The sequence below is a fragment of the Qipengyuania psychrotolerans genome (assembly GCF_019711355.1).
In the GTDB taxonomy this organism is placed as follows: domain Bacteria; phylum Pseudomonadota; class Alphaproteobacteria; order Sphingomonadales; family Sphingomonadaceae; genus Qipengyuania; species Qipengyuania psychrotolerans.
Genome location: NZ_CP081297.1, coordinates 457,722 through 683,381, shown reverse-complemented (window position 1 = coordinate 683,381; position 225,660 = coordinate 457,722). Strand labels below are relative to the sequence as shown.

General features: G+C 59.8%; 225 protein-coding genes and 5 tRNA genes (2 of these 230 running past the window's edge). 120 read left to right on the top strand and 110 right to left on the bottom strand.

The window, feature by feature from the left end:
- The 9 genes from K3166_RS03330 to K3166_RS03290 all read right to left on the bottom strand — a co-directional run.
- Positions 1-193 carry the 5' end (the start) of an alpha/beta fold hydrolase gene (locus K3166_RS03330; RefSeq protein ID WP_221423281.1) on the bottom strand. Its footprint begins 785 nt before the window's first position, so the window shows 193 of its 978 coding nt (coding positions 1-193); it begins with the start codon at positions 191-193; its stop codon lies beyond the left edge, outside the window.
- A complete protein-coding gene (locus K3166_RS03325) occupies positions 190-1,188 on the bottom strand; it encodes an SO2930 family diheme c-type cytochrome (protein WP_221423280.1) in 999 nt (332 codons plus the stop codon). Before K3166_RS03325 ends, K3166_RS03330 begins: the two co-directional genes overlap by 4 nt.
- Positions 1,185-2,375 (bottom strand): parallel beta-helix domain-containing protein, encoded by a 1,191-nt coding sequence (locus K3166_RS03320; RefSeq protein ID WP_221423279.1) that lies wholly within the window; start codon positions 2,373-2,375, stop codon positions 1,185-1,187. The genes K3166_RS03325 and K3166_RS03320 overlap by 4 nt, the downstream gene beginning before the upstream one ends.
- Before the next feature lie 83 nt (positions 2,376-2,458).
- Positions 2,459-2,800 (bottom strand): hypothetical protein, encoded by a 342-nt coding sequence (locus tag K3166_RS03315; RefSeq protein ID WP_221423278.1) that lies wholly within the window; start codon positions 2,798-2,800, stop codon positions 2,459-2,461.
- A gap of 4 nt (positions 2,801-2,804) precedes the next feature.
- A complete protein-coding gene (locus tag K3166_RS03310; RefSeq protein ID WP_247714710.1) occupies positions 2,805-4,367 on the bottom strand; it encodes an NAD(P)(+) transhydrogenase (Re/Si-specific) subunit beta in 1,563 nt (520 codons plus the stop codon).
- Complete coding sequence (locus tag K3166_RS03305) at positions 4,367-4,651, bottom strand: NAD(P) transhydrogenase subunit alpha part 2 (RefSeq protein WP_006833497.1); 285 nt, start codon at positions 4,649-4,651, stop codon at positions 4,367-4,369. Before K3166_RS03305 ends, K3166_RS03310 begins: the two co-directional genes overlap by 1 nt.
- A 7-nt stretch (positions 4,652-4,658) precedes the next feature.
- A complete protein-coding gene (locus tag K3166_RS03300; protein ID WP_221423277.1) occupies positions 4,659-5,447 on the bottom strand; it encodes a hypothetical protein in 789 nt (262 codons plus the stop codon).
- A complete protein-coding gene (locus tag K3166_RS03295) occupies positions 5,444-6,562 on the bottom strand; it encodes an NAD(P) transhydrogenase subunit alpha (protein WP_221423276.1) in 1,119 nt (372 codons plus the stop codon). Before K3166_RS03295 ends, K3166_RS03300 begins: the two co-directional genes overlap by 4 nt.
- Before the next feature lie 11 nt (positions 6,563-6,573).
- Positions 6,574-6,699, bottom strand: a complete 126-nt coding sequence (locus K3166_RS03290) for an aa3-type cytochrome c oxidase subunit IV (RefSeq protein WP_221423275.1) — start codon at positions 6,697-6,699, stop codon at positions 6,574-6,576.
- 185 nt (positions 6,700-6,884) lie between these two features.
- Here K3166_RS03290 and K3166_RS03285 point away from each other — a divergent pair, with 185 nt between their 5' ends.
- Together K3166_RS03285 and K3166_RS03280 are read left to right on the top strand one after the other, a co-directional pair.
- Positions 6,885-8,303 (top strand): sigma-54-dependent transcriptional regulator, encoded by a 1,419-nt coding sequence (locus K3166_RS03285; protein WP_221423274.1) that lies wholly within the window; start codon positions 6,885-6,887, stop codon positions 8,301-8,303.
- Between the two features lie 19 nt (positions 8,304-8,322).
- Positions 8,323-9,102 (top strand): SDR family oxidoreductase, encoded by a 780-nt coding sequence (locus tag K3166_RS03280; protein ID WP_221423273.1) that lies wholly within the window; start codon positions 8,323-8,325, stop codon positions 9,100-9,102.
- Here the strand turns inward: K3166_RS03280 and folP are convergent.
- From folP to K3166_RS03260, 4 genes are all read right to left on the bottom strand, one after another.
- Entirely contained in the window at positions 9,099-10,214 is a 1,116-nt protein-coding gene (folP, locus tag K3166_RS03275) for a dihydropteroate synthase (protein ID WP_221423272.1), read from the bottom strand. The two genes, K3166_RS03280 and folP, sit on opposite strands and share 4 nt — an antisense overlap.
- Positions 10,215-10,692: 478 nt before the next feature.
- Complete coding sequence (locus tag K3166_RS03270; RefSeq protein WP_221423271.1) at positions 10,693-11,541, bottom strand: sugar-transfer associated ATP-grasp domain-containing protein; 849 nt, start codon at positions 11,539-11,541, stop codon at positions 10,693-10,695.
- A complete protein-coding gene (locus tag K3166_RS03265; protein ID WP_221423270.1) occupies positions 11,513-12,307 on the bottom strand; it encodes a 7TM domain-containing protein in 795 nt (264 codons plus the stop codon). Before K3166_RS03265 ends, K3166_RS03270 begins: the two co-directional genes overlap by 29 nt.
- Positions 12,297-13,151 carry a hypothetical protein gene (locus K3166_RS03260; RefSeq protein WP_221423269.1) on the bottom strand — a complete coding sequence of 285 codons (855 nt, stop codon included), beginning with the start codon at positions 13,149-13,151 and terminating at the stop codon, positions 12,297-12,299. The genes K3166_RS03265 and K3166_RS03260 overlap by 11 nt, the downstream gene beginning before the upstream one ends.
- Positions 13,152-13,687: 536 nt before the next feature.
- Here K3166_RS03260 and K3166_RS03255 point away from each other — a divergent pair.
- The gene (locus tag K3166_RS03255) at positions 13,688-14,488 is read left to right on the top strand and encodes a helix-turn-helix domain-containing protein (protein ID WP_221423268.1); all 801 of its coding nucleotides are present in this window, start codon (positions 13,688-13,690) and stop codon (positions 14,486-14,488) included.
- Positions 14,489-14,756: 268 nt separating this feature from the next.
- Here K3166_RS03255 and K3166_RS03250 read toward each other — a convergent pair whose 3' ends face one another.
- From K3166_RS03250 to K3166_RS13425, 4 genes are all read right to left on the bottom strand, one after another.
- Positions 14,757-15,245 carry a VTT domain-containing protein gene (locus tag K3166_RS03250; RefSeq protein ID WP_221423267.1) on the bottom strand — a complete coding sequence of 163 codons (489 nt, stop codon included), beginning with the start codon at positions 15,243-15,245 and terminating at the stop codon, positions 14,757-14,759.
- Positions 15,246-15,461: 216 nt separating this feature from the next.
- Positions 15,462-16,598: a site-specific DNA-methyltransferase gene (locus K3166_RS03245; protein ID WP_221423266.1), complete on the bottom strand. Its 1,137-nt coding sequence runs from the start codon at positions 16,596-16,598 to the stop codon at positions 15,462-15,464.
- A 198-nt stretch (positions 16,599-16,796) separates the two neighbouring features.
- Positions 16,797-17,717, bottom strand: coding sequence for an oxidoreductase (locus K3166_RS03240; protein ID WP_247714709.1), 921 nt, complete (start codon positions 17,715-17,717; stop codon positions 16,797-16,799).
- Positions 17,714-18,340: a ribonuclease HII gene (locus K3166_RS13425; protein WP_247714708.1), complete on the bottom strand. Its 627-nt coding sequence runs from the start codon at positions 18,338-18,340 to the stop codon at positions 17,714-17,716. Before K3166_RS13425 ends, K3166_RS03240 begins: the two co-directional genes overlap by 4 nt.
- Between K3166_RS13425 and K3166_RS03235 the strand changes: the two genes are divergently transcribed.
- From K3166_RS03235 to K3166_RS03210, 6 genes are all read left to right on the top strand, one after another.
- The gene (locus tag K3166_RS03235; protein ID WP_221423264.1) at positions 18,339-19,511 is read left to right on the top strand and encodes a PQQ-dependent sugar dehydrogenase; all 1,173 of its coding nucleotides are present in this window, start codon (positions 18,339-18,341) and stop codon (positions 19,509-19,511) included. The two genes, K3166_RS13425 and K3166_RS03235, sit on opposite strands and share 2 nt — an antisense overlap.
- 65 nt (positions 19,512-19,576) lie before the next feature.
- Positions 19,577-20,098 (top strand): GNAT family N-acetyltransferase, encoded by a 522-nt coding sequence (locus tag K3166_RS03230; protein ID WP_221423263.1) that lies wholly within the window; start codon positions 19,577-19,579, stop codon positions 20,096-20,098.
- Positions 20,099-20,135: 37 nt separating this feature from the next.
- Positions 20,136-20,684: a DUF1285 domain-containing protein gene (locus tag K3166_RS03225; RefSeq protein ID WP_221423262.1), complete on the top strand. Its 549-nt coding sequence runs from the start codon at positions 20,136-20,138 to the stop codon at positions 20,682-20,684.
- Positions 20,681-21,274 carry a CoA pyrophosphatase gene (locus tag K3166_RS03220; RefSeq protein WP_221423261.1) on the top strand — a complete coding sequence of 198 codons (594 nt, stop codon included), beginning with the start codon at positions 20,681-20,683 and terminating at the stop codon, positions 21,272-21,274. Before K3166_RS03225 ends, K3166_RS03220 begins: the two co-directional genes overlap by 4 nt.
- A gap of 18 nt (positions 21,275-21,292) precedes the next feature.
- Positions 21,293-22,477 (top strand): CCA tRNA nucleotidyltransferase, encoded by a 1,185-nt coding sequence (locus K3166_RS03215; protein ID WP_221423260.1) that lies wholly within the window; start codon positions 21,293-21,295, stop codon positions 22,475-22,477.
- A gap of 274 nt (positions 22,478-22,751) precedes the next feature.
- Entirely contained in the window at positions 22,752-23,282 is a 531-nt protein-coding gene (locus tag K3166_RS03210) for a hypothetical protein (protein ID WP_221423259.1), read from the top strand.
- A 76-nt stretch (positions 23,283-23,358) separates the two neighbouring features.
- Here K3166_RS03210 and parC read toward each other — a convergent pair whose 3' ends face one another.
- A complete protein-coding gene (gene parC / locus K3166_RS03205; RefSeq protein WP_221423258.1) occupies positions 23,359-25,656 on the bottom strand; it encodes a DNA topoisomerase IV subunit A in 2,298 nt (765 codons plus the stop codon).
- 98 nt (positions 25,657-25,754) lie between these two features.
- Between parC and K3166_RS03200 the strand changes: the two genes are divergently transcribed.
- The gene (locus K3166_RS03200; RefSeq protein ID WP_221423257.1) at positions 25,755-26,312 is read left to right on the top strand and encodes a type 1 glutamine amidotransferase domain-containing protein; all 558 of its coding nucleotides are present in this window, start codon (positions 25,755-25,757) and stop codon (positions 26,310-26,312) included.
- Between the two features lie 205 nt (positions 26,313-26,517).
- A complete protein-coding gene (locus K3166_RS03195) occupies positions 26,518-27,870 on the top strand; it encodes a DUF418 domain-containing protein (RefSeq protein WP_221423256.1) in 1,353 nt (450 codons plus the stop codon).
- Between the two features lie 4 nt (positions 27,871-27,874).
- Here the strand turns inward: K3166_RS03195 and K3166_RS03190 are convergent, their stop codons facing one another.
- Genes K3166_RS03190 through K3166_RS03180 form a run of 3 tightly spaced genes read right to left on the bottom strand, consistent with a single transcriptional unit; the run spans position 27,875 to position 30,281 of the window.
- Complete coding sequence (locus K3166_RS03190; protein WP_221423255.1) at positions 27,875-28,204, bottom strand: 2Fe-2S iron-sulfur cluster-binding protein; 330 nt, start codon at positions 28,202-28,204, stop codon at positions 27,875-27,877.
- Positions 28,201-29,277 carry a cysteine desulfurase family protein gene (locus K3166_RS03185; RefSeq protein WP_221423254.1) on the bottom strand — a complete coding sequence of 359 codons (1,077 nt, stop codon included), beginning with the start codon at positions 29,275-29,277 and terminating at the stop codon, positions 28,201-28,203. Before K3166_RS03185 ends, K3166_RS03190 begins: the two co-directional genes overlap by 4 nt.
- Positions 29,274-30,281: a cysteine desulfurase family protein gene (locus tag K3166_RS03180; RefSeq protein WP_247714707.1), complete on the bottom strand. Its 1,008-nt coding sequence runs from the start codon at positions 30,279-30,281 to the stop codon at positions 29,274-29,276. The genes K3166_RS03185 and K3166_RS03180 overlap by 4 nt, the downstream gene beginning before the upstream one ends.
- A 181-nt stretch (positions 30,282-30,462) precedes the next feature.
- On the opposite strand from K3166_RS03180, the gene K3166_RS03175 reads away from it, so the two are divergent.
- Together K3166_RS03175 and K3166_RS03170 are read left to right on the top strand one after the other, a co-directional pair.
- Positions 30,463-31,119 (top strand): alpha/beta hydrolase, encoded by a 657-nt coding sequence (locus K3166_RS03175; RefSeq protein ID WP_221423253.1) that lies wholly within the window; start codon positions 30,463-30,465, stop codon positions 31,117-31,119.
- Positions 31,120-31,405: 286 nt separating this feature from the next.
- Entirely contained in the window at positions 31,406-32,077 is a 672-nt protein-coding gene (locus tag K3166_RS03170) for an energy transducer TonB (protein WP_221423252.1), read from the top strand.
- A 19-nt stretch (positions 32,078-32,096) separates the two neighbouring features.
- Here K3166_RS03170 and K3166_RS03165 read toward each other — a convergent pair whose 3' ends face one another.
- Positions 32,097-32,306: a hypothetical protein gene (locus K3166_RS03165; RefSeq protein WP_221423251.1), complete on the bottom strand. Its 210-nt coding sequence runs from the start codon at positions 32,304-32,306 to the stop codon at positions 32,097-32,099.
- Positions 32,307-32,424: 118 nt separating this feature from the next.
- On the opposite strand from K3166_RS03165, the gene K3166_RS03160 reads away from it, so the two are divergent.
- The gene (locus K3166_RS03160; protein ID WP_221423250.1) at positions 32,425-32,787 is read left to right on the top strand and encodes a DUF3597 domain-containing protein; all 363 of its coding nucleotides are present in this window, start codon (positions 32,425-32,427) and stop codon (positions 32,785-32,787) included.
- 37 nt (positions 32,788-32,824) lie between these two features.
- Positions 32,825-34,678 carry a DUF885 domain-containing protein gene (locus K3166_RS03155; protein ID WP_221423249.1) on the top strand — a complete coding sequence of 618 codons (1,854 nt, stop codon included), beginning with the start codon at positions 32,825-32,827 and terminating at the stop codon, positions 34,676-34,678.
- Here the strand turns inward: K3166_RS03155 and K3166_RS03150 are convergent.
- Together K3166_RS03150 and K3166_RS03145 are read right to left on the bottom strand one after the other, a co-directional pair.
- On the bottom strand, positions 34,675-35,205 hold the full coding sequence (locus K3166_RS03150) for a DUF937 domain-containing protein (RefSeq protein WP_221423248.1): 531 nt from the start codon (positions 35,203-35,205) through the stop codon (positions 34,675-34,677). The genes K3166_RS03155 and K3166_RS03150 overlap by 4 nt on opposite strands.
- Before the next feature lie 114 nt (positions 35,206-35,319).
- Positions 35,320-36,909, bottom strand: coding sequence for a phosphoenolpyruvate carboxykinase (locus K3166_RS03145; protein WP_247714706.1), 1,590 nt, complete (start codon positions 36,907-36,909; stop codon positions 35,320-35,322).
- A gap of 179 nt (positions 36,910-37,088) precedes the next feature.
- Between K3166_RS03145 and K3166_RS03140 the strand changes: the two genes are divergently transcribed.
- The 8 genes from K3166_RS03140 (at position 37,089) to K3166_RS03105 (ending at position 44,212) form a co-directional block, all read left to right on the top strand.
- Positions 37,089-37,844 (top strand): response regulator transcription factor, encoded by a 756-nt coding sequence (locus K3166_RS03140; RefSeq protein ID WP_425594570.1) that lies wholly within the window; start codon positions 37,089-37,091, stop codon positions 37,842-37,844.
- Positions 37,837-39,402: an ATP-binding protein gene (locus K3166_RS03135; protein WP_221423246.1), complete on the top strand. Its 1,566-nt coding sequence runs from the start codon at positions 37,837-37,839 to the stop codon at positions 39,400-39,402. The genes K3166_RS03140 and K3166_RS03135 overlap by 8 nt, the downstream gene beginning before the upstream one ends.
- Positions 39,399-39,857: an HPr kinase/phosphorylase gene (locus K3166_RS03130; protein ID WP_247714705.1), complete on the top strand. Its 459-nt coding sequence runs from the start codon at positions 39,399-39,401 to the stop codon at positions 39,855-39,857. Before K3166_RS03135 ends, K3166_RS03130 begins: the two co-directional genes overlap by 4 nt.
- Positions 39,854-40,750, top strand: coding sequence for an RNase adapter RapZ (gene rapZ / locus K3166_RS03125; protein ID WP_221423245.1), 897 nt, complete (start codon positions 39,854-39,856; stop codon positions 40,748-40,750). The genes K3166_RS03130 and rapZ overlap by 4 nt, the downstream gene beginning before the upstream one ends.
- A gap of 68 nt (positions 40,751-40,818) precedes the next feature.
- Entirely contained in the window at positions 40,819-41,244 is a 426-nt protein-coding gene (locus tag K3166_RS03120) for a PTS sugar transporter subunit IIA (RefSeq protein ID WP_221423244.1), read from the top strand.
- Entirely contained in the window at positions 41,241-41,519 is a 279-nt protein-coding gene (locus tag K3166_RS03115) for an HPr family phosphocarrier protein (RefSeq protein WP_221423243.1), read from the top strand. The genes K3166_RS03120 and K3166_RS03115 overlap by 4 nt, the downstream gene beginning before the upstream one ends.
- Before the next feature lies 1 nt (position 41,520).
- Positions 41,521-42,351: a TrmH family RNA methyltransferase gene (locus tag K3166_RS03110; protein ID WP_221423242.1), complete on the top strand. Its 831-nt coding sequence runs from the start codon at positions 41,521-41,523 to the stop codon at positions 42,349-42,351.
- Positions 42,352-42,442: 91 nt separating this feature from the next.
- The gene (locus K3166_RS03105) at positions 42,443-44,212 is read left to right on the top strand and encodes an amidohydrolase (protein WP_221423241.1); all 1,770 of its coding nucleotides are present in this window, start codon (positions 42,443-42,445) and stop codon (positions 44,210-44,212) included.
- A 3-nt stretch (positions 44,213-44,215) separates the two neighbouring features.
- Here the strand turns inward: K3166_RS03105 and K3166_RS03100 are convergent, their stop codons facing one another.
- From K3166_RS03100 to recR, 4 genes are all read right to left on the bottom strand, one after another.
- Positions 44,216-45,625 (bottom strand): DNA recombination protein RmuC, encoded by a 1,410-nt coding sequence (locus K3166_RS03100; RefSeq protein ID WP_221423240.1) that lies wholly within the window; start codon positions 45,623-45,625, stop codon positions 44,216-44,218.
- 53 nt (positions 45,626-45,678) lie between these two features.
- On the bottom strand, positions 45,679-45,858 hold the full coding sequence (locus K3166_RS03095; protein WP_221423239.1) for a hypothetical protein: 180 nt from the start codon (positions 45,856-45,858) through the stop codon (positions 45,679-45,681).
- A gap of 4 nt (positions 45,859-45,862) precedes the next feature.
- Complete coding sequence (locus K3166_RS03090; RefSeq protein WP_221423238.1) at positions 45,863-46,429, bottom strand: peptide deformylase; 567 nt, start codon at positions 46,427-46,429, stop codon at positions 45,863-45,865.
- A 63-nt stretch (positions 46,430-46,492) separates the two neighbouring features.
- On the bottom strand, positions 46,493-47,089 hold the full coding sequence (gene recR, locus K3166_RS03085; protein WP_221423237.1) for a recombination mediator RecR: 597 nt from the start codon (positions 47,087-47,089) through the stop codon (positions 46,493-46,495).
- Between the two features lie 52 nt (positions 47,090-47,141).
- On the opposite strand from recR, the gene fmt reads away from it, so the two are divergent.
- From fmt to K3166_RS03070, 3 genes are all read left to right on the top strand, one after another.
- Positions 47,142-48,050 (top strand): methionyl-tRNA formyltransferase, encoded by a 909-nt coding sequence (gene fmt, locus K3166_RS03080; protein WP_221423236.1) that lies wholly within the window; start codon positions 47,142-47,144, stop codon positions 48,048-48,050.
- Entirely contained in the window at positions 48,047-48,796 is a 750-nt protein-coding gene (gene truA, locus K3166_RS03075) for a tRNA pseudouridine(38-40) synthase TruA (protein ID WP_221423235.1), read from the top strand. The genes fmt and truA overlap by 4 nt, the downstream gene beginning before the upstream one ends.
- A 79-nt stretch (positions 48,797-48,875) precedes the next feature.
- Positions 48,876-49,988 (top strand): zinc-binding dehydrogenase, encoded by a 1,113-nt coding sequence (locus K3166_RS03070; protein ID WP_221423234.1) that lies wholly within the window; start codon positions 48,876-48,878, stop codon positions 49,986-49,988.
- 1 nt (position 49,989) lies between these two features.
- Here the strand turns inward: K3166_RS03070 and K3166_RS03065 are convergent, their stop codons facing one another.
- Complete coding sequence (locus K3166_RS03065) at positions 49,990-50,967, bottom strand: asparaginase (RefSeq protein ID WP_221423233.1); 978 nt, start codon at positions 50,965-50,967, stop codon at positions 49,990-49,992.
- Between the two features lie 109 nt (positions 50,968-51,076).
- On the opposite strand from K3166_RS03065, the gene K3166_RS03060 reads away from it, so the two are divergent.
- The 3 genes from K3166_RS03060 (at position 51,077) to K3166_RS03050 (ending at position 52,870) form a co-directional block, all read left to right on the top strand.
- Positions 51,077-51,841 carry a Crp/Fnr family transcriptional regulator gene (locus K3166_RS03060; protein ID WP_221423232.1) on the top strand — a complete coding sequence of 255 codons (765 nt, stop codon included), beginning with the start codon at positions 51,077-51,079 and terminating at the stop codon, positions 51,839-51,841.
- A 124-nt stretch (positions 51,842-51,965) separates the two neighbouring features.
- Positions 51,966-52,739, top strand: a complete 774-nt coding sequence (locus tag K3166_RS03055; RefSeq protein WP_221423231.1) for a Crp/Fnr family transcriptional regulator — start codon at positions 51,966-51,968, stop codon at positions 52,737-52,739.
- A 55-nt stretch (positions 52,740-52,794) separates the two neighbouring features.
- Positions 52,795-52,870 (top strand) — tRNA-Val (locus K3166_RS03050).
- Here the strand turns inward: K3166_RS03050 and K3166_RS03045 are convergent.
- A complete protein-coding gene (locus K3166_RS03045) occupies positions 52,871-53,428 on the bottom strand; it encodes a TlpA family protein disulfide reductase (RefSeq protein ID WP_221423230.1) in 558 nt (185 codons plus the stop codon).
- Positions 53,429-53,444: 16 nt separating this feature from the next.
- Here K3166_RS03045 and argH point away from each other — a divergent pair, with 16 nt between their 5' ends.
- The 4 genes from argH (at position 53,445) to K3166_RS03025 (ending at position 57,147) form a co-directional block, all read left to right on the top strand.
- Complete coding sequence (gene argH / locus K3166_RS03040) at positions 53,445-54,818, top strand: argininosuccinate lyase (RefSeq protein ID WP_221423934.1); 1,374 nt, start codon at positions 53,445-53,447, stop codon at positions 54,816-54,818.
- Positions 54,818-55,054: a hypothetical protein gene (locus K3166_RS03035; protein WP_221423229.1), complete on the top strand. Its 237-nt coding sequence runs from the start codon at positions 54,818-54,820 to the stop codon at positions 55,052-55,054. The genes argH and K3166_RS03035 overlap by 1 nt, the downstream gene beginning before the upstream one ends.
- 63 nt (positions 55,055-55,117) lie before the next feature.
- Positions 55,118-56,377 carry a diaminopimelate decarboxylase gene (lysA, locus tag K3166_RS03030; protein ID WP_221423228.1) on the top strand — a complete coding sequence of 420 codons (1,260 nt, stop codon included), beginning with the start codon at positions 55,118-55,120 and terminating at the stop codon, positions 56,375-56,377.
- Complete coding sequence (locus K3166_RS03025; protein WP_221423227.1) at positions 56,377-57,147, top strand: precorrin-2 dehydrogenase/sirohydrochlorin ferrochelatase family protein; 771 nt, start codon at positions 56,377-56,379, stop codon at positions 57,145-57,147. The genes lysA and K3166_RS03025 overlap by 1 nt, the downstream gene beginning before the upstream one ends.
- Here K3166_RS03025 and K3166_RS03020 read toward each other — a convergent pair.
- The 3 genes from K3166_RS03020 to K3166_RS03010 all read right to left on the bottom strand — a co-directional run bounded on the left by K3166_RS03020 (position 57,144) and on the right by K3166_RS03010 (position 60,151).
- Positions 57,144-58,022, bottom strand: a complete 879-nt coding sequence (locus tag K3166_RS03020; protein WP_247714704.1) for a helix-turn-helix domain-containing protein — start codon at positions 58,020-58,022, stop codon at positions 57,144-57,146. The two genes, K3166_RS03025 and K3166_RS03020, sit on opposite strands and share 4 nt — an antisense overlap.
- Positions 58,023-58,320: 298 nt before the next feature.
- Positions 58,321-58,833, bottom strand: coding sequence for a L,D-transpeptidase family protein (locus K3166_RS03015; RefSeq protein ID WP_345719138.1), 513 nt, complete (start codon positions 58,831-58,833; stop codon positions 58,321-58,323).
- A gap of 28 nt (positions 58,834-58,861) precedes the next feature.
- Positions 58,862-60,151: an adenylosuccinate synthase gene (locus tag K3166_RS03010; protein ID WP_221423224.1), complete on the bottom strand. Its 1,290-nt coding sequence runs from the start codon at positions 60,149-60,151 to the stop codon at positions 58,862-58,864.
- Positions 60,152-60,277: 126 nt separating this feature from the next.
- On the opposite strand from K3166_RS03010, the gene K3166_RS03005 reads away from it, so the two are divergent.
- Positions 60,278-61,093, top strand: coding sequence for an aldo/keto reductase (locus K3166_RS03005; RefSeq protein ID WP_221423223.1), 816 nt, complete (start codon positions 60,278-60,280; stop codon positions 61,091-61,093).
- A gap of 1 nt (position 61,094) precedes the next feature.
- Here the strand turns inward: K3166_RS03005 and K3166_RS03000 are convergent, their stop codons facing one another.
- The 3 genes from K3166_RS03000 to K3166_RS02990 form a co-directional block, all read right to left on the bottom strand.
- Positions 61,095-62,207, bottom strand: a complete 1,113-nt coding sequence (locus K3166_RS03000) for an ATP phosphoribosyltransferase regulatory subunit (RefSeq protein WP_221423222.1) — start codon at positions 62,205-62,207, stop codon at positions 61,095-61,097.
- A 26-nt stretch (positions 62,208-62,233) separates the two neighbouring features.
- Complete coding sequence (gene serA / locus K3166_RS02995) at positions 62,234-63,817, bottom strand: phosphoglycerate dehydrogenase (RefSeq protein WP_221423221.1); 1,584 nt, start codon at positions 63,815-63,817, stop codon at positions 62,234-62,236.
- A gap of 91 nt (positions 63,818-63,908) precedes the next feature.
- On the bottom strand, positions 63,909-65,063 hold the full coding sequence (locus K3166_RS02990; protein WP_221423220.1) for a phosphoserine transaminase: 1,155 nt from the start codon (positions 65,061-65,063) through the stop codon (positions 63,909-63,911).
- A gap of 173 nt (positions 65,064-65,236) precedes the next feature.
- Between K3166_RS02990 and K3166_RS02985 the strand changes: the two genes are divergently transcribed.
- A complete protein-coding gene (locus K3166_RS02985) occupies positions 65,237-66,409 on the top strand; it encodes a glycosyltransferase family 4 protein (RefSeq protein ID WP_221423219.1) in 1,173 nt (390 codons plus the stop codon).
- Positions 66,410-66,415: 6 nt separating this feature from the next.
- Here K3166_RS02985 and K3166_RS02980 read toward each other — a convergent pair whose 3' ends face one another.
- On the bottom strand, positions 66,416-66,868 hold the full coding sequence (locus tag K3166_RS02980) for a hypothetical protein (RefSeq protein WP_221423218.1): 453 nt from the start codon (positions 66,866-66,868) through the stop codon (positions 66,416-66,418).
- A gap of 75 nt (positions 66,869-66,943) precedes the next feature.
- Positions 66,944-67,591 carry a PadR family transcriptional regulator gene (locus K3166_RS02975; RefSeq protein ID WP_247714703.1) on the bottom strand — a complete coding sequence of 216 codons (648 nt, stop codon included), beginning with the start codon at positions 67,589-67,591 and terminating at the stop codon, positions 66,944-66,946.
- A 101-nt stretch (positions 67,592-67,692) separates the two neighbouring features.
- Here K3166_RS02975 and K3166_RS02970 point away from each other — a divergent pair, with 101 nt between their 5' ends.
- Positions 67,693-69,009 carry a replication-associated recombination protein A gene (locus K3166_RS02970; RefSeq protein WP_221423217.1) on the top strand — a complete coding sequence of 439 codons (1,317 nt, stop codon included), beginning with the start codon at positions 67,693-67,695 and terminating at the stop codon, positions 69,007-69,009.
- Positions 69,002-69,880, top strand: a complete 879-nt coding sequence (locus tag K3166_RS02965) for a hypothetical protein (RefSeq protein WP_221423216.1) — start codon at positions 69,002-69,004, stop codon at positions 69,878-69,880. Before K3166_RS02970 ends, K3166_RS02965 begins: the two co-directional genes overlap by 8 nt.
- On the opposite strand, the gene K3166_RS02960 is transcribed toward K3166_RS02965, so the two are convergent.
- Positions 69,877-70,818: a glutaminase gene (locus tag K3166_RS02960; RefSeq protein WP_221423215.1), complete on the bottom strand. Its 942-nt coding sequence runs from the start codon at positions 70,816-70,818 to the stop codon at positions 69,877-69,879. The genes K3166_RS02965 and K3166_RS02960 overlap by 4 nt on opposite strands.
- Positions 70,819-70,938: 120 nt before the next feature.
- Here K3166_RS02960 and K3166_RS02955 point away from each other — a divergent pair.
- Positions 70,939-71,014 (top strand) — tRNA-Thr (locus K3166_RS02955).
- A gap of 151 nt (positions 71,015-71,165) precedes the next feature.
- Here the strand turns inward: K3166_RS02955 and K3166_RS02950 are convergent.
- The gene (locus K3166_RS02950; protein WP_221423214.1) at positions 71,166-71,519 is read right to left on the bottom strand and encodes a hypothetical protein; all 354 of its coding nucleotides are present in this window, start codon (positions 71,517-71,519) and stop codon (positions 71,166-71,168) included.
- Positions 71,520-71,791: 272 nt separating this feature from the next.
- On the opposite strand from K3166_RS02950, the gene K3166_RS02945 reads away from it, so the two are divergent.
- Both K3166_RS02945 and K3166_RS02940 read left to right on the top strand, forming a co-directional pair.
- Positions 71,792-72,022: a hypothetical protein gene (locus K3166_RS02945; RefSeq protein WP_221423213.1), complete on the top strand. Its 231-nt coding sequence runs from the start codon at positions 71,792-71,794 to the stop codon at positions 72,020-72,022.
- A gap of 155 nt (positions 72,023-72,177) precedes the next feature.
- Complete coding sequence (locus tag K3166_RS02940) at positions 72,178-72,669, top strand: hypothetical protein (protein WP_221423212.1); 492 nt, start codon at positions 72,178-72,180, stop codon at positions 72,667-72,669.
- Positions 72,670-72,859: 190 nt separating this feature from the next.
- Here K3166_RS02940 and K3166_RS02935 read toward each other — a convergent pair whose 3' ends face one another.
- The 4 genes from K3166_RS02935 to K3166_RS02920 form a co-directional block, all read right to left on the bottom strand.
- Positions 72,860-74,446 carry a bifunctional AfsR/SARP family transcriptional regulator/alpha/beta hydrolase gene (locus K3166_RS02935; protein WP_221423211.1) on the bottom strand — a complete coding sequence of 529 codons (1,587 nt, stop codon included), beginning with the start codon at positions 74,444-74,446 and terminating at the stop codon, positions 72,860-72,862.
- 19 nt (positions 74,447-74,465) lie between these two features.
- Entirely contained in the window at positions 74,466-76,058 is a 1,593-nt protein-coding gene (glsA, locus tag K3166_RS02930) for a glutaminase A (RefSeq protein ID WP_221423210.1), read from the bottom strand.
- Between the two features lie 98 nt (positions 76,059-76,156).
- Positions 76,157-77,230 (bottom strand): glutamine synthetase beta-grasp domain-containing protein, encoded by a 1,074-nt coding sequence (locus K3166_RS02925; RefSeq protein WP_221423209.1) that lies wholly within the window; start codon positions 77,228-77,230, stop codon positions 76,157-76,159.
- Positions 77,227-77,517, bottom strand: coding sequence for a hypothetical protein (locus K3166_RS02920; protein ID WP_221423208.1), 291 nt, complete (start codon positions 77,515-77,517; stop codon positions 77,227-77,229). The genes K3166_RS02925 and K3166_RS02920 overlap by 4 nt, the downstream gene beginning before the upstream one ends.
- A gap of 522 nt (positions 77,518-78,039) precedes the next feature.
- Between K3166_RS02920 and K3166_RS02915 the strand changes: the two genes are divergently transcribed.
- The 3 genes from K3166_RS02915 to K3166_RS02905 all read left to right on the top strand — a co-directional run bounded on the left by K3166_RS02915 (position 78,040) and on the right by K3166_RS02905 (position 81,169).
- Entirely contained in the window at positions 78,040-79,764 is a 1,725-nt protein-coding gene (locus K3166_RS02915; protein ID WP_221423207.1) for a tetratricopeptide repeat protein, read from the top strand.
- Positions 79,765-79,960: 196 nt separating this feature from the next.
- Positions 79,961-80,230 carry a hypothetical protein gene (locus tag K3166_RS02910; protein WP_221423206.1) on the top strand — a complete coding sequence of 90 codons (270 nt, stop codon included), beginning with the start codon at positions 79,961-79,963 and terminating at the stop codon, positions 80,228-80,230.
- A gap of 198 nt (positions 80,231-80,428) precedes the next feature.
- Positions 80,429-81,169, top strand: coding sequence for a hypothetical protein (locus tag K3166_RS02905; protein WP_221423205.1), 741 nt, complete (start codon positions 80,429-80,431; stop codon positions 81,167-81,169).
- 155 nt (positions 81,170-81,324) lie between these two features.
- Here K3166_RS02905 and K3166_RS02900 read toward each other — a convergent pair whose 3' ends face one another.
- Complete coding sequence (locus tag K3166_RS02900; RefSeq protein WP_221423204.1) at positions 81,325-82,065, bottom strand: alpha/beta hydrolase; 741 nt, start codon at positions 82,063-82,065, stop codon at positions 81,325-81,327.
- A 773-nt stretch (positions 82,066-82,838) separates the two neighbouring features.
- On the opposite strand from K3166_RS02900, the gene K3166_RS02895 reads away from it, so the two are divergent.
- The 4 genes from K3166_RS02895 (at position 82,839) to K3166_RS02880 (ending at position 87,144) form a co-directional block, all read left to right on the top strand.
- Positions 82,839-83,390 carry a sigma-70 family RNA polymerase sigma factor gene (locus K3166_RS02895; RefSeq protein ID WP_221423203.1) on the top strand — a complete coding sequence of 184 codons (552 nt, stop codon included), beginning with the start codon at positions 82,839-82,841 and terminating at the stop codon, positions 83,388-83,390.
- Positions 83,383-84,132: an anti-sigma factor gene (locus tag K3166_RS02890; protein ID WP_221423202.1), complete on the top strand. Its 750-nt coding sequence runs from the start codon at positions 83,383-83,385 to the stop codon at positions 84,130-84,132. Before K3166_RS02895 ends, K3166_RS02890 begins: the two co-directional genes overlap by 8 nt.
- Before the next feature lie 217 nt (positions 84,133-84,349).
- Positions 84,350-84,784 (top strand): CHRD domain-containing protein, encoded by a 435-nt coding sequence (locus tag K3166_RS02885; RefSeq protein ID WP_221423201.1) that lies wholly within the window; start codon positions 84,350-84,352, stop codon positions 84,782-84,784.
- 143 nt (positions 84,785-84,927) lie between these two features.
- The gene (locus tag K3166_RS02880; RefSeq protein WP_221423200.1) at positions 84,928-87,144 is read left to right on the top strand and encodes a TonB-dependent receptor; all 2,217 of its coding nucleotides are present in this window, start codon (positions 84,928-84,930) and stop codon (positions 87,142-87,144) included.
- Positions 87,145-87,466: 322 nt separating this feature from the next.
- On the opposite strand, the gene K3166_RS02875 is transcribed toward K3166_RS02880, so the two are convergent.
- Entirely contained in the window at positions 87,467-87,922 is a 456-nt protein-coding gene (locus tag K3166_RS02875; RefSeq protein ID WP_221423199.1) for a response regulator, read from the bottom strand.
- Positions 87,923-88,161: 239 nt separating this feature from the next.
- Between K3166_RS02875 and K3166_RS02870 the strand changes: the two genes are divergently transcribed.
- From K3166_RS02870 to K3166_RS13550, 6 genes are all read left to right on the top strand, one after another.
- Positions 88,162-88,848, top strand: coding sequence for a hypothetical protein (locus tag K3166_RS02870; RefSeq protein WP_221423198.1), 687 nt, complete (start codon positions 88,162-88,164; stop codon positions 88,846-88,848).
- Between the two features lie 713 nt (positions 88,849-89,561).
- Positions 89,562-90,068 (top strand): helix-turn-helix domain-containing protein, encoded by a 507-nt coding sequence (locus K3166_RS02865; protein ID WP_221423197.1) that lies wholly within the window; start codon positions 89,562-89,564, stop codon positions 90,066-90,068.
- Positions 90,069-90,482: 414 nt separating this feature from the next.
- Entirely contained in the window at positions 90,483-90,917 is a 435-nt protein-coding gene (locus K3166_RS02860) for a hypothetical protein (protein WP_221423196.1), read from the top strand.
- Between the two features lie 50 nt (positions 90,918-90,967).
- Entirely contained in the window at positions 90,968-91,495 is a 528-nt protein-coding gene (locus tag K3166_RS02855) for a JAB domain-containing protein (protein WP_221423195.1), read from the top strand.
- A complete protein-coding gene (locus tag K3166_RS02850; protein ID WP_221423194.1) occupies positions 91,492-91,959 on the top strand; it encodes a hypothetical protein in 468 nt (155 codons plus the stop codon). The genes K3166_RS02855 and K3166_RS02850 overlap by 4 nt, the downstream gene beginning before the upstream one ends.
- Before the next feature lie 141 nt (positions 91,960-92,100).
- Complete coding sequence (locus tag K3166_RS13550; protein WP_425594578.1) at positions 92,101-92,898, top strand: trypsin-like serine peptidase; 798 nt, start codon at positions 92,101-92,103, stop codon at positions 92,896-92,898.
- On the opposite strand, the gene K3166_RS02840 is transcribed toward K3166_RS13550, so the two are convergent.
- Both K3166_RS02840 and K3166_RS02835 read right to left on the bottom strand, forming a co-directional pair.
- Positions 92,861-93,295, bottom strand: coding sequence for a hypothetical protein (locus K3166_RS02840; protein WP_221423192.1), 435 nt, complete (start codon positions 93,293-93,295; stop codon positions 92,861-92,863). The genes K3166_RS13550 and K3166_RS02840 overlap by 38 nt on opposite strands.
- A gap of 53 nt (positions 93,296-93,348) precedes the next feature.
- Entirely contained in the window at positions 93,349-93,942 is a 594-nt protein-coding gene (locus K3166_RS02835) for a hypothetical protein (protein WP_221423191.1), read from the bottom strand.
- 283 nt (positions 93,943-94,225) lie between these two features.
- Between K3166_RS02835 and K3166_RS02830 the strand changes: the two genes are divergently transcribed.
- Positions 94,226-94,570: a hypothetical protein gene (locus K3166_RS02830; RefSeq protein ID WP_221423190.1), complete on the top strand. Its 345-nt coding sequence runs from the start codon at positions 94,226-94,228 to the stop codon at positions 94,568-94,570.
- 171 nt (positions 94,571-94,741) lie between these two features.
- Positions 94,742-95,254, top strand: coding sequence for a hypothetical protein (locus tag K3166_RS02825; RefSeq protein WP_221423189.1), 513 nt, complete (start codon positions 94,742-94,744; stop codon positions 95,252-95,254).
- A 313-nt stretch (positions 95,255-95,567) separates the two neighbouring features.
- Here the strand turns inward: K3166_RS02825 and K3166_RS02820 are convergent, their stop codons facing one another.
- Positions 95,568-97,385 carry a PAS domain-containing hybrid sensor histidine kinase/response regulator gene (locus K3166_RS02820; protein ID WP_221423188.1) on the bottom strand — a complete coding sequence of 606 codons (1,818 nt, stop codon included), beginning with the start codon at positions 97,383-97,385 and terminating at the stop codon, positions 95,568-95,570.
- 850 nt (positions 97,386-98,235) lie between these two features.
- On the opposite strand from K3166_RS02820, the gene K3166_RS02815 reads away from it, so the two are divergent.
- On the top strand, positions 98,236-99,321 hold the full coding sequence (locus K3166_RS02815; RefSeq protein ID WP_221423187.1) for a sensor histidine kinase: 1,086 nt from the start codon (positions 98,236-98,238) through the stop codon (positions 99,319-99,321).
- 366 nt (positions 99,322-99,687) lie between these two features.
- On the opposite strand, the gene K3166_RS02810 is transcribed toward K3166_RS02815, so the two are convergent.
- Positions 99,688-99,957, bottom strand: coding sequence for a hypothetical protein (locus K3166_RS02810; protein ID WP_221423932.1), 270 nt, complete (start codon positions 99,955-99,957; stop codon positions 99,688-99,690).
- 100 nt (positions 99,958-100,057) lie between these two features.
- Between K3166_RS02810 and obgE the strand changes: the two genes are divergently transcribed.
- The 4 genes from obgE (at position 100,058) to K3166_RS02790 (ending at position 103,685) form a co-directional block, all read left to right on the top strand.
- Positions 100,058-101,119 (top strand): GTPase ObgE, encoded by a 1,062-nt coding sequence (obgE, locus tag K3166_RS02805; protein ID WP_221423186.1) that lies wholly within the window; start codon positions 100,058-100,060, stop codon positions 101,117-101,119.
- Positions 101,120-101,126: 7 nt separating this feature from the next.
- Positions 101,127-102,248 carry a glutamate 5-kinase gene (proB, locus tag K3166_RS02800; RefSeq protein ID WP_221423185.1) on the top strand — a complete coding sequence of 374 codons (1,122 nt, stop codon included), beginning with the start codon at positions 101,127-101,129 and terminating at the stop codon, positions 102,246-102,248.
- The gene (locus K3166_RS02795; RefSeq protein ID WP_221423184.1) at positions 102,245-103,156 is read left to right on the top strand and encodes an NAD-dependent epimerase/dehydratase family protein; all 912 of its coding nucleotides are present in this window, start codon (positions 102,245-102,247) and stop codon (positions 103,154-103,156) included. Before proB ends, K3166_RS02795 begins: the two co-directional genes overlap by 4 nt.
- A 106-nt stretch (positions 103,157-103,262) precedes the next feature.
- Positions 103,263-103,685, top strand: a complete 423-nt coding sequence (locus K3166_RS02790) for a hypothetical protein (protein WP_221423183.1) — start codon at positions 103,263-103,265, stop codon at positions 103,683-103,685.
- Positions 103,686-103,743: 58 nt separating this feature from the next.
- Here the strand turns inward: K3166_RS02790 and K3166_RS02785 are convergent, their stop codons facing one another.
- The 9 genes from K3166_RS02785 to K3166_RS02745 form a co-directional block, all read right to left on the bottom strand.
- Positions 103,744-104,499: a phosphoadenylyl-sulfate reductase gene (locus K3166_RS02785; RefSeq protein WP_221423182.1), complete on the bottom strand. Its 756-nt coding sequence runs from the start codon at positions 104,497-104,499 to the stop codon at positions 103,744-103,746.
- A complete protein-coding gene (locus K3166_RS02780) occupies positions 104,496-104,942 on the bottom strand; it encodes a DUF934 domain-containing protein (protein ID WP_221423181.1) in 447 nt (148 codons plus the stop codon). Before K3166_RS02780 ends, K3166_RS02785 begins: the two co-directional genes overlap by 4 nt.
- Positions 104,935-106,566: a nitrite/sulfite reductase gene (locus tag K3166_RS02775; protein WP_221423180.1), complete on the bottom strand. Its 1,632-nt coding sequence runs from the start codon at positions 106,564-106,566 to the stop codon at positions 104,935-104,937. The genes K3166_RS02780 and K3166_RS02775 overlap by 8 nt, the downstream gene beginning before the upstream one ends.
- Complete coding sequence (locus K3166_RS02770; RefSeq protein WP_221423179.1) at positions 106,566-106,862, bottom strand: DUF2849 domain-containing protein; 297 nt, start codon at positions 106,860-106,862, stop codon at positions 106,566-106,568. The genes K3166_RS02775 and K3166_RS02770 overlap by 1 nt, the downstream gene beginning before the upstream one ends.
- Positions 106,859-107,617: a uroporphyrinogen-III C-methyltransferase gene (gene cobA, locus K3166_RS02765; RefSeq protein WP_221423178.1), complete on the bottom strand. Its 759-nt coding sequence runs from the start codon at positions 107,615-107,617 to the stop codon at positions 106,859-106,861. Before cobA ends, K3166_RS02770 begins: the two co-directional genes overlap by 4 nt.
- A 97-nt stretch (positions 107,618-107,714) precedes the next feature.
- Entirely contained in the window at positions 107,715-108,782 is a 1,068-nt protein-coding gene (locus K3166_RS02760) for a mechanosensitive ion channel family protein (RefSeq protein ID WP_221423177.1), read from the bottom strand.
- A gap of 2 nt (positions 108,783-108,784) precedes the next feature.
- Positions 108,785-109,996 carry a cystathionine beta-lyase gene (gene metC / locus K3166_RS02755; RefSeq protein ID WP_221423176.1) on the bottom strand — a complete coding sequence of 404 codons (1,212 nt, stop codon included), beginning with the start codon at positions 109,994-109,996 and terminating at the stop codon, positions 108,785-108,787.
- A 2-nt stretch (positions 109,997-109,998) separates the two neighbouring features.
- Positions 109,999-110,832, bottom strand: a complete 834-nt coding sequence (locus K3166_RS02750) for a sulfurtransferase (RefSeq protein WP_221423175.1) — start codon at positions 110,830-110,832, stop codon at positions 109,999-110,001.
- 37 nt (positions 110,833-110,869) lie between these two features.
- Positions 110,870-111,997 carry a hypothetical protein gene (locus K3166_RS02745; RefSeq protein WP_221423174.1) on the bottom strand — a complete coding sequence of 376 codons (1,128 nt, stop codon included), beginning with the start codon at positions 111,995-111,997 and terminating at the stop codon, positions 110,870-110,872.
- 103 nt (positions 111,998-112,100) lie between these two features.
- Here K3166_RS02745 and queF point away from each other — a divergent pair, with 103 nt between their 5' ends.
- Together queF and K3166_RS02735 are read left to right on the top strand one after the other, a co-directional pair.
- Entirely contained in the window at positions 112,101-112,559 is a 459-nt protein-coding gene (gene queF, locus K3166_RS02740; protein ID WP_221423173.1) for a preQ(1) synthase, read from the top strand.
- A gap of 13 nt (positions 112,560-112,572) precedes the next feature.
- Positions 112,573-113,367: a DUF1499 domain-containing protein gene (locus tag K3166_RS02735; protein ID WP_221423172.1), complete on the top strand. Its 795-nt coding sequence runs from the start codon at positions 112,573-112,575 to the stop codon at positions 113,365-113,367.
- Here K3166_RS02735 and K3166_RS02730 read toward each other — a convergent pair.
- The gene (locus K3166_RS02730; RefSeq protein ID WP_221423171.1) at positions 113,357-114,454 is read right to left on the bottom strand and encodes an NAD(P)/FAD-dependent oxidoreductase; all 1,098 of its coding nucleotides are present in this window, start codon (positions 114,452-114,454) and stop codon (positions 113,357-113,359) included. The genes K3166_RS02735 and K3166_RS02730 overlap by 11 nt on opposite strands.
- An 81-nt stretch (positions 114,455-114,535) precedes the next feature.
- A complete protein-coding gene (locus K3166_RS02725) occupies positions 114,536-115,405 on the bottom strand; it encodes an ABC transporter permease (RefSeq protein WP_221423931.1) in 870 nt (289 codons plus the stop codon).
- Positions 115,406-115,509: 104 nt separating this feature from the next.
- Between K3166_RS02725 and K3166_RS02720 the strand changes: the two genes are divergently transcribed.
- Both K3166_RS02720 and K3166_RS02715 read left to right on the top strand, forming a co-directional pair.
- On the top strand, positions 115,510-116,199 hold the full coding sequence (locus tag K3166_RS02720) for a GcrA family cell cycle regulator (RefSeq protein ID WP_221423170.1): 690 nt from the start codon (positions 115,510-115,512) through the stop codon (positions 116,197-116,199).
- 180 nt (positions 116,200-116,379) lie between these two features.
- Positions 116,380-117,564, top strand: a complete 1,185-nt coding sequence (locus K3166_RS02715) for a GGDEF domain-containing protein (protein WP_221423169.1) — start codon at positions 116,380-116,382, stop codon at positions 117,562-117,564.
- A gap of 12 nt (positions 117,565-117,576) precedes the next feature.
- Here the strand turns inward: K3166_RS02715 and K3166_RS02710 are convergent, their stop codons facing one another.
- The 8 genes from K3166_RS02710 to K3166_RS02675 form a co-directional block, all read right to left on the bottom strand.
- Positions 117,577-118,257, bottom strand: a complete 681-nt coding sequence (locus K3166_RS02710; protein ID WP_221423168.1) for a spermidine synthase family protein — start codon at positions 118,255-118,257, stop codon at positions 117,577-117,579.
- Entirely contained in the window at positions 118,257-119,336 is a 1,080-nt protein-coding gene (locus K3166_RS02705) for a succinylglutamate desuccinylase/aspartoacylase family protein (RefSeq protein ID WP_221423167.1), read from the bottom strand. Before K3166_RS02705 ends, K3166_RS02710 begins: the two co-directional genes overlap by 1 nt.
- A 51-nt stretch (positions 119,337-119,387) precedes the next feature.
- Complete coding sequence (locus tag K3166_RS02700; RefSeq protein WP_221423166.1) at positions 119,388-120,449, bottom strand: class I SAM-dependent methyltransferase; 1,062 nt, start codon at positions 120,447-120,449, stop codon at positions 119,388-119,390.
- A gap of 183 nt (positions 120,450-120,632) precedes the next feature.
- Positions 120,633-122,936, bottom strand: coding sequence for a polyribonucleotide nucleotidyltransferase (gene pnp, locus K3166_RS02695; RefSeq protein ID WP_221423165.1), 2,304 nt, complete (start codon positions 122,934-122,936; stop codon positions 120,633-120,635).
- A 172-nt stretch (positions 122,937-123,108) separates the two neighbouring features.
- The gene (rpsO, locus tag K3166_RS02690; RefSeq protein ID WP_221423164.1) at positions 123,109-123,378 is read right to left on the bottom strand and encodes a 30S ribosomal protein S15; all 270 of its coding nucleotides are present in this window, start codon (positions 123,376-123,378) and stop codon (positions 123,109-123,111) included.
- Positions 123,379-123,384: 6 nt separating this feature from the next.
- The gene (gene truB / locus K3166_RS02685; RefSeq protein ID WP_221423163.1) at positions 123,385-124,383 is read right to left on the bottom strand and encodes a tRNA pseudouridine(55) synthase TruB; all 999 of its coding nucleotides are present in this window, start codon (positions 124,381-124,383) and stop codon (positions 123,385-123,387) included.
- Positions 124,383-125,072, bottom strand: coding sequence for a site-2 protease family protein (locus tag K3166_RS02680; RefSeq protein ID WP_221423162.1), 690 nt, complete (start codon positions 125,070-125,072; stop codon positions 124,383-124,385). The genes truB and K3166_RS02680 overlap by 1 nt, the downstream gene beginning before the upstream one ends.
- 37 nt (positions 125,073-125,109) lie before the next feature.
- On the bottom strand, positions 125,110-125,688 hold the full coding sequence (locus K3166_RS02675) for a thymidine kinase (protein ID WP_221423161.1): 579 nt from the start codon (positions 125,686-125,688) through the stop codon (positions 125,110-125,112).
- Positions 125,689-125,787: 99 nt separating this feature from the next.
- Here K3166_RS02675 and K3166_RS02670 point away from each other — a divergent pair, with 99 nt between their 5' ends.
- Positions 125,788-127,416, top strand: a complete 1,629-nt coding sequence (locus K3166_RS02670) for an AbgT family transporter (protein ID WP_221423160.1) — start codon at positions 125,788-125,790, stop codon at positions 127,414-127,416.
- A gap of 3 nt (positions 127,417-127,419) precedes the next feature.
- On the opposite strand, the gene rbfA is transcribed toward K3166_RS02670, so the two are convergent.
- The 10 genes from rbfA to pspF form a co-directional block, all read right to left on the bottom strand.
- A complete protein-coding gene (gene rbfA / locus K3166_RS02665; RefSeq protein WP_221423159.1) occupies positions 127,420-127,818 on the bottom strand; it encodes a 30S ribosome-binding factor RbfA in 399 nt (132 codons plus the stop codon).
- Positions 127,818-128,243: a PaaI family thioesterase gene (locus K3166_RS02660; protein WP_345719137.1), complete on the bottom strand. Its 426-nt coding sequence runs from the start codon at positions 128,241-128,243 to the stop codon at positions 127,818-127,820. Before K3166_RS02660 ends, rbfA begins: the two co-directional genes overlap by 1 nt.
- Complete coding sequence (locus K3166_RS02655; RefSeq protein ID WP_221423158.1) at positions 128,240-128,392, bottom strand: hypothetical protein; 153 nt, start codon at positions 128,390-128,392, stop codon at positions 128,240-128,242. The genes K3166_RS02660 and K3166_RS02655 overlap by 4 nt, the downstream gene beginning before the upstream one ends.
- Entirely contained in the window at positions 128,392-130,908 is a 2,517-nt protein-coding gene (gene infB / locus K3166_RS02650; protein ID WP_221423157.1) for a translation initiation factor IF-2, read from the bottom strand. Before infB ends, K3166_RS02655 begins: the two co-directional genes overlap by 1 nt.
- The gene (locus tag K3166_RS02645) at positions 130,905-131,654 is read right to left on the bottom strand and encodes a DUF448 domain-containing protein (protein WP_221423156.1); all 750 of its coding nucleotides are present in this window, start codon (positions 131,652-131,654) and stop codon (positions 130,905-130,907) included. Before K3166_RS02645 ends, infB begins: the two co-directional genes overlap by 4 nt.
- Entirely contained in the window at positions 131,635-133,302 is a 1,668-nt protein-coding gene (gene nusA, locus K3166_RS02640; protein ID WP_221423155.1) for a transcription termination factor NusA, read from the bottom strand. The genes K3166_RS02645 and nusA overlap by 20 nt, the downstream gene beginning before the upstream one ends.
- Positions 133,302-133,871 carry a ribosome maturation protein RimP gene (rimP, locus tag K3166_RS02635; protein ID WP_221423154.1) on the bottom strand — a complete coding sequence of 190 codons (570 nt, stop codon included), beginning with the start codon at positions 133,869-133,871 and terminating at the stop codon, positions 133,302-133,304. Before rimP ends, nusA begins: the two co-directional genes overlap by 1 nt.
- Before the next feature lie 200 nt (positions 133,872-134,071).
- Positions 134,072-135,187, bottom strand: a complete 1,116-nt coding sequence (locus tag K3166_RS02630; RefSeq protein WP_247714702.1) for a S8 family serine peptidase — start codon at positions 135,185-135,187, stop codon at positions 134,072-134,074.
- Positions 135,188-135,480: 293 nt separating this feature from the next.
- Positions 135,481-137,064, bottom strand: a complete 1,584-nt coding sequence (locus tag K3166_RS02625; RefSeq protein WP_221423153.1) for a type II secretion system protein GspD — start codon at positions 137,062-137,064, stop codon at positions 135,481-135,483.
- Positions 137,065-137,181: 117 nt separating this feature from the next.
- Complete coding sequence (gene pspF / locus K3166_RS02620; RefSeq protein WP_221423152.1) at positions 137,182-138,207, bottom strand: phage shock protein operon transcriptional activator; 1,026 nt, start codon at positions 138,205-138,207, stop codon at positions 137,182-137,184.
- Positions 138,208-138,367: 160 nt separating this feature from the next.
- Between pspF and K3166_RS02615 the strand changes: the two genes are divergently transcribed.
- From K3166_RS02615 to K3166_RS02555, 13 genes are all read left to right on the top strand, one after another.
- Positions 138,368-138,520, top strand: coding sequence for a hypothetical protein (locus tag K3166_RS02615; protein WP_221423151.1), 153 nt, complete (start codon positions 138,368-138,370; stop codon positions 138,518-138,520).
- Between the two features lie 86 nt (positions 138,521-138,606).
- On the top strand, positions 138,607-139,398 hold the full coding sequence (gene pspA / locus K3166_RS02610) for a phage shock protein PspA (RefSeq protein ID WP_247714769.1): 792 nt from the start codon (positions 138,607-138,609) through the stop codon (positions 139,396-139,398).
- A gap of 3 nt (positions 139,399-139,401) precedes the next feature.
- Positions 139,402-139,698, top strand: a complete 297-nt coding sequence (pspB, locus tag K3166_RS02605) for an envelope stress response membrane protein PspB (protein WP_221423150.1) — start codon at positions 139,402-139,404, stop codon at positions 139,696-139,698.
- On the top strand, positions 139,695-140,072 hold the full coding sequence (gene pspC, locus K3166_RS02600; protein ID WP_221423149.1) for an envelope stress response membrane protein PspC: 378 nt from the start codon (positions 139,695-139,697) through the stop codon (positions 140,070-140,072). The genes pspB and pspC overlap by 4 nt, the downstream gene beginning before the upstream one ends.
- Positions 140,073-140,096: 24 nt before the next feature.
- Complete coding sequence (locus tag K3166_RS02595; RefSeq protein ID WP_221423148.1) at positions 140,097-140,411, top strand: hypothetical protein; 315 nt, start codon at positions 140,097-140,099, stop codon at positions 140,409-140,411.
- The gene (locus K3166_RS02590) at positions 140,408-140,722 is read left to right on the top strand and encodes a hypothetical protein (protein ID WP_425594569.1); all 315 of its coding nucleotides are present in this window, start codon (positions 140,408-140,410) and stop codon (positions 140,720-140,722) included. Before K3166_RS02595 ends, K3166_RS02590 begins: the two co-directional genes overlap by 4 nt.
- Positions 140,722-141,036: a hypothetical protein gene (locus K3166_RS02585; RefSeq protein WP_221423147.1), complete on the top strand. Its 315-nt coding sequence runs from the start codon at positions 140,722-140,724 to the stop codon at positions 141,034-141,036. Before K3166_RS02590 ends, K3166_RS02585 begins: the two co-directional genes overlap by 1 nt.
- A complete protein-coding gene (locus tag K3166_RS02580) occupies positions 141,033-141,326 on the top strand; it encodes a hypothetical protein (protein ID WP_221423146.1) in 294 nt (97 codons plus the stop codon). The genes K3166_RS02585 and K3166_RS02580 overlap by 4 nt, the downstream gene beginning before the upstream one ends.
- A gap of 32 nt (positions 141,327-141,358) precedes the next feature.
- Positions 141,359-141,595: a hypothetical protein gene (locus tag K3166_RS02575; RefSeq protein WP_221423145.1), complete on the top strand. Its 237-nt coding sequence runs from the start codon at positions 141,359-141,361 to the stop codon at positions 141,593-141,595.
- The gene (locus tag K3166_RS02570) at positions 141,592-141,765 is read left to right on the top strand and encodes a hypothetical protein (RefSeq protein WP_221423144.1); all 174 of its coding nucleotides are present in this window, start codon (positions 141,592-141,594) and stop codon (positions 141,763-141,765) included. The genes K3166_RS02575 and K3166_RS02570 overlap by 4 nt, the downstream gene beginning before the upstream one ends.
- 43 nt (positions 141,766-141,808) lie before the next feature.
- Positions 141,809-142,216, top strand: coding sequence for a SufE family protein (locus K3166_RS02565; protein WP_221423143.1), 408 nt, complete (start codon positions 141,809-141,811; stop codon positions 142,214-142,216).
- Between the two features lies 1 nt (position 142,217).
- Positions 142,218-142,568, top strand: coding sequence for a YbaN family protein (locus K3166_RS02560; protein WP_221423142.1), 351 nt, complete (start codon positions 142,218-142,220; stop codon positions 142,566-142,568).
- 79 nt (positions 142,569-142,647) lie between these two features.
- Positions 142,648-142,806, top strand: a complete 159-nt coding sequence (locus K3166_RS02555; RefSeq protein WP_006833396.1) for a YqaE/Pmp3 family membrane protein — start codon at positions 142,648-142,650, stop codon at positions 142,804-142,806.
- A 37-nt stretch (positions 142,807-142,843) separates the two neighbouring features.
- On the opposite strand, the gene K3166_RS02550 is transcribed toward K3166_RS02555, so the two are convergent.
- From K3166_RS02550 to K3166_RS02540, 3 genes are read right to left on the bottom strand one after another with little or no spacing between them, the layout of a single operon-like run.
- A complete protein-coding gene (locus K3166_RS02550) occupies positions 142,844-143,344 on the bottom strand; it encodes a sterol desaturase family protein (RefSeq protein WP_221423141.1) in 501 nt (166 codons plus the stop codon).
- Positions 143,341-144,111 carry a fatty acid desaturase gene (locus K3166_RS02545; protein WP_221423140.1) on the bottom strand — a complete coding sequence of 257 codons (771 nt, stop codon included), beginning with the start codon at positions 144,109-144,111 and terminating at the stop codon, positions 143,341-143,343. The genes K3166_RS02550 and K3166_RS02545 overlap by 4 nt, the downstream gene beginning before the upstream one ends.
- Positions 144,112-144,164: 53 nt before the next feature.
- Positions 144,165-144,560: an acyl-CoA thioesterase gene (locus K3166_RS02540; protein ID WP_221423139.1), complete on the bottom strand. Its 396-nt coding sequence runs from the start codon at positions 144,558-144,560 to the stop codon at positions 144,165-144,167.
- Positions 144,561-144,653: 93 nt separating this feature from the next.
- Here K3166_RS02540 and leuC point away from each other — a divergent pair, with 93 nt between their 5' ends.
- From leuC to K3166_RS02500, 8 genes are all read left to right on the top strand, one after another.
- Positions 144,654-146,090 (top strand): 3-isopropylmalate dehydratase large subunit, encoded by a 1,437-nt coding sequence (gene leuC / locus K3166_RS02535; RefSeq protein WP_221423138.1) that lies wholly within the window; start codon positions 144,654-144,656, stop codon positions 146,088-146,090.
- Between the two features lie 39 nt (positions 146,091-146,129).
- Positions 146,130-146,288: an isopropylmalate isomerase gene (locus K3166_RS02530; protein WP_221423137.1), complete on the top strand. Its 159-nt coding sequence runs from the start codon at positions 146,130-146,132 to the stop codon at positions 146,286-146,288.
- Entirely contained in the window at positions 146,288-146,899 is a 612-nt protein-coding gene (gene leuD / locus K3166_RS02525) for a 3-isopropylmalate dehydratase small subunit (RefSeq protein WP_221423136.1), read from the top strand. The genes K3166_RS02530 and leuD overlap by 1 nt, the downstream gene beginning before the upstream one ends.
- Entirely contained in the window at positions 146,896-147,894 is a 999-nt protein-coding gene (locus K3166_RS02520; protein ID WP_221423135.1) for an NADPH:quinone oxidoreductase family protein, read from the top strand. Before leuD ends, K3166_RS02520 begins: the two co-directional genes overlap by 4 nt.
- Positions 147,895-147,968: 74 nt before the next feature.
- Positions 147,969-148,295 (top strand): DUF1476 domain-containing protein, encoded by a 327-nt coding sequence (locus K3166_RS02515; RefSeq protein WP_221423134.1) that lies wholly within the window; start codon positions 147,969-147,971, stop codon positions 148,293-148,295.
- Between the two features lie 4 nt (positions 148,296-148,299).
- On the top strand, positions 148,300-148,533 hold the full coding sequence (locus tag K3166_RS02510) for a BolA/IbaG family iron-sulfur metabolism protein (protein ID WP_221423133.1): 234 nt from the start codon (positions 148,300-148,302) through the stop codon (positions 148,531-148,533).
- Positions 148,534-148,573: 40 nt separating this feature from the next.
- Complete coding sequence (gene grxD, locus K3166_RS02505; RefSeq protein ID WP_221423132.1) at positions 148,574-148,906, top strand: Grx4 family monothiol glutaredoxin; 333 nt, start codon at positions 148,574-148,576, stop codon at positions 148,904-148,906.
- A 283-nt stretch (positions 148,907-149,189) separates the two neighbouring features.
- A complete protein-coding gene (locus tag K3166_RS02500) occupies positions 149,190-149,969 on the top strand; it encodes an NUDIX hydrolase (RefSeq protein ID WP_221423131.1) in 780 nt (259 codons plus the stop codon).
- Positions 149,970-149,976: 7 nt separating this feature from the next.
- Here the strand turns inward: K3166_RS02500 and K3166_RS02495 are convergent.
- A tRNA-Arg gene (locus tag K3166_RS02495) sits at positions 149,977-150,053 on the bottom strand.
- 60 nt (positions 150,054-150,113) lie between these two features.
- Here K3166_RS02495 and K3166_RS02490 point away from each other — a divergent pair.
- Positions 150,114-150,824: a queuosine precursor transporter gene (locus tag K3166_RS02490; protein ID WP_221423130.1), complete on the top strand. Its 711-nt coding sequence runs from the start codon at positions 150,114-150,116 to the stop codon at positions 150,822-150,824.
- 53 nt (positions 150,825-150,877) lie between these two features.
- Here K3166_RS02490 and K3166_RS02485 read toward each other — a convergent pair whose 3' ends face one another.
- From K3166_RS02485 to K3166_RS02440, 10 genes are all read right to left on the bottom strand, one after another.
- Positions 150,878-153,883 carry a TonB-dependent receptor gene (locus K3166_RS02485; protein ID WP_221423129.1) on the bottom strand — a complete coding sequence of 1,002 codons (3,006 nt, stop codon included), beginning with the start codon at positions 153,881-153,883 and terminating at the stop codon, positions 150,878-150,880.
- 197 nt (positions 153,884-154,080) lie between these two features.
- Complete coding sequence (virB11, locus tag K3166_RS02480) at positions 154,081-155,100, bottom strand: P-type DNA transfer ATPase VirB11 (protein ID WP_221423128.1); 1,020 nt, start codon at positions 155,098-155,100, stop codon at positions 154,081-154,083.
- Positions 155,101-155,119: 19 nt separating this feature from the next.
- Entirely contained in the window at positions 155,120-156,244 is a 1,125-nt protein-coding gene (locus tag K3166_RS02475) for a TrbI/VirB10 family protein (RefSeq protein ID WP_221423127.1), read from the bottom strand.
- An 11-nt stretch (positions 156,245-156,255) separates the two neighbouring features.
- The gene (locus K3166_RS02470) at positions 156,256-157,029 is read right to left on the bottom strand and encodes a TrbG/VirB9 family P-type conjugative transfer protein (protein ID WP_221423126.1); all 774 of its coding nucleotides are present in this window, start codon (positions 157,027-157,029) and stop codon (positions 156,256-156,258) included.
- Positions 157,026-158,207 carry a TrbL/VirB6 family protein gene (locus tag K3166_RS02465; RefSeq protein ID WP_221423125.1) on the bottom strand — a complete coding sequence of 394 codons (1,182 nt, stop codon included), beginning with the start codon at positions 158,205-158,207 and terminating at the stop codon, positions 157,026-157,028. The genes K3166_RS02470 and K3166_RS02465 overlap by 4 nt, the downstream gene beginning before the upstream one ends.
- Positions 158,204-160,639: a VirB4 family type IV secretion/conjugal transfer ATPase gene (locus tag K3166_RS02460; RefSeq protein WP_221423124.1), complete on the bottom strand. Its 2,436-nt coding sequence runs from the start codon at positions 160,637-160,639 to the stop codon at positions 158,204-158,206. Before K3166_RS02460 ends, K3166_RS02465 begins: the two co-directional genes overlap by 4 nt.
- A complete protein-coding gene (locus tag K3166_RS02455) occupies positions 160,629-160,913 on the bottom strand; it encodes a VirB3 family type IV secretion system protein (RefSeq protein ID WP_221423123.1) in 285 nt (94 codons plus the stop codon). The genes K3166_RS02460 and K3166_RS02455 overlap by 11 nt, the downstream gene beginning before the upstream one ends.
- Position 160,914: 1 nt before the next feature.
- On the bottom strand, positions 160,915-161,214 hold the full coding sequence (locus K3166_RS02450) for a TrbC/VirB2 family protein (RefSeq protein ID WP_221423122.1): 300 nt from the start codon (positions 161,212-161,214) through the stop codon (positions 160,915-160,917).
- A 6-nt stretch (positions 161,215-161,220) separates the two neighbouring features.
- Positions 161,221-161,775 (bottom strand): lytic transglycosylase domain-containing protein, encoded by a 555-nt coding sequence (locus K3166_RS02445; RefSeq protein WP_221423121.1) that lies wholly within the window; start codon positions 161,773-161,775, stop codon positions 161,221-161,223.
- 228 nt (positions 161,776-162,003) lie between these two features.
- Positions 162,004-162,384 (bottom strand): hypothetical protein, encoded by a 381-nt coding sequence (locus K3166_RS02440; protein ID WP_221423120.1) that lies wholly within the window; start codon positions 162,382-162,384, stop codon positions 162,004-162,006.
- A 265-nt stretch (positions 162,385-162,649) separates the two neighbouring features.
- Between K3166_RS02440 and K3166_RS02435 the strand changes: the two genes are divergently transcribed.
- Positions 162,650-164,212: a hypothetical protein gene (locus tag K3166_RS02435; RefSeq protein WP_221423119.1), complete on the top strand. Its 1,563-nt coding sequence runs from the start codon at positions 162,650-162,652 to the stop codon at positions 164,210-164,212.
- A 110-nt stretch (positions 164,213-164,322) separates the two neighbouring features.
- A complete protein-coding gene (locus tag K3166_RS02430; protein WP_221423118.1) occupies positions 164,323-167,055 on the top strand; it encodes a TonB-dependent receptor domain-containing protein in 2,733 nt (910 codons plus the stop codon).
- Positions 167,056-167,127: 72 nt separating this feature from the next.
- On the opposite strand, the gene K3166_RS02425 is transcribed toward K3166_RS02430, so the two are convergent.
- From K3166_RS02425 to K3166_RS02415, 3 genes are all read right to left on the bottom strand, one after another.
- Positions 167,128-167,802, bottom strand: coding sequence for a response regulator transcription factor (locus tag K3166_RS02425; protein WP_247714701.1), 675 nt, complete (start codon positions 167,800-167,802; stop codon positions 167,128-167,130).
- 146 nt (positions 167,803-167,948) lie between these two features.
- Positions 167,949-169,214, bottom strand: coding sequence for an ATP-dependent Clp protease ATP-binding subunit ClpX (clpX, locus tag K3166_RS02420; protein WP_221423117.1), 1,266 nt, complete (start codon positions 169,212-169,214; stop codon positions 167,949-167,951).
- 193 nt (positions 169,215-169,407) lie between these two features.
- Positions 169,408-170,121, bottom strand: a complete 714-nt coding sequence (locus K3166_RS02415; protein ID WP_221423116.1) for an ATP-dependent Clp protease proteolytic subunit — start codon at positions 170,119-170,121, stop codon at positions 169,408-169,410.
- A 193-nt stretch (positions 170,122-170,314) separates the two neighbouring features.
- Between K3166_RS02415 and K3166_RS02410 the strand changes: the two genes are divergently transcribed.
- Genes K3166_RS02410 through K3166_RS02400 form a run of 3 tightly spaced genes read left to right on the top strand, consistent with a single transcriptional unit; the run spans position 170,315 to position 175,376 of the window.
- The gene (locus tag K3166_RS02410) at positions 170,315-172,429 is read left to right on the top strand and encodes a TonB-dependent receptor plug domain-containing protein (protein WP_247714700.1); all 2,115 of its coding nucleotides are present in this window, start codon (positions 170,315-170,317) and stop codon (positions 172,427-172,429) included.
- A gap of 40 nt (positions 172,430-172,469) precedes the next feature.
- Entirely contained in the window at positions 172,470-174,002 is a 1,533-nt protein-coding gene (locus K3166_RS02405; protein WP_247714699.1) for an amidase, read from the top strand.
- Positions 174,003-174,008: 6 nt separating this feature from the next.
- Positions 174,009-175,376: a cation:proton antiporter gene (locus K3166_RS02400; RefSeq protein ID WP_221423115.1), complete on the top strand. Its 1,368-nt coding sequence runs from the start codon at positions 174,009-174,011 to the stop codon at positions 175,374-175,376.
- 64 nt (positions 175,377-175,440) lie between these two features.
- On the opposite strand, the gene tig is transcribed toward K3166_RS02400, so the two are convergent.
- Together tig and K3166_RS02390 are read right to left on the bottom strand one after the other, a co-directional pair.
- Entirely contained in the window at positions 175,441-177,009 is a 1,569-nt protein-coding gene (tig, locus tag K3166_RS02395) for a trigger factor (RefSeq protein ID WP_221423114.1), read from the bottom strand.
- Positions 177,010-177,078: 69 nt separating this feature from the next.
- A tRNA-Leu gene (locus tag K3166_RS02390) sits at positions 177,079-177,163 on the bottom strand.
- A 161-nt stretch (positions 177,164-177,324) separates the two neighbouring features.
- On the opposite strand from K3166_RS02390, the gene K3166_RS02385 reads away from it, so the two are divergent.
- From K3166_RS02385 to K3166_RS02375, 3 genes are all read left to right on the top strand, one after another.
- Positions 177,325-177,609 carry a DUF3297 family protein gene (locus tag K3166_RS02385; RefSeq protein ID WP_221423113.1) on the top strand — a complete coding sequence of 95 codons (285 nt, stop codon included), beginning with the start codon at positions 177,325-177,327 and terminating at the stop codon, positions 177,607-177,609.
- A 153-nt stretch (positions 177,610-177,762) separates the two neighbouring features.
- On the top strand, positions 177,763-179,193 hold the full coding sequence (der, locus tag K3166_RS02380) for a ribosome biogenesis GTPase Der (RefSeq protein WP_221423112.1): 1,431 nt from the start codon (positions 177,763-177,765) through the stop codon (positions 179,191-179,193).
- Positions 179,194-179,204: 11 nt separating this feature from the next.
- Positions 179,205-179,702 (top strand): DUF2721 domain-containing protein, encoded by a 498-nt coding sequence (locus tag K3166_RS02375; protein WP_221423923.1) that lies wholly within the window; start codon positions 179,205-179,207, stop codon positions 179,700-179,702.
- On the opposite strand, the gene bfr is transcribed toward K3166_RS02375, so the two are convergent.
- The 4 genes from bfr to K3166_RS02355 all read right to left on the bottom strand — a co-directional run bounded on the left by bfr (position 179,703) and on the right by K3166_RS02355 (position 182,955).
- Positions 179,703-180,200, bottom strand: a complete 498-nt coding sequence (gene bfr / locus K3166_RS02370) for a bacterioferritin (protein WP_221423111.1) — start codon at positions 180,198-180,200, stop codon at positions 179,703-179,705.
- Between the two features lie 123 nt (positions 180,201-180,323).
- Positions 180,324-180,515 carry a (2Fe-2S)-binding protein gene (locus tag K3166_RS02365; protein ID WP_221423110.1) on the bottom strand — a complete coding sequence of 64 codons (192 nt, stop codon included), beginning with the start codon at positions 180,513-180,515 and terminating at the stop codon, positions 180,324-180,326.
- Positions 180,516-180,583: 68 nt separating this feature from the next.
- Entirely contained in the window at positions 180,584-181,855 is a 1,272-nt protein-coding gene (locus tag K3166_RS02360) for a DUF418 domain-containing protein (protein ID WP_247714698.1), read from the bottom strand.
- Between the two features lie 95 nt (positions 181,856-181,950).
- Positions 181,951-182,955: an SPOR domain-containing protein gene (locus K3166_RS02355; protein WP_221423109.1), complete on the bottom strand. Its 1,005-nt coding sequence runs from the start codon at positions 182,953-182,955 to the stop codon at positions 181,951-181,953.
- Between the two features lie 220 nt (positions 182,956-183,175).
- On the opposite strand from K3166_RS02355, the gene K3166_RS02350 reads away from it, so the two are divergent.
- From K3166_RS02350 to K3166_RS02340, 3 genes are read left to right on the top strand one after another with little or no spacing between them, the layout of a single operon-like run.
- Positions 183,176-183,892 (top strand): ParA family protein, encoded by a 717-nt coding sequence (locus K3166_RS02350; protein WP_221423108.1) that lies wholly within the window; start codon positions 183,176-183,178, stop codon positions 183,890-183,892.
- Between the two features lie 29 nt (positions 183,893-183,921).
- Positions 183,922-184,452 (top strand): hypothetical protein, encoded by a 531-nt coding sequence (locus K3166_RS02345; RefSeq protein WP_221423107.1) that lies wholly within the window; start codon positions 183,922-183,924, stop codon positions 184,450-184,452.
- Positions 184,453-184,491: 39 nt separating this feature from the next.
- The gene (locus K3166_RS02340; protein WP_221423106.1) at positions 184,492-185,814 is read left to right on the top strand and encodes an SPOR domain-containing protein; all 1,323 of its coding nucleotides are present in this window, start codon (positions 184,492-184,494) and stop codon (positions 185,812-185,814) included.
- A gap of 66 nt (positions 185,815-185,880) precedes the next feature.
- Here the strand turns inward: K3166_RS02340 and K3166_RS02335 are convergent, their stop codons facing one another.
- Both K3166_RS02335 and K3166_RS02330 read right to left on the bottom strand, forming a co-directional pair.
- The gene (locus tag K3166_RS02335) at positions 185,881-187,113 is read right to left on the bottom strand and encodes a dihydroorotase (protein WP_221423105.1); all 1,233 of its coding nucleotides are present in this window, start codon (positions 187,111-187,113) and stop codon (positions 185,881-185,883) included.
- Positions 187,110-188,135: an aspartate carbamoyltransferase catalytic subunit gene (locus tag K3166_RS02330; RefSeq protein ID WP_221423104.1), complete on the bottom strand. Its 1,026-nt coding sequence runs from the start codon at positions 188,133-188,135 to the stop codon at positions 187,110-187,112. The genes K3166_RS02335 and K3166_RS02330 overlap by 4 nt, the downstream gene beginning before the upstream one ends.
- Before the next feature lie 114 nt (positions 188,136-188,249).
- On the opposite strand from K3166_RS02330, the gene sppA reads away from it, so the two are divergent.
- From sppA to K3166_RS02305, 5 genes are all read left to right on the top strand, one after another.
- On the top strand, positions 188,250-190,127 hold the full coding sequence (gene sppA / locus K3166_RS02325) for a signal peptide peptidase SppA (RefSeq protein WP_221423103.1): 1,878 nt from the start codon (positions 188,250-188,252) through the stop codon (positions 190,125-190,127).
- Between the two features lie 87 nt (positions 190,128-190,214).
- Positions 190,215-190,289 (top strand) — tRNA-Val (locus tag K3166_RS02320).
- 109 nt (positions 190,290-190,398) lie between these two features.
- Positions 190,399-191,478 (top strand): Gfo/Idh/MocA family protein, encoded by a 1,080-nt coding sequence (locus K3166_RS02315; RefSeq protein WP_221423102.1) that lies wholly within the window; start codon positions 190,399-190,401, stop codon positions 191,476-191,478.
- Complete coding sequence (locus K3166_RS02310; protein WP_221423101.1) at positions 191,475-192,434, top strand: aldo/keto reductase; 960 nt, start codon at positions 191,475-191,477, stop codon at positions 192,432-192,434. The genes K3166_RS02315 and K3166_RS02310 overlap by 4 nt, the downstream gene beginning before the upstream one ends.
- A 10-nt stretch (positions 192,435-192,444) precedes the next feature.
- On the top strand, positions 192,445-193,353 hold the full coding sequence (locus K3166_RS02305; protein WP_247714697.1) for a TauD/TfdA family dioxygenase: 909 nt from the start codon (positions 192,445-192,447) through the stop codon (positions 193,351-193,353).
- Here the strand turns inward: K3166_RS02305 and K3166_RS02300 are convergent.
- Positions 193,346-195,049 (bottom strand): solute:sodium symporter family transporter, encoded by a 1,704-nt coding sequence (locus K3166_RS02300; RefSeq protein WP_221423100.1) that lies wholly within the window; start codon positions 195,047-195,049, stop codon positions 193,346-193,348. The two genes, K3166_RS02305 and K3166_RS02300, sit on opposite strands and share 8 nt — an antisense overlap.
- 223 nt (positions 195,050-195,272) lie before the next feature.
- Here K3166_RS02300 and K3166_RS02295 point away from each other — a divergent pair, with 223 nt between their 5' ends.
- From K3166_RS02295 to K3166_RS02270, 6 genes are all read left to right on the top strand, one after another.
- Entirely contained in the window at positions 195,273-196,703 is a 1,431-nt protein-coding gene (locus K3166_RS02295) for an efflux transporter outer membrane subunit (RefSeq protein ID WP_221423099.1), read from the top strand.
- Entirely contained in the window at positions 196,700-197,995 is a 1,296-nt protein-coding gene (locus tag K3166_RS02290; protein WP_221423098.1) for an efflux RND transporter periplasmic adaptor subunit, read from the top strand. Before K3166_RS02295 ends, K3166_RS02290 begins: the two co-directional genes overlap by 4 nt.
- Before the next feature lie 7 nt (positions 197,996-198,002).
- A complete protein-coding gene (locus tag K3166_RS02285) occupies positions 198,003-198,713 on the top strand; it encodes an ABC transporter ATP-binding protein (protein ID WP_221423097.1) in 711 nt (236 codons plus the stop codon).
- A gap of 8 nt (positions 198,714-198,721) precedes the next feature.
- On the top strand, positions 198,722-199,918 hold the full coding sequence (locus K3166_RS02280) for an ABC transporter permease (protein ID WP_221423920.1): 1,197 nt from the start codon (positions 198,722-198,724) through the stop codon (positions 199,916-199,918).
- 81 nt (positions 199,919-199,999) lie between these two features.
- Positions 200,000-200,206, top strand: coding sequence for a hypothetical protein (locus K3166_RS02275; RefSeq protein ID WP_221423096.1), 207 nt, complete (start codon positions 200,000-200,002; stop codon positions 200,204-200,206).
- 48 nt (positions 200,207-200,254) lie between these two features.
- Positions 200,255-202,894 (top strand): CHAT domain-containing protein, encoded by a 2,640-nt coding sequence (locus K3166_RS02270; RefSeq protein ID WP_221423095.1) that lies wholly within the window; start codon positions 200,255-200,257, stop codon positions 202,892-202,894.
- Here K3166_RS02270 and K3166_RS02265 read toward each other — a convergent pair.
- Positions 202,872-204,833 (bottom strand): TIR domain-containing protein, encoded by a 1,962-nt coding sequence (locus K3166_RS02265; protein ID WP_221423094.1) that lies wholly within the window; start codon positions 204,831-204,833, stop codon positions 202,872-202,874. The two genes, K3166_RS02270 and K3166_RS02265, sit on opposite strands and share 23 nt — an antisense overlap.
- Positions 204,834-204,996: 163 nt before the next feature.
- Here K3166_RS02265 and K3166_RS02260 point away from each other — a divergent pair, with 163 nt between their 5' ends.
- From K3166_RS02260 to K3166_RS02245, 4 genes are all read left to right on the top strand, one after another.
- Positions 204,997-205,962, top strand: a complete 966-nt coding sequence (locus K3166_RS02260; RefSeq protein ID WP_221423093.1) for a carotenoid biosynthesis protein — start codon at positions 204,997-204,999, stop codon at positions 205,960-205,962.
- Positions 205,959-209,012, top strand: a complete 3,054-nt coding sequence (locus tag K3166_RS02255) for an NAD(P)-binding protein (protein WP_221423092.1) — start codon at positions 205,959-205,961, stop codon at positions 209,010-209,012. Before K3166_RS02260 ends, K3166_RS02255 begins: the two co-directional genes overlap by 4 nt.
- Positions 209,013-209,100: 88 nt before the next feature.
- Complete coding sequence (locus K3166_RS02250; protein ID WP_221423091.1) at positions 209,101-210,792, top strand: TIR domain-containing protein; 1,692 nt, start codon at positions 209,101-209,103, stop codon at positions 210,790-210,792.
- Positions 210,793-210,933: 141 nt separating this feature from the next.
- The gene (locus K3166_RS02245) at positions 210,934-212,595 is read left to right on the top strand and encodes a hypothetical protein (protein ID WP_221423090.1); all 1,662 of its coding nucleotides are present in this window, start codon (positions 210,934-210,936) and stop codon (positions 212,593-212,595) included.
- Positions 212,596-212,660: 65 nt separating this feature from the next.
- Here K3166_RS02245 and K3166_RS02240 read toward each other — a convergent pair whose 3' ends face one another.
- Positions 212,661-212,918: a hypothetical protein gene (locus tag K3166_RS02240; protein ID WP_221423089.1), complete on the bottom strand. Its 258-nt coding sequence runs from the start codon at positions 212,916-212,918 to the stop codon at positions 212,661-212,663.
- 53 nt (positions 212,919-212,971) lie between these two features.
- Positions 212,972-213,583: a TetR/AcrR family transcriptional regulator gene (locus K3166_RS02235; RefSeq protein WP_221423088.1), complete on the bottom strand. Its 612-nt coding sequence runs from the start codon at positions 213,581-213,583 to the stop codon at positions 212,972-212,974.
- Positions 213,584-213,703: 120 nt separating this feature from the next.
- Between K3166_RS02235 and K3166_RS02230 the strand changes: the two genes are divergently transcribed.
- A complete protein-coding gene (locus tag K3166_RS02230; RefSeq protein WP_221423087.1) occupies positions 213,704-216,040 on the top strand; it encodes a TonB-dependent receptor in 2,337 nt (778 codons plus the stop codon).
- A 63-nt stretch (positions 216,041-216,103) separates the two neighbouring features.
- Here the strand turns inward: K3166_RS02230 and K3166_RS02225 are convergent, their stop codons facing one another.
- Positions 216,104-217,408, bottom strand: coding sequence for a sulfotransferase family protein (locus K3166_RS02225; RefSeq protein ID WP_247714696.1), 1,305 nt, complete (start codon positions 217,406-217,408; stop codon positions 216,104-216,106).
- Positions 217,409-217,527: 119 nt separating this feature from the next.
- Between K3166_RS02225 and serS the strand changes: the two genes are divergently transcribed.
- The 3 genes from serS to K3166_RS02210 are packed head-to-tail and all read left to right on the top strand — an operon-like array spanning position 217,528 to position 220,738.
- Positions 217,528-218,808, top strand: a complete 1,281-nt coding sequence (serS, locus tag K3166_RS02220; RefSeq protein ID WP_221423086.1) for a serine--tRNA ligase — start codon at positions 217,528-217,530, stop codon at positions 218,806-218,808.
- The gene (surE, locus tag K3166_RS02215; RefSeq protein ID WP_221423085.1) at positions 218,805-219,569 is read left to right on the top strand and encodes a 5'/3'-nucleotidase SurE; all 765 of its coding nucleotides are present in this window, start codon (positions 218,805-218,807) and stop codon (positions 219,567-219,569) included. Before serS ends, surE begins: the two co-directional genes overlap by 4 nt.
- A gap of 44 nt (positions 219,570-219,613) precedes the next feature.
- A complete protein-coding gene (locus K3166_RS02210; RefSeq protein WP_221423084.1) occupies positions 219,614-220,738 on the top strand; it encodes a potassium channel family protein in 1,125 nt (374 codons plus the stop codon).
- Here K3166_RS02210 and K3166_RS02205 read toward each other — a convergent pair whose 3' ends face one another.
- Complete coding sequence (locus K3166_RS02205; RefSeq protein WP_221423083.1) at positions 220,739-221,149, bottom strand: DUF1761 domain-containing protein; 411 nt, start codon at positions 221,147-221,149, stop codon at positions 220,739-220,741.
- Between the two features lie 91 nt (positions 221,150-221,240).
- Here K3166_RS02205 and rimO point away from each other — a divergent pair, with 91 nt between their 5' ends.
- The 3 genes from rimO to K3166_RS02190 all read left to right on the top strand — a co-directional run.
- Complete coding sequence (gene rimO, locus K3166_RS02200) at positions 221,241-222,614, top strand: 30S ribosomal protein S12 methylthiotransferase RimO (RefSeq protein ID WP_221423082.1); 1,374 nt, start codon at positions 221,241-221,243, stop codon at positions 222,612-222,614.
- Positions 222,615-222,863: 249 nt separating this feature from the next.
- Positions 222,864-225,209, top strand: a complete 2,346-nt coding sequence (locus tag K3166_RS02195) for a GGDEF domain-containing phosphodiesterase (RefSeq protein WP_221423081.1) — start codon at positions 222,864-222,866, stop codon at positions 225,207-225,209.
- A 235-nt stretch (positions 225,210-225,444) separates the two neighbouring features.
- Positions 225,445-225,660, top strand: the 5' end (the start) of a protein-coding gene (locus tag K3166_RS02190) for a transglutaminase-like domain-containing protein (protein WP_221423080.1). Its footprint extends 582 nt past the window's final position; the window shows 216 of its 798 coding nt (coding positions 1-216); its start codon is at positions 225,445-225,447; its stop codon lies off the right edge, out of view.

Genomic DNA, 225,660 nt, shown 5'->3' with positions numbered 1-225,660 from the left:
TAACGGGCGCATCACGCGGCCCTTCGTCGCGTAAATGGACGGTTCTACCATCGGCTAGCTGCACCAACTGCGAGGGCGCGGTGCCATATTTGGCCCACATCTCATCTCTGTCGGTGTCGGGCACGCGAAGGAACAGGAATGCGACCACCCCGATGACAAGCAGGGCGGCCAAGCCGCGGACAATCCATTTCATTCAGGCATCTCCTGGATCCAGCGGCGTACGACCTCCGCACCTTCGCGGTCTATCGTGGCTTTGCCCAATTCGGGCATGGCCACGCCGGGTTCATTGCTCATCATACGGTGCAGCAGAATGGATTGGCCCGGCTGTCCGGGGACCACATCAAACAGCAAGCCGCCCGCACCGCGTCCAGCGGCCACCGGCCGTTTCATCACACCGAGCGCGTGGGGATCATCCTGTTCCCACCGCAAATCCAACCCGCTGTTCGAAGCGGTCGCGCCGGGACGGTGGCAGTGAGCGCAGTTTACATCGAGGAATGCGCGGGCAGTTGCTTCGGTGCTTGCTTCCGAGCGGTCTTCCCAAACTGGCAAGGCATCCGCGCCTTGTGGCACTTGGTCCAGATTGGCCGAAAGCCAGCTTCGCGACATGTTGCGGGCCTTGGGTCCGATGGGCACAACGGCGCCATCCACCCCGTGACATTCCTTGCACTGGTTCTTGTTCGGCACACGGTAGCTGATCTCCTCGCCGCCGGGCGCCTTCACCGGGATGCGGGCTCCGGCAATCGCAAGGCGGGCCTGCGTTTGCTCCTCGTTCCACACGTAGGGAAGCGCAAGCCAGCCGCTCTCGCGGTGAAGCAGCACGCGGGTTTCGATCAGGCGGCGCTCCTCACCATCTCCAAAGGCGAAAGTCTTGATCAGCGCGCTACCAACCGGGAAGCTGAGCAGGCCCTCTCCACCTGCCTCCATCTTGGTGCCGGGTGGCAAATAGACGAACCGCAGCTTTTCCGCCCCATCGGAATAGAGCGGCGTATTCAGGCGGTACGGCGTCACGCCGATCGTTGGAATTTGCGCGTCCGCATGGATGAAGAAGCCAAACTCGTCGAGGGTCCGCGGGAGGCCCTCGCCCTGGATGACCGCGTCTGCAACGACCGGCGCTGCGCGGCGAGCCTCGACAGCCACTGCCGAAGCAAAAGTCAGCGCCGCACAGGCAAGCCAGCCCGCCCCTTTCATCCACCGAGCCTTGCATCAAGTTCTGCAGGCGCTCCGATACCTTCGCGATTGAAGCCTGCTTGCGGCGCGCCGACCGACATCGGTCCGGGCTGCGCCCCGCCGAGACCCTTGCCCGCTTCTGGCAGATTGAGCGTCCAACCGGCCGTGCCTTCCACTGCGGACAGCGAACCCAGCCCGTCCCACAGGACTGGCGGCAATTCGCCGCCAAATGCTGCGAGCAGCATTTCAGCGCCGTCAAGCTGCGGATCGTAGCCGCCACCGTCATACGTATTGGGGCCAACCACAACCTCGCGCGGAAGCGGGTTGTACCGCTCGTCATCATAGGGCTGGGTATAGGCAATCACCATCACCGGAGCGGTCGGGTTCCTGGACAGGATGTTGTTTTCGATCAGCACATTGTCATTGGCCATCACCATGATGCCTGTCCCGCGCCGCACACCGGCCACGATATTCCCGGGAGGCGCGAAATTCGGCGTATCGTTTGCCACCACGAGGTTGTTGGCCACCACGACATTGCCGCCCCCCATTACCGGCAGGTTGGGCAGGTCGAAGACGAGTATTCCGCCCGTATTGCGCGTAGCGATATTGTGTTCGACGAGTGCATTGCGGCTATTCTCGATTTCGATGCCTGCGACATTTGCCTCCGCGATGGAATTGCGCACGGTAATCCGGTTCGACTGCCCGACATAGATGCCCGCATCGCTCGCACCAGTGACCTTTGCACCGTCGATCAGGACGCCGGTGCTTTCGACCGGATAGATGCCGTAGGCCCCGTTTTCCGGATGCGGGCCGCGAGTCCACGTAACGCGGATGCGGTAATAGACGATGTTATCCGCGCCCTTGGACTTTATCCCGTCACCTTTGGGATTCTCCAGCGCGAAATCTCGCAGGATCACATCGTCGGACGTAACGAAGAGCCCCTCGCCCGCGCCTTGCTGTTCCGTGAAATCAAGGACCGTGCCGTCCATTCCCGCGCCGCGCACGGTCACGCCGTCCACATCGAGGCTGAGACCGTCGCTCAGGAGGTAGCGCCCTGCTTCGAGAACGATCTCGTCACCCGGTTCGGCCATGATCAGCGCTTCTTGCAGGCGCTCCTGCGCACCGTCACCCGGTGAGATCTTGTATGTTTCGGCGAAGGCTGGCGCAGCACTAGCCAGAAGCGCGGCGGCAATGGTCAATCTGAACATGAGTCTCTCCCTTGCAACCTATTGTGCCGCAAGGAGATACGATTGCAAGCTGTGCCGAACCCCAAGAATTCAGCAGGTACTGTCTAACGTGCGGTGAATGAGCAGATTGCGGCCGATGAACCGACCACTTCGATGGCTTCGCGGTCATCAACGCGGCGAAGCCGTTCCAGGAATTCGGACATCGAAAGAGGCACGGCATCCTCGCCCTCCCTCGCCTGCAGGTTTTCTAGCTTGCGCAGCTGGTTGAGGGATAGTCTTTCGGACATTCGGGTGCCCATGCACGCGGCAACCGGCTGAGGTATGCCCTTGTCGACCAGCACGGCCTCGATCCTGCCAGCAGTGACCCGCTCGACACCGCCGAACCAGCCCCACAGCCCAATCCCCACCACGGCGAGGAGGGCAAGAACGATCAGCATTTTGCGCATTGTTTCAGTCCATCGCCTTCACGATTTCCTCGACCATCTTCTTAGCATCGGACAGCAGCATCATGGTCTGGTCCATGTAGAAGACATCGTTGTCGACGCCCGCATAGCCTACACCGCCCATGGAGCGCTTGATGAAGAAGACCTGCTTGGCCTTGTCCACATCGAACACGGGCATGCCGTAGATGGGCGATGACTTGTCGGTCTTGGCGGCCGGGTTCACCACGTCGTTCGCGCCGATGATGAAGGCGACATCGGCCTGCGCGAACTCGGAGTTGATGTCTTCGAGCTCGAACACCTTGTCATAGTCGACGCTGGCTTCGGCTAGCAGCACGTTCATGTGCCCCGGCATGCGCCCCGCGACGGGGTGGATGGCGAATTTAACGTCGACGCCCTTTTCCTCGAGGATGTCGGCCATCTCGCGCAGCGCGTGTTGCGCCTGCGCTACTGCCATGCCGTAACCCGGGATGATGATGACCTTTTCCGCCTGTTCGAGCATGAAAGCCGCATCGGCAGCGCTGCCCTGTTTGTATGGGCGCTGCTCCTTCGCCTCTCCGCCGCCTGCGCCGCCGCTGTCGGCTCCGAACCCGCCCGCGATAACGCTGATGAAACTGCGGTTCATCGCGCGGCACATGATGTAGCTGAGGATCGCGCCCGAGGAGCCGACCAGCGCGCCGGTGATGATCATGGCTGTATTGCCGAGCGTGAAGCCCATCGCCGCCGCTGCCCAGCCCGAATAGCTGTTCAGCATCGAGACCACGACCGGCATGTCCGCCCCGCCGATGGGGATGATGAGCAGGAAGCCGATGAGGAAGGCGAGCACGGTTAGCGCGATGATGAGCGGCATAGTTTCGGTGGGACTAGCCATTGCGAAGAGTGCGGTCAGCACGATGATAGCTGCCAGCGTGCCCAGGTTGATAACATGGCGCGCAGGCAGCAGGATCGGCGAACCGCTCATCCGGCCCGACAGCTTGGCAAAGGCGATGACCGAGCCGGAGAAGGTAATTGCACCGATAGCGATGCCGAGGCCCATCTCGACCTTGGAAACCGCGCCGATACCGGTGTCGGTGAGCAGGCCGAAAGCGCCCGGATTGAGATAGGCCGCCCAGCCCACCAGCACTGCGGCGAGGCCGACGAGGCTATGGAAGGCCGCGACCAGCTCGGGCATCGCGGTCATGGCGATGCGGCGGGCTATGGTGACGCCGATGATTGCACCGATGGCAATAGCAGCGAGAATTTCGCCGATAGACGCCCAATCGGGAGTGATCACACCTCCACAAGGTCCTGGCCCGTCAAAGCCAAAGGACCCCGAACAATCTATCGTGCTGGGGTCAATATAGGGCCAATGAGTAAGCAACGTCGTCACCACCGCGATAAGCATGCCGATCATGCCGAAGCGGTTGCCCGTCCGGCTCGTCGCAGGCGAGGACAGGCCGCGCAGCGCGAGGATGAAGAACACGCCCGACACGAGATAGGCGAGCGCGACCCACGGGTTCACCGCCTCGCCTGTTGAGGCGGCAGCAGGGGTGGCAAGCGCCAGAAAGGGCGCAGCAAGGAGAAGGCGACGCATCACTTCTTCTCCTTCTTCTTGTACATGGCGAGCATTCTCGCCGTCACCGCGAACCCGCCGAAGATGTTCACACTGGCGAGCACGATGCCGAGCAGCCCCAACCACTTCGCCCCCGGGACATCCGCCGCCGCCGCCGCAATCAACGCGCCGACGATGATGACCGAGGAAATGGCATTGGTCACCGCCATCAGCGGCGTGTGCAGCGCGGGCGTTACAGACCAGACAACATAATAGCCGACGAAACACGCCAGCACGAAAATCGACAGGATGCTGATGAAGTCCATAGTGTGCCTATCCCGGAACGTAGAATGCTCTCGTCGATGTCTTGCCAAGGATCACCGGACGTATCGGTAGGGGTCGAACAACTTCGAACTGCGCACCATCTTTGGTCATGGAAGTCACCCTGAACCGGCCTCCGAATAGCTCCAGTTCGCCATCAGGCCCCAGCTCGTAGCGGTCGTAGGAAATCGTCTCGGCCTCGCTGCCCTGACCGATCCTCAGCGCGACGAATACGACGTCCTTTTTCGGGAGCGCGCGGCGCAGAACAAACCGCATCGTGTAGTCCACCGGATAGGGCCGCTTAGTCGAGAGGTTGTAAGGAACGGGTTCGTCCAGCGCGCGCCAATCAATGCCCCGCTCTTGCATGACCGGAAATACCGAGGCCTCGCCACCGGTGGTCATAGCGCGGTCGAAAACGCCGTCACGATCATCGTCTCGCAGACATACGAAGACGCGCACCATCCTGTCATATTGGGGTGGGGCATCAGGATCCTTGTTGGACGACGCACAATAGGCAATTCCATCGCTGCTGGCTGCCTGAAACAACACAGTATCGGCAGCCAGGTAGCGCGTCATGACGCTTCCGGGCACAGCGATCTTCCGTGGCAGCGTGACAGTGACACCTGAAACGACCGGCACGGTGTAGAAGGCATCGTTCTCGTCTACGAAGCCCTCGGCTGCTTCGCCGCCATCGGGTGCGGTAACGAACAGTGGCACGATAGACGATCGCGCACTGACGGGGACCGTAGAAGCGCAGAAGACCGCAACAACAGCAGTCGAGAGGATAGAGAGACGCTTCATGTGAGCCTCTCGTTCACGACCTTGCCACCCTGCGTCAGCCGCACGGCATTGCCGATTTCATCGTCGAGGATGGGCTTGCCCGACTCACTATCCCAGAAAGCGGAAAGGAAGTTGAACAAATTGCGCGCGAACAGCGCCGAGGCGTCGGCTGCCAGATGCGTTGCGGTGTTGGAGAAACCGATGATCTTGACGCCGTGCTTAACCACGGTCTCGTCGGGAGAGGATCCCTCGACATTGCCGCCTTGCGCCACGGCAAGGTCGAAGATCACGCTGCCCGGCTTCATCGAAGCAATCTGAGCATCCGAAATTAGGCGCGGCGCTGGACGCCCAGGGATCAACGCGGTGGTGATCACGATGTCCTGCTTGGCGATGTGGCTGGACACCAGTTCGGCCTGCGCCTTCTGGTATTCCTCGCTCATCTCGGTGGCGTAGCCGCCCGAGCCTTCGCCCTCGATGCCTGCGACTTCCTCGACGAATACCGGCTTGGCACCGAGCGACTGGATCTGCTCCTTGGTCGCGCTGCGTACATCGGTTGCGCTCACCTGCGCGCCCAACCGCTTGGCGGTCGCAATTGCCTGCAAGCCCGCCACGCCCACGCCCATCACGAAGACCTTCGCCGCCTGCACCGTGCCAGCAGCGGTCATCATCATGGGGAAAGCGCGGCCATATTCGTTGGCCGCAGTGAGAACCGCCTTGTAGCCGGCAAGGTTCGATTGGCTGGAAAGTACGTCCATGCTCTGCGCACGCGTTATGCGCGGCATGAATTCCATGCTCAGCGCTTCGAGACCGGCCTTGGCATAATCGTCGACGCGAGCCTTTTCACGGAACGGGTCGAACGTCGCGGCCACCCATGCCCCCGGCTTCGCGCCCGACAGCATGGCGACGTCAGGGGCCTGGACGCCCAGCACGATATCCGCACCGGCCACGACAGATGCTGCCGGAGCGATTTCGGCTCCTGCATCTCGGTACGCTTCGTCGCTGATCGAAGCGCCTGCCCCGGCACCTTGTTCGACCGCGACTTCCGCGCCCAGTGCGATGAATTTCTTTGCCGTTTCCGGCGTGATGGCGACGCGGCTTTCGCCCGCCGCACGTTCAGCCAGAACAGCGATCCGCATCTAAAGCGCGCTCAACCTGAAATCAGGATGACGACGACCGCTGCAATGATGGCAATCACTGGAATTGCCCATTTAAGCATTCCAATGAAGGAGCCATAGGTCTTGCTATGCGCCTTCATGTCATTGCCGGATTTCATATTCAGTCCCTCAAAAATAAAACGATTCAATCAATCCTCTAGAACGCACTCTCGACAACGACAAGGGGATGAGTTCGCGGAAGTACGCCGAATCCCACGCTTAATCGCCCATTTACCCCTTTGCCGTAAACCATCGCCGGACAGTGTCGCGTGGTGCGACATGGTGATGGGAGCGCGAAGCAGTTATGGCGACACAGGACGACCGCCTGTTGATGCTGATCGACGATGAACCGGCCCAAAGCCGGCTCGTCACCGCGCTTGCCGCACGTGAAGGATGGCGCACAGTCGTGGTGGAAAGCTGCGAAGAAGCGCAGGAAACCCTGTCGTCCAAGGAAGGCGCACAGGTCGCTGCCGTATTGCTCGACCAATGGGTGCCAGGCGATGATGCATGTATTTTCATCCGCAGCCTCAAGGATGCACGCCCCACCCTCCCGATCATGATGCTAACCGCCAGCACCTCGCCGGTGCTTGCTGTCGAGGCGATGCGCGCGGGCGCAACGGATTATCTTATCAAGCCTATCGCACCGGAACGCCTGCTGTCCGCATTGCGAAGTGCAACGCACCGCGAAGCTCCCAAAGACGAATTGCAGCCGATGACGGAGAAGCTTTCCGAAGAGCTCGATTTCGATGCGATGGTTGGCACAGCCGCTCCGTTCCGCACAGCGATTGCGAAAGCGGCGACCGCAGCGCGCGGCCACGGACCTGTCCTCGTCGAAGGCGAGACGGGTACCGGCAAGGAGATGTTGCTGCGAGCGATGCACCAGGCATCGACCCGCGCCAAAGCGCAGGTCCGGCTCGTCAATTGTGCAGGCCTGCCTGGCAATTCGCTCGAGTCCCTGCTGTTCGGCCACGAGAAGGGAGCATTCCCCGGCGCGTTCGACCGGCAGGTCGGACTGCTCCAGACCTGCGATGGCGGAACCTTGATGTTGGACGACATCGACCGGATCGATCTGCCCCTTCAGGAACGGCTCGCCGAAACTCTCAAGACCGGGATTGTGCGCCCAACCGGCGCATCCCACGGCTTCAAAGTTGATGTAAGAGTTTTCGGAGCTTGCGACACGGCTCTCGATCAGCTTGTCGAGGACGGACAATTCTCTGCGGCTCTGCGCGACATCCTGTCTGCCACGCATATCGTGCTTCCGCCCCTGCGTGAGCGGCTTGGCGACATTCCGGCCCTGACACGGTATTTCCTTTCGAGGATTGCCGAGCAACCGGGCCTTAAACACCATTCGATCGCGGACAGCGGTCTCACACTGCTTGAAGCCTACGATTGGCCCGGCAATGTCCGGCAGCTTCAGGCCGTTCTTTTCCGCGCCTGTGTATTCGAGAACCGCGAAGCGCTAACGGCACACAGCTTCCCGCAACTTGCGCAATTGCTGGGCGACAGCCCGGACCGCGGCGAAAGCCGTGCACGCGGGCTCGGCGTCCTGCTTTATGAGGACGACGGAAACCTGCGTCCGCTCGAAGATATCGAGGCCGACATCATCCGCCTCGCCATCGGCCATTATCGCGGCCGGATGACTGAAGTCGCACGCCGGCTCGGCATTGGCCGCTCAACCCTATACCGCAAGCTCAGCGAACTCGGGATCGACAACGCAGCCTGAGCGGCTAAACTCCGCGACCATGCAAAAACTTGACGACAAACTGTGCATGGTAACGGGCGGTGCGCGCGGTATCGGCAAGGCAGTTTGCGCTGCTTTCCTGTCCGAAGGCGCACGCGTTATCCTTACCGATATCGACGAGGACGAAGGCAGGAAAGCTGCTGGCGAACTGGGCTGCGAGTTTGCCAGGCTTGATGTCAGCGACGAAGCCGATTGGAACACGTTCGAACTGGCTTTTCCGGCCATCGATGTGCTGGTCAACAACGCTGGGATCACCGGTTTCGAGGGAGGCCCCGCCGCCCACGATCCCGAAAACGCAAGCCTTGAGGAATGGCGCCGCGTTCACGCCGTCAACACCGACGGTACGTTCATGGGATGCCGCTATGCCCTCAGGGCGATGAAGGCGAAGGGCAGCGGGTCCATCATCAACATGTCTTCGCGTTCAGGCCTAGTCGGCATTCCCGGCGCAGCAGCTTACGCAGCGAGCAAGGCGGCCATTCGCAATCACTCCAAGTCGGTCGCGCTCTACGCGGCGCAGAATGGCTGGGCGATCCGCTGCAATTCGGTCCACCCTGCCGCGATTCTCACACCGATCTGGGAGCCGATGCTGGGCGATGGCCCCGACCGGGACGAGAAGATGGCAGCGCTGGTCGCCGACACACCGCTCAAGCGTTTCGGCACTGTAGAGGAAGTCGCGGCCCTGTGCGTCTACCTCGCGTCGGATGACAGTGGCTACATGACCGGTTCCGAACTCACGCTCGATGGCGGCTTGCTGGCTGGCAGCGCTGCCTCGCCAGGTTAGCCCGGCAGGTCAGAAAAATCCGTAAGCGCCGCATCGCGAAGGCCGCGCCAAACGTTGCGCGCCTGCACGGTCTCGGCAACATCATGGACCCGTACAACCTGAGCCCCGCCCCGCATCGCTTCCAGTGCCAGCGCGATGCTGCCGCCCAGTCGGTCTTCCACGGGCGCCTCCTTGCTGAGTGCGCCGATCATGCGCTTGCGGCTGGCCCCGAAGAGCAGCGGGTGGCCCAGCGCATGGAACAGCGGCAGCGCGTTGATCAGCGCCAGGTTCTCGCCCAGCGACTTGCCAAAGCCGATGCCCACGTCGAGCAGGATGTTGCCTTTGTCGATCCCCGCCGCCAGCGCCGCATCGCGGCGGGCGCGCAGGGCGTCGAACACATCGAACACCACATTGTCATAGTCTGCGCCGGAGTGAAGGTCCTCCCCCGCCCCTCCGGGCGCATGCATCAGCACGACCGGGCAACCGGCTTCCGCAACCACTTCGGCGCTGCGCGGATCATGCGCGAGGCCCGAGACGTCGTTTACCAGATGCGCACCGGCTTCCAGCGCGGCCTGCATGACAGCGGCCTTGCGGGTATCGATGCTGATCGCAGCGCCCATGGCCGAGCACGCTTCGATCGCCGGCACGACCCGCTCGATCTCGTCGCCTTCCCAAAGCGGCTTGGCGCCCGGCCGGGTGCTTTCGCCGCCGATGTCGAGGATTGCAGCACCCGCCTCCACCATCGCGGCGGCATGGTCGCGGCCGGCCTCGCGGTCATCGAGGAAGCGCCCGCCATCGCTGAAGCTGTCGGGCGTGACGTTGAGGATGCCCATCACCTGCGGCTGGTCCAGCGCGATGGAACGCTCCCCCAGTTGCATGGGCGGATGGGCCAAGGTGAGGTTCGCCCACTGCTCTTCCGCATCCGCGCCGATCTCGTCGGGCAGCTGCCCCATCACCTCGTCGATAGTGTCCGGCGAAGCCAGCCATCGCTCCACCACATCCCCGCCCCGCCGAAGGATCACGGCAAAGCGGCTGGCATAGACCATGGTACCGGCCAGCCGGATGGCGTTGCCGTGTTCGGATTGGGGACCTGGCGCGAAGCCCGTGGGGCGGATGTAGACGTGTTGGATCATGTTAGGACTTCCCTAGCAGGGACCCTGCCGGATGGAACACATGGAACACGGTCCTGAGGAAGAAAAGTGGGGGAAGGACGCCAAGAGAAAGGCGCAATCGGTGGCGGAGTGATTTTTGGAAGACCATGGCCCGAGGCATACAGGCACGTCAGAACTGTAGGACAGTCGATATTTCTCAGACAATCGGCAGAAAGCGTGAATTTTTGCCCAAAAGCTGACCGACCGCTAACGACCCGATTGCGGACGTTATTGCGATGATGCGCTGTTCCGTAAGCAGACACTCCCGACAAACCGGGTGTTTCAGCTTAGCGCCCTCATTTCGGACGAAGGGCTGCATCTGGACTACCTCCGGAAGCGGCCGTCAGAACAGCGCAGGGGAGCTCGCCGATTATGATAGCCGCAATCCGAGTGTGTTTTTAGCGATCATACAGCCCCAATCATGGGTGTTGGCCCGACCCTCGCACAGTCGCTTCCATGATCATCCTGATTTACGCGCCGTTTCGATGAGGTCGCGTAAGCCAGAATTGTGCACGTTCTGGATTTCGATGCCCGGGAAGGCATTCACCTCCAGCACCAAAACCTCGCCTGCGTTATCCAACACCAGGTCCGCACCTGAATAGCCCAATCCGCTCGCCTTGGCGGATGCGGAGGCAACCCCAACCACTTGCTCCCAGTTCGGCATTTCGAAGCCAATCAGGCGTTCGCCGGTTTCGGGATTATGTTGCAGGACTTCACCCCCGCGATAAGCGCGAAAACAGCATCCGTCTTCCAGCGACAAGGCCATGCCGACGGCACCGCGGTGAAGGTTTGCCTTGCCGCCAGATCCTTCGATGGGAAGCCGAAGCATCGCCTGGATCGGCTGATCGTCAAGGCAGATTATCCGTATGTCTGCCAAGCCGCGGCTACCAAGCGCTGAGAAAACATCGTGGGGTTCGATCATCGCCTCGATGAATGCAGTGTCGCGGTGTGCGCCGGAGGACGTGAACTCGCCTGTCAAAATATTGCGCAGATGACTGCGGATATTGTCGGCGGTCCAGCTGTCGCCAGAGACCTCGCAAGTAGAGCCATCCCAGTTCGTGGCGATCGCAATGCCAAGGCCCTTGCGACCGTTGGTCGGCTTCATGACGAAATCGCGTGGCAGAGCTGCCAAATCCTCAACCACGATATCGGAAAGGCCGCGAAACACTGCTAGCGTCTTGGGGACCGCAATGCCTGCCTCCGACAGCACCTTTTTCAAGGCCATCTTGTCGTCGGCAAGGGCAATGGCCTTGCGCGAGTTCACCTGCGCGATGATGCTGTTACGCCGATTGATGCCCAGCAGGTCCATCGTTTTTTTCCAAGACTGCAGTGAAGCGGCGGAGTTCTGTGAGACGTAACCCACGGTAACGGGAGATCAGCAAAGCAGCCAGGATCGAGAAGATCGGCAGCATCACCGGTGTTTCCCTAGTGATCGCCGCGATGATCGGCGCGGCGAGTGAGAATTGGATAATGGCGGCAAGGGCGATGGTCGCTAGCGCGAGCCACGCGGCCTCCAGGCCTCCATCGGTCTGCCGCGTGATCCACCAGCGCTCAACTACGAGAGCGGAGACCACGACCGGAAAGGCCGTGTCCAGAAGCGCTCCGCCCAGTGCTTGCTGCAACAGGAATTGAACAAGCGCGACTACACCGATGAGCACAGCCATCATTCCCATCCGTGTGATGTCGAACTTTTCGAGCAGCGGCACGATTGCCATGCCGATCAGGATTGCTCCACCCATGGCGACCGGTCCAAGCACAGGTCCAAGCTGAAGAAAGGCAAGGGCGATGAGCATCGGCGTGAAGATGCCGAACGTATCGATGCCGACCACCAGCCGGCTGAAGAGCACCAGCACCGCTCCCAATGGCATGGCAAGGAGCAAGTGATCGGCGCCGAGACCCCACCTCTTCAGCGCCGTCGGCATGCTGTCGCTAGGCACAGACAGCATGGTTTCCGGCATATGCAAGACCGCGCTCACCACCAGTGCGGCCACGATCGCCAGGCCGAACAGGCTAAAGGCTATCGCACGGATCACTGCCAGGCGGTTTTTCGGACGTTCGGGAAAGCTAAAAGACATGGGCGACCGTAACCTGCACCCTTGGGCCGGATTGTGTTCGGTCCGGTTCGGTCGACTGGCGCGCCTGATACTGGAACTCGGCCGACATGCGCCAATCGCCAGGCCACCATAGGAATTCGACCTCGGGCACCCAGCGGCGGTCTTGACGATAAACCGTCCCTTCAACGATACGTCTGGGATAGTCGGTTTCGCGATAGGCAAGCTTTGGACGCACGCGCAGATCGTCGGTCAACGGCCGAGTATAGCTTACTGCCGCAGCCTGCCGGGAGTAGTTACGTCTAGGGTCATCCGAGTAGATCGTCTCGTAGCGCGCTTCGAGCTCGAAATAGTGATATCGTCCGAAGCGATAGCGATATTCGCCTTCAATGCGCGGACCGTCCCCGGTCGCATTGGTGCCGTCGTTATACTCCCGCTCGCGCCAACGGATGGCAGCACCTAACCGATGGTCAAGCACCGGTTCGAAGCGGACGCGCGCGCGCAGCTCGGTTTCGTCGATGTCGAAATATTCAGCCGAGGGGAAACGCAGGCTGCGATCGGCACGCAACCGTATCTCCCAGTTCTCATTGACGTCATGCAAAAGCTCGATGCGCCCTCGATGCCGGAACCTGTCCGTAAAATCCGGGTCGGCGAACTCGACGTACTCAGTGAGCGCAGAGACGGTGATTTCCGTATTCTCGAACTCGGCAGTCGCGCCAACCGTTACTTCGCCGATGATTGCGCTTGCATCGACGTCCTCGTCGCCATCCGGCACCTCGGCCTCGGCATAGACGGCATCGGCTTCAAGACGGAGCCACGGATCGACCGATATCGGTCCGGCTGAAAGCAAAGCAGTCGTCAAAAACATGATGGGTAATTACGTGCCGGTGGTTAACGCGCCGTTACCCTTGTGCGGAGGTCTCTCCTTACTCCGCTGACCGAGATTGTTACCCGATAGGCTCGTGCACATCTTCTGATGGACCGCCAAACGGTGGGCTAGAAAATAAGCCCGTTTTTTGGACATGCCGGTTCCGAAATCAGTGCGGGTGCTGCATGGCAGCTTCCCATCTTACCGCACTAGGAGCGGACTGTCCGCTTACCACCCAAATTCGGACGGTGCCATGGCGCTAGCGATATGCCGGGAGCAGACGGTCCGCTAACAACCCTGCGGTTGATACCCGGTCCGGCGGTTGGGGTTCAATTGACGATCGCTTGTCTGGCACACGGTTTGTCGTGCAATCATCTGCTGGAGTTACGCCCACCTGTCCTGTAGGTGCGACTAATAAGTGGGTCGCCAATGGAGATTCCCCAGTTTTCGATCAAGCCGCCAACCTGAACCGGGGGGTCACCGTAAGCTATGCGTTGCCTGCTGCTCCGTTGCGGCCTTACGTCTCCACCTACTCGATGACGCTCGTAGACCCGGGAACGCCTACGGTGTTCGATCAGGTTTATCCCGAATGGCCCAACGTTCGCATGACGGTCGATGGCGATATGGCTGCCTGCACCGGTCCCGGCCCATTGGAGGGCTGCAATCCAATTTGCGCGATAGGTCCGACCAGTCAGGCGACACATTTCTCGCTCGGTCCGGGCCGCTATTGGACGATTAGCTTGCTGCCGCTTGGCTGGGCGCGGTTCGTCGGCATTCGCGCGTGCGAGTATGCCGATCGGTGGGAGGTGATTGGCCAGGATAGCCCTTTTGCCGATCTCGCCCCATTGCTCGCTTGCGACCAGCCCGGGAAGAATTTTTCCGAGGTAACTGCGGGTATCGACGCGCATTTGGCGGCAATGCTGGAAAATCCGGGGCGCCGGGAAGATACCATATTTGATGCTCATTGCGCATTGCTCGATCCCGAGGTGACTTCGGTCACTGCGCTCGCCGAGCGGACGGGCATAGGGGTGCGTGCACTCGAGCGGCTGTCACTCTCGGCTTTCGGGTTCACTCCCCGGCTGCTGCTGCGCCGCCAGCGTTTTCTGCGGAGCCTGGCCCAGTACATGCTGGACCCGTCGCTGTCGTGGATCAACACGCTCGACCACCAATATGTCGACCAGGCGCACTTCATTCGCGATTTCCGCCGGTTCATGAATACGACCCCAGGTGCATTCGCGGCCGAACCTCACCCCGTGCTGTGGGCCGCAGTCCAGGCCCGGACAACGATTGCCGGCAAACCGATGCAGGTCCTCCAGCGGCCGAGCGAGGTCGGCTGAGGTAATAGCGGCTGCCGCAATGCCTCCGCAGAGAATACTCCGAAATTTTGATCTGCGATCTTGCGTGCGGCCGGTTGATCACCTGCCTTCGAGCGGGCTGGCAAAATACACCGCGTTCTACGAGGGCCGCCGTTGTCTGCTGGGTTCGATCACCCGCCCTTCATGGCTCCTTTGACACGATAGCGTTTTTCAGAAGCAGACGAAAACCCACCTGCGACGGATGGGGATTGCCCCAGACCTGCCCCGGTGGCGGGCATTGCAATTTGGATTAAAGGCTCGCTCCGGCGGTCGCAGACAATGCGATGGCGGGGAGGAGGCCGACGATTGTTGCCAATGCGTAGCGGCGCCCTCCAACGGACCCGAACGCACAGATCGCGGTCACGGCGACATGCGGGACGCCCACGAGACGCATCCCGATAATTGACAGGATCCCTCCGCGAGAAGCCAGGTCATCCAGACGCTGCATCTGGCCACCATATTTGAGGCGCAGAGCAGCTTCTGAACTCCGCTTGAGCAGCACATAGAGTAGCACGGAACCCGCTGTGGCCCCTGCGGCGACCGCTCCAACCCCGAGAACTCCGCCAAGCATTGCCCCGGACGAGAACGAGATCGGTAGCAGCGCGCCCGGAATGCCGGTCGCGTAGATGGAAGCCGTCAGCCCCAGAAAGCCCATCGTCAGCCACACTTCCGCGAATGGCAACGCCAGCAAAAGGTCGATGCTATCGGTGGGAAGAAATGAGGCGAACGAAGATTCCATACCCTCTTAGCGCGTGAGGGGCGGCCCGCGTTCCCATGAAAGCTGTCATATTTCGTGCCAGGTTTCGGCACCAACTGAGACTGGCGTTGATGAGCTGGGTTACCGGGCGACGAGACCGAGGTCTTCCGGCATTTCAAAACCGGCACCGGCCATCAGCTGATAACCGAAGCCGCACTCGGTGATCACATGGCCGCCGAGCGCGTTTGCGGCAGCCCCCTAGTCCTCGACCGCCAGCAGATATAGCTTCCGCGCAGCGTCGACGGGCTTTACCTCGCCTTCGCTTTCATAGTGCCAGAAAGTCCAGCCATTGCAGCTTGGTGCGCCCTGCAATTCCTTGCCGAGGCCGTGGATGCTGCCGGTCTGTTTCTCATAAGCCAGCGATCCGTCGGCGCGTACCGTGGCGACCCACCGGCGTTTCTTGTCGAACACCTGCGTGCCGGGCTTGATGTAGCCGTTCTCGACCAGCGCACCAAAAGCCACCTTGGGGGCGCTGCGGCCCGCCTGCATGGTGGTAAGCGCGCTTTCGTCGAGCGGGAGTTCCTTCTCGATCCGCTTCAGCGCGGCATCGCGGTAAACGCCTTCGCGCTCGCAGCCGATCCATTGGCGGCCCAGACGCTTGGCCACCGCGCCGGTCGTCCCGGTCCCGAAGAATGGGTCGAGCACCACATCGCCGCGCTCGGTCGTGGCCAGCAATACGCGATAGAGCAGGCTCTCCGGCTTCTGCGTCGGGTGAACCTTGGTGCCGCCCTCTTTCAGCCGCTCCGCCCCGTTGCAGATTGGCAGGACCCAGTCGCTGCGCATCTGCAATTCGTCATTGAGCGTCTTCATCGCGCGGTAGTTGAACTGGTATTTCGCCTTCTCGCCCTGCGAACACCACAGCAGCGTCTCGTGCGCGTTGGTAAAGCGCGTACCGCGGAAGTTCGGCATCGGGTTCGACTTGCGCCAGACAATGTCGTTGAGAATCCAGAAGCCCAGATCCTGAAGGATCGCGCCGACACGGTAGATGTTGTGATAGCTGCCGATTACCCACAGCGCGCCGTCCGGCTTGAGGATGCGTTTTGCCTCCGTGAGCCAGTCACGGGTGAAATCATCATAGACCTTGAAGCTGTCGAACTGGTCCCAGTGATCGGTCACGGCATCGACATGGCTGCCATCGGGACGGTTGAGATCGCCGCCGAGCTGAAGGTTATAGGGCGGGTCCGCGAATACGAGGTCCACACTGCCGGTCGGGATCGAACGCATGGCGTCGACGCAGTCCCCATCGAGGATGCGGCCGACCGGCAATTCCAGTGGCAGTTCGATAGCTTTCTCGACGCGTTTGGCACGCGATTTCGTGGTCTCGATGACCCCCATGCGGGTTCCCCTGTCTGTAGTTATCCACAGGGTGAGTCAAACCGGGAACCACGTCAAGCAGCTTCTGGGTTGCATGTCGCGTGCGGCCGCAATGGCTAAGGGAGAACGAAAGGAGTCCCCCACAACATGTTGAGTCCGCGCAGATTCTGCGGACTCAAGATGATGCGGTGTTGCCGGGAAGACTCGGTTCTGAGGCGATCAGCCCTCTGCGGGGGCGAGCCCGGGATCGATGCCGGTCATCTCGATCGACTTGTCCCACAGCCTTGCGGCAAGCAGCGGATCGCGGGCGGTTCGCGTGGCATAGGCCTTGCCGGAAACCTTGCCGCTCATTTCGCGGAAACCCCATGATCCGTAATAGTCCCCGCCCTCGGCTTGGGGATCGGTCGCCGCCTGCAATGCGGGAAGCGCGCCGTCTGCTGCCGAATTGAGGGCAAGGCCAATCAGCGGTCCAAAGACGCTGCCCATGATGCCAAGGTGGCGGGTCAATTCCGTCTGCGCGACGCCCGGGTGGCAGGCGATGGAAACCACGGGCGAATTCGCCGCCCTGAGCCGGCGGTCCAATTCCAGCGCGAACAGCAGGTTTGCCAGCTTGCTCTGCCCGTAGAACTTCGTTCGCGAATAGCCGCGGCGCGCGTCGAGATTGTCGAAGTCGATCTTTGCGCCCTTGTGAGCGATGGATGACTGGGTGACGATACGGGCACCGCCGTCCCGCGCCAGCTTGTCCAGCAGGAGTCCGACGAGTGCGAAATGTCCGAGATGATTGACCGCAAACTGCGATTCAGCGCCGCCGATGGCATGGCTGAGCGGTGGGATCATGATACCGGCATTGTCGATCAGGATATCGATCTTCTTCTCGTTCTTCGCGTGCTCTGCCGCATCGCGGATCGATGCGAGATCGGCGAGATCGAGTTGGAGGAAATCGAGATCGGACTGTTCCGGGCCACTGGCGATATCGTCGATCGCGGCCTTGGCCTTGTCACCATCGCGGCACGCCAGGATTACACGTGCACCCTTGCGCGAGAGGCCGCGAGCGATCTCCAGTCCGATGCCGGTATTGGCACCGGTAACGATTGCGGTCTTGCCGCTCTGGTCGGGAATATCGGAAAAAGCGAAAGTCACGCGAACATCTCCATCTGGGACACCGGCGCAAAGCTGCGGCGGTGCAGCGGCGTCGGTCCATATGTTCGCAATGCTTCGATGTGCTCGCGCGTTCCGTAACCCATGTTGCGCTCCCACCCGTAGTGGGGATGTGCCGCCGCGGCTTCGCGCATGACGCGGTCGCGGTATTCCTTGGCTAGAATGGACGCGGCGCCGATCGATTTTTCCTTTCCGTCGCCGCCAACAATGGAGCGGGCCGGCCAGCGCCAATCGTCGCAGCGGCCCTTCGGTGTCTGATTTCCGTCTATCAGTATGGCCTCCGGTTCGGCTGCGAGCACATCGACTACGCGAGACACGGCGATCGTCATCGCCAGCATGGTCGCCTGGAAAATGTTGATCCGGTCGATCTCCTCCACATCCACCACGCCGAGCCCCCAGGCACATGTTTCGAGGATTTGCGGCTCCAAATTGGAACGCCGCGCCGCGCTAAGCTTTTTGGAGTCATCAAGGCCGTCGGGATATGCTGAGCACAGCACCACTGCGGCCGCGACGACCGGACCGGCAAGCGGTCCGCGACCTGCCTCGTCTACGCCGATTATCAGCGGTGCCTGGCCGAGGCCCGATTTGGGAGTTGAAGAAAACATGAAGCGCCTATCGAAACTTGCCGCCACCCTATCGCCAGTGGCGCTGCTCGCAAGCTGCGGCAGCGGGTACTCCACCGAAGGCGGCAGTGAAGCCGTATCAACACCTGCGCCAACGGAACTCGATTTCGCGATCACCGAACACGGCAGCTTCAACGAACCATGGGCCTCGGCATTCCTGCCAGGAACCAGAATGCTCTTCATCACCGAGAAAAGCGGTTCGATCAAATTCAAGGATCTTGCAAGCGGCAGGCTGGGTACCGTCAGCGGCGTTCCCGCAGTCGACTACGGCGGTCAGGGCGGCCTTGGCGATATCGCATTCCTGCCCAGTGAGGCCGGGCGGGACAGCTCTGACCGCACGATCTATCTCAGCTGGGTCGAGGCCGGCGAAGACGATACGCGCGGCGCAGTCGTTGGACGCGGTCAGCTCCTTTGCCTGCAAGCCGACGAATGCAGCATCGAAGGGCTGAAAGTCATCTGGCGTCAGGCCCCCAAGGTCACCGGCCGAGGTCACTACTCGCACCGCATCATTTTCAGCCCGGACCAACAGTATATGTACGTCACCAGCGGCGACCGGCAGAAGATGCAGCCAGCCCAAGACGCCTCAAACACGCTCGGCACGATCGTTCGCCTCAATCTCGACGGTACTCCGTCCGCCGGCAATCCGCTTGCGGCACAGGGCAGCCCAAGCGACCAGATCTGGTCATGGGGCCACCGCAACCTCCTCGGCATCGACTTCGATGCCAGCGGGCAGCTGTGGGAAATCGAGCATGGTCCCGCCGGCGGAGACGAGCTTAACCTCGTGAAGAAAGGTGCCAATTATGGTTGGCCAGTGCGTTCGGATGGTGACCACTATGATGGCGCGAACATTCCCGACCACACCGCAGACGACGGGTTCGAGAAGTTTGCGATCAACTGGACCCCGGTGATCGCGCCCGGAAACATGGTTTTCTATCGCGGCGATCTGTTCGACGGCATGAAAGGCGACCTGCTGATTTCGGGCCTCAAGACCAAGGCGCTGATCCGCGTCGAGGTGGACGGCGAGGATGCCCGCGAAGTGGCCCGCTATGACATGGATAACCGGATCCGTTCGGTCATCGAAGGTCCGGACGGCGCGCTTTGGGTGCTGGAAGATGGCGAAGGCGGACGCCTGCTGGAACTGCGCCCCGAATAACTTCTGCAGGGCTAAGTCAGAATTGATCGACATTGGGGGCGCGTGCGCTTAATCGCCGCGCCCCTATGGCGACCATTGTCCCCCTTTCAGCGATTGATCCCGCGCTGATCGAGCAATTGCTCGACGTGACGTTCGGGGAGCAGCGTCATGCCCGGACCGCCTACCGTATCCGCGAAGAGATGCAGCCGCTCGAGGCCCTGAGCTTCGCGGCACTGGACGACGATGAATATCTCGCGGGGAGCATCCAGCTATGGCCGGTTGCGCTGGTCGATCCCGATGGCCGCCCTCACCCGATGATCATGGTCGGCCCCGTGGCTGTCATGCCGGGACGCCAGGGCGAAGGGTTCGGCAAGGCCTTGATGGCCGCCAGCCTCGGGGCGATCGATAGCGGGTTCGAAACAGGCGCGATGCCTTTGCCGCAGGTGATGATTGGCGATCCCGATTATTACGGCCGCTGGGATTTTACCGCACAGCATACTGCGGGCTGGCATTGCCCCGGCCCTTTTGAAAAGCATCGCCTTCTGGTCCGCACGAATAATCCCGCCGTCCTGCCGCAGACCGGAATGCTCGGCCCCTGGGGCGCTTAGAGTTGCACCTCGGGCCCCGCGGCCCCAGATAGCGGGCATGGTCTATACCCCTCCCCCCGAACTCGCCGGATTGTCGCTCGCGCAGATTGCCGAACAGGTCGAGGCACGAAAGTTGCCTCCGGTCGAGCAATGGTCGCCCGAAGAGACTGGCGACAGCCATATGCGCATCGTGGCCGACGGGACGTGGCTGCATGAAGGAAGCCCGATCTCGCGCCCCGCGATGGTGCGTGCATTCGCCGGCCTTTTGCGGCGTGAGGATGATGGCCAATACTGGCTGGTGACCCCGTTCCAGAAGCTGACAATCGAGGTGGAGGACGCCTGTTTCATCGCGACGGATGTGCAGCAGGCCGAGGGCAATCTGGCATTCCGGATCAACACGGACGAATTGGTGGTCGCCGGACCGGACAACGGAATTCGCGCGGCTGGCGATAGGGATGCCCCGTCTATCTACCTCCACGTTCGGCGCGGATGCGAAGCCCGCCTCAATCGCTCTACCTACGAACAGCTGGCAAAAATCTCCCTCGACGAGGGTGACGACTGGTCGGTTGAAAGCGGCGCGGAGAGCTTTTCGCTGCTGCCTGCATGAGTGCGCTGTTCGACCGCCTTACGCATTTGTTCGAGCAGGGTCATTCTGCACCCTCTCCCGAGCTGCTGAGCGATCACCGGTTCGCCGATCTTGAACGGACGGCGGATGCCGCGGTGCTGATCGCAGTGACAGACCGCGAAAATCCAACCGTCCTGCTCACGCAGCGCCCGCGCACCATGCGCGATCATCCCGGCCAGGTGGCCTTCCCCGGCGGCAAGCTGGATGACGGCGAAAACCCGGTCGATGCCGCACTGCGCGAAGCGTGGGAAGAATTGGGTATCGCCCGGGACCATGTGCGCGTGATCGGTACGACCGATCGCTACCAGACCGGAACCGGCTTCGACATTACGCCCGTGCTGGCCACTGTGCCGCATGATCTGCCCATTCGCCCCGACGCGCGCGAAGTCGAAAGCTGGTTCGAGGCGCCGCTGTCGCTGCTTATGCAGCCGGACAACTGGCGCGAGAACGAAGTGTTCTGGAAAGGCGCGATGCGGCGGTATTACGAGATGGATCACGCTGGCTACCGGATCTGGGGCGTGACCGCTGCAATCTGCATCAACCTGTCGCGGCGGCTGGCATGGACCGATTGACCTGCTAAAGGCCGCTGCATGACCCGCCTGCCGCCAGCCGATTGGACCACCCGCGCAGACCTGGCGAGCCTGGTGGCTGCGCTGGGCGCTCATAATGCGCGCTATGTCGGCGGAGCGGTGCGCGATACCTTGCTCGGCAAGGACATTCACGACATTGATCTGGCCACCACGCTGGTGCCCCATGCAGTGATCGACCAATGCAAGGCTGCGGGTATTCGCACCGTGCCGACGGGAATCGACCACGGCACTGTCACCGCGATCCTCTCAGGCGGGCCGATCGAGATCACGACCCTGCGCCGCGATGTATCGACCGACGGCCGCCGGGCCACCGTCGCCTTTGCCGAGGAATGGCGCGAAGATGCGGCGCGGCGTGATTTCACGATCAACGCGCTCTACGCCGACCCGGATACGCTGGAGATCAGCGATTACTTTGGCGGTCTGGACGATCTGAAAGCACGCAAGGTCCGGTTTATCGGCGATGCGCATGACCGCATTCGCGAAGATCACCTTCGCATCCTGCGATATTTCCGGTTCCAGGCACGCTTCGGAGACAAACCTGACGAAGAAGCTATCGCCGCATGCGAGGAACTTGCCCACACGCTCAAGGGCCTCAGCCGCGAGCGGGTGGCGATGGAATTGCTGGGCATCCTTGCCCTGCCCGACCCCACAGGCGCGGTGGCGCTGATGGCTGATCGCGGTGTGCTTGGGGTTATCCTGCCCGAAGCAAAAGGGCGCGAGCAGGACGTTTTCAAAGCGCTTGTGGCGCACGAAGCTGCCCTGGGCCTGGGCGCAGATCCGGTCAGGCGCCTCGCATCGCTGCTACCCCCGATTGCGACCGTCACCGAAGCTGTTGCCGCTCGCCTCAGACTTTCGCGCGCGCAGCGAGCCAGGCTGATCTGCGCAGCCGAGCGCAAGGACAGCGATGCGAATGCCCCACGCGCCCTGGCATATGAAGAAGGAATAGAGTGCGCCCGTGACCGCCTGCTGATCGCCGGCGCGAGTATCGATGCTCTTGGTGATTGGGATGTCCCACGCCTGCCGCTCAAGGGCGGCGAAATTGTTGCACGCGGCATCGATGCGGGCCCCGAAGTGGCGCGAATCCTGCGTGCCGTTGAAGCCCGTTGGGTGGCCGAAGAATTCCCGGATCAACAGCGCGTGGCCGCATTGCTCGACCAGGAATTGGCGGCTCGCAAGGGCGAATAATTGTCGCATCGCAGCATGTTCTAGTCGGCTCACCTTACGCAGGCCTCGGGCTGACGAAGCCTTCAGCTAAGCTTAAGCTGCATTGCAGCATAAACACCCCCAGACGGTTGCTTCGAAACAGCCGTTTTGCCATAGAGCGCCCGCTTCCCGGAGGGGGCACGCGGCATCATTGCGAGACTTCAGGTCTGCAGCCGCTCACATCTTTCGCCGGATCACCAGCGTGCGGAAACGCGCGCAAGGGTCGCAAAAATCAAAGAAGACTAGGAGTTCTTACATGAAGTTCGCAAAGCTGGCTGTCGCTGCAATTGCCTTGGCCGCCACCCCCGCTCTCGCCAACGATCAGGTCGCCGCTGGCGCCACTGTAACAGGACCCGAAGGCAACGCCGTTGGCACGATCGTTTCGGTCGAAAACGGCCAGGCTGTTCTCGACACCGGCAAGCACAAGGTTCCGCTGGGCGTCGACATGTACGGCCAGGGTGAAGCCGGTCCAACCATCACGGTGACTAAGGCACAACTCGACGGCATGATCGACGGCCAGCTCGCTGAAGCTGCTGCAAAGCGCGACGCGGCTCTCGTTGTCGGCGCCGAAGCAATGGCTGCAGACCACGCAGCGCTCGGCACCATTCTCGAAATCAACGGCGACAACATCATTCTCGCCCGCGGCGGCGACGAAATGAACAAGGTCACCCTGTTGCGCGATCACTTCGACGCGACCGACCACGGCCTGATGGCCCGACTGACCAATGCGCAGATTGATGCTGCCATGGCGCAGGCTGCTCCGGCTTCGAGCGACGCGGCCGAATAAACCGAATTACCAGTTCCCTGAAGTCTCTTCAGGGTCGCAAGGGGCCGGGGGTGCGAAAGCGCCTTCGGCCTTTTGCTTATCCGAAGGTGTTGTCCCGCGGGAAGCCCTGCGGCGGCAGGCGCCCTGCGCCGCCGCGCGCGACCTTCCATTGCCACATATCGCCTTCGGTACGGGTTCGGTCGCCCTTGCCGCCCATCGTCCAGCTGAGGCCTTCTTCAAGCGTAAAGGTTGTCGCGTCCGATAGTCCGCCATCGCGGTAGCTTTGCAGCTTCACACCCTGCCCCTTGGCGAGGCGCGGCATTTCTTCCAGGTTGAAAACCACCAGCTTGCGGTTGTCGCCGACCACGGCAACATGATCGTGCCCGCTGGCAATCGGACGTGCGACCACCAGCTTGGCGCCGTCCTTCAGATTGACGACCTGCCGGCCCTTGCGCGTTTCGGCGAGCATGCTTTCGGTCGATGCGGCGAAACCCTTGCCCGTACTTGCTGCCAGCAGGACTTCCTGCCCTTCGCGGTGCACGATGACGGACACGATCTGCGTGCTGGCATCGATGTCGAGCGTGTTGCGTACCGGTTCGCCAAAGCCGCGCGCGCCCGGCAGTTTGTCCGCACCCAAGGTGAAGACGCGGCCATCGGCCCCTACCAGCAGCAGCTTGTCGGTCGTCTGGGCGTGGAGGACGAAAGCCTCAGCATCGCCTTCCTTGTATTTGAATTCCTGATCCAGCGGAAGGTGGCCCTTGGCCCCGCGGACCCAGCCTTTCTGCGACAGGATTACCGTCACCGGTTCCTTCTCGATCATGGCGTCCATGCTGAACTCGACAGCAGGGGCGGCCTCTTCGATGGTCGTCCGGCGCGCACCCAACGCGGTGTCCTCGGCGTATTCCTTGCGCAGCTGGTTAAGGTCGCGCTTGAGCCGCGTGCGTTGGCGCGCGGGCGAGCCGAGCAGCTTGTCCAGCTCGTCCTTTTCCTTGAGCAAATCGTCCTTTTCGCCGCGAAGCTGCATTTCTTCCAGCTTGCGCAAGGACCGCAGGCGCATGTTGAGGATGGCTTCGACTTGCCGGTCGTTGAGCCCGAATTCCTTCATCATCACCGGCTTGGGCTCATCCTCGGTACGGATGATCTCGATCACGCGGTCAAGGTTGAGGAAGGCAATGATGTAGCCTTCAACAAGCTCCAGCCGCCGGGCGATCTGGTCCAGCCGGTGCTGGCTGCGCCGCTGGAGGATGTCGATCTGGCTGACGATCCAGTTATCCAGCAGTTCCTTGAGCCCCATGACCATCGGCGTGCGCGTATGATCGAGGACATTCAGGTTGAGCCCGAAGCGGGTCTCCATGTCGGTCAGTTTGTAGATGCTTTCCTTGAGGAGTTCCGGATCGACATTACGACTGCGCGGAACCAGCACAATGCGCACGGCCGTATCGCTTTCGTCGCGCACATCTTCGAGAATGGGCAGCTTCTTGTCGGCAATCGCTTGCGCAATCTGCTCGATCAGCTTGCCCTTGGCGACCTGATAGGGGATTTCGCTGATGACCAATTGCCACTGACCGCCGCCCAGCCGTTCGATTCCGGCAGCGACGTCTTCGGGCTTTTCGGCTTCTGCAGCATGGAAACGTCCGCGAACACGGAAGGACCCGCGTCCGGTTTCATAAGCCGCAGAGATCGTCTCCGCGCTTTCCGGCACGACGCCGCCAGTCGCGAAGTCCGGTCCTTTAAACAGCTGCATCAATCGCGCATGTTCGACATGGGGATTGTCGATAATCTCCAGCGTGGCATCGACCACTTCCGCCACGTTATGCGACGGAATATTGGTCGCCATGCCCACGGCGATGCCGCTGGAACCATTGGCGAGAAGGTTGGGGAAGAGACCCGGAAAAATTTCCGGCTCCTGCTCTTCCCCGTTGTAGGTCGGGATAAAATCGACGGTACCTTCGTCGAGGCCTTCCATCAGGCGCAGCGCCGTCTTCGTCAAGCGCGCTTCTGTATAACGATAGGCTGCGGCGTTATCGCCGTCGATATTGCCGAAGTTCCCCTGCCCGTCGACAAGCGGATAACGCAGCGAGAAATCCTGCGCCAGGCGCACCATGGCATCATAAACAGACTGGTCGCCATGCGGATGGTACTTACCGATAACGTCGCCGACCACGCGGGCCGATTTCTTGTACGCATCGGTCGGGTTCAGCTTGAGCTGGCGCATCGCCCACAGCAGGCGGCGATGGACCGGCTTAAGCCCGTCCCGAAGATCAGGCAGCGAGCGCGCGGTAATCGTGCTCAGCGCATAGACGAGATACCGTTCCGAAAGCGCGGAATCGAACGGGGCATCAACGATGGCGTCGAACGGATCGGCGCCGGAATCATCGAGATCGGTAGTAGCCATGTCGTTCGCCCTACCACTGCCACGGCTCGGCTGTCAGCACGGAACGGAGCACTGTCCCCACACGTAGTATGGATAACAGCAAATCAAGGAGTTACACTATGACAAAGCGGATCATGATCCTCGCCACCAACGGTTTTGAACAGTCGGAACTGATGAAACCGAAGGCCAATCTGGAAGACGCCGGTTTCGAGACCACTGTCGTGAGTCTCGAAAAGGGCGAAATCAAGGGTTGGGATGAAAAGAACTGGGGCGACAGCGTCGCGGTCGACAAGACGGTCGACGAGATTTCCAGTTGCGAAGGCTATGACGCCCTGCTGTTGCCAGGCGGTCAGATGAACCCCGATATCCTGCGCATGAACAACAAGGCGATCGATATCGTCAAGATGTTCGCCTCGACCAATAAGCCCATCGCCGCGATCTGCCATGCACCGTGGCTGCTCGTGGAAGCAGACCTCATCAAGGACAAGACCGTGACCGCATGGCCGTCGGTCCGCACCGATCTCAAGAATGCCGGCGCCAATGTCATCGACCAGGAAGTGGCCGTGGATGGCAATCTGATCACCAGCCGCAATCCGGACGATATTCCCGCATTCAGCAAAGCATTGATCGAAATGCTTGGAGAGAACGTCAAGAAGCGCGAGCTTGAAAGCGCGTAAACTAGCCTAGTGATCAAATTGAAAGCCCCGCTGCTGCGATGTGGCGGGGTTTTTTGCGTCACTACGTAAGAGATGGATGTTGCAACTTGTTCAGGGCCGCCATCTGGGTTACCTAGGCCTTGTTGTTCGGGAAGGACCGAGGGGCCCGGAACAGCGCACATGGGTCGCGGCGAATTCAGCCGCCTCGGGGACAGGGGAGTCCCTAATGACCAATATTGACCGCGCCGTAACAACAGCACCCGTCAGCAAACAGGACCGGATCGGCTCGCTCGATGTGCTCCGCGGCGTGGCCGTTTTCGGCATCCTGTTGATGAACATTTCTGCATTCGGTCTCGTGTGGCAGGCCTATGGAAATCCCAATGCCGCAGGGGGATCGGTCGGGCTCAACCTGCTCCTGTTCAAGATAATGAATGTCGGGTTCGAAGGCACTATGCGCGGAACCTTCTCCATTCTTTTTGGCGCCGGCATCTACCTGATGACCGAGCGCATGGAAAACGCCGGGGCGGGCCTGACCACCGCAGAAATCCATTTCCGGCGAATGACATGGCTGATGATTTTCGGCTTTATTCACTGGTCGCTGCTCTTGTGGACGGGCGAGATACTGTTCGCCTACTCGCTTTGCGGCTTCGTGCTTTTTGCTTTCCGCAAGATCGTCCCGATCAAGCAATTCGCACTGGGCATCGCGGCCCTGCTGATCGCAGCGTTCTGGCTCAATCAGGATTACCACGAGATGGTTGGCCTGGCCGAACAGGCCCAGGTTGCCGAAACGCAGGTCGCGGCCGGGCAAAGCCTGAGTCCAGAACAGCAGATGGCGCTAGACAAGTGGAACGAGGAGGTTTCCCATGTCATTCCGACCGAGGAATCCAACGCCATGTTCGAAGGATGGCACGAGGGATCCTACCTGGATGCGGTGACCGGAATGTGGGATTTCAACGTCGAATTCCAATGGAAAGGCGCACCATTCTGGCTGTTGTTCGACATGATGCCCTTCATGTTGATCGGCATGGCCCTGTTGAAATGGGATGTACTCTCTGCTGCGCGGAGTGTCGGGTTCTACGCAGGCGCGGCAATCCTGGGCTATGGCATCGGAATCACGCTGGGCCTTTATGAGTACAGCCTTCTTGAAGCGGGAGACTTTGGCCCGGTTGCAGGCGCAGAAGCTGGCCGGACTTACCAGTTCAGCCGACTAGCAATGGTCGCTGGACACATCGGGCTGATCCTGCTGATCGTGAAACTGGGCCTCCTGCGGTGGCTTCAGAAAGGCCTTGCGGCCGCGGGGCAGATGGCGCTCACCAACTACATTGGCCAAACACTCATCTGTACGCTCCTGTTCTATGATTTCGGATTCGGCCTCTACGGCGCATTCGAACGTTACCAGCTTTACCTGCTGGTCCTGACGATCGCCGCTGTCGAAATGGTATTCAGCGTTATCTGGCTGCGCACCTACCGTTTCGGACCGCTCGAATGGGTGTGGCGTTCGCTGACCTACTGGAAACCGCAGCCGATGCGGAAAGGCGGCGATGGACCGGTGCCCGGACAGATGCTCGGCGCGACCTGACCGATTATCGGCTCATATCCTGGCTCTCGGGCGGGATCGCGACGGTCAGCCCGTCCAGGCTCTCGTCGAGGGTGATCTGGCAAGACAGGCGGCTGGTCCGCCTGACGCCTGCTGCGAGGTCGAGCATATCCTCCTCCTCTTCGGTGGCTTCAGGCAAGCGGCCAAACCATTCCGCGTCCACGATAACATGACACGTTGAACAAGCCATCTGGCCTTCGCACGTCCCCTCGAGAGGCATACCGGCGGCCTGCGCAACACGCAGGAGATTGTCGCCTGCTGCGGCTTCGACGACCTGCGCCGACTTGCCTTCGCCTCGGGTGAAATGGACCTTCACAGCCCCTGCACCTCTGCCGCTGCGTTAATCTGGTCGGCGGCTTCCTCGATCTCTTCTACCGTGGTGTAGCGCCCGAACCCGAGCCTGATGGAGCTTTTCGCCTGCGCTTTTGACAGCCCGATGGCTTCGAGCACGTGGCTGGTCCGGCCTGACCCGCTGGCGCAGGCCGATCCCGCGGAAAACATGATATCGCGGCAATCGCTCATAAGCCGGTTCACATCGAGGCCCTTGCGCCGGATGTTGAGATTCCCGTGGTAGCGGGCCTCGGCGCTGCCGTTGATCTCCCACTTGCCGAACAGTTCAGTCGCGCGCCGCCACAGCTTTTCAACATGGTCGCGGTCCTGCTCCATCCGTTCCTTGGCCTCCTTGGCCGCCGCGCCCATGCCCGCAATCAAGGCGGGGCTGAGCGTGCCCGAACGGATGCCGAATTCCTGTCCCCCGCCTGTCTGCACCTCTTTGATGTCGAGCCCTTCACGCAGCCACAATGCACCTACGCCCTTGGGGCCGTGGAACTTGTGCGCGCTGATGGCGATCATGTCGGCGGAAGTGACCTCGATCTTGCCGTAAGCCTGCACCGCGTCGCACATATAAAGCGCGTTTGCGGCCTTGGCTTTGCGGTGCCATTCGAGGGTCGGCTGGATGGTCCCGATTTCGTTATTTACCTGCATCACGCAGACAAGCCGCGTGTCTGCGGGCAGGTCCTGCTTCGTATTGCACTGCCCGTCCTTGGCGACGTTGAGAATGTGGCATTTGCCGGCGTCTTGCGCCGTGTCGAGCACTGCGGAATGTTCGATGGCAGACACCGATACCGTCCCGCCTTCACCGCTTCCGCGGATGGCGAGGTTAAGCGCCTCGGTCGCGCCGGAGGTAAAGATCACCCGGCCACCTGCGGGAAACAGCGCGGCAACCTGTTCGCGCGCCATTTCGATGGCTGCCTTGGCCTGCCTACCCATGCGGTGCGGTGAGTGAGGATTGCCAAAGCCGGTGCCGCCCGGCCCATCGAGCCAGCGCATCATGGCATCGCGCGCATCCGGGGCAAGCGGCGTGGTGGCCTGATAGTCGAGGTAGATCATAATGCTCCGGATTTTCCTTGAGCCAAATCAAGCCATACCTCGCAGAAGCGTTCCACCTCTTCGCGGGTGGTGTTCCAGCCGAAGCTCGCGCGAATGGTCCGGTCGGCCACCTCGGGTTCGACCTGCATGGCCTGCAGCACATGGCTGGTTTTCATCGTGCCCGATGAGCAGGCACTGCCTTGCGATACGGATATTCCGGCCATGTCGAACCGCATGACCTGCGCGCTGCCGCTCATATTGGGCATGGCGATGGCGCGGATATAGGGCGTCCGATCGGAGAGGCGGTCGGAAAGCCATGTGCCGCCAAGGTCGCGGCACTTCTGCGCCAGTTGGTCGAGAGGCTCGAGGATTGCGGGATCGAGATACGGATCGCTGCACGCCTCCAACGCAGCCGCCATGCCGAGGACGCCGGGCAGGTTTTCGGTCCCGCGCCGGTATCCACGCTCCTGCCCGCCAGATGGCGCGAGCATGGCGTAGTCCTTCACCAGCAGAGCGCCCACGCCAATCGGGCCACCGAATTTATGCGCCGAGATGATGGCAATGTCGCAGGGAGGAAGTGCGAACTTGCCCGCACTTTGCGCGCAGTCGGCGAGCAGGTAGCCGCCAGTCTCCTGCACAATCGCCGATATTTCGGCGAGCGGCTGGGCGTTCCCCGTTTCCGAGTTGATCTGCTGCACAGCCACCAGCGGCTTTTCCCGCCGCACGGCCTCGGACAAATTCTTCAGATCCAGCGCTCCGTCAGGGCGAACCGGCAGCCGCTCCGCATCAGGTGCCGCCTTGAGGATCGCGTCATGCTCGACAGCAGATGCCAGCCGCGCCCCTGCATTCGCGTGGGAAAGCGCCAGCGCCGCCGCCTCGCTCGCACCGGAGGTAAAGATAACCTCTCCCTCCCAGCCAAGCGCGCGCTTTATCCGTTCGCGCGCATCCTCAAGCGAGGCGCGCGCCTTGCGCCCTTCGGCATGCGGGCTGCTTGGATTGGCCCACAGGGCAAAGCCTTCATCCATCGCAGCCTTAGCTTCGGAGCGCAGCGGCGTAGTGGCGGCATGATCGAGATAGATTCGTGTCGGGACGGGACTTACTCAATATAATTGCGATTTCGCGAAGAAACCCTATATAGCGGGCAACCTTGCGCAAGTCCCTATGGGGCCACGCGCCCCGATAATTTCCGACTAGGGTAACTCTCCCATGCCGACCGTGATTTTTCCCGGCCCCGAAGGCCGCCTTGAAGGCCGTTTCTCTCCCGCACCGCGCCCCCGCGCACCCGTGGCGATGATCTTGCACCCGCACCCGCAGGGCGGCGGCACCATGAACGAGCAGATCACGCAGCGGCTCTACAAGACCTTCGTCAATCGCGGGTTTGCGACCTTGCGGTTCAACTTCCGCGGCGTGGGCCGTAGCCAGGGCAGCTTCGATAACGGCGTCGGTGAACTTTCCGATGCAGCTGCCGCGCTCGACTGGGTTCAGGAAATCCACCCCGAAGCGCAGGTAACCTGGGTTGCCGGTGTCAGCTTCGGTTCGCTCATCGGTATGCAATTGCTCATGCGCCGTCCGGAAATTCGCGGTTGGCTGAGCATTGGCGCCCCGGCGAGCATGTATGATTTCTCGTTCCTGGCACCTTGCCCCGCCAGCGGTATCTTCATCCACGGCGCGCAGGACACCGTTGTCCAGCCCGGTGCCGTGACCAAGCTCGTCGAGAAGCTGCGCACGCAGAAGCATATCACCGTGCACCACGAAGAAATCCCGCGCGCCAATCACTTCTTCGAAAACGAGCAGGAAGACCTGATGAAGTCGGTCGACAATTACCTCGATTTTCGTCTCGATCCGGCCTGCCCGATCAAGTAATCTCCAAGCGCTCGGCCCAATGCGGTCGGAGCGCTTGATCTGCCCTATCGCTACCGCTCCCGGACAAGGGGCGCTCGCAGTCGGCTGGCCGCTTGGAGCACTGCCCATCAGTTCGCTTGCGCCGGGATAGCCCCGCGAGCGGATGCGCGCGTTAATGCCTGACGCCAAATAGAAGCTCCAACTCAAAGACCACGACCAGCCCTCCCAGCCGCAAATCACTCCCTCTTGCAATTTGTATGTTATGTTGTAACATTGCTATTCCGAGTCGCAAAGGAGAGGAAAGACGATGGCTTATGCAGACAACCGAAGGGCTTCACCCGCCGGAATGGCCGCCGCCATCGGAGTGCAGGCAGCAATCGGCTTCGCCGTGATCACCGGTTTGAGCGTGACGCAGATGCTGGTTCAGAAAGATGAACCGTTCGCGGGGGTCGAATTTCCACTTGATCCGCCTCCGCCGCCAGAAACACCGCCGCCGGAAACACCGCCCTCTGCGGCGCAGGAGGCCGTAACCACTCCGCCGATCACGGTTCCAAAGCCCGATTTCAGCCTGATCGACACTACGCCGGTCATCCCGACCACGGACCTGATCCTGCCGCCGCAGCCGCGCACCAAGCCCGGCCCGACCGAACTGGCTCCGCCTGCGCCCACTCCGACCGGCTTCGATCCGGTCGGCGCCAGGCCGCGCAACGATCCGGGAGCCTGGCTCAGCGATCGCGATTACAAGTCCAGCTGGGCGCGGCGCGATCTGACCGGCACAGCAACTTTCACGCTCGACATCGCTGCCTCGGGCAAGGTTACCGGATGCCGTGTCACCCGCTCAACCGGACATTCGGTACTGGATGATGCGACATGCGTGCTGGTCCAAAAGCGCGCGAAGTTCGAGCCCGCCCGCGGTCGCTCGGGCGAGCCGGTGGCGGGAAGCTATACCGGCTCGGTGCTCTGGCAGCTGCCCAACTAAGCCTCCTTCAACGGCAGCGTCAGCGCGAGCCTCGTTCGACCTTGTCGAGCGGGGCTTCACCGTCGGCGGCTGGCACGGTCCAGATCATGACATTGATGACCGCGATCACCGCCAGCAGGACCATCAGCAACGGATGCTTCGCATTTCCCGTGCGCCGCCACAGCATATAGGCGCCAAACAGCAGCAGTGCGGCGGCCAGCACGGTGATTGAAAGAATAGTGTCGAGCATCACTTCCCCGCAAAGTCAGATTGTAAACCCGCGTATAGTCGCGGAACGAGTGCAAGTCGCCACCGTTAAGCTGATGTGAGGCCGCAAGGGCCGCAAATCAGATAGATGGGAGACGACAATGGGCATTTTCAGCTCAATCAAAGAAGCGATTTTCGGCAAGAAAGCCAAGGCTCAGGATGCTCCGCTTCCCAAGACCACTGGCATCCCTTCCAAGCAGGACCAGACCGTCCCGATCATCAATGTCGAGAACAGCCTCGATTCCATGCCCGGTGCCGATCGTCTCAACTGGCGCACCAGCATCGTTGACCTGATGAAGCTGATCAATGTCGATTCCAGCTACGACAACCGCAAGGCGCTGGCGCAGGAACTGGGCCGTGACGATTACAGCGGTAGCGCGGAAGACAACATCTGGCTGCATCGCCGCACGATGCAGGAATTGTCGGCCAATGGCGGCCGTGTCCCGGCTGAATTCCTCGATTGATTTGACAGTCTAGCGCGCGGGTTACACACCCGCGCGCATGACAACACACAGCATCGAAGCAACCCGCCGCCAAGTTCTCGCCGGGCTTGGCGCAACCACGGCTCTTACCCTTGGCGGATGCGCTGCACTGCCGCGCGCCGAGGGTATCGCCGCTGCACAGAAAATCGGCGCAGAGCGGCTGCTTGAAGTCGCAGCGTACAATCTGCTGGAACACGAGCCTGAGCGGGCGACGAGCCTTGGCGTCGATACCGGCCAATACGCTTATCTGCGCGGAAAGCTGGAAGACCAGTCACCTGAAGGCCAGGATGCCTATGCTGCGACGCTGCGGCAGGATCTTGCGCGCGTCCGGGCGTTTCCCCGCGATGGGCTGGACAGCACCACGATCACCAACCTCGATGTGGTCGAAAGCGCCTACGACCTAGCCCTCGATGGCTTCGCCCTGCCCTACGGCGATACGCCCGTCGGTAATTGGCGTACCGCACCCTATGTCGTGATCCAGAACGTGGGCGAATACCTCGCCATGCCGCGCTTCATGCAATCGAACCAGAAGGTCGAGAACGGCGATGATGCCGATGCCTATATCGAACGGCTGGAGGCGTTTCCCGCTTCGCTCGACGGGGAATTGGCCCGCATCCAAAGCGCGCGCGGCATGGGCGTTGTCCCTCCCGGCTTCCTTCTCGACAAGGCAATGCGCCAGATGGAGCAGACCATCGCGAGCGCCGGGAAAGGGGAGCTATTCGCCGCTGACCTGCGCGCCAAGCTGACTGCCAAAGGCATGCCGGAAAGCCATGCCAATCGCGCCATGACACTTGAGAGCGGCCCGATTGCCGAGGCCCTGACGAGGCAGCTCGAAGAACTGAAGGCCGAGCGCCGCGTGGCTACTGACGACCCGGGCATTTCAGCACGCCCGCGCGGCGACGAGTTCTACTCATGGGCGCTTCGTTCTAGCACCACGACCACGCTCACCGCTGACGAGGTGCATCAACAGGGCCTCGAAGAACTGGAATCGCTGCATTCCCGCATGGACCCGATCTTGCGCGAAATTGGCTACACCAGCGGTTCTGTTGGCGAGCGGATGCAGGAGCTGGGCGCCGACCCGCGTTATATGTTCGCGGAGGGCGATCCGGGCCGCGAAGAGATCATGGAGTTCATCTGGGACCGGGTGAACTGGATCAAGGCGCAGATGCCCCGTGCGTTCAACACGCTGGTCGATCCCAATATGGAAGTCGTGCGTATCCCCGTGGCCGAAGAAGTCGGCGCTCCAGGCGCATATGGCGGCGCAGGCAGCAAGGACGGGACCATTCCGGGCCGCTTCTGGATCAACCTGCGGACCACCGATCTGCACCGTAAATACGATCTGGCCGACCTGACCTATCACGAGACCATTCCCGGCCATGTCTGGGAAGGCGAATATTCGAACCGCCTGCCGCTGATCCGATCAATCCTGGCCTTCAATCCCTTCAGCGAAGGCTGGGCGCTTTACGGCGAACAACTGGCTGACGAGCTGGGCGCATATGACGACTATACCGTCGGCAAGCTGGGGTACCTGCAAAGCCTCGCATTCCGCGCCTGCCGCATGGTGGTCGACACCGGCCTGCATTCAAAGGGCTGGAGCCGCGAGCGGGCCGTCAATTTCTTTGTCGAGCGCAATGGCAGCAAGCGCAACGAAGTCGAAGGCGAAGTCGACCGCTATTGCAGCTGGCCCGGACAGGCGACCGGTTACAAGCTGGGCCACAGCCGCATCGTCGACCAGCGCGAGCGGGCTCGCCGGGTGCTTGGCCCGGCCTACGACTTCAAGGCCTTCAACGACGCGGTCATCCTTGGCGGCAATGTCCCGATGGACGTGCTGGAGAAGAACGTAGGCCGGTATATCGCGGGGGTCGGCGCTTAGCGGCGTCCCATTCCTGCAACCACCTGAGTGAGCAGACCGCCCAAAGCGCCGCCCAGTGCGCCGCCGCCCGCTCCGCCAGCGCTGGTGCCGCCCTTGTTCTGGTTCATCATGTATCCGACCACGGCGGTGACCAGGATTGGCAGCATCTTCTTGAGCAGTTCGGGTGGCAACCCGGTGCTGCCTGCCACTTCCTCGGCGACACCGCGGCTGACATCCTTGCCGCCGAAGATTTCACCGAGAATGTCGTTGCCCGGCGCGGTCGGGGTCGGGTTCTTGTTAAGGACGGAATCGAGCAGGATACTGCCCAGTCCGCCGCCAGCGCTTCCGCCGGCCAATCCGCCGAGGATGCTTCCAAGACCGCCAAGTCCGCTGGCAGGCGAAGCAGCCGTCGACTGACGGCCCATGCCCGCCACGATTGCCGGCAACAGCGCGCTGGCAGCTTTCTGGGCCGTCGCCTGGTCTACGCCAAGCTCTCCCGCCATCGAGTCAATTGCGCCGTTTTGCATCAGGGCTTGTGAAAGATTCATCGTCATTTCCTTGCGTTGCGCCGCGCAGATTGAACGACGTTATACCGCTACAACGAAAACCCCCGGCCCGCGTTTCCGCGAACCGGGGACTCTCCTCTCCAGCTCTGTAACTTTTTAGGCTGCGGCAGGCGCAGCGTCGCGCACGCCCTGATCCACATGGGCAGCAAAAGGTTCGAAATTGTCGACGAACAATTGCACCAGCTTGTGGGCGGTGCGGTCGTATTCTTCGCCATCGGCCCATGTCGAACGCGGGTCGAGGATTTGGCTATCGACGCCGGGGACCGCAATCGGCACTTCGAAACCGAAATTGGGATCCTTGCGGAACTGCGCATCGCCCAGCGATCCGTCGAGCGCCGCGTTGAGCAGCGCGCGGGTGGCCTTGATTGGCATCCGCCTGCCGACGCCGTATTTGCCGCCGGTCCAGCCGGTATTGACCAGCCAGCACTGTGCACCGCCTTCGGCAATGCGCTTTTTCAGCAGATTGCCATAGACGCTCGGGTGGCGCGGCATGAACGGTGCACCGAAACAGGTGCTGAAAGTCGCCTCTGGCTCGGTGACGCCGATTTCGGTTCCGGCAACCTTTGCCGTGTAACCGGACAGGAAGTGATACATCGCCTGATCGGGCGTTAGCCGCGCAATCGGAGGCAAAACGCCGAACGCATCGGCGGTCAGCATGATCACATTGCTGGGCGGCGGGCCCATGTTATCTTCCGAGGTATTCGGGATCGAGGATAGCGGATAAGCACCGCGGGTGTTCTCGGCGAGGCTGTTGTCCTCGAGGTCGATTTCTCCGTCTTCGTCCATCACGACGTTTTCGAGGACCGTGCCTTCCATGCGGGTCGTCGCGAAGATTTCCGGTTCCGCTTCGGGATCAAGCCGGATCATCTTGGCATAACAGCCGCCTTCGAAATTGAAGACTGCCGTGTCCGACCAGCCATGCTCGTCATCACCGATCAGCGTGCGGCTGGCATCGGCAGACAATGTCGTCTTGCCGGTGCCGGAAAGGCCAAAGAACACTGCGCTCTTGCCGTCGGGACCGATGTTGGCCGAGCAATGCATCGGCATCACGCCCTTGGGCGGCAGCAGGTAGTTGAGAATGCCGAAGACGCTCTTCTTCATTTCGCCGGCATATTTGGTGCCGCCGATGAGGATCAGCTTTTCTTCGAGGTTTACCGCGATAACCGTTTCGCCGCGCGTTCCGTGACGATCGGGATCGGCATGGAAAGCCGGCAGGTCGATGATCGTGTATTCCGGCACGAACCCTTCGAGTTCAGCCTCGGTCGGGCGCACCAGCAGGGTGCGGATGAACTGGTTGTGCCACGCGAGTTCGTTGATGACGCGAACCTTGACCCGGTACTCAGGCTGCGAACCGCCAAACAGGTCGGCTACGAACAGTTCGCTTCTATCGCCCAGGGCCTTCAGGAAATCTTTCTTCAGCGCGGCGAAGTGTTCCGGCTTCATCGAGGCATTGTTGTCCCACCAGACAGTGTCTTCTGTCTCGGCGTTGCGAACGATGAACTTGTCCTTCGCGCTGCGGCCGGTGTGCTTGCCGGTTTCGACAACCAGCGGGCCATGCTTGGCTCGGCGGCCTTCACCGCGCTCGAGAGCAGCAGCCGTCAGTTCTTCCGAATTGAGGTTGGGATGGATCGTCGCAGTAGTCTCGATGCCCTGCGCGGCAAGCGAGGTAGAAAGCGGAAAGGTCACTGAAATCTCCAGCGCTGGTGAGCGAAATGTGTTCGGGAATCGCTGGCGCATACGAATGCGCCGCCCTTCGCCCTGCACTTAGTCCGGCCAAACCGCGACGTCAAACATGCGGGATGGCTATTCGGCCTTAACCCGTGCGGAGCGTGCGTTGTATTGGGCTGCGAAAGGGGTTAGTCCGCATGGCGATGGAAAACCAAGCTGCAGACGGTACCGCACAGCAGGCAGACGACCGCACGGTCATCGCGCTTGTCGATGATGATCGCAATATCCTGACGACCGTTTCGATCGCGTTGCAGGCAGAAGGTTTCGCGACCCGGGTCTATTCGGACGGCGAAGCTGCCCTGGATGCATTGCTCCAGAACCCGCCCGATCTTGCCATTTTCGACATCAAGATGCCCAAGATGGACGGGATGGAATTGCTGCGCCGTCTGCGCGCAAACTCTGCGCTCCCGGTGATTTTCCTGACCAGCAAGGACGATGAGCAGGACGAAGAAGCCGGGCTGCAGATGGGTGCGGACGATTACATCTCCAAACCGTTCTCACTGCGCCTTTTGCTGGCCCGCATCCGCGCCATCCTGCGCCGTTCCGATGCGCGCCGCCCACTGGCTGCGGAAGTGGGCGAGAAGCCTGCGGAAATCATCGAGCGTGGCCGCTTGCGGATGGACCCTGCCCGGCATCACGTCACCTGGGACGGGCAACACGTGTCGCTCACCGTGACCGAATTCCTGCTGCTGGAAGCGCTGGCGCTGCACCCCGGCGTCATCAAAAGCCGCAACCAGTTGATGGATGCAGCCTATCCCGACGATATCTTCGTCGACGACCGGACGGTAGACAGTCACATCAAACGTATGCGCCGCAAGTTCCGCAGCGTGGACGGCACCTTCGATTCCATCGAAACGCTATACGGTGCTGGCTACAGCTTCAGCGATGGCTGACAGAGAAAGCGTCCTGAGAGGCGATCCGCGGCTGGAGAAGCTGCGCTGGTCTCGCCGCCTCTCGCTGACCAGCCGTATCCTGTTCGTGAACGTCCTGCCGCTGGTGCTGCTGGGCGGCGGGGTCCTTTATCTCGACAGTTACCGCAAGCAATTGCTGGATGAACGCTTCAAGCTCGCGCTAGTCGAAGCACAGATCACCGCCGAAGCCCTCGCCGGGGCGACGGTGCAACGCCAGGAAGCCTTGCTGATCCAGATCGGCAAGGAACAGCGTCTGCGCCTCAGGGTCTACGGCCCTGATGGCAAGCTGGAATCTGACAGTTTCAAGCTCGCCCCGCCCAGCTTCGATTTGCCAGAGCCATCCGAAGTCGACCAAGGCGATTTCGCCTTGCGCATGGATCGCTGGTTCGACCGTGTTGTCGGCGCCCCCGCATTGCCAGACTATGTCGATCCGGAGACCGACGACGCATCGGCCTGGCCGGAACTGGTTCGGGCACGTGAAGAAAGCCTCACCCAGATCGTGCTGCGCGATGCACCCGATGGAACTCACGTCATCAACGCGGCTGCGCCAGTGGGGCTTGATGGGGACACGCTGCTTCTGACCCGTAATCCGGTCGATATCACCGAAAGCGTGCGCGCTGCGCGCAGCAGCGTTGCAGTGATCGTGTTGATGTTCCTGCTCGTCTCGACACTGCTGTCCTTCTTCCTGGCGCAGACCATCGTTCGGCCTTTGCGCGAACTGGTGCAGGCTGCCGTGCGCGTAAGGCAGGGCCGCGACCGTGCGGTCGAAGTGCCCCGCTTGCCCGACAGGCGCGATGAGATCGGCATGCTGGCGCGGGCGACATCCGACATGACCGCCGCGCTGCGCCACCGGATCGACGCGGTGGAAAGTTTCGCCGCCGATGTCGCACATGAAATCAAGAACCCGCTGGCGAGCCTGCGCAGCGCCACGGAATCACTCGGCAAGGTCGACGACCCCGATCTGCGCAAGCAATTGCTCGACATCGTGATCCATGATGTGCGCCGGATCGACCGGCTGGTGACCGAAATCAGCGATGCGAGCCGCATCGATGCGGAACTCTCGCGCGCCGAATTTGAACGGATCGAACTTGACGCGCTGGTGCACAATATCGTCGCGAGCCGAGAAGAGCGCGGCGAGAATAATGGAAGGAAGGTCGAAATTCACGCTTACGGGGGGCCGTTTTACGTTATGGGCGTTGCGATCCGGCTTGAGCGGGTCATCGAGAACCTGCTCGACAATGCGGTTTCATTCTCGCCGCAGGGCGGGACAATCACGCTGTCGCTCAGCCAGAGTGACGGCATGATCGATATCGCGGTCCAGGATGCCGGACCCGGCATCCCGGAAGAAAAGCGCGAAAAGGTCTTCCACCGGTTCCATTCCGACCGTCCCGCAGAAGAGGATTTCGGCAATCATTCTGGCCTCGGCCTCGCAATTGGACGCACGATTGCGGAGGCGCATGACGGAACCCTGCACGCAGAGAGCAGGCCCGACGGCGAAAGCGGCGCCTGTCTCGTGCTGAGCATTCCCCCTGCCCGATGACAATGCAGGTCGCCAATGTGAGCTGCGTCGCAATCGGCGGGCGAGCGATCATGATCGAAGGTCCGCCGGGAAGCGGAAAAACCTCGCTTGCCCTGTCGTTGATTGACCGGGGTGCACAGCTGGTCGGCGATGACGGGATCGAGCTGACTGGCAGCGATGGCCCACCCTTCGCCGGTCCTGCCCCTCAGATTTCAGGCAAGATCGAAGTGAGAAACGTGGGCATCGTGGAGCTTCCCACTACACGCGCCCCTCTCGCATTGATCCTCTCGCTTGAGGATGATGCCGAACGATATCCACTCGCCATAGCAGAACGCACGGTCATGGGCGCTGCCATTCCAATCCTCAAATTCCGCCCCGGCGACGCAATCCAGGCCCTGCGCGCGGAATATGCGCTGGAGAAACATGGACTGCCGCTTCGACCTTCCCCGTCCAGCGGTGCTAAGGACAAGTCATGAGCGACGAATCGCAAAAGCAGCGTATCCTTCTGGTGACCGGCCTTTCCGGGGCGGGAAAGACGACTGCGCTACAGGTCCTCGAGGATCTGGGCTGGGAGGCGATCGACAATTTCCCGATCCGCCTGCTCGCGGGTCTTGTGGCAAACGAGACGGGACAGCCAGCACCGCTCGCGATCGGGTTTGATTCCCGCACCCGCGGCTTCGTGCCGAGCGAAATAACCGAGCAGTGCAAGGCATTGTCGCAGCGCGATGACATCGAACTGGTCACGCTCTTTATCGACTGCTCAACCACCGAACTGGAACGCCGTTACAACGAGACCCGTCGCCCGCACCCGATGGCGCGCGGCCGTCCCGTGGCCGGCGGCATCGTGGCCGAACGCGAATTGCTCGAACCGCTGCGGCGATGGGCCGATATCGTGATCGATACGACCGGGTTTTCGGTCAACCAGCTGCAACAGCTGGTCCGTGAACGCTTTGCCGACAGCGAGACCAGGGACATGACGATAACCGTCTCCAGCTTCGGTTTCGCGCGCGGGATGCCCCCGCTTGCGGACCTGGTTTTCGACATGCGTTTCCTCGATAATCCGCACTGGATCGAAGGGCTGCGCGAACAGACCGGACTCGATGAAGCAGTGGCCGAGCATATTGCAAATGACCCGGCATTTTCGCCGTCTTTCAACCGCATAGCCGACACATTGCGCGAACTTCTGCCGCGATACGCCGAGCAGGGGCGCAGCTATCTGAACATCGCCTTTGGATGTACCGGGGGGAGGCACCGGTCTGTCTACAGTGCGGAACGCGCGGCAGAGGTCTTGCGCGAGGCAGGATTTTCGCCCACGGTCATTCATAGAAATTTGGGAAGCCGCCCCGCCGATCCGCTCGAGCGCCGCTGATTCCCTCGCCGCAAATGGTCGAAAGACAAGACTAAATCCTTCGGAAAGCAACGTACGGCTCGCATCGCATGATCGGTATGATTCTCGTCACACACGGCAGTTTGGCCGAACACTTCATCGAGGCGATGGAGCACGTAGTGGGTCGTCAGGAAAACGTTGCAACTATCTGCATCGGTCCGAACGACGATATGGAGCAGCGGCGCAAGGATATCGCCGACGCTATCGCCAAGGTGGACGACGGTGACGGCGCGATTATCCTGACCGACCTGTTCGGCGGGACACCGTCCAATCTCGCGATCTCGTTGCTCGACGCTGGTCGGATCGAAGTTATCGCCGGGATCAACCTGCCGATGCTGATCCGCCTCGCCGGTGCGCGCAAGTCGATGAATGTCGTCGATGCGGTCCATGCAGCGCAAACCGCCGGACGCAGTTACATTACCGTGGCCAGCGAATTCCTCGGCCAGGATATCGACAGCGCGCGGAAGGCAAGTTGAGCGAGCTTCGCAAACAGCTCACCGTGGTCAACCAGCGCGGTCTGCACGCCCGGGCCAGTGCGAAGTTCGTCGGCGCAGTTGCGGAAATTCCCGACGGATGCACCGTGCGCGTTGCCAAGGGCAGCAACGAGGCTGAGGGTGGCTCGATCCTGGGGCTGATGATGCTCGGCGCGGCCAAGGGCGATATGATTGAATTGATCGTGAGCGGTGACAATGCCGCTGCTGTCATGGCCGACCTCTGCGCCATGATCGAGGATGGTTTCGGGGAACCCTGACATGACGAGCCCCGAAAGGTTCGAACGCCGGGTCATTACCGGATTTTCCAATCCCACGGTAAAGGCGCTCCGGGCGCTGCGCGAGAAGAAGCACCGCAAGGCGGCGGGCAAATTCCTCGCCGAGGGCCTGCGCCTGCTCACCGATGCGCGCGAATGCGGTCATGTGCCGGAAGTTCTGGTCCTGTCGAGCAAGCGCGATCCCCACCCCCTCTTGACCGCGCTGGAAACCGCGGTCGAAGCAGCGGGCGGTGAAGTCATCGAAACGTCGCCCGACATCCTCAGCAAGATCACCGGCAAGGACAATCCCCAAGCCGTTGCCGGCGTGTTCGCGGAATTCGACACTTCGCTCGGCACGCTGGACCGGTCGAGCGCGGACATATGGCTTGTCGCACAGGCGCTGCGCGATCCCGGCAATCTTGGCACCATGCTGCGCACCGGTGATGCGATCGGTGCTGGCGGCGTTATCCTGATCGATGATTGCGCTGACCCCTTCAGCGTCGAGGCGGTGCGCGCCAGTATGGGGGCCGTATTCACGCAAAAGATCGCGCGCGCGACCTGGAACGAGTTCGAGCCCTGGCTGCGCAGCGCAAAGGGGCAGCTTGTGGCGGCCTCGCTTCGTGACGCGCAGCCCTATCGCGGCGCGCCCTATGCTGCGCCGTGCTTCGTCATGGTCGGGAATGAAAGCCGCGGCCTGCCCGAGGAATACGAGACGGCCTGCGACCTGCGCGTGCAGATGCCGATGAAAGGCCGTGCCGACAGCCTCAATGCTGCGGTCGCAGCCGCAGTGCTGGGTTATGAAGTGCTGGCGGGGCTCGGCAACGGCCAAGCTTGATCTGCGCGCCGAAACTTGCTGCGGTGTGCACAGGGAAATCGTGATGGGGAGAGGGCTTCGGGCGATTGCGCCGGACGCCTCACGGAGGTCTATGGGATATTCTGCATACGCCAAGGCCGCAAAACAGGTGGCGCTGGCATCCGGATTGCTCGTCCTGGCGGCTTGCGCGCCCAAGACTCTGGGGCAAGCGCAGGTTGACCCTGCAGACCTTATTTTGGTGAATGCCCGGGTCTATTCGCTCGATTGGAGCGAGCCGGACGGCGAAGGCAATCCTGCTTCCGATGCACCATGGAGCGAGGCGGGTTGGCGGCCCGATGCCCAGGCCGTGGCAATCGATGATGGCGTGATCGTTTTCGCAGGCACGTCAACGGGCGCCATGGCCTATGAAGGCGCCAATACGCGCCTCGTTGATCTGGAGGGCGCGACATTGGTCCCCGGCCTCGTCGATTCCCACACGCACGTGGTCGAATTCGGCGCCAAGCTCGACGCGGTCGACCTGACGGATGTCGCCACACAGGAAGAGGCTGTCGCGCTGGTCGCAGCACGGGCGAAATCGGTGCCAGCTGGCGAATGGATTTTCGGAGCAGGCTGGGACGAAGGTGCCTGGGCCAACCGGTATCCGGACAAAGCCCTGCTGAGCGCAGCCGTACCCGATCATCCGGTAGTGCTGCGAAGCCTTCACGGGTTTGCCCTATGGGCCAATCAGGCGGCCTTGGACGCTGGCGGATTGACCGGCGAAACCCCGGTGCCTGAGGGCGGCGAGATGCGCACAGGAACGGACGGCCAGCCAAGCGGCCTGTTCCTCAACCGCGCGACCACGATGCTGGATGACGCGATACCGCCCACTCCGCTTGAAACCATGAAGCGGCAGACCCGCAAGGGTTTGCAGCAAATGGCACGGGACGGTTTTGTGACGGTCCATGAAGCCGGGGCCGATACGCGTTCGATGGAGGTTTTCGAAGCGCTCGAAACAGACGGTACTTTGCCGATCCGGGTCTATGCCATGCTCTCTCTTCGCGACGAGCCGCTCATGCGGCGCTGGATCGCCAAGGGACCCGACAGCGATGCGGATTCCATGCTGGTGACCCGTGCGGTCAAGGCATATTACGACGGCGCTCTGGGTTCACGCGGAGCGCGCCTGCTGAAAGATTATGCCGACCGGCCCGGGCATCGCGGGGTCAGCGGCAGCGGATACGGTTTCGACCGCGGTCTCAACGCCGCAGCCATGGAGGCCGGTTTCCAGGTCGGGATCCATGCCATCGGCGATGCTGGGAACCGCGAAGCGCTTGGCATCATCGAAGCCGCATTTTCGCAATTCCCGGACGCACGGCAGGGGCGTCACCGGATCGAACATGCGCAGGTCATCGCTCCGGAAGACATGGACCGCTTCGCCGAACTGGGCGTCATCGCCTCGATGGAGCCGCCTCATGCGGTCGAAGACAAGACCTGGGCCGAGGACCGGCTCGGCGCAGAGAGGATAAGGGGTGCCTATGCCTGGCGCACCCTTCGCCGCAACGGTGCGCGCCTGACATTCAATGCCGACAATCCCGGGTCCGATCACAGCATCTTCTACGGCCTGCACGCCGCAGTAACGCGCCGCGACAAGCAATTGCAGCCCGCAGGCGGCTGGTATCCGGACGAGGCAGTGACGATCGAAGAGGCACTGCGGGCCTACACCTCATGGTCAGCCTACGCAGGCTTCCGCGAAGCCGAGACAGGGATTATCAAGCCGGGCCGCTGGGCCGATCTGACGGTCATGGATATCGATCCGTTCGCGCTGGCCCAGCAAGACCCGGCAGCCATCCTCAGGGGCCAGATCGTGATGACCGTGGTGAACGGGAAGATCGTCTACGAGCGCTGACGCCTATTCGGCAGCTTCGCGGCCATCTTTGTCAGCGTTTTCGATCAGAGCGGCATCTTCGGCGTTATAGCGAGGGGTTGCCTCGACCTTTGGTACTTCCTCGATCTCGCGCTTGCCGATTTCGATGCCCTTTTCCGACAACCGGCGGCCGGCCGACAGGACATTGCGTTCGAAGCTACCGACGAACTTATTGTAATTATTGACCGCCGTTTCCAGCCCGCCGCCGACACGTTTCATATGTTCTGCGGCAACTGCGAGACGATCGTAAAGCTCGGCACCGGCCTTGCCGATCTCCACCGCTTCTTGCGCAATCGTGTCCTGCCGCCAGACCTGCGCGACCGTGCGCGCGATGGCGACCAGATTGGTCGGCGTGGCCAGCAAAACCTTGTTACGGAAAGCAAAGTCCCACAGCTCCGGATCATGTTCCAGTGCGGCAGCGACGAAATGTTCGCCCGGCACGAACATCACGACATAGTCGGGCGCGTCGTCGAACTGGCTCTGGTAGCTTTTCGAGCCGAGCGTCTGCACGTGGCCCCGCATCGACTTGGCGTGAAGATCGAGGTGGCGCTTGCGCTCATCATCGTCATCCGCCTCGAATGCGGCCTGATAGGCATTCAGCGAGACCTTGGAGTCAATCACGAGCTGCTTCTGGCCCGGCACATTGACGATCGCATCAGGGCGCAGACGCCCGCTTTCGGTGTCGACCGAATGTTCGAGGATGAAATCGGTGTGTTCGGAGAGCCCGCATTGTTCGAGCACATTCTGGAGCGCCCGTTCCCCCCAGCGTCCGCGGGCCTTGGGAGCATTCGTCAGCGAATTGCCAAGCCGCTGCGCCTCACGCCTGACCTCTTCCTGGCCCAGCCGCATCTGTTCGATCTGGGTGGCCAGCGAGGAAAAGGCGTTGGTGCGCTTTTCCTCCAGCGCAGCCACCTGATCTTCGTATTTCTTCAGGCGATCGCCGACAGGTTGCAGCAATTCCCTGATCTTGGCTTCCGAGGTCTTTTCCGAGTGCCCCAGCCGCTCGTTCGCACGCTCGAGGAATTTTTCCTGCGCCGCACCCAGCACCTTGGCACCGGTGTTTTCGAATTCCTTGAGCAGGTTCGCGCGGCTTTCTTCCAGGAGGCGCTTTTGTTCTTCAAACCCTGCCCGCTCGGCTTTCAACGCGGTATTTTCATCACGCGCGGCGTCGAGTTTGGCAGCCAATTCATCCGATCGTGCGGCGCGGTCCGACATTGTCGCCAATTCAGGCGCCATGCGCGACAGTTTTTCCGAAAGGTCCTTGGCTTCGGCATCGCGCTGTTCATGGCGTGCCCGCCAGTCAGCCGCCGGGGCCGAACCAAATCGGTTACCCAGGAAAATTCCCAGCCCGAGGCCGAGGACGAGTGCGACGATGGCGATAATTGTGGGGTCCATTGCCCCCTTCTAGGCAGAACGGAGGGTGAACGCCAGAGGCACTTATCGGCAGTTCACGCTTTTCGGCCGGTCGCCATATTATACAGGAAGCGAAAGCCTACAGTGAATGCCAAAAAGTAGACCGAGAACCGGATTGCAAGCTCGTCAAATCCAGGATTGCGGTCGAACCAGGCCCAGCCGCACATGAGGAATGCAAAAAGCAATCCGGCGATGGCGGCGCGGGTCCAGCTCAATTGATCACGCGTATTCGCGCATCTTTTTCAGCTTCTTCAGCGCCATGTTGCGCTTCAGGCGCGAGAGATGGTCGATGAACAGGATTCCTTCGAGGTGGTCCATCTCGTGCTGGATACAGGTGGCCATCAAGCCTTCCAGCCCTTCTTCGTGCACCTTGCCGTCGAGGTCCTGATACCGCACCCGGCAGGTAGCGGGGCGGTCGACATCGGCGAAGATTTCGGGGACCGACAGGCAGCCTTCCTGATAGGTTGCCAAGTCTTCTGCCGGATCGAGAATTTCCGGGTTCACGAAAACGCGCGGCTCCAGCTTGGTGGCGGGATGCGTGTGCTTGTGCCCATCATGACTGCATTCGACCGGTTCACCGTCGGGATCTTCCGGCTGGAGATCGATCACGAGCAAGCGTTTCGGCACGCCGACCTGGATTGCGGCGAGGCCGATACCGGGCGCAGCATACATCGTTTCGAACATGTCATCGACGAGCGTTTTCAGCTCGTCATCGAATTCGGTGACGGGTTCGGACACGGTTTTGAGCCGGGGATCCGGCACTTCAAGAATTTCACGGATAGCCATAAGCGGTCAGATAGGCGTGCAATGCGCGCTTTTCAATCGAATTGGAGCGGTCAGACCGATCGGTCAGCCAAGCGGCCTGCGAGCCCTTAGCGCCTGCGCCAAAGTGCCTTCGTCGAGGTAGTCGAGTTCGCCCCCGACCGGCAGGCCGTGGGCTAGCTGGGTGATGCGGATGGGGAAGCCTTCCAGCCGCTCGGCAATGTAATGCGCGGTGGTCTGCCCTTCGAGCGTTGCGTTCATCGCGAGGACGACTTCGTCCACCCCGCCCTGCTCCACGCGCGACAGGAGGTTGGCGATGTTCAAATCTTCCGGGCGAATTCCATCGAGCGCCGACAGTTTCCCGCCCAGCACGTGATACTTGCCGGTAAACAGCTTGGCCCGGTCCAGCGCCCACAGATCGGCCACGTCCTCCACCACGCACAATCCCTTACCGTCGCGGCGCGAGTCGGCGCAGATACCGCAAGGGTTGGTGGTGTCCACATTGCCGCAGGTGTCGCATTCAACCAGCGCCTCGCCCACTGTCGCCAGTGCTTCGAGCAGCGCGGGAAGTGCACTTTCGCGGCGTTTGACCAGCCACAAAACAGCGCGGCGCGCGCTGCGCGGGCCAAGGCCGGGAAGGCGCGCCAGCGCGGATGCCAGTGTCTCGATCTCTTGCGATGCCATGGTGGCACAGATAGGGGCGCAAGCGCGAGCAAGAAAGGCCACACGAGACGTCATGCGCATAATCTTCATGGGAACTCCGGAATTTGCCGTGCCGACGCTGCAAGCGCTGGTCGATGCAGCGCATGAAGTGGTGTGCGTCTATACCCAGCCGCCGCGCCCCGGCGGGCGGCGCGGGCGAGAACTGACGCCGACTCCGGTGCACCAGCTAGCCGAGCGCCTGGGGATTGAAGTGCGGCACCCCAAATCGCTCAAGTCAGCGGAAGAGCAGGAAAAATTCGCTGCCCTCAAAGCCGATATCGCAGTGGTTGCCGCGTATGGCCTGATCCTGCCGCAGGCGATCCTCGATGCTCCTGTCCACGGCTGCCTCAATGTCCATGCCTCGCTACTGCCGCACTGGCGCGGTGCAGCACCGATCCACCGTTCGATCATGGCGGGCGATCCGGTGACGGGCGTCACAATCATGCAGATGGAAGCGGGCCTCGATACTGGGCCGATGCTGGCCACAGTGCGCACTCCGATCGAGGACAAGACGACCGGCGAACTGACCGAGGAGCTTGCCGAATTGGGTGCCCAGCTGATGGTGGGGACGCTGATCGACCTGGATGCGCTGCATGCGATCGAGCAGGACGATGCCGAGGCCACTTACGCCGCGAAGATCGACAAGGCAGAAGCGCGCATTGACTGGGCGCGGCCTGCGCAGGACGTGGTGCGCCATATCCACGCCCTCTCGCCCTTCCCCGGAGCATGGTTCGAAATAGACGGGCAGCGCGTCAAACTGCTACGCGCCGAGCTTGCCGAAGAGTCGGGCGAGCCGGGCGAAGTGCTGGATGACAAGCTGGCCATTGGCTGCGCGGACGGAAGCATCCGGCCGGTGGAACTCCAGCGTGCAGGCAAACCGAAAATGGATCTCGAGACATTCCTGCGCGGCAATGCGGTGGCAAAAGGCACCATGCTTTCGTGACCCGTTTGGCCTTGACCATCGAATTTGACGGCACGCCTTTCTTCGGCCTTCAGCGCCAGCCCCACGGGCCCAGCGTGCAGCAAACGGTCGAGGATGCTGCCTTCAAGGTGACGGGTGAAGAGGTCAGGCTGGCCAGTGCAGGCCGCACCGACACCGGGGTTCATGCGCTCGCCATGCGCAGCCATCTCGACATCGAGAAAGACATCGAGCCGTTTCGCCTGATGCAGGCACTCAATGCCCAGATGCGTCCCGATCCGGTGGCCGTGACCCACTGCGCAATCGTAGCCGATGACTGGCACGCGCGCTTTTCCTGCACGGCCCGCAGCTATGTGTACCGTATCGCCAATCGCCGCGCTCCCCTGACGCTGGAGAAGAACCGCGCCTGGCAAGTGCCCCAGCCGCTGGATGCGGATGCCATGCACGAGGCCGCACAGGCGCTGGTCGGGTTCCACGACTTCACCACCTTCCGTTCGGTCCAGTGCCAGTCTGCAAGCCCGGAAAAGACGCTCGACCGATTGGACGTGGTGCGTGAGGGCGATCACGTCCTGATCCATGCTGCCGCGCGCAGTTTCCTGCACCACCAGGTACGCTCGATGGTCGGCTGCCTGGCACTAGTGGGCATGGGCCGGTGGGAAATCGAGCGAGTCGCCCGGGCACTCGAAGCGAAGGACCGGCAGGAACTTGGCCTGAACGCCCCTCCCCATGGCCTGTACTTCGTGGAAGCCACCTATCCTGACGAAGCCTGACGTAACGTCACCCTAGCCAATCGGACACAGGGGGCCTAGCGATGGCCCCATAAGGACGGGACAGTTAGGGAGATAAAGAATGACCACCACCGGCAAACAGCTTTTCACTACGCTTGAGGCAGATGGCACATTGACCGTCGAGATCGCCGAAAGCACCTTCCCCGATCCGACCGGCAACCAGGTCCTGGTCAAGATGGAAGCCGCTCCGATCAATCCGTCGGACCTTGCAATCCTGACCGGCGCCGCCGATTTCGAAAACGCCGAATATTCGCCCGGCAAGGTCGTCGCGAAGATGCCCGAGCCGTTCAACACCGGCTCCAAGGCGCGCCACGGCCAGCGCTTGCCTGCAGGCAACGAAGGCGCCGGCACGGTCATCGCCACCGGTGACAGCGACATGGCCAAGGCACTGATGGGCCAGCGGGTCGCGTGTGTCCCGGGCAATGCATTCAGCCAGTATGCAATTGCCGATGCCGCCATGTGCCTGCCGCTGGGCGACCACAGCTCGGAAGCGGGTGCATCGAGCTTCGTGAACCCGATGACGGCCCTTGGCTTCGTCGAGAACGCCAGGATGGACAGTCAGAAATCGATCCTGCACACCGTGGGCGCTTCGAACCTGGGCCAGATGCTCAACCGCATCTGCCTCGAAGACGGAATGGGTCTCGTCAATATCGTGCGCAAGGACGAGCAGGCGGAATTGCTCAAGTCGCAGGGCGCGACGCACGTGGTGAACTCGTCCGACAGCGATTTCATGAACCAGCTCAAGAACGCGATTGACGAAACCGACGCATTCTACGGCTTCGATCCTATCGGCGGCGGGCAGATGGTCGATACTTGCTTCAAGGCGATGGAGCAGGTCGCAGTGTCGAAGATGACCGAATATTCGCGCTATGGTTCCAACCAGCAGAAGCGCATGTTCATTTATGGCCGCCTCGATTTCGGCCCGACAACCCTGACCCCGTCCTATGGATTCGGCTGGACTCTTTCAGGCTGGCTGCTGACGCCGTTCTTGCAGAATGCGGGCATGGAAACCGTGATGCGGATGCGGACACGGGTGCTCGACAATCTGACGACCACTTTTGCCAGCCACTACAAGACCAAGGTCGATCTGGAAGGCATGCTGACCAAGGACGCCATTCTGGACTACCGCCAGATGAAGACCGGCGAAAAATACCTGGTCACACCGAACGGCTGATTCATCGGCCGTCGAAAGCGCTCTGGATGGCGGCGGGGTCGGTGATCCCGTTCGCCACCAGCAGTTGCAACAAGATGCGCGCTTTTTGCGGGTTCAGCGCCCGCCCTGCGACGAAGCGGTTCTCGGCATCCTCCGTCTCGCGGTCGACGAGACCCTCGTCCGCGCGGCTTGCCCTGACCACCGGAATGCCGCGCCGGGCAATCCGGACAAGCTCCTGACGCACCGGTTCGGGCATATTGCCTTCCCCCACGCCTGCGATGACGACGCCGCGCGTGTCATCTCCGATATGCCTTAGCAGCTCGCCTGCGCTAAATGCTGCGTGCATGTAGACGATGACGACCTCCGGCAAATCTTTGCACCAGCCGAATGCTGCAGCAGAGCCTTCACACCAAGGCGCGCCGAACCATTCGAGCGAGGACGGGGTCACAAGTCCAATGGATTCCCTCGGAAAGCCGCGAAAGGCGTCGGACCCGCGCGTCCTTACCTTACGCACATCGCGCGCCGAGAAAATGCGGTCGCCCATCACCACCAACACGCCCCGTCCGGCAGCCTGCGCATCGCTGGCGACGCGCACCGCATTGGCGAAATTTCTCAAACCGTCATAGCCAACTGCATCAGCCGGACGCATCGCACCCACGACGACCACCGGCTTGTCTGCGGGCACTGTCAGATCGAGCAGGAAAGCCGTCTCTTCGAGCGTATCGGTACCATGTGTGACGATGATGCCGCTGCAGGCGTCATCCGCAACGGCTTTCATAATTGCCGCATAAAGCTGGTTCCATTCGGCAGGCCCGATATCGGCGGAATCGATGTTGGCAATCTGCTGCCCTGAAAGTTCGGCCTCCAGCCCCAGGCCGCCGACCTTTTCCAGATATTCGTCGATGCCGATCTCGCCCGATCGATAATCCGGAGCGATCGCAGAGCCTGCAATCCCCGCGATCGTGCCGCCTGTGGCCAGTACAGTAAGGTTTTTACGCATGGGAAAGTCGATAGCGGCTGTAAAAGCGCGGGTCACGTCATGCTTTTTGCGATCGCCACTTGCGAAAGCATCACTCGCAGCTACGGTTTTTATGAGGGGGAGCGACTGCATGACGAAATCTACGGAAATGGAGCGCTATCCCAAGACCGGACTATTCCTGGAAGGCAGGCTGAGGCACGATCTTTCCGAAGCCGAGAAGGAAGAGCTGGAATCGCTCGTCTCCAAGGTGGAAACACACCCTGACGGCTACCGGCTGATCTCACGCGGCGATGTCTGTGACCATTCCACGATGCTGATCGAAGGTTTTATGCTGCGCACGCTGGATGCGGGCGACAAGCGTTATGGTGTGAGCTTCCATGTGCCCGGCGACTTTGTCGACCTGCACTGTTTCGCGCTCAAGCGCCTCGATCACAATATCGAATGTATCGGACCTGCAAAGGTCGGGTTGGTCCCGCATGAACGCATTGTCGACGTGATGAAGGACAGGCCGCATCTGGCGCGCTTGTTCTGGTTTTCCACCCTGCTGGATGCCGCCATGCACCGCGAATGGATCATGAAGCTGGAACAGCTCAAGGTGCCGCAGCGGATCGCGCATATCTTTGCCGAGGTCTGGTACCGTCTCGATATGGTTGGCATGGCGTTCCCGGATGGCTTCAAGACGCCGCTGACACAGTCCGACCTGGCAGACATGTGCGGCGCCACGCCCGTCCACGTGAACCGCGCCATTGGCGAGCTGCGCAAAAGCGGTATCGCCGAATTTCGCCGGGGTGAAGTGCGCGTGATCGACCGGCAGAAACTGGAATCCTTCGCCTGTTTCGAGAAGGATTATCTGTACAGCGAAGGGGCTCTTTCGCTGAGGCAGGATGGCCTTTAAGACATCAAATTATAACATATGACAAAGCACAGGGCCCTAAAAATGCGCCAACACCATCGAAAAGAACCTAAAGCTAACAAAGGTCAATAGACCCCGGTCCTGAGGCTTGCTTTACATTCGGGCAATGGACGCAATTCGTGGTGATATCAGGACAGCCGAGTTTCCCCTCACCGGTGCGTTCCTTGCTGGTCGATTGCGGGAACATCTCGGCGCCGATGACCTCCGCTACATCGAAAATCTCGTGGATACCGTGGAAGACCACCGCGATGGCACGCGCCTGCTTAAACGTGGCGTCGTTACCGACCACAGCACGATCCTGATCGAAGGGTATGTATTCCGCACCATGGAAGCTGGCGGCAAGCGCTACATCCTGGGTGTGAACGTACCCGGCGATTTCGTCGACCTGCACGGATTTGCACTGAAGCGCCTCGATCACAATGTCGATGCAGCAGGCGCCATAAAGGTTGGGCGGGTTAGCCATGCCAGCCTCCAGAAAGTCATGCAGGACCGCCCCAGGATCGCGCGCGCCATGTGGTTCGCGACGCTGCTGGACGCCTCGATCGATCGCAAGTGGATCCAGATCCTCGAGCAGCTCGATGCTCCCAAGCGGATCGCCCACCTTTTTGCCGAAGTGCAAACGCGGCTGAAATTGATAGGGCGCGACGCGCCGCGCGCATTGCGCACACCTTTCACCCAGATCGATCTTGCGGACATGTGCGGGGTCAGTGCGATCCATGCCAACCGCGCCGTAGGCAAGATGCGCGAACTCGGAATTGCGGAAATCCGCCGCGGCGACCTGTTTACAGACGATTGGGACCGCCTGAAACGCTATGCCCGGTTCGAGCCGGATTACCTCTATGGCGACGGCGCGCTCAAGTTTGATGAGGTGTGGGATTGATACTCGCGCTTGACGCTGCGCGAATCCACGCTAAATGCGCGCTTCTCCTTATCGGGGGCGCTTAGCTCAGTTGGTAGAGCATCTCGTTTACACCGAGAGGGTCGGCGGTTCGAGCCCGTCAGCGCCCACCACTATTCCCCGACAGCTTCACCGATTGCTTCGCGCGCTTCCGCGCTCGACCAGTCGTAATCGCCGCGGACCCGCCAGACTTCCTGCCCCATCGAATCGTACAGTATGGTCGTGGGCAGCGGCGTGTTGTCATAGAATGACCCGAGCTCGGCCTGCGGATCGATCCACGGCTCCAGATATTCGAAGTTGTTCTCGGCAAAATACGCCGCGACTTTTTCGGCCCCGCCCATATCCTGGCTCACCGTGATGACCTGCAACCGGTCACCATAGCCGGCCGCAAGATCATCCAGCAGCGGCATCTCTTTTTTGCACGGGGCGCACCATGTGGCCCACAGGTTGAGCAACACCGGCGTGCCCTGTTTCGCACCGAGATTAAGCTCACGCCCTGCAGGATCGCTCACATTGAGCAAGGGCATCAACTCGCCGGCATAGGTCCGGTCGATTTCGCTGGTTGCCATTGCCGAAGCACCGCTTTCTTGCACCTCGACCGGTGCGCTCCTATCGCATCCGGCGACGGCAACACCCAAGGTGACGACAAGCGTGAGCGATAAACGGGACAATCAAGGCTCCAATTCGATGTGGGGCGGCAGGTTCGCCGAAGGGCCTAGCGCGATCATGCGCGAAATCAACGCCTCGATCCCTTTCGACAAGGCGCTGTGGCGCGAAGATATCGCGGGCAGCCGCGCCCATGTCGCGATGCTCGCCAAACAAGGCATCGTCAGCGAAGCCGATGCCAGGGCCATCGATGACGGCCTGCAGCAAGTCGCCGCGGAATACGAACGTGACGGCGTTCCCGAAGACTGGGACCTCGAAGACATCCACATGACCGTGGAAGCGCGGCTAACCGAGATTGTCGGACCGGCCGCCGGACGCCTTCACACCGCACGAAGCCGCAATGACCAGGTCGCCACGGATTTCCGCATGTGGGTGCGCGCGGCCAATACTCGTGCAATCGCAGGCATCGATGCCGTGCTCCGCGCCTTGGTCAACCGCGCCGAGGAACACGCAGATACCATCATGCCGGGTTTCACCCATTTGCAGACGGCACAGCCGGTAACCCTTGGCCACCACCTGCTGGCCTATTTCGAGATGCTTAAGCGCGACCGTTCACGCTTTGCCGATGCCCTTGCGCGGATGGACGAATGCCCGCTGGGTTCGGCGGCACTGGCGGGGACCGGTTTCGATCTCGACCGCGATATGACGGCGCAGGCACTCGGTTTTGCGCGCCCGACACGCAACAGCCTGGATGCGGTATCGGACCGCGATTTCGCGATCGATTACCTGGTGTCGGCAAGCCAGTGTTCGCTTCACCTGTCGCGCCTCGCGGAAGAGTTCATTATCTGGGCCAGCCAGCCGTTCGGCTTCGTCAAGCTGCCCGATACGCTTTCGACCGGCAGTTCGATCATGCCCCAGAAACGCAATCCGGATGCAGCGGAACTGGTGCGTGGTCATGCCGGACGGATCATCGGCTGCACCACCAGCCTGATGATTACGATGAAGGGCCTCCCCCTCGCCTATTCAAAGGACATGCAGGACGACAAGCCGCCCGTGTTCGAAGCCGCTGGCCTGATCGACCTGTCGCTGGCCGCAATGGCCGGAATGGTCGCAGACAGCACTTTTCAGACCGCCCGTATGCGCAAGGCAGCAGAGGCCGGTCATGCCACGGCCACGGACCTTGCCGACTGGCTGGTACGTCAGGCTGACATTCCATTTCGCGAGGCCCATCATATTACCGGCTCCGCGGTCAAACTGGCCGATAGCAAGGGGGTCGCGCTGGATGGGCTGTCCCTCGATGACCTCAAGCCAATCGATGACCGGATCGACGAGCGGGTGTTCGAAGCGCTGTCGGTCGATGCGTCTGTTGCCGCCCGTGCTTCCTATGGCGGGACGGCGCCGATACAGGTAAGGCAGCAGGTGAAAGACGCCCGTAGCTGGCTGGAGAAGAATTGATGCGCATTGGCGCGGCCCTGATCGCTCTCACCTTGCTGGCTGGCTGCGGCCAGAAGGCGCAGCTCAAACCGCTGGACGGCAGCGCGCTGCCGCCGGCACCATTCGGCGCGGAAGTCCAGCCTGATGCCGACGATCTGCTCGAGCTAGACCCGCGAGCAGCACCAGATCGCAGCACCGAATTGCGCACCCGCTCTGAAGAGCGTGAGGATGACCCCTTCGACCTGCCTCCCGAATAGGTTGCAGGCCTTCAAGCAAGGCTTGCTCGACACGGCGGGGCCAATTGGGCAGAGCCGCTCGCCATGGACCATTTCCAGATCCGCGGCGGCGTGTTGCACGCCGAGAACGTAGCCCTCCCCGCCATCGCCGAGGCGGTTGGCACTCCTGTATATATCTATTCGCGCGCCACGCTTGAACGGCACGCGCGCGTTTTCAGGGATGCCCTGTCGGCTACTGGAAAACCGCACATCGCCTTTGCAGTCAAAGCCAACCCCAACCTTGCCGTACTGCGCGTTCTGGCAAACATGGGTTACGGGGCAGATGTCGTTTCCGGCGGCGAACTTACCCGCGCCTTGAAGGCGGGGATGAAGCCAGAAGACATCGTGTTTTCCGGCGTTGGCAAGACCCATGCCGAACTGCAACAGGGCCTTGAAGCGGGTATCGGCCAGTTTAACATCGAGAGCGAAGAAGAAGGCTACGAGTTGGCGGCCATCGCCCGCCGCTTCGGCTTGACGGCAGCCTGCGCCCTTCGCGTGAACCCTGATGTCGATGCGGGCACACACGAAAAAATCTCCACCGGCAAACGCGAAAACAAGTTCGGTGTGCCGATCGACCGCGCACCCGCCATCTACGCCGCCTTATCGCAGGAAGACGGCCTCGATATGCGCGGGATCGCCGTGCACATTGGCAGTCAGTTGGGCGATCTTGAACCTTTGGAAACAGCATTCGGCAAAGTCGGCACCCTGATTGGCGACCTGCGCGAAATGGGGTGCAAGGTGACTCACGCCGATCTGGGCGGCGGCCTCGGGGTTCCGTACAAGTCGGGCGAAGTCTTGCCGGCACCTGCTGAATACGGCGCGATGGTAGCGCGCATTACCAAGGACTGGAACGTCCAGTTGATGTTCGAACCTGGCCGCGTGATCGCTGGCAATGCCGGGGTCCTGCTGACGCGCGTCATCCGCGTAAAACGCGGCATCGAGCGGCCCTTCGTTGTCGTCGATGCGGCGATGAACGACCTCGCCCGCCCGGCAATGTACGGTGCGTGGCACGATTTCGAGGCGGTCGAGCCTGATGGAGAGCGCATGACCGCCCATATCGTCGGCCCGATCTGCGAAACCGGAGATACCTTTGCGATGGACCGCGAATGTGATGCGCTGGTTGCAGGCGAACTCGCTGTTTTTCGCACGGCCGGTGCCTACGGCGCAACCATGGCGTCGAGCTACAATTCGCGCGGTTTCGTCGCAGAGGTCCTCGTCGACGACGACAAGTTTGCCGTCGTGGCAGACCGGATCGCTGCGGGCGCAATCATGGACGCCGAGCGCGTTCCCGACTGGCTGACCTGATGCTGCATTCACTGCCGCTCTTTCACCGAATCAAGGGTAACCGCGTTGTTGTCGTTGGCCAAGGCGACATGGCAGCGGCCAAAGCGCGCCTCGTGGAACGTTCAGGCGGCATCCCGTGCGGCGAAACCGAGGCGCACCATGCGCGCCTGGCATTTGTCGCCCTAGAAAACGAGCGCGCTGCCGAAGCCGCAGCGCTGCGGCTCAAGCGGCTCGGATTGCTGGTGAACGTGGCAGACCAACCGGACCTGTGCGATTTCACATTGCCGAGCGTCCTGGAACGCGGGCCTGTACTGGTGGCAGTCAGCACAGGCGGCGCTTCTGCCGGGCTGGCGAAGCATCTCAGGCTAAGGCTTGAAGCTCTTCTTCCCGACAATCTCGGTGCGCTGGCGGAGGCGCTGTCTGCGGCCCGCGATGCCATGCGATCGCGCTTTCCCGGCAGCGATGACCGGCGCCGCGCACTCGATGCCGCGCTTGCCGAAGGCGGACCGCTTGATCCCTTCGTGCCGGGGAACGAAAGCCGGGTGGACGCCTGGCTTTCCCAAGGCGGGATACCAGCTTCGGATCAGACACTCGAGATCGTCCTCAGCAGCGACGAGCCGGAAGACCTGACAATTCGCCAGGCACGCGCGCTGGGCGAAGCGGATCATGTCCTCCACGACCCCGGCGTTTCCGAGGCTATCCTTATCCGAGCCCGTGCAGATGCCGCCCGGTACGAGCTGCCTTGCAGCGATCCGCCAGAAACCGGACGTATAGTAATCCTGCGGCGCTAGGCTGCTACTGCAACCCGCCGATTGGTGGTCACCCCGATCTCTGCGAAATAGCGCGACATCGCGACAGCAGTGCTGTCTGCCAGCGCGATATGCGCGCGGCGGCGATCGGCGGGATCTGGAATGCGCAGCAACAGGCCGCTGTCGACCATCTGCGCAACCCAGCGGAGCGCTGTCGTTGCCGGCACTCCCGCTGCAATGCACAGCGAAGTCACCGATACCATCTGGCACTCTGCGCGCGCGGCAGTGAGGTCGAGCAATATGTCCCATGCAGGATCCGCGAACAGGTCAGCGTCGAAAAACCGTGCGCGGGCTTGGCGCTGACGAATGAAACCGCGGATGGTCGCAGCGTCGGGCAAGCTTGGGCCGGCGCTTTCACTGGCGCTGGTGGTTGCCTGACCCTTCCATTCTTGCGTGGCCGCCTCGAGCCGGAACGCGCCTCCGCCTTCCCTCTGACCGGGCGAAAGGCTTTCCAGCCGCTGAGCCATCTGCCCGACCTGTTCTGTCAGGCGCAGCAGCAGCAGCCGGTCATCTTCGGCCAGTTCGCGCAGGCGCAGGTTCGGTACGTGGGCAAGAACACGGCCGATTGCCATGATCCTTTCAGCCCTGCCCGGATCGACTAGAATCTGCGCACCTGACAGGGCGAAACATCCGAACACGATATCGAGCGATTCCATGACCGTTGATACCACCAGATGCGCCCCGGATTTCCCGCATCTCACATCAAGCCGCGAAAGTAGCGCGGTCGTTGCTGCGTCCGCCTGGGCGCAATCGACAAGCACCAAGTCACCGAGCGCGCCGATCGACCCGCTACCAAATTCGTCCAATCCGCAGCATTCCAGAATGCGGAAACCGGCAGCCTCCGCATCGTCGCGCATTTGGGATCGTATACGCTCCCGGTCCGCAAGGATCGTGACACCAAGCTGACATCCGGCTCCGTCACACGCGGCTTCATAGGAAAAATCGGCTTGCACAGAATCGTCTCCAACACGTTCGATTAAGGGAACATGGTGAGAACAAATGAAGATCGTGTCAAGATTTTCGCTGGATTTTCAGGATTGATCGATCCTTCGGCGCCGGATCTGCAGCGGTGTCCTTAGTCAGAGCGCGGCCTGCATTGCCCTGCTTATCGACGCGGTCGCAAATGCCCCCCTACGGTGCTGAGCCCAATGCAGCCTACGGCCTGATATCGATCGGGGTGCCATTGGGGATCAGGGTCCACAATTCGGCGATCTCGCGGTTTGACAGTGCGATACAGCCATCGGTCCAATCCCCGGGCACCCGCGCATCGAACGGCAAGGCGTTGGGCTGCCCGTGCAGGAATATCAGCCCTCCGGGCGAGCGGCCCTGCGCCGCGGCATAGGCACGATCATCGGCATTGGGGTAATCGATGTAGAGGCTGAGATAATAGCTCGACTGCTCGTTGCCGTAGGTAATCGTGTAGCGCCCCTCAGGCGTTCGTTCGTCGCCTTCGAAACGTTTGTGGCCCACCGGTTCGTCGCCATATTGCAGCCCGCGATAGGTCCGGATTACCTCGCCCTTCTGGTAAACCCACAATGTCCGGTCGGACTTGTCGATCAGGACGAAATCGGCAAGCTCACCGTCCTGCGCCTGCTGTGCGCGAGCTTCCGGGACCGCCGGAGAACATGCACCGAGCCATAGCGCAGCGAGGAGGGGCAGAAAACGCATTATCCGCATTCTGCCATCGCCCGTCTAATCAGTCCATGAACGGATCGCGCATGAGAATCGTATCGTCGCGCTCGGGGCTGGTCGACACCAACGAAACCGGGGTTTCAATGAGTTCCTGAACGCGCTGGATGTATTTCACGGCATTGGCCGGCAAATCGGCAAAAGAGCGCGCTCCGGCGGTGGAACCCTTCCAGCCTTCCATCGATTCGTAAATCGGCTCGACTTCGGCCTGGTCGGCAGCATGGCTGGGCAGGTAATCGTAGACCTTGCCGCGCAGGCGGTAACCGGTGCAGATCTTCACCTCGTCCAGCCCGTCGAGAACGTCGATCTTGGTCAGGGCGATACCGGTGACGCCGCTGATCGAACAGCTTTGGCGCACGATGACTGCATCGAACCAGCCAACGCGGCGCTGGCGGCCGGTCACTGTGCCGAATTCATGGCCCCGTTCGCCAATTCCCTTGCCGATGTCGTCATCAAGTTCGGTCGGGAACGGACCGCTGCCAACGCGGGTGGTGTAGGCTTTGACGATGCCCAAAACATAACCGGTGGCATTCGGGCCGAGCCCGCTGCCCGCGGCCGCAGTGCCGCTGACAGTGTTGGAGCTCGTGACGAAGGGATAGGTGCCGTGATCGATATCGAGCAGCACGCCTTGCGCGCCTTCGAAGAGGATTTTCGCGCCCGCCTTGCGGACTTTCTTGAGGCGCTTCCACACCGGCTGCGCGAATTGCAGCACGAACGGCGCAATCTCGCGCAAATCGGCGAGCAGGCGCTCCCGGTCTACTGGCGGTTCGTTGAAACCGGCACGCAGCGCATCATGGTGCGCGCAGAGGCGGTCCAACTGCGGCTCGAGGCTGTCCAGATGGGCCAAGTCGCACACGCGGATTGCACGGCGGCCGACCTTGTCTTCATACGCGGGGCCGATGCCCCGGCCGGTTGTACCAATCTTGCCAGCCCCGGCCGCTGTCTCGCGCAATCCGTCGAGATCGCGGTGGATGGGCAGGATCAGCGGGCAATTGTCCGCCACGGCCAGATTTTCGGCATTGATGCTCACGCCCTGACCTTCGAGCTTTTCGACTTCGGCCTTCAGCGCCCAAGGGTCCAGCACCACGCCATTGCCGATGATCGACAACGTGCCCGAAACGATACCCGAAGGCAGCAGGGACAGCTTGAAGACGTTTCCGTCGATGACCAGCGTATGGCCGGCATTGTGGCCGCCCTGGAAACGAACGACAGCGTCGGCACGGCTCGCAAGCCAGTCGACGATCTTGCCCTTGCCTTCATCGCCCCACTGGGCGCCAATTACGGTTACATTGGCCATTGAAAAGCTACTCGCGATTTACGGATGCACAAACGCGCGTCGCACTAGGCGCTTGTGCAGCACGGGGCAAGGCAGATCGGGGAAACTTCGGGGCCACTTCTCCATTGGTATCGCAAAGGAGACCTTATGACCGACTACCCCACCCTCAATATGAATGATGGCCGCCAAATTCCCCAGCTTGGTTTTGGTACATGGCAAATCGAAGACAGCAAAGTCGCCGAGCCTGTCTCTACAGCAATCGACGTCGGCTACTGGCTGATCGATACTGCCGCAATCTACGAAAACGAGCGCGGCGTGGGCGAAGGTGTGGGCGAATGGTCCGACATTTTCCTCCAGACCAAGATCTGGAACGAGAGCCAGGGTTACGACCGCTCGCGCAGGGCGGCCGAAAAATGCCTCGAGCGCCTTGGCCGCGATCATGTCGACATGTTGTTGATCCATTGGCCGTGCCCCGATCGGGGCGAATATCTGAACACGTGGAAGGCCTTCATCCAACTGCGCGAAGACGGCCTTGCCAAATCCATCGGCGTGTCGAATTTCCGCGAGAATGAACTGCGCCGGCTGATCGAGGAAACGGGCGTGACGCCTGCGATCAACCAGATCGAGCTGCATCCCAGCTTCCAGCAGCGCGAACTGCGCAAGGTTCACGAGGAACTCGGCATTGTGACGCAGTGCTGGTCGCCGCTCGGCCAGGGCGAGGATATGTCAGACGACACCATCCAAGCTATCGCCGAGGAAACGGACCAGCCTGCCAGCGCTGTCGTCATCCGCTGGCATATCCAGCATGGCCTGTCGGCTATTCCGAAGGCCAGCAGCCGCAATCATATCGAGGCCAATTTCAAGGCGCTGTCGTTCGAATTGTCCGCAGACCAGATGTCGCGCATCGACGCACTCGACAGCAAAGATGGCCGGAAAGGCCCCGATCCGAGCGATATTTCCTGACTTAGAGGGGTTTGGGCGTGCCGTCTTCAAGGCGGTGCGTGCATCCCAAAGAAACAGGGTCATCGCTGTCCGAGAGCGCAGCCACTGTTCGCCAGCCTTCACCGCGAAGGCTGGCAGCAGCCGCGCGGTCATGGTCCAGCGGGAGGAACACGGTGTCGCGCGTCGGTATCTCGGCAGAACCAAGCGCTTCGAGCATCGGATCCATGTAGAGCGAGAACCCGGTGGCCGCTTCGTCGCTTCCCTTGATCGAATAGGTTCCGCCCCGGCCAAGCGCGCTGCGCGAAGCGTCGCTTAGGAGCGTGAAACCAAACCAGCTTTGATAGCCGAAACCGTGGCGTTCGGACGGGTCGAGCGTAAGGCGCACCCGGTCACCCAATATTGCGGCGACCTCTCGAAGCGCATCGATCCGGCTTGCAAGCACGCCGCCTGCATCCAGCGCAGACAGCCGCTCCAGCGATTCTTCGAAAGGTCCTGCCGCATAAAGCAGTGGCAGGTAGGCTTCCCCGCCGACCGCCTTCAGCCCGCCGGCATCCTTCATATCCAGTTCGCGGCGAACTGCTTCGCGCTGCTCATGATCCAGCGGAAGCGCATCTTCGGCGAGCGTGTCGACGAGATCGGGCATGGTGAAATCAACTGAAAGCCCGGTCGCCCCGGCAGATTCCAGCGCATCAAGAGCGACGGAGACCGCCTCTGCCGCCGCGGCAACGCTGTCACTTCCAACAAGCTCGGCACCCAGTTGCAGCCGCTGGCGTGCGGGATCGAGCTGGTCGGCCTTGATCGTCGCGACTTCGCCCGCATAGCAGAGCCGCAGAGGACGTGGCGCCTCGCGCAGGCTGGTCGCAGCGATGCGGCCAACTTGCACGGTCATGTCGCTGCGCAAAGCCAGCGTCCGCAGGCTTTCAGGATCGGTGAAGCGCACCATGCGGCGCGTCGCCACCCCTTCCATCCGCCCAGCGAGCGAATGTTCGAACTCGACAAGCGGCGGACGAACACGGTCATAACCATGAGCGTCCATCGCGCCGAGGACCTGGCGCATAGCGCGGGTGATTGCGGCCGCGCGCGCGGGCAGCGCATCTTCGAGGCCGATGGGCAGGAGATCGTCAAGTTGGGTCATCGCGGCGCCCCCTGCCCTATCACGGCTCAGAATTCCAGCGGGATAACGGTCTTCACGCCTTGCAGCGCGCAGGCCTTGCTGACGACATCCTGCGGGATCTTCTGGTCGACGCTGAGCAATAGTGTCGCCTCGCCGCCTGCCTCGCGGCGGCCAAGGTGGAAGGTGCCGATATTGATACCGTTTTCGCCCAGCAGCGAACCGATCCGGCCAATGAAGCCGGGTGCGTCTTCGTTGACGATGTAGAGCATATGGCCTTCAAGCTCGGCCTCGATGCGCACGCCGAAGATTTCGACCAGGCGCGGTGCATCGCTGCCGAAGAGCGTACCGGCCACCGAACGGTCGCCGGCGTCGGTGCCCACGGTTACCCGCAGCAGTGTGTTGTAGACTCCTTCCTTTTCGTGGCGGATCGAGCGGATATCGAGCCCGCGTTCCTTGGCGAGATAGGGCGCGTTGACCATGTTCACCGTGTCCGAATACTGACGCATCAGACCGGCCAGGACAGCGCCCTCGATCGGCTTGCCCGAAAGCTGCGCAGCGGCGCCTTCCCGCTCGATGCTGATTTTAGTCAGATTGCCGTGCGCAAGCTGGCCCACCAGGCTGCCGAGATTTTCGGCAAGGCCCATGTAGGGGCGCAATTTCGGTGCTTCTTCTGCCGATAGGCTCGGCATGTTCAGCGCATTGCTGACGCCGCCATTGACGAGATAATCCGCCATCTGCTCGGCCACTTGGAGCGCGACATTGACCTGCGCCTCGGTCGTGCTGGCGCCCAGGTGCGGGGTGCAGATGAAATTGGGCTTGCCAAACAGCGGACTTTCGGTGGCCGGTTCAGTCTGGAAAACATCCAGCGCAGCGCCTGCGACCTGCCCGCTGTCGAGCGCCTCTGCGAGGGCATTTTCGTCAATCAGGCCGCCTCGCGCGCAATTGACGATTCGCACGCCCTTCTTGGTCTTGGCGAGGTTTTCAGCCGAGAGGATGTTGCGCGTCTCGTCGGTGAGCGGAGTGTGCAGCGTGATGAAGTCAGCGCGCGCAAGCAGCGTATCGAGATCGACCTTTTCCACGCCGATTTCGACAGCGCGCTCTTCGGTCAGGAACGGATCGAAGGCGATGACCTTCATCCGCAAACCTTGCGCGCGGGCAGCTACGATCGAACCGATGTTGCCGGCACCAATCAGGCCCAGCGTCTTGCCGGTTACCTCTACACCCATGAAATCGCTCTTGGGCCATTCGCCAGCCTGGGTGCGGCGGTCGGCTTGAGGAATCTGGCGTGCAAGAGCCATGATCATTGCGATGGCGTGTTCGGCGGTCGTGATCGAGTTGCCGAACGGCGTGTTCATCACCACCACGCCCTTGCCGCTGGCATAGGGGATATCGACATTATCGACGCCAATACCGGCACGGCCGATAACCTTGAGATTGGTCGCGGCATCGAGGATGGCCGGAGTGACCTTGGTCGACGAGCGGATGGCAAGGCCGTCATAGTCGCCAATTCGGGCGATCAGTTCGTCGGGAGTTTCGCCGGTGATGACGTCGACATCGCAGCCGCGCTCTTCGAAAATCTTGGCGGCATTCGGGTCCATCTTGTCGGAGATGAGGACTTTGGGTTTGCTCATGACGGAATTTTCCTGTCGTTTCCCCGGCTGATGGCCGAGGCAATAGTAAGGGGGGAAGAAGGCGGCGGCCCGAAGCGGGCCGCCAGCCGGATCAGCCGTTCTTGACGGTTTCGTAAGCCCATTCGATCCACGGCAGGAGGCGTTTCAGGTCCTCCTGCTCGACCGTACCGCCGCACCAGATGCGAAGCGACGGCGGGGCATCGCGGTAGCCATTGAAGTCATAGCCGACGTCGCGCTCTTCCAGCAGCTTGACGATTTTCTTGGGAACACCGGCCTTGTCCTCGTCGGACAGGCCATCGTACCAATCGCCCTGGAAGACCATGCACACGCCGGTGTTGGTGCGCTTGGCAGGGTCGGAGACCATGTTTCGCATCCACGGCGTGGCCTCGATCCAGTCGGTGACGATCTTGGCGTTGGCATCGGCGCGTTCGAACATCGCCTTTCGACCGCCCATCGCCTGCGCCCATTCGAGCGCATCGATATAATCTTCGGTCGCCAGCATGGACGGCGTGTTGATCGTGGCGCCTTCGAAGATGCCGCGATTGATCTTGTCGCCTTTCTTCAGGCGGAACAGCTTGGGGAGCGGCCATTCGGGATCGTATTCCTCGATCCGGTTCACCGCCTTGGGGCTGAGCACCAGCATTCCGTGCTGGGCTTCGCTGCCCATCACCTTCTGCCAGCTGTATGTCGTCGCATCGAGCTTGGCCCAGTCCATCTCCATGGCGAAAATGGCGCTGGTGGCATCGTTGATGGTCACACCTTCGCGGCTTTCGGCCAGCCAATCGGTGTTCGGGATCTTCGCACCGGAAGTCGTGCCGTTCCAGGTAAAGACGACATCATTATCCTGCGGGATCGACGCCAGATCGGGAATTTCGCCGTAATCGGCATCCATCGTGGTCAGCTTGGGCAGCTTGAGCTGCTTTACAGCATCCTGGATCCAGACGTTACCGAAGCTTTCCCAAGCCGCGACGGTCGCGGGGCGATCGGGGCGCAGCATCGTCCACATCGCGCATTCCAGCGCGCCGGTGTCCGAGGCAGGCATGATGCCAACAAGGTAATCCTCGGGCACGCCGAGCATTTCCTTCGACAGGTCGATGGCATATTTCAGCCGCGACTTGCCGAGGGCGCTGCGATGCGAGCGTCCGAGCGATTCGGTTTTCAGATTGGCGGCAGACCAGCCATTGTGCTTGGCGGTCGGTCCGGACGAAAAAAACGGGCGCTCAGGTTTGAGCGTAGGTTCAGTCATGTATTCTCTCCTTGCAGAGAGCTCGCGCGGCGTTGGGACCGCGTGGCCCATCGGCGGCAATAATGTTGCGGTGCAGCGAGTCAATGCGAAATAGGTATGCGTCAACAAATCGCGGGTTCGTAAGAGAAGCGCCCTCTCGCCAAATTCGTTCCGGTTGCCTAAAGCCCCGGACGATGAACGTGACCGACCTTCGCATCGCGCTGCTGAGCGGGAATTACAATTATACCCGTGATGGGGCGAACCAGGCGCTCAACCGGCTGGCCGAATACCTCTTGCGGCAAGGGGCCAAGCTTCGCGTCTATTCGCCGAAGGTGGAAGACCCCGATTTCGAGGCGACCGGCGATCTGGTCAATGTGCCAAATGTCCGGATGCCTATCAAAGGCCGCGGCGAGTACCGCCTCCCGCTCGGCCTTGGCAGCAAGGTCAGGGAAGACCTCGCCCGTTTTGCGCCCAACACGATGCATCTTTCTTCGCCCGATCCCTCGGCGCACAAGGCGCTCAAATGGGCGCGGTCCAACGACATCCCGGTTCTCGCCAGCGTGCATACGCGGTTCGAAACCTATCCGCGCTATTACGGACTCGGATTCCTGGAGCCGGTGATCGAGTCTGGCCTGCGCCGGTTCTATAATCGCTGCGATGCATTGGTGGCCCCGTCTGAAAGCCAGATCACCGAGCTCAAGGCGCAAGGGATGCATGACGATATCAGCATCTGGTCGCGCGGCGTGGACCGGGATGTGTTCGATCCATCCAAGCGCGATATGGAATGGCGGCGCGCCAACGGCCTGGCGGATGACGATGTGGCGATCGTATTCCTGGGACGCCTGGTCATGGAAAAGGGCCTCGATGTCTTCGCCGACACCATCGTCGAGCTTCGCCGCCGACAAGTTCCGCACAAGGTGCTGGTTATCGGCGACGGTCCGGCACGCGGCTGGTTCGAGAAAGCGCTGCCGGGGGGCACATTCGTCGGCTTCCAGACGGGCAAGGATCTGGGGCGCGCGCTTGCAAGCGGCGATATTTTCTTCAACCCGTCCATCACCGAAACCTTCGGCAATGTGACCCTGGAAGCGATGGCCTGCGGTTTGCCGGTCGTTGCGGCAGGTGCGACGGGGGCCGCAAGCCTCGTCAAGGACGGCGCAACCGGCCAGCTGGTGACGCCGAGCAAGACGGATGCCTTCGCAAAAGGCTGCGCAGAGGCGCTCGCCCCCTATTGCACCGACGATGCGCTAAGGCTGGCGCACGGGGCTGCCGGCGAACAGGCGGCGCGCGCGTACAGCTGGGATGCGATCAATCAGGCAGTCGTCGAAACATATTTGCGGCTGCACGAAAACCGCGCAGCCGCGGGCTAAAAGCGCCTACCGCAACACCGACGCGCCGATCATCCTGCGCGTGTACAGCAGCAGGAAGACGGTGATTACGGTGATCACGAAACTGAAAATAATCGGCGTCGTGGGATCCGTCATCTCGGGCATCGGATTGGTCCACTGATGGATCATGCCGAAGATCAGTCCCAGCAATGAAGCAGCGAAGGCGGTGAGCGCATGACGGCTTCTCAGCAATAGCAGGATCGATCCGGCCACCGCGCCCCATACTCCCAGCCCCCAGGCGATGTTCGCCCAAAGGGGCATCGCGTCCATGTACGCGATGGCGGCATCGACCGAGACCCCGGTGGGCTCCATCATGCCGGCGAGGTACTCGCGATTGCCCGTCTTCGACATCAAGTAGTCGTAAGCACCAAAGCCGTTCCATAGCAGCGATACCAGCCCCACCACCCAAAGGTGCCACGGCGTTTTGCTTGCTGTATCCATGAAGTCCTCCCCTTTTGCAGACCCTCCGCCAGCGAGATTAGCGCGCCCGGCGGAGTTTCTGCAAGCCGGGGCCGCTCAAAGCCGTTCGATCTTCTTTGCCAGATCGTCCACAAGGTCCACGATCTCGCGGATCGTATCCTCTTCCAGCTTGCCCGAGCGCGCACGGTTCTTCAGCACGTTGGCCAGATTCCCGACGGCGCGAAACATTTCGGGCGTGGCATAGGCGCGGCGGCGTTCGCCGTAGCCCGCAAGCCGGTCGAACAAGGCCTCGACCTCGTCATGGCGCTCTTCCAGTTCGGCCCGCCCGGCGTCCGTGGCCTCGAACGCCTTGCGCGTTTCATCACCTTTGGCCTGCGCGATGGCGCCCTCGTCCTCGAGCAGAGAGAGGGTTGGATAGACCGTGCCTGGGCTCGGCGCATAGCTGCCGCCGGTCAGGTCTTCGACGGCCTTGATCAACTCGTAACCGTGGCGCGGTTCATCGGCGAGCAGCTTGAGCATCACCAGCCTGAGCTCGCCCGAGCCGAACATCCGGCGACGACGGCGCCCCCCGCCGTCTTTGCCGAACGGTCCGCCGGGTCCGAAAGGACCGCCCCGGCCGAAAGGTCCGTCCGGGCCGAACGCATCTTCCCAGCCGCGGCCGCTCGCGCCCATCGCAGCTGCGTAGGGCCATGCGCCCAGCTTGCTCATTTTGCGCATCTTGCGCCATTTGTCTGCTCTGTGCATTGCGCACTCCTATATCTTCGATAGCTCTAAGATATATCTTAACTGTGATTCCGCAAGTGGCCCCTGCAATTTGTCGGCGAACGTCCTATGTCAGCCGACCAATGGCTGACCTGTTTCCAGACGACCTTCCCCAGCGATCCGCAAACGATAGCGTGCGCGACGATGCGCCGCTCGCCGATCGGCTGCGCCCGGTTTCACTCGACGAGGTTATCGGGCAGGACCACCTGACCGGGTCCGAAGGTGCCATTGGCCGCATGGTGGCAGCGGGCCGCCTTTCCAGCATGATCCTGTGGGGACCGCCCGGCACAGGCAAGACGACTATCGCGCGGCTGCTGGCCGACAGCGTGGGAATGCGTTTCGAAAGCGTCAGCGCGGTGTTTTCCGGGGTGGCCGACCTCAAGAAGGCGTTCGCCGCTGCCGATACCGCTGCCAAGGCGGGACAGCGCACGCTGCTGTTCGTGGACGAAATTCACCGTTTTAACCGCGCCCAGCAGGACGGTTTCCTGCCCTTTGTCGAACGCGGCACGGTCACGCTGGTCGGCGCGACTACGGAAAACCCCAGCTTTGCGCTGAACGCAGCTTTGCTCAGCCGGGCGCAAGTGCTGATCCTGCAGCGGCTCGGCCGCGACGCACTCTCCCTGCTGATCGAACGGGCAGAGGAGCTGGAAGGCGCCCTTCCATTGACGCCTGCAGCCCGCGACGCGCTGGTCGCATCGGCCGACGGGGATGGCCGCTTCCTGCTCAATCAGGCCGAAACGCTCTACAATGCAAAGATCGAGAAACCTCTCGATCCTGCGGCACTGGGCCAGTTCCTTCAGCGGCGCGTGGCGGTTTATGACAAGGACCGCGAAGGCCATTACAATCTAATCTCCGCGCTTCACAAGGCGGTGCGCGGCAGCGATGTTCAGGCTTCGCTCTATTACCTTGCGCGGATGCTGACAGCCGGTGAAGAACCGCGCTTCCTTGCCCGCCGGCTCGTGCGCATGGCGGTCGAAGACATCGGCATGGCCGACCCGCAGGCGCTGGTACAATGCATGGCCGCCAAGGACGCTTACGAATTTCTCGGCAGTCCCGAAGGCGAGCTGGCGCTCGTGCAGGCCTGCACCTACCTCGCCACCGCACCCAAATCGAATGCAGTCTATAAAGCGCAGAAATCCTCGTTCAAAAGCGCGAAGGAAACCGGCAGCCTGATGCCCCCGCAGAACATCCTCAACGCACCTACCAAGCTGATGAAGGATATCGGTTATGGCGCAGGCTACACTTACGACCATGACGCGGGCGAAGGCTTTTCCGGTGACAATTACTGGCCCGACGAAATGGAGCCGCAGACCTATTACGAACCAGTCGAGCGCGGGTTCGAGCGAGATGTGAAGAAGCGCCTTGATTATTGGGACAAGCTGCGGCGCGAGCGTGAGTAGGTTCCGCCAATTCCTGGCGGTCGACTGGTCGGGCGCGAAAGGTGCGCGCCAGAAAGGTATCGCGCTGGCGTTTGCTGATGGTGCCGGCGGACCGCCGGTGCTGGTTGAACGGGGCGCTGGCTGGGGCCGCGAGGATGTGCTGGAGGTTCTGCGCACCGACCTGCCGCAGGACACGCTGGTCGGCGTCGACTTGGGCATCGCCCTGCCCCATGCCGATTGCGGGGCGTTCTTTCCCGAAAACACGGTCCTGTTGCCCGATGCCCCTGCGCTGTGGGCACTGATTGACGATCTTTGCGCAGATGAGCCGAACCTTGGCGCGCAGCCCTTTGTCGACCATCCCGACTACTGTCCCTACTTCCGCGATGGCACTTTGACGGGTGCGCATTTCCGGTGCGACCGGGCCGATCATGGCCGCGGCCGCTTCCGCGTCACCGAACACGCCCAAGCGGACATGGGCTGCAAGCCTTACTCGAACTTCAACCTGGTGGGCGCGGCGCAGGTCGGCAAATCCAGCCTGACCGGAATGCGGATGCTCCATCGGCTGCGCGGCCAGCTGCCCGTGTGGCCAGTTGATCCCAAACCGGCAAAAGGCTCCCTCCTCGTCGAAATCTACACCAGCCTCGCCGCCAAAGAGGCGGGCCGAAGCGCTTCCAGGGCAAAGATGCGCAGTTTTGAAGATTTGAACGCAGCATTGGCGGCGCTCGGCTCGCCCACAGTCTCCGGTGAAGGACCCATCGACGATCATGCCTCCGACGCCCTGCTGACAGCAGCTTGGCTGCGCAAGGTCGCCGACGAGCCGCAGCGCTGGGCTCCGCAGGCGCTCACGCCCCAGATCGCCCGCACCGAAGGCTGGACCTTCGGCGCGCTCTAGATTTGCGGCGGCCGTCCGCTGAACACAGACCAACCCGTTTTCAGGGCAATGGACGACAGGGCCTTTGCACCGAGCATACTAGTGCCTGCGCGGTTCAATCCCGGTGACCATACAGCGATGGAAGCCCTGCCCGGAACGCTGGCAAGAATGCCCCCGCCCACGCCAGACTTGCCCGGAACGCCGACCTCGAAAGCAAACTGGCCCGAATTGTCATAGTGGCCGCACAGCAGCATCAGCGCGTTGATCCGGCGCGACCGGCTGGGCGAACACATTTCCTGGCCCGTCACCGGATCGGTCCCGTCGAACGGCAGGAAGAGGGACGATTCGGCCAGTTGCCGGCAGCTCATCGCCAGCGCGCACTGCCGGAAATAGACCGACAGGACATCCTCGACCGGGTTCATGAGTCGCCCAAAGTCGGCCAGGAAATACGCAAGCGAGCGGTTGCGTGAACCCGTCTCGCTCTCAGACCGCGCGACGTCCTCATCGAAATTGATCGATTCGTCTCTCCCCATCCGGCGAAGGCGGCTCATTAGGTCGCCGACCGCTTGTTCCGGTGTGCGGTCATCGACAAATCTGTCCGTGGTCACGATCGCGCCAGAATTGATGAACGGATTGCGGGGAATACCTTTTTCCCGCTCGAGCTGGACGATCGAGTTGAAGGGATCGCCCGACGGTTCCCTGCCCACTGCTTCCCACAGGCCGGGACCGTGTCGCTCCAAAGCCAGCGCAAGGGCAAACACCTTGGAAATCGACTGGATCGAAAACTGCTCGTCAGCGTCTCCGGCGCAAAAAACCTCGCCTTCACGCGTTGCCAGGGCGATGCCGAACTTCCTGGGATCCACCAAGGCCAGCGCCGGTATATAGCGGGCCGGATTGCCGCTTCCGCGCTCGTCCGCCAGTTCATTCCAGGTCTCTTCGACGATGCGCTGCAAATCCATGATCGGGGCGATAGGCGCGCCTTTCCTCACCCGCAAACCGGAAGTGGGTTTACGTAGGCACGAAATTATCGCAAAGGCGCGCTCGCAACATGCCGCAGCGCATCGTTGCATGAGATGTGGGCCGGCTTAGCTCAGTTGGTAGAGCAGTTGATTTGTAATCATCAGGCCGCGGGTTCGACTCCTGCAGCCGGCACCACTCCTGTGGGACGTCACTGAAGCTTGGACAGTTTCCAAGTTCTTTGGACACTCCGACTTCTAAAGGGCAGCACAGATCCAGAGAGCTGTGACCGCTTTGCGCCCTCATCCTTGCCGTTCAGCGTTTGAATGGCCGGTCCTAAAAGCAGCCATCAAGCGGTCTTGACCAACCCGGCGCGCTCGCCGACCTCCCGCGCATCCAGCGCTGTGCGCGGCCTGCGGCTCTCGATCTTGCGTACCAGCAACTCCTTGCCCGCATCGGTGGTGATCAGCGTCTCGGAGAAATCGCCCTTGATGTCGCCCACCTCGCCCTGCGCCAGGTGCCACGGCCCGTCGCCCGCAAACGGCCAGCGCGCCTCACCGGGACTGCGCCGCCACAGCTCGTGCACCCCGATCAGCCTCTCTTCCAAGTCCTCAAGCGTGGAAGGAACGCTGGAAGGCCCCTTGGAAGTAAATGCCAAGCCGCCCGATTTGCCGGTTTCTCCAATATTATCAGTATATTCCATTCCATTCTTCCCTTCGACAAGAGAGAGGTTGGAAGTAATGGAGGTAAATTTCAGGGTAATGGCGCTGCAAACCATACTATGGTTTCTTGTGCGGAGTTGCCCGAATTTTGCTTCCACGACTTCCAAACGAAGACAAGCGCCTGAAAAGACGCGCTTTATTTACTTCCATTCCTGTTTCCGCTTCGCCTCCGCCACGCGGGCGGTGGAAGCGAGCGGGGATAGCTTCGCCAGCCTGATTGACTGCGGCGCACACCTCGAAGCAACCATAGGAAATGGCAAAGACCGACAATCCCGCCGACAAGCCGATCGATTACAGCACGGCCTTTGCTACGGCCCGCAGAAACGCGCTTTTCTGGGGTGCTGCCACGCTGCTGATCGCGTGCGGCACTGCCGGTACACAAGATGACGTAGCCTTGTCGGCGATCATGGCAGGGCTGGCATTTGATCCGAATTTCCTGACGCTCGCCAGCATGGCGACACTTGTATTCATGCTCGCCGGCTAAGCGTGCGCCTGTTGCGCACTAAAGTCGGCAAGCACGGGCGGACCGCAATTTGCGAGGCATCCCTCCGAAACTTTGAACGTCGGTTTGTCAAAGCTTCGGCGTACGCGCCGCAGCTGCAGTGCCACCCAACCTCTGCCCTCAAGCAGCTTCGAAAGATGGGTGTTACGCCAATCAACGACTTTGGTAGCGAAAACGTCAAATTCGTCTCGCGGGAAGCGGTCGAACGTTCTGTCGGGTTGGAATTGGAAACCCTTTCCATTCTGGAGGAGCTCCGCGCCATCCAGCATGAACTCAGAAGTTCATTGGCCGCGAATTCAATCCCCGCGACCGCTAGCATTGTAGCGGATCCTGCGATCACGGTCCGGGCAACCACTGGTCGTTGGTCATTTCATGTCGAGATTGAGGAATTGTGTGCAACGCTCAGGGCACACTTTCGGGCGGGCAAAGAGTACGGGCGGCTGAAGAAGATCGCTTCCATTGGCTGTAAGCCCGAGAAAATTTGGCCAGGCGCCTCTGTTCTACAAATACCGAGCGGTGGCTTCGAAATCGTTGACCGGCATCGAATGTCGAAACGTGAGAGTGAGGAAGCCCAATCGTTGGCTGACCTTTGTGTGCGCCGCAGCCTAGAGCTGCATCGATTGCTTTGAAATCCGACCGTTCGACAGCTTTGGGGCCGTTAGCTGACCGTCCGCTATTGGCCCCTTTTGTCGAGAAGCTGCCTGTCAGCTAACGACCCGGTTTGCGACATTTCCTCGCCTAGGTTCGTCTCCCGAAACCGGCCATTCGATAGGACAGAACCTAAGGGCCCGGCATGGGGAGAAGGCACTTGGCGGATATCTAATCCAGCAGGAAATCCGCGACCTCCCGAACGAATTGCGTCGAGGCAAGTTCTCTACCCAAGAGCAGGTGGTTATTGCTGTTGACGCTCAAGAAGCGAGCATGGGGTATCTGCGAAGCCATATTTACACCGACAGCAAGAGGGATACGTTGATCCCGTTGAGAATGAACGACCAGTGTCGGACACTTAACCTTCGCTAGGCTATGTCTAACGTCGAGTGTGGAAAAGGCTTCTAGAAACCTCACCGCATTCTCTGGTGAAGTCGTCAAGCGTTGAAATTCGTCGAACCACGCCAATTCATCGACTGTCGCATCCGGCATGAAAGTTTGCGAGAACATGTGACGATAGACGGGATTGTCGCGTCCCCAACCCGTTTCAGTGAGCACCATCACGGCTTCGCGTTCGCGCACTTCCTCTTCTTTCGCGGTGTGCCGCCAACCGCACGGATAGCCACCGAAGAGGATCAGCTTGCTAACCCGCTCAGGATAGCGCGCTGCGAATTCAATGGACACCGCAGCGCCCTGACTGATGCCGAGCAGAGGAAATGTTTCCAAGCCTGAAGCATCGGCAACCAGCTTTAGGTCATCGACGAAGCTCTCGAAATCGATTTCGGGGACTTCCCAATCGGATAGACCACAACCACGCTCGTCATAACGAACGAGATGAAAGGATTTCGCCAGCTCCCGAAAAAGTGGACTCCAGATCGGTGCCTCCCAGTCCAATTCCAGATGATTTAGCCAGTTCGCGGCCTTGATAAGCGGAGGATTATCCCTTCCGCCTACACTTGCCCATGCAATGGAGGTTCTATCCTTTGCCTGCACAAAGCGAATAGATTGCCGCGGCGCTGCAGCCTTCATTGCCAGCCCGACGGTCGGTGCGGGTCCCGGCGCGGACAGGCTCTCTCTGGAAAAACCCGGTGTAGGCAACCCTGCTTCGCGGAAACTTCGCTGGAGGTCTGCAGTGAGTTGTACAGCTTGGGCTTCCATCCCGATTGCACGTTTGGAAGCAACTGCATTTTCAGCCGCCTCGTAATCAAACGGGGCCTCGTTCAGCCAGCGTTCGGCCCACCTGTCCCGATCTGTAGTCGAAAGCTGGTCTGCCAATGCCACACGCTTGGCAATTTCAAATCGCATTCTCGAGAGCTCGTTGCGCTGCTGACCAAGCCAGATCATGAAATCCGCTTGGTTCGAGAGTTCGCAGTCTTCCAGCAATTCGCTGCCGGACATGTCCCATGCCTTTATCAGATCATCGATACCTCCAGCGGGATTTCGAATGGCCTCTCGAACTGACAAATAGTCAACCGCGGCATCTTTCAGTTCGAGATGCACACTTTGTCGATCAGCCAAGAGCCTCTCGTGACCATCCGAATTTAGGACGGTGCGCAGCTTGCTGAGCGACCAGCGGAGAGATGCTCGCGGATCATCAGGTATTTCCCAGAACATATCGCATAGCGCCGAGCGGGTATGTGGACCTGTCTCGATAGCCAGAAATGCGATGAGCGCCCTCGTCTTGCGTGATGCAGGAAGCGCAATGCTCTTTTCATATTCGCTCACGGAAACTGAGCCAAGGAGATCAATCTGAAGCATTTCGCTACCCCTTCAACCTTCAAGCGGCTCTTTGGCGCAGCTTGGGTTTGATAGGTTCGGCTGCCTCTATGGCGGAGAGTATCTCCACCACATCTGCCTTACCCTCACGCTTTGCATCGGCGAGGGCTGTATTGCCCCAGCGGTCTTTCTGCTTTGCATTAGCCCCAATCGACAGGAGAAAATGCACAACACCAATACGACCTTCGGATGCAGCGAGGTGAAGGGCCGTTCTTCCGTCGTAGTCCGCTTGCAGGATGTCCGCCCCGCTGGCAACCAATCGTCTCAATTCGCTCAGATCGCCGACCGAAGCAGCCGAACAAAGCGAGCTTGCCACTTCCGCTGCGCGCTCGACCTGTGACTTGGTCGGGTCGATGAGTCCCTGCCCTTGGACCATGGTTGCATAACTATGGAATGAGTATTTCTTAGAAAGTTCTTGGGCGAACCGTACACCACGCACGCTGTTTCCGCATCGATCCAGTCGCGGACTCCAGATTGCAAAGCCGCAGACGCCGGGAACAACCAACATGAGGGCTCCCGAAACGCCCGACTTCGCGGGAATACCGACTGTGAATGCGAATTCACCGGAATAATCGTACATCCCGCAGGAATACATCAGAGAGAGGCAGTTCCGAACTGACTCGGCATCGAGCACACGCTGGCTCGTTGTTGGACATACACCGCCATTTGCCAGCGTGGCAGCAATGATCGCCATATGCCTAACGTCGATCCGTATCGAGCAGCACTGGAAATAGAAATCGAGTGTTTCCATCAAGTTCGTATTGGGAGGGAATGCGCCGTTCTCTCGCATAAAATAGGCCAATGCGAAATTCCGGTCAGCTGTCGCTTTTTCCGAGAGGAAAACCGTATTGTCGAAACCCGGTTCTGCACCACCGCCTAGCTCGCGCCATTTCGACATCACGAAGTCGAACCGATCGGCCAAGCTTTCCTCCGGCTTGATCAGCGAACTGGCCATGATGGCGCCGGCATTGATCATCGGATTGTGGGGCAAGCCGGCAGGGTTTAAGGTAAGTTCGTTGAACGAACGTCCGGATGGTTCGCGACCGACATGGCTATGGATCGAGTCCGCGCTGGAGAGACCATGTGCGATCGCATAGTTCACAGGCTTGCAGGTCGATTGCACGCAGAAACTATCATGATCGTCCCCCACCGAATGGCGTTGGCCATCGATAGTGCATACGGCCATTGCAAACTTCTCGGGGTCTACCCTCGCTAGCTGCGGGATGTAGCTTGCCACGGATCCGCTGGCTTCGTCGCGGCAGGCATCAAATATTGTGTCGAGTTGGTCCCTGAACTCATCGAATGCAGGAATGACGAGCGAGCCCGACAGTGCACGACCTACTAGGGAAGCCTCAACTTCACCCAGCAAGTAGCGCAGCCCGTCTTCGTCGAGCGTCCCGCTTTCTGGCATGTCGTCGAGTTTTGCGAAAAGCGAGGAAAGGCGCGGATCGGCCCGCTGGAGCCCCATTTCCTCAAGTGCGCGGATCAACATGGCATTGGATACCGCTTGTGTGTGTTCACTCTTCAACGATTTGATAAGGTGTTCAGCTGCAAATGCCTTTGAATCCGCAGGAATGCTCTTGAGCGTAACCATGTATTTTCTCCCTGGGGGGTGCGACCGGATGTGCGGGACGCTGCACACCCGGTCGCGACCTCGACGTGTCTGGGGTGTCTAGAGGACTGGTGTCGAGGTCAGGCGACTAGCGCCATCTTTGAATGGTCTTCGATTTCAATGCCGAACACCGTAGAAGCGATGCGGGCTGCCACCCGGTAAGGACAGGCATTTGCGCCAGGACGGCGGTCTTCGAAATAGCCGAACCCCGCCCGCTCCACACCCAGTGGAATGCGGATGGAAGCCCCGCGATCTGCCCCGCCTGCCTTGAACTCACTTATCGAACAGGTTTCATGCGCACCCGTGAGCCGTTCCTCAAGTCGGTCGCCATAGACTGCGATGTGCTGGTCGTGCTTGTGGGCGAGCCGGCGGACAGCCTCGTAGATCGCATCCAGACCGCCAACAGCTCGAGTTCTCGAACATGAGAAGTTGGTGTGCATTCCGGCGCCGTTCCAGTCACCCTTCATGGGCTTGTTATCGTAAGAAACGAGAACGCCATGTTTTTCGGCAACGCGATCGAGAAGGTAGCGGGCGATCCACATGTGATCAGCTGCATTCAGCAGGCCTGGGTCGTCACCTTCAAACCCACGATAGCCGATCTGGAATTCCCATTGACCCGGCATCACTTCGGCATTGAGGCCATAGTATAGAAGACCAGCATCAAGGCAGAGCTGCGCATGTTCATCAGCGATCATCCGACCGAATGCGCGGTCAGCACCGATGCTGCAATAATAGGGGCCCTGCGGTTCGGGATAGCCGGTCGCCGGGAAGCCCAGCGGGCGTCCACCTTGATAGAGGGTGTATTCCTGTTCGAATCCGATCCACGCATTCCGCTCTTCGCCGCCTGCGGCTAGGACTGCTCGCAGGCTTGCCCGAGAGTTGCTAGCATGATTGCTTCCGTCGGCATTTTGCACTTCGCACAGCACGAGAAAATTGTCGGCGCCGCGGATGGGGTCGGCAACCACACATACCGGCTTCAGTCCGCAGTCTGAATCGGAACCTTCGGCTTGCAGGGTTGACGAGCCATCGAAGCTCCATTCCGGAAAGTTTTCAGGACACGCATCTTGGTTCTTGATGTTCACAAAGCGCGTCTTGGCACGGAGTCCTTGGGTGGGGCGATTGCCGTCCAGCCAGATATATTCTGCTAGACTCATAGTCTTAATCCTTTTGGGTTTTTCTGTGTCGGGACGAAGTCGGCACAGGGAGGGCTTACCGTCTTTGTGCCTTCCTCGAGGATTTCATCACCACTGCATTCAATGCTGCGCCGTTTGCGCAGCGGATGGTGCGACGGACCGTAAGTACGGGCCATGCACCGAGCCTTATCGCTTAGGTCATAATCTTCACGCTCTCTCGCCTGCGCGTCAGTGACCACCACAAGTGAGGCGGTGCTGATCATCAGCGCGGCAAGGGCGGACACAACCTTGTCCAGTTTGATAGTCATTGTTCAATTCCCGTGTTTCCAATAGGAATTGTCTAGGATGCTATCGTTGAAACCGCAGTGGCATGGAGCGTTGTATTTGACGCCAAATCGGCGGCCTCCCGTTTAATTCTCGATATTGAACATCAAGAACCGGTCGGTCACGTGCGATTGCCTTAACTTCTCGCAGAATAGGAACGCTACACCAAACCATCAGCATCCGCGAAAATCTTGCGTTCCAATTCAAATGACCGGCATTAGAGCGCTAAGCTCCCGCGCTAATCCGACCCAATAGATGTCCGCTTCTTTCGCCTGACTGCCCAACAGCAGACGAACCGGATTCCACCCAATTCGTGCCTGATTTGCCGAACTAGCGGTGCGCTAAGAGCGGACCGGCAGCTAACGACCCGATTGCAGACATTCCTCATGGTCTTCGGTGAGCAGATCATCTGACCGTGGCGCGACCCAAATTTGCGAACGCGGTATTTTCGATGCTAATGTTCCGTCCTCGGAGTCGTTCAACCCTGTCCGTATTCTTTGGAGAATATGATGCTCGACGCCCGGTTTACTCTAACCTTTACAACAGGCCTTGTTGCGATCGCGCTCTCAGGCTGCGCCTCATCAGGCGTTCCAGACGAAGATTTGATCTCTACATCGATTGATGCAGTCGACACCGCAAATCGGATCAAGGTCGCTCAAGATAGCGGAGCGCCCCTCTTCGATGGGATGGGAGAGTATCATCGTCCGATAACGACGACGGAAACGTTGGCTCAACGCTATTTCAACCAAGGCATGGTTCTCACTTTCGGCTTCAATCATGCCGAGGCAATCCGCTCGTTCCGCGCTGCGCAACGTCTGGATCCATCCTGTGCAATGTGTTTCTGGGGTGAAGCATTAGCAACCGGGCCCAACATTAACGTTACTTCCAAAGGCCGAGCCGTGATGAGCGATGAGCAACGCTTGGCCGCGCATGCTGCCATCAGCAAGGCGATGGATTTGCGTATGGGGGCTAGCGCTGGAGAGGCGAGACTGATCGAAGCCCAAGCCGCACGTTACAACGGCGACCCGAGCACTGAACGCTACCCGCTCGACCAAGCCTATGCGGATGCGATGGGACGCTATGTTGCGCTGTTTCCCGAAGACGATGATGCCGCTGCGATCTACGCAGAATCACTAATGAACCTGATGCCGTGGGACTACTGGTCCGATCAAGGAGCGCCGAAGGACGATACGCGCAAAATCATCGCATCTCTTGAGCGGATTCTCGAGCGCAGCCCCAACCACCCCCTAGCTTTGCACCTCTACATTCACGCAGTTGAGGCATCAGCTGCACCCGGAGTGGCCGAAGACGAAGCAGACCGCTTGCTGACGCTGGTTCCGGGATCGGGTCATCTCGTTCATATGCCCTCGCACATTTATTGGCGGATCGGACGTTACGATGACGCCGCGAAAGCGAATATCAAAGCGGCTGCTGTGGATGAGGATTACATTGCGGCCTGCAATGCGCAGGGGTTCTACCCGGCGGCATACTATCCCCACAACATCCATTTCTTATGGGCCGCCAGCAGTATGTCTGGCCAAAGCACCATGGCACTCGATGCGGCACGGAAGCTGGCTACAAACGTGCATATGGAGCAGATTGAGCAGTTCGCGACTGTCGAGTTTTTCAAGACCATCCCCTTGCTAACCTTGGTGCAGTTCGGGAAATGGGACGATATTCTCTCGTTATCCGAACCGCCGACGCCGCGTGATTACTCGACCGCCATATTGAGCTACGCCCGCGGCATAGCCATGGTTCACAAGGGGAACCTTTCGGGAGCAGAGGCTGAGCTTTCGAGGCTCACTAAATTGAAGGACACCGTCCAAATACGGTTCCTCGACGGTGCGGACTATCCCGCGTCGACATTGCTAAACATCGCAAATAACCTTCTAGAAGGTGAAATAGCCCTAGCCAGTGGCAGCCAAGATAAGGCGATATCCGCTTTTGAACATGCGGTATCGCTGCAGGACGAGCTTCCATACATGGAGCCGCCTTTCTGGTATTATCCAACTCGGCAGTCACTCGGCCAAGCGCTTCTAGAAATTGACAGGCCGGAGGACGCTGAAAAGGTTTATCGCGAAGACTTAGAAGACTACCCACGCAACGGATGGTCAATGGCGGGCCTTATCGCTTCACTCGAAGCGCAAAATAAACCGACGGACGAAATTACGAAGAACTTCCGTATCGTCTGGTCCAAGGCAGATATCGAACTTACGCGCTCGCGCTTTTAGTCGTTGGTAATATCTGCTTACTCTGCTCTTCTGTGCGGCTTCACCTTGCTCATGAAGAGGCTTTCCAGGGGCGCAATCGAACGTCCGCTTTCCACCCATCTGGCGCCAGTTTCACCGCTCTAGCGATGTGCCAGGAGCGGACGGGCGGCTGACGACCCGATTGTGGCAATCGCAATCCGAAGGCAAAGGCTCCCACATGACCCGCATCGATGCTGACGTTCTCGCTCAAATTCCGCTTATGGAGGTCGACAAAGTCACATTCTACAAGCGCGATGAAGTGACGACCGATCTTATTTGCTGTGATGTGGTGATTGCTAACGAGGTGTGGAGTTTCCATGAGGAGCTTATCGGCTGGGACTTACTGCTCGCCCATTTGGAGAACCTGCCGGACTTTCGAGAAGACTGGTTTGCGGCGGTCTCGCAGCCACCTTTCGCTACCAGTGAAACTGTAGCCTTCAGTCGTTAGCAGGAGCGTCTCCTAACCACCCATCTGACGACGCTTTCACCGCGCTAGGCATGTGCCAGAAGCGGACCAGCCGCTAACGACCCAAGGGCAGACCACCCATTAAAATGAGATGGGGGCGCTATTAGGCCATGGACGAACGCTCTGATTTGCCAAGCCAAAAGCTTTACTGCATGACTTGCGCAAGGGGAGGTCATCCAAATGAGTATGCGCTTGCGTCGTGTTACAGAACACATAAAGCAGCAGAACTGGTTCGCCATCGGCGTAGACTTCATAATCGTGGTTGTAGGCGTGCTATTGGCATTCCAGATAACTGCGTGGAATGAAAGGCGGTTGGAATTCGACAGGCTCGACAGCAAACTGGCGGCGACCCAATTAGAGATGCGGGAGAACCTGGATCGATTGGCGACTGTAGACGCCACCCTCAATACCCAAGGCGAACAATTGGCGGCGTTACGAGCAATGCTGGCTGAAGACAGCGCCCGGATATCGGAAAGCGAGCTCAATCCGCTGATCTGGAACGCTGTCCCTGTTTACTCACTAAATCTTAGACGAGGCGCACTTGAGATGCTCCAGTCATCAGCAATTTTCACACGGACAGCGACACCTGCGCTGATTGATCAAATAGAAAGGTGGGAAGAGGTCTTTTCCGATGCCAACCGTGCTCAAAGTGATTGCCTGAATTCCAGAGATAATTTGCTCAACCCCTATATTATCGAAAATTTCCCAGTCGGCTCGATTTCGCGAAGTGCACCTGGAGGGGCGAACTATATCGCCCCGAGCGGTTTTCCGATCGACCGTAGTGCATTAGGCAGGGAATTTGACGGACTACTTGTAGCGAGACAAATTTGCTTTCTTCAGGACAAAGCGAGCATCGAAACTCTTTCGAATATCACCCGTCGCATAATCGAATTGATTTCGGAGGAGAGGATGCAGCACTGACCGCAATTCTCGCGACTGTGCATGTCCGTTTTCCACCCATCTGACGACAATTTCACCGAGATAGCGAAGTGCCAGGAGCGGACTGTCCGCTAACGACCCGATAGCCGACGATAGAAAAAGCTTCGATCATCACTGAAGCGGGCCCTTTCAATCTTCTATGGCTGAGTCTCCGTAACTTTCGCTGGGCGGTCCGAAAACATGATTCGCCAAGCTGACCTATAAGCATCCCCAAGATTGGCAGCGTGCGTCCCGCCTTCGATGTCGATAAATCTCGTATCCCACGGCAGGTCATCTCGGGAAGCGATGGTATCTCTCCATTCAAGAGCGGTACCGCGAAGATAATCTCGATCATCGGAGCCGGAGGCAACGATCAGATATCCATCCTTGTCCTTCGCATCGACCTCGCGATCCATGCCGAACAGGAGCCGGGTGTCCGGCTCGCGTCCAGGATTGCTCGCGACATGCCCCCAGAACAGGCCGGGCTTGAGATAGGCGGCCTGCAAAACGGCACTGCCACCCCGGCTTTGCCCGAAGAGAATCCGTCGCGTCGGTTCGGTTCGGTAACGCGCGTCGATCTGCGGGATCAGTTCATTTTCGAGCATCGCAAGGAATGGTAGGGCTCCGCCTGCGCTTCCGTCATCCATGATCACGCGAAAGTCCACGTGGCGCTTGTTCACGCCGGGATCGAAGCCCCCATATGCGATGCCGACAATGATCGCTTCCGGGATTTGGTCGTCATAATTCATGAACAGATGAAGCGGTGCGAGCATCGGAAAGGTGGAATCTCCATCGAGGAGGAAGACGACCGGAAACTTGGTTTCTTCCAATTCGTCGTAGTTTTCTGGGAGACGGATGTAGATATGGTAATCCCTTCCGACTTCTTGCGAACCAAGCAAGAAATAGTCGCCGCGCAATGAAGGCAGATGAGAGAGCGATCCGTCGATTCTGGCGCTTTCTTGCGCTGCGATAGGACATGAAACTGTTAGGCACACGGCTGCAATTAAACGCACGATGGACTGCGAAAAGCGTGTAACCATATATCCGGTATATACGGTTCTTTGGTCGAAACCAGACCTTCTGCTATCCACCCATCTTGTGACGCTTTCAACAAGCTACCGATCTGCCAGAAGCGGACGCGCGGCTAACGACCCGATTGCGGTCGCAACCGAGCAAATGCATACCCGAGAGCGCCTCGTTGCCGATGGAAGGGCTAAGACCTCGAAATGTATGCTCAAGCTTGGAAGTTTTCTCTCAAGATGCTTGCCGCCGTCTTGTTAGTCTTTGCCTTGACGGTAGCAAGTCCACCAACGTTCGTAGGGCGCGATGTCAGCTACGCGATTTTCGTTGGATTAACTCTTGTGATTGCAATTTACATGCGCGTTCAAGCCAGGCGCTTTCCGTGCCCTACTTGCGGAACGACAATTTTTTCAAAATGGGGAATTCCGAATTTCTTCCCGACTTCGAAGTGTAGCAAGTGCGGCGATCGCTTCACCAGCTAAGGAAGAGCGTCCGGGATCCACCCACTTCGCGCCTGTTTCACCGAGCTAGTGAGATGCCATAAGCGGACCGTCAGCTAACGACCCGAATGCGGACATCAAGAAGGTGGCGTTTGACCAACAGCCAATTGACAATAGGCCAAAATAGGGCAGTCTCCTCCCTAGGGGGTTAATTGACTGATCGTCGTACAGAACTGAAGGAGGCACTGGCGGCGACCGGGAGGGGCGACCGTCAATCTCTTGAACGCGTCTATGAAATGACGTCGAGCAAGGTGTTCTCGACCATCGTGCGTATCGTGCGGCAAAGAGAACGTGCAGAAGATATTCTCCAAGAAGTATATGTGAAGGTCTGGCGGCGCGCCGCTCGCTTCGATCCGGCCAAGGGCAGTCCGATCACCTGGCTCTGCGCCATCGCGCGCAATTCGGCGCTGAATGACTTGCGCCGCAGTGGTCGCAAACAAGAAATTCCGGACGACGAGTTCCCCGAGGTGGCCGACACGAACCTCGTAGCGGCAGATGACTGGCTCTGTGCTGCAGAGGACAGCGCCGCGCTTGAAAAATGCCTTGAGGAGCTGCGCGGCGATCATCGTCGATCGATCAAGATGGCGTTTTTCGAAGGGTTTTCGCATTCCGAATTGGCCGAGAAGGTCAATGTGCCACTTGGCACGATGAAGAGCTGGATCAAACGCGGGCTGGCCGGGCTTAGGGGATGTCTCGGTGGCTGACGCGGAAGAAATCCTTCCTCTCGATCCCTTTATTCTCGCCGGGGAATATGTGCTTGGCGTGCTCGAGGGAGAGGAGCTGGCGGATGCCCAACGGGCGATCCTCGCCGATAGCGACTTCTTGGAAGCTGTCGAATGGTGGGAGTTGAGGCTCGGAGCCATGGGCGAAGCAGCTGGCAACTTCGTACCGTCCTCTAGCGTGTGGCGTGGGATCGAAGCGCGGATCCAGGCAGAAGAAGCAGCGAATGACGACGCTCCGACGCCCATGGTCCCAAAGCGGCTCTCGCAGTCGAGCCTGGCCGCGCTCTTCGGCGGTGTCGCATTGGCTATTGCCGGTCTCGTATTCTTCGTCGCGACCCCTCGCACCACAGTGGTTCCGGACCAACCACCTCTGGTTGCTACACCGGGCGACCAGCTGATCGCGCAGCTTCAAGATGAGGAAAGCGGACGGAAGCTAGCCGGCAGGATCGATGTCGATAACAATCGTCTCGCCTTGAATATTTCAGGCCTCGAGGCTGAAGCAGGACAGACGCCCGAACTGTGGGTTATTCCCGCGGGCGGGGCTCCGGTATCGTTGGGCGCGATTCCCGAGACTGGGACATTCGATCGTGAGATCGACCCCGCCGAGGCGCGGTTGCTAGTGGCCGGCTCCACACTGGCCGTGACTTTCGAAGAAGATACCGGCGTGCGGCACGAAACGCCGACTATGCCGATCTTGCTTGCAGGCACGCTTGATCAGGTCTGACAGAAGAATTTTTCTTCACTAGTTCAGCACCTTAAGCCCACTACCCGCCTAATCTCAAAAAACTTTAACCATACTGCATCCGATCCATTGGTTGCGGGGTAGCTGCGTTCGTCATCCGAGTTGAGTGGCAGGCCGACACACGTGGGCTCTTGGTGCTTCAGTTGTCCCCAGCACCCATGCCATGACGGACTTTCGGGGACGAAGAGGAGAAAATGCCATGAAGATTATCCATGCCCTTTCCGCCGCCGCACTTGCATTTGCACCTGCGGTCGGAGCGAGCGCGGCTCACACGGGCGGCGCGACCTTTACCGCAACGCTCGACGGCCAAAGCGAAGTTCCCGGTCCGGGTGACCCGGATGGTTTCGGAAGCGCAACGATGAGCGTCAATCCGGGCCAGGAGCGTGTTTGCTATTCGCTCCGTGTAAGCGATATCGACCCTGCAGCGGCAGCCCATATCCACCTCGGTGAGGCGGGGACGAGCGGCCCAGTTGTGGTTACCCTTTCGGCACCTTCCGGCGGAACCAGTCAGGGTTGTGCTTCGGTTAGCCGCGACGTTGCAAAGAACATCATCAAGAATCCGGAAAGCTATTACGTTAATGTACACAATGCCGAATATCCGGGCGGCGCTGTTCGCGGTCAGCTTGGGCGCTAATCTCACCTGAAATGCGATAATTCGAGGGCAAGGGCGGTCGCCAGGCTGTCTTTGCCCTCGCATTCTATCTCTATCGGTCGCGCGAGCTTCGCCGACCTCAGCGAAGCGGGATTCCTTCAGTCCTCGGGAAGAAGCCAATCATCATGCGTAAGCTCGCCCCCGTCGTTGCGTTAGTCTGCAGCAGTACCATTCATGCGCAGACTGGAACCGAGCCGAGCGGAGATAGTCCCGCCCCCTTCGGGACCATCATCGTGCGCGGCGAAAGAGCAACGCTCGACATCCGTCCCGACGAGGTTTTTAGCGAAGAAGACATCGCCTTTTACGGGTTCGACAGCATTGGCGAAGTGGTGGACGAGATCAGTTCCCGGAACGGGGGATCCGATGACGACATCGTGTTTCTGGTCGACGGCAAACGGGTCGGCGGTCTTGAAGACATATCGGAATTCCCGGCCGAAGCGATCGACCAGCTTGAACTGTTTCCACCGGGATCGGCACCAGAAGTGGGGGGCACTGCCAGCCAAAGGGTGGTGAACATCAGGCTCAAGCCGTCCACAAGCATCTATTTGGCGAACGCCACGCTGACATCCGCGACCGACGGAGGTTTCGAGCAATACGATGGCGAATTCAACTTCACGCATATCGAAGCGCCACGACGCATCAATCTGGGCATCCAAGTGCGTGGCAACGGGGCACTACTGGAGAGCGAACGTGACATCGTTCAAGCAGACACCTCGTCACCGAACCTTGGTGACTTTCGCACGCTTTTACCGGAAAACCGGGAATTGCGACTTCGGGGTACGATTTCCGACGCTCTCTCGCCGAGCCTGACGGCTGTGGTGAGCACCCGGTTCCTTCGACGTAGTACGGTTTCGAAACTGGGCATCGGCGCGAATGGCGGAGCGCTAACGCAAGATGCTCTGCTGGAAAGATTTCGCACCAACGCCGTGCTGACCGGGCAATTCGACGAATGGCTTGTCACAGCAAACGCATCTTATGGTATCACGCGACGACGTACGCTGACCGACAATGTCCTGGCCGGTCCCAAATCGCCACAGCCCAAGATTGACACCCTACTACGGCGGTTCGAGGCTGACTTGGGCATCACACGGCCGGTGGTACAGCTGCCTGCCGGCCCTTTGACCTTGACGGCTCGCGGTCGATTTTCAAGCGAGTCCATCCAAACGGGAGGGGATGAGTTCACCCAGTCAATGCGTCAGCTCAGTGGCGGTATCTCCATTCCCTTGACGCACGATGATCTCGGCCCTGTGAGAGGTATCGGCACGATCGATCTTGGTGTCGATGCATCGTTTACCGACTATAGCGGCATAGAGAGCTTCTCGAACTCAATTATCTCGTTGAATTGGCGTCCGGCAACTTGGTTGCGACTCTCAGGATCGCTTTCGACAGGCAAAGCCCCGCCTAGCACGGAGCTCCTTTCGGCACCGGTCATCTCAACACCCGGCACGCGCTACTTCGATCCCTTGTCGAACCAAACAGTCGATGTTGTCGCGATCACAGGTGGATCCCCGAACCTTCTGACACAGGACGATCATGATTGGCGCCTCGGATTGGAAATCAGACCTCAAAGCTCCCGCCTAAAGGCCCTTACTGCGGACTTCTCTTCGACCCGAAACCGCAACATAATTACCGCGCTGCCACCAGCTAATCCACTCATTCTAGATGCCTTTCCCGAACGCTTCGAACGTGACGACTCGGGGCGTCTTCTCGCTGTCGATACACGCCCGCTCAATTTTGCGCAGAAGAGCGAGAAACGGTTGCGCTATGCGTTTGAACTATCCTTCCCGCTTGGTGGCGCGGTCTATTCGGAGAACTCGGCAAGCGCCGGTTCCGGCATCGAACCGCCAAGAAGGATCGGTATCCCTCAGCGACTGCAAATCCTGTTCTCGCATGCGATATTACTGGATAGCGAGATACTGGTTGCACAAGGGTTTGCCCCGATTGATCTACTGTCTCCAAGCGCTCTGGGCCTTGGTGGAAGTGGGCGATCGCGTCATGAGGCCGATCTGACGGTGCGCTACGGAGCCAGCGGTATTGGAGCCGAGGCGAGCGCAAGACACTCAAGTGCGGGTTTCATAAGCGCGGCAGATGATGGCGACATGGAAACCTTCCGATTCTCGGCACTATCAACCGCAGATCTGCGATTTTTCATCGAAGGTCGGCGGATTGCTCAGAACTCAAAATTTCTGAGCGGCACCCGCTTCACCTTCGCAATCAGGAACATCACGAATAGTCGACAGGATGTTCAGGATTCCAGCGGAACCACACCGCTGCTTTACCAGCAGGCCTATCGCGATCCGACAGGTCGATGGATCGAGCTCGCATTGCGCAAGAAGTTCTGATTTTTGCATGTTTGCTTCTATTCTTGTGGGAAGTTTCCCGTAACGCGAGAGCGCTTCTGAAAATTCGTTGGGATCTCAGCAACGTCAAATTCGAACCGTCCGCAAACGGCCGCTGCTTCGCCTTCCGTCCAATGACCGTTTTTCGCACTCGCGCCCGCAAAGCTGCCTGTCGCGTAACAACCCAAGTTTGTGACTGAATTGTGGAGCTGGCGATGTGCCGGGAGGGGACCAGCCGCTAACGACCCGATTGCGGCAGTCGCTGGCGCGTCAGTGTACGATCGCGATACGCTACTTCCTGATGCGTATCGGTCAAATTGGACCCTCAATTGTTTTGAAATCGGAACGGTTTCTCGACAGCTCGAGACACGGCACTCTTAAGTCGCCGAAAGTTGAACGGCTTGTCGACAACGTATGCCTCTGGCAAATGTTGGCGTACCTTGGTTCGGCTACCGGTAACGAACACTACGGGTATCGATTTGTCTGCGCAGATCGCTTTTACAGCGCCTACTCCTGTTCCATCGATAAGCTGATGGTCAGCTATAATAAGGTCGGGGCATTTCTGTTCAGCCGCTTCTATGGCTTCAGGGGCACTTTTGACGATATCGAAAGTTGAATACCCGAGGTTGCGAAGCGCTTCCTCGACCGAAAATGCGAGCAGAACTTCGTCTTCGATGATGAGAACATGCGACAAATGCCATCTCCACTTTGGGCGAAAGCACTCTTGTCTCACAGCCGCCAGGGCCCGAATGATCGATCCAGCGATATGGTCGCCTTTCATATCGAGCTATTGAACACCAAGGCGGGAATTGCCAGACTGCGCTACTGCGAGCGGAACGGCAGCTTCCCACCCAATTCGTGACCGATTTTCCGAGCTTGCGCTGTGCCAGAAGCGGACCAGCCGCTAACGACCCGATTACGGACATTCTTGTCTAAGCGAACCGGCAGCAATGGTTCAAGAATTGCGCCATCGCCAACATCGTGCGAACACCATCATCGAACCCCGTTCGAGGCAACAAAATGCGCTTTGCTCGTTTACTCCGGCGTTACAATCAAGCCGCGCTAGCGATTGTCTTGACTTGGGCGGTCGTGGCAGCAGCGGTAATTTCCTTTTATACGTGGAGGGAAGTTCAAGAATTCGATGACTACAGAGAATGGGAAACCCCAACGGAAGAGTCTCTCGTAACGGGCGAGGAGATTGAAACACCGGAAGGGACCATAACCTTTTACAAATCCGAGGTTCCTGACGACCGAGATGCCGTTCGTAATGTGCGCTACGTGTCAATGGGCACAGGCAAGGTAACTCGCGTTGCCGACGATCCAAGTGCTTTGATCTACCAAGAAAAAGCCGTCGGCGACATTGGTCGCATCGCGCTGATTAAGACCGCAGTGCGTGACGAACGACCAGTCTTCGATTTGGTGTTTGTGAGTTTTCCCGAACTTGATCGGTTCACGATTGCGCGTGCGATCGATGCACTCGACACAACACAACAGATAGATGACAATACCTTTAGTGCGATTGTCTGGGACGAACCTGAACTGGCGCGCTTCATCATCGTGGACGCCCGGACGGGAGCGATTGAGTTGGCCCGCTCATTGGACTTTCGGATCTCGCGCAGAGCGGTGACAGATGCTCAAGACGCTGCAGAAGCGGGGGCCATTGAAGCGGTTGCGGAGATCAACGATGCAGCTCAATTCACACGCTAAAGTTCGTTCTAATCCTGACGAGTGCTGATGTCCGCTTTCCACCCATCTGGCGACACTATCACCGAGCTAGCGATGTGCCAGGAGCGGACGGGCGGCTAAAGACCCGATTGTGGACATTGGCATCTCGAGCGATCCTTCTAGAAAAATGAATGATTGCTAGGGCCTAATCGCACAACCTCTCCGATGGGCGCAGCTTTCGCTCTGGGTTGATCAGAGAAAGTCATGCGATTTTACCAATCGTTCAGCTCGGTCGGACGCTTGCTTTTGGGTCTTGGCTTAGCCTCTGTCGTATTCGACTACCCGCACAGGGTTCGTCTGTGCATTTCCTCTAGAAGTGCCGGCTCAATTGCACTTATTAGGCCCCCCTCGCGGGTTCACACGCTCGGTCCTACCACTTAACATAGTCAAAAATTCTGAAATCCTTTGACGCTATCCATGCCCGCTCTGGAATTAAAGTGCGGCTGCGCTATATGCGCTCCGTGCCGCTGCTGTACCTAAGGATCCAGAATTTTGACGAATTTGACCTCCGATAAGGAGTTATTTGAATTGATCCAACTAATCGAACAAGCATTGGCTAGTTGCGATCGCTTGGGCCTCGCAGCCGCTGGCATTGATCTTGACTCGGCTCGGCAGAAAGTCTTGCAGCTCGGCAATGCCGCAGATCAATCGCGTTAACGTTTGCAAAGTTGCGCCGCCAAATGTAAACTAATTGTATGCCAAATCAAACCTCCGCGTACACATTCGAGAGGCTGACGACGAAGCAAAATGAGGCGCTGAGCCTTGCTTCTGAGGGATTTACCTCGAAAGAGATCGCCCGAAAACTCGATATTTCTCATCATTCGGTTGACAAGCGGATCGACAATGTTCGCTTTGCCTTCAATGGTGCGTCGCGCGTGCAGATCATTCGCGAGTATCGCGATTGGGTAAGGTGTCAATCAACCACCGGTGGTGCGTCCCCACTAGCGCCGTTGCCTACAATTCAGTCAAAGCCTGAAGCGCAGCCAGAGGGGCAGACGTTGGTTTTCCGAGATTCGTTGGCTTTCGACGAATATGTGAAGCCTAACCTCGGCGCCGAATGGCTGCGGCCGGGAATAAAGCCGATTGATCTAGGCCCGGGAAAGAAATTGCTGCTGGTTATTGGTGGGGCATTCATCCTCGCAGCCGCATTCCTTCTCGTGGTCGCTGCCGCTGAAGCTCTAATTGGCTTGTTAGCGAGCTGAGATACGCGGTTCCCGGCGGGTCCAACCTAGCCGGAGTAAAACCTAATGCTGAATCGCCATGCCGCTACTGCTCGTCTCGCTCGCCAAATTAGGTCAACCGAGAGCGCTGTAACTCAAGCCTTCGTCGAGACGACAGGACTTTTGCATACAGCCGCACTTGCGCAACAGGAAGTTGGGGGCGCTCCACATAGTGAAGCTCACGCATTCTTTCTGCGGCTTAACAAGATGGTGGGCGAACTTGTTGGGGTGCAAGCCGACGCTCGTCGATCACACGGTCAATTAATCGACATTTCCCGTGTTGTGAACGGGCCTGAGACGCCGGAGGAATGCCCTGACGATCTGTTCACAGGCGCCGAGCTTGTTTCCGACGCGGCTTAATTGCTTTTGCAAGCGCAATGCGCGAGCAGCATCAGGATGGACCGATATTTCCTACAGGTTACCCTGCTGTTGCTCGTCGCTGCGCTTGCGTATTTCAAGGGTGGGAGCTCCGAAAAACGTGTCGCTGTGGTCCTCGTCTCCATGCACGTCGTTAGTGCAATCCAATATTTTTTGTTCAGCGACTGGGAAGGATTGGTCACCTGGCCAATTTTCAGAATGTCGCTCGATCTCGTTGGATTCCTGGCAATTCTTTATATCGCGCTCCGTGCGAACCGATGGTGGCCTCTATGGGTAGGATCGGCACAACTACTCGCAATTATGGCGCACGTTTTCAGAGCGATAGACGCCAATCTGCCAATGACCGTCTATTTGATCATGGAGCGCTGGCCATTCTGGGCAGCAATAACAATTACCGGAATAGGTACAGTGTTGCACGCGAGAAGGGAGCGCGACGCACGCATCGCCTCCTGAGCACGCTTTTGGCACCGCTTCATAGCGATCCTGAAGAACTTGCCCATCGGATGCTGCGCCGCTTTGGTAGTATCGCTGAAATCGGGAACGCTAGTCCCGATGAACTCCGTGGATGCAGTTTGTATGGTGAGACGTGGTCGGAAAGCTTTATCGCTGTTCGCGACCTGCTTTCTGAGGGGCATCGAGAGGCTTTCACCCGGGTGCCTTTAGATTCCGCAGACGCCGCCCTCCATCGATACCTTCGCGCCTCAATTGGTAGTTCAAAACACGAAATTATGGTTGCAATCTTTGCGGATGAGGCTGGCTATGTGATTAGCGAAGAGATCGTAGGTGAGGGAGATCAAGGCTCGCTGCAACTTTCGTTACGCCGGATATTTGGCAAAGCCCTGAAAGTTGAAGCTCGCCGTATTCTTCTTGCTCACAATCACCCTTCTGGAAACTCCGAGCCAAGCCAAGCAGACGTTGAACAGACTAAGGCTCTCATCGACCAATCTCATCGGCTGGGCATCAATTTTGAAGACCATCTGATTGTTGGCCGGGCGCATGTCACAAGCATGAGGGCGAGGGGGCTACTATGACTTCACGCGAAAATGCTGAACTTCATCAGATCGCCAGAAAAATTTTCGATATAGTCGGCGACATTCCACGACAAACGGAGGAAGCACGTGAGCATCCAAGTGAAGGTCAACCCTATAAAGAACAGGAGGTTCTCTTAAGGCGCGCCCGCTCGGAGCTTGCGCGTCGAAAGGTACGCTCAAAATACTTGCCTGAGGACATGTTTGCCGAAGGGGGTTACAATATTTTGCTCGATCTTTTTATCGCAGATGCAGTTGGGGGCAAAGTTTCTGTGAGTGATGCCTGCATTGCATCTCTAGTCCCGACCACGACAGCGTTGAGACAACTTTCACTTCTTGGTCAGCGAGGATTGCTGACCCGGTTACCTGATGCAACTGATGGCAGAAGGGACTTCGTTCTCCTGACTACGCAGGGCTATAAGGCCATTGCTTCAACCCTCCGCGACTTCGAGCAGACTGAAGATTAAGGGTATGGTCTAGACTGAAAGTCATTACCTGTCTGATAAAGTGATTCCAGGGCAGCCCAACTTTTGCAACGTTGTGCGCGCCAGTTTAGAGCACTAGGTGGTTTCCCCGAGGCAGTAGGGAGCTGCACCTGAACGATATTGATGCATCTGGTTCCTATGCCAGATGTTCAAAAAAGTACGCGCGCCCGCCGTCGATTTTTCCATGGGGTCCTTGGTTCGGCTGCATTCATTTTGCTGTCTGGAGCGTCGCCGCCAACCCCGACCGTGGGCGATTCTTTCCGCCTAAGTGACGCGATCGGAACGATTATATGCAGGGGCCGCGGAGGACCATTCTTAACCAATGCGAGCCTGGTAGAGCGAAGGGATCTCGTCCTCGCGGTATCTCATTTCAATTTCAATCGTAAGAGCGGGCGTGAATTGCCTGCTGATGGCTGCACATTCACCATGCGCGATGACGAGGGAGCGATTATTTTCCGAAGTAAGTTTTCCGTCATCGATCGCGGTGGTCGCGGGCCCGAACTAAGCGACAGCATGGCATTGGACTGGGCTCTATTGCGGCTTGAGCGTCCCGCGACTGGAACTCCGCTTCAACTTGGGACAATGGCGAGCCTGCATGAAGAGAAAGTTGATCTGGTTTCCTATCGTCCAGCCATGCGTGGCAATCGAATTCTGCGGACAAGTCACGACTGCGGGCCAAGACGTCAACGCGCCGGCTCCATAATTCTACTGCACTCATGTCCGACTAGGCCAGGTCTCAGCGGTGCTCCACTGCTAACACAATGGCCGGGAGGATATAGGATAGTTGGAATTCATGCCAAACGTTCGAAAGGCTTCGGGATCGCTGTTGGCCTTGAAGGTTCAGTCAGGAAGGCGATCAGTATGAACGCGTTGCAGGCCAAAGTCAGCCTGGGCTTACCGCCCCGATTTGGCTCGCAATAATCGGCGTTGCGACGGCCGTAGCCCCAAAAATCAGCTGCTGAATTACCGGTACCGCTAGCTCATCGTTTGCAAAGGCAATCCCGGGACAATCTGCTTCTTGCAACCAAAGCCGCCACTGAGCCGCGGTGTACCGTTCGCCGCTCCCTGCGTCGCGGTAAGCTTTGCCAGCGAACCGCCAATCACCGAAGCGGTTACCTTGATCGAGCCAGTCCCGATATTCTTGTACATAGAGATCGCAATTCCACTCGCTCGGTGGGGCCATTGCACCCTCCTCAGTGGACAGAATCGGTTTTGGGGGCTTAACCCCACGGTCCGAGTCTTCGCGCGCCATAACGACACCGCCAGAGATAGCGATTGCGAGGACGACAAAAAACGGAAGATTTTGAAATTTAGTCATATCTTCAGCGCAGATTACACTCTCAAATAAAGCAAGTAAAGCACGGTATCCTTTTAATCGCGAAGCCTCTCATTCACAGCTCGCAGACTACTTGCTGTGCTATCGCAAGTCCGTGTCTGGGTGGTGATATCGTAAACGATACGATGCATGCGCGTCTCAAACTTCTCCAGTGAGAGAGTGCCGGTCAATCCAGATTTGACGGTCTTTGCGGCTTCGCGCCGGAGGAAAATAGCAAGCTTGCAATCGCGAAACGCGCGATCAATGTGGCTTTGAAAGATGGTGTCAGTAGATACCACTTGCCTCTTTTGCGGGAATTGTTGCCACTCTTGATCGCAGACTTGCCATGCCTCGGAGGCACTTTCCAACAAACCATCGCGTGTTATACTTCCCTTGTCGTACGCGCTCATCTTCGTGGCCATCATCGTGGTCGAGTCGTCACACCGATCAATTGCAGCCTCGACTTCCTCCTGCCACGTATCCAATCGCTGTGACCAAAGGCCAGGCTGCCTCGTTGATTGGCTCCCCGCGCTTGGCGATGGTGACGCGAAAGTCTTGTTGATCAAGGCTAGTGCCAGCAAGAACGCCGCGGAGACCAATACAATATTGCCAATCTTGGTAAGGGCTGCCCGGAAATTTTCGGACTTCATCGGTTGATCACCTTAAATACGTCGTTCGCTCAAAATGGCCCTTGCCAATGTCGAGAGCATTACCATTGTCGAGAGAATGTCACGTCTAGCCCCCCTTGCTTTTCCGCATACGAATTTTGGCCAGCGTATGGCTTCTTTGGAGTTCGATGCAAGCTTTGATCCCTGTCGAGACAGAACCGGTTTCGGTTTCGGATATAGTCCCGTTTCCTGCGCCGCACAGAAGCCAGGGCCAAGAAGTGAGATGTGATCAAATAGGTTGATTTTGGCGTCGCGGCCGGGATCATTGACTAAATTAAGTTTTCCGGAAAACATGTGGTCAAACAAATATTACGGAAAGCAGGGCAAAGTGGACGATGAGCTCTTAAATCTTGCGAAGGCTGCAAAGTTGGTAGCGGACCTATCCCAAGCTGCTGGAGAGCGTCGGCTTCGTGATCCTGTCCGCCTCCAGCAAGCGATGAAAGATTATGATCGCCGTGCAGCGGGTTATCAAAGGGAAATTTCCCCGGGCGATTTTGTCCGACAGGACGCCGAACGATTTGAGGGCGGAGAAATGCGGGTCGCCATGGAACGTGTAGCGCAACTTCTTGATCGCGAGTTCGGAACAGATTTACGATCAAAAAAGGAATAGCCTTTCCGCTAGGCATTGTGTCTCCATTTATCGCACATAGCGTAAGCGCAGCAGGGGCGGCCACCAATCATTCAGCGTGGCCGGGCCATCAGCTTGGTCAACCCACTATTTTTTCGCTACGCATTCGCCCTGATTGCCAGAATCGTCCGTATGTAGTGTTGAGCGCGCGGTATGAATGTATCGCTCTCCCTCAACGACAATTCACCGTTACTGACGATCTCTGAGCTGCCTCGAATGCTCAACTTCGTGGCACATGGAAGTGACTTGGGCATGATCATAAGTGCCTGCGCTCAATATTTCGCTGATTGTACAGATACGATGCTGTGTCGGCACCTTTCTCCAGACCTTGCCCACGCTAGGATGATGGCTGCTAATGTGGTTACTCGCAATTCAGGGCGCCGGTACCGGCTTGGCCGTAAGATGGGTCTGCTTGGACAAGCCACCGCTAGCGACTTCGGCAACATCTCTTTGCTGGCAGAGTCCGCGCAAATTTCTGAAGAGCAACTCAACATCGAAGATCTGGCAATATCTACCCGAGTTGCGCGACTGCGGGGCTGGCTTCCTCACCGCTTTGATCAATATCAAATCCGTTCTGTGCCGTCCTGCCCTGAACGGCTACTTCGTGACACCTTAAGTGCTCACATCATGAGATTGAACTACGGCGCACCCTTCTTGCACGATTGATGCATATTTGCTCTTCTACCACTGAAGCTTATCCAATAATTGAGTGCTGTGAGTCTTAACTCAACTTATCAATGATGGGCCCAGCTATGACTTTCCCAAATTGAACTCAGGTCCTGTGGTTTTGCCACTTGGCCAGCAGGTCTTGGATTGTTGAAGCTCAGCGGCAAGCTGACCCCCCAAGATAACTCCTAGGCAGAAGACCGTGGGCGATGGGTTAAACTACCGAAACGGACCTGCTGGCATCATTTTAGCGGGATCTAACTTTCAAGGGGTAGCAGCACTGAGTTACCGACATTGTAGGCCATCACTTCTCTCAAGCGGCGTGGCGGTGGTCGGAGGGTAGCCATTTTTCAAGCATGGTCTGGAATTGGTCGAAATTCACAGGCTTGGCTAAATGATCCTGCATGCCGATCTTTTTGCACTCCGAAATATCGTCAGCAAAGGCATTAGCTGTCATCGCGATTATCGGCAGTTCTGCCGCATCATATCCCTTGCTGCGCAATCGTATGGTCGCATCGTGTCCATCCATCACGGGCATCTGCAAGTCCATGAGGATTAATGCGAACGGCCGCCCCTCCGCCTCTGCTTGCTGAACCTTGGCCAGCGCAACTTGCCCATTTTCCGCGACAACCAAATCGATGCCGGCCTGTTCTGCCATGGCTTGGACCAGCATTTGGTTGACGTCGAAATCCTCCGCCAGAAGAACGCGGCGATTGAGGGATCTATCGGGTGAGGAAATATCTTCATCCTGAGGCATTCCTAGGGCCTTCGGGAGTTGGCCTTCGACTTGTATCGCTCTCAATTGCAGTTTGAATACGCTCCCTTCACTCAATTGACTTTCGACAGTCAAAGATCCGCCGAGCGCGGTTGCCAGTTGTCGCGAAATGGCAAGACCGAGACCGGTGCCTCCCTGGGCATTGTAAGTATGGTTGCCGCCCTGTCCGAAAGAATCGAATATCTTGTCGATGTCCTGTTGCGAAATGCCGATGCCCGAATCCCGGATGGAGATGCTCAGGACTTCGTCCCGCCAGTGTGCATGAATGGCCACGAACCCTGCATCGGTGAATTTGATGGCATTTCCGAGAAGGTTCGATAGCACTTGGCGCAGGCGAAGCGGATCAGTCAGGCAGTGGTCGGGGAGGCCTTCGGCAATGTCCAGCGTGAGCTCGAGGCCCTTCTCCTGCGCCTCGTTGCGCACCAGACGAGCGACATGGTGAAGGAGTTGGCCAATATCGGTCGGCTGTTCGCGCATCTCCAGTTGGCCGGCTTCGATTTTGGACAAGTCGAGGATGTCGTTGAGCAGCAAGGTCATCGAGCGAGCCGAGTCCGAGATTATTTCGGCAAACTGACGTTCGCGCGGCGGCAGGTCGCTTCGGCACAGAAGGTCCGAGAAACCGACGACACCATTCATGGGCGTGCGGATCTCGTGGCTCATGTTGGCCAGGAAAGTCGACTTGGCGTTTGCAGCAGCAAAAGCGCTATCACTCGCCTTAACCAAGGCGCGGCGCATCTTCTCCTCCTCGGTGCGGTCAGCGAACACGCCAAACATCGCGAGCGGCATTCCGTCGGCGTTATTCTCGATCTGCGCGACCGCTTCGACATGGCGGACATCCCCATCCGGGCGGATCAGGCGGGCGCGGAAACGGTAAGGCTCACCAGTTCGTCGCGCCGTTTCCACGGCATCCACAACGGCTTGGCGATCATCGGGATGATATACCGAAGTTGCGTCAGCCAGAGTCGGCGTGCGGTCCTGGGGCCAGCCATGGATACGATAGGTTTCTTCGCTCCAGAAAAGTTCGTTATCAGCGAAGGTCATCCGCCAGTGGCCGACATGGGCTAGTGCCTCGGTCATTTCCAGCCACTCAACCTGTTTCTCCAAATGACCCGCGTTCTGCTCGGCCTGAATCGCCAACTCCTTAAGATGCTGGCGCGATAGCAAGGCGCTTTTTGGAAGAATTCGCTCTTTCGCAATGAGAACGAGGAGGGCTGCACCGAGCAAAGCGATGAGCACACTCCCATGGTTACTGAGCCCGAAGGGATCGAATGTGAAATGTGTACCAAGAAAAATAAGACATCCGATCATGTAAAGTGCGGCTACGGCTGCAAATTTTGGTTCGAGCCGCTGCTTCACGGTTTTTCCTCCACAAAAAGTGCGATCCTTTTTTCAGAGAGGATCGTGATTTTGAGGTGAAGGGATGACTGCGAGACAATACGTAAGAAGAGTGCTGCGCTAGCGAAGCGAGAGCCGATGATTATCATGCTGCGGTCTCAATTTTTTTTTGAGATGCAGTCCTGATGTACTGTCAGTCTGGGCCCAACTTCGTTTAGACGGGCGCAGCAAGGCCCGCCCCCTTCGTCGGAACAGTAGTTGGTTTTTTCCGCCCAGCTTGAGACTTAGCTACCGAGCGCGGAATTTCCTGGAAGCGAACCGACTGCTTCCCACCCCATCTGGCGACGCTTTCCAAGAACTAGCGCTGTGCCAGGAGCCGACAGGCAGTTAACGACCCGATTGCGGACAATGGACGAAAGTGTATTTCCAGCTGATGAGAGCTGCAAACCTCTTCTCAGCGCTTGTGATCTTGATTTGATTAGGGTTGGCATTCACAGGCCGCGCGGATTTGAAGCCGTTTCTCACCGATGCTGTTCCAGACTGGCCGAGAATGAGGAGCATCGATTTCGCCATCACACTGCCAATATTAATGGCAACGGCGCTCTCGATATTCGCGTGGGTTTGCAACGCAAGCGGGACGCGGCCGTCTGTACTGGCGCTTGGCTCATTAGGCGCCCTTGCTTCGCTAGCGCCCTATCTCGTCATTTTTGGCGGTGGCATTTGATGTCCTCATCCCACCCAAAATGTGACTGATCTGCCGCGTTAACGATGTGCCGAGAGCTGACTGGCAGCTAACTACCCGATTCCGGACAGATATCTTGTAAGGCATTGGGAATCCACTTAGTGTCATCTCCGGAGAGAGGGTCGCGCAATGCCATTTTCACATTTATTGGGTGTTGATGCGCCCACGTTCGCCGACAATGACGATCTCTTGGCGTTCGTCCTAGATAACGGCCCCAACCTCATCTTTATAAAGGATGAGGAGAGTAGGCTGATCTACGCCAATGCTGCATTTCTCGGCCTGTATGCTCCCGATATGCGTTCGGAGGTTATCGGCACCACCACGGTGGAAAGCTTCGAACCCGAAGAAGCGGAACTGTTCCTCAGCGAAGACCGGCGGGCACTGCGCGAGGGCTTTTCAGAAATTGTCGAGGAAATCACCGACTGGAAAGCAGAGCGTCGCACTTTCCTGACGCGAAAGATGGTCTTCCATACCGCCGACGGGGACAAACGGCTTGTTTGTATCGCCACAGATATTACTGACCTGGCAGCCCGCGAGCGGCGGGTTGTCAGGCTTAATGCGCAGCTAAAATTGTATTCTCATTCGATTGCTCACGATCTTAAAAATCCGGTCGGCAGCTTTATCAGTGGGCTAAACCTTCTGCAGCGCGATAGGACCTCGAAATTGAGTGAGCGGAGCGAGATGGTCGTCTCGGCTCTTAAAGACAGCGCGAGCGGAATGGCTGGCATGATCAGCTCGACCCTCAAAGCTGCAATCAGCGAACGCGAAGACCTGCAGTTCCAGAAATACGATTTAAACCTTCTCTTGGAAGAAGTGCGCTTCAATCTTTCGGCCGCGATGCAGGATGCTAATATGAGTCTGCATGTTACGCGACTTCCTGATGCGACAGTCGAACCAAACCTCTTTCGGCAGCTGTTCCAGAACCTGATCGAAAATTCGATACGCCATGCGGGCGACAAACGACCTGTGGTGACAATCCATCATCGCGAAGAAGAAGGAGAGCATCTGTTTTTCGTTGGGGATAATGGTCCTGGAATCCCACTGGAACAGCGCGAGCAGATATTCAACCAGTTCTTCAAGGGGGGCAGTGGAGGGAAGCTCGGTCTTGGGCTTACAATCAGTCAACGCATCGCAAACCTTCACGACGGCTACATCGAAGTGCACGACAAGGAAGAGGAAGGTTGCTGCATGTTGGTTCGCATTCCGGCAAGATAGATTTCGTTGAACGGCGGCTTCCCACCCAATTCCGGACATTGGCTGATGACACCCGGCAGGAAAAGCGGACGGTCTCCTTACAGGAAAATAGCAAGCCGCCTCGAATGTCCGGAATGAGGGCGTAAAGCGGACGGCCTAGAATCGATAAGATCAACCCGCACGCCAAAGGTCCAATCGGCGCAAACGAAAGCGCTGAAATGACTTGTGGGATCACCAAGGGATCCAACCACTCGTGGCTGTCTGTAGGATTATCCAGGCTACGTTGACAGCTTGTCCAAGCTAGTTGGAAAAGTGCAGCTTCAAAGCGCCCGAACTCTCGTACGCGCTATCCAAGGTTTAGTGGCGCCCCACAACTCCTCCCCGAGATCAAGTATTATCCGGGTTCTCGCTGGCCGCCATCAGGTCCATGAAATTCCGCGCAGCCTCGCGCTCGTCTTCATGCTTGAAGGCTACATCGAGGTCGGGCGACGAACCCAGCATGTACAGGAGCGACCAGAGGGCAAAGCGCTTGCCACGATCGGTTTCCAGCCCCAAATCGACCTTGCAGCGTTCAATCCCGGCTTCCAATCCGGATGCACTGACCCCAGATAGGTCATCAGTTGCGAAATAGCGGCGAAGCAGGTCATCGAATTGCATGACCACCGGCCTAGTGGCCATGTCGGCAGCGGGAAAGCAAAAACCCTGCCAAACGCCGCTTACGCTCGCCTTCACGAACAAAAAGGATTAGAGGCGCGCCATGCATTTCCTCGACCAAGCCAAGATCTATCTACAAAGCGGTTCCGGCGGCCCCGGAGCCGTCAGCTTTCGACGCGAAAAATATATCCAGTACGGCGGCCCCGACGGCGGCAACGGCGGTAAAGGCGGAGACATCGTTTTCGAAGCGGTCGAAGGGCTTAATACCCTGATCGACTTCCGCTATTCGCAGCATTTCAAAGCCAAGCGCGGTGGGCATGGCATGGGCCGTGACCGGACCGGTGCGGGCGCCAAGGACCTTGTCATCAAAGTGCCGGTGGGAACTCAGATCCTTTCCGAAGACAAGGAAGAGGTGCTGGCCGACTTCACCGAAGCGGGCAAACAGGTGGTCTTCATCGAAGGTGGCATGGGCGGGCGCGGAAACGCCAGTTACAAAAGCTCCACCAACCGCGCACCGCGCCAGCACCAGCCGGGCGAAGCGGGCGGTGAAATGTGGGTCTGGCTGCGGCTGAAACTGCTGGCAGACGTGGGCCTTCTGGGCCTGCCCAATGCAGGAAAATCGACCTTCATCAACCAGGTCACGAATACCAAGGCCAAGGTCGGTGCCTATGCCTTCACAACGCTCGTGCCCAAGCTGGGCGTGGTTCGTCACAAGGCGCGAGAATTTGTGCTAGCGGACATTCCCGGCCTCATCGAAGGTGCTGCCGAGGGCGCAGGGATCGGCGACCGTTTCCTTGGTCATATCGAGCGTTGCCGCGTGCTCATCCACCTGATCGATATCGCTGGCGATGATCCCGCCGATGCCTTCCGCACCGTAAACGGGGAGTTGGAGGCTTACGGCGAAGGCTTGTTGGACAAGCCCCAGCTGGTCGTCCTCAACAAGCTGGACCTGGCGGACAGGGAACTGGGCGAGGCGTTCTCCGAAGAACTGCTGGCAGCCGGCGCTGAAAAGGTCTTCTCGATCTCCGGCGCGACCGGACAGGGCATCGAAGAATTGCTCGATGCAGTACTGAGCTATCTGCCTGACCAGACATCGACCGAAACCAAGGCAGCCGAAGTGGAAGACAACACTTCCGAGGAAGCCGACAACTGGTCGCCGATCTGATAGACCGATGGCCGTCACGACCCTCGCTGAAATCCGCAACTCCAAACGCCTGATTGTAAAAGTCGGGTCAGCATTGCTGGTGGAACAGGGCGCGGCCCGGCGCGAATGGCTGGCGAGCCTGGTTGGCGAATTGGCGAACTTGCGCGCTGCGGGGACACAAATCCTGATCGTCTCGTCCGGTGCGATTGCACTAGGCGCGGCGAAGCTTGGCCTGGCCAAGGGCGGCAGGGCAAGCCTTGCCGATGCGCAGGCGGCGGCATCGGTCGGCCAGGTCGCACTGGCCCGGCTGTGGGCAGAAGCGCTTGGCACGCACGATCTTCTGGCAGCGCAAATGCTCGTCACGCTGGGCGATCTAGAAGACCGGCGGCGCTATCTCAACGCGGCAGCCACTCTGGAGCGTCTTGTTGAAGCCGGCGCGGTTCCTGTCATCAACGAAAACGACAGCGTGGCCACCGAAGAAATCCGGTTCGGAGATAACGACCGATTGGCAGCCCGCGTCGCGCAGGCAGCGGGTGCAGATACAGTGCTGCTGCTATCTGACGTTGATGGCCTGTATGACCGCGATCCTGCTGAAGCGGGCGCGAAAATGCTCGCCAAGGTCGAAGGCGTGACCCCCGAAATCATCGCCATGGCAACCAGCACATCTTCATCCGGCATGGGTTCGGGCGGAATGCTGTCCAAGCTGCAGGCGGCGCGAATTGCAGAGCGTGCGGGCATAACGCTCGCAATCATCAATGGCACGTATGACGCGCCGATTACGCGCGCGCTGGATAGCGGTACCGGCACGATATTCCTGCCTCAGGGCGACGAAAGCGCCCGCAAGGCATGGCTATCCGGTAGGCTTGCCCCTGCAGGCGTGCTCACCGTCGATGCGGGCTGCACGAAAGCACTTGCGGACGGGGCCAGCCTGCTTGCCGCGGGCCTGACCGAGGTCGAAGGTAATTTTCACCGCGGCGACCTGGTGGCGATCCATGGAGCAAAGGGTGAGCGATTGGGTCAGGGACTTGTCGAATATGACGCGGCTGAATGCCGCGCTATTTTGGGCCTGCGCGAGGACGAACAGGCGGCCAAGCTGGATTATGCTCCGCGTGCAGCAGTGGTCCACCGCGATCACATGGTGCGCGCATGACGATTGCATTGACCGGGGCGACCGGGTTCGTCGGACAAGCGGTGCTCGACGTTGCCGCTCAGAGAGACCTGGCTGTTCGCGCGCTCACCCGGCGCGAGCAGGAAATTCGCGTGAATGTTGCCTGGGTGCCGGGCACCTTGTCCGATCCGGCGACACTCGGCGCGCTTTGCGAGGGTGCAGATACTGTCGTCCATGTGGCGGGCCTGACCAATGCGACCGATCCCGCAGACTTCGATGAAGCCAATGTCGAAGGGACGCAGCGGATGATCGAGGCTGCCAAGGCGGCCCGCATCAAGCGGTTCGTCTTCGTGTCATCGCTAGCAGCACGCCAGCCCGACCTGTCGCAGTACGGCGCATCGAAGGCCAAGGCCGAAACCCTGGTCGAGAAGAGCGGCCTGGACTGGACCATAGTGCGACCGCCCGGCGTCTACGGCCCGCGCGACATCGATTACTTCGAGATGTTCCGCAGCGCGAAGTGGGGTTTTATTCCCTTGCCGCCAAGCGGGGCGAGCTCGATCATTCACGTGCATGACCTTGCGCGGTTGCTCCTAGACCTGATCGACGCGCCCCCCGCTCTGGTGCGGCGCCGTATGTTCGAGCCCGATGACGGGCGCGAAGGCGGCTGGGGGCATGATGAACTTGCCCGCGCCATCGGATCAGCCGTCGGCCGCCGTGTATTCGCCCCGCACCTGCCCAAGGCGCTGCTCGAACTGGGCGCGAAAGCCGATGGCATGCTGCGCGGCAAGAACGCCCGTCTGACGCAGGACCGGGTCGGCTACATGACCCATCCGAACTGGGTCTCCCGCTCGGCCAAGCGTGTGCCTGAGGCCGTCTGGAGCCCGGCCATAGATGCTGGGGAAGGTCTGGCCCGCACTGCTGAATGGTATCGCGCCGAGGGCTGGCTCTAAGCCTGATTTGCGCTGTCACCTCCGGCAGCCTAACGTCCCCGCGGGGCGCGAGTCGTGAGCGGAAAAATCCGCCTATTTCTATCACGGGTCGTTTTGGAGGATTTTAATGAAGAAACTGATTTTCGTCGCAAGCGCGGCGATTCTCGCCAGCTGTTCACCAGCTGCCGAGGAAGAAGTAGACGTAGTCGCTGATGACGCGGTGGCCGAAGCACCCGCGCCTTCAATGGCAGCTGACGGCCAACCGCCAGCCGGCAAGTACCGCGTCACCTCGTCAGAAGGCGAGGTCTTCGAGGAAGAACTCCGGCCAGATGGCACCTACGTCTCGACCCAGAACGGCGAAGTTGTCGAAACGGGCACGTGGGATCAGAAAACACCGAACGAGTACTGTTACACGGTTGATGCCGAATATGTCGAAGAAGGGGAAACCGGCGGGGAGCGGTGCAATACCGAACAGGTCGGCGACGACGGCGTCTGGACCTCGACCAATCCCGATGGCGAAACCGCTGTCGTAGAACGCGCGGACGGCTAAGCGGCCCGAAGCCAGAGAAAGCGGCGCAGCGGCCTGGGCGGCCCTGCGCCGTTTCTATTTAGAGGAACGGCTCCTCGCCCGGCTTGTGAATGCCGCATTCGACCTTGTCCCAGCCCGCCCAGCGCCCCGAGCGCGGGTCTTCGCCCGGTTTGATCGCCCGGGTACATGGCGAGCAGCCGATCGAGGCAAAGCCGCGTTCGATCAGTGGGTGGCGCGGCAGATCGTGTTCCTCGAAATAGGCCGCGATGCGCTGCGCATCCCAATCGATCAGCGGATTGATCTTCAAGCGCCCCTGCGCATCAGCCGTATCGACTTCGAACCTCGGGAGGTTCGCGCGGGTAGAAGACTGGAATGCCTTGCGCCCGGTCAGGCTGGCATCAAAGCGAGCCAGCGCGATTTCCAGCGGTTTGACCTTGCGCAATTCGCAGCAGCCGTCGGGGTCATAGGACCAGCGCAGCCCGGTATTATCGCGGGCCTCCAGGTCTGCGAGGTCCGGGTAGAGGTCCACACGATTGAGGCCGAACCGGTCCGTCAGCTCATCACGGTACGCCAGCGTTTCGGGAAAATGTTTGCCCGTATCGAGAAACAGCACCGGAATTGACGCATCGATGCGCGAAACAAGGTGCAGCAGTGCCGCACTCTCCGCGCCGAAACTGGATACCAGCGCGATATCGCCAACCAGGTCGCCTTCGAATACCGCGCGCAGCCATTCCTCGGTCTCTGCACCGCGGAACATTCGGTTCAGCCGGATCGCTTCCTGATCCGTGAACCTTGGCTGCGTGTCGAGCCGGTCGATGGCGCGAGTTTCGTTCATGCGTGACGTTTGGCCCAGATCGGCTTCCGGCTGTCGGCGGCGGGTTGATAGACTTCGGGCCACCGCGCCAAGGCTGCTGCCAGATCATCCTTATCCAGCGCCGCATCAGGCTCGAAGGCATCGAAACCGCACCGCCGCATATAGGCAATTTGGTCGACCAGCACATCGCCCACAGCGCGCAGTTCGCCTTCGTATCCAGCTTCGCGGAGCATACGTGCGGAGGAATACCCTCGCCCGTCGCCGAATGCCGGGAAGTTCACCTCGACAAGCGAGAGGCGCGACAAGTGCGGGATCAACTCGCGCGCATCATCGCCCGGCTCCACGCGCACTGCATTCGCGTTGGATTGATCCAGAAAGGAATCAACGGTCACGGCCCCGTGATCGACCGTTTCGTCATCGCGGTAGCGGATCAGCGTGTCTGTGGCGGAAACGAAGTCACCCATAGAGGGCCTCCTTGAAGGGGGTCATGCCGATACGGCGGTAGGTGTCGAGGAAGCGTTCGCCGTCCTGGCGTTCGCGTAGATAGACATCGGCGGCGGTTTCGACGGCGTCGACGATGCCTGCCTCGTCGAAGCCGGGGCCGGTGATCTTGGCGAGACTGACGTCCTCCGCCTCGCTCCCGCCGAGGAGCAGCTGATAATTTTCAACGCCCTTCTTGTCGACGCCGAGGATACCGATGTGGCCCGCGTGGTGGTGTCCGCAGGCATTGATGCAACCTGAAATTTTCAGCTTGAGCTGGCCCAGCGCTTCGGTCTTGCCATTGGCGGCAAACCGCTGCGAAATCTGCTGCGCAACCGGGATTGAGCGCGCATTGGCAAGACTGCAATAATCGAGGCCGGGACACGCGATGATATCTTCGACCGTGTCGAGGTTCGGACTGCCCAGACCGGCGCTGTCCAATGCCGTCCACAGCGCATGAAGATCAGCCTTGCGGACATGCGGCAGGACGATGTTCTGCGTATGCATGACGCGCAGTTCATCAAAGCTGTAGTCCCTGGCGAGGTCGGCCATGATGCGCATCTGTTCAGCCGTCGCATCGCCCGGAATTCCGCCGACCGGCTTCAGGCTGACAACCGCCGATACATAGCCCGGCGCCTTGTGCGCCACGGTGTTGCGGTCGGCCCACAGTGCGAAATCCGGGTCGGAGCGATCAATATCTTCGGCAAGACCGTCTTCGAAAAGGGGGTCTTCGAAAAACGTCTTGATGCGTTCGAGTTCGGCAAATGGCGGTTCGACGCCCTGTTCCAGCAGGTGGGCAAACTCGGCATCGACCTGGCGCGTATATTCCTCCGCGCCCATTTCGTGGACGAGGATCTTGATGCGCGCCTTGTACTTGTTGTCGCGGCGCCCGTGGCGGTTGTAAACCCGCAGGCAGGCCTCGGCATAGGTGACCAACTGGTCGAGCGGCACGAACGGGTTGATGCACGGCGCAATCATCGGCGTTCGGCCCATGCCCCCGCCAACATAGAAGGCAGCGCCCAATTCGCCGTCCTGCTCGACGATCTGGATACCGATATCGTGCAACCGCATGGCTGCACGATCAGTATCGCTGGCGATCACGGCGATCTTGAACTTGCGCGGCAGATAGCTGAACTCGGGATGGAAGCTCGACCACTGGCGCAGCAGCTCTGCATAGGGGCGCGGGTCGACGATCTCGTCGGCCGCAGCGCCGGCAAAGTGATCCGAACTGATGTTGCGAATACAGTTTCCGCTCGTCTGGATGGCATGCATTTCGACCTTGGCGAGATCGGCGAGGATATCGGCTGCGTCTTCCAGCTTGATCCAGTTGTACTGGATGTTCTGGCGCGTGGTGAAGTGCCCATATCCGCGGTCATACTTGTCCGCGATGTCCGCAAGAGCATGCATCTGGCGGCTGTCGAGCGTGCCATAGGGAATGGCCACGCGAAGCATGTAGGCATGCAGCTGCAGGTAAAGTCCGTTCATCAGCCGCAGCGGCTTGAACTGGTCTTCGGTCATCTTGCCGTCGAGACGGCGCCTGGCCTGGTCGCGGAATTCCTCGACGCGGGCATCGACCATTGCCTGGTCATACGTGTCATACTTGTACATCAGATCACCCAGTTGCCGATATCGGGATCGGCGGGTTTGAGGGTCAGGTCCGGGCGCACCGTGGGGCCCAGTGCGCGAACGCGGTCCTTGATATGCGAGGGGCGCGGTGTGCCATCTTCCAGTGAGGCATCGATAGCGTAGGGTGCGTTGACACGGCGGGCCGATTCCTCGCGGCGAGCTATCTCTTCTTCGCTACCCGAAACATCGGCGGCGTCTTCGACATGGAGCGACCAGTCGTTGCCGGTCCACCAGGTGACAGCACCGGTCTTAAGGTCATTTCCGGTGAGAAGCCTCATCGTGCGGCCTCCTGTGCCAGTGCGCCAAGCGTCGCATCTGTGCGCGCCGTAACTTCGCCAATCACGATCAGTGCCGGGCTGACGACGTTCTCGCGTTCGACCAAGTCGGGCAATGCTGCGAGCGGGCCGCGCAACACGCGCATTTCGGGGCGCGCACCGTTCTCGATAATGGCGACGGGCATTTCCGGAGCAAGCCCGTCTTCCATGAGCTTTTCCGCGATCTGCGGCGCGGTTTTCACGCCCATGTAGATCACCAGCGTCCGGCCCTTGCCGGCGAGCCCCGCCCAATCCTGATCCTTCAGGCCCTTGCACTGGCCAGCAACGAAACTGACGATCGATGAGGCGTCACGGTGGGTGAGCGCGATCTGCGACGCTGCGGCAGCGCCATTCGCGGCGCTGATGCCGGGGACGATCTGGACCGGTACACCAGCCGCGCGGGCGAGTTCGGCTTCTTCTCCGCCGCGACCGAAGATCAGGGGATCGCCGCCCTTGAGCCGCACCACGTCTTTGCCGGATCGGGCGATACGGACCAGCAGGGCGGAGATTTCTTCTTGGGGCATGGTGTGCTGCGAACGCTTCTTCGCGACAGAGATCAGCTCTGCATGGGGATGGGCAAGAGCGAGCACTGCCGGATCGACGAGACCGTCGTGCACAATGATGCGCGCGGTTTCGATCAGGCGGGCAGCGCGCAGTGTCAGGAGATCGGGATCGCCCGGTCCTGCGCCGACGAGATGGATGGTTCCGGTAATAGCCATGACGCCAAGATGCGCCGCATTGCTTGCGGGGACCAATCAGAATGAATGCGCGGGCAGGTAGCGTAGATTTTGAAATCCACGCTGTCCCGGTGGCAATCTATTCTTTTGTAACCTGCGCGCGGTCGCCGCCTTTGGCCATCATGGAGAGCAGTTTGTCGAGCTGGTCGCTCGACCGGATATGGAGATCGCGCTGCGGGAACGGGATCTCGATGCCATTGTCCTTGAACAGCCACCACAGCTTTTTCAGGACCATGCTGCGGATATTGCCGACGCCGTCTTCGGGGTCCTTGATCCAGCAGTGGATCACGAAGTTGACGGAATTATCGCCATATTCGCTCATCCAGACAGTCGGAGGCGGTGCCTTCAGGATGCGATCGCAGGCGCGCGCAGCTTCGAGCATCAGCTCTTCGGCCAGCTTCATGTCGGAATCGTAGCTTACGCCAACCGGCACCTGCACACGGACGTTTTTCGATGAATACGACCAGTTTTCGACCTGGTTGATCATCAGGTTTTCGTTCGGGATCAGGTATTCGCGCTGGTCACGGGTGGTCACGGACACTGCGCGCACGCCGATCTTGCGGATTTGGCCGAAGCTTTCGTTACCCGCCATGTCGGTCACAGCAATGACGTCGCCCGGCTTGATCGATTTGTCCATCAACAGGATGATCCCGGCAATCAGGTTACCGAACGTCTTTTGCAGACCGAAACCGATGGCAAGACCGAAGGCGCCGGAGAATACTGCCAATGCCGTCAGGTCGATCCCCAGCAAATCAATGCCGAGAAAGAATGCCGCTGCCCAGATCGCGATCGTGATGATCTTCTCGACCAGCAATTGCTGCGTATCGTCGAGGCGATGAACGCGCCGAACCATGCGGCGCGACAGTTTGCTGGAGAACCACGCAAAGGCGATTACGCCGAACAGAATCACGATGACAATCAGCACATCGAACACGGACACCCGCATGTCGCCGAAACTCAGCGCGAGGGAATCGAGCGTGTCGACGATCGACCCCACGGTCTCGCTTTTTTCGCTCACGGCCTCCCTGATGCCCTCGGACGCTGCAACCGCAGCCTCTTCTGGAGCAGGCTCGGCCAGCGACCATGCCTGTTCGACCGGTTCAACCTGTGCGGCATCGCCGCTTGCGGGTGGAGTTTCGCCCTGCACGTTTATCCTTCATCCATGACGGCAAATGCGGATTCGAGGTCCGCGATCAGGTCATCTGCGTCTTCCAGACCAATCGATAGGCGAATTCCGCAGTCATCGCCAAGCCCCCAGCCCTTTTTGGGCCAATCCATCTTCTGGCGCACTCCGGGAACATCGAATGGCAGCGCCAGGCTTTCAAACCCGCCCCAGCTGTATCCGATGCCGAACAGGTCGAGCGCATCGATCAATCGGCAGCGCGCCGCGTCATCGCGGTTTCTGAGCACGAAGCTGAACAGGCCGCACCCTCCGGTGAAGTCTCGCTGCCACAGGGTATGCCCAGGCGAGCCCGGCAGAACGGGGTAAAGGACGTGTGCAACATCGTCCCGTGCATCCAGCCACCGGGCAGTGGCAAGCGCGCTCGCCGTTTCGCGCTGCAGGCGTACCCCCATCGTCCTGAGGCCGCGCAGGGCGAGAGCGGCATCGTCCGGTGAAACCACGTGGCCGAGCTGCTGGGCGGTGAGGCGCAGTCGGCGATACCACCGCTCGCCAGCGCTGGCCGCGCCCATCATCAGGTCTGAATGCCCGCCGATATGCTTGGTCAGCGCGGTAATCGTGATGTCGCACCCATGCTCAAGCGCATGAAAACCGAGCGAAGTCGCCCAGGTATTGTCCACAAGGCTCACCGCGCCGTGATCTCTGGCAATCTTCGCCAGCGCGGGAATATCGCACATTTCCATGGTCAGGCTGCCGGGGTTTTCCAGCATCACTGCCTTGGTCTTCTCGCAAAACACGTCGGCAAAGCTACCGAGATCGAGCGGATCGAAAAACCGGTGCTCGACGCCGTAGCGTTTCAGCAGACCCATGGCCGTGTTGCGGGTCGGGTCATAGGCGTTGTCGGCAACAAGCAGCACATCCCCTGCCTTCAACACTGCCATGAGGGCGCCAACGATTGCCGCCAGTCCGCTGGGATACAGGACAGTGCCTGCAGCTCCCGGCTCCAGTTCCGTCAGGGCATCGCAAAGCGCCCACTGCGTCGGCGCACCGCGGCGGCCATAGAAGAATGCACCGTCTTCGTTGGCCTTGGTGCCTGCCCGCAATGTGGCGCAATCAGGGTAAAGATGCGTGCTCGCTCGCCAGACGGGCGGATTGACCACCGTATCAGCGAAGTCACCCCTGCGGCCTGTGGTGACCAGCCGCGTACCATCGCCGACCTGCTTGTCCTTGCCCCCCGCCATGATCAGCGCGCCCCTCCGCTTTCCTTCGGCGTCGCAGGATCAGCACCCCAATCCAGCCAGCTGCCATCATAGAGCGCTACGTTTTGTGCACCTGCCAATTCCAGCCCGAACAACAGGACGCATGCGGTCATGCCGCTATTGCAGCTGGTGACGATTGGCCGATCCAGATCGACGCCCGCAGCCTCGAACGTAGCGCGGATTTCTTCTGCCGGACGGTATGTGCCATCTTCCTTGAGCAGCATCCCGAACGGGACATTTGCTGCACCAGGAATGTGCCCTTCGGAGCCGCTACCCTCCTCACCCGCGAACCGCGCTGCGTCGCGGGCGTCGATGACCTGCATGTCCGCTGCATCGATGTTGGCGAGCATGGCCTGCTTGTCCCGCACTTCGCGGCGCATATGCGGTTCCGGGTAGCCGCGCGGCGAGACGCCAGCGTTGCCAGTATCCAGCGCGCGCCCTTCCGACTGCCATTTCGCAAGGCCGCCATCCATGATGGCCACATTCGGCTCGCCCGCATGATCGAACAAGAACCATGCGCGGGCGGCGCTTCTGATCTGGCTGTCATCGTAGAGGACAATCCTGCTGCCTCGCGCAATACCAAGCGCAGCCATGCGTTCGGCAAATTGTTCAGGCGTCGGTATCGCCTTGGGAACCTTGGATCCGGCGTCCACAAAGCTTGCCAGGTCCAGGAAGCGGGCACCGGGCAGGTGTCGTTCTTCATACTCTGCGGCTGCATCGCGCCCGCTCTCGGGCAAATGCATGGTTGCATCGAGAATGACGAGATCGTCTGCGCCGATGCGGGCGGCAACCCATTCGGTCGAAACCAGTTTGTCCATCCCCGTGTGCTAGCGCGGAGGTTCGCCGGTGTCGATGTCAGTCGAGCGCGCGGGCAGCAATGGGCGACCAGGTACGCGGACCCTCGTCGAGCCGGAACGGTGCGACGCGGCCGCCGTCGCCAGTGCCCTGACCCACCACGAAGGTGCGGATGATTGCCTCGTCACCGGCTCCTTCGAGCTTCAGGCGGAGCAGCGGCACCAGCAAGGCCAGTTGACCCTGCCGGATGACACGCGCCTGCCCGAGCGGAAGGATAATCTTGCCCTCGTACCTTACGCTTTGTCCCGGTGCGATGCGGTCGAACATGTGGCGCTGCTCGAGCGCCTGGTCCGCTGTTGCAACCTGTTGCTCCATGGGCAGATCGCCGTGCGCTGAAACCATGTCCGCCGCCAGGGAAACACCGCTTAACGCGGCGGTCGTCCGGTTGATCAGCGTCACACGGTAATCGAGGGTCGCGTTCGCAAACGAGCGTGTCAGCTTGATGGCGTCCGCACTGATCCGAACCCCGCGATCCGCGCCGGCTGCGACGGGCGTTGCGGGAGCTTCCTCGCGGCGCGCAACTGTCGGTCGTTCGATTTTCGGCGGCTCGGCATTCGTCCGGCTTCGGCGCCAAAAGAAGAACAGCGCGCCAAGAGCGGCAAGCAAGCCAAGAGCGCCGGCAATCCAAAGGGAGAAGTCATTAGCCGGAGCCGGTGCTTCGCCTGCAACCTCGGGATCGCCGGGAGCAATTGGTTCAATCGGCGGCACTGTCGCAGTAGGTTGAACGCCATCTTCGGCCGGCAGTGATGCTGGTGCGCCCTGCTCAGGCGATGGGGCCGGTCCCGAATCGCGGATCGGAGCGGTTGCCGCTGCCGATCCCCGCGCGGGGGCAGGCGCGGTGCGGGCAGCCGGATTCGGCGACGGCTCCGCCTCGAAAATTGGGGACGGTGTGATTGTAGGCACCGGAGTCGGCGCAACCGTTGCGGTCGGGGTCGGCGTTTCGGTCGGTATTGCGCGCGGCCGTACAGGGACAGCTCCGCCCTCTACATCGGTGGGACCCTGAACATTCGCGCTCGGCGTCGGAGTGGGTGCAGGCGGAAGCTGGAAATCCTGCGCGCTCTGCGCCGCAAGGGTTGCGGGCGCAGACAGGACGAGTGCAACGAGGGGAAGAGAAATACGCGGAATCATGGGGCAGGTCGATCTGGTCGGGGAGGCGCGCTGAATAGGCGGTGAAGACGCCGCTTCCAAGCCCTGCCTTGCGCCGAAGTGCCATTCACGGCAGATGCGCGGCATGAGCGACACACCGACACCCAAATTCCTCGGCGAGAACAGCCGCCTCCCATCCTCTCCGGAAGAGGCCGAACTCGACTACGTGCCCAATCCGCGCGCGGGCGCTTTATACCTCGTGCGGTTTGCCGCGCCCGAGTTCACGTCTCTATGCCCGGTAACCGGTCAGCCGGACTTTGCGCATCTCGTGATCGACTATGCTCCAGGCGAGACAATAGTCGAATCGAAGAGCCTGAAGCTTTTCCTCGGCTCGTTCCGCAATCACGACGGCTTCCACGAAGATGTTACGGTCGGCATCGGTCAGCGCCTGTTCGATGAAATGAAGCCCAAATGGCTGCGAATTGGCGGATACTGGTATCCGCGCGGCGGCATCCCGATTGACGTATTCTGGCAGAGCGGTGCCCCGCCCGAAGCCTTGTGGCTTCCCGATCAGGGCGTCTCGTCCTATCGTGGCCGCGGATAAGGGAGAATTTCCGATGATTGCGAAGCTACCTAGGATCGCGCTGTGGTTGGCGCTGGCACTTGTTTTATGGTTTGTCGCAGCAGTCTTCGGACCCAAATTCGGAATGATCGACTGGCGTTTCGCACTCGGCATGATGGTGACGGCCTGGGGGCCGATCCTGATCGGGATTGTCGCACTCGTCGCCGTGATCGCGCTTGTCGTGGTCCTCTGGAAGGGACCACGCGGCGAGTGGTGGAAACCGGTTATCGCACTGGCAATTCCGGCAGCCCTGATGGCTGGCCTTGCAAACGTCCGCTCGACGGCCGAAAGCGTGCCGCCCATTCATGATGTGGCGACCGACGTACTTGATCCGCCAGAGTTTACCTCGTGGACGATGGAAAAACGGGCGCAGCTCCAGGCGAATGCGCTCAATGATTACGGGACACCTCTTGGCGAGCTTGAGCCCTGGAAGGAATCATTGGCAGGCGAAGATCTGGCCACGCAGTCCCATGCCGATGTGATCGCCGCCAGCTATCCAGACCTCGCCTCGATCCCCTATTCCGGCGAGCAGAGCGACGCGATGGTTGCCGTTGCGCTGGCGATGGAAGACATCGGCCTCAAAGACGTGACCAGCGATGTCGAGGGCGGCCGCGTCGAAGGCGTCGCAGAGACATTCCTGTTCGGGTTCAAAGACGACGTGGTGGCGCGCGTGGGAGATGGCGAGATCGATCTGCGTTCGGTCAGCCGGGTTGGTCTGTCGGACCTTGGCTATAACGCTGCGCGTCTAAGGAAGCTGTCCGAGGCTATCGAACTGCGCCTCAACGACTAAACCGGTCGATCCACCGCCGGTCGAGCCAGTCCTTGAGCCTGCGAAGCCAGCGCCCCTTGAGGGCGAATGGTCCATAGCTGAGGATCGCCTCGCCGCGGCATGTATTCAGCAGGTAGAAGTTCATGCCGCGCCCCAAATAGGTGCCTCGTACCGGCTTTCCGGCCAGCGCCGCTCTCAAGTTCCGGGCGAGCACCGGTCCGGCGTAAACGGCATGAACACCGGAATGCGGCAGGTCCCGGTCCATCCTACTGGCCGTATCACCCGCGGCGAATACGTGGGGGAGGCCTAGCACGCGCTGGTGTTCGTCGACCTCGATGAAACCCTGCTGGTCGACTGGCAGTCCGCTCGCTTTTGGCCACTCGGCGGCGGCGCTGCCGATTGCTGCTACAATCAGATCGAGCGGTTCCAGCGATCTTTCAGCGGCTCTTAACTCTCCAGCCTCGATCCGGGCATCTTCCTCGAGGATAGTGACGCCCTGCGCTTTTAATTCGCGCCTCGTTTTGCGGCGCACTGCTGGTTCGTGGTCAGGCAACAAGCCGCCCTTCCCCGTGACGATGAGGACCTTTGACGGCCGGTCAAGCGGCGCATTGGCGAAACCGAAAGCAAGTTCGACGCCGCCGGCACCTCCGCCAACAACCACAATCCTGCGCGGCGGTGCGTCGCCGTCACGCAAGTCCCGCCATTTGTCGACGAAGCGGTCGATGGGCCTGATGTCGAGCAGGCGGTCATCCCTGCCCAAAATTCGGGCCGCTCGGCCAGAGCCGCCGATGGCGATGGAACAGATGTCGAAGTTCAGTTCTTCGCCGGTATCGAGGTGAATGACGCGGTTTGCTGCGTCGATCCCGGTCGCTGCGGCCTTGTGCCATTCGAGGCCGCATTGCTCAACCAACGGCTGCAGCGGGATCATCGCCTCGCTGGCGCGGTACTCCCCCGCCAGCCATCCGGGGACCATGCCGGAATAGTGCATGGCCTCGCGCGGTTCGATCAGGACAATTCGGCTACATGGCGCACCATTTTGCCGGACGTCGTCGATGGCACCGAGATGTGCGTGGCCCGCGCCCACGAGAAGGAGCGTCTGCTCACTCATGCAATCGGCCTAGCCGCGTATTCCGAGTTGGCAAAGCTCAAGCAGCGCTCGGCAGGCCACAGTTCGCCAAAAGCCCGCAGGCTAGCTGCGGATTTTCCATCCTGACTTCAGCACCCGGTAAACGATGAATGCCAGGACCAGATTGAATACGCCAAGTCCGATCGCGCTGTTTACGAGAGCCGCGTTGGTATCACCGATATCGCTTTGTCCGAGGAACCCGAATCGGAAGCCGCTGATCACATAGAAAAACGGATTTACCCGGCTGATTGCCTGGAATGCCGGAGCCAGGTTGTCGATCAGGTAGAAAGTACCCGACAGCAGGCTGAGCGGTGCAATCACGAAATTGCTGACAGCAGCATTGTGGTCGAATTTTTCCGACCAGATCGATGCAAGAAGGCCGAGCAATGCCAGCATCGTCGCGCCCATCAGGCCGAACCATATTACCGCCCACCAATGCGCAATGCCCAACTCGACGCCCGGATACAGGGCCATTGCAAGTGCGACGGCGCCGCCCACGAAAATCGCCCGCGTCACGGCAGCGGCCACGATACCGCCCATCAACTCGCCTTCGGAAAGCGGCGGCATGAGCAAGTCGATGATCGTGCCCTGGATCTTGCCCGACAGCAGAGAGAAGCTGGAATTGGCAAACGCATTTTGCATCATGCCCATCACGATCAGGCCCGGTGCAACGAAGGTGGCGAAATTTACGCCCAGCACTTCTCGGCCCTCGCGGCCCAATGCGACGGTGAAAATCACCAGAAAGAGAAAGGTTGAGACGCCTGGAGCCCAAATCGTCTGCGTCTGGACCTTGAGAAACCGGCGAACCTCCTTAATATAGAGACTCCACAGACCCACGCGGTTGATCCCGGTGATGACCGGCTGACCGCGTTCGGGGAAACGACCTTTTTTTCCGGCACTCTCTTCAGTGAAGGAGGCATCGCCATTCGGCATGTCGGAAGAAGCGGGTTGGACTTGATCGGCCATAGGCGTGCGCCTAGGGCCAAGCATCCCGGCTGGCAAGCCGCGCCGGGCCATGTAAGGAATACGGAATAGGTATGAGCTGGACCGACGAACGGATCGCGACGCTGAAGAAAATGTGGGAAGGCGGCTCGACCGCCAGCCAGATCGCCGAAGAACTCGGCGGGGTCAGCCGCAACGCAGTTATCGGCAAGGCGCACCGTCTTGGCCTGAAATCGCGCCCCTCGCCCGTTAAGGCTGGCGAGAAGAAAAAGACTGTCAAACCTGCTGCGCCCGCTCCGAAGCCCGCGCCCAAGAAGGCGGCACCGCGCGTAGTGGCGGCAAGGCCCGCGCCGGCACCAGCCCCTGCACCTGTGGCAAAACCGGCCGCACCTGCTGCCCGGTCAGACAATTCGCCGTCGCAGCCGATGCCAAACAAGAACGCCGACCTGCCGAAGATTGTATCGGTCGGTCCGGGCGGCTTCCTGCGGCAGGGACCCGGCGACCAGCAGCCGCCCATTCCGCCGGCGCCGCCGCGCCGCCTTGTCCCGGCCAAGCCCGATCCGTCGATTGCGGACAAGACCAGCCTGCTCGACCTGTCGGACAAGGTCTGCCGCTGGCCGATGGGTCACCCGGGCGAACCGGATTTCCATTTCTGCGGCACCGCCGTGAACCCCGGCTTCCCCTATTGCGTCGAACATTGCGGCCGGGCTTATCAGGCACAGCTACCCCGCGGTGCGCGCCGTCCCCCTCCGCCCCTTCCATTTGGCGGCCCTCGCGTCCGCTAAGACGATTTGGCACCGGTCGGGAGCGAACTTCTAAACGCTCCCGACTTGTCAAAAACGGTAAATTTCCGCCATTCCTGGCGATATCTTTCCTCCGTAGTTACCATATCGGTTGACCAACCTGTCATTTGTCCATGCGATTACAACATTTGTTGAAATCAAGAGGCAGAGACCGGAAAAATCATGGATTGGGCGAGCGTCTTTCTGGGCGCATTTATCGGGATAGCAGGCGTTTTCGGCATCGCGGCCGTCGCGCTTTACCCGCGTGTCCGCAGCAAGTACCTGCTGTGGACCGCGGCGCGCGTACTGTGCTTCGCGGTCATGGCGGTGATGGTCCTGCCCATGGGCTTGCCGGACACAGTCCTGCCGCTGGAAACCCGCCTTATCATCGGTGAAGTCGCACTCGCCCTGGGGGCGGCGTGTACCGGGCCATTCCTGGCAACCTATATCGAACCACGCATCAGGCTGGGGCGTTTTCGCAGGCACCTGGGCTGGATTTTCATACTTGGCGTACTGGCTGCTGCGGCAACCTGGATTGGCAGCTATTTCCCGGCCGCTCACCAGATGCATGACCTCCTGCTCCTTGTAGTCACGTACCTGCTGGCCGTCGGACTATACGTCGCGCTTCGCGCAGGCAGCCGCGTTGCCCGGTATCAGGCCGTGGCCTGGATGCCCTTGATCGCGATCGGCTTCGTAGCGTTCAGCTATGAGTTCCTGACGCGCGACAGCCTCCCATATTGGCCGTACATCGTGATAGTCGGCCTGGTGCTCGACTTCATCGTTACAGCGACCGGCTTCGCGGACGGTTTTCTGCAGATCAAGCAGGAACGCGACCGCGCGGTGGCCAGCGTGATGGCCGCTGAACAGATGACGCAGACCGATCCGTTGACCAACATCGCAAACCGCCGCGGTCTCGAGCAGCATTTCGAACGCAATGGACGTGACCGTCCGGCCGGCATTGCCCTCATCGATTGCGATCACTTCAAGCGGATCAACGACAGTTTCGGCCATGACATGGGCGACCGCGTGCTTGTCGCACTGGCGCAGTCACTCAAGGGCGACGACCTGTTTGTCGCACGGCTTGGCGGGGAGGAGTTCATCCTGCTCATCTATAGCGATGATTGGCAGAGCAAGGCCGAGGCAGCGCGGCGGCGGATGACGCAGGCCGTGCGCGTAGAGGTCCCGGAACTGCAACATACTGTTACCGCCAGTGCCGGACTTACCGCGATTGCGCCGACCGACACTCTTTCGTGTGCCATGAAGCGTGCCGACCAAGCGCTTTACGCGGCAAAGGAAGCGGGCCGCAATCGCAGCCTTGCGCTCACGGAATTCCGTTCGGACAACACGCCGCTCACTGCGGTTGCCTGAGGCCCCGGCCAGTCAGCGTTTGCGGGCGAACCAGATACTATGACGCGGACCCTTGTTGTTGGGCCGAGCGCGAACGATCCGCTCGTCCACGACATAGCCGGCCTCTTTCAAACGTTTCGAAAAACGGTGGTCGGGTGCCGCCGACCATACAGCCAGCACCCCGCCCGGTTTCAGCGCGTCACGCGCCTTGCCTAGGCCGGTGGTGGAATAGAGCCGTTGATTGCCGTCGCGCACGATGCCGTCCGGACCATTGTCCACGTCGAGCAGGATCGCGTCCCACTTGGCACAGGTGCCGTCATTGGCATCATCGATCAGCGCCGCAACGTCGCAGATAACGATCTCGCCGCGTGGATCTTTGAGGGTGTCTCCGGTCAGTTCGGCAAGAGGACCTTCAGCCCACTCGAGGATTTCCGGCACGACCTCCGCTACCACGACGCGCCCATTTTCAGGCAGGTGCCGAAGGGCTGACCGATAAGTGAAGCCCATGCCGTAGCCACCGATGAGGATGTTTGGCGCAGGCTCTTCCAGTTCCGCAATCGTCAATTCCGCGAGCTGTTCCTCGCTGAACTGCATTCGTGTTCCCATCAGCTCGTCGCGGCCGAGCATGATGATGAAATCGCGACCGTGGCTGATGAGGGTTAATTCCTCGCCGTTCGGTATTTGTGCGGTGTCTATGGTTTCGCGGGGCAGCATTACATTATCTCGTCTTCGTCAAACAGCGGGTCGTCATAGGCGGCTTCTTCAATGGCCGAAAGGCGTGCGTCAGCGGTACCGGGCACCCTGACGCGCGCGATGTGCATCAGGGCATCGCCCTGGTTCACGACCGGCATCACGCTGCGTCCGATGATCACACCCGTCAGCGAGGCCAGCACCGCGGTATCGTAATCGCCGAACGGATCACTGATATAGCCGATCTGTTCCCCTTCCAGAACCATCGTGCCCGTATTGCGAATTGAGCGGAAAATACCGCCTTGTTCTGCCCGTACCCACCTGCTGCTGTCACACCGCAGGCCCGACGCGACCGGTGGCGGCTGCTTGCGCACGCCCATGCCGAGATGCGCCATCACCCGCAATATACCCCTCACGCCAACCCGGATGGCATATTCGTCAAATCGCAGCGCTTCGCCCGATTCCATGAGCAGCATCGTGCAATTGTTCTCGTCCGCCGTTTGCCGGAGGGACCCGGGCCTGAGAGGGGAAGTAATGATCGCCGGCGCACCGAAAATATCTGCCAATTCGGACGCTTGCTCGTTACCCGGGCTATAGCGAATCTGGGGCAGGTTTTCGCGGTTCATACCTGCCGAATGTAGGTCGATCCCGTAATCGCTTCGCTTGATGATCTCCTCGGTGAAAACCTGCGCGAGCTGCGATGCCAGCGAACCTTTCGGAGTGCCGGGGAATACGCGGTTGAGATCGCGCCCGTCCGGCAGGTAACGGCTATGCGATGTGAAGCCATAGGCATTGACCACCGGGATACACAGCAACGTGCCCGCCAGCCGCTTGATCGAGATGACTTTCAGCAATCGGCGTATCATCTCCACGCCAACGATTTCGTTGCCGTGGACAGCCGCGCTTACGAACAGGGTAGGTCCGGGCTTTGCACCATGCAGAACGCGCACGGGCATGGTGATTTCGGTACGCGTGGAGAGGCGGCTGATCGGCAGGTCGATCGTCTTGCTTGTACCTGCCGGCACTTCTTCACCGCCCAGAGAAAAGGGCGCGCGGCTCTTGCTGCGCTTGCGCGGCACATCGCCAGCCTGATTGTCCACCATCAAAATTCCTTTTCAGGCCGTTCGATAGCCGCAATCAGCGCGCCGGGATAGTTAAGCCGTCACCTCCAGCACCATATTCGTGGGTGTCTCCGAAGCGCGGCGCACATTGCCGAAGCCGGCCTCGTTCAGAACCTCGGTCAGGCGTTTCTGGCCCGCTTGTGCGCCCAGCCCCAGACCAACGTCCTGCGCCAGAGATGCAGGTGTGCACACGGTGGTCGAGAATGCGTAGAAGATCTGGCCCAGCGGATGCATGTTTTCCACCATGCTATCTCCGGCCATGGGTTCGACCAGCATGAAGGTGCCATCATCCTTCAAGGTCTCGCAGATATGTCCCGCAGCACCGACCGGATCGCCCATATCGTGCAGCGCATCGAAAATGCAGGCGAAATCATAGTCGTCACCCGGATAATTCTGCGCGCTGGCAACTTGAAACTGGACGTTTTCTACCCCGGCGGCCTTTGCCTTGCGCCGCGCTTCCTCGATGGAGGGCTCGTGGAAATCGAAGCCGTAAACCGTCGAATTGGGATAGGCTTCCGCCATCAGGATCGCCGAGGAACCGTGGCCGCAGCCGATATCTGCAATCTTGGCGCCTGACCTCAGCTTGTCTTCCACGCCATCAAGGGCGGGAATCCATTCACTGGTCAGGCTTGCCGCGTAGCCGGGACGGAAGAACCTGTCAGTGCCGCAGAAACAGCATTCGCTCTGGTCGCTCCAGGGGCGTCCTTCGCCGCTCTTGAAGGTTTTGACTGCCTTTTCGTGGCTTTCGTATTGCGAAACGACGGCTTGGATGAACCCCTGCATGCAGGCTGGTTGGCCCTCGCGTGTGAAGATCAGTGCCTGTTCCGGACTGATCGAAAAGGTTTCGTCTTCCGCGTGGAAATTGACGTATCCGGCCGCGCTGACCGAACCAAGCCATTGGTGCAGGTATTTTTCATTCATGCCCGTGTGCTCGGCAAGCTGGGCCACAGATACGCGCCCCATTTCGTCCAGCGCTTCGAACACGCCGGTCTGATCGCCCAAGTAGGCCATGTAGAGGCTGAGCGCCCCGGCAACGTCGCCAATCACCTTACCGGCCAGTTCTTCAACCTTGGCCATATCGATCTCTTCGCTCATCTTCACTCTCCCTCTTGAGGTTAAGCGACCCAGCGACACCGGTTTAGAATTGTCGTGCTACGGCGACTCGCGCGTTGTGCTGCGAATTTCGCCTTGGGTGCATAGTAGCACATGCGATTGGCATACGAAAAAGGGGCCAAGGGATTACTCCCTCGGCCCCTCTATCAGTTGGCTAAAGCCAGATCAGTCCTTGAGGAAATCCGGAACGTGGGCTTCACCGCCCCCGTCCGTGTTTCCGCCGCCTTCACGGCGCGGACCACGATCACCGCCGCCACGCGGGCCGCGGCCACCGCGGCGATCACCGCCGCCGCCGCCGCCACGTGGGCCACGGTCACCGCGGTCACCGCGCGGCTTGCTTTCGCGCGGCGGACGGGTGTCTTCGAGTTCTTCGCCAGTTTCCTGGTCGACGACGCGCATCGACAGGCGCACCTTGCCGCGCTGGTCGATTTCGAGAACCTTGACCTTAACTTCCTGGCCTTCCGACACGACGTCGGTCGGCTTTTCTACGCGCTCGTTCTTCATTTCGGACACGTGGACGAGACCGTCCTTGCCGCCCATGAAGTTCACGAATGCGCCGAAGTCGACGATGTTCACGACCTTGCCGTTGTAGACCTTGCCGACTTCGGCTTCTTCCACAATGCCTTCGATCCATGCACGTGCTGCGGCGATTTCGTCGGCGTTCGAGGAGCTGATCTTGATCACGCCTTCGTCGTCGATGTCGACCTTCGCACCGGTTTCCGCGACGATTTCGCGGATGACCTTGCCGCCGGTACCGATGATGTCACGGATCTTCGACTTGTCGATCTGCATCGTTTCGATACGCGGAGCATGCTTGGACACTTCACCGCGAGCGCCCGAAAGCGCCTTGGTCATTTCACCCAGGATGTGTGCACGGCCTTCGCTGGCCTGCGCCAGTGCGGTCTTCATGATCTCCTGCGTGATGCCGGCGACCTTGATGTCCATCTGAAGCGAGGTGATGCCCTTTTCCGAACCGGCAACCTTGAAGTCCATGTCGCCGAGGTGATCTTCGTCACCAAGGATGTCCGACAGAACCGCGAAGTCATCACCTTCAAGGATGAGGCCCATGGCAATACCCGAAACCGGACGTTCGATCGGAACGCCGGCGTCCATCATGGACAGACAGCCACCGCAGACAGTCGCCATCGAGGACGAGCCGTTGGACTCGGTGATGTCCGACAGGATGCGGATGGTGTACGGGAAGTCTTCATGGGCGGGCAGCACCGGGTGCAGCGCGCGCCATGCCAGCTTACCGTGACCGGTTTCGCGGCGGCTGGTGAAGCCGAAACGGCCAACTTCACCGACCGAATACGGCGGGAAGTTATAGTGCAGCATGAAGTGATTGTACGACAGGCCTTCGAGGCCGTCGATCATCTGTTCTGCGTCCTTGGTGCCCAGCGTAGTGGTGCAGATCGCCTGCGTTTCACCGCGGGTAAACAGCGCCGAACCGTGGGTACGGGGCAGAAGGCCGACCATGGCTTCGATCGAGCGAACCTGATCCAGCTTACGGCCGTCGATACGCTGGCCGTCCTTGAGGATGGCACCGCGAACGATTTCAGCTTCCAGCTTCTTGACCGCCTTGTTGGCGACCATCTGCGTCTGGCCTTCTTCGTCAGCGAAAGCTTCCTTGGCCTTGGCACGTGCCAGGTTGAGCGCGTCCGAACGGGCCGACTTGTCGGTCAGCTTGTAAGCAGCAGCGATGTCGTCACCTACGATGCCGCGAAGCTTTTCCTTGATTGCCGAGGTATCGTCCGAAGTATCGACTTCCCAAGGTTCCTTGGCAGCCTGTTCAGCGAGATCGATGATCGCACCGATGACCTTGCGGCTTTCTTCGTGTGCAAACAAGACGGCGCCGAGCATTTCTTCTTCGGTCAGCTCCTTGGCTTCCGATTCAACCATCATCACCGCGTCTTGCGTTGCGGCCACGACGAGGTCGAGACGGCCATCTTCACCCAGGGCATCGTTGATGCTCGGGTTGAGGATGTATTCGCCATCGTTCGAGAAGCCGACACGCGCTGCGCCGATCGGACCCATGAAGGGCAGACCGGAAATGGTCAGGGCAGCAGATGCTGCAACCATGGCGACGATATCGGGTTCGGTTTCGCCGTCATACGACAGGACCTGGCAGATTACGTTGATTTCGTTGTAGAAACCTTCGGGGAACAGCGGGCGCACCGGACGGTCGATGAGGCGGCTGGTCAGCGTTTCCTTCTCCGTGGCGCGGCCTTCGCGCTTGAAGAAGCCGCCCGGGATACGGCCCGCGGACGAGAATTTTTCCTGGTAGTGGACGGTCAGCGGGAAGAAGTCCTGGCCTTCGCGAACACTCTTGGCGGCGGTCACGGCGCACAGCACCACGGTTTCGCCATAGGTGGCCAGTACGGCGCCGTCAGCTTGACGGGCGATCTGACCGGTTTCGAGGGTGAGGGTTTTGCCGCCCCACTCCAGCGATACGGTTTTCTTATCGAACATGTATTTTCCTTATGAACCCGCGCGGCCATATTGCGGTGCGGGGCCTACTTTTCCGGGTGTATCGTCCCGGTCCGGTGGGGCGTATATCTGCCCCGATGCCGGTCACCTGCGCCGAATTGCGCAGACGCCGGATAGAAAGAAGGGCGACCTTTTGGCCGCCCCTCTGAAACTCTTATTTACGAAGACCCAGCTTCGCGATCAGGGCGTTGTAACGCTCGACATCAATCTTCTTGAGATAGGCGAGCAGATTACGACGCTTGTTGACCATCATCAGAAGGCCGCGACGCGAGTGGTTGTCTTTGTGATTGGCTTTGAAGTGATCCGTCAGGTTGCGGATACGTTCGGTCAGGATCGCAACCTGGACTTCGGGGGAACCGGTGTCGCCCTCGGTCTGTGCGTTGTCCTTGATAACTTCTTGCTTCTTCTCAGCGGTAATCGTCATGCATTTTTACTCCGCGACATCCGGTAAGTTAAAACCCCGGACGACTTTCGCCGTCCCTCCGGTGAGTTCCATCAGCGCGAGCGGAGTGTCACCCAGCTTCGCGAAATAGAGCCCGTCGGTTTGGGGCATGTCCGACAGTACCCGGCCCTGGCGGACCGCCTGCGCGCTGTCGGGATCGAGGGATAGAGCCGGGATGTCGTCCAGCCCCGCCTCTAGCGGCAGGAGTAGGTGTTCAAGACGCGCGCCCTTAGCGATTTCCTCTAGCTTGTCCAGTGAAATCGCGTGATCCTGATGGAACGGACCGGCCTTGATACGCCTGAGATAGGTAACGTGACCGAAGGTTCCAAGCGCGCGTGCGATGTCCCGTGCAAGAGACCGGATATAGGTGCCCTTGGAGACATGAGCGGTCAGCGTTACGGCATCGGCCAGCTCGAGCGGCGCCCCGGGGTCGTAGGGGTCCGGACGGCCCGAAGTTGTCTGGAAAGCCGAACGAAGCTCGGGATCTAAGCGATTGCCCTGCATTTCGAGGGAATGGACCGTAACCTCGCGGGTCTTCATCTCGACCTCTTCCCCTGCACGCGCCAGATCGTAGGCGCGCTTGCCGTCGATCTTGAGCGCCGAGTACTTGGGCGGGATCTGCTCTATCAGGCCGGTGAAATGTTCGAGCACGCCAGCGATGGCCGCCATCGGTGGCCGCCGGTCACTGTGCTGAGTCACCTCGCCTTCGGTATCGAGCGTGTCGGTTTCCTCGCCGAACTGTATCGTGAAATCATAGATCTTGCTCGCATCCAGCATACGCCCCGCCAGCTTGGTCGCTTCTCCCAGCGCAATGGGGAGCACGCCTTCTGCCAATGGGTCCAGCGTACCGCCGTGCCCGACCTTGGTCTTGGCATAGCCGCCCTGGCGCAGCACGCGCTTCACCATGCCCACGGCCTGCGTCGACCCTAGCCCGCGCGGCTTGTCGAGCACGAGCCAACCGTGCGGTGCAGGCTTCTTGTCGTCCATCAGGAAACGAAACCTGCGATGCCGTCGGCCACTGAGAAGAACAACCCGCTCATCCATGTCACCGGCGGCAGGATCGTGTTCTCGATCCAGCGGGCGTTCGGGAATGCCCAGGTGGCCGCAATCAGCACGACCAAGAGCAACATGCCCAGCGCCTGCAGTTGCTGCCATTGCTTCGCCCAGCGCCTCGGCAACAAGCCGCCGACGATATGGGAGCCGTCGAATGGCGGTATCGGCAACAGGTTGAAGAAGGCGAGGAACGCGTTGATGAGGATGAACGCGCCAAAGGCTGTCATTGCGAATTCCGGCAGCTGGGTGCCCCAATTCATGGCCAGGCCGGACGCAAGGCCGACCAGCACTGCGCCGATAAAAGCGAGCAGGATATTCGTCCCCGGCCCCGCTGCGGCCACGGCCATCATACCGTAGCGCGGGTTATTCAGCCTGCGCGCATTGACCGGTACCGGCTTGGCCCAGCCGAAAATCGGCCCGCCCATCAGGGCAAGGGCCCCCGGCACCAACAGCGTTCCCACCGGGTCAACATGCTTTATCGGGTTCAGTGTGAGCCGCCCCAAATCGCGGGCGGTAGTGTCCCCGAGCATGAGCGCCACCCAGCCATGCGCCACCTCATGAAAGACGATTGCGATAACAAGGCAAGGTATCAGGATGACCGCGAGAGCGAGAGTTTCTGTCATTTTCGCTAGATAGGTAGCCGGGAGGGCCCTTGCATCCCTATTGCGCCAATGCGGCAGAGAAATGCTTGCGGCACATGGCCACGTAGCGGTCATTGCCCCCGATTTCGGTCTGGGCACCCTCTCTCACGGCCTTGCCGCTTTCATCGACACGCAGGTTCATCGTGGCCTTGCGGCCGCAGTCGCACACCGCCTTCATCTCGACCAGCTTGTCCGCAATACCCAGCAGGGTCGCAGAACCGGGGAACAGTTCGCCCTGAAAGTCAGTCCTCAGCCCGTAGCAGAGCACCGGAATGCCCGCTTCATCCGCCAGCTTGGCGAGTTGCCAGACCTGCTGACTGGTCAGGAACTGCGCCTCGTCCACCAGCACGCAGGCCAGCGGGGTTTCCGAGTGCTCGGCCAGAACGTGACCGGCGATATCGGTATCTCGCTCAAACCGGTTGGCATCGCTCGCCAGCCCGATCCGGCTCGATATGGCGCCAAACCCGGCACGATCATCAAGCGCTGCGGTCCACAGCGATACGCGCATGCCGCGCTCGCCGTAATTGAATGCCGTTTGCAGGAGAGTGGAACTTTTTCCCGCGTTCATACTGGCATAATAGAAATAGAGCTTGGCCATCAACGCCTCCTACCTCTAAGCGCATGACCTGTTAAGCGCAGCGACAGTGCTTGCTGGGGAAGATAGCGAGCGCGGCGACAAAGGGAGAGTTGCAAAGCGATGGCACAGGCTGAAACAGCACCGGCACAGAACGGCGGCATTCTTGGATGGGTCGAACGTACGGGCAACAAATTGCCCGATCCGGTCTTCATCTTTTTCTACCTGATCATCGCATTGGTCGTTGTTTCGATCATCTCCGCCATGGCTGGCGTATCCGCGCTGCATCCCACCGAAGTCGATCAGAGCACTGGCGCCGCGATGCAAATCGATGCGGTCAGCCTGTTGTCGGCAGAAAACATCCAGCGGCTATGGGTCGAAATGCCCAAGACTTTCACGCACTTCCACCCGCTCGGCTACGTGCTGGTGGTGATGCTTGGCGCAGGCGTCGCTGAACGTTCGGGCTTCTTTGCGGCCGGAATGGCCTCCGCGGTCAAAAGCGCTCCCAAGGCATTGCTGACCCCGGTCGTCGCGCTGGTCGCGATGCTCGGCAACCATGCAGCCGATGCCGGTTATGTCGTCCTGATCCCGCTGGCGGGCATTCTGTTCGCCGCTGCCGGACGTCACCCGCTTGCAGGTATTGCAGCGGCCTTTGCCGGCGTGTCCGGCGGCTTCTCCGCCAATATCTCCCCTGGCCAGCTCGACGCCTTGCTGTTCGGCATCACGGAAGAAGCAGTGGGTGCCAGCGCGCTCGATCCTGTCTGGACCGCGAATATCGCGGGCAATTGGTATTTCATCAGTGCGATGACCCTCGTCTTCCTGCCGATCATCTGGTTCGTCACGGACAAGATCATCGAACCGCGCCTGGGGACCTGGACCGGCGGCGCTTCGGCTGCTGCCGGCGGCGAAGATCTCAGTCCCGATCCAGCGGGCGAAACTGGCCCACTGGCCGCCAAGGGACTGCGTCATGCAGGCTTGGCCGCATTGTTGGTGGTCGGCCTTTGGGCGCTCATGGTATTTGCACCGGGCACTCCGCTGATCGACGAAGCGGCCTGCGAAGCTGTTCCGGCGAGCGATTGTTCCATCCACGCGCAGCTTCGCCCGTTCTACCAATCGCTGGTAGCGGCGTTTTTCCTGCTCTTCCTGCTTACAGGGTGGGCCTATGGCCGGGCGACAGGCGCAATCAAGAGCCACCGCGACCTCGTCGACATGATGGCCGAAAGCATGAAGGACATGGGATATTACCTCGTCCTTGCCTTTGCCGCGGCGCACTTCGTGGCGATGTTCGGTTGGTCCAATCTTGGCCTGATCACCGCCGTACACGGAGCAGCAGGGATCGAGTCCACCGGATTGCCCCTGCCATTGGTGCTGGGCCTGATGGTGCTGTTCACGGCACTGCTCAACCTGTTCGTGGGATCGGCCAGCGCGAAATGGGCGCTCCTGGCGCCGATCCTCGTACCGATGCTCATGCTGCTGGGCATCAGCCCGGAAGGCGCCACGGCGGCCTACCGCGTCGGTGACAGTGCCACCAACATCATCACGCCGCTGATGGTCTATTTCCCGCTGATCCTTGTCTTCGCGCAGCGCTGGAAGAAGGATTTCGGTCTCGGCAGCCTCACCGCGATGATGCTGCCCTATTCGGTATGGCTGCTGGTATCGGGCACGATCCTGATCGTGCTCTGGTTCTATCTCGGCATCCCGCTCGGTCCGGATGCGCCGGTCGGCTACACGATGCCAGGTGCTACGGCCTAAAGGCTACTCGTCGTCCCCGAGGTCGCGCGCGACCTTGGGGTCGGAGAGCAGCTGCTCGATCCGGTCGGCTTCGTCGAAGCTTTCATCGGGTTTGAAGGCAAGCTTGGGCGCGAATTTCAGGCCGAGGCGTTTGGCGACTTCCTTCTGGAAGAAAGCAGTATTCGTGCGCAGCGCCTTCAATACCGCCTCTTCGTCCTGACCGAGTAGCGGCTTCACATAGGCCTTGGCGTTGCGAAGGTCCGGCGTCATCCGAACCTCCGTTACCGCGATATTCGAAGCGCGCAGCACATCGTCATGCGCCTCGCCGCGCGCGAGCAGTTCCGACAGGATATGCCGGACACGCTCGCCCACCTTGAGGACGCGGACGGACTGTTGTTCGCGAGTGGAATCGTTACGGGCCATCAGGCTTCTCCTGTGGGGCGCGGTGTGGGAATTGCAGTGCTGGTCGAGCGCGCGAGCAGGTTTCCAAGCTCGTCGAACAATTCGCCTTCGAGAAAAATAACGCGTCTTCCTCGGCGGATGACCCGTCCTTTACCGACCAAGGGCCCGGCCAAGACGGGCCGCAGCAAAGTCAGCGAGATTTCCAGGTTCAGCGGTGCTTCTGCGTGGTCGGTCGCCCAGACATGCGCCCACCCCATCACCTCGTCGAGAAACCCGGCGACCAATCCACCCTGCACGCTGCCGCGCGGGGTGATGAAGCTGTCGGGCGCAATGAAACGGAGCGTGATTTCCTCACGCTCCGCATCGAAGCTTTCGAAAGCGACGCCCATGAGATCGGCATGGGCGGCGCCTTCGTTATGTGGTCGTTTATTCGTGACTAGGCTCACAGCGTGCGATCACGCTCCAAGGCTCTGGCAATTCGCTCCATGCTTTCGCTTTGCTTGGCGATGTTGCGAGCCATTCCAGAGAACACGATCAAGACATAGATCATGACCGCCAACTGAAGTCCCGCTGCAATCATCAAGAATGGGGACATCACAAAGTCCTTTCACGTTCCTCAATTTCGAACACTTCAAGCTGGTCGCCCGGTTTGATGTCGTTCGTGTCGGCGAGGACCACACCGCATTCCAGACCGGTGCGGACTTCGTCCACATCGTCCTTGAAGCGGCGCAGCGAGGCGATGGTCGTGGCCGAGACAATGACGTCGTCGCGCGTGAGGCGTGCGTGCAGCCCCTTGCGGATAACGCCTTCTTCGACCAGCAGACCCGCGGCCTTGTCCTTCTTGCCCGAACGGAACACATCCTTGACGGCAGCACGGCCCACGACGTGTTCGATCCGCTCCGGACCAAGCTCGCCAGCCATTTCCTTCGCGATCTCTTCGGTCAGGTGATAGATGACGTCGTAATATTTCATCTCGACGCCGTCACGCTTCACCAGTTCGCGCGCCTTGGCGTTCGGACGAACATTGAAGCCGATGATCGGCGCACCCGATGCCGCAGCCAGCGAAACGTCGCTTTCAGTGATCGCGCCAACGCCGGCGTGAAGCACGCGCACCTTGATGAGATCATTCGAAAGGTTGTGGAGCGCGGTATTGATCGCTTCCACCGAACCCTGAACATCGGCCTTCACCACGACAGGGAATTCGACCACGTCGGACGCAATGTTGTTGAACATCGTATCGAAATTGGTCGGTGCCAGCGCAGTGCGCTTTTCGGTCGCCTTTTCCTGGCGATACTGAGCGACTTCGCGGGCGCGCTGTTCGTTTTCGACAACGGCCAGCACATCGCCTGCCCTGGGAACGCCGCCCAGACCCAGAACTTCGACCGGCATCGCGGGGCCGGCTTCCTTGATCTGCTTGCCTTGGTCGTTGACGATCGCGCGGACGCGGCCGCTCTGGGTGCCAACCACGAAGGTATCGCCGCGCTTCAATGTACCGCGCGTGATGAGCACAGTTGCAACCGGGCCGCGGCCCTTGTCGAGTTGTGCCTCGATCACTCTTGCCTCGGCCATGCGATCGGGGCGTGCTTTCAGTTCAAGCAATTCGGCCTGTAGAGCGATTTTCTCGAGTAGCTCGTCCAGATTGGTCTTCTCCTTGGCGGAGATTTCCACATCCTGCACATCGCCCGACATCGATTCCACGATCACCTCGTGTTCGAGCAAGCGGGTGCGGATATTGTCCGGATTGGCTTCCGGCTTGTCCATCTTGTTGATCGCAACGATCATCGGGACACCGGCAGCCTTGGTGTGGTTGATGGCCTCGATCGTCTGCGGCATGATGCCGTCATCGGCGGCCACGACGAGTACCACGATATCGGTCACGTTCGCGCCGCGCTGACGCATTTCGGTAAAGGCGGCGTGGCCAGGCGTATCGAGGAAGGTGATCTTCTGACCGTCCTTCGTCGTGACCTGGTAGCTGCCGATATGCTGCGTGATACCGCCAGCTTCGCCGCGGGTCACATTCGTGCCGCGCAGCGCATCCAGCAGGCTGGTCTTGCCGTGGTCGACATGGCCCATGATCGTCACGACCGGAGGACGCGGCTTGAGCGTTTCTTCCGGATCTTGATCTTCCGCTGTGTCGATGTCGACATCAGCTTCGGACACGCGTTCGATGTTGTGACCGAACTGGTCGACCAGCAGCTCTGCAGTGTCCTGGTCGATCGTCTGGTTGACGGTGACCATCATGTCGAGATTGAAGAGTTCCTTGACGAGGTCTGCGCCCTTCTCGCCCATACGCTTGGCCAATTCGCCAACCGTGATCGCTTCGGGGACGATAACGTCGCGAACCTGCTTTTCGCGCGGCTTGCTGGAGCCACCGCCCTGCATGCGGCGTTCCTTTTCGCGCGCCCGCTTAAGGGCGGCGAGGCTGCGTGCACGGCGACCTTCGTCTTCGTTCAAGGCCTTGTTGACCGTCAGCTTGCCAGCACGGCGCTTGTCCGGTTGCTCGACGGTACGAGCGGGCTTTTCTTCTTTTTTCTTGCGTTCCGGCTTCTTGATCTCGGGACGCTTGACCGGCGTGAACTTGCGACCGGCCGGAGCCGGAGCTGCTACGTCAGCGGGTGCCTCAGCGACCGGTTCCGCGGGCGCTTCTTCAACAGGTGCTGGCTTGGCTTCTTCTTCAGCCTTCTTCTCGGCCTTTTCTTCGGCCTTGCGGTTATCTTCGGCGCGCTGTTTTTCGTCGATGGCAGCCTTCTTGGCGGCTGCATCGTCGCGCTTACGCGCATCTTCGGCGAGCTTCAGACGAGCTTCCTCGGCTTCGCGCTGGAGACGAGCGACACGTTCCTGCGGAGTTTCGGCAGCCGGAGAAGGCTTCTTGGGCGCAGCCTTCTTGGCCACAGGCGCGGGTGCAGGAGCCGGTTCGGCAACCGGTTCAGGCACAGGTGCCGGCGGCGGAGGCGGCGGCGTTTCGCCCGGCTTTACGAGCTTACGGCGGCGCTTCACCTCGACCGCAACCTTATTGGTGCGGCCGTGGCTGAAGGTTTGCTTGACCTCGCCCGGCTGAGCACCCTTGAGGGTCAGCGGTTTACGGGCAGGTTTCTTTTCGTCGTCGCTCATTCTTGCTCGTTTCTCTTCTTCGTATCGTTCAAATCGTCATCGGCGCGCGGCATCGTGCGCCCATTGTCGGTCGGGATATCGTGCCCGAGGTAATGCATGAGGCGCACCAAGGGCTTGAGAACCCTTGCGGCCGCGGCATCGCCGGCCAGCGCCAGATGGACGACATTGTCGCGGCCCAATGCCACAGACAGTGCGTCACGGTCCAGTGGGAGTATCCACCCACGCATTCCGGAACCTTCCGCTTCACTGCCGACGCGCCAGGCCTGATCGAGCTTCTTGCGCCCGTCTTCGCTGGAATCGCTGGCGTGAAGCAGGAGCGCAACGCCCCCGCTCCGTGCCGTTTCGGCGATGCGCTGCGTCCCTAACATAAGCGCTCCGACGCGCATTTCGAGACCCAGGCGGTCAAGAAATACCCTGGTCAAAGCGTCCTGGATCTTTTCCGGCAAGTTCGCTGGAATTTCCAGATCACTCGTTTTGAACGCGCGTGACAGCGCGCCCTTGAGCTTACCGTTGGCCAGCGCCTCCTCGATGAGGGCGCGCTCGCTCGTTACCCAGGCGCCTCTGCCCGGCGCCTTTTCCTGCGCATCGGGCAGGACAAGTCCGGACGGCGAGACGGCGAGACGGACCAGCGCAGCGCGTGGACCGGTGTCTCCCGAAAGAATGCAGCGCCTCTCGGGCTCCGGTTTACGGGGCCGCGAGACTTCAGCGATGTCGGACGTCAGGCTCTCATTGGGTGGAGTCCGCATCGGCGGCCTCCTGCGTGTCGGTCGTCTCGGCGGCTGCCGGAGCTTCCTCTTCGTCTTCGAACCAATGCGCGCGGGCAGCCATGATGATTTCGTTGCCCTGCTCTTCAGTCAGGCCGAATTCGCCCAGAACGCCGCCCTTGTCCTGCTCGCGCTGCGGACGATCGCTGCGCATCGGCGGGCCGTCGGGATTGTTGTTCCGGCGGCGCGGTGCTTCGCGCTTCTTGGCAATCAGTTCGTCGGTCGCAAGGTCGGCAAGATCGTCGAGCGTCTTGATGCCGGCCTTGCCCAGCGTGACCAGCATCGCTTCACTCAGGTGAGGCAATTCGGCAAGCGCGTCTTCGACACCCAGTTCGCGGCGCACTTCACGGTGCCCGGCTTCCTGACGGTCGAGCGCTTCCTTGGCGCGGTTCTGGAGTTCTTCAGCGAGGTCTTCGTCGAAGCCTTCGATGCTGGCGAGTTCGGCCAGCTCGACATAGGCAACTTCTTCGAGATCGGCGAAACCTTCGGCAACCAGCAGCTGCGAAAGCGTTTCATCGACGTCCAGTTCGCTTTCGAACGTGTTCGAACGCTCGGCGAATTCCTTCTGGCGCTTCTCCGAGGCTTCCTCCTCGGTCATGATATCGATCTGGTTGCCCGTCAGCTGGCTGGCGAGGCGCACGTTCTGGCCGCGGCGACCGATGGCGAGCGAGAGCTGGTCGTCTGGGACGACCACTTCGATGCGGCCATCTTCTTCGTCGAGGACAACGCGGCTGACCGTTGCGGGCTGAAGCGCGTTCACGATGAAGGTTGCGCCGTCATCGCTCCACGGGATGATGTCGATCTTTTCGCCCTGCAATTCCTGCACGACAGCCTGGACACGGCTACCCTTCATACCGACACAGGCACCGACCGGGTCAATGCTGCTGTCGTGGCTGATTACGCCGATCTTGGCGCGGCTACCCGGGTCACGGGCAGCAGCCTTGATTTCGATAATGCCGTCGTAAATTTCCGGCACTTCCTGCGCGAACAGCTTGCGCATGAAGTCGGGGTGCGCACGGCTGAGGAAAATCTGCGGACCGCGATTGTTGCGCTCCACCTTGGTGATCAGCGCGCGGACACGCTCGCCCACTCGGGCTGCTTCACGCGGGATCTGCTGATCGCGGCGGATGACGCCCTCGGCGCGGCCGAGGTTGACGATCACGTGGCCGAATTCGACCGACTTGATGACGCCAGTGATGACTTCGCCAGCGCGGTCCTTGAATTCTTCGAACTGACGCTCACGCTCGGCATCGCGGACCTTCTGGAAGATCACCTGCTTAGCGCTTTGCGCGTCGATGCGGCCAAGGTCGACCGGCGGCAGCGGATCGACGATGAAGTCGCCAATCTTGGCGTCCTTCTCGAGCTTCTGCGCAGCCTTCAGATCGACCTGCTTGAAATAGTCTTCGACTTCCTCGACGACTTCCACGACGCGCCACAGGCGAAGATCGCCGGTCTGCGGGTCGAGCTTGGCACGAATATCGTTTTCCGCACCATAACGGTTACGGGCAGACTTCTGGATCGCCTCTTCCATCGCTTCGATCACGATGGATTTGTCGATCATTTTTTCCGTTGCAACCGCATTGGCGATTGCGAGGAGTTCAGCCTTGTTGGCGGAAATGGCACTGGCCATCAGTCGTCTGCCTTTTCTTCGGTGTCTTCTAGGACTTCCTCGGCGCCATCGGCATCGAGGGGTTGAGTTGCGGCGATAAGCTCGTCGGTGAGAACCAGCTTGGCCGAATGGATCAGGTTGCGCGGAAAGGAAAGCTCTCCGGCTTTGTTATCGTCGACAGTGACCATGTCGTCATCGTCGAGGCCAACGATGGGGCCGCGAAGATTGCGGTGCCCGTGGACTTTCTCGGTCAGGGAGATCTTGGCTTCGTGCCCTGCCCAATTGGCAAAGTCCTTGGCCCGGGTAAGCGGGCGATCAATGCCGGGGCTGGAAACTTCGAGATGATAGGCACCGGGAACGAGCACAGTGCCTTCTTCTTCGAGCGCATCGAGGCGTTCCGAAACACGGCGCGAAAGCGCGGCGCATTGTTCGATCACCAGCTGTCCGGTTGCCGGGTCTTCTGCCATGATCTGAAGGGCCTGTCCGCCATCACCGGCTTCAGACTGCACCATCTTTACGCGCACAAGTTCGAATCCGAGCGCTTTGGCTTCGGGTTCGATAATATCGTTCAAGCGTGCCAGATCGGCCATTCGGTCTCCAGTTTACTCGATCGCCGCGACAGGCTGATTGCTCATAAGAGTTTGTGGCCGGCCCCTTGCAGCGCCAGCCCCACAGTGTCGCGACAATGTCGGGATGGCGGCTAGTTAGGCGCGCAAGCCGAGAAAATCAAGCAGCAAAGAAAAAGGGCCCGGCAGATTGCCGAGCCCTCTTCATTACCTAGGCGCCAACCTTACTGGACAACGCCGATTGTGTCGGGATTGCCATCCGGATCGCCGTTGACGTTGCCGCCATTACCGACATTGCCCTGAAGCAGGATACCAGCAAGATGCGGGGTCGCCATCGAAGTGCCGCTGATGGTGTTGTAGCCGCTGCCGGTCCAAGTCGATTTGATCGACGAACCCGGCTCCGCGAAATCTACCGGCGGATTGCCGTAGTTCGAGAAGCTCGACCAGTTGTCGCCGATTGCAAACGACGAGACGGTGTAAACGTTGTTCCCGTTTGCACGTGCGGGCGAGTGGTTGTTCGCGTTGTCACGCTCGTTACCTGCGGCAAGAGCGAAACGAACGCCGCCCGAAGCTGCATTCACAACTGCCTGGTCAAGCGCAGTGCTGACACCGCCGCCGAGGCTCATGTTGGCGACGTCACCAGGGCGGCCATACTGTGCGACATAGTCAACACCGGCAATTACGCCCGAGTTCGAACCCGAGCCGCGGCGGTCGAGAACGCGAATTGCGACAACGGGAGCGCCCGGTGCCACGCCGATTACGCCGATGTTGTTATCGATGGCAGCGATAGTGCCTGCAACGTGGGTTCCGTGGCCATTCTGGTCACCAGCATCGCCGCGAACGAAGCTTGCCGAACGGGCAATGTCGACGTTGAGATCGGGGTGGTCGAGCTGGACACCACTGTCGATGACCCAAGCGGTTGCGAAATTGCCAGGCGCGCCGCCGTTAACGCGGGCGATACCCCAAGGCGTTTCCTGCGGAGGCTGCGCACCGCCGCCACCGCCGGGCTTGGCCTTGCCGCGCGACTGAATGGCGGTAACCACTTGGTCCTGTTCGCAGTAGGCAATGTTCTTGTTGTTCTTCTGCATATTGGCAATCGCCTGCGGCGCAGCGTTTACCGCGAAACCTTTCAGGGCCACCGAATAAACATGCTTGATCTGCGCCTGGCTCGCCTGGGCAGCGCGATTGGCTTCTGCTTTCGCATTGCCGCGCGATACCGAACCGTCGAATACGCAAATGTAGCTGTTGGCAATCTTCTCACCAGCCTGCTGGGCCTGAGCTGGCGCAGCGATTGCCAGCATCGGAAGCGCCGCAAGAACGGCCAAGGTTTTAGCTTTCATGGAAATACCCTCCAGTTGTCCATTCGGACTAATTATTCAGTGGCGCGCGACCCGCGCTGAACTGATGGGAGGGTTGTAAGACAGCAATTGCGGCTGTCGAGTAGGTCATTGATAACAAAGAAGGTAAATACTGGGTTTTCAGACGAATTGTTGCAATTTAGAGACGAATTGAGTTTCGATTTACTTAGGCCGAGAAATGCCATCGCTAAGGCTAAGCCTTGCGTGAAATATAACTGCAGAATTCACTATAAAATCGCTCGAACTAAGATGAATTTTACATCGAGCTGCGAACCTTAATCTTCGTCTCCTTCGGCAGGCATCAATTCATCACGGGGCGCGGGCGCGTTATTCTCGAACCTGCGATGGCGCACGATCCTCGGCGTGATGACGATGTACAATTCGGTTGTTGTGCTGGTGGAGCGTTCCGTACGGAAAGCAGCGCCAAGCAGCGGGATATCTCCCAGCAGCGGTATCTTTGACTTGGTCGTCAGGACGTTTTCCTGCGTCAGGCCGCCAATCACAAAGGTTTCGCCGTCACGCACCGAGGCGCTGGTCTCTGCCTCGCGCTGGCTGATCGTGGGATAGCCTTGGCTGAAGCCGGTCACACTCGACACCACGCCATAGATTTTCGATGTAATATATCCGTCAGTACTGACGCGCGGCGCGATCTGGAGCGTCACGCCGACATTCACATACTGGACCTGCTGGGACACGCCATTGACGCCCGAAAGCTGGATCGAAGTCAGGATCGGCAAGGCATCGCCCGTGATGATCTTGGCAGTAGAGCCGCTCTGCGCCGCGATCCGCGGACGCGAGACGATCCGGCCTTCGCCCTTCTGTATCTGCGCGTAAATCGCCGCCTGCAACTGGCCTGATGGCAAGACATCGGTCGGGTCCACGCCGAATGGGAGAAAACCGCCGGTTGCAAGGTTGCCGACAGCGATCTGACCATTCGAGTTGGTGAAATCGATCCCGAGATTGCGGGCACCCGTTTCGGTCAGTTCCACGAACTGCGTTTCGAGGATGACGCTGTCCACCGGCACGTCGATCAGTTCGATCTGACGCTTGACCCGCTCAATCCGCTCTTGCGATCCGGTAACCCAGATTGCGTTGAGGCGGCGATCGACGGCGAGGCCATTGCCGACATTCTGGCCCAGCGGCTGGTCTTCGCGTTCCGCCTGCTGGGGCGCGCCGATATAGCTGGTCGACTGGTTGGCACCAGGCGAACCGAAACCAGGTTCGCGGCGGATGAAGACATCGTTGGGCGCAATCTCTGCACCATCGGCAAGCAGTCCGACGATCTCGGATACGTCGGCATACTTCAGGAATACCAACTCGTAGGAATCGCCGGGCTGATAGCTGTCAAAGGGTCCGCGCTGCAGTTCCTGCTGTGGGACCACATCTTCGCCTTCGGAACCGATCGGGCGTGTGCCGAGAGTTTCCTCGTCGCTCACTTGCTCTACCCGGACCTGGATCGCCGAATTGCCCATCGTTTCCGCGCGAATTCGTGCCGGTCGCGCCGTATCAAAACGCAGGACAAGGCTGCTGCCCTCGGTCACGAATTGCAGAGAGCGGACCAGCCCGCGGAAAGTCTGACGGTTGAGAATGCGGCCAACCTTCAGGCTGGTGGCCATCACCAGTTCCGGGCGGGTGGGATTGGTATCGATAGTCGCAACGCGCGGTTCTGAGGGTGAGAAACGCAGCATGAAGGTCGCCGCGCCTTCGTCTTCCGAGACCAGCCGGATATCTTCCAGCACAGAAGGCACGACCTGCGCACGTGCAGGCGCGAACGAAAACACCGCCGCAATTGATGCGAACAGCGCCAGAACTGCCAAAACTGCACGGTACCCTGCGACCCGGGTGCTTACCGTCACCATTGATGTAGATTTCCCAATCCCTGCGGCAGACATACCGCACATCCTGTGCGCGGCAATAGCCATTGCAGGGAATCCCACGACAAGTTGCAGGAATGAGACAGTCCGAAAAACGCCGGACTAGCTGTCGTCGGCCAGCCCGTGCTTCTTGATCGCATGGCGAAGCTGATCGTAGCTCAGCCCGAGCGCCTTGGCGGTCTGGCGCTGGTTCCAGCGATGCTTGCCCAGGCAATGCTCGACGATCTTTCGCTCATGAGCGTCGACCGCTGCCCGCAAATCATCAATGCCATCCAGATCGGGCTGCGCGCCTTCAGAAGCGGCGGCTGCAGGAGCCTGGGGCCGCGACTGCGGCGTGGGCGGCGAGACCGGCTTCCACGGACTGTCGAACGGATCGAACTGGGCATGACCGATGGGGCTCTCCCAATTGTCCCAGCGGTAGACCGCCCGCTCCACGACATTGCGCAATTCACGCACGTTGCCGGGCCATGGGTGGTTCTCCAGCTCCTCGTTCACATGATCGCTGAAGCCGGGCCAACGCTCCCAGCCGAGTTCAGCGCCCATGCGCCGGCCAAAGTAATCAGCGAGCACGGCGATATCGCCTTCTCGCACACGTAGCGGAGGAAGAGTGATGACTTCAAAACTTAGACGGTCGAGCAAATCGGCCCGAAACTCGCCGCGCTCCGCCTTGGCGGGCAGGTCTTCATTGGTTGCCGCCACGATCCGCACATCGACCCGCATCGGACGGGACGAGCCAATCCGCGTCACCTCGCCATATTCGACAGCCCGCAGCAGGCGCTCTTGTGCGCCCATCGACAATGTACCCAGTTCGTCGAGGAATAGCGTACCCCTGTCGGCTTCTTCAAACCTTCCAGCGCGGGTTTTGGTAGCGCCTGTGAAGGCACCCGCCTCATGACCGAATAATTCGGCTTCAATGAGGGTTTCGGGTAGCGCGGCACAGTTCATGGTGACGAGCGCCTCGTCCCACCGGGTTGAAAGACGGTGCAGACGTTCTGCAATGAGTTCCTTGCCCGTTCCGCGCTCTCCGATCACCAGGACCGGCCGCCGCATGGGGGCTGCACGGCTGGTCCGCTCGACCGCGTCGAGGAATGCGCCGGACTGCCCGATAAACTGATTTTCCCTCTCCATGGCCAATATATAGTGATTTTCACCAATGGTTGGCAATAGGCGCCATGATGTAACACTGGGAAACTTGCGGATTGTCTCGGATTTCTCCCGTTTTTCGAGTTTGGCACGCTGTTTGCTGAACACAGGACAACAACGCCAACGTCGTCCAGGGAGGACAACCATGTACACCCGCAAATTCTTTCAGACCCAGCTCGGACAAGCCGCACTCGCCAGCATCGCTGCGATGACCGCCTTTGTCGTGCTTAGTTCGCAAGTTGCGGTGACAACCCCGGTCCAGACACTCGCTTCGTACGAGCAGGTCGAAATCGCGTGACCGACAAGACACCCCTAGGGCCGGAGCGGAATACTCCCGATAGTCCCCGCGCTCCGGCCCGCCCCCATAAACCGCACGGCGTCCGCCTGGCGCGGATCGATCGCGAAGCCCAGCGGGCGCGCGATTGGACCAATCCCGACGCAGTGAATACAAAGATCAGTGAGTTCTTTTCAACCGGAGCACCCTTGATGGGCATTTTTAGCCGAACCCGTGATATCGTCGCCGCGAACTTCAACGACATGTTGGACAAGGCGGACGACCCTCAGAAGATGATCCGCATGATCATCCTCGAGATGGAAGAAACGCTGGTCGAAGTCCGTGCCAGCGCGGCGCGCACCATTGCCGACCAGAAAGAAATGCACCGCCACACAATCAAGCTGGACAAGCTTGAAGCCGATTGGGGCGAAAAGGCCCAGCTCGCCCTGTCGAAGGACCGCGAAGACCTGGCCCGCGCCGCACTGGTCGAAAAGAAGAAAGCTTCCGGCATGTCGGAACAGCTCAAACAGGAAATCGCAGTGCTCGATGATGCGCTGCGTGCCTATGAGCAGGACATCCAGAAGCTGCAGAACCGCCTGCGCGAAGCTCGCAGCCGCCAGACCGCCATCGCTGCGCGTCTCGAAAGCGCCGAGAACCGCGTCAAGCTGCGCAGCCTGATGACTGAAGACCGTGTCGATGATGCGCTGAGCCGCTTCGACCAGCTGGAACGCCGCGTAGATTACGCCGAAGGCCGCGCCGAAGCGCTGTCCATCTCCGATGGCAGCAAGCAGCCCAGCCTGTCCGACGAGATTGCCGCGCTCGAAGGCGCCGATGCAATCGACGACGAACTCGAGCAGATGAAAAAGGCGCTCGGCAAGTCCGACGCCAAGAAGGAGGACTGATCCGTGGACGAAATTTTTGCAATCGTAGCGATCTTTATCGCGCTGCCGTGGATCATCCTCCACTACATTACCAAGTGGAAGACTTCCGCCACGATCACCACCGATGACGAAGCCTTGCTCGAGGAACTCTACAACCTCGCCAAGCGCCTCGATGACCGGATGGATACGGTCGAGCGCCTGGTCGCTTCCGACAACCCCGAATTCCGCCCCGCCCGCCTCGTGCATGACAGCGAGAAGGACAATGAACAGCTGCGCGAACTCGAACAGCTGATCGCCGAGAAAAAAGGAGCAGCAAAGTGAACTCCCCCCGCACCACTCTCTATCGTGACAAGCAGAATGCCAAACTGATGGGCGTTTGCTCGGGCATCGCGGACTATACCGGCGTCAACGCTTTCTGGGTGCGCCTCGGGTTCCTTGGCCTGACATTCATGACCGGCGGTTCGACCATCCCGTTCTACTTCATTGCCGGGATCCTGTTGAACAAGAAGCCCGCTCATCTGTACTCCGAACCGGAAGAGCAGCGCTATTGGCAGCGTGTTCGCCAGAGCCCGAAGCGGACAGCCCGCGAAATCCGCGGCCGCATGAAGGACATTGATCGCCGCCTGGCCGACGTTGAAACCTTCTATGTCAGCAGCAATCCGCGCTTGAACGCCGAAATCGAGCGCCTGCGCTAATCAACCAACAAGAGGGGAAAGACGATGGATGCGGGCATAATAGGAGTATTCATTCCGATCATCGCGCTGATGATCCCGATCGTGGCGATCTGGACCAAGCACCAGCAGAAGCTTGCCGAGATGAACATCCGGACAACTGCACAAGCAACCGCCGAACAGGCAGCGCAGTATGCCAGCAAGATGCAGCAGATCGATGACCGCGTACAGGTGCTGGAGCGCATCATTACCGACAGGGGCTATGACGTAGCCACCCAGATCGAGGCATTGCGCGACCAGCGCCGGGTCGATGAGAGTGCCGCTGGGGTTCCCCTCGACATCGGCAACCGGGAGAAAGTATGATGGATTTTCCAATTACCGAAATCACCGTCATCGTCGGTGTTGCGATCCTAGCATTTGGCTGGATCACCACCACCTGGATGCGGATCAAGAACGGCTACCCGCTTGAAAACAGCTGGGGCAAGGCGGTCTATCCCAAGAACGACCAGGCAGTCGAACGGGTCAAGCTGCTCACTCAGGAAAACGCGGAACTTCGCGCCGAACTGGGTTCGCTGAAGGATCGCCTTGGCAATGTGGAGCGCATCGTGACTGACAGCGGTTATCACCTGACTAACGAGATTGATCGCTTGCGTGATACACAGGGAGCGAATTGATGGATCCGGAACTTATCCTGATATTCGGTTTCGTCCTGACCCTTGTCGCACTGGCGATGACTACAGGCATCCTGATCCATCGCCGCCAAGTCAATCACGAGGAGCGCCGCGCCGAGCTCAAGGTGCGTGAAGCCGAGGCAAAGGCACAGCAGGCTCGTTATGCCAACGGCGATTACAGCAAGATGGAAGAGCGCGTCCGCGTGCTCGAACGCATCGCGACCGACAGCAACCATGCGCTTGCATCGCAGATCGAGGAATTGCGCGACCTTCAGTCAATCGAGGATCGCACCAGGATGCCGGAGACTGCACAGTGAGTTTCTGGACTGCCATATTCATGATCGCCGTGGTCTTCGCAGTCGCAGAGGTCTTCAAGGCCCGATACCGCTCCGACAAAGGCATTACCCGTGATTTCATGGGCAATGAAAGCTTCGGAAATAACGGGGCCGACCAAGAAGCGCAGCGCGAACTTGATGACCTGCGTGAACGCATCAAGGTGTTGGAGAGGATCGCCACCGACGGCAATTCTCTCGACGCCAGCGAGACACAGAGGATTGCCGCCGAAATCGAAGCCCTGCGCGATAAGCAGGTCGACAAAGGCAAGTAGGAACCGACTGTTTCAAGGAGGACATGAGGGAAATGTTCGAACCGACAGTGATAATCGCCGCGGCCTCGCTTATCGGCCTCGTCATCGTAGCAGCTGCCTTGTTGCGCGGCTGGCATGACTGGATCGAATTGAAGCGGATCGAGCTGGAGCGTGAGGAAGCACCGCAAAAGGATACCGGCAGCGCGATGGGCGCCGCTCGTATCGAACTGGCGGACCTGCGCGAGCGGATCAAGAAGCTCGAAGCTATCGCCAGCGGAGTGGATCTATGAGCGCGACAAACAGTGCCGCGCAGGCCGGGATCGGCCTCGGCAGCGCCATTGCGGTGGCAATCTCATGGAGCCAGCACGAATCAATCGTCTGGGCAATTATCCAGGGCTTCTTCAGCTGGTTTTACGTGATCTATTTCGCATTCACGCGTCCCGGTGGCCTCGCCGGATAAGCGCGATGGACGCAGACGCCCTTGCTGGCTACAGCCCGCGGCCATGCGAACACTTTCCGATATTGCAGAAGAATATGACTTTCTCGAAGGCGATGAACGGTATCGCCTGCTGATTGAACTTGGCCGCGATCTGGAGCCCATGCCCGACCCGCTCAAGACTGATGCAACGCTGGTGCGCGGTTGTTCGGCCGCAGTCTGGGTTTATCCCACAGTCGAAGCGGGCAAGCTGCATTTCCTCGCTGACAGCAACGCTGCGATTACCAAGGGCATAATCGCGCTGGTCATCGCTGCCGTCCAGGACAAGCAGGCCGAAGAAGTTGCGTCGATGGACATCACTGCAGCGCTCGAACCCTTCGACCTCAAAAACCAGCTCTCCAGCAACCGGACACAGGGCGTGCCCAATATGATCGGCCTGGTGAAAGAGCATGCGGCGCGAATAGCCGCTGCTTAATATGCGCCGGCATTTCTACCGAGCGTGCGGCTTCCTGTTCGTCGGACTTGGCGCTGTCGGCGCCTTCCTGCCGATCATGCCGACGGTCCCCTTCCTGCTCCTGGCAGTCTATTTCTTCGCGCGGTCCAGCCCCGAGCTTGAGCAAAAAATCCTCGATCATCCGTCGTGGGGGCCGCAGGTCCGCGATTGGCGCGAAAGGCGGGCGATAAGCCGGCGCGCGAAAACCACGGCGATTGGGGCCATGAGTATCGGCGCTGTGGTCACCTGGTATACGCTAGGCGAGCCGTGGTATTACATCTCGATCGCGATCCTGGTGATCGCCGGGACCTGGATTGCCACGCGCAACGAATAGGCGCGATGCGGGAACGCACCGTTATTCAGTCCGTTAAATCACCATACGGACGGGGGGATGACCAAAGGAACATCCTCAAATGGCAATTCTCATTCTCATCGCGACCATCCTGCTTCCCCCGCTCGGCGTTGCAGCCAAGCACGGGCTTGGCAAGACCACGCTGATCAATCTCGTGCTGACGCTGCTCGGGTTTATTCCGGGTCTGATCCACGGACTTTACGTGAACTACGCGCGGTAAGCAGACGATTTGAAGAATTCTTGGAAGCGCCGGGGCCTCAGGCTCCGGCGCTTTCGCGTACGACGGCTATTCCAGCCGCTTTCTGCCGTTTGAGTTCCGCCTTCAACTTGGCCGGATCGCGGGCGATGACGAAACCGAAGCTGACCCCGCCTTCCTTGCCGATGGTCGCATGGTGCAGCTTGTGTGCCTGCACCAAACGCTTGGCATAACCCTTCTTGGGCACCCACCGGAAATAACGCTGATGGACCAGGCCATCGTGCACGAAAGTGTAGATCAGCCCATAGCAAGTGATGCCGAAGGCGGTCCACCAAAGCAGGTCTGACCACACATAGCCGATGGCAAACATGGCGAAGACTATCGTGCCGAACGTCACGGCATACAGGTCGTTCTTTTCCAGCTTGTGGTCATGCGGTTCGTGATGGTCGCGGTGCCATCCCCACCCCCAGCCATGCATGACGTACTTGTGCGCCCACCAGGCAAACAGTTCCATCCCTACGATGGACAGGAATATCGTGAGAAGGATAGCAGGCAGGCTCATTTCGGCAGCTCGGTTTGCGACGACTTGCGGCGTTCGGCAGGCAATCCCCACCAAGGGACATGCGGTGCCAGATGATGTTCGTGATGATACCCGAAATGGAAACAGCTGGCGAGAGATGCAAGGCTCCCGAAGGTATCGCTGCGCGCATTGTGGCGATCCACAAACGAATCTTCACCGTGGCGATGGGGGCGGAACGTGCCGAAGTAGAACAGCTGGATCGATGACGCGATAGCAGGAGCGCCGTAGAGAAGGACGATTTTTTCGACCGGCACGTTCAGCACGAGCCAGTAGATGATCACTACGGAACTGACGAACAGGGCGGATTGCCAGCCGAAATATCGCTTCAGGAAAGTGGCATACCACGGCCAGAACCGCGTCGGATGATCGGCACTGAAATCGGGATCGTCGGCTGACCCGGGTGACTTGTGGTGCGCGAAATGGGCATCGCGCATCTTGCGCCAGCCAAAACCGGCATACAGGAACAGTAGCGCGCCGCCGATCACGCCGTTGATCCGCCCGCCCCCCGGAACCAGAGAGCCGTGCATCGCGTCATGGCTGACAATGAAAAGCCCGACCGAGAGCCAGCACTGTAACAGCGCAATTGCGACCGCGAGCGGCAGCGTGCTCCACGAAAGCTCGAATACGAACATCGCGAAAAGATGGATCGCAAGCCAGCCGCCAAATATCGCCGAGGCAAGCAGCAGGCCGACAAAGGCCTGCCAGCTCGCGCCTGGTTTGGATCGGTTGATGTTACGGGCTGCGACCATGGCCGCCTTCTACCGCGCCAGCGACAGGTGCCGCAAGGCCTGTGAAAGAGCGCCTAGTCCGGGAAGAAGAACTTGACGACTTCCTTCTGGAGGCGCGCCGGCCTCAGTGTCGTGGAATCGATGCAGCACCATGCGCTCTTCACTTCGGCCAGAACATCTTCGCCGCGCTGGATTACTGTCGAGTAGAATGCGCGGGCGCCCTGCACCTTTTCCAGAACGGTGCTCGCGATCACATCGTCATGGAGAAACGCGGGGCGCCGATAAGTGATTTCGTGCTTCAGCGCGACCCACGCCTTGCTCGCCACTTCTTCAGCGGGAGCGATCTTGTTCCAGTGCGCAAGCACGGCATCCTGCACCCAGTTCAAATAGCGCGCGTTGTTCACGTGCCCCATGAAATCGATATCGGCGGGAATCACTTTGATTGGAAAGGCGAATGGTTTTGCTGACATGAGTGTTAGTAGAGCAGGGAAAGGTTAACTTGGGAAGACTCTGGATTTGCCATTTTGCGCGAGTGACATTCCTGCCGCAAACCTGCGCTCGAAATGGCAAGCAAACCGCGCACACTCTACGAGAAGATCTGGGACGCCCATGTTGTCGAGCGGCAGGACGATGGGACCTGCCTGCTCTATATCGACCGGCACCTCGTCCACGAAGTCACCAGCCCGCAGGCATTCGAAGCGCTGCGGGTTAGCGGCCGCACGGTTCGCCGCCCCGACCTGACGCTTGCCGTGCCCGATCACAACGTGCCGACCACGGCCCGCGTGGCTCCCGATGGTTCGCGCCTACCGATCGAGGATGCGCAAAGCGCCGCCCAGTTGGCAGCGCTGGAAAGCAATGCCCCGCAGTTCGGCATTCGCTATATCGACGCAGTTGCTCCCGAACAGGGCATCGTCCACGTGGTCGGGCCTGAGCAGGGCTTCTCGTTGCCCGGTGCAACGATCGTGTGCGGGGACAGCCACACTGCGGCGCATGGCGGCATTGGCGCGCTGGCATTCGGCATCGGCACAAGCGAAGTCGAACATGTCCTGGCCACCCAGACATTGTTGCTGCGGCAGGCCAAGACGATGGAAATCCGGGTGGAAGGTCAACTCGGCCCCGGTGTGACACCCAAAGACCTGATCCTCCACGTGATCGGCGTGATCGGGACGGCTGGCGGCACAGGGCACGTCATCGAATATCGCGGCGAGGTCTTCGAGCAAATGAGCGTCGAGGGGCGGCTGACTGTCTGCAATATGAGCATCGAGGGCGGCGCCCGGGCAGGCATCATCGCGCCCGACGAGACCGTCTACGACTATCTCAAGGGCCGGCCCTACGCGCCGAAGGGAGATGATTGGGACCGCGCGATAGGCTGGTGGCGTTCACTCGCCACGGATGAAGGCGCCAGTTTCGACAAGTCGGTGGTGGTCGATGCCGCAGACATCGAGCCGACGGTAAGCTGGGGAACCAGTCCCGAGGATGTTGTCGCGATCGGGGGAGCAATCCCGGAACCTGAAAGCTTTGCCGACCCATCGAAGCAGGAAGCGGCCCGCAAGAGCCTCGACTACATGGGCCTTACCGCAGGCACCCCGATGGAGGATATCGCCATCGAGAATGTCTTCATCGGTTCATGCACGAATAGCCGGATCGAAGATTTGCGCGCCGCCGCATCGGTATTGAAAGGCCGCACCAAGGCACCCGGCGTGCGCTGGGCAATCGTGGTCCCCGGCTCTGGCCTCGTCAAACGGCAGGCGGAGGCAGAAGGTCTCGACCGCATATTCACCGACGCTGGCTTTGAATGGCGCGAGCCGGGTTGCTCGGCATGTCTGGCGATGAACCCGGACAAGGTCCCGCCCGGTGAACGCTGCGCTTCCACCAGCAACCGCAATTTCGTGGGGCGGCAAGGTCCCGGTTCGCGAACGCACCTGCTCAGCCCTGCGATGGCTGCCGCGGCAGCGGTAAACGGGCGGCTCACCGATGTGCGTAAACTCTCGGACGGGTAAACCCTTGCCCTTCAACGTTTGCCATCCCATGAGACAATCATGACAAAGATACCCAAAGGTAAGGCCGCTATCGCAAGTGCGATCGGATCGGCCGCAATCGCAGCGGCGCTTCTCTATGCGAACAAGCGCCGCGAGAAGAAAAACCAGCCCAGCCAGCCGGGCCCGATCCCCTCTGGCGAAAACCCGGAAACTGACTGATGGACAAGGTGTCGACAATAGAAGGACGCGCAATTCCGCTCGGCCTGAAAAACATCGACACCGATGTGATTATCCCTGCGCACTGGCTCAAGACCGTGAGCCGCGAAGGTCTTGGCAAGGGCGCTTTCGAAACGATCAGGCAAACACCTGGCAATCCGTTCGACGTCGAGGATTTTGCCGGCGCCCCGATCCTGATCGCGGGCGACAACTTCGGTTGTGGCTCTAGCCGCGAGCACGCAGCCTGGGCCATGCTCGATCTGGGTCTGCGCGCAGTCATTGCGCCGAGTTTCTCGGATATTTTCGCGGGCAATGCCTTCAAGAACGGCATCCTGGCAGTTGAATTGCCGCAGGAGCAGGTTGACCGCCTGCTTGAAGTGGCGAAGGTTTCGCCCATCACCATCGATCTGGAAAACCAGGTGGTCACAACCCCCTTCCAGGATCGTTTCGCTTTTGACATCGACCCGTTCCGCAAGCTCTGCTTGCTGGAGGGTCTCGACGAAATCGGCCTGACGCTCAAACGCGATGAGGCCATCACCACTCATGAAGAACAGCGCGCTGGCAGCCTTCCCTGGCTCGATGCGCCGCAACACAACCGGAGAGACGCAGCATGAAAGCAGTCCTGTCGAAGGAAACCGGCGGTCCCGAAACCCTCGTGGTCGAGGAAATCGACGCGCCCACGCCCGGAAAAGGCGAAGTGCTGATCGACGTGGCTGCTTGCGCGATTAACTTCCCCGACACGCTGATCATCCGCGATATGTACCAGTTTAAACCCCCACGCCCCTTCGCCCCGGGCGGTGAAATTTCCGGCACCATCGAGGCGCTTGGTGAAGGCGTGGAAGGCTTTGCAGTCGGTGACCGCGTGATCTGCGGCGTGGGCAATGGCGGCTTGCAGGAAAAGGTCGCCGTATCAGCGGCCCGCCTGTTCAAGGTGCCGGAAGGGATCGACCTGGTTCAGGCCAGCGCGTTGCTGATGACCTATGGCACGACGATCCATGGCCTGAAGGACCGCGGCGACATCAAGGAGGGCGAGACAGTTCTGGTGCTTGGTGCGGCTGGCGGTGTCGGGCTCTCGGCAGTGGAACTCGCCAAGGCATATGGTTGCCGCGTTGTCGCAGCAGTCTCTACCGAAGAAAAAGGCGAGGTGGCGAAACAGGCCGGTGCGGACGAGGTCGTCATCTATCCGCGTGCGCCGTTCGACAAGGACACTTCCAAGCAGCTGGCGAGCGATTTCAAAGCTGCGGTCGGTCCCAATGGCGCTGACATCGTCTATGATATCGTTGGCGGCGATTATTCCGAACCAGCGCTACGTTCGATTGCCTGGGAAGGCCGTTTCCTTGTTATCGGGTTCCCGGCGGGGATCGCGAAAATGCCCCTGAACCTGACCCTCCTGAAAAGCTGCGACATTCGCGGCGTGTTCTGGGGCGCGTTTACTGCGCGCGAGCCGGAACGTAACAATGCCAACATCGCCGAGCTGTTCGATCTTTGGAAGGCGGGCAAGATCAATCCGCTGGTCAGCGAAACCTACCCGATCGAACGTGCCCATGAAGCCATCGCCAAGCTGGAAAATCGCGGCGCGATTGGCAAACTCGTGGTCACGATGGACTGACTGCGGCGATCATACTCTTGCCCCTTTGACGCGGTATACCTATTCGAGAGGCAACTTTTTCCAAGGGGATAGACATGACCGACTTCAAGGACCGCGAACGCGGAGAAGAATCCAAGTTCGCCTTCGACCAGGAAACCGACTTCAAGATCGCAGCACGGCGTAACCGCCTGCTGGGTGAATGGGCCGCCGGCCTGATGGGCCTGACCGAAGAAGAAACAGACGCCTACAAGAAGGCAGTCGTTCAGGCTGACTTCGAAGAGGCCGGCGACGAAGACGTCGTTCGCAAGCTGCTTGGCGATCTGACCGGGGCGGAGTGCGAAGTCAGCGAAGCCGACATCCGTGCCAAGCTGGAAGAATGCTCCGTCGAAGCGCGACGCCAGTTCATGAGCGATCAGAAGTAATCCGATGCCGATGGCTTCTCAAGACATCGTCGCGCTGATCGAAGGGGCACTTCCGGGTGCCACCGTCGAGATGCGCGATCTTGCCGGCGACAACGATCACTGGGCGGCGAAAGTCGTGGCCCCGCAATTCGCCGGCAAAACACGCGTTGCGCAGCATAAGATGGTATATGACGCTCTGGGTGACCGCATGGGCGGGGAACTGCACGCCTTGCAACTGACCACCCAAGCCCCCACCTGACCTCCTACGATATTCAAGTTTCAACAAAGGCAGGGCACATATGTCCGACGTAAATTCGCGCATCTCCGACATCGTTGGCAGCAACGATGTCGTTCTCTTCATGAAGGGCACACCGCTCTTCCCGCAATGCGGCTTCTCCAACCGTGCAGTGGCGATCCTCGACCACTGCGGCGTCGCTTATGAAAGCGTCGATGTCCTCCAGGACATGGAAGTGCGGCAGGGCATCAAGACTTTTTCGGAATGGCCCACGATCCCCCAGCTTTACGTGAAGGGTGAATTTGTCGGCGGCAGCGACATCATGATGGAAATGTTCGAGGCCGGCGAACTCCAGACCATGATGGACGAAAAGAAAGTCGCCAAAGCCGAAGGCTGACTTTTCCCATCGCTGAAACGGGTAAGGCCCGCCTGGGGGACGTCCAGGCGGGCCTTTTATTTGGTTTGAGACGAACCGGGAGACCAGGGATGGTCCGTCTCACGAAGACCAAACGATATGCGTAACACCATGCAGATTGCGTGCCAAAAACGAAAAACTCGCGGTTTCAGCGACAGGCGATGGTTAACGCTTCAAGCACGAAGACCCCCTTTGTAAATATTCCCGACAGCACAGCGCGGCTTGACCTTGGCAACGCCAAGCAGACGCGGCACAAGCGTACTCAATGAACGCGAACCGCCAGCCTGACGCCCCCATTCCCGCTGCAACGCTGGTTATATTTCGCAAGGGCAGATCCGCTCCCGAACCCGAAATCCTGATGACCGTCCGCTCGCGCAACATGTCGTTCGCTGGCGGGATGGCCGTATTCCCAGGCGGGCGCGTCGACCCCCAGGACCGCGACCTCGCTGCGCGTCACGCACCCGAAGCCGAAATAGACGAGGTGGCTCACCGGATCGCGGCAATCCGCGAGACGCTGGAAGAAACGGGCCTTGCCATCGGACTGTCAGGCGAGATGGATGCACAGCGCGCTGCCGACGCAAGGACCCTGCTGCTGGATCGGCGCGAACTGGCTCCCGTGCTGGACAGGTTCAACCTAACGCTCGATCTTTCCGCGCTTACGCCGTTTGCCCGGTGGTTGCCGCTGGGCCTGGCGCACAACCGCATTTTCGACACCATGTTCTACCTCGCCGATCTGGGGACCGGCGCAGTCGAGATCGAGGTCGATGCGACGGAAAACACCCGCCTGTTCTGGGTCAGCGCGCAGGAAGCGCTCGAAATGGCAGATCGCGGTGATATCTCTGTCATCTACCCCACCCGGCGAAACCTGGAGAGGCTCGCTCAATTCGATTCCTACGAATCGGCGCGCGATCACGCGGAGGCAACGCCGGTCCGCGCAATCACACCTGAAGTGATCGAGGAAGCCGATGGCTCGTTCCTCTCGATCCCCGATGATTTGGGCTATCCCGTCACGCGCGAACGGATGACCGACGTAAAACGTAGCTAGGATTATTTGGCGCGCCCGGCAGGACTCGAACCTGCTGCCTCAAGATTAGAAGTCTCGCGCTCTATCCAGATGAGCTACGGGCGCGCGCGGGTGGAGCCATAACGCGGCTTTGCCTGTCCGCCAATCGGCGATAGACAGCGCGCTATGGAAAAGCCAAATCCCCCAGCCGCCCAGCAACGCTTCCGCTACTATGATATCGTCATGGCAAGCTTCGTTGCGGTGTTGCTCCTGTCTAACGTGATCGGCGCAGCCAAGCTGTCCACTGTGGCAGGCTTTACCTTCGGAGCAGGCATCCTGTTCTTCCCGATCAGCTATGTCATCGGAGACGTGCTGACCGAGGTTTACGGTTATGCCAAGGCGCGGCGCGTAATCTGGGTCGGCTTTGCGGCGATGATCTTCATGGCCTTCATGAGCTGGGCAGTTGTCGCCATGCCTCCAGCGGCAAGCTGGGACGGTCAGGGAGCCTATGAAAGCGTGTTCGGCCAGGTTCCGCGCATCGTCGCTGCATCGATTATCGCGTTCTGGGCCGGGGAATTCGTCAACTCATATGTGCTCGCGCGCATGAAGGTCTGGACCAAGGGCAAGGCGCTGTGGAGCCGCACCATCGGTTCGACGGTCTTCGGGCAGGCGGTCGACAGCGCGATCTTTTATCCGATCGCGTTCCTAGGGGTATGGGAAACCCGCGATGTTCTGATCGTGATGGTCAGCAATTGGCTGCTCAAGGTACTGTGGGAGGCTGCGCTGACCCCTGTGACCTATATCGTGGTTGGCAAGCTCAAGCGCGCAGAAGGCGCCGAAGTATTCGATACCGACACCGATTTCTCGCCTTTCGCAACAAGCAAACCTAGCGAATAGAAAAAGGGCGGCCCACTGGACCGCCCCTTCCCGTTTCCCTTTTACCAGATGTCTTAGAACTTCGCGCCAATCGCGACGCCGTAGCGGCGCGGATCGAGTGTGAAGATGTTGGTGAAGTTCCCCGATGATGCGTCGGTCAGGTAAAGCCCTGTGACCGAGTTGGCATCGAAGATATTCTGTACGAAAGCACGGACATACCAGCGCTCGTCAGCTGAGTTGAGCTGGATTTGAGCATTGGCCTGTACGAACGGTTCGATCCGGTTGACCGAGCCGTTGAACACATTGCCGTACTGTTCGCCGGTGAGTGCAAGGTCAAAGCGCGGTACCAGTGTCATGCCGCCACCGAATTCGGCCGTGTACTGCACGCCGATCGATGCCTTGTATTCAGGCGCCTGGGGCAGTTTGTTGCCCTTGAGGTTTACCTCGACACCCGGGCTCAGCACCGAGAGCGCACCGAAGCTGTCAATGAACGGCTGAAGCGCGACCAAGGCAGGATCAATGGCCCCGATATTGCCGGTTACCGCAGCCTCATAGATGCTGCAGATACCGAAAGCACCCGACGAGGCGATGCCGCCGTCGCTGGGGAATTCATTGGTACCTTGCAGGCCGAAGAACGGATTGAGGAAGTTGACAAAGGCATCAGCGCCCGCGCCCGTGATCGCACAATGCGAACCATTGCCGAGATCCTTGATGATCACGGCATCCGGATCGCCGCCACCGGGATCGCGCGGGTTAGTGAAGAACTGATCGCCTGCAACCTCGGCATTGAGGTAGCTGAGGTTCATGTTGATCAGCCAGTTATAGCTCGGCGAGAAAACCGTCTCCAGTTCCAGGCCCCAGATCTTGGCATCAATCGTATCGTTGACCGAAGTACGGGCGACAATACGGCTGAGCTGGAGACCTTTGTAATCGTAGTAGAAGCCGGTGAGGTTCACCTGTGCCGCACCGTCGAGGAACGTGTTCTTCGACCCGATTTCAAAGGCGTCGATCTGCTCTGAACCGAAGCTCTCGGCGACAGCGAAGATCGGCGAAAGCGGTGGGTTGATACCGCCCGACTTGTAGCCTCGCGAGTACGAGAAATACAATTTGTTGTCCGGGCTGATCTCGTAATCCAGAACGGCACGGCCAGTGATTTCGTTGAACGACACCTCGCGGGTCTGGAACAACTGGTTGCCGTCCGTCCCCGGATCAGCGTCATAACCGCCGACGAAAGGAGAATCGAACGGATCGCCATCGTTGCTGAACGGGTTCAGGAAGCTGGCAAGTGTTGTCCGCGCGGTGACGCTCTTCGTGTCGTCATTGTAACGCAGGCCGCCAGTGAACTTCAGGCGATCGCTGATATCGTAGTAGACTTCGCCGAAGATACCGAAGCTCTTCAGTTTGAAATCAGTCGTATTGTTTCGATACATCGATGTCGCGAGATAGGATGGCGGCAACGGCGCAGGTGCGCCGGTATCCGGGTCGGTATTTGCGAAAGCTGCGAATGTCCCGAGTATGGCGGTGGCATAGTCGAGCCCGAAATTGTTTACATAGTAGCTGTTTTCGCTGACTTCGGATTCGGCGTAAATTCCCCCGACCAAGAAGTTCAGCGGACCATCGAGATCGCTTGAGAGGATGACCTCCCCTGCCCACGAAGTCTGATCCTGATTGGACCTGTCGAAGCTGAGCGGTGCATCGGAGCATATCGAGTGACCCTCGAAGACGCCTTGGTTGCCCTGCAGATTGTTCGAGGTACAAAGTTGCCCGTCAGGACCGCCGGGAATGAGTGCCGCCACGATCGGCGAGAAATAAGCCGATGACCCCGGAATAAAAGGCGGGTTGGCCACACCAGTCGGCAAGCCGTTCGCTCCGAAAAAGGCGAGCGTATTGAGCGCCGTCGCATAACCGCTGCGATCAAGCACGCCGAGATTGTAATCCTGGCGGCTATCGACCGTGGTTTCCTGGTAAATACCGGTCACCGACAGGTTCATTGAACCGATCGCCTGATCGAGATGCGCCTGCAATTGCAGCTCGTCCGCGAAATAATTCGGCTGGAAGGGTGTGTTGACGACGCGCACATTATCCGGCTCGTCGAAATTGGCGAAGCCGTCCTCACCGTAAACGCTGCCAAGCGCCAAGGCATCGGGGATGCCCTGGATGCGGAAAAGTTCCGCCGAAGTCAGGACGGTGGCAAGTGTGGAGTTCGCATTCGTGCTGTCGAAATCGCGGCGGGTGTTGAGACAGCCGAGAACGCCGGTGGGATCGCGCTGACAGGTCTGCTTTTGAATGCGCAGCCGGTCATCGTCCTCGCGGAAGTAGAACCCCATCAGATCGATTGTGGTGTTCGCGGTCGGTTCAAAGCGCAGCGATCCGCGGATCGCGTACATGTCGCGGCCATCGATGTCGGAACCGTCATAGAGGTTCTCGGTGTAACCATCACGGTTCAGATAATAGCCTGCGACGCGGACACCGATGGTTTCGCCGATGGGCACATTGACCATGCCCTTGGTCTTGATGCTGTTATAGTTGCCGTATTCAAATTCGGCGGCAGCACCAAAGCCCGACAGGTCCGGCTTTGCCGTAACTACGTTGACCACGCCTGATGTCGCGTTGCGTCCGAACAAGGTCCCTTGCGGACCGCGAAGAACTTCGACCCGCTCAAGATCGAAATATTCCGCTTCGAACAGGCGCGTTCCGAACAGCGGCGAACCGTTCACATGGATCGCAGTCGCTGCATCGCAGGTGACGCCAACGCAAAGGTCGCCGATACCGCGAATGGTAAAGCTGGAACTGGTGAAGTTCGACTTGGTGAAAGAGACGTTGGGAAGGGTCAGCTGAAGATCGCTCGCATTTTCGATCTGCTGCGCCTCAAGTGCCTCGGCATCGAATGCGCTGACCGCGATTGGAACTTCCTGCAAGCTTTGCGCTTGTCGCTGCGCGGTAACGATAATGACGCGGTTATTGTCGGTCGTTTCCGCAATCCCCGATTGGCTATCGTCTCCAGTGACGTCTTGCGCGTAGGCTGGAACGGCGAGCGCACCTGCGCAGATACCGGCCAAAAGGCCTGCTCTGATCCTCATATTCCCTCTCCTCGTCTGACCGTCTCTCGCGGCGGTCTGGAGGGAAAAGCTATCATGAAATCGTATTCAGGCAAGGGATTGCGCATTATTGTTGCGCTGCACCACCACTTTGCACTGGATATGTTGCGGTTGCGAAGTGCCCAACATTGCGATGACGCTACGGCATTGAGGGTTTTCAGAAAATTGGTATAAATGCCTTACGGGACGAGCAAATCGGCACTTTCGGCGATTTGCGCAATTCCGCGCTTGCCGTTTTCATCACGCTTGAGTTGTACAAGTACGTCGATAACGCTTGCGGCATAAGCAATGGTGTCCTGCCGTGTGAGCCCGATTCCCGTTTGCATGACCATCAAGGACAGCTGCTCCAGCGCCCCGCGAAGGCTGTTGGCGTGGATCGTGGAGAAGCTGCCGGGGTGGCCGGTATTGATCGCCCGGAGGAAGCTGACGCTTTCCGCGCCGCGCAGCTCGCCCAGCACAATACGGTCAGGCCTCAGGCGCAGCGCAGCCTGCAGCAATTCGTTGGCCGAGACTTTTGCTTCGCCCAGTTCGCCTTTGACAGCGACCAGCCCGACACCGTTCTCTCCCGGGAACTTCAATTCAGGCGTGTCTTCGACAAGGACGACGCGTTCGTGTCGCGGAATTTCGCCAAGCATCGCGTTCAGGAACGTGGTCTTGCCCGTGCTGGTACCACCGGACACCAAGATCGTGCGGCGCTGGCGAATTGCTTCTCGCAAAAAAGCGATTGGTTCGGCCTGCGCATCTGGGAGCGCCGGATGCTGGCCCTTGGACAATGGCCCGGTGTCGTACGCGTCGAGTGGCAGGTCCAGCCTGCGATGGCGACGGATAGCCATGGCCCAATGCTTGCGCGCTGCGGGAGGGCCGCAGAACTGCACGCGCGCGCCATCCGGCAGCGTCGCCCCGAGCAGCGGATGCTCCCGATTGATGCCCTGATGACTGACCCGGGCAACCTGTTCGGCTAGCCGCTGGATCAGTCGATCATCGATCTCGGGTCGTTCAATCTTCTGCATCCCGCCCGCAGCGACATCTTCCACCCAGACCTCGCCGGGCCTGTTGACGAGAATTTCAGTGACCGTGTCGCGATTGAGCCATTCGGAAAATGGTTTGAGATAGGCATCGAGATAGACGCTGCGCTCGCCATTCAAATTCACCGGCAAAGCGTTTTCGTCGGGCTGAAAGGGATGGATATCGGCGGTCATCGACTGTCCTTGCGTGCCTTCAACTCACCCTCGAGAAATCTAGATCGCGCGCAGTGAAGATACGGATTGGCTCGCCCATACGCACGCGCACAGTGGGACCGCGCTGCCCGTCCTGCTGTGCGGCGGTTGACGCGGCCGACTGACCCGCTCCACCGATCAGCACGCCGCCGGCGCCGCCCGACGCCAAGGTACCCAGACCGCCGACGACCGATAGCAATACGGCCGAGCCAAAGCGCTGGAAGAACCCGCCCCCCGTCACCTTGCCTTGCAATCCTGTCGTGCCATCAAAGCCGATAGCGGGCGAGGCAAGGTTCACCGACGCACCATCGGGCCGGATAAGCCGCGTCCAGATCACATAGGCGCGTTTCTGGCCGTTCTGCATGCCCGATTGATATTGCCCGATGAGCCTGCTCGATCGCGGAACCAGCACCTTCGTACCATCAAAGCTGCGTACGTCCTGGCTGACGACTGCGCGGACATATCCGGGCACATTCGTGTCGATCGCGGTCTCGAGCACCGCCGGAATTAGCGTCCCTTGGGTGACCGTCGTCGACGGGTTGGTCATCGCCTTTGCTTGTGCAGGCGCCCCTCCCACTCCGCCGACGCGGCTGGCAAAATCTGTTGCCGAATTGCCGGTGGCTGAAGTCTCACCGGTTGCTTCGGACCCAAGTGCTGCCGCCGGACCGGTCGCGGGGGAACTACCAGCGTCGAATATGACCGTGGGACTGCTGTATGTGTTGGGCGCTACGGCTTGCTGCGGCGCGGCGGCCAGAACCGGTGCAGGCGCAGGATCTGCCATGGCGGCCCGTTGTTGGGGCGTCGGCGGCTCCAGCGCCGCGCTCGGAGCCGCAACGACCTCGGGAGTGGGAGCGGCGACAGCGGCCACTTCGGGCTGGGCACCACCGATCCCCTGGGGCTCCGGCATGCGTGCGGCGCTCATGCTCCACAATGTAACGGCACCAAGCCCAGCGACGATGGCGATGCCCGCCACCATGCCCATTGCATCGGAGGTGCCGCCCGGCCGGGCAACGGCAGGGAATCCATTATGCTGTGCGAGATCGATGATCTCTGCGCCAGCTTCATCGCGCGGGTCGATATCGTTGGCGACTGAACTGTCACCGGGCTTTTTTTCGGGCAGGCGCATGGCGAGACGCATTAGCTGACCCCCCTCTGGGCAAGCGCGGCATCGCTGCGCTCAGAAGTATCGATAGCCCGCTCGGGTCCGGTGTTGACCAAGGTCGCACTGTCCTTGCCGGAACGCAGGATAATGCTGCGCGGTACACCGTCGATCACGATGATTTCACCGCGAACGGTATAATTTACCGGTCCTTCATCGCCCTTTGCATTGGTCACCAGGATCGCAGGCACATCCCTGCCCACTGGCCAGCTGAGGAAGGTCGCGTCGCCATCGTCAAATGCACGATCTGGCAGAAGGTCGATTTCACCTTCCCCGCTCCATGCGAAATTAAGCTCTGCCGGGTCAACGGCCGAGAAAGGATTCGCGGCCTGCGCGGGAGCAGTTTCCGCTTCTGCCATCCGCGCCTTGCGCGCTTCCTCTTCTGGATCGATCGGATAGTCGAAACGCAGCACATAGAGCGGCTTCGAACTGGGTGAGGCGACCAGATCGAACAGATAGGTGCGCTCGCTGGTTACGACCGTGAGATTTGTCGCCGCACGCGCTTCAAGTGGTTTGACGAACAGGATGTTCGCCCGCTTGTTCGGCGTGACTTGCCAGGTTGAGGAGTTGCCGATGGCGACGTTCTCGATCACCTCATCATCGCCAAACACGATGCTGGCCTGAACATTGACGCGGCCGGGGATCGTGACGACCGAAAATTCGTCGTAAGTCACCTCGACCAACCGAGTATCGGCCGAGGCTGATGTTGCGGCCAGGACGAGGGCTAGCGCGGGAAGCACTGCGCGTATCATCGTGAAATCTCCGTGGAAGGTGCAGGGCCGCGCATTGGCGCTGGCTTGAAACGGTTGCCGATACCCATCGTACGGCTCGGGAGGGTGCTATCAGGGCTCGCCCGGCTGCTTGCCGAAGCGGTGGTATGGACCTTGGTCGTACGGACAGTATCGCCGCGGCCTGTGCCGCCATCATTGGCAGGAGCGGCGGTGGCGGTTGCCGAAACGTCGATCCGGCGTGCCTGATCGCTAGCTTGGGTGAAAGCTTGCGCCGCCGCCACCTGCGGCTGGTATGCGGATGATGGCGCTGATGAGAGCGAGGTGAAACTGTCACCTTCATCTTTGGAAGGTACAAGACCGAAAACGGTCCAGCCCGATACCATCGCGCCGGCCACTTTGAGCACGAGGAACATCAGCGCGACATGAACAGCGCCGATCATGAAGAATGCCATGCCAGCCTGTGCCGGGACCATGCCTGGGTTGGCGGTGAGCGAGGATAGGATCGGGACCGCAAGTTCGAGCATTATCGACCCGCCCATTACCGCAAAAAGCGGCGCGAGCGCGCAAAGGACCAGGCCCTTGAGCCAGCCAGTGAACAAACCACGTGTGCCGTTGAACAGAGCCATGACCACGAAAACCGGGCCTAGCGCGACGAGGATGCCGAGGGCGATTTTGGTCGTGACGAGCAGTCCGGCAGTGCCCAACATGAAAAGCATGGCGCCGAGCCACATCATGCCTTGCGGCGAGAAGGCAGAAAAATCGGAACTGCCGCCGCTCGCTTCCTGAATTGCGATGAATACCACGTCGATCTTCTGGGCAAATGTATCGGTAGCAGAGCCTTGGCTGCCGGTAAGAATACCCGCGAGATAATCGGGCGCGCTTACAGCAAGGTTCCAGACCACGCTCTGATAAGCGACCCAGCTGGTGGCAAAGGTCAGTACCAGTCCCAGCGTCATCATGCGCGGCACCAGCGATCTGACGCCGATGTTCGTCCGACCGGTCAGCAACAGGAAGCCGAAGATCGCGATGTAAAGCGTCAGAACGATCGTCAAGGTAGTGCCAAGCGCACCGCCTGGTGCGAACAGCCGTCCGAATGCCGCGGCCGAGGTCTCGCCTGCCACGCAGTCGACGCCGCGCAGCGCCGCAGCGACGCCATTGCCCACTTGTTCGGTCACTTGCTGGCACGTCGCGCTGGTCATTCCGCAGCGACTTCAAGATGGATGTCGTCCGGCCCGGACTGGTCATATGCACTGCCCGGCCATTCAGTACCGGTAAGAGCAGGAAACCAGTCGGCAGGCGCATCGCCCATCGCTGCACGCAGCAGGTCGAGGCGGCGCACCGAGCTTTCACGCCCGGACAGGAGTGTCAGCACTTCGGGTGCGCCTGATAGATCAAGACGCACAACAACGCTCGCATCCGGCTGCCGCACCAGGAAGCAGCGGCTGTGCGCAGGCAGGGTGCGAATGAGCGCGAGTTCATGGCTGGTCAGGCCAAAACCATCGCAGTAATCCTCTGCCCGGGCGCGGCTGTTCGGCATGAAGATCATCGTGGCGGTCTGTTCGACCAGCGCCGTGGATATTCGGCTTTCGAGCGCATCTCGCGCTGACTGGGTTGCAAAACCGACAAGGGCGTTCCGCTTGCGGAGGGTCTTGAGCCAGTCTCGAATGCGCGCGGCGAATACTTCGTCGTCCAGTGCCTTCCAACCCTCGTCGATGAGGATCATCGTCGGCTTGCCGTCCAGCCGTTCTTCGATGCGGTGGAACAAGTACATCATGACGGGCGTGCGCAGTTTCGGGTTTTCGAGCAACGCAGTCATATCGAAGCCAAGCACCCTGGCGCTCAGGTCCAGCTTGTCTTCCGGATTATCGAACAACCAGGCGTTTTCACCCTCGCCGATCCAGGCGGCCAGCCGATCGGCCAGATCGCCGGGCTGCGGGCGCTTGCTGCCGGACAGCAGCTCCTTGAAATGGCGCAGGCGCCGGAGCGATGCATCGTTGGAGTAAGCTGCGTCGACGGCTTGGGCAATCGTGGCGTCTTCTTCAGGCCCCTCGGCCTTCAGCAGCACGGACAACCAATCGCGCAGGAATGCCTTGTTACCCGGAGTATCAGGAAGAGAAAGCGGGTTGAACCCGGTCGGTTCACCCGCGCGGATGCTGTCATAGCGCCCGCCGATGCCCCGGATGAAGAGCTCAGCACCGCGATCCTTGTCGAACAGGATCGTGCGCGGCGAGAACTTCTGGGCCTGTGCGGCCAGGAAGTTCATCACCACCGTCTTGCCCGAACCGCTCGGCCCTATAACCGAAAAATTGCCGAGATCGCCGTGATGGAAATTGAAGAAGAACGGAGTGGCACTGGTAGTTTCCAGGAGGGTGACCGCATCACCCCAGTGATTGCCTTGGGCCTGACCCAGAGCAAAGCCATGGAACGAGCCGAAGCTTGCCATGTTCGCACTGGAGATCAGCGCGCGGCGAACCAGATAACCTTCATTGCCAGGAAACTGGGCCCAGAAAGCCGGCTCGAGATTGGTATCTTCGCGCACCGCGATCGCTCCTGTGTCCGCCAAGGCGGCTGCGCAAGCGGCAGTGGCATCATCCAGGCGGGCCAAGTTACGTTCCCTGACAAGAACCGTAAGATGGTGATCGCCAAATCCGACGGCACCATTCCCCAGCGCATCTCGGGCGGCCATCATGTCCGATCGTTCTGCCGCAGCATCCTCGTCGGCGGATTTCAATCGGCGGATCGCCAGATCCATTCGTTCGCGCGCCGTCTGGCGTTCAGCAGGTGCGTAGCTCTCGCTAACGACCATCTCGTAGGGCAGTCGCAGCAGTCCATCGAGAAGGCCTGGAGAAGTTGCTTCGGGATAATCCTTCAGGCCGAGTATTGCGCTAAACTCAGGCGAGCCAGAGCCGCGCACTTCCATTGCATCAAGGCCAAAGCTTGCGCGGCGATAGGGCAGCATCTGACCGATATCGACTTCGTCCGATGGCTTGCGAACCGGTCGCATTTCGCCGTTATAGAGCGCAGAGAGCAGTTCGAGCATCTCTGAGTTCACGCTGCCCTGCGGACCGATATATTCACCCAGCGGGGTTGCGCCATAAGCCTGGAGGGAAGCGATCAGGCCCTGTGCTGCCGCCCGCAAGGAACGAATGTCCTTGGCATCGGGTTCGAGTCTTTCCTTCTGGCGCCTGGCCTTTTTGCTGAGCCGCTCGGCCAGCCCGGCCTTACCGCGCGCAGGACGGCGAATTAGCGTGACGAACTGGTCGTTCACGAACAGCTTCCCGGAACCGAGCCGTTCCTTCCAACGCCCGTCGATATGGCGGCTGATGGGATCGGGAAATTCGGCATCGAGATCGACCGAAACACGGCGACGGATGACGTGATGATACATGACGAACCGCGCATCGAGCGTGCTGCGCAGCATTACCTCGCGCGTTGCAGCATGAGCGTTGAGCGCTTCGCTATCTTCAGTTTCGAAAAGCAGGCCTGGGACCTGCAGTGCAGTCATGACGCTGCCGTCACGCAGCATGATGGTGTTTGCGTCAATCAGCCTGGCGTAGGGAAGGCGGTCGCCCGCACGGGCTTCCTTCGCGCTCCACGAGGCGGGTCCGATCCATTTGCCATTACGCGGCATAGCTGTTGCACCCCCAGCGCTTGTAATTCTTCACCCGCGGGCACTTGGACACCTTGGTCATCCACAAATCGAAAATCCGAGGTTCGCGAAGGCAGGCGAAATAGCCGACACCGTGCATCACCAACGCTGCAAACAACGCCCAAAAGCTGCCGGTGATGAGGAACACTTCGGTCGTCACCACGCCGTTGATGATAAAATAGTTGAACGTCACGCCCGCAAACATCTGCGGCCGCGTCAACGCCCTGTGAACGGGATGGCGAACCAGCGAAGTCATTCTAGCCAGCTACACCCTGGATACCGGCCACGATGGATGCCGCGCCGAACAGGATGAAAACTCCTATGATTACGGTTGCGCCGAAACGCCAATTCAACCGTCCGGTCAGCATCATGAAGCCGATAGCGGCAACAGCCATGACCGCCACTGCAGTAGCAACGTTGCCAAGAAGCGTATCTTGCAACCAGCCCAGCGCATTTACGATTGGGCCTGACCCAGCCGGGTCAGCGGCCTGCGCAAAAGCGGCTGTGGGGGTAAGAAGGATGGCCAGTGCGGCAGAGCGGAAAAATAGCGAATACAAGTCGGTCTACTCCCGTGAGTGATCTGAAAGCCGGCCCATGATGGAGGCCACGTAAATCTGAGTTTCGCGAATGCGCGGGATGCCGTTCGCACGCTCTACCCGGCCCGGGCCGGCATTGTACGCCGCAAGCGCTTTTTCGAGGTCGCCATCGAAACGGTCGAGTTGCTCGCGCAAATACCGGGCACCTCCCTCCAGATTAGCCAGCGGATCGCTTGGGTCGACGCCAAGTTCGCGGGCTGTTGCCGGCATAAGCTGGGCCAAACCCTGCGCACCGACCGGCGACACGGCATCGTGCCGCCAGCGGCTTTCCTGCCAGACCATCGCTTCGATAAGCGAGGCAGATAGGTCGAACCGCTCTGCCAGCTCGGCTACTTTGGCGCGGTAGATTTGCGGGACACCCTCTGCGTGCCTTGCTGGTTCAGCGACAATGCGCTCTGGCACCGCCAGTTCTTCAGGCACGAATGAGGATTCTGAAGAAGCCGCATCAATCGCTGTTGGCGCAGCTTTGCCTGCGGTACTTCCGCCGGCAATCCAGCGCGCACCGTCAGAATCTATTTCCATAACATCCGCTTTCGCTGGGAAAGCGATGAGCATTGCGCAAACCAAGCTTGCGACGAACGCTCCGTGTGCGCGAATCATCGTCGACACCCTCCGTGCCACCGCTTTGGCGCCAATAAATGACACCAAAGTGACAACGGGCTGGATGCCGGAAAGCCCTTGCACGCCGTGCAAAGCAACCGGCCCGCAGCCCAAAAGGACAGCGGGCCGGAAATACTAGGCCAAGAAGACCTAACGGCTGGCTAGGGCGGCATAACCTTCGAATTCACCACGATCTATCAGCGACAATCCGCGGCGGGCCAAGACCCGCGAATCAACCCATTTCCCGCTCCCGGTTTCAAGCCGGTAGCGATCCGAATCTGCAACAACCTCGGCGAATTTCTCTCGAGCGCCTTCATGGTCGCCCAAGCGCGCGAGGGCGACGCCGTGATTGATCAGACGCGCGGGGTCACTGGCCGGCAGGGAGCCGGCCTCGATTGCGGAGATTGCAGCCAAGTTGTCGCCAGCAGCAAGCTCTTCGAACCCGACATCAGATGACGGTCCTGCCGTTGCCACGACTTCAATCGGGCCGCTCCCAAGTACCAGCAACGCGGCTGTCATGAATGTCGACATCTCATCTCTCCCAAGAATTTAGAGTGCGAAGATGGTGCAATGTTACGTCTGCTGCAACAAATCTGTAACATTGTCATATTTCTGCAATGAAAGTTGAATTTCTTCCGCCGATCAGAGCGAGACCATCAAATCTGTTGAAACTGCAACATAACGGTCACGCGGCGGTCAAAACTGTAACAAAGCGCCCCTAGCTGGCGAGTCGCGATCAACGAATTCGCATTCGAAATTCTTTCCGACTCATCCGGTTTTTGAGGGGACCATTCCCGTGATAAAGTTCAAACATTCGCTCGTTCTTGGCTGCTCTGCATTGGCTGTTGCAAGTTGCGGTCCCGACGAAATCGTCTCGCCCGGTACTGGCGGCAACGTGGTCATCAACAACCCCACTCCGTCGCCAACCCCAACGCCCACGCCGACTTCCGGCAACGTCACTCCGGCAAATGGCTGCCCGACGATCAGCGACGCTCAGGGCCTGACTGACGACGGCACAATCAGCGGACCGACCGGCGAATATCGTGTGTGCACAATGCCTGCACGGATTAACGCGAGCATCACCCTGCCCTACATCGAAGGGCTGCTTTACCGCATCAATGGACGTGTCGATGTCGGCACCGATGGCGGACCTTCTCCTGATGCGAGCGACGGCCTTGATGACACCGATGTCGAACTAACGATCGAGCCCGGCGTGATCATTTATGCGGCAGGCTCCAGCTTCCTGAACGTCAATCGCGGGAATACCATCCAGGCGAACGGCACCGCCGATCGTCCGATCATCTTCACCAGCCGCGACAATGTTCTCGGCCTCAATGGCGCCAGCTCGTCCGGCCAATGGGGCGGTGTGGTCCTTTCGGGCCGTGCTCCGGTCACGGACTGCATCGCAGCTGGTGCGACACCGGGCAGCGTCAATTGCGAACGTCAGGTCGAAGGCGCAGCTGATCCGGCGATCTTCGGCGGTGCAACTGCAAACGACAGTTCGGGAAGCATGACCTACGTCCAGATCCGCTACTCGGGCTTCGTCTTGTCGGGCGATAACGAGCTGCAGTCGCTGACAACCGGCGGCATCGGTTCTGGCACCACGCTCGAAAACATCATGAGCTACAACAGTTCTGACGACGGCGTGGAATTTTTCGGCGGCCGCGTAAACGTGAAGAACCTGATCGTTGTCGGCGCAGAAGACGACAGCATCGACACTGATACCGGCGTGAAGGCCAACTTGCAGTACGTGATCGCGATCCAGCGTCCGGGTGCAGGTGACACCATCATTGAAGCCGACTCCGACAACGCATTCAACGATTCCACTCCGCGCCAGAACACGCGCATTTCGAATGCCACTTTCGTACATCAGAACGCCAACGATCAGGTTGTCCGTATTCGCGGATTTGCTGATTATTCGATTGCCAACTCGGTCATATGGTCACGCAACGACACGCCGTGCCTGCGCGTTGACGGACAAGAAGAACTGACCCGCACTGCTGGCGCGGATGAAGCCGGACCGGTTGCGTTCGACTCGCTGGTACTCGACTGTTCGGCTCCGTTCCGTGACAGTTCTGGCGCCACTGCTGCCGATATCCAGGCAGTCTTCGATGCCGGCACCAACAACAACTCGGCCTTCACCAATACTCTCTCGATGCTGTTCCAGAACGGATCAAACGAGAACGGCGTGCCGGTGTTCAACGTGACCGCATGGTCGAGCTTCTTCGATCTGGCGAGCAACATCGGGGCCGTATTCCCGGGCAACGACACTTGGGTGAATGGCTGGACCTGCAACTCGGCCACGGTGACTTTCGATAGCGCCGTATCGGGCTGCGCAAGCCTGCCGATCTACAACTGAACTTACAAAAGGGCGGGGGCTGCGCGGTAAAGTGCAGCCCCCGAACCTCTCTCCTATCCGGGGCCCTTTGGCCCACATCGCATTCGGCCTAATTCAAGGGGGTCATTCAAATGTCCACTGCCAAGCAGCTGGCAGGGCTGCTCCTGCTTTCAACCGCTCTTACGTTTCCCACCACCGCGATTGCCCAAAGCACCGGGGTGGAGACTCCGCCATCGACCGAAGATGATCTGCAGGATGAGCAGATCGCTGGCGGAGACGGTGACACAGAGATGGTCGATGAGCAGGCGCAACCGGATATTTCCGTACCCGGAGGCGCGATCATCGTGACCGGTCGGCGCCAGCGCGACGTTACTCGTTCGTCAAGCCAGGTCATCACGGTTCTCGATACCGAAAGCATCGCCCGTACCGGTGAAGGCGACATCGCCGGCGCGCTTGGCCGGGTCACCGGCTTGTCGACGCAAGGTAATGGGCTGGTTTATGTGCGCGGCCTTGGCGACCGGTATTCGCTGGCCCTGCTCAACGGCCTCCCGCTGCCCTCGCCCCAACCGCTGAGCCGTGTTGTTCCGCTCGATATTTTTCCCACCAGCGTGATTGCCTCGAGCTTGGTGCAGAAGACATATTCCGCGAACTTTCCGGGCGAATTTGGCGGCGGCGTAATCAACCTTACGACCCGCGCAATTCCGACCGAGAGCTTCCTGACGGTTTCCGGATCAATCAGTGGCGACAGCGAAACTACCTTCGGCAATGGCTATAGTTATTATGGCGGCGCCTACGACTGGACTGGATTCGACAATGGCCGCCGAGATGTGTCGAACTATGCGGCGCTGCAGGGCTTTTTTGACAGCGGTTCGCGCATTGGCGACGACGAAGTCGACCTTCAGGGTATCCTGGGAGACCTCAACGATCCCAATTTGATTCTCATCCAGAAAATTGGCGACCTGCCGGCCAATTTCTCCGGCTCCATTACAGCAGGCACAGCGGTAGACGTGTTCTCGGATGGCCAGTTCGGCGTGATCGCCACTGCCTCGCTCAGCAACAAGTGGCGCAACCGTTTCATTACGCGCCAGACCGCGGTGAACGAAGCGCTCGAACTGGATACAGACTTCGATCAATTCGTGACCGACAACCGAATGCTGGTGAACGGCCTTCTCGGTTTCGGACTCGAGGTTGGACAGCACAAGTTCCGCTTCACCAACCTCTTTATTCACGACACGCTGAAGCGCGCTTCGCTCGCCCGCGGCATCGACTTCCAGGATGACGATGAGGAACTGATCCAGAACACCTCATGGTTCGAACGCCAGCTGTTCAACACGCAAGGCGTCGCCGAGCTTGAATTTGGCGATCTCTCCATCGATCTTCGCGGCGGCTATGCCCAGACGAAGCGTGATGCACCATTCGAGTACGAGTTCACCTATGTCCGCACCAATAATGAGAACGACCCCTTTGGTGACCTCTTCCTCAACACGCTCGACCCTCAGCGAGGCGGCGCCATCGTCGCGTTCTCGAACCTTACCGAGGACCTCTATTACGGCGGAGCGGACGTCAGCTACATCTTCACCGACTGGCTCAGTGCGACAGTCGGGTATGCCTATACCGACACCAGCCGTTTCTCGACCCGCCGCGAGTTCGATATTCGCGCATCCAGTGGTTACCCGGAGGGCTTCGGTGCCTTCCGGCCCGACAATCTGCTGGGCGATGCTCTGATTGCTTTCGGTTTCGACCGGGACGCTCAAACAGCCGCCGGCGTTGGTCCCTTCGAATATAACATCTTCGAAACAACCCAGACCGACCCTGCGTTCGGAGCCGCCCTCGAGATTCATGCCGGCTACGCGAAAGTGACGATTACGCCTTTCGATGTCGTCTCGCTGGATATTGGCGTTCGCTATGAAGATGCGAAGCAGTCCGTCCAGGCGGTCGAGGTGTTCTCGGAGCCGCTCGGATCAACCAGCGGCACTTCGCTGGCGAACGACTACTGGTTGCCCGGCGGCACGCTGACGTGGGAGATCAGCGATGACCTCCAGTTCCGGGCCAGCGCGTCCAAGACGATCGCCCGCCCACAGTTCCGCGAGTTGATTTTCCAGACCTATTTCGATCCGGAAACAAACCGTCAGTTCAACGGCAACCCGCGCCTTGTTGACAGTGAACTTGTGAATGCCGAAGCACGCCTCGAATATTATTTCGATGCGGGCAGCCGTGTCAGTGTTGCGGGGTTCTACAAGGACATTGAGAACCCGATCGAGATCTTCACCAGCTTCTCTGATAACGACATCATTTCGGGCTTTGCGAATGCGCCCAAAGCGCAGCTCTACGGCGGTGAGGTAGAAGCCCAGTGGAACTATGATCTCTATGATTTCGGCGAATGGTTCGACAGCAAGCGGCTCGTCGTGATTGCGAACTACACCTACACTCAGTCCGAGATCAAAGTCGGCGCTGACGATATTGCATCGGTGTTCCCGTTCGCGGACCAGCCGGCGACCAACTTTTTCGACGACGGCGTACCTTTGACAGGACAGTCGGACCACATCGTGAACCTGCAATTGGGGTTCGAAGATACGGAGCGGCTCAGCCAGTTCACGATCCTGGCGAAATACGCCAGCGAGCGCGTTTCGAGCCGCGGGGCAGGCCCGCTGCCCGATATTGTCGAGAAGCCGGGCCTAGAGCTGGATTTCGTCGCACGTCAGGGTTTTGACGTCCTCGGCAAAGAGCTTGAACTCAAGTTTGAAGCCCGCAACCTTACCGGCACCGATCATCAGGAATTTCAGAGCAACGGGACAACCCGCATCGACGTGAACAGCTACGATGTCGGACGCAGCTTCAGCCTTGGCGCATCGCTCACGTTCTGATCCTTACCCTTGGACAAACGGAAAGGGCCGCTCCTTACGGGGCGGCCCTTTTTGTTCGCGATCCAGCGGAGCTCAGTGGCTGTCGTAAACATAGCCCATCGACCTCACCGTGCGGATCGACGTGCCTGCTCCAGCTGCCCTTAGTGAGCGGCGCAGACGGCCGATCCAGACATCGACAGTACGCTCGTCGATGGGTGGCTCCTGCTTACCTAGGCCGTCGATAAGATCCTGACGGGTTAGGACTCGATTGGCATTTTCGGCAAAATAACGAAGCAGGCGAAATTCGTTGGGGGCCAAGGCAATCGGCTTACCTTTCCATCGGGCGAGCAAGGCGCCCATGTCGATTTCCAGATCGCCTAGGGAAAAAGGCTGACCGATGACCGTGCCCGAATTTCCTGTGCCAAGAGCAAGCACCCGGTCGAGAACCATGGTGCGATCGACCGGACCGATAACGTAGTCATCGGCGCCTGCCGCCAATGCCTTGCGCTTGTCTTCCGGATTGCAACTCTCAAGGACCATCGTGATATGCGCGGCTGACATACGTGGATCGGCCCGCAACCGCCTACACATTTCCTGCCCGGACATGTCGGTAAGCACCCAATCGACAAAGGCGCAAACCGGCCCTTCGATCAGTCGTCGTGGTCCTGACGATTTCAAGCCACCAAATATATATCGTGCATCGCCGTGGTCGAAATCTTCGAAGTCGGCCCCGTCCTCACTTGTCATGAGGATTGTAATAACTTCCACCCGCAGCGTCCTTCAGCCCTGTTATGAGGCTTGGATGGCTCACTGATGTGACTGCGATATGACCAGATTGAGAACGCTGTAACAAAACGGCGCCCAACTCTCGATGAGGTGGGCGCCGCTTGATGTTTAAGTGAAAAAAGGGGCTTTTAGGCCGCTTCTTCCTTGTCCTTCTTGCCGCCATGGACCTGGATCGGGTCCTTCTTGCCTTCGACAACGTCGGCGTCGATCACGATTTCGGTCACGCCGTCCATGTCGGGCAGGTCGAACATCGTGTCGAGCAGGATGCCCTCGACGATCGAGCGAAGACCGCGAGCACCTGTTTTGCGCTCGATAGCCTTCTCGGCAATCGTCTTGAGTGCGTCTTCCTTGAAGGTCAGTTCGACATCTTCGAGTTCGAACAGCTTCTGGTACTGCTTGCACAGTGCGTTCTTCGGTTCGGTCAGGATCGTTACCAAGGCGTCGACGTCGAGATCGCGCAAAGTCGCGATTACTGGCAGTCGGCCAACAAACTCGGGAATAAGGCCGAACTTCAGGAGATCTTCCGGTTCACCCTTTTCGAGCAGTTCACCCACGCGGCGCTTATCGGGATCGGCAACGTGCGCACCAAAACCGATCGAACGCTTCTGAAGGCGGTCGGCGATGATTTTTTCAAGGCCTGCAAACGCACCGCCACAGATGAACAGGATGTTCGTCGTGTCGACTTGCAGGAATTCCTGCTGCGGATGCTTGCGGCCACCCTGCGGCGGAACAGAGGCAGTCGTGCCTTCCATCAGCTTGAGCAGGGCCTGCTGCACGCCTTCGCCCGAAACGTCGCGCGTGATCGAGGGATTCTCTGCCTTGCGGGTGATCTTGTCGATTTCGTCGATATAGACGATGCCATGCTGCGCCTTTTCGACGTTGTAGTCGGAAGACTGCAGCAGCTTGAGAATAATATTCTCCACGTCCTCGCCCACGTAACCGGCTTCGGTCAGGGTAGTGGCATCGGCCATCGTGAAAGGCACATCGAAGGTGCGCGCAAGCGTCTGCGCCAGCAGCGTTTTACCGCAGCCTGTCGGGCCAACCAGCAGGATGTTCGACTTCGCCAATTCGACGTCGCCGGCCTTCCCGCCGTGCTTCAGGCGCTTGTAGTGATTGTGCACCGCGACTGAAAGCACGCGCTTCGCGCGGTCCTGGCCGATCACGTAATCGTTCAGGGTCTGGAAGATTTCGGAAGGTGTCGGGACGTCGCCGTCCTTCTTGCCCGAAATTCCCGCCTTCGTTTCCTCGCGGATGATGTCGTTGCACAGCTCCACGCATTCGTCGCAAATGAACACGGTGGGACCCGCGATCAGTTTACGCACTTCGTGCTGCGACTTGCCGCAGAAGCTGCAATACAGCGTGGATTTGCTATCGGTACCGCTCAACTTGGTCATTTCCTGCTCTGCCCCGCTGATCCGCCCTAAGACAGGGATTCGCCGACTTTAGGCCGGTGCGGGATTGGGTCAATATCATAGGTAGCATCATGCCCTTGCCATTTGCTGAAGCGGCAAGGTTGCTCAATTCCTACGACAGTTTCGCAACAGTCCGGAGACGGGACGTTTTACCCCGCCTCCTTAACGCTGCAATCTACTCGGGCGCGCCGCCAGAACCCTTGTCTTCGTCCTTGGTCGGCTCGTCGTCACCTTCGTTTTCGGGACGGGCTTCGAAGACCTTGTCGACGATGCCGAATTTCATCGCTTCATCGGCTTCAAGGAAGGTGTCGCGGTCCATTGCCTTCTCGATATCGGTCAGGCTCTTGCCGGTATACTGGACATAAAGGTCGTTCATGCGCTTGCGAATGCGCAGGATTTCGCGGGCCTGAATTTCGATGTCCGACGCCATGCCGCGTGCACCGCCGGAGGGCTGGTGGACCATGATACGGGCGTTGGGCAGTGCGATCCGCATTCCCGGCTCGCCAGCGGCCAGCAGGAAGCTGCCCATAGAGGCGGCCTGGCCGATGCAGACCGTCGAAACCCGCGGCTTGATGTATTGCATCGTGTCGTGGATTGCCATGCCCGCTGTCACCACGCCGCCAGGCGAATTGATGTACATGCTGATCGGCTTGGAAGGATTTTCGCTTTCAAGGAACAGCAGCTGGGCAACAATCAGCGAAGCCATGTTGTCTTCGACCTGGCCGGTTACGAAAACAATGCGCTCGCGGAGCAGGCGGCTGAAAATGTCGAAAGCGCGTTCGCCGCGGCTGGACTGCTCGACCACCGTCGGCACCAGCGCCCCGGTGATGGGATCGCGGTTGAACTGGCCTTGAGTGCCGTGAGCGTCGTCGCCGAACAGGTTGATCATGTATTTCCTCTTGTCGAATTTGTCGCGCCTATGTCGCCATAGGCGGCGCGATGTTCAAGGGCTTTAACCACCGCTTTGGTAACTGGGCGGGTTATCCAAGCAATCCATCGACACGCAATGCGGTTCGTCGGGTATGGACCGCCCTCTGTCGATGCCGCGTTCCTCCAATCGCTTACGCTTGTAAACGAAAGCGATGAAAACCAAGATAATTCCGCACCATTACAGAAGCTTGATGCTCATATCGACTGCATTTGTCGCGGCCACTTCGGCGCCTGTGATGGCGCAGGAAAACGATGCGCCGCCATCTGCGCAGCTCAGTGAAGGTGGGTCGGAGAACGAGAACGCCCGCATTTTCGAACCGACGTATTTTGCGCAGTTTGCGCCTCGCAGCGCGCTCGACATGGTCAGCCGTATCCCCGGCTTCAACATTTCCGGCGGTAATGACGGCGGCCAGCGCGGGCTTGGTCAGGCAAACCAGAATGTCATCGTCAACGGGCAGCGTTTCTCCAGCAAGTCCGACAGCCTGCGCGACCAGCTGTCGCGTATTTCCGCCGCCGATGTGGTCCGGATCGAGCTGGTCGACGGCAATACGCTCGACATCCCGGGGCTCACCGGCCTGGTCGCGAATGTGATTTACGTGAATACCGGTGCGTCAGGCCAGTTTAGCTGGAACACGGGTTTCCGCCCCCATAACACCGAAGCGCAGCTCTATGGCGGTGAAATCTCGCTGTCTGGTTCGAGCGGAAAGCTGGATTTCACAGTCTCGCTTTCGAACCGTAACGATCGCTTCGGCGCCGATGGCACAAATCTGATCTTCGCTGGTGATGGATCTCTGATCGAGGAGCAGGATACCAAGTTTTCCGGCGGCTTCGACAATCCCAAGCTATCCACCAATTTCACCTACGCCTTCAGCGAGAATGTGATCGCCAATCTGAACCTTTCGTATGGGGAAGACTTCCTGTTCCGCGATATGCCGGAAACGGGCAGGCCCGTCTTTGGCGCGTCACGAGTTCGCGATCTTGTGATTAATGAAGACGGTCCCGCATATGAATTGGGCGGTGATATCGAATTCCCGGCGGGCCCGGGCAGGCTGAAGCTGATCGCGCTCGAGCGTTTCGAGCGTGATAACTTTGCCAACGATTTGATCGACAGCTTCGACGACGGCAGGTTGCCGATTGGATCACGATTTACCCAGACCAATGGCATTGGCGAGCGCATTGGGCGCTTCGAATACAGCTGGTCCTTGTGGGATGCCGACTGGCAGGTGTCGGGTGAAGCGGCCTTCAACAGGCTGGACCGTGTTTCTGCGCTCTTCACTCTTGCCCCCGGAGGCGACTTCGCACCGCTGCCCTTCCCCGGTGGAAACGGCGGTGTCAGCGAAGATCGTTACGAAGGATCGCTGAGCTTCTCCAAGAGCCTGTCCTCCAGCCTCTCGCTCCAGGCTATCGCAACGGGGGAATTTTCAACCATCGAGCAGACCGGCGTGGCGGCCAATTCGCGCAGTTTCAAACGGCCCAAAGGGTCTTTGGCACTGACATGGAAGCCCCAAGATGATCTCGACATTTCGCTGACCGCAGCGCGGCGGGTCAGCCAGCTATCCTTCGGCGATTTCCTCGCCAGCGTCTCGCTCAACGATGAGAACGAGAACAACGGCAACAACGAACTCGTCCCCTATCAAAGCTGGGATCTCGAACTGGAGGTCAACAAGGGCCTTGGTGCCTGGGGTTCGCTCAAATTCGAAGCCCGCCAGGCGTGGTTCGAAGATTTCATCGACTGGTTCCCGTTGGCGGGCGGCGGCGAGGCACGCGGGAATATCGGCGATGCTCGCCGGCTGCATCTCCAGTTATCGGGCACGGTGAACCTTGATCCGGTAGGCATTGCCGGGGCGCGCATCGATTTCACCGGCGTCAAGCGGTGGATGAACGTGACCGACCCATTCACGGGCGAAGACCGACCGTTCTCCTATGACACTGTCGATTTCCTTGATGTCGATTTCCGGCACGACGTACCCACTACCGACTGGGCCTATGGCGTCAGCATCTTCACCAACAATCAGGCCGGGTATTCCAGGCGCTATGAATTCGGGCGAGGATGGGAAGGACCGACCTTTGCCGACCTCTTCATCGAGAACAAAGACGTATTCGGCCTGACGGTTCGTGCCACCTACGGAAATTTCCTCGGCGCACGCAATTATTTCAACCGCACGGTATTCGACAGCCCCCGCCCCGATGGCGACGTCCTGTTCCGCGAGGAGCAGGATAGCCGCATCGGGCCGATCTTCCGGTTCTCTGTCAGCGGCAGTTTTTAAGCGCGTTTGCAATTGAGCGGTCCTGTGGCAGGTAGGGTAGATGATGCCCCGCCTGCTCAGCGCCGCCGCGCTCCTAGCCTTCGCCACACCGCTTGCCGCGCAGGCGGTTTCGGAACCACCTGTCAGCATACAAATCGACAAGGCGGCCTCAGCAGCCGATAGCGCAGAGATCTACGCGAGCAGGATTGCAGCGCTCGATGACGCAGGCCCTGTGCTGAACGCAGTCATCGCCTATGATCCCGCGCCCCGCAGCGCCGCAGAAGAAATCAACGCGAACAGCATGCTGGCCGGACGAACGGTGCTGATCAAGGACAACATCGAGACCCGTGAATGGCCCACAACTGCCGGAAGCCTGGCGCTTGTCGATAATCGGACCGAACGTGATGCCCCGCTGGTCGCAAACCTGCGCGCCGCAGGCGGACTGGTTCTCGGCAAGACGAATTTGTCCGAATGGGCGAATATCCGTAGCAACGGTTCAACCAGCGGGTGGAGCGCCGTGGGCGGATTGACGCGCAACCCGCACGCAATCGACCGCAACGCTTGCGGCTCATCCTCGGGCAGCGGTGCCGCTGTCGCAGCGCAGTTCGCGTGGGCTGCCATCGGCACGGAAACGAACGGCTCGATCACCTGTCCGGCCAGCATCAACGGTATCGTTGGTTTCAAGCCCAGCGTCGGATTGGTCAGCCGCACCCATGTGGTGCCGATCTCGAGCACACAGGACACCGCCGGCCCCATGACGCGCACTGTCGCGGATGCTGCCCTGCTCCTCAGCGCCATCGCCGGAGAAGACGCTGCTGATACGGCCACCATCAATGTGCCGCGCCGTGCAGACTATTTTTCCGGACTTGGCGACTTCTCTCTCGATGGGGTCCGTATAGGAGTGATGCGCAAGCAAACCGGCAACCGTGCGGACCTGAACACCGTGTTCGATCAGGCCCTGGCGGACATGGAAGCTGCCGGGGCTGTCCTGGTGGACATCGAATTCGATGTGAACGAGCAGATGTACGGCGACAGTTTCACCGTGCTCATGTTCGAACTGCGCGAGGAAATGGGCAAATACCTCGCCAGCCTGCCCGGCGATGATCTCCCCCGTAATCTGGCCGAGCTTATCGTATTCAACAATTTCAACGCCGCCAAAGAAATGAGGTGGTTTGGCCAAGACTTGTTCGAATTGGCTGAAAGCACCACCGACCAAGCAGCTTACGAGAAAGCCCGCGTCAATGCTGTGCGGATCGCAGGCGCGGAAACACTCGATGCTCTCTTTGCAGAGCATGACGTGAGATTTCTCGTCGCCCCAACTCGCGGTCCAACTTGGACGAGCGATCTGGTGAATGGTGACAATTTCAATGGCAGCATCGGATTCGGATCTCCCGCTGCCATCGCGGGCTACCCTCACCTGACCGTGCCGATGGGTGCGATCGAGCAGCTTCCCGTCGGGCTCAGTTTCTTCGGCGCCAAATGGGAGGACTTCGAAGTCCTGCAACTGGGCGCGGCCTATGAAGCGGTACGGACGGCCGAAATTCCGCAGCCAAATTTCAAGCGCTGGGAACCACCTGTGGCCGCCGAAGACTGATAGCGCATGGAATTCGACCCGCGCATCTTCCTGTTCGTGATCTTCGGCCTTGGCCTGATCCTGGCAGTCACGCTTGAGAAATGGCTCGCCCGCTTCTGGCTATCGCTACCGATCGTTTATGTCGCGGCTGGCTATCTGTTGTTCTCGCTACCCATCGGCCTGCCGCATATCAATCCCACCGTCGACGGCTTCGATGCCGTTGCGCTCGAATATGTAACCGAATTCATCGTGATTGCGTCGCTTGCGGCGGCGGGCATCGCGATCGACCGGCCGGCGAACTGGAAGAACTGGCGCCAGATCTGGCCGCTGCTGCTTGTAGCCATGCCGCTCACCATCATTGCAGTGTCGCTGCTTGGCTGGTGGGCGCTTGGCCTTGCACCTGCCTCGGCCTTGCTGCTGGGCGCGGCCATGGCTCCCACCGATCCGGTGCTGGCGCGCAGCGTGCAAGTGGGCCCGCCCGGCGAGAACGAACGACACGACGTGCGGTTTTCACTGACGGTCGAAGCGGGCCTCAATGACGGGCTCGCCTTCCCGTTCACCTATCTTGCAATCGCTGCAGTCGGGATGACCTCGCTTGGCGCGTGGACGCTTGAATGGGCCGCGCTGGATCTCGTCTGGCGCATCTTTGCGGGCGTGGTCATGGGCTGGCTCGTGGGCCGCGCGGGCGCCTGGTATGTATTCGAACGCGAAGCCGATACGCCAATGGCGCAAATTGAAGAAGGCGATGACGTTGCGAAGCAGCCGAAATATTCCACCAGCGAGGGGCTGATTGTGCTTGGCACCCTGCTGCTGGGGTATGGCTTAGCGGAAATGGTCGAGGGGTACGGCTTTATCGCCGTCTTCGTCGGCGCGGTCACGGCTCGGCAGCGCGAAAACCGCAGCCGTTATCACAAGCTCAGCCACCATTTCATCGACCAGATCGAACAGATCGTGCTGGTCGCGGTGCTTTTCAGTTTCGGAGCGATGCTGGCAAGCGGGGTGCTTGACGGGCTGACATGGCCTGCCGCGCTGGTTGGCCTGGCACTCATTTTCATTATTCGCCCGCTGGCGGGTTTGCTCGCCGAAGCGCATTGCGATCTGCCGCTGGTAGGAAAGTTCGCAGTCGCGTTCCTGGGTGTGCGCGGCATGGGGTCGATCTATTACCTCGCCTACGGCCAGAACCACGCCGATTTCGAAGGGCTTGACCTGCTTTGGGCAACGGCAAGCTTCATCATCCTGGTATCGGTTGTCGTCCACGGCATCGTGGCAGGCCCGCTGATCCGCCATGTCGAGAACAAGCGCGCGCATATTCACGCAGGCCAAGGCGATACGATCGATTCCCATCGCCCCGCCGATAGCCCGCTTACGGTCGAGCCTCACTCAAAGCCTGAGTAGGCACCACGAAAAAGGGCGGCAGGATCGCTCCCGCCGCCCTTCTGATCTGGTGAGCCTTTGAGGCTTATTTCTTCGCAGCAGCTTTCTTTGCTGCAGGCTTCTTGGCAGCAGCCTTCTTGGCCGGGGCTTTCTTTTCGCCCTCATCCTTCTTGGCTGCGTCCTTCTTGGCCGGGGCCTTCTTCGCTGCGGGCTTCTTGGCTGGCTTTTCGTCGGACTTCTTATCGTCCTTCTTGGCAGCAGCCTTTTTCGCAGGGGCCTTCTTCTTGGCCGGAGCTTTCTTCTTCGGCTTGGCAGCCTCGTCGCTCTCGTCAGCTTCGATTGCGGCTTCCAGTTCCTCGCGCGTCACTTCGCGCTCGGTGATTTCAGCCTTGTCGAAGAGGAAGTCGACGACCTTGTCTTCGTACAGCGGGGCACGCAGCTGCGCGGCAGCCATCGGTTCGGACTGAACGTACTCGATAAACCGCTCACGATCTTCGGCACGGTACTGCTGGGCAGCCTGCTGGATCAGCATGCTCATCTCATTCGGCGTGACCTGTACGTTGTTCGCCTGGCCAATTTCCGAAAGGAGCAGACCAAGACGCACGCGGCGTTCGGCGATCGAACGATAATCGTCCTTCTCGGCTTCGATTTCCTTCAGCATCGCTTCGGGATCTTCCGATCCGGCGGCTTCCTGCTGGAGCTGGTTCCAGATCTGTTCGAATTCCGCATCGACCATGCCCTGCGGCACGGCGAAATCGTGACCCGAAGCGAGCTGGTCGAGCAGCGAGCGCTTCATCTGGGTGCGCGTCAGGCCGGCAGTTTCCTGCTCGAGCTGGCCGCGCATCAGTTCCTTGAGCTTGTCGAGACCGTCGAGGCCGAAGTTCTTCGCGAACTCGTCATCGATCTCGGTATCGCTTTCGACCTTAACCTGCTGGACCGTAACCGCAAACTCGGCCTTCTTGCCGGCGAGGTGTGCAGCCTGGTAATCTTCGGGGAAAGTGACTTCGATAGTCTTCTTTTCACCAGTCTTGGTGCCGGTCAGCTGCTCTTCGAAGCCGGGAATGAACATTCCCGAACCAAGCACCAGCGGCGTACCTTCGGCCTTGCCGCCTTCGAACTCTTCACCGTCGACGCTGCCGACGAAATCGATGATCAGCTGGTCGCCGTCAGCAGCCTTCTTGGACTTGGCAGCGTCCTTATAGCTCTTGTTGTTCGATGCGAGGGTCTTGATGGAATCCATCACCTGCTCGTCGGACACCGGAACGGTCATGCGCTCGATCTCGATACCGTCTGTCGAAGGCGCTTCGACCTTTGGCAGGATTTCGAGTTCGACTGTGACCGTGGCATCCTTGCCTTCTTCATAGCCTTCGGCAAGTTCGACCTTGGGCTGCATCGCGGGACGCAGTTCGTTGTCGGCCATCACCTTGTCGACCGATTCGCGGATCATGTCGTTAAGCGACTGGGCATGAAGCTGTTCGCCATGCATCTTGCGCACGAGATTTGCTGGCACCTTGCCTGGGCGGAAGCCCGGCATTTTCACCTGCGGAGCGATCTTCTTGATTTCCGAATCGATCCGGCCGTCGATATCCTTGGCCGTAAGGGTGATCGAATAGGCGCGCTTCAGGCCGTCATTGGCGGTTTCTTTGATCTGCATGGGTTTGAGAACTCGTGATTTTCCAAGTGTCTAATTAAGGCGTGAAGGCTTTGCACATACGTGACGGATTGGTGCGGGCGAAGGGACTCGAACCCCCACATCTTTCGATACTGGTACCTAAAACCAGCGCGTCTACCAATTCCGCCACGCCCGCTAACCCGAACGAAGCTGCGCGTAAGCGGCGCACGCTACGCGTATAGGCGCGTGCCTCTAGTAGGGTCCGGCGAAAAGGGCAAGCGCGGCAGTGCGGCAGGAGGGGATGAGTTGCCCGATATGTCTTGCGAGGCGAAAAAAGGGCGATTAGGGGGCCGCACCATGAGCGAAGATACAAAAGCAGACCTTCCGCCCGATCATCTCTCGGTGAATCCGAAGAATGAACACTTCGACATCGAAGTGCTGAAGCGCGGTATCGGCATCCGGTTCAAAGGGCGCGTGCGCACCGACATCGAGGAATATTCGATCTCGGAAGGCTGGGTGCGCGTTCAAGCTGGCAAGACGATGGACCGGAAGGGCAATCCCCTGACGGTGAAGCTCAGCGGTCCTGTCGAAGCATGGTTTGAAGACCTGGGCGAAGAACCACCTGTTCGCAAGGCAGACTGATCAACATGTTACGCGAGGCGGCCATCTCCAGGAAGGCCGCCTGAGCGCCCGATATTCCTGCTCTGGGGCCCCTTTGAAGTGCCCGACTGAATCTCGTTCAGCGCGCTCTTTACCTTGCCAATCGGCGCGCGACACGCCACTTGCCGGCGCAGTATGGCATCCAACAAACCCACCGTTATTATCATCGGCCGTCCGAATGTCGGAAAATCGACCCTGTTCAACAGGCTCGTAGGCAAGAAACTCGCCCTCGTTGACGACCAGCCTGGCGTCACGCGCGACCGGCGCATGGGCGATGCAGAAATTGCCGGGATGGAATTCACGGTGGTCGACACTGCCGGCTGGGAAGACGAAGACGACGCCTCCCTGCCCGGACGCATGCGCAAGCAGACCGAAGTCAGCATTGACGATGCCGACGCCGCGATGTTCGTCATCGATGCGCGTGCTGGCATCACTCCGATGGACGAGGAAATTGCCCGCTGGCTGCGCGAGCAGGAAGTGCCCGTGGTCCTCGTTGCGAACAAGGCAGAAGGGAAAGCCGCAGAAGCCGGGATCCTGGAAAGCTATTCCCTCGGCCTTGGCGAACCGCTGGGCGTCTCCGCAGAACACGGCGAAGGCATTGCCGATCTGTTCGGCGGCCTGTGGCCCATTATTGGCGCCAAGTCTGAAGAAGCCGAAGCGGATACGGGCGAAAAATACGACTATGATGACGAGGACGCACCTGCTGGTCCGCTGAAGCTCGCCATCGTAGGTCGTCCTAATGCGGGCAAGTCGACGATCATCAACCGGATGCTGGGCGAAGACCGCCTGCTGACCGGTCCCGAAGCCGGCATCACCCGCGATTCGATTGCCGTCGACTGGGAATGGTTCGATCCCAAGGCGAACGAGACCCGCGAAATTCGCCTTATCGACACAGCCGGAATGCGTAAGCGCGCCCGCGTGGTCGACAAGATCGAAAAGATGTCCGTCGCCGATGCCAAAAGGGCGATCGATTTCGCCGAGGTGGTCGTGCTGCTGCTAGATGCGACCCAGGGCCTTGAACACCAGGATCTCAAGATCGCCAGCCAGGTGCTCGAAGAAGGGCGCGCGCTGATGATCGCGATCAACAAGTGGGATATCGCCGAAAGCCCTAGCTATCTGTTCAATGGCATTCGCGAAGCCCTGAACGAGGGGCTTGCGCAGGTTCGCGGAGTTCCGCTGTTCGCCGTGTCCGCAAAGACCGGCAAAGGTATCGACACTATGCTGTCGGCCGCGTTCGAACTGCGCGAAGCATGGAGCCGCCGCGTTCCGACAGCTGCGCTCAACCGCTGGTTTGACGATGCCCTGGAAGCCAATCCCCCGCCCGCGCCCGGCGGCCGCAGGATCAAGCTGCGCTACATCACGCAGGCAAGCACCCGCCCGCCGCGCTTCGTCGTGTTCGGCTCAAGGCTGGATGACCTGCCCACAAGCTACGAGCGCTACCTGATCAACGGGATCCGCGCGAAGCTCGGCTTCGAAGCCGTCCCTGTCCGGGTGGTCCTCAAGAGCCCCAAGAACCCGTACAACGCTAACAAAGGCGGTGGCGGCAACTTCAGCGGAGGACGCTGAACGTGCTCGACATGCTCGCCAGCCTCCCCGGTCTCGACATTATCGAGCGGACGAGTTCCAGCCTGCGCGTCCAGAACGTCGTGCAACTCAGCCTTGCGCCTGCCTTCCTGCTGGCTGGCATCGGCGCGGTCATGAATGTGATGACCAATCGCCTGATCTGGGTGGCGAACAAGATCGAACGCATTCTTGCGGCCGACGAGCAGGGCACTGCGGGCGATCTCGTGCAGGAACTGCCAGCCCTGGAGCGGCGGAGGATCTTTGCTCAGCGTGCTGTGATGCTAAGCACCGCGTCCGCTTTCACAATCAGCATCGTGATCATGCTGCTGTTCGTGAGCGCCTTCGTGCGCACCCCGCTAGGCACATTGGTGGCGCTGGCCTGGGTTGTCACCATGGCCTTGCTGATGGCCGGATTGGCATCATTCCTGATCGAGACGCGCATAGCAGCGCGGCGTAATCTGGAACGCATGATGCAGCGCAATCCCGGCAAGAAATCAGCGCGCAAAGGCTGATCAGCCAGCGTTTTCCTGAGCGTCTCCAGCCGAGCTAGAATTGAGCTGGACATAATTCTGAAGCCCCATGCGTTCGATCATGTCGAATTGGGTTTCCAGGAAGTCCACATGTTCTTCCTCGCTTTCGAGGATACGGGCGAATATCTCGCGGGAGACATAATCTCGCACGTTTTCACAATGCTCCACCGCATCGCGAAGAAGCGGAATAGCTTCGTTTTCCATGGCGAGATCGGCCCTGAGTATTTCCTCGACCGTTTCGCCCACCTTGAGCTTGTGGATTGCCTGAAAGTTGGGAAGGCCGTTGAGAAACAGGATACGCTCGGCGAGGATATCGGCGTGCTTCATCTCGTCGATGGACTCGTGACGTTCGTACTCGGCAAGCTTCGTCACACCCCAATCGGCGAGCACTCGGTAGTGGAGCCAGTACTGGTTGATGGCCGTCAGTTCGTTAGTCAGCGCCTTGTTGAGGAACTCGATAGTCTTCTGATCGCCCTTCATGCCACAGCCCTTTCTGTTGAATTGCTGTTCATGGTTATGCGGCGAGCGGCGGAAGCGAACAAGTCCGCCAAGTCAGAAAAACGGCAGAAACCTGCCATTGCGAGCGATTGTCAGTAGCGTTAGCTAGCGCGTGCTGGCGGGCTCAAACGCCATTTCACGTTCTTCGAATACGATGGCATCGGCATCAACGAGACACGTACCGCAATTAGGGCGCTTACCCAGTGCAGCATAACACGCTTCCGCATCGCCCGAGACGCGGCGTGCGACATTGCGCAGGTCACTCTCACGGATGGCATTGCAGATGCAGGTATACACGGATCGCGGCTCCTTGCGATTGATTCGCAAGAGCAGGTGTATTGCGAATTAGTCTCAATAGCAAGAGCTCAACGGTGCAAGGCGAATAGCTTGCCATACGTTAGGCAGCGCCACAGCCATTCGAGCGGCCCATACCGGAACCGCTCGAGCCACGGTTTCGACCAGAGAAGCATCAGTCCCCATGCAGCGACCACCACCAGGTACAGCTGGGCGCGGCCGAATACGCCGAACAGATCGAGCCCCCAATTGCCGAACACGAACAGCATCACGATCGATGTGCCGAGATAATTGGTAAAGGCGGCCCTGCCCGCTGCCGAAATCCGGTCAGCCAGCCAGCCCCCGGCCTTGGGAGCATGGACTGCCAGCAGGATCACGAGGCCTAGCGTCATGAACAGCCGCGGGACATGCGACCATCCGACGAAGGCGGCGAGAGCACCGTAATAAGTGATGCCGCCCTTTATCGTGGCCATTGCAATCCACACGTGCAGGGCCCCGCCAAGCGCCAACCCTGCCCAGCCCCACAGCCGCAGCTTGCGGCTATCCCAGCGGCCATCGAACAGTCCTTTGCGATAAAGAACGATGCCGAACAGCATGAGCGGCAATGTTTCGAACGCGAAGAAGAACAGCGCAAAGGCAGGATCGCCTCCATGCTCCTCGAGGTTATGCGTGACATAACCGCCGTAACTGCCGTCTTGCCGTATCCGAGTTTCGAGCTCCCCATCGGCGATATCATTCGCCTCCTCGGACTTCAGTTCTTCCTGCATCTGGATAGCGACGGGGTTATCACCCGGTTGGCTGTCGGCAGCCACCTGCATGAAGATCGTCATCGCGCCGTACAGGATCGCGCCGACGATATAGGCGAGGATGCCGATAACGAGCTGTTTGCGCACGCTCATGCCGATGAACATCAGGACCGTGAGCAAGCCGCAGACAGCGTAGAGAAACAGGATGTCGCCGCGCCAGATAAAGTAGAAATGGATGAGGCCGAACAGTCCCAGCCACAGCAGGCGCTTGACCTGCAGCCAGACCGTCCCGCCCTTGGCCCAGGTTTTTTCCATGAACAGGTAGAGGCCAGCGCCGAACAGCAGGCTGAAAAGGCCGCGCATCTTGCCGTCGATCAGAACGAACTGCGCCGTCCACATCCAGTCCTCGCAACCAGACGGAGGAACCGTGAAGGCATCTGGGAACATATAGGCCGGGAACGGCTGACCCATCGCAAAGATGTTTGCCGCAAGGATGCCCATCACCGCCAGCCCACGGATAAAGTCGAGGCTCGCGATACGCTGGCCGGTTTCGGCAACGGGTTGCGGCCTGTCCGGCGTCGTTACGGTGCTATCCATGCCTCATACCTCCAATGGATGGGGGCATAGCCGACTTGTTGGAGCGCGGCACCCAAGACCAGCCCGAAAACACACAGTTATCTGGAAAACGCGTCCTATTTCGTGACGAGGCAATCCTGCCCGTTACGCTTCAGAGCGGAACAAGCGGCGGCGGCTTCGGCCCTGCTCGCGTAGCCTCCCGCCAGCAGAATGGTGAGCGCCCCGGCTTTCTTTTCGACTTTGTCGCGGCCAGCAATCTCTGGCCGCCCGGAAAGCTTGTTCCATAATCTGGCGGCATTTCCTGGAACGCCGAATGCACCTAATTGCACTTTCCAGGGTCCACCGGTCACCGGGCGCACGGGGGCTGGTTGCGGCGGGGGTGCCGGAGCCACCCGAACTTGAACGGGAGCGGGGTCCGGAGCCGGAGCCGGAGCCGGAGCCGGCGAGGCTTCAGCGAAATCTGCGCCGATCAACGCAGGAGTTTCAGCAGCTGTGCCAACCGTCGCAAGATCGACCGCAGCCAGTTCCCTCGCTCGATTGGCTTCGCTTTCTTGCTTGATCGAAGCGGCGAGCGCCTGTGCTTCTTCGCGCTCCTCAAGGGGAATGTATTCATCCATTTGGGTGAGCGCGCCTCTTGCCTGCGGAAGTCCTGCAGCATTCGCGAGCGTTAATAGTGCATAGGCACGCGGCCAGTCCTTGGCTGCAAGATCGCCGTTGAAGTGTGCAATCCCGAGCAAATATTGCGATCGCGGGTCCCCGCGGCTGGCCGCTGCCTCGACATAAGGCATGGCGCGTTCCCGCTCCCCCTTCTGAAACAGCATCAAGCCGTACTGATCAGCGGCGCGCACATGGCCTTGGGCCGCAGCTCTTGCATAAAGAGCTTCTGCCTGGACAAGGCTCACCTCCACCCCGCGCCCTAGCCGGTAAGCCTGGGCAAGGTTGAACTGTGCGTCCGCATCACCGGCAGCGGCAGGCTGGGTCCACTGGCGGACGGCCTCGGCATAGTTGCCTTCGCTCCAAGCATCGACACCGGCCTTCACATCGGCGAGCGCGGGCGCTGCGAAGACAAGCGCGGCCGCGCTTCCCGCAGCGAAAAAGAATCTGATGGAACTGGACCTCATGACTGCACCCCCGGATCGGTCTGACTTTGAGCCTGTATTTCACAAAACCCTATACCAGAAGCCAGCTTAATAAAGACTGCGCCGCCCTGCATCTGAGCCCTGGCAAATGAAAGTGCCGGGAAATTAACCCTAAATTAGGGGTAGTCTGCGATCTCCTTGTTTCGAGAGGGCCACAAATGCGTGGCTCAGTTAGATTGAAGCGCAACCAGGGGGACCAGCCTTGCGTGTACTGGCATTGGCATCGCAGAAGGGCGGATCGGGCAAGACCACGCTCTCCGGACATCTAGCCGTTCAGGCCCAACGAGCGGGCGCAGGCCCGGTCGTTCTGATCGACATCGACCCGCAAGGTTCGCTAGCTGATTGGTGGAACGAACGTGAAGCGGAACTTCCCGCATTCGCACAAACCACCGTCGCTCGGCTCGCAAACGACCTTGCAGTTCTACGTCAGCAGGGCTTCAAGCTCGCTGTGCTGGACACGCCCCCGGCAATTACCATGGCTATCCAGTCGGTGATTTCGGTGGCTGAACTCATTGTAGTTCCGACACGTCCCAGCCCGCACGATCTGCGCGCTGTCGGCGCAACGGTCGATCTTTGCGAACGTGCTGGCAAGCCGCTGATCTTCGTGGTCAACGCAGCTACGCCGAAAGCCAAGATCACTTCGGAAGCTGCCGTCGCGCTGTCGCAGCATGGCACGGTCGCACCGATCACCCTTCACCACCGCACCGATTTTGCCGCCTCGATGATCGATGGCCGTACGGTGATGGAAGTCGACCCCGAAAGCCGCTCGGCTGCCGAGGTTACCGCATTGTGGAAATACATTGCGGATCGGCTCGAAAAGAATTTCCGCCGCACCGTGTTCGCCGCGCCCAACGCGCAGGCTGCACAACCAGGTGCCTATCGTCCCGCCGGTGGCTTCGGCCGTCGGGTCGCCCAGTAAGAGCAATTTAGGAAAGGCGAGGCTGCCGGATGTCTGACGCCAATTTCGCATCGCTCTCTTCCACCCTGCTCGCGCGCAAGGGCGGCGCCAAGCCTGCCATGCGTCCGCAATCGACGGCTATTGGCCCGGTTGACGGTGCCGCTGCCGCGGCAAGTCTGGAAGATCTCGGCTGGAACGATATGGGCGAAGAAACGCCCGCCGCAAAAGCCGAAGCCAGCCTGCTAAAGGTGCCTGCCCAGGTCGTATCGATCGCCCCGCAGGCTGCCAATGAAGGCGGTGAACCCAATCAGGTACGCGCTTCCCTGGATCGCATCGCGATGCAGTTGGACAAGAAGCCTGAAGATAAACAGCCTCTCCAGCGCCAATCCGCGCTGAAGCAGGGCAAGCGCGCGGCTTTCACGCTGCGTCTTGATCAACATCGGCACTTGATGCTGCGCCTCGCCTGCACCGTTCGCGGGTCAAGTGCACAGCAACTCGTAACCGACGCACTCGACGGCCTGCTGGCCGAAATGCCGGAAATCGCCGCTCTTGCTGCCCAGGTGCAGCATGACGGCAAATGATGAAACCAAGGACGTGGGATCGCCTTTAGGGGGTAAGCAATGACGCAGACCAGAAACCAACTCTTCGTCCGTTTGGCGGTAACCACAGCTTTGGCGACGACCGGCCTGGCCGGTTGTACCGGTAAGGTTGCACCAACTGCATCGCACTCGGCCGCCAAGGCTGAAGTTGCCCTGCAGAAGGGCAATGGCGACAAGGCCGTAAAGCACGCCGAGGCGGCAGTCCTTGCCAGCCCGCGCGATGCAAACAGCCGCACGCTGCTTGGCAACGCCTATCTTGAAGCGGGCCGATTCCAGTCCGCAGCCCAGACATTCACCGACGCGATCGCGCTCGGTGATACCGGACCGCGCACTGTCGTGAGCCTTGCTCTGGCGCAGATCGGAGCAGGCGACCAGCTCAGCGCAATCGAAACACTCGATCGCTGGGAAACATCGCTTGATGCAGCAGACTTCGGCCTTGCAATCGCACTTGCCGGTCAGCCGCAGCGCGGCGTCCATGTCCTGAGCAACGCAATTCGCGGCGGTGAGAATACTGCCAAGACCCGCCAGAACCTTGCCTATGCCTACGCTCTTTCGGGCCAATGGCGTGCAGCGCGCCTGATGGCTGCTGAAGACGTGCCTGCCGACCAGGTCGGTGACCGCATGGCGGAATGGGGTGCGCTTGCAAATCCGCGGATGGCACGCATTCGCGTCGCCCGTCTCATGGGCGTAGAGCTTCAGGCCGATAGCGGTCAGCCAGTGATGCTGGCGCTCGGCAACAGTCCGAGTGTCGAGATGCTCGCAGCTGAAACTGTCGAGACAGAGGTCGTGGTTGAAGAACCCGCCCCGAGCTTCGCTTTCGCCAGCGAACTTCCGGCTCTCGAAGAAGAAGCACAAACACCGTTCGCTCTCGACACCGCCGATGCAGGCCTCGCCGATGCGGGCCTTTCCGTCGCCGAACCGCGCAAGAAGTTTGCTCTTCAAGAAGTGTCCCAGCCCGCTCCGGTGGCAGCAGCCCCGGCTCGGCGCACTGCCGCAGCAGCGCCTTCGCAGTCCGCTTTCGCCCCTGCCCCCAGCATTGCCCTGGCAAAGGGTGATTACAACATCCAGCTCGGCTCGTACTTCTCGATGTCCGATGCGCAGGAAGGCTGGCGCAAGTTCCAGACCATGTATCCCGAACTGGCCGATGCCGAGAAGGTCATCACCAAGGCACGCGTGAACGGCAAGATCTACTACCGTGTTGCCGCGGCAGGTTACGCAAGGAATTCGGCGCAGGGTCTGTGCTCTTCGGTCAAGGGCAAAGGTGGTGGTTGCATCGCCTACGCCTCAACCAATCCGCTGCCCGGGCACATGGGCAACGCAGCAATAATGGTCGCATCGCGCTAAGACGCGAAGGTCTAAACCAAAGACTTGAGACCCCTTCCGGAGTTGATCCGGGAGGGGTTTTTCTTGTCAGAGATCGATCGCGATTCCGCCCTTCCACAGTGCGGTGACACGCCCCTGTGTCGGTTGGCCGTCGAACGGCGTGTTGCCTGCGCTGGCTGCCATGCGGGCGCTCTGGACAATCCAGGGCCGCTCGGCATCAACCAAGGCGATGTCCGCTTCAAAGCCCGGCGCGAGTTGTCCCGCCTCGACCCCAAGCAAGCGAGCCGGATTGGCCGCAACCAGTTCGAAAGCTCGCGCCAGGTCGATCACTTCGTCGCGAACGAGCGACAGCACCATGGCGAGCAGCGTTTCCGCACCCGACATGCCCGGTTCCGCATCGGAAAAAGGCAGACGCTTGCCTTCTGGCCCCCGAGGATCATGACCGCTGGCGATAATGTCGATCGTGCCGTCGGCAATGGCTTCGCGCACGGCTCCCCTGTCCTCTTCACTGCGAAGCGGGGGTGAGAGCTTGGCGAATGTGCGGAAATCCACCGTAGCGAGGTCCGACAAGGTGAAGTGCGCAGGCGTGACCCCGGCAGTGACCTTCTGCCCATCCCGTTTAGCGCGTCGAACCAGCTCCAGCCCTGCCCGCGTTGTCACCTGCCTGAAATGGATGTGTGCACCGGCCATCTCGGCCAGTGCCAGATCGCGCGCGATTGCGATGGCTTCCGCCTCAGCAGGAGCGCTCGGCAACCCGCGGCGCGTTGCATATTCGCCGGCAGTCGCAACTGCACCCGCGACCAATGCAGCGTCTTCTGCATGGGCGACAACTGGCAAGCCGAGCATCGCTGCGTATTGGAGCATCCGCAGCATGACGCCGGAATTGGGAATCCAGCCACGCCCGGTGGCAATTCCGCGTGCGCCAGCTTCCTGCATGAGAGCGATTTCCGCGATTTCTTCGCCAGCAAGCCCGCACGTCGCCGCAGCCAGTGGATGCACCCACAGATCGGGCTTTCCGCTTTTCGCGATGTAGGACACCCTGCTTGGCAGGTCGAGCGGAGGCGATTGGTCCGGCATCAATGCTGCGCGGGTAATTCCGCCGAAATGGAACGCTGGCTTGTCGACAGAGAAGACTCCGAAGTCCACCAGACCAGGCGCGATGACCTTGCCTTTTGCATCGAGTGTTTCGTCGCCATCCTGCGGTGCAACTGTGCCGACAGCAGTGATCTTGCCGCCTTCGGCCCGCAATCCGCCGTCGGTAATGCCCTCGGGAGTGACCAGCTTGCCGCCGATGATTGTAAGTGGTCGGGACTGGATCATACGGTGTCTCCCCAGCCTTCAACTCCGCGAGCGCGGCGGGTCAGTACATCGAGGCAGGCCATGCGGATCGCAACGCCCATCTCGACCTGCTGGGTTATGATTGAACGGTCGAGAAGATCGGCCACTTCGCTATCGATTTCCACCCCGCGATTCATTGGTCCGGGGTGCATGACCAGCGCCCCTTCCTGAGCCTTTTCAAGGCGTGCGCTGGTGAGCCCGTAGAGGTAGTGATATTCGCGCGCCGATGGAATGAACTGTCCGCTCATCCGCTCGCTCTGGAGGCGCAACATCATGACCACGTCCGCCCCGTCGAGCGCGGCGTCGAAGTCGTTGAATACTTGCGCGCCCATCCCTTCGATACCCGCTGGCATCAATGCCGGCGGCGCACACAGGCGGATCGTGGCGCCCAGCGCTTGAAGACACAGCAAGTTCGAACGTGCGACGCGGCTGTGCAGGATGTCTCCGCAAATCGTGATCGTGAGGCCGGTAAAGTCGTCCCCGGCCTCGCCACGCTCACGCAAGGCGTGCCGCAGAGCCAATGCATCGAGCAGTGCCTGAGTGGGATGTTCGTGCTGGCCGTCACCTGCGTTGAGGACTGGGCAATCGACCTTGTCGGCGATCAGTCCTGTCGCCCCGCTCGACCCATGGCGGATGACAATCGCATCGGCGCGCATGGCATTGAGCGTAATCGCAGTGTCGATGAGCGTTTCGCCCTTCTTCACGCTCGACTGGGCGGCATGCATATTGACTACGTCGGCGCCCAGCCGCTTGCCCGCAATTTCGAAACTCAGCAGCGTCCGCGTCGAATTTTCGAAGAAGGCGTTGATGATCGTCAGGCCGGCCAGTTGGTCGCTATGCTTGTTGGGCTGGCGGTTCAGGGAAACCCATTGTTCCGCTTCGTCGAGCAGGAACAGGATCTCGTGGCGCTCAAGCTGGCCAATGCCAAGCAAGTCGCGATGCGGAAAGGCCTGCGCACCCGCTGGATAGCGGCTTGCGTGCGGCGTTGTTTGCGAAGATGTCATTAAAGCCACGCCCTTAGTCGAGAGCTATCCTACCCTCAAGCACATTCGGGTGGCGCACCGCCGATCCCTAGCCTAAACCACTGGAAAGTTCATATTCGAAGGCGATTTTTTCCGATGCATTTTGCGGGCAAGGTTTGGCGACTGTTGGTTGGCGTGAAGGACGGGCTCGTCCTTCTGTTCATGCTGCTGTTCTTCGGATTGCTGTTCGCGGTTCTGACCGCCCGGCCAAGCCCTGCACAAGTGCGTGAAGGAGCGCTCGTCCTCGAACTCGACGGTGTCGTTGTCGAAGAACGCTCCCGGATCGACCCACTCCAAGCCTTGCTCGCATCTCAGGCCCCGGTGGGTGAATACCAGGTCCGCGATGTCGTCCGGGCACTCGACGCTGCTGCCGGTGACGAGCGCATCGATGCGGTTGTCCTTGATCTCGAGAAATTTGTCGGTGCCGGACAAGTCCACTTGCAGGACATTGGCGAGGCGATGGACCGGGTCCGTGCAGCGGACAAGCCGGTGCTCACCTATGCCATAGCCTATGCCGACGACGGCGTGTTTCTCGCCTCCCACGCCAGCGAAGTCTGGCTGAACCCGTTGGGCGGTGCAATCGTGACCGGCCCGGGCGGAAACCGCCTGTATTACAAGGGCCTGCTGGAAAAGCTGAACGTCAACGCCCGTGTTTACAAGGTGGGCCAGTACAAGAGCGCGGTCGAACCCTATACCGAAACGGGCATGTCCGATGCCGCACGCGAAAATGCTCAGGCACTTTACGGCGCGCTCTGGGAAGAGTGGCAGGCCAACGTCAAGAAGGCACGGCCGTCCGCCGATCTCGATCTCGTCACAAAAAGCCCGGCAGCCTGGGTCGAGGCAGCGCAAGGCGACTTGTCGAAGGCCGCGCTCGATGCCGGTCTCGTCGACAAGCTGGGAACGCGTGACGAATTCAACGCGCGCCTTGTCGAACTCGTTGGGGAGGACAAGTGGAGCACCCTGCCCAATGCCTTCCCCGCAACCGATTACAACGCCTGGCTGAAAGACAATCCGGCACCTTCGGGCGGCAAGCCAATCGGCGTGGTGACCATCGCCGGCGAAATCGTCGATGGCGAAGCAGGTCCGGGCACTGCAGGCGGTGCCCGCATCGCGGGCCTGCTCGACGAAGCGCTGGAGAGTGATTTTGCCGGGTTGGTGGTTCGCGTCGATTCCCCGGGCGGATCGGTTTTGGCGAGCGAGGAAATCCGTGACGCGATCCTGCGGCACAAGGCGCGCGGCATCCCCATCGCGGTATCGATGGCCAATGTGGCCGCAAGCGGCGGCTATTGGGTTGCCACGCCGGCCGACCGCATCTTCGCAGAACCAGATACGATTACAGGTTCAATCGGCATCTTCGCTGTCCTGCCGACATTCGAAGACGCAGCCGCCGGCATCGGCGTGACCAGCGATGGAGTGCGCACCGGTCCGCTTTCCGGACAACCTGATGTGATCGGCGGCCTGACGCCCGAGGTTGACCGGATCCTGCAAGCCTCGATCGAAGATGGCTACCGGGACTTTCTTAACCGCGTTTCCAATGCCCGCAACATGACCATGGAGCAGGCCGATACCGTTGGTCAGGGCCGGGTATGGGATGGCGGCACCGCTCGCCAGCTCCAGCTGGTGGATGAGTACGGCGGGATCGAAGAGGCGCTGGCGTGGGTCGCGGCGCAGGCCGAACTTGAAAGCGGCGGCTGGCATGCCGCTTATCTGGGGTCCAAGCCCAGCACTGCCGACACCTTGCTTCGCCAGATGCTGGCCAGCGAGGAAGAGGCGCAGGGCCGTGATGTCTTCGCACTTTTCGCTCAAAATGAAGTGAATGCATTCGAGGCGGTAGCTGCAGACGCGCAGCGTCTTCTGGCGGCCAAGGGCGTTCAGGCATACTGCCTCACTTGCCCCCGTCAGGAAACTTCTTCGAAGAGTTCGCCATTGGCCGAAGGCTGGTTTGCAAGGCTACCTGCGGTGATCGCAAACTGACGCCCGGCTCGCTTGCAAACGCATGATGAGCCGCGTAGAGGCTCGCGCCTGTCCAGCATTCGGTTATCGATCGAAATCGCTCAGGACGGGCGCGTAGCTCAGTGGTAGAGCACACCCTTCACACGGGTGGGGTCGCAAGTTCAATCCTTGCCGCGCCCACCATCTTTTCCGATTTCGCTGCCTCGCCTATGCCGGCAATCTTGCTGATGCACGGTTCCGTACGCCTGTGTTCTGTGTTGAAGAGCAATGGCAGCGGCGGCAAAGGCAGTTGATGAGCGCGAAAAAAACATATGCGATTCTCGGCTGCGGGATGATGGGCCGCGAACACATGCGCAATATTGCTCTGATCGGCGGTGCCGAGCTGGTGGCGATTGCCGATCCTGACGAAGGTTCTCGGGCGGCTGCGAAAAATCTTGCGGCGGAGCTGGGCCAGAAACCTGCATTTTTTGCCGACGCCGGCAAGATGCTGGCTGAGGCCAAGCCTGATGCGGTGATCATCGCCTCCCCCAATTTCACCCATTTCGAAGTCGTGCAGCAAGTGATGGAAAGCGGCCCGGCAATTCTGCTCGAAAAGCCGATGTGCACTCAGCTTGGCGATGCCCGTGCGCTGCATGAGGCGGCGCAATCCTATGCGGCTCCGATCTGGGTCGGCCTCGAATACCGCTACATGCCTCCCGTCGCCCGCTTTATCGAGCGCGTGCATGGTGGTGAGACCGGACCGGTAAAAATGGTTGCCATCCGCGAGCACCGCTTCCCCTTTCTGGAGAAAGTCGGCGATTGGAACCGGTTCAACCGCAACAGCGGCGGAACGCTGGTCGAGAAATGCTGCCATTTCTTCGACCTGATGAGAGTGATCTTGCAGGATGAACCGGTCCGGATTTTCGCCAGCGGCGCTCAGGACGTGAATCACCTTGATGAACGCTACGATGGTCAGACCCCGGACATCCTCGACAACGCATTTGTCATTGCCGACTTCAGGGGAGGCGCACGGGCCATGCTCGACCTTTGCATGTTTGCCGAAGGGTCCCAGCAGCAGGAAGACATCTATGCGCTTGGCGCCCGGGGAAAGCTGGAGGTCGCGATTCCGAGGGCCAGCGTCATCTGGTCTCCGCGAGGCAGCAGCGCGCCTGTGGAAGAGCCAGTCGCAACTCCGCCCGCCGCACTGCAAGCGGGCGATCATTGGGGCGCGACCTATTTCCAGCTCCATGAATTTCACCGATGCCTTGTCCAGGGCACCGACCCGATTATCGGTACGCTCGACGGACTGCGATCGGTGCAGATGGGCTTGGCCGCGCAGGAAAGTATTGCTTCAGGCATGCCCGTTTCGCTCGATTTCGAGGACTATCAATGACAGTAAATGCCATTCCGCCGATCGGCTTCGGATTTTGGAAAGTCGCGCGTGAGGACGCAGCGCAGACCGCATACGAAGCGATCAAGGCCGGCTATCGCCATCTCGACTGCGCGTGCGATTACGGCAACGAGGCAGAGATCGGCCAAGGTGTTGTCCGCGCCATTGCTGATGGAATTGTCACCCGCGAAGATCTGTGGATTACGTCGAAGCTGTGGAACACCTTCCACGCTCCGCAGCATGTCGAGCTTGGGATACGCAAATCGCTGCAAGATCTGGGCCTCGACTATTTAGATCTGTATCTGATCCACTTCCCGATCGCGCTCGAATTCGTGCCGATAGAAACCCGTTATCCGCCGGAGTGGGTCCACGATCCGGCGGCAGACAATCCGCGCATGCACCGTGCCAAGGTGCCGCTTCACGAGACATGGGCCGCGATGGAAGCGCTGGCCGACAAGGGCCTCTGCCGGCACATCGGGGTGTGCAATTACAATTCCGCGCTTGTCCATGACCTGATGAGCTACGCGCGCATTGCACCGCATACGTTGCAGATCGAGGCGCATCCCTATCTGATTCAGGACAAGCTGGTCCGGCTTGCACATGATTACGCGATACACGTGACAGCGTTCTCTCCGCTGGGCGCACTATCCTATGTGGAGCTGGATATGGCTGGTTCAGGCGATAGCGTACTGACAGAAACTGTCGTCCAGACGGCGGCGCAAGCACACGGCAAATCGCCTGCCCAGGTCGTGCTCCGCTGGGGAGTCCAGCGCGGAACCTCCATCATTCCCAAAACGTCGAAGCCTGAAAGGATGCGCGAGAATCTCGACATCATGGATTTCGAGCTGACCGGCGGCGAGATGGAAGCGATCAGCGCGCTCGATGCAGGGCGACGTTTCAACGACCCAGGCGTCTTCGCACAGGCGGCCTTCAACACGTTCCACCCCATCTACGATTGAGTACCAGCGTATGAGCGACTTTCCGGCAATCATTGAAGGCGGCGGAGATCTTGCGCAATTTCTGTCCACCAACAAGTCCGCAGTCGACGCGGCTTTGGCCGACGCTGGAACACTGTTGTTTCGCGGGTTCGATGTACCTGATGCGCAGGCGTTTGACGCGGCAGTCAGGGGGTACGGCGAGCCGGGCTTCACTTACGAAGAGTCCCTCTCGAATGCGGTCCGTGTGAACGTAACCGAACGGGTTTTCACGGCCAATGAAGCGCCGCCGACTACCGAAATTCACCTCCATCACGAAATGGCGCAGACACCGCTCTACCCCTCCAAATTGTTCTTCTATTGCGAGATTGCTCCTGAGAAGGGAGGCGCAACGCCCGTGTGCCGTTCTGATTGGTTGCTGGAGAGTATGACGCGGCAGCATCCCGAAATCGTCGCGCGGTTTGCCGAGCACGGCGTACGCTACACCAATGTCATGCCGGGCAACGACGACGCTGCATCCGGTCAGGGGCGAAGCTGGCGAAGCACGCTGGGCGTGAAGGATCGCGCCGGCGCGGAAAGAAGGCTGAGTGACCTGGGGTACGAATGGGATTGGCGAGAGGACGACAGCCTTCGCGCAACGACTCCGGTTCTACCGGCGATCCGCGAGCTTCCTGACGGGCGCAAGACCTTCTTCAATCAGCTTATCGCTGCATTTCGGGGCTGGTCGGATGAGCGCAATGAAGCCGACAAGTCGGTCGTCTTCGGGGATGGCTCGCTCATAACGCAGGCTGACATGACCCCGGCCATAGCCGCAGCCGAGGAACTTACCCGCGATCTGGCCTGGCAGGCAGGCGACGTGGCTTTGGTCGACAATTACCTGGCCATGCACGGGCGCCGCCCTTTCGAAGGAAAGCGCCGCGTGCTTGCATCGCTCATCAGCTGAAGGCGCGCATCCTCACGAAGCCCCACATTGCGATGTTTGCGGCGACCAGCACCGCCAAGAGCGAATAAAATACCGCGCTGAAACCGCCGCTCGAAGCCAGCGCCAAGGGCGAAAACAAGAGGTAAAGCGCGATCACGCAGGAGAAGAGAGTGATCGCCAGCGGCTTGGCAAAGCGCCATTCCGTCAGATCCACTTCCTCGCGGGCCGTGAAAGTCCATGCCTGCTTCAGCGGCTTCCAGTATCCTACGCCGAGCATGATCGCGATCTCTGCCGCGAACAACAGCGCGTATTGATGGATGAAATGCAGTGTCACCGCATCGTCGAACACGAAGCGTAGCAAGCCGTATGTGATGACGTGGAAAAGGATTGCGATCTTCGCGCCCAAGGCAGGCACCCGCCGCGTGAAAAGGCCCACGATCACGATGGCAATCGTCGGGATGTTGTAGAAGCCCGTGAAGATACGGATCACCTGCCACAAACCGGCCTCGGCGAAATGCAACAGCGGCGCGACGGCGAAGGAGAACAGGGCGATCGCGACACTGGCAATCTTGGCAACACGGACCAGCGTCTTGTCATCGACGGGACCTTTGCGCGTCGGTGCGTAGACATCGAGCGCAAACAAGGTCGCCGCGCTGTTGAGCAGTGAATTGAACGAGCTGAATACGGCTCCCAGCAGCACTGCGAGAAAGAAGCCAGACAGGTAGACAGGTAGCAGATCGTTCACGAGCCGCGGATAGGCCTGGTCGATGGTCGCAAAGTCCGGACCGTAAAGGTGATATGCGATGACGCCCGGGATCATCATCATGAAGGGCACCATGATCTTGAAAAACCCGGACGCGAGAACGCCCTTCTGTCCTTCCGCCAAAGAACGCGCGCCCAGAGTGCGCTGGATTACATATTGGTTGGTGCACCAATAAAACAGATTGGCGAAGATCATGCCGGTGAAGAGGGTACCGAACGGCGTCGGGTCCGTGCTGGACCCGATGGCATCGAGTTTTTCCGGATGATCGCTGGTGAGCCGCCCGAGACCTTCGGCAAAGTCACCGCCGCCAAGCGCGATCAGGCCAAGTACCGGGATAAGAATCCCGATGATCAACAGGCCAATCCCGTTGATCGTGTCCGAAATCGCAACCGCTCTCAGACCGCCAAGAACTGCATAGATCGCACCCGTCACGCCGATGATGACAACGGTCGCAATCAGGGCGGGCACATAATCGAGCCCGGTCAGTGCCGGCACGTCGAACAGCTGCATCACGGCTATTGAGCCGGAATAAAGGACAGACGGGATCGTCACGAGGCCATAGCCGAGCATGAACAGGATCACCGATAATCGCCTGACCCCTTCATCGAACCTGTCGGCAAGGAATTGCGGCAGCGTGGTAAATGCCCCTGCCAGGTATTTAGGAAGGAAAATCAGTGCCATGGCGATGGTCGCCACTGCAGCGGTAACCTCCCAGGCCATGCTGGACATATTGTGTCCATAAGCAGACCCGTTCAGGCCGATCAGCTGTTCGGCCGACAGGTTGGTCAGCAGCAGCGACCCTGCAATAAACGTCGCCCCTAACCCCCGCCCGGCGAGGAAATAGCCGTCCTTGTCGTCCACGGTCCCGCGGGTCTTGAACCAGCTGATCCAGCCCACCAGTCCCATGAAAAACACGCAGGATGCGAGCGTGAATAGAATGCTGCTTGGCGGCATTTGCCCTCCGACCCAAATGCGAGGGCGCAAGGGGTGCCGCCTAACCCCGAGGTTGGCAAGTCATGTTACTCAATAACCCCAGCCGGGCTCTTCAGACCCAAATGTAAATTCATCCATTTCACCTATTTAGGCAGCGCCGGGGATTGTGAACGGACCGAGTAACGTTAAAAGAGCCATGGAAATAGGATCAGGGGGTCTAGCTATTTCGACTGAGCGGTTCCGAATGAATGGCCGTGCGGTGCTTGGCGCCGGCGCGGTTTTGATGTTGGCTGGGTGCGCATTGAACGGCGTGGAACCGCCCGCTTCACAGATACCTGTGCCTGCGGACTGGGCGCAGAGCGAGGTGGCTCCGCTCTCCACTGACCTGACGCAATACTGGACTCTGCTCGGCGACCCGGTGCTCAGCAGTTTTGTCGAACAGGCTATCGTCGAAAATCGCGATCTCGCAATTGGCATCGCCCGCCTCGACCGCGCGCGCGCCGGATTGCGCATCGCCCGGGCCAGCTATCTGCCAAGCGCCGGGCTGAGCGCAGGCGCTAGCCGTGATGTCGGCGACTTTGCCGATGACGAAATAGGCTTCACGGTGGGCGCCGATGCGTCCTGGGAAATTGACCTGTTCGGACAGATTTCGAACAATGTCGCCGCGAGCCGTGCAGACCTTGCCTCTGCAGGATATTCGCTTGCCGATTTGCAGCGCCTCATCGTCGGCCAGGTTGCCGTTCAGACCATCACGGCCCGGGCCATCGCAGAGCAGCTGGCCATCGCGCGCTCAACGCTCGCATTCCAGGAGGACAATCTCCAGCTTGCACGCTGGCGCAATCAGGCCGGCCTGGTGTCCAGTCTTGATGTCGAACAGGCTCGGACACAGCGAGCGCAGACCGCCGCGTCGATCCCATTGCTGGAAAGCAATCTGGCGGCCACTGCCAATGCTATTTCCGTCCTGATCGGGGAGCCTCCGGGCCGCGTGCTCGATACAATTCAGGCTACAGAGCCTGAGCCTGTCCCCAGCCCGCCGCTGCTGACCCGATACGAGGCCCCTGCCCAGGTGTTGCAGCGCCGCCCCGATGTACGCGCGGCCGAAGCCGACCTCTTCGCCAGCGCCGCGCGCATTGGCGTCGCGCGCGCGGACCTGCTCCCAGCAGCTCGTATTACCGGTTCAATCGGAACCGCGGGCACTGCCGGCACACTGTTCGATATTCTCACGGGCAATCTGTTTGCCGGCCTTACCCAGTTAATCTTCGACGGCGGACGCACTGCATCGCGGGTCGATGGTGCAGAAGCCGATGCCCGCGCCTCGCTTGCCGCATATGAGCAAGCAATCCTCGGGGCTCTCCAGGATGTCGAAAGCGCGGCGGTCGATCAACGCGCTGCTGCGGACCGCGCGACAATCAACGAAGAGGCGCTCGACGCGGCGCAAAATTCAGCGTTCCTCGCGCGCACCCAGTATGAAGCCGGACTGATCGATTTCCAGACGCTGCTGCTCGTCGAGAACCAGCTGCTGTCGGCCCGCAACCAGCTTGTCGGCGCACAGTCCGATCGGGCCACGGCATTCGTCCGGCTGACGCAGGCGCTGGGCGGAGGCTGGAGCGCTGCCGATTACGATTACCCTCTGCCCGGAACCGATGTCCGGCAAGATGACAGGATAGCCGAATGACCGACGCCGAAGCTGCTAGCGAACAGGATATCGAGAGCTATCTCGACCTTGGCAAGCCGAAGAAATGGTACAAGCGCAAGCGTGTCTGGGTCGCGGTACTCCTGGTGCTTCTGTTGGTTTTCGCGATTTCGCGGTGCACGGGCGAAGAGCCCAAGCAAAACTATATCGACGCTGAAGTGCAGACCCGCTCGCTTGATTTGTCGGTGACGGCCACGGGCAATCTTCGGCCCACCAATCAAGTGGAAGTCGGCTCGGAAGTTTCCGGCCGTATCGACCGCGTGTTGGTCGATGTGAACGATTCCGTCAGCCGCGGTCAGGTGCTTGCCGTGATCAATACAGATGTGATCGAAGACCAGATCAACCAGAGCCGCGCCAACCTCAATGCCGCCACGGCGCAGGTCGCCCAGGCACAGGCAACGCTGGATGCGGATCAGGCCCAGCTCAAGCGGCTTCGCGAGGTAGAGCGCCTTTCGGGAGGCAGGGTGCCGTCCGATGCGGAGATGGAACTGGCAGTTGCGGCTGTCCGCCGCGGACAGGCCGCCGTAGCCTCTGCGCGTGCCAATGTTACTGCAGTCCAGGCCCAGCTTTCGACCGCCCGGACCCAGTCGCAGCGCGCGGTTATCCGCGCGCCCGTTTCGGGCGTGGTGCTGGCCCGTCAGGTTGAACCCGGCCAGACAGTGGCCGCCAGCTTCAACACTCCGACCCTGTTCGTGCTCGCCGAAAACCTCGCAACGATGCAATTGCGCGTCGATCTCGACGAGGCCGATGTGGGACAGGTCAAAGTCGGTCAGACAGCCAGCTTCACCGTCGATGCCTATCCCGGCCGCCGCTTCCCCGCCCGGGTGGAACGGGTCGATCTGGCATCGAACAACATCGCGCAGTCCCAGCAGCAACCGCAGCAGGGGCAGCAAGTGGTCAGCTATGAAGCGCGGCTGATCGTCGACAATCCGAGGGGACTCCTGCGGCCCGGGATGACCGCCACTGCAACTATTGCGACCCAAAGCACAGGCGAGAAGATGCTGGTGCCCAACGCGGCGCTGCGTTTCGATCCGGAAGAGAAGGACGACAAGGGCGGACTGTTCGGCGAACCCGATATCGGCCTAAATCAGGAAGAGACATCCACAATCGGCGTCGGCAGCCGCCAGACGGTTTATGTCGTCGAGGAAGATGGCGATCTTCGTGCGATCGAAGTGACCACGGGCCAGAGCGACGGCCGCTTTACTGTCGTGACATCGGACGAACTTGAGAACGGTATGAAGGTCGTCACAGGTATCGGCGCGGATCGGCAGTGAAAAGCACGTGAGCAATGAAATCCTGATCGAACTTGAAGGGATCACCAAGACCTTCGGCACTGGACCCGCTGCGTTCCAGGCCCTCAAAGGTGTCGATCTTTCCATTGAGCGCAGCGATTTCGTTGCCATCATGGGCCCATCAGGTTCGGGCAAGTCGACGACCATGAATATCCTAGGCTGCCTCGACACGCCGACCAGCGGCACGTTCAAATTTCGCGGCGTGGAAGTGCAGTCGCTTACGCGCGACCAGCGAAGCTTGCTGCGCCGCCGCTATCTCGGCTTCGTGTTCCAAGGCTTCAACCTGCTTTCCCGCACAACCGCGCTGGAAAATGTCGAATTGCCATTGCTCTACCGCGGTGAAACCAAGAAGGCGCGCCGCGAGGCGGCAGAACGCTCGCTCGACAAGGTCGGTTTGCTGCCCTGGGCGTCGCACACTCCGGCAGAACTGTCGGGCGGCCAGCAGCAGCGCGTTGCCATCGCCCGCGCGCTTGTTTCGGACCCGGATGTCCTGCTTGCAGATGAACCGACCGGAAATCTCGACACCGAACGCTCAATCGAGATCATGGAACTGCTCAGCAATTTGAGCGAAACCGGCATTACCGTTCTGATGGTAACCCACGAACAGGAGATGGCCGAGTTTGCGCGGACGATCGTGCAATTCCGCGATGGTCTGGTTGAGCATGTCACTCAGGGCACTCGAAAGGGAGCAAGCGCATGAAGCTGCGGATGCTGGGCGCCACGTTCCTGCTCGCGCTGCGCGAGATCAGGCGCCACCTGCTGCGCAGCTTCCTGACAACGCTGGGCATCATTATCGGGGTGGCTGCCGTCATCACGATGGTAACGCTGGGCAGAGGTTTGACTGCCAATGTTCAGGAAGACATTGCCGGGCTTGGCTCCAATGTCTTCATCGTCTTCCCCAGCCGGGTCGGTGATCGCCAACCGGCACCATTCGACGACGCGGATATCGCCGCCGTCCAGATGCAGATACCCGGTGTCACCAATGCGGCGGGATCGGCCCAGATCAGCACCACAGCGTTTCACAATGGTCAGGATTGGTCGACCAGCGTCCAAGGCGGCGATACCGATTTCTTCACTGCCCAGTCGATTGATGTCGTCGACGGGCGCGGCTTCACCGCAGAAGAAAGCGCCCGCGGCGAGGCCGTGTGCATCCTTGGTCCCAAGGTGGTGGAGGAAATCTTCGTCGAAGGCGAAGTGCTTGGCGAACAGATGCGCGTGGGCAATGTTAGCTGCCAGGTAGTCGGTGTGATCGATGAACGATCAAGCGCCGTGGGCGGCGGCCAGGATGCCAACGATGTCGTGTTCATGCCGCTCAAGACCGTGCAGCGGCGCTTCACCGGCAGCACGAATGTCCAGTTCTTCGTGGTCAAGTATGACGATGCCTACACCAGCGCTTCGATCCAGCAGCAACTGATCGACCTGCTGCGCGAACGCCGCGTTATCCAGAAAGGCGAAGCGAATGATTTCAACATCATCGACACCGCCGACATTAATGAAACGGTCAATACCGTAACCGGCACAATGACCGCAGTGGTCACCGTGATCGCCGGTATCAGTCTCCTTGTCGGCGGCATCGGCATCATGAACATCATGCTGGTCAGCGTGACAGAGCGAACCCGCGAAATTGGCATCCGCCTGGCGATCGGCGCGCTGGCGAAGGAAGTGCGGATGCAATTCCTGACAGAGGCGGTCGTGCTGTGTTGTTTCGGCGGCCTGATCGGCATTCTACTGGCCTTCGGATTGTCCGTAGCGCTCGCCAGTGCGATCGACTTGCCGTTCATTTTCGATCCGGTGGTGAATATCTTCAGCTTCCTGTTCAGCGCCGTGATGGGAATTATCTTCGGCTATTACCCCGCACACCGCGCAAGCAAGCTGGACCCGATCGATGCGCTGAGACACGAATAACCGGCTCAAGCGCGAAACGGGTGCAATTGCTTGCTGGGATATTGCTTATCGGCTAACATCATTTCGGTGGAGGCAGAAATAATGACAGATAAGAAGCCTGTTGGCGGAGATGGCGCCAAGGATAATTCCGACAAACCCGCTGATGATCGTGCAAAGCGCGGAAACGACGGCGACCGCCAGTTTCGCGGCAATGACGGCGATCGTAACTTTCGCGGAAATGACGGCGACAGGAATTTCAGAGGTAACGACGGCGACAGGAACTTCCGCGGCAACGATTCCGACAGGTAGCGTTGCCATGCGCAGCAGAGCTTCTCTTCTGCCACTTGGAAATCTGCCGTGAGCAAGAAGCGTTGGAACATCGCATTCGTGCCCTTTGGTGATGGTGAGTATGATGTCACCGTCAGGCGTTCTGGTGCAGTGCACCGGTTCCGCACGAGATTGCCGCCTGATATTTCCGATTTGTGGGAAGCCAGCGATCAAACCGCCGGCACGACGCGCAGTTTCCGCAGCAATGCCGCCGAACTGACGCCCGAGGCCCGGTTTTTCCAGGCTGGCAATCTGCCGACCCTAAAAGACATCGGCGAACGCGTTCTGGAAAGCGTGTTCGACTTGAACAATTCCGCCGAGGGCCCAAAAATCCTTGGCGCGCTTGAAGACCGGATTGCGGACAATGACGGTGTCGAGATCGAGATTGATCTCTCCCAAGCGTCCGAACTTTCAGGCGTCCCGTGGGAAGCACTGTATCTGAAATCGCACGACCGTTTTCTGGCGATCGGCACCACGTCGAATATTGTCAGGAAACTCGACGCGCAAAGCGAGCTGCCACCGCCCGCCAGCAAGCCGATCAGGATTCTCGTGGCCGCTGCGAACCCGTGGCGTGATCTCGAAACCGATGTCGAGCTTGGCAACATCAGCAAGCGCATCGACAATCTCGTCGCGGCCAAGGACGGCGAATTCGAAATCCGGTCGTTGCCCGCGGTCAACCGAGAGGACTTCCGCCAGACGTTGAGCGAATGGCAGCCCCATGTCATCCATTACATCGGTCATAGCGGGTTCAAGGATGGCGCCGGCTATCTCGCTTTCGAAACCGGCGAAGAAGGCGTCGGCGACAAGCTCAGTGCGGAAACGCTGCGCAATATGCTGCTCAATTACCGGCCGTGGCTGGTGGTGCTCAATTCCTGCCAGAGTGGGCAGACTTCAGCCGATGAACCGATGGCCGGTGTGGCGCAGAACCTGCTCCAGCGCCTGAATGTCCCGTTCGTTGTCGGAATGCAGCAGCCGGTTTCCGACGATGCGGCCATCAATTTCAGCCAGGAATTCTACACCGCTCTCATACGCGGTGAGACTATCGCCAGCGCTGTGACCTTGGGCCGCTGCGCAATTGCCAGCGATGACGACGAACGCACGCAGGTCGAGCTGATCACCCCCGCGCTCTACACCTCTGGCGAGACCGATCGCATCGCCTTTGTGGAAAGCCAAGCCGCCCCGGCAGTGGCCGGAGCCGGTGAAGCCGAGGCGCAAGAAGGCGGCCTGCTCAAGCGAAAAGGCATACAACGCGGATTGATCGGCGCATCGATCGTCGGGATTATCGGCACAGTGTCTGCGACCTCCGACGATTTGCTGAACATTTTCCGCAATTTCAACGAAGCCAGAGAAATCGCTAGCGGCGCTAGTAATGGGTCCGAGCCAACTGCTAACGGCGCCAACAATCCAGTCGCGCAAGCTGCCGAACCGGTAGACGAGGCAGCAGATTCCCTCGCTGAAGAAACCCCGCAGGTCACTACACCGGTCAACCAGTCTCCTCGCGAAGTGCTGGCAAATGTCGCGCCGCGTAATCGTGATGTGCCGCCCGAAATACAGAGACCCGTTTCTGCCTCACCGCCACCTGCACCTCCGCCGCCTCGGACGGCAGGAACCCTGATCGGCGAAGGTGTGATTGGTGGCGGCATTCTTGCAGGCCCCAGGATCGTCAGTCAGGAACCAGCGACGCGAGATGGTGTCAACGGCTTCATACTCACCTACGAAGATGGCACGAGCAGGTTTTTCTCCGATCAGGGTGCTGTCGTTATCGGCGGCGATAATGACGCGCCCACTCGTGTCGCAAGCCGATCATACACGTACTCTGCAGGCGATCCGAGCCAGGCATATCCGGCCGGAGGTGGCGGAGGCTATGCAGGTCAGCCGCAAATCATTGGCGGTGGCGGCGGTTTTGCCAGCCAGCCATACACCGTTGGCGGAGTGACCACGACCAATACGAAATATTATGTGAGCGATGCCGCGCGGGAAGCCGACACGGCCGTACCGGAGCCAGCCTATACCCCGGTCACCGATGAGTTACCCGCTCCCGTCCCCTGCGCAAAAGTGCTGTTTGAAACCAACTTTGGCTTTGACGAAACCGCTGTTCCGGATGCCGCGCGATCGGCTTACACCGAGGCCAGGCAGCTTTCCGATGACTGTGCAGGCATTAGCGCAGTGACCTTTGTCGGCTACACCGACACTGCGGGAGCAAGCGACTACAACGAACGACTCTCGCTCGAACGGGCACGAAGTGTTGCCGATGATTTCCAGGTGCATTCGGGAGGTTATCTTGGCCCCGTCCAGCTTGTCGGCATGGGCGAAAGCGCGCCCTTGATCCCCACTGCTGACGGCATGGTCGAAGAGGCGAACAGGCGCGTTGAGGTGATCCTCGAACCGTACTGTTACGATTACCCCGCCGACCTTTCAATCACGGACGCCAGCGCAGTTGGGGCGCTCGAAGGGTATGAATACCAAGGTCAGGGCCCTGTCACAATTTCGCACTCCGTCTCGCAAGAAGGGTCGACGCTGGACCTTCAAGAATTCTCGCGAGATTTGGCAGATAATCTGGGAATCCCGTACGGATCGATCGCAACATATGATCTCGGTGACAAATGCCTCGCCCCCGGTGAGACCAGCCGCATCGATATTGACGGGATTATTCCGAAGGCGGAGCGGTAAAGCCCATTCTCTTCAACAGGGCTTTGAACCGTGCATCGCCGCGCAGCGGTTTCAGCATCGGATCGCCGCGCGCCAGGACCAGTCCGGAATCTCCGACAGCAAATGCTCGCTCCAGCATATCCAGGGCACGCTGCGTTTCGCCGGTCTGTGCCAGAACCTGGGCCTGCTGGTAGAGGCCATTGTCGCCGTACTCGGCCTGCAGCTCTGCCATGGCGGCAGCAGCCTCAACGTCATTGCCCAGCTTCGCATGACTTACCGCCAGTCCGGGTAGCCTGCTGAGCGCGCTGCCCTCCTTCTGAAAAGCAGCAAGCGCCTTTCGGTAGTCACCTTCCAGATAGGCGATATTGCCCAGAACGCGGTACGCTACGCTGATGTCCGGATTCAGCTCGAACGTTTTCCTGATCGCTTTCCGCGCTCCATCGAAATCGCCGCGGATCACCAAGATCTGCGCCTTGATTCGGAAAAGGATCGCGCTGAGCGGATCAAGGGCAATCGCCCGATCTATCGCCTGAAGAGCCTGCTCGGTATCGCCGGTGCGCAATGTGTAGGATGCATATGATTGCAGGACACCGCTGTCATTCTGCCCAAGTGCGTAAGCTTGACGGTATGGTCCGCTGGCAGCTTTTGCATCGAGGCTTCCGTTGAGCAGGACATAGCCGAGCGCAGCGTGCCCTTCCGCCAGTTGCGGTGCAACTTCGATGGCCTTGCGGGCTGATGCGATGGCCTCGCCATAAAGTTCTGAACGCGGCCGATCGCTGGTATAGATGTTGGCCAGCGTGGTCTGGACAGTCGACAAGGCGGCCCAGGCAGCACCATATTCCGGGTCGGCAGCCACAGCCGATTTCAATTGCGAAGCCGCATTGCGATCGGTTTCCTCATTGAGCGCAAGTTCGTAGAGCGACTTGCCGCGAAGATAGGCGTCGAAAGCAACTGTGTTTGTGGTACCGCCAATACGCGATGCAGTGCCGTCGCCATCTGCAACGATCTGCACCTTGAGGGCCTGCGCAACCTGCTCTGCGATTTCCAACTGCACCGCAAAGATGTCGTCGAGGTCACGGTCGTATGATTGCGACCAGATATCGAATCCATCGGCGCCATTTATCAGACTGACCGACACGCGGACCATGTTGCCATCGCGGCGCACGCTGCCGTCCAGCAAATACCTGACCCCTAGGTGATCAGCAATTTCCGAGGGTGACTTGTCTTCATCTGCTGCAGTCTGGGTCGATGATTGCGCCGCGATGCGCATCTCGGCGCTCTGGCTCAGGACCTGGCGGACTTCTTCGCCAAGTCCGGTCGAAAAATAGTCCTGATTTTCATCACCGCTGAGGTTTTCGAAGGGCAGGATTGCAAGGCTGTTTGCTTCCGCATCATCGTCGGCGCCCAGCCATGCCCAGGCCCCCGCCGAAACCAGCGTTGCGGCAGCGATCAGGCCGAATAATCTGGCCCTGAAGCCGACCGGCGGTTGGACGTCCGACCTGGCGAGGAATGCAGGCGAAGCAGGAGCGCTTTCGGCATCGTCACGCTCGGTCAGGTGCCGAACCGCAGCAAGCACCTCCTTAACTGCGGGAGCGTTTGCCTTGCCCTTCCACTGCGACATGTCGACCGCCTGGAACTGGCGGAAACCGAGCGGCGGCAGGCAGCCATCAAGAGACACTGGCACCAATGTTGACCGGTCACGTCCAGCTTCGGCTTCGTCGCGAACCCAATTCGAAGCCAGGGACGTGTTGCTCCACAAGACCACCACAGCCTTGGCTGTTTCGAGCGCCTCTTGGATCTTGTTGGAATATTCGGCGCCGGCTTCCAGCTTCCCGTCCCACCAGACGGAAAAACCATCTTTTTCGAGGATGGCTATCAATTGGCGCGCGCGCGGCTCATCGCCTCGCGCATAGCTTACGAAAACATCCGGCCTTGGAGCAGGGCTGATATCGTCAACCATATAACGGTCTAACCAGCCTTTCCCATGATCAGCAAGCGAATGCGTCGCCTCGGTTTAACGGAGAACCGGCTGTTGCTTGCTTTTCAAATGCATGGACCTACGATGTCGCACTTGGGTCGCAAGGACATTTGGCGAAATTCGCCGGTTCATGCGGAGGGATTTTATGGGGGAAGTATCCAGTAGGGTCGGGCGAATCCCCGCCGCGGTCTGGCTTATCCTGACAATACTGACGATTGTCGTCTTTTACGTCGGCATACGTACCGGCGGCTTCAACATGCCGCTCGAACGCATCCCCTGGGATATCCTGGTCCCGAGTGCTGCCGCAGTCTGCCTGGGACATTCGATACTCCTGCTTGGCCGCAAGCGTGCGCTCACCCTGTTCGGCATGGCCGTCTTGATTTCATTTTGCTTCGAGTATGTCGGAGAAAGCACCGGCCTGATCTTCGGCGACTATTTCTACACTCACGTGCTTGGCTACAAGGCCTTCGGACGCATCCCCTATTTGATCCCGCTGGCCTGGTACATGATGTTCTACCCCAGCTACATCATCACGAACCTTATTGCCGAAGGTGGCCCCGTATCTCGCCGGACCGGCATCGTGCCAATCATCTGGCTGTCGATCCTGAGCGCTATGGTGATGACGGCCTGGGACCTGACCATGGATCCCGTGATGAGCTACCACCCCTGCCAGAACTCTGAGCTCAAGTGCCTTACGCCGCAGCTTGACCCAGGCGAAGTGGGTCATCCCGCCTGGGTGTGGACCCAGCCAGGGCCGCACTTCGGCGTACCCTTGCTCAATTTCCGCGGCTGGTTGATTGCCAGTTTCACGGTGTTTTTCGCTTACCGACTGGTCGAGCGAAAACTGCCGCTGGAGCCTGCAGCCGGCATGAATTCGCGGCTCATGATCTCGATCCCGGTTGGCATTTACGCAAGCATGGCAATCATCGACACCTGGCTCGGCTATCCGGAAATCGAGGATGTACACCTCATCTCGCCTTTCGTGATGGGCATTCCTGCATTTTTCGCAGCATTCCACCTTTTCTCGAACCGAACAGACTTGCCGCTTTGGCCTTCCAAGGGAGATGTCGAAAGCAGCGAACTGCACCTGCCCGAAGGTGAACTCGCATGACCAAAACACGCATCGCAATTCTGGGAGGCGGCCTGTCGGGCGTCGTTGCCGCCTTTTACCTGAGCGCGCCGGAGCAGCGCGGCAAATATGACATCACGATCTACCAGCTTGGGTGGCGGCTGGGCGGGAAATGCGCGACGGGCCGCAATCCTGATCATGGGGAGAGGATTCAGGAACACGGGCTGCACGTATTCATGGGCGCCTACCAGAATGCCTTCAAGATGGTTCAGGAAGCCTATGGCGAGGCCAAAAACCTGCACTTCAAGACATGGGACAAGGCCTTCACCAAGGTGGACCGGCTCACCCTGATGGACCGCGAAAAGGACTATCAGTCGCCTTGGGAGTTCTCTGTGCCCGTCATGCCCGGCACACCTGGGATCGACCAGGCGCCTGACCTTTGGGGCCGGGTCGTGCAAGTGCTCGAATGGATTGAGAGCGAGGTTCTGGGCACCCACGGCGAGACCTTCTCGAACCACCCTGACCTTTCCGGACTGTCATGGTGGCGCAGGATGCTTACCCGGCTATTGCTGGGGATCGAGCATCTCGTCGCCGAGGCGGTCACGGTTTTGGTCAAGGAGGCGCTGGAAGTGGCGCAGACCCTGATCGATGATCCGCGCAAGCACGGCGCACACCATCACAATATGCTGGCAGAAATCCTTGGTGGATTGCGAAGCTGGATCCAGCGCCGTGCGCGTCCATTGCTTGAGACCGATGACCAGCTGCGCCACTTCTGGGTCTGCGCGGACCTGGGCCTGTCCAGCTTGATAGGATCGCTGCGCGACGGGCTCTTGTTCGACCCGGAAGGAAATCTGGAACGCGTCAACCAGCTCGACTATCGCGAATGGCTGACATCTCATGGTGCAGACGAACTCACGGTCAATTCAGCGATAATCCGCAGCCTTTATGATCTGATCTTCGCTTATCCCCAGGGCGACTGGACGCGTCACGGCGAAGTTGAGGCGGGGACGATGGTCGTCTCCCTGATGAATACGGCCACCTACCAGGGTTCGATCATCTGGAAGTTCAACAGCGCCACGGGCGATGCCATCGTTCAGCCGATCTACGAAGTGCTCAAGCAGCGCGGGGTGAAAGTGGAATTCTTTCACCGCGTCGACCGCCTTGTGCCATCCGCTGACGGCGGGGAAATCGAAGCGGTCGAATTGGGCCGCCAGGTAAAGCTTACCGGCAATAGCTACAAACCCCTCAAGCAGCTTAAAAGCGGCCAATATGTCTGGCCGGATCGCCCGCTCTATAAACAAATCGAGGACGGCGCCGCGCTTGAGGCATCGGGAGCAGACCTGGAATCCCATTGGACCCAGTGGAAGGACGCCCTTCCCCCTCTCACCTTGCGCAGCGGTGACGATTACGATGCTCTCGTGCTGGCCATCCCGCCAGCTGCGCATCCGATCATCTGCCGTGACCTTATCGCCCAGAAGCCGGAGTGGCGCAGGTTCAACAACACGATCAAAAGCACGGCGACGCAAAACCTCCAGACATGGATGGACAAGAAGGAACACGGCCTTGGCTGGTGCAGACCCTCTCTCGTCGGTGCCTATGACAAGGTAAACCTCAATACGTGGTGTGATATCACCGAGGTGGTTGCCACCGAAGAATGGCCGCCCGAAGCAAAGGTCGTATCCGAACAGATCATGTGCGGTCCGCTGCCCTGCAAGGATACGCTACCGCCATCATCGGATTATGAATTTCCTGCCCGCGAACTCAAACGTGTGGAGGAAATTGCCAAGAAATTTCTTGACGATGAAGGCTCATACTTCTGGGGCAACGGCTTTGGTCCCGGCGGCCCCCATCGCGGGACACTGCGCAGTCAGTACAACCGCGCCAATATCGATCCGAGCGAACGCTACACTCTGACGGTTCGCAATTCGACCAAGCACCGGATGACGGCAAGCGGTTCGACCTATTCAAACCTCTACCTTACCGGCGACTGGATCCAGAACGGGCAAAACCTCGGCTCGTTCGAGGCAAGCACAATTTCCGGAATGCTCGCCAGCCATGCAATCTCGAAATTCCCGACCGACATTCGCGGGGTCGACGCAGAGGCGTTGACCAAGGCAGAATATCCATCCCGTTCGTCGGATGGTCCGGGCAAGTTTGTGGTGCATCCGGGCATGTCGACCTTTCCGGGGAATATTACACTCGACAATACCACCATGTGGGCATTCTTGCTGGAGGCGGATTACGCCCTGATGGAATCCTATTGCCGCCGCATGTTCGATGAACCCAGCGGGGGGCAAGTCCGCGTGCGGCCCATGTCATCCATGATGATGATGACCATCGTCGACATCCACACAGGCCGGTTTGTCGATGAACCCAAGATGGGCTGGTCGCCAGAGCGCGAATTGACCTTCTGGATCCCGGCTGTGCGTATCGAAGAGCGCGGCGGCAAGGAAGTGGCCACCCATTTCGACATGGTCATGCCCTATCTCGTGCTCGACAATCCCGTGGCCATTGCGTCGGGACGTGAGATCTTCGGTTACCAGAAGCAGAAGGGCTGGATCACCCTCCCCACTGACGAGGGCAACGCCGCTGGCACGCTTTCGGTCGATTTGTTCGCGACCAAGTCGTTCGGCGAAGATGCGCGGCAGGAACGGCACAGAATTCTCACCCTGAGCAATCCGGGCGAAAAGGACAGCAGCGTTCTCAGCAAGATCGGCGGCTTCGGTGACGCGGTGAAGGCGCTCCATCATCACATGGGAAGCCGCCATAAGGGTTGGCATGGTAGCCTTGGCCTGGATCTGGAAATCCTCGGCGACGCGTTCCACCGCAAGGTGCCGCAGCTGTTCCTGAAACAGTTCCGGGATGTCCATGACGGCAATCTTGCCTGTTATCAGGCCATCACGGAGGCGGTTGGCGAAGTCACCAAGTTCGACGCTTTCCCGAAACTGGTCACATTCGACATGGTGCTGGATCACCTCGACAGTTCTCCGGTCGCCGCAGATTTCGGGATTGCTCCGGAGCAAAAGGTGCACGGCGTCAAACTGGCTTACGATATGACGATCTACCCCGGGAAGGTCCTCTGGCAGGCGTAGGCGGCGCATATGATGGTAAACAGCGCACTTTCGCGCTATTGAGAACGTTTCCTGCCAACGGCAGGGACAGCAGTGGATCGGGGAAGTTTTGCACGACCTGTTCATATCCTACGGCCGAGCGGACGAAGACATTGCCCGCCATATGGCCGCCAGCCTCAAGAGCGAAGGCTTTGAGGTTTGGTGGGATGAAACGCTGCGTTCCGGCGACACCTACGACGAGGTTATCGAAAAGGCGCTGAGGCAAGCTCCTGCTGTCGTGGTGTTATGGTCGGCGACATCGGTCCAGTCACGCTGGGTAAGGTCCGAGGCCACGATCGGTGACCGGCACGGAGCGCTGGTCCCGGCGATGATATCGCAGTGCGAACGCCCGATCATGTTCGAGCTGACGCAAACAGCCGACCTGACCAATTGGGACGGCGACACGGCAAACACGCGTTGGCGCGGCTTCGTTGCGGACATTCGTCAGGTTGTCGAACGCCGCAAGAACCAGGCTTCACCGGAACCCGAGCAAGCTTCGCCCCCTCCGCCGTCGCCAGCCATGGCTGCGCCGACACCACCGGCCGAACGGGAAGGCGAATTGCCATCGCTGGCAGTTCTGCCATTCAAGAACAGGTCCGGCATCGAAGACGACGAAGTCTTCGCCATTGGACTTGTCGAAGACGTTATCGACGCATTGTCGCAGGCCGCGGAATTGCGGGTCATTTCAAGCAGTGCCATCGCTCGCTTCCGCGATGGCGAAATCGCCGACATCGAATCAATGGCCCGCAGCCTGGGCGTGCGATACATTCTCGAAGGCAACGTCCGGCGACGTATGAAAACGCTCCGCGTGACCGCACAATTGCTGGATGCCGGCACCGGCACGATCCTCTGGACACAGAAGTTCGAACGACCGCTCGAAGAACTGGCCGAGCTGGAAGAAGACCTGGTCATCGAAGTGGCCGCGCATCTCAATTCCCAGGTCAATCGTCTGGAAATGGAACACGCGCTCAAGAAGCCGGACAATCTTACGGCCTGGGAAATGGTGACCCGGGCAGTCGCCAATTACCGCCAGATTACTGGTGAAACGCTGATGCTGGCCTTGCAGGACGCACAGCAAGCGGTCGAAATCGCGCCTTCCTACGGGCTCGCCCATGCGATGCTGGCCGACGCTAACGCGACGATTTACATGCATGTCATGCCCGACGATCCGGAAACCGTGGCAAAGATAAACGGCGAGATCGGACGCGCACTTGCCTTGGACCCGGATAACCCCATGGTTCTGGCGCACGTTGCCGAAGCCTATAATTACATTGGCCAGCCCAAAGACGCGCTGATTTACGCAGAACGCGCACTCCAGCGAAGCCCGAATTTCGGCCTGGCTCATTACAATGCAGGCATCGCCTATGCCTTGCTCGGCAATCACGATGAAGCTCTCGAACAGTTCGAGCTGGAGATGATCGGCGCACCCGGAGCGCACACGCAATTCGCCACCCGTACCTGGCGCGGCAGCGTACATCTGCGCCGGGGCGATTATGACAAGGCGCGCGAAGAGTACGAATATTCAATCGGCCTCAATCACATCAACGGGGCAGCCTATTTGGGATTGTTCCTTGTGGATATGCTGCAAGGTGATCCGCACGCGGCGCGGCAGAACCTGCAAAGAATGCGCGAACATGACACCCAGGCGACCCAGGAAACATTGAAGTTTCGCCTCAGGCGCTGGTTCGGACAACTGGATCAATGCGATGAATTCTGCGAGTGGTCAGATCAGCATTGGGTAACTGAGAGCGTGACCAGCTAGATGCGCGAAATACTCGATTTGAAACCGCGCCTCACACTGCGCTTCGGTGTGACAGGGCATCGCCCTCCCCGACTCCCCAGGGATCGATATGACGCGGTTCGCCACGGCTGCGCCAACATCTTTGCTCAGAGCAAGGGAGCGTTGGACGAGTTGTTCGCACGGCATCACGAAGTCTTCTCCGACGAGGAACCCCTTATCCGGTTGGTCTCGGCGATGGCGACTGGTGCGGACACAGTGGCGGCAGAAGCCGCGATCGAACAAGGCTTGGCACTGTCAGCTTGCTTGCCATTCTCACCGGAAAACTACGCACTCGATTTCGATGAAGCAGAATGGGCACGCGCCAGCGCACTGATCGAAGCCGCCGACAGTACCGTCGCCCTGGTCGATCACCCTCCCAGCGATACTGCCGCTTATGAGGCGATCGGCCGACTTGTTCTGGCGCAGTCGGATATCCTGATCGCGGTGTGGGACGGAGATGCATCGCGCGGGCGCGGCGGCACGACGGAAGTTGTCGCGCAGGCTGTCGCCAGTCATGTGCCGGTGCTTCATGTCTGGCCAGACGAGATCCACCCGCCGCAGTTGCTGTGGAGCGGTCTGCACACGGACATCCCCGACCGGCCATCCATCGACGGTGTGGAACGCGTAGAATTCAGCAAGGCACTGCCGCAGCTGCTCGAAGCGCTCTGTGCACCCCCGGGCGGTAACGGCGCTGAATCGCTCAAGGTATTCTACTCCCCCGCTCCAACGCGGCGCCAATACAGCATTGCGTGGCCGCTCCTCCTGCTGGCCGCCGGCACCCGCAGTCTGAAGAAAACGCGGTTCAGCATTCCTACGATTGAGGAAATGCGCGAATATTTCATGCCCATGGTGCGCCCCTTCAAAGAGCTGGGCGTATTCGGCAAACGGCTGAACGAAGAAGTCGCCGACAGGTTCGCCCGCGCGGACATGGCCGCCAGCTATTTCGCGCTGCGTTTCAGAAGCAGTTTTGTCACGAACTTCGCCTTGGCTGCTGTCGCCGTCTTGCTCGCCCTTTCCGGACTGTTCTGGCCTGAAGGCAAGGTGGTCCTGATCGCCGCAGAACTGCTGGTGATTTCGCTAATCATCCTCAACACCCGCAGCGCGCGCAAATCGGACTTCCACCAGATGTGGATCGACCGCAGGCACTTGGCCGAAAGATTGCGCCTGTTGGCCATGTCATCGACCCTTGGCCGCCTCGAGCTGCGCGATGTGGAAGACGGCACGACACATCCCGGGTGGGTCACGTGGTATGCCCGTGCCACTGCAAGAGAACTTGAACTGCCACCGGGACAGCTCGATCGGGATTACCTGAGCCGTGTTCGTGATACAGCGCTCCATCTGATCGACGACCAGATCGGCTATCACGAAAACAACGCCAAGATGATGGAGCATACCAATCACCGGTTGCACAAGCTTGGCGATGGACTGTTCGTCGGCACGATCCTGTTCTGCCTGGTGTTCCTCTCGACTGTCGTTCTGCCCGGCAAGACAGGGTATCTGTTCGGTGTCAGCCTGACAGCAGTAACGACCTTTGCGACCGCGTTCTTCCCGGTACTGGCCGCAGCTTTGTACGGCATCCGAATGCAAGGTGATTTTGCCGCCACCGCAGAACGATCGGCGGCAATTGCCAAGCGCCTTCGCAAGCTCAAATCATCCTTCGCGCGCGATGATTTGAGCTATAACCGCCTGGTCGACCGTCTGCGCCGTCTAAGCGAGATCATGCTGTCTGATGTGCACCAATGGCAGCAGCAATATGAAACGCGGCCGATTACGCTGCCCGGTTAGCGCACATGAAAAAGCCGCCCCCGTGAGGGAGCGGCTTTCGTAATTCATTCGCGTCGGTGAGAAAATCAGGCGGCCTTTGCCGACTTCTTCTGTACCGGCTTGGCATCTACGGTGGTTTCGCTTGCCGTCTTGGTGTTCTTCTCGGTCAGCTTCTTCGCAAGATAGCCACCTGCACCGATCGCCAGCATGGCCGGAAGGCTCACGCGGCGCAGCGCGGTTGCTGCGATAACGCCAAGAGCAGCGCCGCCAGCGCCGCCGATGCCAGTCGATGTCTTCTTTGCGAGACGGTCGCCCATGTAGGCGCCAATAATCTTGCCAATCATTCGTAATCTCCTTTGCATCACCAACGGACCAAGCGCCCCAGTGTTCCAAAGGATCAGGCGCGAATGCCCTTTGCAAGCAACGAGTTGGCAATCCTTGCGACCTCGTCCGCAGCGGGATCTCCTTCGCGTGACCAGATCGCATAACGAAGGCCGAGGAAAACATTCATTCCCATGAGCGCCCAAGCTTCCACCTCGCCGAGGTTAGCGCGTAATTCGCCTGCTTTCCCTCCTTCCTCGAGGCGCAAGGCAATGCGTTCGCCGATGGTTTCATAATGCGCACGGTAACTTTCGGGATCGACGAACTCCGCCTCATCGATAATTCGGTAGATCTCCTTGTGTTCGCCAGCGAAACGCAAAAAACTTTCCAGTGCGGCGCGTTCGATCGTGAGCGGTGACATGGTGTCGTCAATCGCATCGCGTGCAGCAACCTTTACCGCTTCGCTCATGTCGAGGACCAGCGCCCGGAAGATGGCATCCTTGCTGTCGAAATAGGTGTAAAACGAGCCGAGCGCCACGCCCGCACGGCGCGTGATCGAGCTGATGGATGCGTCGTGAAAGCCCCGATCACCGAACTCTATCGCTGCCGCATCGAGCAATTTGCGCTGCGTTCGGCGCCCTCGCTCCGTCCGCGGCACCTTCGATGCTTCACTCGTGTCGCTTCCCATTTCAGTCCCCTCAGGCCCAATGGCTAACCCCAACACACATAGCCGCGCAAGATTAAACTTGAAAGGTGGTTCAGTTTTCAATATCCCACCCATTGAGAGAACTTGAGGGAGGGAATTTCAATGAAAATTGGTTCAAAACGGCTGAGCGCAGCGTTTCTGGTCGGCACATCTGCGATGGCGTGGGCGCTGCCTGCGGCCGCGCAATCCAGCGATGCTCCGTCCGTTGACGAAACGCAGGCCGCCGTTGATGAGGACGAAGTCATTGTCGTGACCGCCCGGCGCCGTGTTGAACGGCTGCTCGATGTTCCTCTCGCCGTTTCGGCGTTTTCCGGCGAAGATCTCGAAGAGCGCGGCGCGCTTGATATTACAGATATCGCCGCTTCGGTTCCCAATGTGACCCTCGAAGCCAGCCGCGCAACGAACTCCACCCTGTCGGCCTTTATCCGCGGCGTTGGCCAGCAGGATCCAGTTTCGGGCTTCGAACAAGGGGTCGGCATTTATCTCGATGATGTCTACCTCAACCGCCCGCAAGCTGCCGTGCTCGATATCTACGAAGTCGAACGGATCGAAGTTTTGCGAGGCCCGCAAGGCACGCTCTATGGCCGCAACACCATTGGCGGCGCGGTCAAATACGTGACCAAGCGCCTTCCGCTCGAGCCATCGTTCAAGGCGCGGGCGACATACGGAACATATAACCAGGCCGAAGGGGTGGTATCGGCTTCACTTCCGGTGAGCGACCTCGTCCGGATGGGTGGATCCGTGGCGCGGCTTTCGCGCGGGGGCTTCGGTGACAATCTCACGACGGGTCTGGAAAACTACAACAAGGATATCTGGGCCGGCCGTCTGAGCCTGGAGGTCGGCGGATATGACGAACCTGGCTTCATCAGGCTACAGGGCGATTACACCAAGGACACGTCCGATCCGCGCGGCGGCACGCGCCTGATCCCTGGCCTCTCTTCCGGTGCGCCCATCCTCGACAACGTGTTCGACACCCGCGGGGCGCTCAACGATCCAGAGCAGGAGGTCGAAAGCTACGGCGTATCGCTCCATGCAGAAATGGAGTTGTCGGATGCACTGACGGTTCGCTCGATCTCGGCATGGCGCAAGGATGACAGCTATACGCCAATCGACTTCGACGCCTTGCCAGCGGTCGATCTCGACGTGCCCGGCGCTTACCTCAACGAACAGATCAGCCAAGAATTCCAGCTGCTGTGGGACGATGGCGGCGCGCTTACCGGCCTGCTTGGCTTCTACTACCTTGATGCCAAGGCAGATACGCTGTTCGATGTCCGGATCTTCACGACTTTCCCTGGCCTTACGGCCTTCACGCGGGCAGACGTCGAAACCGAAACCTACGCCGTATTCGGCGATTTCACGTTCGACCTCAGCGAGCAGATCAGTCTTTCCGTGGGCGGCCGGTATACCTGGGACGAACGCAGCGCAGATATCCTGCGCCAGAACTACCTTGGCGGCGGCTCACCCATTTTCGGCGGTGCGGGCGTACCCTTCGGAGGTCCGTCGACCGATTTCGACGGCACCCGCGAGTTCAAGAAGTTCACGCCGCGCGCGTCGATCAGCTTCATGCCGACACCGGATCACAATCTGTACGCCAGCTATTCCAAGGGCTTCAAGGGCGGCGGCTTCGATCCGCGCGGCGTCGGCGTAAATGCTCCGGCAGCAGTGCCCGGTGCACCTACGAACGATGAAGTTGCCTCCTTCCTCAGCTTCGCGCCTGAAGAGGTGGACAGCTACGAAGTCGGCTACAAGGGAAGCCTTGGCATCCTGAACATCGCCGCCGCGGCGTTCTATGCCGACTATACCGACGTTCAGATCCCGGGCTCGGTTGCTTGCGAAGTTGGCGGGCTGCCGACCTTCTGCGGCGTCGTCTCAAATGCCGGTAAAGCGACATTCAAAGGCCTGGAGCTGGAAGCAAACGCCCGCTTCGACGGCGGTTTCGGTCTGTCAGGATCGCTCGGCTACATCGATGCGCAATACGAGGAATACATCACCAACATCGGCAACACGCCAACAGACGTGGCAGACTTTCGTGTCGTCCAGAACACGCCGGAATTCACCGGTAGCGTGACTGCGAGCTACGATGCGGATCTGGGCAACGGTGATCTCTATCTTGGAGCGACACTCTCCTATCGCAGCAAGACTGCGCAGTTCGAAATCCCGAACCCCTACATCGATCAGGACGGATACCCACTGCTCGATGCAAGCGCCAAGTGGACTGCACCTGGCGGCCGCTGGAGCTTCGGTGTTTACGGCAAGAACCTGCTGGACAAGGAATACAAGACGAGCGGCTATACCTTCATCTTGACCGACCCGGTAACCGGCGAAATCCAGAACGGCACCAATGGTTTCCCCATCCCTACCTTGGGGCCTGAAGGCACGCTCACGGCATTCTATGGCAATCCTCGCCAGGTTTTCGCGACGATTACCTTCGAATACTGAGCCAGAACATTTGCATGAGGGGCGGCGACCGTGACCACGGTTCGCCGCCTCTTCTGCGTCAGCTCAAACCGCAGCCAGGGCCGTATCGTTCGCCACCATCGCATTATCGACCGGGATATCATAGGTGCGGACATAGTCGCCGAGCCGCTCGCTCACCTCACCCTTGCTCAGACCGAACTCCGCCAGCGAGTATTGGTGCGGTGTGCGCTTCTGCGCAGCTGACCTGGCAAGGAATGCTTCCATTCCCGGCACGGCAGGCTCGATGTCGAAATCGAGGAATTCGTAGACCCGCTCCATCGTGCCGCGCCAATCGCGGTCCATCGCATCGAATTGAACGTCGATCATCCGGTCTTTCGGAATGGAATCCCGGGCCGAACGCATTCGATTGATCATCAGTTCTGTCTTGCGGAGCCATTCCCGTCCCACTGCCTGCGGCGAGACATCGTCCGAGTAGATGATCGTCTGGTTCCATGCGAGCGATGCCGCGCTGCCCACCACCGATTGCGGGTCGCGGTGCGTGAAAATCAGCCGCGCGTCAGGAAACACTTCGAGCAAGGCGGGCAGGTCCAGCATGTGCTGAGGTGTTTTCAATATCCACGGCCTGAGCGAGCTTTCCTGCTGTGACCAACCGATCAGTCGGAGGAGGTTTGCCATATGGCGATATGCCGGCACCGCGCTCTGCCCCTCGCACCAACGGGCGTAGGTCGGGACCTGCCACTGCGCTTCGAACTTCATGCCGTACATGCTGGACGCAATGAGCCCGAGCTCTTCCTCCGGTTCGAATGGACCGGTCGGATGGATCGATAGGGTGCGCGGATTGGCCAGCCGGGCGACCTTCATGATCCGCGATGCCAGCTTGGGCCTGAAATCCTCCTGCTTGCCTGCCATGACTTCTCCGAAATCGGGGCGCGGCACAGGGCTGATCGTTTCGAAGCTGCGTAGATGGGCAAAGCGCCGGTCGCTGGCGAGCAGGCGGTGCATCCGGGTAGTTCCCGAACGCATGGGCCCCACGATGATGACGGGCCGGCGGATCGGGCGGGACAGGATCTCGGGATGGCGGGCGAACCATTGCTGGGCATACAGCCTGTCGCGCAAGAGGTGATGGAACTGTTTCACAGCGGAAAAATCACCTGCCGCATTCAGCCGGGCTTCTTCCTTTACCGAGCCCAGCATGACTTCGAGCGCAGCGGCGAACCACGGGTCGCCAAAGTCATCGAGCCCATAGGTTTCGCTGACTTGTTCACGGAGAAAGTCTGCCTGCAAACATGCTGGGTCCACCAGGCCGACCTTGCGCCCAGCCCTGATCGCGGCGTCCATAAAATCGATGAAGCGGGTCCGGCGCGGCGGCGTAAGCGGGGGGCTTTGCAAGTCTAGTCGTCCTTCATCCAGCTTCGCACGGCGTCATGCCTTCTCACCGTCCACAATGACCGAGCGCGATAAGTGTTTCCCCACTGGCCAAGCGCGCGTCCAAACGGCATAGCGCGGCCATGCACGACATCGCCTATATCCGCAGCCACCCGACCGAATTCGACGCCGCCATGAAGATGCGCGGCGGCGAGGCGGTTTCCGACAGTATCATTGCTCTCGACCTGAAGCGGCGTGAAGCCACCACCAAAGTGCAGGAAGCGCAAAGTCGCCGCAACGATGCGTCGAAGGCGATCGGCCAAGCTATGGGCCAAGGCGACAAGGACAAGGCCGAAGCTCTCAAAGCGGAAGTCGCCCAGATCAAGGCAGCGATGCCCGAATGGGAAGAGGCAGAGCGCGAAGCGTCTGCCGAGTTATCCGAGCTGCTCGCCAGCCTACCGAACATTCCGGCCGCTGACGTCCCTCCGGGAAGCGACGAAAACGAGAATGTCGAAGTGTCGCAGTGGGGCGAAAAGCGCGACTTCGCTTTCGAACCGCAAGAGCATGCCGACATCGGCCCTGCCTTGGGCATGGATTTCGAAACCGGCACGCAGCTTTCCGGCGCGCGTTTTACATTCCTTCGCGGCGACATGGCACGCCTCCACCGCGCGCTCGCCCAGTTCATGTTGGACCAGCAGACGCGTGAGAACGGCTACACCGAGTGCAATCCGCCCGTACTGGTCAATGATGATGCCATGTACGGCACGGACAAGCTGCCCAAGTTCGCCGAAGACAGCTTCCGCACGACCGATGGCCGCTGGTTGATCCCCACTTCCGAAGTCAGCCTGACAGCGTCTGTCGCAGGTCATATCCTGGGCGACCTTGCCGAACCGACACGGCTCACTGCTCACACCTTGTGCTTCCGCAGCGAAGCCGGTTCAGCCGGACGCGACACGCGCGGGCTCATTCGCCAGCACCAGTTCGAAAAGGTCGAGCTGGTGAGCATATGCCGGCCCGAAGACAGCGAAGCAGAACACGAACGCATGGTCAGGTGCGCCGAGGGTATCCTCGAAGCACTAAACCTGCCGTACCGCCGCATGCTGCTGTGCGTGGGCGATATGGGCTTTGGAGCGCGCAAGACGTTTGACCTGGAAGTCTGGTTGCCCGGGCAAGATGCCTACCGCGAAATCTCTTCTTGTTCGAACACCGGGGAATTCCAGGCGCGCCGCATGAACGCACGCTACCGCCCGGAAGGCGAGAAAAAGACCCGGTTCGTTCACACGCTCAACGGTTCCGGCCTCGCCGTCGGCCGCACGCTTGTCGCGGTGATCGAGAATTACCAGAACGAGGACGGCAGCGTCAGCGTGCCGGAAGCACTGGCGCCCTACATGGGCGGCGTGACGCGGCTGGAACCTGCCGCGTGAGGATCCTGCTCACGAATGACGACGGCATCCGCGCCAAGGGCCTCGAAGTTCTCGAAGGCATAGCGAGGCAGTTTTCCGACGACATCTGGATCTGTGCGCCCGATGAAGAACAGTCCGGCATGGGCCACGCCCTGACCCTGACGCGCCCCGTAAGATTGCGCGAACATGGAAATCGGCGGTTCTCGGTGACCGGTACGCCAACCGATTCCGTCACCATGGGCCTGCGCAAAGTCATGGACGGCCCGCCCGACCTGATCCTGTCCGGCGTCAATCGCGGTGCGAACCTTGGTGACGACATAACCTATTCTGGCACAGTCTCGGCCGCCATCGAAGGCGCGCTGGCAGGCATTCGCTCGATTGCCATGAGCCAGGTCTATTCCAGCGAAACTGTCGGCGACGGCGTTCAGTTTGGGGCAGCGATCGAATGGGGCGCCAAAGTGCTCGCCCCGCTGCTCGAGACACCGCTTCCAAAGCGCACGCTGGTGAATGTGAATTTCCCACCGCGCCCGGCCAGTGAAGTCAGCGGCATCAGGGTGACGCGGCAGGGCTTTCACGACTATTCACGCGGAACCGTGGTCGAAGGACGCGATCCGCGCGGGTTCGAATATTTCTGGTTCGGTCTCGAACCGATCGAACACACGCTCGATCACGGAACCGACCTTGAAGCGATCGAAGAGGGCTTTGTCTCGGTCACCCCGCTCCACCTCGACCTCACGCATCATGCCTCGCTTGGTGCGCTGGGCCAGCGGTATGAAAGCTAAGTCCACTTGACCACTTCCCCGCCCTCGCCCACCTAAGGTATTGGATGAGCAGCCAGAAGCAGATCGACCGGCTTGTACCGGACAAACAGCCAAGGGCCTATCGCGGCCCGCGCTTCAAGCCGTTGCGGCGTGCGGTCAGAATACCGGTGTGGGGCGACCTGGGCATCCGGCTGGGCCTGGCCTTATTGCTGATCACCATTGTCGTGATGATCCACTGGTGGGACCGTGAAGGGCTGGTCGACAATCTGGATGGCGAAGTCAGCTTTCTCGACGTGATCTATTTCACGATGATTTCGATCACCACGACAGGTTTCGGGGATATCGCGCCGATTTCGGACAGGGCGCGGTTGGTGGAAGCGGTGATCGTGACCCCAATCCGATTTGCAGTGTTCTTTATCTTCGTAGGCACCGCCTACAATTTCATCATCAAGCGCAGCTGGGAGAAATGGCGCATGGCCCGCATTCAGGAGCAGCTGTCGAACCACATCGTGGTGCTCGGCTATGGTATTTCCGGCTCCGAGTCAGTCGGCGAATTGATCGATCGCGGGACCAATCCCTCATCTATCGTCGTTATCGATCCGAGCGAGGAGCGCCTTGCCGATGCCGAGGCGCTGGGTTGCAATGTCATGGCGGCAGATGCGACGCGCGACCAGACTTTGAGGGCGGTTCGTATTTCAGAAGCGCAGAACGTGCTCGTTTCCGCTGGACGTGACGACACTTCGATACTGATCGTCCTGACGGTCCGCGCAATGGCGCCCAAGGTACCAATCAGCGTGGTTGTGCGGGCCGACGACAACGAATCGCTCGCCCGGCAAGCAGGCGCCAACAATGTCATCAACCCGGTGCGCTTCACCGGCCTGCTGCTTGCAGGTTCCGCCAAAGGCGAACACATCGCGGATTATCTGGCCGATCTTGCTTCGGTATCAGGCCGCGTCCAGCTGGTGGAACGCGAGGTTACCGAAGACGAGTGCGGCTGCGCAATCGATGACCTTCGCACCGGGGGCCGCGGACTTCGCATCTACCGCAACGGGCGCGCGATCGGCTTCTGGGAAGACGAATGCCAAAACCTCCAGAAAGGCGATATCATCGTCGAAATCGTCGCTACACCCAATGGCGAAAATCACGGCGACGGCCATGTTCGGGACGACCGGAAAAAGACGGGAGCCTGATCAGCTCATCAGCGCGTGCACCAAACCCATCGCGATATAAAATAGCAGCCAGTAACCCGCATCAATCCAGAACAGCGGCTTTTTCGCGTCCTGAAACAGATAGTTGGTCCAGAGTGCAGGCACGATAAATCCGAGTGCGACGCCGAAGGCCGTCATGACCTTCACAACCGTCGACAGGTCCTTCGCATAGCTGGCGAAAGTGTGTGCCAGCGTCCAGCTTGCCAAGATGGCGAGGAGGAAGGTGAAACCGTAGAGCTTGGCCGGATTGATGTTTTTGAGATCGTCTTCGGTCTTGCCCATGGCGACCATCCAGCTCTTGCCCATCAACGGGCCGTACCAGATACCGCCCACCAAGAATCCTGCCAGCGCTGCCAGCACCACCGCCAGCCAGTTTACTGCGAAAATATCCATGGTTCCCCTCCCCGTTCGCGCGCGACCTGCGCGGATGCTAGCGTAAAGCCGTAAAGGCGTGTAGAGGCGCGCGCAATCTACGGACATTGGCATGAACACCGCAACATCATCGATCCCCGACCAGAAGAAGGTCGGCATGGTTTCTCTCGGCTGCCCCAAGGCGCTCGTCGACAGCGAACGCATCCTCACGCGCCTGCGCGCTGATGGCTATGCCATGAGCCCTGACTATGCCGGGGCTGATATCGTTCTGGTCAACACCTGCGGCTTTCTCGATTCCGCCAAGGAAGAGAGCCTTCAGGCCATCGGCGAAGCGATCCAGGAAAACGGACGCGTCATTGTTACGGGCTGCATGGGCGAAGAGGCTGACGCAATCCGCGCTGCTCACCCCAGCGTTCTCGCGGTAACCGGCGCACACCAGTACGAGCAGGTGGTCGAAGCGGTGCACACGCACGCCCCGCCGAGCCAAGGCCCCTACATCGACCTGATCCCGCAGCCGGACGTCAAGCTGACGCCGCGCCATTACAGCTATCTCAAGATTTCCGAGGGCTGCAATCACTCCTGCGCCTTCTGCATCATTCCTGACCTGCGGGGCAAACTTGCCAGCCGCCGGATCGATGCGGTGCTGCGCGAAGCCGAAAAGCTGGTCGCTGCTGGCACGAAGGAACTGCTGGTTATCAGTCAGGACACCTCGGCATACGGTGTCGATACCCGCCATGAAGAGCGGATGTGGAAAGGCAATTCCGTTCGTGCGCACATGACGGATCTTGCGCGCGAATTGGGCCAATTGGACACCGGAGGCGGCGTGCCGCCATGGGTCCGCCTGCACTATGTTTACCCCTACCCGCATGTTGACGCGGTTATCCCGCTGATGGCGGAAGGACTGCTGACGCCTTATCTCGATATCCCGTTCCAGCATGCCAGCCCCAAGGTGCTGCGCGCCATGCGGCGCCCTGCCAACGAGGCGAAGGTGTTGGAACGCCTGAAAGTCTGGCGCTCAATTTGCCCGGACATTGCGGTTCGTTCCAGCTTCGTGGTCGGCTTCCCCGGTGAAACCGAGGAAGATTTCCAATATTTGCTTGATTGGCTAGAGGAAGCGCAGCTTGACCGCGTCGGCGCATTCCGTTTCGAACCCGTCGAAGGCGCGCGGGCAAATGCCCTTCCCGACCCTGTTCCGGAAGAGCTCAAGGAAGAACGCTTCTCGCGCATCATGGAAGTAACCGCGCGGATCAGCGCGGCAAAATTGTCGGCCAAGGTCGGCAGGACCATGAAAGTCATCATCGACGAAGTAGGCGAGGCAGACGAGGACGGCGACGTCGGGGCAACTGGCCGCAGTCAGGCCGATGCTCCGGAAATCGATGGTGCGGTCTATCTGCGCAACGTCCCTCAGGCGGTTTCGCCAGGGGACTTCGTCGAGGTTGAGATTGAAGAAGCCGACGATCACGACCTTTTTGGCGTAATTGTATAAAAACGGCACCTGCAAAATCGCCGGCTTGTTAAGATATTCTGGAAGTCTTTGAGAACCCCTAACTCCCGCTGAAATACGGAGTTTTCGACCCGTCAGACGGCCGAGTGCTGGCCGAACGGGACAATTTCGTTAACTCAAGCCCCTTAATCGGTTTTAACCATCGAAACCCGCAGTTTTGCGACGTCGGTCATATAAATCTCGCGCCGCGTTGAAACATTCTTAACATTAACCGCCGCATAGGGGCGGGTGATGGTCGAGAAAACCGCCCTCGCTCCAGCGCACAGCGCCAAGAAATCGCAGGCCCTGCGGCCGCGATCGACTGGAATGCTGAAGCGCATACAACACCTCCTTTGGGGCGGTGCGATCGCGTTCGTCATGCTGGCGGTGATGCTGCTCGAACCAATTGACCAGTTCTCCTGGCTGCTTCAGTCCCGTATCGCAGACAAGCACCCCTCTGGGGATATCGTTTTCGTTGGCGCAGGCGGAGTTGAGAACACCTCAAGGTCTTCCGAACGTGAAAAGCTCGCAGCAGCGCTACGTTCGATGGAAGCCCGCGGCGTTGGGAAGATCTATCTGGATTTCGTTTTAAAGGAAGGCGAGAATTCTGCTGCAGACCAGGATCTAGCCAAAGCAATCCAGTCACTCGGTCCGCGCATCGCCCTTGTGGACCAGATCGAACTTAATATCGACGGCTCCGGAGAAACCTACGAACGTTCTGATGCTGCTTTCGTGAGCACCGGTGGCCGCGTCGTAAGCGACCGCACGGATAGCTGGTTCGGATATACATGGCAGTACAATCTTGATCATTACGCACTCGGTAACACATCATTCTTTCCTGCCTCACTAGCTGGCACGCGGACGACGGCAAACAGCAAGCTTATTGTCGATTATGGCTTCCACCCAGATCTGATCCCTACTGCCGACCTCGATGACTTTGCACAGAACAAGCCATTGGACACCGATATCAGCGGCAAGACGGTGGTTATAGGCCCTGGCGCATCGCTCACCGATTTGAGCATGAAAGTCCCTGGTCGCTACAGTGCACCTCCCAGCTACATCGCGATCTACGCGGCGGAAACGCTAAAATCGGGCCGTAATGGTTTTGTTGGCGCCATGCCGATTTTCCTGTTCTTCATGACGGCTCTTGCAATTCTCATATTGAGCAATCCCTCCCGCCCAGTGCGCAGAGCGGCGTATCTCGGCGTCGTTCTGGCTTTGCCTATAATTCTGTACGCGGGAGCGAAACTCGGCGTACGGGTCGAGCTGTCATATGTCGGTGTGCTCCTGATTACATACGGCATTCTTCGCTCGCGGGCGCGTTGGAGAATGCGCCTAGCCAATGTTGATAGCGAGACCGGCCTGCCCAAACTCCGACTACTTGAGCAGTTGATTGCCAAGGCAGATATTCCTCGAGGCCACATCATCGTCGCTCGGCTTCACGGCTTCGAGCGTGTCCTGAAAACACTCGGTTCGGCCCAACGCGCAAAGTACGTGCACAGGCTGGTCGATCGACTGCGCGCCGCCGACAGCGAGTTGACGATATACATCGATGGGCACAACCTCGCGTGGGAAACAGATGAAAACCGCGCAGATGTTTTGATCGAACATCTCGCAGGCCTGCGCGCCATTTTTGCGGCCCCCATCCAGATCGGCGACGAGAGTGTGGACGTTGGCATTACCTTCGGTGTCGCAAGCCTGGTTGATGCCGGGCGCGACGCTGTGGCCGCCGCGGCGGCCGCTGCTGAAGATACCTCCGAAGCGCACGACCCAATCCATTTTGCAAAGGTTGCGGATCGCCACGATGAACTGTGGGATATTTCCCTTCGTGCGCGGATTGATGACGCGATGGAAGCCGGCGAGATCTACTGCGTTTACCAACCAAAGGTCGACATGATCGCGGGCGAGATGACAGGTGTAGAAGCACTGGTGCGCTGGCACGATCCAGATCGTGGCTTCATCTCGCCGATGAAATTCATTGCCCAATGCGAAAAAGCCGGGCGCATGGAACACCTGACCCGGTACGTGCTCCAGACTGCATGCAACGCCGGACGGCTACTGCATTTCCGCGGAAGCCAGCTTTCGATGGCAGTGAATATCTCTGCGACCTTGCTGGGAGACATGCGTATCGTGGGGCTTGTACGCGATACTATCCAAGCCACCGGATACGATCCCCGTTATCTGGTGCTTGAAATCACCGAGACCTCGCGGATCGGAAATCTCGAGACTGCGGCTGCGATCCTGAATGAATTGAAGTCGCTCGGCCTGCGTATTTCCATCGATGACTTTGGTGTTGGTGCTGCCAATTTCGAAGCGCTTTACGAACTGCCGTTCGACGAACTGAAAATCGATCGTCTGTTCGTCGACAGCATCAGTACAAGCGCCAAGGCGCGTGCAATAGCTTCCAGCATGGTCGCAATGGGAGCAGCCTCGCGAATCACCGTGATCGCTGAAGGGGCCGAAGACGAGAAAACCCTTCAAATCCTTAACGAAATCGGCTGCCGGTACGTCCAGGGCTACGCTTTAGCGCGGCCGCTCTCTTTAACTAACCTATTGACATACAAGGTTTCTCTTGCGGAGAGCAAAACCGGGACATAGTTAATACTTTACAAACAAGCATAGTTAATGGATTGCTTTCTGTTGAACCACAACAGGAGGTAACCCATGTGGAGTTTCTGGAGATGGCTTCTCGGCTGAATTAGTTCAGTCCAGGACCAAAATAAAATAGTTCAAAGGGCCCCCATCGCGGGGCCCTTTTCTCGTCTAGGGCCTGTGTGTTTTCCAGTCTTCTCGGGGATACGAAACATTGTCGGCTCAGCCGCGTTGTCCGGTCATGCCCATAGCCATCAAAAGCAGCTTCGCCTTTTCCCTTGAACGCGAGACCGACGTTTTGCTGCAATTCGAAGCAGCGGCGATCCCCGAACAAGACATTCTGAGTATGCAGACTGACCTGTCCGAAGCTCAGCACTGCGCCCATGTCCCAGCCCAAGACGCCATCGGCGAGCGGATCTGGCTGCGTGCCGTGGGTGAATTTGAAGTCAGCTACACG

Coding starts and splice junctions, on each gene's coding strand:
- K3166_RS03325 (WP_221423280.1), bottom strand. CDS start 1,188: ATGAAAGGGGCGGGCTGGCTTGCCTGTGCGGCGCTGACTTTTGCTTCG.
- K3166_RS03320 (WP_221423279.1), bottom strand. CDS start 2,375: ATGTTCAGATTGACCATTGCCGCCGCGCTTCTGGCTAGTGCTGCGCCA.
- K3166_RS03315 (WP_221423278.1), bottom strand. CDS start 2,800: ATGCGCAAAATGCTGATCGTTCTTGCCCTCCTCGCCGTGGTGGGGATT.
- K3166_RS03310 (WP_247714710.1), bottom strand. CDS start 4,367: ATGCGTCGCCTTCTCCTTGCTGCGCCCTTTCTGGCGCTTGCCACCCCT.
- K3166_RS03305 (WP_006833497.1), bottom strand. CDS start 4,651: ATGGACTTCATCAGCATCCTGTCGATTTTCGTGCTGGCGTGTTTCGTC.
- K3166_RS03300 (WP_221423277.1), bottom strand. CDS start 5,447: ATGAAGCGTCTCTCTATCCTCTCGACTGCTGTTGTTGCGGTCTTCTGC.
- K3166_RS03295 (WP_221423276.1), bottom strand. CDS start 6,562: ATGCGGATCGCTGTTCTGGCTGAACGTGCGGCGGGCGAAAGCCGCGTC.
- K3166_RS03290 (WP_221423275.1), bottom strand. CDS start 6,699: ATGAAATCCGGCAATGACATGAAGGCGCATAGCAAGACCTATGGCTCC.
- K3166_RS03285 (WP_221423274.1), top strand. CDS start 6,885: ATGGCGACACAGGACGACCGCCTGTTGATGCTGATCGACGATGAACCG.
- K3166_RS03280 (WP_221423273.1), top strand. CDS start 8,323: ATGCAAAAACTTGACGACAAACTGTGCATGGTAACGGGCGGTGCGCGC.
- folP (WP_221423272.1), bottom strand. CDS start 10,214: ATGATCCAACACGTCTACATCCGCCCCACGGGCTTCGCGCCAGGTCCC.
- K3166_RS03270 (WP_221423271.1), bottom strand. CDS start 11,541: ATGGACCTGCTGGGCATCAATCGGCGTAACAGCATCATCGCGCAGGTG.
- K3166_RS03265 (WP_221423270.1), bottom strand. CDS start 12,307: ATGTCTTTTAGCTTTCCCGAACGTCCGAAAAACCGCCTGGCAGTGATC.
- K3166_RS03260 (WP_221423269.1), bottom strand. CDS start 13,151: ATGTTTTTGACGACTGCTTTGCTTTCAGCCGGACCGATATCGGTCGAT.
- K3166_RS03255 (WP_221423268.1), top strand. CDS start 13,688: ATGACGCTCGTAGACCCGGGAACGCCTACGGTGTTCGATCAGGTTTAT.
- K3166_RS03250 (WP_221423267.1), bottom strand. CDS start 15,245: ATGGAATCTTCGTTCGCCTCATTTCTTCCCACCGATAGCATCGACCTT.
- K3166_RS03245 (WP_221423266.1), bottom strand. CDS start 16,598: ATGGGGGTCATCGAGACCACGAAATCGCGTGCCAAACGCGTCGAGAAA.
- K3166_RS03235 (WP_221423264.1), top strand. CDS start 18,339: ATGAAGCGCCTATCGAAACTTGCCGCCACCCTATCGCCAGTGGCGCTG.
- K3166_RS13425 (WP_247714708.1), bottom strand. CDS start 18,340: ATGTTTTCTTCAACTCCCAAATCGGGCCTCGGCCAGGCACCGCTGATA.
- K3166_RS03230 (WP_221423263.1), top strand. CDS start 19,577: ATGGCGACCATTGTCCCCCTTTCAGCGATTGATCCCGCGCTGATCGAG.
- K3166_RS03225 (WP_221423262.1), top strand. CDS start 20,136: ATGGTCTATACCCCTCCCCCCGAACTCGCCGGATTGTCGCTCGCGCAG.
- K3166_RS03220 (WP_221423261.1), top strand. CDS start 20,681: ATGAGTGCGCTGTTCGACCGCCTTACGCATTTGTTCGAGCAGGGTCAT.
- K3166_RS03215 (WP_221423260.1), top strand. CDS start 21,293: ATGACCCGCCTGCCGCCAGCCGATTGGACCACCCGCGCAGACCTGGCG.
- K3166_RS03210 (WP_221423259.1), top strand. CDS start 22,752: ATGAAGTTCGCAAAGCTGGCTGTCGCTGCAATTGCCTTGGCCGCCACC.
- parC (WP_221423258.1), bottom strand. CDS start 25,656: ATGGCTACTACCGATCTCGATGATTCCGGCGCCGATCCGTTCGACGCC.
- K3166_RS03200 (WP_221423257.1), top strand. CDS start 25,755: ATGACAAAGCGGATCATGATCCTCGCCACCAACGGTTTTGAACAGTCG.
- K3166_RS03195 (WP_221423256.1), top strand. CDS start 26,518: ATGACCAATATTGACCGCGCCGTAACAACAGCACCCGTCAGCAAACAG.
- K3166_RS03185 (WP_221423254.1), bottom strand. CDS start 29,277: ATGATCTACCTCGACTATCAGGCCACCACGCCGCTTGCCCCGGATGCG.
- K3166_RS03180 (WP_247714707.1), bottom strand. CDS start 30,281: ATGGATGAAGGCTTTGCCCTGTGGGCCAATCCAAGCAGCCCGCATGCC.
- K3166_RS03175 (WP_221423253.1), top strand. CDS start 30,463: ATGCCGACCGTGATTTTTCCCGGCCCCGAAGGCCGCCTTGAAGGCCGT.
- K3166_RS03170 (WP_221423252.1), top strand. CDS start 31,406: ATGGCTTATGCAGACAACCGAAGGGCTTCACCCGCCGGAATGGCCGCC.
- K3166_RS03165 (WP_221423251.1), bottom strand. CDS start 32,306: ATGCTCGACACTATTCTTTCAATCACCGTGCTGGCCGCCGCACTGCTG.
- K3166_RS03160 (WP_221423250.1), top strand. CDS start 32,425: ATGGGCATTTTCAGCTCAATCAAAGAAGCGATTTTCGGCAAGAAAGCC.
- K3166_RS03155 (WP_221423249.1), top strand. CDS start 32,825: ATGACAACACACAGCATCGAAGCAACCCGCCGCCAAGTTCTCGCCGGG.
- K3166_RS03150 (WP_221423248.1), bottom strand. CDS start 35,205: ATGAATCTTTCACAAGCCCTGATGCAAAACGGCGCAATTGACTCGATG.
- K3166_RS03140 (WP_425594570.1), top strand. CDS start 37,089: ATGGCGATGGAAAACCAAGCTGCAGACGGTACCGCACAGCAGGCAGAC.
- K3166_RS03135 (WP_221423246.1), top strand. CDS start 37,837: ATGGCTGACAGAGAAAGCGTCCTGAGAGGCGATCCGCGGCTGGAGAAG.
- K3166_RS03130 (WP_247714705.1), top strand. CDS start 39,399: ATGACAATGCAGGTCGCCAATGTGAGCTGCGTCGCAATCGGCGGGCGA.
- rapZ (WP_221423245.1), top strand. CDS start 39,854: ATGAGCGACGAATCGCAAAAGCAGCGTATCCTTCTGGTGACCGGCCTT.
- K3166_RS03120 (WP_221423244.1), top strand. CDS start 40,819: ATGATCGGTATGATTCTCGTCACACACGGCAGTTTGGCCGAACACTTC.
- K3166_RS03110 (WP_221423242.1), top strand. CDS start 41,521: ATGACGAGCCCCGAAAGGTTCGAACGCCGGGTCATTACCGGATTTTCC.
- K3166_RS03105 (WP_221423241.1), top strand. CDS start 42,443: ATGGGATATTCTGCATACGCCAAGGCCGCAAAACAGGTGGCGCTGGCA.
- K3166_RS03100 (WP_221423240.1), bottom strand. CDS start 45,625: ATGGACCCCACAATTATCGCCATCGTCGCACTCGTCCTCGGCCTCGGG.
- K3166_RS03090 (WP_221423238.1), bottom strand. CDS start 46,429: ATGGCTATCCGTGAAATTCTTGAAGTGCCGGATCCCCGGCTCAAAACC.
- recR (WP_221423237.1), bottom strand. CDS start 47,089: ATGGCATCGCAAGAGATCGAGACACTGGCATCCGCGCTGGCGCGCCTT.
- fmt (WP_221423236.1), top strand. CDS start 47,142: ATGCGCATAATCTTCATGGGAACTCCGGAATTTGCCGTGCCGACGCTG.
- K3166_RS03070 (WP_221423234.1), top strand. CDS start 48,876: ATGACCACCACCGGCAAACAGCTTTTCACTACGCTTGAGGCAGATGGC.
- K3166_RS03065 (WP_221423233.1), bottom strand. CDS start 50,967: ATGCGTAAAAACCTTACTGTACTGGCCACAGGCGGCACGATCGCGGGG.
- K3166_RS03060 (WP_221423232.1), top strand. CDS start 51,077: ATGACGAAATCTACGGAAATGGAGCGCTATCCCAAGACCGGACTATTC.
- K3166_RS03055 (WP_221423231.1), top strand. CDS start 51,966: ATGGACGCAATTCGTGGTGATATCAGGACAGCCGAGTTTCCCCTCACC.
- argH (WP_221423934.1), top strand. CDS start 53,445: ATGTGGGGCGGCAGGTTCGCCGAAGGGCCTAGCGCGATCATGCGCGAA.
- K3166_RS03035 (WP_221423229.1), top strand. CDS start 54,818: ATGCGCATTGGCGCGGCCCTGATCGCTCTCACCTTGCTGGCTGGCTGC.
- lysA (WP_221423228.1), top strand. CDS start 55,118: ATGGACCATTTCCAGATCCGCGGCGGCGTGTTGCACGCCGAGAACGTA.
- K3166_RS03025 (WP_221423227.1), top strand. CDS start 56,377: ATGCTGCATTCACTGCCGCTCTTTCACCGAATCAAGGGTAACCGCGTT.
- K3166_RS03020 (WP_247714704.1), bottom strand. CDS start 58,022: ATGCGCGACGATGCGGAGGCTGCCGGTTTCCGCATTCTGGAATGCTGC.
- K3166_RS03015 (WP_345719138.1), bottom strand. CDS start 58,833: ATGCGTTTTCTGCCCCTCCTCGCTGCGCTATGGCTCGGTGCATGTTCT.
- K3166_RS03010 (WP_221423224.1), bottom strand. CDS start 60,151: ATGGCCAATGTAACCGTAATTGGCGCCCAGTGGGGCGATGAAGGCAAG.
- K3166_RS03005 (WP_221423223.1), top strand. CDS start 60,278: ATGACCGACTACCCCACCCTCAATATGAATGATGGCCGCCAAATTCCC.
- K3166_RS03000 (WP_221423222.1), bottom strand. CDS start 62,207: ATGACCCAACTTGACGATCTCCTGCCCATCGGCCTCGAAGATGCGCTG.
- serA (WP_221423221.1), bottom strand. CDS start 63,817: ATGAGCAAACCCAAAGTCCTCATCTCCGACAAGATGGACCCGAATGCC.
- K3166_RS02990 (WP_221423220.1), bottom strand. CDS start 65,063: ATGACTGAACCTACGCTCAAACCTGAGCGCCCGTTTTTTTCGTCCGGA.
- K3166_RS02985 (WP_221423219.1), top strand. CDS start 65,237: ATGAACGTGACCGACCTTCGCATCGCGCTGCTGAGCGGGAATTACAAT.
- K3166_RS02980 (WP_221423218.1), bottom strand. CDS start 66,868: ATGGATACAGCAAGCAAAACGCCGTGGCACCTTTGGGTGGTGGGGCTG.
- K3166_RS02975 (WP_247714703.1), bottom strand. CDS start 67,591: ATGCACAGAGCAGACAAATGGCGCAAGATGCGCAAAATGAGCAAGCTG.
- K3166_RS02970 (WP_221423217.1), top strand. CDS start 67,693: ATGGCTGACCTGTTTCCAGACGACCTTCCCCAGCGATCCGCAAACGAT.
- K3166_RS02960 (WP_221423215.1), bottom strand. CDS start 70,818: ATGGATTTGCAGCGCATCGTCGAAGAGACCTGGAATGAACTGGCGGAC.
- K3166_RS02950 (WP_221423214.1), bottom strand. CDS start 71,519: ATGGAATATACTGATAATATTGGAGAAACCGGCAAATCGGGCGGCTTG.
- K3166_RS02945 (WP_221423213.1), top strand. CDS start 71,792: ATGGCAAAGACCGACAATCCCGCCGACAAGCCGATCGATTACAGCACG.
- K3166_RS02940 (WP_221423212.1), top strand. CDS start 72,178: ATGGGTGTTACGCCAATCAACGACTTTGGTAGCGAAAACGTCAAATTC.
- K3166_RS02935 (WP_221423211.1), bottom strand. CDS start 74,446: ATGCTTCAGATTGATCTCCTTGGCTCAGTTTCCGTGAGCGAATATGAA.
- glsA (WP_221423210.1), bottom strand. CDS start 76,058: ATGGTTACGCTCAAGAGCATTCCTGCGGATTCAAAGGCATTTGCAGCT.
- K3166_RS02925 (WP_221423209.1), bottom strand. CDS start 77,230: ATGAGTCTAGCAGAATATATCTGGCTGGACGGCAATCGCCCCACCCAA.
- K3166_RS02920 (WP_221423208.1), bottom strand. CDS start 77,517: ATGACTATCAAACTGGACAAGGTTGTGTCCGCCCTTGCCGCGCTGATG.
- K3166_RS02915 (WP_221423207.1), top strand. CDS start 78,040: ATGATGCTCGACGCCCGGTTTACTCTAACCTTTACAACAGGCCTTGTT.
- K3166_RS02910 (WP_221423206.1), top strand. CDS start 79,961: ATGACCCGCATCGATGCTGACGTTCTCGCTCAAATTCCGCTTATGGAG.
- K3166_RS02905 (WP_221423205.1), top strand. CDS start 80,429: ATGAGTATGCGCTTGCGTCGTGTTACAGAACACATAAAGCAGCAGAAC.
- K3166_RS02885 (WP_221423201.1), top strand. CDS start 84,350: ATGAAGATTATCCATGCCCTTTCCGCCGCCGCACTTGCATTTGCACCT.
- K3166_RS02880 (WP_221423200.1), top strand. CDS start 84,928: ATGCGTAAGCTCGCCCCCGTCGTTGCGTTAGTCTGCAGCAGTACCATT.
- K3166_RS02875 (WP_221423199.1), bottom strand. CDS start 87,922: ATGAAAGGCGACCATATCGCTGGATCGATCATTCGGGCCCTGGCGGCT.
- K3166_RS02870 (WP_221423198.1), top strand. CDS start 88,162: ATGCGCTTTGCTCGTTTACTCCGGCGTTACAATCAAGCCGCGCTAGCG.
- K3166_RS02865 (WP_221423197.1), top strand. CDS start 89,562: ATGCCAAATCAAACCTCCGCGTACACATTCGAGAGGCTGACGACGAAG.
- K3166_RS02860 (WP_221423196.1), top strand. CDS start 90,483: ATGGACCGATATTTCCTACAGGTTACCCTGCTGTTGCTCGTCGCTGCG.
- K3166_RS02855 (WP_221423195.1), top strand. CDS start 90,968: ATGCTGCGCCGCTTTGGTAGTATCGCTGAAATCGGGAACGCTAGTCCC.
- K3166_RS02850 (WP_221423194.1), top strand. CDS start 91,492: ATGACTTCACGCGAAAATGCTGAACTTCATCAGATCGCCAGAAAAATT.
- K3166_RS13550 (WP_425594578.1), top strand. CDS start 92,101: ATGCATCTGGTTCCTATGCCAGATGTTCAAAAAAGTACGCGCGCCCGC.
- K3166_RS02840 (WP_221423192.1), bottom strand. CDS start 93,295: ATGACTAAATTTCAAAATCTTCCGTTTTTTGTCGTCCTCGCAATCGCT.
- K3166_RS02835 (WP_221423191.1), bottom strand. CDS start 93,942: ATGAAGTCCGAAAATTTCCGGGCAGCCCTTACCAAGATTGGCAATATT.
- K3166_RS02825 (WP_221423189.1), top strand. CDS start 94,742: ATGAATGTATCGCTCTCCCTCAACGACAATTCACCGTTACTGACGATC.
- K3166_RS02815 (WP_221423187.1), top strand. CDS start 98,236: ATGCCATTTTCACATTTATTGGGTGTTGATGCGCCCACGTTCGCCGAC.
- K3166_RS02810 (WP_221423932.1), bottom strand. CDS start 99,957: ATGCAATTCGATGACCTGCTTCGCCGCTATTTCGCAACTGATGACCTA.
- obgE (WP_221423186.1), top strand. CDS start 100,058: ATGCATTTCCTCGACCAAGCCAAGATCTATCTACAAAGCGGTTCCGGC.
- proB (WP_221423185.1), top strand. CDS start 101,127: ATGGCCGTCACGACCCTCGCTGAAATCCGCAACTCCAAACGCCTGATT.
- K3166_RS02795 (WP_221423184.1), top strand. CDS start 102,245: ATGACGATTGCATTGACCGGGGCGACCGGGTTCGTCGGACAAGCGGTG.
- K3166_RS02790 (WP_221423183.1), top strand. CDS start 103,263: ATGAAGAAACTGATTTTCGTCGCAAGCGCGGCGATTCTCGCCAGCTGT.
- K3166_RS02785 (WP_221423182.1), bottom strand. CDS start 104,499: ATGAACGAAACTCGCGCCATCGACCGGCTCGACACGCAGCCAAGGTTC.
- K3166_RS02780 (WP_221423181.1), bottom strand. CDS start 104,942: ATGGGTGACTTCGTTTCCGCCACAGACACGCTGATCCGCTACCGCGAT.
- K3166_RS02775 (WP_221423180.1), bottom strand. CDS start 106,566: ATGTACAAGTATGACACGTATGACCAGGCAATGGTCGATGCCCGCGTC.
- K3166_RS02770 (WP_221423179.1), bottom strand. CDS start 106,862: ATGAGGCTTCTCACCGGAAATGACCTTAAGACCGGTGCTGTCACCTGG.
- cobA (WP_221423178.1), bottom strand. CDS start 107,617: ATGGCTATTACCGGAACCATCCATCTCGTCGGCGCAGGACCGGGCGAT.
- metC (WP_221423176.1), bottom strand. CDS start 109,996: ATGGCGGGGGGCAAGGACAAGCAGGTCGGCGATGGTACGCGGCTGGTC.
- K3166_RS02750 (WP_221423175.1), bottom strand. CDS start 110,832: ATGGACAAACTGGTTTCGACCGAATGGGTTGCCGCCCGCATCGGCGCA.
- K3166_RS02745 (WP_221423174.1), bottom strand. CDS start 111,997: ATGATTCCGCGTATTTCTCTTCCCCTCGTTGCACTCGTCCTGTCTGCG.
- queF (WP_221423173.1), top strand. CDS start 112,101: ATGAGCGACACACCGACACCCAAATTCCTCGGCGAGAACAGCCGCCTC.
- K3166_RS02735 (WP_221423172.1), top strand. CDS start 112,573: ATGATTGCGAAGCTACCTAGGATCGCGCTGTGGTTGGCGCTGGCACTT.
- K3166_RS02730 (WP_221423171.1), bottom strand. CDS start 114,454: ATGAGTGAGCAGACGCTCCTTCTCGTGGGCGCGGGCCACGCACATCTC.
- K3166_RS02725 (WP_221423931.1), bottom strand. CDS start 115,405: ATGCCGAATGGCGATGCCTCCTTCACTGAAGAGAGTGCCGGAAAAAAA.
- K3166_RS02720 (WP_221423170.1), top strand. CDS start 115,510: ATGAGCTGGACCGACGAACGGATCGCGACGCTGAAGAAAATGTGGGAA.
- K3166_RS02715 (WP_221423169.1), top strand. CDS start 116,380: ATGGATTGGGCGAGCGTCTTTCTGGGCGCATTTATCGGGATAGCAGGC.
- K3166_RS02710 (WP_221423168.1), bottom strand. CDS start 118,257: ATGCTGCCCCGCGAAACCATAGACACCGCACAAATACCGAACGGCGAG.
- K3166_RS02705 (WP_221423167.1), bottom strand. CDS start 119,336: ATGGTGGACAATCAGGCTGGCGATGTGCCGCGCAAGCGCAGCAAGAGC.
- K3166_RS02700 (WP_221423166.1), bottom strand. CDS start 120,449: ATGAGCGAAGAGATCGATATGGCCAAGGTTGAAGAACTGGCCGGTAAG.
- pnp (WP_221423165.1), bottom strand. CDS start 122,936: ATGTTCGATAAGAAAACCGTATCGCTGGAGTGGGGCGGCAAAACCCTC.
- rpsO (WP_221423164.1), bottom strand. CDS start 123,378: ATGACGATTACCGCTGAGAAGAAGCAAGAAGTTATCAAGGACAACGCA.
- truB (WP_221423163.1), bottom strand. CDS start 124,383: ATGGACGACAAGAAGCCTGCACCGCACGGTTGGCTCGTGCTCGACAAG.
- K3166_RS02680 (WP_221423162.1), bottom strand. CDS start 125,072: ATGACAGAAACTCTCGCTCTCGCGGTCATCCTGATACCTTGCCTTGTT.
- K3166_RS02675 (WP_221423161.1), bottom strand. CDS start 125,688: ATGGCCAAGCTCTATTTCTATTATGCCAGTATGAACGCGGGAAAAAGT.
- K3166_RS02670 (WP_221423160.1), top strand. CDS start 125,788: ATGGCACAGGCTGAAACAGCACCGGCACAGAACGGCGGCATTCTTGGA.
- rbfA (WP_221423159.1), bottom strand. CDS start 127,818: ATGGCCCGTAACGATTCCACTCGCGAACAACAGTCCGTCCGCGTCCTC.
- K3166_RS02655 (WP_221423158.1), bottom strand. CDS start 128,392: ATGTCCCCATTCTTGATGATTGCAGCGGGACTTCAGTTGGCGGTCATG.
- infB (WP_221423157.1), bottom strand. CDS start 130,908: ATGAGCGACGACGAAAAGAAACCTGCCCGTAAACCGCTGACCCTCAAG.
- K3166_RS02645 (WP_221423156.1), bottom strand. CDS start 131,654: ATGCGGACTCCACCCAATGAGAGCCTGACGTCCGACATCGCTGAAGTC.
- nusA (WP_221423155.1), bottom strand. CDS start 133,302: ATGGCCAGTGCCATTTCCGCCAACAAGGCTGAACTCCTCGCAATCGCC.
- rimP (WP_221423154.1), bottom strand. CDS start 133,871: ATGGCCGATCTGGCACGCTTGAACGATATTATCGAACCCGAAGCCAAA.
- K3166_RS02630 (WP_247714702.1), bottom strand. CDS start 135,187: ATGAAAGCTAAAACCTTGGCCGTTCTTGCGGCGCTTCCGATGCTGGCA.
- K3166_RS02625 (WP_221423153.1), bottom strand. CDS start 137,064: ATGGTGACGGTAAGCACCCGGGTCGCAGGGTACCGTGCAGTTTTGGCA.
- pspF (WP_221423152.1), bottom strand. CDS start 138,207: ATGGAGAGGGAAAATCAGTTTATCGGGCAGTCCGGCGCATTCCTCGAC.
- K3166_RS02615 (WP_221423151.1), top strand. CDS start 138,368: ATGTACACCCGCAAATTCTTTCAGACCCAGCTCGGACAAGCCGCACTC.
- K3166_RS02595 (WP_221423148.1), top strand. CDS start 140,097: ATGGATGCGGGCATAATAGGAGTATTCATTCCGATCATCGCGCTGATG.
- K3166_RS02590 (WP_425594569.1), top strand. CDS start 140,408: ATGATGGATTTTCCAATTACCGAAATCACCGTCATCGTCGGTGTTGCG.
- K3166_RS02585 (WP_221423147.1), top strand. CDS start 140,722: ATGGATCCGGAACTTATCCTGATATTCGGTTTCGTCCTGACCCTTGTC.
- K3166_RS02575 (WP_221423145.1), top strand. CDS start 141,359: ATGTTCGAACCGACAGTGATAATCGCCGCGGCCTCGCTTATCGGCCTC.
- K3166_RS02570 (WP_221423144.1), top strand. CDS start 141,592: ATGAGCGCGACAAACAGTGCCGCGCAGGCCGGGATCGGCCTCGGCAGC.
- K3166_RS02565 (WP_221423143.1), top strand. CDS start 141,809: ATGCGAACACTTTCCGATATTGCAGAAGAATATGACTTTCTCGAAGGC.
- K3166_RS02560 (WP_221423142.1), top strand. CDS start 142,218: ATGCGCCGGCATTTCTACCGAGCGTGCGGCTTCCTGTTCGTCGGACTT.
- K3166_RS02555 (WP_006833396.1), top strand. CDS start 142,648: ATGGCAATTCTCATTCTCATCGCGACCATCCTGCTTCCCCCGCTCGGC.
- K3166_RS02550 (WP_221423141.1), bottom strand. CDS start 143,344: ATGAGCCTGCCTGCTATCCTTCTCACGATATTCCTGTCCATCGTAGGG.
- K3166_RS02545 (WP_221423140.1), bottom strand. CDS start 144,111: ATGGTCGCAGCCCGTAACATCAACCGATCCAAACCAGGCGCGAGCTGG.
- K3166_RS02540 (WP_221423139.1), bottom strand. CDS start 144,560: ATGTCAGCAAAACCATTCGCCTTTCCAATCAAAGTGATTCCCGCCGAT.
- leuC (WP_221423138.1), top strand. CDS start 144,654: ATGGCAAGCAAACCGCGCACACTCTACGAGAAGATCTGGGACGCCCAT.
- K3166_RS02530 (WP_221423137.1), top strand. CDS start 146,130: ATGACAAAGATACCCAAAGGTAAGGCCGCTATCGCAAGTGCGATCGGA.
- leuD (WP_221423136.1), top strand. CDS start 146,288: ATGGACAAGGTGTCGACAATAGAAGGACGCGCAATTCCGCTCGGCCTG.
- K3166_RS02520 (WP_221423135.1), top strand. CDS start 146,896: ATGAAAGCAGTCCTGTCGAAGGAAACCGGCGGTCCCGAAACCCTCGTG.
- K3166_RS02515 (WP_221423134.1), top strand. CDS start 147,969: ATGACCGACTTCAAGGACCGCGAACGCGGAGAAGAATCCAAGTTCGCC.
- K3166_RS02510 (WP_221423133.1), top strand. CDS start 148,300: ATGCCGATGGCTTCTCAAGACATCGTCGCGCTGATCGAAGGGGCACTT.
- grxD (WP_221423132.1), top strand. CDS start 148,574: ATGTCCGACGTAAATTCGCGCATCTCCGACATCGTTGGCAGCAACGAT.
- K3166_RS02500 (WP_221423131.1), top strand. CDS start 149,190: ATGAACGCGAACCGCCAGCCTGACGCCCCCATTCCCGCTGCAACGCTG.
- K3166_RS02490 (WP_221423130.1), top strand. CDS start 150,114: ATGGAAAAGCCAAATCCCCCAGCCGCCCAGCAACGCTTCCGCTACTAT.
- K3166_RS02485 (WP_221423129.1), bottom strand. CDS start 153,883: ATGAGGATCAGAGCAGGCCTTTTGGCCGGTATCTGCGCAGGTGCGCTC.
- virB11 (WP_221423128.1), bottom strand. CDS start 155,100: ATGACCGCCGATATCCATCCCTTTCAGCCCGACGAAAACGCTTTGCCG.
- K3166_RS02475 (WP_221423127.1), bottom strand. CDS start 156,244: ATGCGCCTGCCCGAAAAAAAGCCCGGTGACAGTTCAGTCGCCAACGAT.
- K3166_RS02470 (WP_221423126.1), bottom strand. CDS start 157,029: ATGATACGCGCAGTGCTTCCCGCGCTAGCCCTCGTCCTGGCCGCAACA.
- K3166_RS02465 (WP_221423125.1), bottom strand. CDS start 158,207: ATGACCAGCGCGACGTGCCAGCAAGTGACCGAACAAGTGGGCAATGGC.
- K3166_RS02460 (WP_221423124.1), bottom strand. CDS start 160,639: ATGCCGCGTAATGGCAAATGGATCGGACCCGCCTCGTGGAGCGCGAAG.
- K3166_RS02455 (WP_221423123.1), bottom strand. CDS start 160,913: ATGACTTCGCTGGTTCGCCATCCCGTTCACAGGGCGTTGACGCGGCCG.
- K3166_RS02445 (WP_221423121.1), bottom strand. CDS start 161,775: ATGGAAATAGATTCTGACGGTGCGCGCTGGATTGCCGGCGGAAGTACC.
- K3166_RS02440 (WP_221423120.1), bottom strand. CDS start 162,384: ATGTCGACATTCATGACAGCCGCGTTGCTGGTACTTGGGAGCGGCCCG.
- K3166_RS02430 (WP_221423118.1), top strand. CDS start 164,323: ATGTCCACTGCCAAGCAGCTGGCAGGGCTGCTCCTGCTTTCAACCGCT.
- clpX (WP_221423117.1), bottom strand. CDS start 169,214: ATGACCAAGTTGAGCGGTACCGATAGCAAATCCACGCTGTATTGCAGC.
- K3166_RS02415 (WP_221423116.1), bottom strand. CDS start 170,121: ATGATCAACCTGTTCGGCGACGACGCTCACGGCACTCAAGGCCAGTTC.
- K3166_RS02410 (WP_247714700.1), top strand. CDS start 170,315: ATGAAAACCAAGATAATTCCGCACCATTACAGAAGCTTGATGCTCATA.
- K3166_RS02405 (WP_247714699.1), top strand. CDS start 172,470: ATGATGCCCCGCCTGCTCAGCGCCGCCGCGCTCCTAGCCTTCGCCACA.
- K3166_RS02400 (WP_221423115.1), top strand. CDS start 174,009: ATGGAATTCGACCCGCGCATCTTCCTGTTCGTGATCTTCGGCCTTGGC.
- tig (WP_221423114.1), bottom strand. CDS start 177,009: ATGCAGATCAAAGAAACCGCCAATGACGGCCTGAAGCGCGCCTATTCG.
- K3166_RS02385 (WP_221423113.1), top strand. CDS start 177,325: ATGAGCGAAGATACAAAAGCAGACCTTCCGCCCGATCATCTCTCGGTG.
- der (WP_221423112.1), top strand. CDS start 177,763: ATGGCATCCAACAAACCCACCGTTATTATCATCGGCCGTCCGAATGTC.
- K3166_RS02375 (WP_221423923.1), top strand. CDS start 179,205: ATGCTCGCCAGCCTCCCCGGTCTCGACATTATCGAGCGGACGAGTTCC.
- bfr (WP_221423111.1), bottom strand. CDS start 180,200: ATGAAGGGCGATCAGAAGACTATCGAGTTCCTCAACAAGGCGCTGACT.
- K3166_RS02360 (WP_247714698.1), bottom strand. CDS start 181,855: ATGGATAGCACCGTAACGACGCCGGACAGGCCGCAACCCGTTGCCGAA.
- K3166_RS02355 (WP_221423109.1), bottom strand. CDS start 182,955: ATGAGGTCCAGTTCCATCAGATTCTTTTTCGCTGCGGGAAGCGCGGCC.
- K3166_RS02345 (WP_221423107.1), top strand. CDS start 183,922: ATGTCTGACGCCAATTTCGCATCGCTCTCTTCCACCCTGCTCGCGCGC.
- K3166_RS02340 (WP_221423106.1), top strand. CDS start 184,492: ATGACGCAGACCAGAAACCAACTCTTCGTCCGTTTGGCGGTAACCACA.
- K3166_RS02335 (WP_221423105.1), bottom strand. CDS start 187,113: ATGATCCAGTCCCGACCACTTACAATCATCGGCGGCAAGCTGGTCACT.
- K3166_RS02330 (WP_221423104.1), bottom strand. CDS start 188,135: ATGACATCTTCGCAAACAACGCCGCACGCAAGCCGCTATCCAGCGGGT.
- sppA (WP_221423103.1), top strand. CDS start 188,250: ATGCATTTTGCGGGCAAGGTTTGGCGACTGTTGGTTGGCGTGAAGGAC.
- K3166_RS02315 (WP_221423102.1), top strand. CDS start 190,399: ATGAGCGCGAAAAAAACATATGCGATTCTCGGCTGCGGGATGATGGGC.
- K3166_RS02310 (WP_221423101.1), top strand. CDS start 191,475: ATGACAGTAAATGCCATTCCGCCGATCGGCTTCGGATTTTGGAAAGTC.
- K3166_RS02305 (WP_247714697.1), top strand. CDS start 192,445: ATGAGCGACTTTCCGGCAATCATTGAAGGCGGCGGAGATCTTGCGCAA.
- K3166_RS02300 (WP_221423100.1), bottom strand. CDS start 195,049: ATGCCGCCAAGCAGCATTCTATTCACGCTCGCATCCTGCGTGTTTTTC.
- K3166_RS02295 (WP_221423099.1), top strand. CDS start 195,273: ATGAATGGCCGTGCGGTGCTTGGCGCCGGCGCGGTTTTGATGTTGGCT.
- K3166_RS02290 (WP_221423098.1), top strand. CDS start 196,700: ATGACCGACGCCGAAGCTGCTAGCGAACAGGATATCGAGAGCTATCTC.
- K3166_RS02280 (WP_221423920.1), top strand. CDS start 198,722: ATGCTGGGCGCCACGTTCCTGCTCGCGCTGCGCGAGATCAGGCGCCAC.
- K3166_RS02275 (WP_221423096.1), top strand. CDS start 200,000: ATGACAGATAAGAAGCCTGTTGGCGGAGATGGCGCCAAGGATAATTCC.
- K3166_RS02265 (WP_221423094.1), bottom strand. CDS start 204,833: ATGGTTGACGATATCAGCCCTGCTCCAAGGCCGGATGTTTTCGTAAGC.
- K3166_RS02260 (WP_221423093.1), top strand. CDS start 204,997: ATGGGGGAAGTATCCAGTAGGGTCGGGCGAATCCCCGCCGCGGTCTGG.
- K3166_RS02255 (WP_221423092.1), top strand. CDS start 205,959: ATGACCAAAACACGCATCGCAATTCTGGGAGGCGGCCTGTCGGGCGTC.
- K3166_RS02240 (WP_221423089.1), bottom strand. CDS start 212,918: ATGATTGGCAAGATTATTGGCGCCTACATGGGCGACCGTCTCGCAAAG.
- K3166_RS02235 (WP_221423088.1), bottom strand. CDS start 213,583: ATGGGAAGCGACACGAGTGAAGCATCGAAGGTGCCGCGGACGGAGCGA.
- K3166_RS02230 (WP_221423087.1), top strand. CDS start 213,704: ATGAAAATTGGTTCAAAACGGCTGAGCGCAGCGTTTCTGGTCGGCACA.
- serS (WP_221423086.1), top strand. CDS start 217,528: ATGCACGACATCGCCTATATCCGCAGCCACCCGACCGAATTCGACGCC.
- K3166_RS02210 (WP_221423084.1), top strand. CDS start 219,614: ATGAGCAGCCAGAAGCAGATCGACCGGCTTGTACCGGACAAACAGCCA.
- K3166_RS02205 (WP_221423083.1), bottom strand. CDS start 221,149: ATGGATATTTTCGCAGTAAACTGGCTGGCGGTGGTGCTGGCAGCGCTG.
- rimO (WP_221423082.1), top strand. CDS start 221,241: ATGAACACCGCAACATCATCGATCCCCGACCAGAAGAAGGTCGGCATG.
- K3166_RS02195 (WP_221423081.1), top strand. CDS start 222,864: ATGGTCGAGAAAACCGCCCTCGCTCCAGCGCACAGCGCCAAGAAATCG.